The 228,132-nt window shown below is 69.5% G+C and carries 214 protein-coding genes, 4 tRNA genes, 1 other RNA gene, 3 pseudogenes and 1 riboswitch (2 of these 223 cut by a window edge); of the genes and pseudogenes, 129 read left to right on the top strand and 93 right to left on the bottom strand.

Features of this window, described 5'->3' with window-relative positions:
• The 3 genes in view from DYE07_RS09805 to DYE07_RS09815 are tightly spaced (at most 42 nt apart) and all read left to right on the top strand, a layout consistent with a single transcriptional unit that may run on beyond the window.
• Positions 1–367, top strand: the 3' portion of a protein-coding gene (locus tag DYE07_RS09805; protein WP_231729517.1) for an ArsR/SmtB family transcription factor. Its footprint begins 38 nt before the window's first position; only the last 367 of its 405 coding nucleotides appear in the window; its start codon lies off the left edge, out of view; its stop codon occupies positions 365–367.
• Between the two features lie 3 nt (positions 368–370).
• Positions 371–1,279, top strand: coding sequence for a cation diffusion facilitator family transporter (locus DYE07_RS09810; RefSeq protein ID WP_006945553.1), 909 nt, complete (start codon positions 371–373; stop codon positions 1,277–1,279).
• Between the two features lie 42 nt (positions 1,280–1,321).
• Positions 1,322–2,077 carry a ZIP family metal transporter gene (locus tag DYE07_RS09815; protein WP_006945510.1) on the top strand — a complete coding sequence of 252 codons (756 nt, stop codon included), beginning with the start codon at positions 1,322–1,324 and terminating at the stop codon, positions 2,075–2,077.
• Positions 2,078–2,199: 122 nt separating this feature from the next.
• Here the strand turns inward: DYE07_RS09815 and DYE07_RS09820 are convergent, their stop codons facing one another.
• The 3 genes from DYE07_RS09820 to DYE07_RS09830 all read right to left on the bottom strand — a co-directional run bounded on the left by DYE07_RS09820 (position 2,200) and on the right by DYE07_RS09830 (position 3,944).
• Entirely contained in the window at positions 2,200–2,832 is a 633-nt protein-coding gene (locus tag DYE07_RS09820) for a cation diffusion facilitator family transporter (protein ID WP_370447735.1), read from the bottom strand.
• Positions 2,762–3,250, bottom strand: a complete 489-nt coding sequence (locus DYE07_RS15405; RefSeq protein WP_370447736.1) for a cation efflux transmembrane domain-containing protein — start codon at positions 3,248–3,250, stop codon at positions 2,762–2,764. Before DYE07_RS15405 ends, DYE07_RS09820 begins: the two co-directional genes overlap by 71 nt.
• Positions 3,251–3,668: 418 nt before the next feature.
• Complete coding sequence (locus DYE07_RS09830; protein WP_136788869.1) at positions 3,669–3,944, bottom strand: hypothetical protein; 276 nt, start codon at positions 3,942–3,944, stop codon at positions 3,669–3,671.
• Between the two features lie 178 nt (positions 3,945–4,122).
• On the opposite strand from DYE07_RS09830, the gene istA reads away from it, so the two are divergent.
• Both istA and istB read left to right on the top strand, forming a co-directional pair.
• Positions 4,123–5,793, top strand: coding sequence for an IS21 family transposase (gene istA / locus DYE07_RS09835; RefSeq protein WP_115296882.1), 1,671 nt, complete (start codon positions 4,123–4,125; stop codon positions 5,791–5,793).
• Positions 5,790–6,596 carry an IS21-like element helper ATPase IstB gene (gene istB / locus DYE07_RS09840; protein ID WP_115296883.1) on the top strand — a complete coding sequence of 269 codons (807 nt, stop codon included), beginning with the start codon at positions 5,790–5,792 and terminating at the stop codon, positions 6,594–6,596. The genes istA and istB overlap by 4 nt, the downstream gene beginning before the upstream one ends.
• A gap of 33 nt (positions 6,597–6,629) precedes the next feature.
• On the opposite strand, the gene DYE07_RS09845 is transcribed toward istB, so the two are convergent.
• The 8 genes from DYE07_RS09845 to DYE07_RS09880 form a co-directional block, all read right to left on the bottom strand.
• Positions 6,630–8,954: a copper-transporting P-type ATPase gene (locus tag DYE07_RS09845; RefSeq protein ID WP_115296884.1), complete on the bottom strand. Its 2,325-nt coding sequence runs from the start codon at positions 8,952–8,954 to the stop codon at positions 6,630–6,632.
• Between the two features lie 46 nt (positions 8,955–9,000).
• Positions 9,001–9,315, bottom strand: a complete 315-nt coding sequence (locus DYE07_RS09850) for a hypothetical protein (RefSeq protein ID WP_115296885.1) — start codon at positions 9,313–9,315, stop codon at positions 9,001–9,003.
• 186 nt (positions 9,316–9,501) lie between these two features.
• Complete coding sequence (locus DYE07_RS09855; protein WP_074046244.1) at positions 9,502–10,986, bottom strand: multicopper oxidase family protein; 1,485 nt, start codon at positions 10,984–10,986, stop codon at positions 9,502–9,504.
• Positions 10,987–11,043: 57 nt separating this feature from the next.
• Positions 11,044–12,081 carry a sensor histidine kinase gene (locus tag DYE07_RS09860; RefSeq protein ID WP_237723807.1) on the bottom strand — a complete coding sequence of 346 codons (1,038 nt, stop codon included), beginning with the start codon at positions 12,079–12,081 and terminating at the stop codon, positions 11,044–11,046.
• A gap of 68 nt (positions 12,082–12,149) precedes the next feature.
• The gene (locus tag DYE07_RS09865) at positions 12,150–12,863 is read right to left on the bottom strand and encodes a winged helix-turn-helix domain-containing protein (RefSeq protein WP_006945505.1); all 714 of its coding nucleotides are present in this window, start codon (positions 12,861–12,863) and stop codon (positions 12,150–12,152) included.
• Positions 12,864–12,894: 31 nt separating this feature from the next.
• On the bottom strand, positions 12,895–13,539 hold the full coding sequence (locus tag DYE07_RS09870; RefSeq protein WP_202775028.1) for a DUF6803 family protein: 645 nt from the start codon (positions 13,537–13,539) through the stop codon (positions 12,895–12,897).
• Positions 13,540–13,801: 262 nt separating this feature from the next.
• Positions 13,802–14,308 (bottom strand): acyl-CoA thioesterase, encoded by a 507-nt coding sequence (locus DYE07_RS09875; protein WP_006945484.1) that lies wholly within the window; start codon positions 14,306–14,308, stop codon positions 13,802–13,804.
• Positions 14,309–14,331: 23 nt separating this feature from the next.
• Positions 14,332–15,276, bottom strand: coding sequence for a histidine phosphatase family protein (locus DYE07_RS09880; RefSeq protein WP_115296887.1), 945 nt, complete (start codon positions 15,274–15,276; stop codon positions 14,332–14,334).
• 47 nt (positions 15,277–15,323) lie between these two features.
• Here DYE07_RS09880 and DYE07_RS09885 point away from each other — a divergent pair, with 47 nt between their 5' ends.
• Positions 15,324–16,184, top strand: coding sequence for an alpha/beta hydrolase family protein (locus tag DYE07_RS09885; RefSeq protein WP_115296888.1), 861 nt, complete (start codon positions 15,324–15,326; stop codon positions 16,182–16,184).
• Positions 16,185–16,298: 114 nt separating this feature from the next.
• Here the strand turns inward: DYE07_RS09885 and DYE07_RS09890 are convergent, their stop codons facing one another.
• Both DYE07_RS09890 and DYE07_RS09895 read right to left on the bottom strand, forming a co-directional pair.
• The gene (locus tag DYE07_RS09890; RefSeq protein WP_082740505.1) at positions 16,299–17,336 is read right to left on the bottom strand and encodes a Type 1 glutamine amidotransferase-like domain-containing protein; all 1,038 of its coding nucleotides are present in this window, start codon (positions 17,334–17,336) and stop codon (positions 16,299–16,301) included.
• 364 nt (positions 17,337–17,700) lie between these two features.
• Positions 17,701–18,609: a transglycosylase family protein gene (locus DYE07_RS09895; protein ID WP_237723806.1), complete on the bottom strand. Its 909-nt coding sequence runs from the start codon at positions 18,607–18,609 to the stop codon at positions 17,701–17,703.
• Between the two features lie 289 nt (positions 18,610–18,898).
• Between DYE07_RS09895 and DYE07_RS09900 the strand changes: the two genes are divergently transcribed.
• Entirely contained in the window at positions 18,899–19,720 is an 822-nt protein-coding gene (locus DYE07_RS09900; RefSeq protein ID WP_115296889.1) for a response regulator transcription factor, read from the top strand.
• A gap of 96 nt (positions 19,721–19,816) precedes the next feature.
• Here DYE07_RS09900 and DYE07_RS09905 read toward each other — a convergent pair whose 3' ends face one another.
• From DYE07_RS09905 to DYE07_RS09940, 8 genes are all read right to left on the bottom strand, one after another.
• Positions 19,817–20,185 (bottom strand): transglycosylase family protein, encoded by a 369-nt coding sequence (locus DYE07_RS09905; RefSeq protein WP_115296890.1) that lies wholly within the window; start codon positions 20,183–20,185, stop codon positions 19,817–19,819.
• Positions 20,186–20,337: 152 nt separating this feature from the next.
• Entirely contained in the window at positions 20,338–20,976 is a 639-nt protein-coding gene (locus DYE07_RS09910; protein ID WP_115296891.1) for a hypothetical protein, read from the bottom strand.
• Positions 20,977–21,235: 259 nt separating this feature from the next.
• The gene (locus DYE07_RS09915) at positions 21,236–22,492 is read right to left on the bottom strand and encodes a fatty acid desaturase family protein (protein WP_115296892.1); all 1,257 of its coding nucleotides are present in this window, start codon (positions 22,490–22,492) and stop codon (positions 21,236–21,238) included.
• A gap of 187 nt (positions 22,493–22,679) precedes the next feature.
• Positions 22,680–23,792: a ferredoxin reductase gene (locus DYE07_RS09920; RefSeq protein WP_115296893.1), complete on the bottom strand. Its 1,113-nt coding sequence runs from the start codon at positions 23,790–23,792 to the stop codon at positions 22,680–22,682.
• A 344-nt stretch (positions 23,793–24,136) separates the two neighbouring features.
• Positions 24,137–24,574 (bottom strand): AraC family transcriptional regulator, encoded by a 438-nt coding sequence (locus DYE07_RS09925; RefSeq protein ID WP_115296894.1) that lies wholly within the window; start codon positions 24,572–24,574, stop codon positions 24,137–24,139.
• A gap of 159 nt (positions 24,575–24,733) precedes the next feature.
• Complete coding sequence (locus DYE07_RS09930; protein WP_115296895.1) at positions 24,734–26,083, bottom strand: hypothetical protein; 1,350 nt, start codon at positions 26,081–26,083, stop codon at positions 24,734–24,736.
• 215 nt (positions 26,084–26,298) lie between these two features.
• Positions 26,299–26,796, bottom strand: a complete 498-nt coding sequence (rraA, locus tag DYE07_RS09935) for a ribonuclease E activity regulator RraA (protein WP_074041128.1) — start codon at positions 26,794–26,796, stop codon at positions 26,299–26,301.
• A 238-nt stretch (positions 26,797–27,034) separates the two neighbouring features.
• On the bottom strand, positions 27,035–27,778 hold the full coding sequence (locus DYE07_RS09940; RefSeq protein WP_115296896.1) for an AraC family transcriptional regulator: 744 nt from the start codon (positions 27,776–27,778) through the stop codon (positions 27,035–27,037).
• A gap of 186 nt (positions 27,779–27,964) precedes the next feature.
• On the opposite strand from DYE07_RS09940, the gene DYE07_RS09945 reads away from it, so the two are divergent.
• From DYE07_RS09945 to DYE07_RS09955, 3 genes are all read left to right on the top strand, one after another.
• Positions 27,965–31,699: a proline dehydrogenase family protein gene (locus DYE07_RS09945; protein ID WP_115296897.1), complete on the top strand. Its 3,735-nt coding sequence runs from the start codon at positions 27,965–27,967 to the stop codon at positions 31,697–31,699.
• A gap of 162 nt (positions 31,700–31,861) precedes the next feature.
• Positions 31,862–32,284, top strand: coding sequence for a hypothetical protein (locus DYE07_RS09950; protein ID WP_074041356.1), 423 nt, complete (start codon positions 31,862–31,864; stop codon positions 32,282–32,284).
• Between the two features lie 146 nt (positions 32,285–32,430).
• Positions 32,431–33,300 carry a DDE-type integrase/transposase/recombinase gene (locus DYE07_RS09955; RefSeq protein WP_131941356.1) on the top strand — a complete coding sequence of 290 codons (870 nt, stop codon included), beginning with the start codon at positions 32,431–32,433 and terminating at the stop codon, positions 33,298–33,300.
• A gap of 100 nt (positions 33,301–33,400) precedes the next feature.
• Here the strand turns inward: DYE07_RS09955 and DYE07_RS09960 are convergent, their stop codons facing one another.
• Complete coding sequence (locus DYE07_RS09960; RefSeq protein ID WP_115296898.1) at positions 33,401–35,134, bottom strand: serine/threonine-protein kinase; 1,734 nt, start codon at positions 35,132–35,134, stop codon at positions 33,401–33,403.
• A 118-nt stretch (positions 35,135–35,252) separates the two neighbouring features.
• Between DYE07_RS09960 and DYE07_RS09965 the strand changes: the two genes are divergently transcribed.
• The 3 genes from DYE07_RS09965 (at position 35,253) to DYE07_RS09975 (ending at position 37,472) form a co-directional block, all read left to right on the top strand.
• The gene (locus tag DYE07_RS09965; protein WP_038569695.1) at positions 35,253–35,549 is read left to right on the top strand and encodes a YciI family protein; all 297 of its coding nucleotides are present in this window, start codon (positions 35,253–35,255) and stop codon (positions 35,547–35,549) included.
• On the top strand, positions 35,546–36,748 hold the full coding sequence (locus DYE07_RS09970; RefSeq protein WP_115296899.1) for an alpha/beta fold hydrolase: 1,203 nt from the start codon (positions 35,546–35,548) through the stop codon (positions 36,746–36,748). The genes DYE07_RS09965 and DYE07_RS09970 overlap by 4 nt, the downstream gene beginning before the upstream one ends.
• A gap of 238 nt (positions 36,749–36,986) precedes the next feature.
• Entirely contained in the window at positions 36,987–37,472 is a 486-nt protein-coding gene (locus DYE07_RS09975; protein WP_006943448.1) for a hypothetical protein, read from the top strand.
• Here the strand turns inward: DYE07_RS09975 and DYE07_RS09980 are convergent.
• On the bottom strand, positions 37,423–38,328 hold the full coding sequence (locus DYE07_RS09980) for a coiled-coil domain-containing protein (RefSeq protein WP_115296900.1): 906 nt from the start codon (positions 38,326–38,328) through the stop codon (positions 37,423–37,425). The two genes, DYE07_RS09975 and DYE07_RS09980, sit on opposite strands and share 50 nt — an antisense overlap.
• Positions 38,329–38,476: 148 nt before the next feature.
• On the opposite strand from DYE07_RS09980, the gene DYE07_RS09985 reads away from it, so the two are divergent.
• On the top strand, positions 38,477–39,256 hold the full coding sequence (locus DYE07_RS09985) for a polyprenol monophosphomannose synthase (protein WP_038569692.1): 780 nt from the start codon (positions 38,477–38,479) through the stop codon (positions 39,254–39,256).
• Positions 39,257–39,336: 80 nt separating this feature from the next.
• On the opposite strand, the gene DYE07_RS09990 is transcribed toward DYE07_RS09985, so the two are convergent.
• Positions 39,337–39,867, bottom strand: coding sequence for a GtrA family protein (locus DYE07_RS09990; RefSeq protein WP_006943451.1), 531 nt, complete (start codon positions 39,865–39,867; stop codon positions 39,337–39,339).
• Between the two features lie 209 nt (positions 39,868–40,076).
• Here DYE07_RS09990 and DYE07_RS09995 point away from each other — a divergent pair, with 209 nt between their 5' ends.
• The 4 genes from DYE07_RS09995 to DYE07_RS10010 all read left to right on the top strand — a co-directional run bounded on the left by DYE07_RS09995 (position 40,077) and on the right by DYE07_RS10010 (position 44,163).
• Positions 40,077–41,801 carry an FAD-binding dehydrogenase gene (locus tag DYE07_RS09995; RefSeq protein ID WP_115296901.1) on the top strand — a complete coding sequence of 575 codons (1,725 nt, stop codon included), beginning with the start codon at positions 40,077–40,079 and terminating at the stop codon, positions 41,799–41,801.
• A gap of 68 nt (positions 41,802–41,869) precedes the next feature.
• A complete protein-coding gene (locus tag DYE07_RS10000) occupies positions 41,870–42,505 on the top strand; it encodes a ScbR family autoregulator-binding transcription factor (RefSeq protein ID WP_006943449.1) in 636 nt (211 codons plus the stop codon).
• Between the two features lie 12 nt (positions 42,506–42,517).
• Positions 42,518–43,657 (top strand): AI-2E family transporter, encoded by a 1,140-nt coding sequence (locus DYE07_RS10005; RefSeq protein ID WP_006943454.1) that lies wholly within the window; start codon positions 42,518–42,520, stop codon positions 43,655–43,657.
• Positions 43,654–44,163: an NUDIX domain-containing protein gene (locus DYE07_RS10010; protein ID WP_006943456.1), complete on the top strand. Its 510-nt coding sequence runs from the start codon at positions 43,654–43,656 to the stop codon at positions 44,161–44,163. The genes DYE07_RS10005 and DYE07_RS10010 overlap by 4 nt, the downstream gene beginning before the upstream one ends.
• Before the next feature lie 21 nt (positions 44,164–44,184).
• Here the strand turns inward: DYE07_RS10010 and DYE07_RS10015 are convergent, their stop codons facing one another.
• Positions 44,185–44,817 (bottom strand): response regulator, encoded by a 633-nt coding sequence (locus DYE07_RS10015; RefSeq protein WP_115296902.1) that lies wholly within the window; start codon positions 44,815–44,817, stop codon positions 44,185–44,187.
• Entirely contained in the window at positions 44,814–46,193 is a 1,380-nt protein-coding gene (locus DYE07_RS10020; RefSeq protein WP_115296903.1) for a sensor histidine kinase, read from the bottom strand. Before DYE07_RS10020 ends, DYE07_RS10015 begins: the two co-directional genes overlap by 4 nt.
• Positions 46,194–46,345: 152 nt before the next feature.
• Here DYE07_RS10020 and DYE07_RS10025 point away from each other — a divergent pair, with 152 nt between their 5' ends.
• Together DYE07_RS10025 and DYE07_RS10030 are read left to right on the top strand one after the other, a co-directional pair.
• On the top strand, positions 46,346–47,422 hold the full coding sequence (locus DYE07_RS10025; RefSeq protein WP_172462984.1) for an FtsX-like permease family protein: 1,077 nt from the start codon (positions 46,346–46,348) through the stop codon (positions 47,420–47,422).
• 94 nt (positions 47,423–47,516) lie between these two features.
• Positions 47,517–48,212: an ABC transporter ATP-binding protein gene (locus DYE07_RS10030; protein WP_038569683.1), complete on the top strand. Its 696-nt coding sequence runs from the start codon at positions 47,517–47,519 to the stop codon at positions 48,210–48,212.
• A gap of 289 nt (positions 48,213–48,501) precedes the next feature.
• On the opposite strand, the gene DYE07_RS10035 is transcribed toward DYE07_RS10030, so the two are convergent.
• Entirely contained in the window at positions 48,502–48,963 is a 462-nt protein-coding gene (locus tag DYE07_RS10035) for a hypothetical protein (RefSeq protein WP_006947571.1), read from the bottom strand.
• 214 nt (positions 48,964–49,177) lie between these two features.
• Positions 49,178–49,274: riboswitch (cobalamin riboswitch) on the top strand.
• 46 nt (positions 49,275–49,320) lie between these two features.
• Here DYE07_RS10035 and DYE07_RS10040 point away from each other — a divergent pair.
• The 4 genes from DYE07_RS10040 (at position 49,321) to DYE07_RS10055 (ending at position 52,259) form a co-directional block, all read left to right on the top strand.
• Positions 49,321–50,040: an energy-coupling factor ABC transporter permease gene (locus DYE07_RS10040; protein ID WP_006947566.1), complete on the top strand. Its 720-nt coding sequence runs from the start codon at positions 49,321–49,323 to the stop codon at positions 50,038–50,040.
• On the top strand, positions 50,033–50,437 hold the full coding sequence (locus DYE07_RS10045; protein ID WP_006947575.1) for an energy-coupling factor ABC transporter substrate-binding protein: 405 nt from the start codon (positions 50,033–50,035) through the stop codon (positions 50,435–50,437). Before DYE07_RS10040 ends, DYE07_RS10045 begins: the two co-directional genes overlap by 8 nt.
• Positions 50,438–50,439: 2 nt before the next feature.
• Complete coding sequence (gene cbiQ, locus DYE07_RS10050) at positions 50,440–51,204, top strand: cobalt ECF transporter T component CbiQ (RefSeq protein WP_170957293.1); 765 nt, start codon at positions 50,440–50,442, stop codon at positions 51,202–51,204.
• Positions 51,205–51,329: 125 nt separating this feature from the next.
• Positions 51,330–52,259: an energy-coupling factor ABC transporter ATP-binding protein gene (locus DYE07_RS10055; protein WP_237723805.1), complete on the top strand. Its 930-nt coding sequence runs from the start codon at positions 51,330–51,332 to the stop codon at positions 52,257–52,259.
• Positions 52,260–52,407: 148 nt separating this feature from the next.
• On the opposite strand, the gene DYE07_RS10060 is transcribed toward DYE07_RS10055, so the two are convergent.
• From DYE07_RS10060 to DYE07_RS15415, 3 genes are all read right to left on the bottom strand, one after another.
• Positions 52,408–54,237, bottom strand: a complete 1,830-nt coding sequence (locus DYE07_RS10060; RefSeq protein ID WP_115296907.1) for an HNH endonuclease signature motif containing protein — start codon at positions 54,235–54,237, stop codon at positions 52,408–52,410.
• Positions 54,238–54,437: 200 nt separating this feature from the next.
• On the bottom strand, positions 54,438–54,701 hold the full coding sequence (locus tag DYE07_RS15410) for a VOC family protein (RefSeq protein WP_006947573.1): 264 nt from the start codon (positions 54,699–54,701) through the stop codon (positions 54,438–54,440).
• Positions 54,695–54,847 (bottom strand): VOC family protein, encoded by a 153-nt coding sequence (locus DYE07_RS15415; protein ID WP_311200859.1) that lies wholly within the window; start codon positions 54,845–54,847, stop codon positions 54,695–54,697. The genes DYE07_RS15410 and DYE07_RS15415 overlap by 7 nt, the downstream gene beginning before the upstream one ends.
• A gap of 86 nt (positions 54,848–54,933) precedes the next feature.
• Between DYE07_RS15415 and DYE07_RS10070 the strand changes: the two genes are divergently transcribed.
• Positions 54,934–55,413 carry a mycothiol transferase gene (locus DYE07_RS10070; protein WP_006947583.1) on the top strand — a complete coding sequence of 160 codons (480 nt, stop codon included), beginning with the start codon at positions 54,934–54,936 and terminating at the stop codon, positions 55,411–55,413.
• 151 nt (positions 55,414–55,564) lie between these two features.
• On the opposite strand, the gene DYE07_RS10075 is transcribed toward DYE07_RS10070, so the two are convergent.
• The 6 genes from DYE07_RS10075 to DYE07_RS15190 all read right to left on the bottom strand — a co-directional run bounded on the left by DYE07_RS10075 (position 55,565) and on the right by DYE07_RS15190 (position 59,820).
• Complete coding sequence (locus DYE07_RS10075) at positions 55,565–56,200, bottom strand: alpha/beta fold hydrolase (protein WP_160126253.1); 636 nt, start codon at positions 56,198–56,200, stop codon at positions 55,565–55,567.
• A 262-nt stretch (positions 56,201–56,462) separates the two neighbouring features.
• Positions 56,463–57,158, bottom strand: a complete 696-nt coding sequence (locus DYE07_RS10080; RefSeq protein ID WP_312294783.1) for a class I SAM-dependent methyltransferase — start codon at positions 57,156–57,158, stop codon at positions 56,463–56,465.
• Positions 57,155–57,811, bottom strand: coding sequence for a winged helix-turn-helix domain-containing protein (locus DYE07_RS10085; protein WP_115296908.1), 657 nt, complete (start codon positions 57,809–57,811; stop codon positions 57,155–57,157). The genes DYE07_RS10080 and DYE07_RS10085 overlap by 4 nt, the downstream gene beginning before the upstream one ends.
• A 257-nt stretch (positions 57,812–58,068) precedes the next feature.
• Positions 58,069–58,548, bottom strand: a complete 480-nt coding sequence (locus DYE07_RS15180; RefSeq protein WP_231729367.1) for a thiamine pyrophosphate-dependent enzyme — start codon at positions 58,546–58,548, stop codon at positions 58,069–58,071.
• On the bottom strand, positions 58,472–59,524 hold the full coding sequence (locus tag DYE07_RS15185) for a thiamine pyrophosphate-binding protein (RefSeq protein WP_256594818.1): 1,053 nt from the start codon (positions 59,522–59,524) through the stop codon (positions 58,472–58,474). The genes DYE07_RS15180 and DYE07_RS15185 overlap by 77 nt, the downstream gene beginning before the upstream one ends.
• Positions 59,413–59,820, bottom strand: a complete 408-nt coding sequence (locus DYE07_RS15190) for a thiamine pyrophosphate-binding protein (RefSeq protein WP_240742565.1) — start codon at positions 59,818–59,820, stop codon at positions 59,413–59,415. The genes DYE07_RS15185 and DYE07_RS15190 overlap by 112 nt, the downstream gene beginning before the upstream one ends.
• 41 nt (positions 59,821–59,861) lie before the next feature.
• Here DYE07_RS15190 and DYE07_RS14785 point away from each other — a divergent pair, with 41 nt between their 5' ends.
• The gene (locus DYE07_RS14785; protein ID WP_172462985.1) at positions 59,862–60,026 is read left to right on the top strand and encodes a hypothetical protein; all 165 of its coding nucleotides are present in this window, start codon (positions 59,862–59,864) and stop codon (positions 60,024–60,026) included.
• Positions 60,027–60,289: 263 nt separating this feature from the next.
• Entirely contained in the window at positions 60,290–61,387 is a 1,098-nt protein-coding gene (locus DYE07_RS10095) for a Fic family protein (protein ID WP_062256193.1), read from the top strand.
• A 168-nt stretch (positions 61,388–61,555) separates the two neighbouring features.
• Here the strand turns inward: DYE07_RS10095 and DYE07_RS10100 are convergent, their stop codons facing one another.
• Positions 61,556–63,352, bottom strand: coding sequence for an FUSC family protein (locus DYE07_RS10100; RefSeq protein ID WP_062256191.1), 1,797 nt, complete (start codon positions 63,350–63,352; stop codon positions 61,556–61,558).
• A 124-nt stretch (positions 63,353–63,476) separates the two neighbouring features.
• On the opposite strand from DYE07_RS10100, the gene DYE07_RS14520 reads away from it, so the two are divergent.
• Positions 63,477–63,887: a hypothetical protein gene (locus DYE07_RS14520; protein WP_139023508.1), complete on the top strand. Its 411-nt coding sequence runs from the start codon at positions 63,477–63,479 to the stop codon at positions 63,885–63,887.
• Positions 63,888–63,967: 80 nt separating this feature from the next.
• On the opposite strand, the gene DYE07_RS10110 is transcribed toward DYE07_RS14520, so the two are convergent.
• From DYE07_RS10110 to DYE07_RS10125, 4 genes are all read right to left on the bottom strand, one after another.
• A complete protein-coding gene (locus DYE07_RS10110; RefSeq protein WP_115296910.1) occupies positions 63,968–64,492 on the bottom strand; it encodes a PadR family transcriptional regulator in 525 nt (174 codons plus the stop codon).
• A 115-nt stretch (positions 64,493–64,607) separates the two neighbouring features.
• Positions 64,608–67,307: an FtsX-like permease family protein gene (locus DYE07_RS10115; RefSeq protein ID WP_115296911.1), complete on the bottom strand. Its 2,700-nt coding sequence runs from the start codon at positions 67,305–67,307 to the stop codon at positions 64,608–64,610.
• A 1-nt stretch (position 67,308) separates the two neighbouring features.
• Positions 67,309–67,647 (bottom strand): hypothetical protein, encoded by a 339-nt coding sequence (locus tag DYE07_RS10120; RefSeq protein ID WP_006943491.1) that lies wholly within the window; start codon positions 67,645–67,647, stop codon positions 67,309–67,311.
• A complete protein-coding gene (locus tag DYE07_RS10125) occupies positions 67,644–68,414 on the bottom strand; it encodes an ABC transporter ATP-binding protein (RefSeq protein ID WP_006943493.1) in 771 nt (256 codons plus the stop codon). The genes DYE07_RS10120 and DYE07_RS10125 overlap by 4 nt, the downstream gene beginning before the upstream one ends.
• Positions 68,415–68,675: 261 nt before the next feature.
• Between DYE07_RS10125 and DYE07_RS10130 the strand changes: the two genes are divergently transcribed.
• Together DYE07_RS10130 and DYE07_RS10135 are read left to right on the top strand one after the other, a co-directional pair.
• Positions 68,676–68,879: a hypothetical protein gene (locus DYE07_RS10130; RefSeq protein WP_006943496.1), complete on the top strand. Its 204-nt coding sequence runs from the start codon at positions 68,676–68,678 to the stop codon at positions 68,877–68,879.
• Positions 68,872–69,294, top strand: coding sequence for a hypothetical protein (locus tag DYE07_RS10135; RefSeq protein WP_147286922.1), 423 nt, complete (start codon positions 68,872–68,874; stop codon positions 69,292–69,294). Before DYE07_RS10130 ends, DYE07_RS10135 begins: the two co-directional genes overlap by 8 nt.
• Positions 69,295–69,347: 53 nt before the next feature.
• Here the strand turns inward: DYE07_RS10135 and DYE07_RS14525 are convergent, their stop codons facing one another.
• The 7 genes from DYE07_RS14525 to DYE07_RS10165 form a co-directional block, all read right to left on the bottom strand.
• The gene (locus DYE07_RS14525) at positions 69,348–69,677 is read right to left on the bottom strand and encodes a hypothetical protein (RefSeq protein ID WP_147286923.1); all 330 of its coding nucleotides are present in this window, start codon (positions 69,675–69,677) and stop codon (positions 69,348–69,350) included.
• 934 nt (positions 69,678–70,611) lie between these two features.
• Entirely contained in the window at positions 70,612–71,583 is a 972-nt protein-coding gene (locus DYE07_RS10140; protein ID WP_006945316.1) for an NAD(P)H-quinone oxidoreductase, read from the bottom strand.
• Between the two features lie 9 nt (positions 71,584–71,592).
• A complete protein-coding gene (mobA, locus tag DYE07_RS10145; protein WP_006945317.1) occupies positions 71,593–72,321 on the bottom strand; it encodes a molybdenum cofactor guanylyltransferase in 729 nt (242 codons plus the stop codon).
• Between the two features lie 93 nt (positions 72,322–72,414).
• On the bottom strand, positions 72,415–72,978 hold the full coding sequence (locus tag DYE07_RS10150) for a TetR/AcrR family transcriptional regulator (protein ID WP_006945318.1): 564 nt from the start codon (positions 72,976–72,978) through the stop codon (positions 72,415–72,417).
• A gap of 609 nt (positions 72,979–73,587) precedes the next feature.
• A tRNA-Ser gene (locus tag DYE07_RS10155) sits at positions 73,588–73,677 on the bottom strand.
• A gap of 54 nt (positions 73,678–73,731) precedes the next feature.
• A complete protein-coding gene (locus tag DYE07_RS10160) occupies positions 73,732–74,247 on the bottom strand; it encodes a LytR C-terminal domain-containing protein (RefSeq protein WP_006945310.1) in 516 nt (171 codons plus the stop codon).
• Positions 74,244–74,537 (bottom strand): hypothetical protein, encoded by a 294-nt coding sequence (locus DYE07_RS10165; RefSeq protein WP_006945312.1) that lies wholly within the window; start codon positions 74,535–74,537, stop codon positions 74,244–74,246. The genes DYE07_RS10160 and DYE07_RS10165 overlap by 4 nt, the downstream gene beginning before the upstream one ends.
• Before the next feature lie 61 nt (positions 74,538–74,598).
• Here DYE07_RS10165 and DYE07_RS10170 point away from each other — a divergent pair, with 61 nt between their 5' ends.
• The gene (locus tag DYE07_RS10170; RefSeq protein ID WP_040014646.1) at positions 74,599–76,161 is read left to right on the top strand and encodes a helicase HerA-like domain-containing protein; all 1,563 of its coding nucleotides are present in this window, start codon (positions 74,599–74,601) and stop codon (positions 76,159–76,161) included.
• A 97-nt stretch (positions 76,162–76,258) separates the two neighbouring features.
• Here the strand turns inward: DYE07_RS10170 and DYE07_RS10175 are convergent, their stop codons facing one another.
• Both DYE07_RS10175 and DYE07_RS10180 read right to left on the bottom strand, forming a co-directional pair.
• Positions 76,259–77,068, bottom strand: a complete 810-nt coding sequence (locus DYE07_RS10175) for a LytR C-terminal domain-containing protein (protein WP_172462986.1) — start codon at positions 77,066–77,068, stop codon at positions 76,259–76,261.
• A 155-nt stretch (positions 77,069–77,223) separates the two neighbouring features.
• Positions 77,224–77,313, bottom strand: a tRNA-Ser gene (locus DYE07_RS10180).
• A 125-nt stretch (positions 77,314–77,438) separates the two neighbouring features.
• On the opposite strand from DYE07_RS10180, the gene DYE07_RS10185 reads away from it, so the two are divergent.
• Positions 77,439–78,794, top strand: a complete 1,356-nt coding sequence (locus DYE07_RS10185) for an MFS transporter (RefSeq protein WP_083607409.1) — start codon at positions 77,439–77,441, stop codon at positions 78,792–78,794.
• A gap of 49 nt (positions 78,795–78,843) precedes the next feature.
• The gene (locus DYE07_RS10190) at positions 78,844–79,467 is read left to right on the top strand and encodes a DUF5005 domain-containing protein (protein ID WP_038569645.1); all 624 of its coding nucleotides are present in this window, start codon (positions 78,844–78,846) and stop codon (positions 79,465–79,467) included.
• Here the strand turns inward: DYE07_RS10190 and ffs are convergent.
• An RNA gene (gene ffs / locus DYE07_RS10195) (signal recognition particle sRNA small type) lies at positions 79,464–79,558 on the bottom strand. The two genes, DYE07_RS10190 and ffs, sit on opposite strands and share 4 nt — an antisense overlap.
• Before the next feature lie 160 nt (positions 79,559–79,718).
• Between ffs and DYE07_RS15195 the strand changes: the two genes are divergently transcribed.
• The 6 genes from DYE07_RS15195 to DYE07_RS10225 all read left to right on the top strand — a co-directional run bounded on the left by DYE07_RS15195 (position 79,719) and on the right by DYE07_RS10225 (position 88,645).
• Positions 79,719–83,174: a DNA polymerase III subunit gamma and tau gene (locus DYE07_RS15195; protein ID WP_237723803.1), complete on the top strand. Its 3,456-nt coding sequence runs from the start codon at positions 79,719–79,721 to the stop codon at positions 83,172–83,174.
• Between the two features lie 291 nt (positions 83,175–83,465).
• Entirely contained in the window at positions 83,466–83,954 is a 489-nt protein-coding gene (locus DYE07_RS10205) for an SRPBCC family protein (RefSeq protein ID WP_115296914.1), read from the top strand.
• A 57-nt stretch (positions 83,955–84,011) separates the two neighbouring features.
• Complete coding sequence (gene recR / locus DYE07_RS10210) at positions 84,012–84,611, top strand: recombination mediator RecR (RefSeq protein WP_038571803.1); 600 nt, start codon at positions 84,012–84,014, stop codon at positions 84,609–84,611.
• Positions 84,612–84,869: 258 nt separating this feature from the next.
• Complete coding sequence (locus DYE07_RS10215; RefSeq protein WP_006947193.1) at positions 84,870–86,135, top strand: aspartate kinase; 1,266 nt, start codon at positions 84,870–84,872, stop codon at positions 86,133–86,135.
• 104 nt (positions 86,136–86,239) lie between these two features.
• Complete coding sequence (locus tag DYE07_RS10220; RefSeq protein WP_006947191.1) at positions 86,240–87,283, top strand: aspartate-semialdehyde dehydrogenase; 1,044 nt, start codon at positions 86,240–86,242, stop codon at positions 87,281–87,283.
• A 273-nt stretch (positions 87,284–87,556) separates the two neighbouring features.
• The gene (locus DYE07_RS10225) at positions 87,557–88,645 is read left to right on the top strand and encodes an aspartate-semialdehyde dehydrogenase (protein WP_006947187.1); all 1,089 of its coding nucleotides are present in this window, start codon (positions 87,557–87,559) and stop codon (positions 88,643–88,645) included.
• Here the strand turns inward: DYE07_RS10225 and DYE07_RS10230 are convergent.
• Positions 88,587–89,009 (bottom strand): hypothetical protein, encoded by a 423-nt coding sequence (locus tag DYE07_RS10230; RefSeq protein ID WP_040015101.1) that lies wholly within the window; start codon positions 89,007–89,009, stop codon positions 88,587–88,589. The genes DYE07_RS10225 and DYE07_RS10230 overlap by 59 nt on opposite strands.
• Before the next feature lie 281 nt (positions 89,010–89,290).
• Between DYE07_RS10230 and DYE07_RS15200 the strand changes: the two are divergent.
• The 4 genes and pseudogenes from DYE07_RS15200 to DYE07_RS10245 all read left to right on the top strand — a co-directional run.
• Positions 89,291–89,986, top strand: a pseudogene (locus tag DYE07_RS15200) (transporter substrate-binding domain-containing protein); the annotation flags it as partial.
• 66 nt (positions 89,987–90,052) lie between these two features.
• Positions 90,053–90,676 (top strand): amino acid ABC transporter permease, encoded by a 624-nt coding sequence (locus tag DYE07_RS15205; RefSeq protein WP_050786614.1) that lies wholly within the window; start codon positions 90,053–90,055, stop codon positions 90,674–90,676.
• Positions 90,673–91,530 carry an amino acid ABC transporter ATP-binding protein gene (locus tag DYE07_RS10240; RefSeq protein ID WP_237723787.1) on the top strand — a complete coding sequence of 286 codons (858 nt, stop codon included), beginning with the start codon at positions 90,673–90,675 and terminating at the stop codon, positions 91,528–91,530. Before DYE07_RS15205 ends, DYE07_RS10240 begins: the two co-directional genes overlap by 4 nt.
• Before the next feature lie 31 nt (positions 91,531–91,561).
• On the top strand, positions 91,562–92,191 hold the full coding sequence (locus DYE07_RS10245) for a GPP34 family phosphoprotein (RefSeq protein ID WP_115296917.1): 630 nt from the start codon (positions 91,562–91,564) through the stop codon (positions 92,189–92,191).
• A gap of 101 nt (positions 92,192–92,292) precedes the next feature.
• Here the strand turns inward: DYE07_RS10245 and DYE07_RS10250 are convergent, their stop codons facing one another.
• The 3 genes from DYE07_RS10250 to DYE07_RS10260 all read right to left on the bottom strand — a co-directional run bounded on the left by DYE07_RS10250 (position 92,293) and on the right by DYE07_RS10260 (position 95,182).
• Positions 92,293–92,511 (bottom strand): hypothetical protein, encoded by a 219-nt coding sequence (locus tag DYE07_RS10250; RefSeq protein ID WP_115296918.1) that lies wholly within the window; start codon positions 92,509–92,511, stop codon positions 92,293–92,295.
• 217 nt (positions 92,512–92,728) lie between these two features.
• The gene (locus tag DYE07_RS10255; protein ID WP_062256982.1) at positions 92,729–93,910 is read right to left on the bottom strand and encodes an acyl-CoA dehydrogenase family protein; all 1,182 of its coding nucleotides are present in this window, start codon (positions 93,908–93,910) and stop codon (positions 92,729–92,731) included.
• A 105-nt stretch (positions 93,911–94,015) separates the two neighbouring features.
• On the bottom strand, positions 94,016–95,182 hold the full coding sequence (locus DYE07_RS10260) for a cysteine desulfurase family protein (RefSeq protein WP_062256980.1): 1,167 nt from the start codon (positions 95,180–95,182) through the stop codon (positions 94,016–94,018).
• A 155-nt stretch (positions 95,183–95,337) separates the two neighbouring features.
• On the opposite strand from DYE07_RS10260, the gene DYE07_RS10265 reads away from it, so the two are divergent.
• From DYE07_RS10265 to DYE07_RS10290, 6 genes are all read left to right on the top strand, one after another.
• Entirely contained in the window at positions 95,338–95,760 is a 423-nt protein-coding gene (locus DYE07_RS10265) for a hypothetical protein (RefSeq protein WP_074041356.1), read from the top strand.
• A 146-nt stretch (positions 95,761–95,906) separates the two neighbouring features.
• The gene (locus DYE07_RS10270; RefSeq protein ID WP_131941356.1) at positions 95,907–96,776 is read left to right on the top strand and encodes a DDE-type integrase/transposase/recombinase; all 870 of its coding nucleotides are present in this window, start codon (positions 95,907–95,909) and stop codon (positions 96,774–96,776) included.
• Positions 96,777–96,937: 161 nt separating this feature from the next.
• On the top strand, positions 96,938–97,765 hold the full coding sequence (locus DYE07_RS10275; RefSeq protein ID WP_115296919.1) for a nitrilase-related carbon-nitrogen hydrolase: 828 nt from the start codon (positions 96,938–96,940) through the stop codon (positions 97,763–97,765).
• A 205-nt stretch (positions 97,766–97,970) separates the two neighbouring features.
• Positions 97,971–99,491 (top strand): APC family permease, encoded by a 1,521-nt coding sequence (locus DYE07_RS10280; protein ID WP_115296920.1) that lies wholly within the window; start codon positions 97,971–97,973, stop codon positions 99,489–99,491.
• Positions 99,488–101,182: a flavin monoamine oxidase family protein gene (locus DYE07_RS10285; protein ID WP_115296921.1), complete on the top strand. Its 1,695-nt coding sequence runs from the start codon at positions 99,488–99,490 to the stop codon at positions 101,180–101,182. Before DYE07_RS10280 ends, DYE07_RS10285 begins: the two co-directional genes overlap by 4 nt.
• A gap of 88 nt (positions 101,183–101,270) precedes the next feature.
• Positions 101,271–101,843, top strand: coding sequence for a helix-turn-helix domain-containing protein (locus DYE07_RS10290; protein WP_115296922.1), 573 nt, complete (start codon positions 101,271–101,273; stop codon positions 101,841–101,843).
• A 104-nt stretch (positions 101,844–101,947) separates the two neighbouring features.
• Here the strand turns inward: DYE07_RS10290 and DYE07_RS10295 are convergent, their stop codons facing one another.
• Together DYE07_RS10295 and DYE07_RS10300 are read right to left on the bottom strand one after the other, a co-directional pair.
• Positions 101,948–103,408: an FAD-binding oxidoreductase gene (locus tag DYE07_RS10295; protein ID WP_115296923.1), complete on the bottom strand. Its 1,461-nt coding sequence runs from the start codon at positions 103,406–103,408 to the stop codon at positions 101,948–101,950.
• Positions 103,409–103,542: 134 nt separating this feature from the next.
• Positions 103,543–105,114 carry a sodium:solute symporter family transporter gene (locus tag DYE07_RS10300; protein ID WP_370447741.1) on the bottom strand — a complete coding sequence of 524 codons (1,572 nt, stop codon included), beginning with the start codon at positions 105,112–105,114 and terminating at the stop codon, positions 103,543–103,545.
• 253 nt (positions 105,115–105,367) lie between these two features.
• Between DYE07_RS10300 and speB the strand changes: the two genes are divergently transcribed.
• A complete protein-coding gene (speB, locus tag DYE07_RS10305; RefSeq protein ID WP_115296925.1) occupies positions 105,368–106,390 on the top strand; it encodes an agmatinase in 1,023 nt (340 codons plus the stop codon).
• Entirely contained in the window at positions 106,387–108,138 is a 1,752-nt protein-coding gene (locus DYE07_RS10310; RefSeq protein WP_370447737.1) for a thiamine pyrophosphate-binding protein, read from the top strand. The genes speB and DYE07_RS10310 overlap by 4 nt, the downstream gene beginning before the upstream one ends.
• A gap of 146 nt (positions 108,139–108,284) precedes the next feature.
• On the opposite strand, the gene DYE07_RS14790 is transcribed toward DYE07_RS10310, so the two are convergent.
• Complete coding sequence (locus DYE07_RS14790) at positions 108,285–108,791, bottom strand: MarR family winged helix-turn-helix transcriptional regulator (protein WP_172462987.1); 507 nt, start codon at positions 108,789–108,791, stop codon at positions 108,285–108,287.
• Positions 108,792–108,874: 83 nt separating this feature from the next.
• On the opposite strand from DYE07_RS14790, the gene DYE07_RS10320 reads away from it, so the two are divergent.
• The gene (locus tag DYE07_RS10320; RefSeq protein ID WP_231729417.1) at positions 108,875–110,359 is read left to right on the top strand and encodes an MFS transporter; all 1,485 of its coding nucleotides are present in this window, start codon (positions 108,875–108,877) and stop codon (positions 110,357–110,359) included.
• Positions 110,360–110,675: 316 nt separating this feature from the next.
• Here the strand turns inward: DYE07_RS10320 and DYE07_RS10325 are convergent, their stop codons facing one another.
• From DYE07_RS10325 to gabT, 3 genes are all read right to left on the bottom strand, one after another.
• Positions 110,676–112,061, bottom strand: a complete 1,386-nt coding sequence (locus DYE07_RS10325; protein ID WP_115296926.1) for an NAD-dependent succinate-semialdehyde dehydrogenase — start codon at positions 112,059–112,061, stop codon at positions 110,676–110,678.
• A gap of 24 nt (positions 112,062–112,085) precedes the next feature.
• Positions 112,086–113,540: an NAD-dependent succinate-semialdehyde dehydrogenase gene (locus tag DYE07_RS10330; protein ID WP_115296927.1), complete on the bottom strand. Its 1,455-nt coding sequence runs from the start codon at positions 113,538–113,540 to the stop codon at positions 112,086–112,088.
• Positions 113,541–113,671: 131 nt separating this feature from the next.
• Positions 113,672–115,009: a 4-aminobutyrate--2-oxoglutarate transaminase gene (gene gabT / locus DYE07_RS10335; protein ID WP_006943994.1), complete on the bottom strand. Its 1,338-nt coding sequence runs from the start codon at positions 115,007–115,009 to the stop codon at positions 113,672–113,674.
• A gap of 225 nt (positions 115,010–115,234) precedes the next feature.
• Here gabT and DYE07_RS10340 point away from each other — a divergent pair, with 225 nt between their 5' ends.
• Positions 115,235–116,110, top strand: a complete 876-nt coding sequence (locus DYE07_RS10340) for a LysR family transcriptional regulator (protein ID WP_062256092.1) — start codon at positions 115,235–115,237, stop codon at positions 116,108–116,110.
• A 15-nt stretch (positions 116,111–116,125) separates the two neighbouring features.
• Here DYE07_RS10340 and DYE07_RS10345 read toward each other — a convergent pair whose 3' ends face one another.
• Complete coding sequence (locus DYE07_RS10345) at positions 116,126–118,207, bottom strand: acyltransferase family protein (protein ID WP_172462988.1); 2,082 nt, start codon at positions 118,205–118,207, stop codon at positions 116,126–116,128.
• A 668-nt stretch (positions 118,208–118,875) separates the two neighbouring features.
• Here DYE07_RS10345 and DYE07_RS10350 point away from each other — a divergent pair.
• The 10 genes from DYE07_RS10350 to DYE07_RS10395 all read left to right on the top strand — a co-directional run bounded on the left by DYE07_RS10350 (position 118,876) and on the right by DYE07_RS10395 (position 129,127).
• Positions 118,876–118,952, top strand: a tRNA-Pro gene (locus DYE07_RS10350).
• 187 nt (positions 118,953–119,139) lie between these two features.
• Positions 119,140–120,129 (top strand): cytochrome c oxidase assembly protein, encoded by a 990-nt coding sequence (locus DYE07_RS10355; RefSeq protein WP_172462989.1) that lies wholly within the window; start codon positions 119,140–119,142, stop codon positions 120,127–120,129.
• A 669-nt stretch (positions 120,130–120,798) separates the two neighbouring features.
• Positions 120,799–121,176 (top strand): alpha/beta hydrolase-fold protein, encoded by a 378-nt coding sequence (locus DYE07_RS15420; RefSeq protein ID WP_006943979.1) that lies wholly within the window; start codon positions 120,799–120,801, stop codon positions 121,174–121,176.
• A complete protein-coding gene (locus DYE07_RS15425; protein ID WP_062256086.1) occupies positions 121,137–121,343 on the top strand; it encodes a hypothetical protein in 207 nt (68 codons plus the stop codon). Before DYE07_RS15420 ends, DYE07_RS15425 begins: the two co-directional genes overlap by 40 nt.
• Positions 121,344–121,439: 96 nt before the next feature.
• Entirely contained in the window at positions 121,440–121,541 is a 102-nt protein-coding gene (gene kdpF / locus DYE07_RS10370) for a K(+)-transporting ATPase subunit F (protein ID WP_197079011.1), read from the top strand.
• An 11-nt stretch (positions 121,542–121,552) separates the two neighbouring features.
• Positions 121,553–123,190, top strand: coding sequence for a potassium-transporting ATPase subunit KdpA (gene kdpA / locus DYE07_RS10375; RefSeq protein ID WP_006943959.1), 1,638 nt, complete (start codon positions 121,553–121,555; stop codon positions 123,188–123,190).
• On the top strand, positions 123,187–125,202 hold the full coding sequence (gene kdpB, locus DYE07_RS10380; RefSeq protein ID WP_115296931.1) for a potassium-transporting ATPase subunit KdpB: 2,016 nt from the start codon (positions 123,187–123,189) through the stop codon (positions 125,200–125,202). The genes kdpA and kdpB overlap by 4 nt, the downstream gene beginning before the upstream one ends.
• A 1-nt stretch (position 125,203) precedes the next feature.
• Positions 125,204–125,776, top strand: a complete 573-nt coding sequence (gene kdpC / locus DYE07_RS10385) for a potassium-transporting ATPase subunit KdpC (protein WP_006944032.1) — start codon at positions 125,204–125,206, stop codon at positions 125,774–125,776.
• 37 nt (positions 125,777–125,813) lie between these two features.
• Positions 125,814–128,453 (top strand): ATP-binding protein, encoded by a 2,640-nt coding sequence (locus tag DYE07_RS10390; RefSeq protein WP_062256084.1) that lies wholly within the window; start codon positions 125,814–125,816, stop codon positions 128,451–128,453.
• Positions 128,450–129,127, top strand: coding sequence for a response regulator (locus tag DYE07_RS10395; protein WP_006943998.1), 678 nt, complete (start codon positions 128,450–128,452; stop codon positions 129,125–129,127). Before DYE07_RS10390 ends, DYE07_RS10395 begins: the two co-directional genes overlap by 4 nt.
• Positions 129,128–129,145: 18 nt before the next feature.
• Here the strand turns inward: DYE07_RS10395 and DYE07_RS10400 are convergent, their stop codons facing one another.
• Positions 129,146–130,297 (bottom strand): metallophosphoesterase, encoded by a 1,152-nt coding sequence (locus DYE07_RS10400; RefSeq protein ID WP_115296932.1) that lies wholly within the window; start codon positions 130,295–130,297, stop codon positions 129,146–129,148.
• Between the two features lie 36 nt (positions 130,298–130,333).
• On the opposite strand from DYE07_RS10400, the gene DYE07_RS10405 reads away from it, so the two are divergent.
• Complete coding sequence (locus DYE07_RS10405) at positions 130,334–130,804, top strand: GatB/YqeY domain-containing protein (protein WP_006943945.1); 471 nt, start codon at positions 130,334–130,336, stop codon at positions 130,802–130,804.
• Between the two features lie 88 nt (positions 130,805–130,892).
• On the opposite strand, the gene DYE07_RS10410 is transcribed toward DYE07_RS10405, so the two are convergent.
• On the bottom strand, positions 130,893–131,225 hold the full coding sequence (locus DYE07_RS10410) for a WhiB family transcriptional regulator (protein WP_083604053.1): 333 nt from the start codon (positions 131,223–131,225) through the stop codon (positions 130,893–130,895).
• A gap of 198 nt (positions 131,226–131,423) precedes the next feature.
• Here DYE07_RS10410 and DYE07_RS10415 point away from each other — a divergent pair, with 198 nt between their 5' ends.
• The 5 genes from DYE07_RS10415 to DYE07_RS10435 all read left to right on the top strand — a co-directional run bounded on the left by DYE07_RS10415 (position 131,424) and on the right by DYE07_RS10435 (position 136,313).
• A complete protein-coding gene (locus tag DYE07_RS10415) occupies positions 131,424–133,811 on the top strand; it encodes a transglycosylase domain-containing protein (RefSeq protein WP_115296933.1) in 2,388 nt (795 codons plus the stop codon).
• A gap of 138 nt (positions 133,812–133,949) precedes the next feature.
• On the top strand, positions 133,950–134,105 hold the full coding sequence (gene sp36, locus DYE07_RS10420) for a Sp36 family protein (protein ID WP_006943980.1): 156 nt from the start codon (positions 133,950–133,952) through the stop codon (positions 134,103–134,105).
• Positions 134,106–134,108: 3 nt separating this feature from the next.
• Positions 134,109–134,573 (top strand): RidA family protein, encoded by a 465-nt coding sequence (locus tag DYE07_RS10425; protein WP_062256208.1) that lies wholly within the window; start codon positions 134,109–134,111, stop codon positions 134,571–134,573.
• Positions 134,574–134,581: 8 nt separating this feature from the next.
• Positions 134,582–135,478, top strand: a complete 897-nt coding sequence (locus tag DYE07_RS10430) for an NUDIX hydrolase (RefSeq protein WP_115296934.1) — start codon at positions 134,582–134,584, stop codon at positions 135,476–135,478.
• A 13-nt stretch (positions 135,479–135,491) separates the two neighbouring features.
• Complete coding sequence (locus DYE07_RS10435) at positions 135,492–136,313, top strand: MBL fold metallo-hydrolase (RefSeq protein WP_147286925.1); 822 nt, start codon at positions 135,492–135,494, stop codon at positions 136,311–136,313.
• A gap of 72 nt (positions 136,314–136,385) precedes the next feature.
• On the opposite strand, the gene DYE07_RS10440 is transcribed toward DYE07_RS10435, so the two are convergent.
• The gene (locus tag DYE07_RS10440; RefSeq protein ID WP_006943962.1) at positions 136,386–137,063 is read right to left on the bottom strand and encodes a Crp/Fnr family transcriptional regulator; all 678 of its coding nucleotides are present in this window, start codon (positions 137,061–137,063) and stop codon (positions 136,386–136,388) included.
• A 215-nt stretch (positions 137,064–137,278) separates the two neighbouring features.
• Here DYE07_RS10440 and nth point away from each other — a divergent pair, with 215 nt between their 5' ends.
• Both nth and DYE07_RS10450 read left to right on the top strand, forming a co-directional pair.
• Positions 137,279–138,112, top strand: coding sequence for an endonuclease III (nth, locus tag DYE07_RS10445; RefSeq protein ID WP_006943929.1), 834 nt, complete (start codon positions 137,279–137,281; stop codon positions 138,110–138,112).
• Positions 138,112–138,792, top strand: a complete 681-nt coding sequence (locus DYE07_RS10450; protein ID WP_074041255.1) for an NUDIX hydrolase — start codon at positions 138,112–138,114, stop codon at positions 138,790–138,792. The genes nth and DYE07_RS10450 overlap by 1 nt, the downstream gene beginning before the upstream one ends.
• 127 nt (positions 138,793–138,919) lie before the next feature.
• Here the strand turns inward: DYE07_RS10450 and DYE07_RS10455 are convergent, their stop codons facing one another.
• Positions 138,920–139,324, bottom strand: a complete 405-nt coding sequence (locus DYE07_RS10455; RefSeq protein ID WP_006943992.1) for a phage holin family protein — start codon at positions 139,322–139,324, stop codon at positions 138,920–138,922.
• A gap of 152 nt (positions 139,325–139,476) precedes the next feature.
• The gene (gene nhaA / locus DYE07_RS10460) at positions 139,477–140,844 is read right to left on the bottom strand and encodes a Na+/H+ antiporter NhaA (RefSeq protein ID WP_115296936.1); all 1,368 of its coding nucleotides are present in this window, start codon (positions 140,842–140,844) and stop codon (positions 139,477–139,479) included.
• 237 nt (positions 140,845–141,081) lie between these two features.
• Here nhaA and DYE07_RS10465 point away from each other — a divergent pair, with 237 nt between their 5' ends.
• Entirely contained in the window at positions 141,082–141,603 is a 522-nt protein-coding gene (locus DYE07_RS10465) for an AAA family ATPase (RefSeq protein WP_115296937.1), read from the top strand.
• 492 nt (positions 141,604–142,095) lie between these two features.
• Here the strand turns inward: DYE07_RS10465 and acs are convergent, their stop codons facing one another.
• Positions 142,096–144,045 (bottom strand): acetate--CoA ligase, encoded by a 1,950-nt coding sequence (gene acs / locus DYE07_RS10470; protein WP_172462990.1) that lies wholly within the window; start codon positions 144,043–144,045, stop codon positions 142,096–142,098.
• Between the two features lie 223 nt (positions 144,046–144,268).
• On the opposite strand from acs, the gene DYE07_RS10475 reads away from it, so the two are divergent.
• The 8 genes and pseudogenes from DYE07_RS10475 to DYE07_RS15430 all read left to right on the top strand — a co-directional run.
• On the top strand, positions 144,269–145,129 hold the full coding sequence (locus tag DYE07_RS10475) for a Fic family protein (protein WP_006944034.1): 861 nt from the start codon (positions 144,269–144,271) through the stop codon (positions 145,127–145,129).
• 402 nt (positions 145,130–145,531) lie between these two features.
• Positions 145,532–146,506 carry a CpaE-like family protein gene (locus DYE07_RS10480; protein WP_115296939.1) on the top strand — a complete coding sequence of 325 codons (975 nt, stop codon included), beginning with the start codon at positions 145,532–145,534 and terminating at the stop codon, positions 146,504–146,506.
• Positions 146,497–147,615 carry a TadA family conjugal transfer-associated ATPase gene (locus DYE07_RS10485; RefSeq protein WP_231729428.1) on the top strand — a complete coding sequence of 373 codons (1,119 nt, stop codon included), beginning with the start codon at positions 146,497–146,499 and terminating at the stop codon, positions 147,613–147,615. Before DYE07_RS10480 ends, DYE07_RS10485 begins: the two co-directional genes overlap by 10 nt.
• The gene (locus tag DYE07_RS14795) at positions 147,612–148,310 is read left to right on the top strand and encodes a type II secretion system F family protein (RefSeq protein WP_172462991.1); all 699 of its coding nucleotides are present in this window, start codon (positions 147,612–147,614) and stop codon (positions 148,308–148,310) included. The genes DYE07_RS10485 and DYE07_RS14795 overlap by 4 nt, the downstream gene beginning before the upstream one ends.
• Positions 148,307–148,927, top strand: coding sequence for a type II secretion system F family protein (locus DYE07_RS10490; protein WP_006943927.1), 621 nt, complete (start codon positions 148,307–148,309; stop codon positions 148,925–148,927). Before DYE07_RS14795 ends, DYE07_RS10490 begins: the two co-directional genes overlap by 4 nt.
• Positions 148,928–149,005: 78 nt before the next feature.
• Positions 149,006–149,218 (top strand): DUF4244 domain-containing protein, encoded by a 213-nt coding sequence (locus DYE07_RS10495; protein ID WP_006943941.1) that lies wholly within the window; start codon positions 149,006–149,008, stop codon positions 149,216–149,218.
• A gap of 209 nt (positions 149,219–149,427) precedes the next feature.
• Entirely contained in the window at positions 149,428–149,748 is a 321-nt protein-coding gene (locus DYE07_RS14800; RefSeq protein ID WP_038569562.1) for a TadE family type IV pilus minor pilin, read from the top strand.
• Positions 149,745–150,248: pseudogene (locus DYE07_RS15430) on the top strand (Rv3654c family TadE-like protein); the annotation flags it as partial. The gene DYE07_RS14800 and the pseudogene DYE07_RS15430, both read left to right, overlap by 4 nt.
• Before the next feature lie 93 nt (positions 150,249–150,341).
• Here DYE07_RS15430 and DYE07_RS10510 read toward each other — a convergent pair.
• On the bottom strand, positions 150,342–152,882 hold the full coding sequence (locus DYE07_RS10510; protein WP_115296941.1) for a DEAD/DEAH box helicase: 2,541 nt from the start codon (positions 152,880–152,882) through the stop codon (positions 150,342–150,344).
• A 152-nt stretch (positions 152,883–153,034) separates the two neighbouring features.
• On the opposite strand from DYE07_RS10510, the gene DYE07_RS10515 reads away from it, so the two are divergent.
• Together DYE07_RS10515 and DYE07_RS10520 are read left to right on the top strand one after the other, a co-directional pair.
• Positions 153,035–153,385 carry an STAS domain-containing protein gene (locus DYE07_RS10515; protein ID WP_038569554.1) on the top strand — a complete coding sequence of 117 codons (351 nt, stop codon included), beginning with the start codon at positions 153,035–153,037 and terminating at the stop codon, positions 153,383–153,385.
• A 69-nt stretch (positions 153,386–153,454) separates the two neighbouring features.
• Complete coding sequence (locus DYE07_RS10520; protein WP_006943956.1) at positions 153,455–155,008, top strand: DUF7059 domain-containing protein; 1,554 nt, start codon at positions 153,455–153,457, stop codon at positions 155,006–155,008.
• 104 nt (positions 155,009–155,112) lie between these two features.
• Here DYE07_RS10520 and DYE07_RS10525 read toward each other — a convergent pair whose 3' ends face one another.
• The gene (locus DYE07_RS10525; protein ID WP_115296942.1) at positions 155,113–155,925 is read right to left on the bottom strand and encodes a dioxygenase family protein; all 813 of its coding nucleotides are present in this window, start codon (positions 155,923–155,925) and stop codon (positions 155,113–155,115) included.
• 314 nt (positions 155,926–156,239) lie between these two features.
• On the opposite strand from DYE07_RS10525, the gene topA reads away from it, so the two are divergent.
• Positions 156,240–159,062 carry a type I DNA topoisomerase gene (topA, locus tag DYE07_RS10530; RefSeq protein ID WP_115296943.1) on the top strand — a complete coding sequence of 941 codons (2,823 nt, stop codon included), beginning with the start codon at positions 156,240–156,242 and terminating at the stop codon, positions 159,060–159,062.
• Positions 159,063–159,123: 61 nt separating this feature from the next.
• Here the strand turns inward: topA and DYE07_RS10535 are convergent, their stop codons facing one another.
• Entirely contained in the window at positions 159,124–159,687 is a 564-nt protein-coding gene (locus DYE07_RS10535; RefSeq protein WP_115296944.1) for a dienelactone hydrolase family protein, read from the bottom strand.
• Between the two features lie 95 nt (positions 159,688–159,782).
• Between DYE07_RS10535 and DYE07_RS10540 the strand changes: the two genes are divergently transcribed.
• The 6 genes from DYE07_RS10540 to DYE07_RS10565 all read left to right on the top strand — a co-directional run bounded on the left by DYE07_RS10540 (position 159,783) and on the right by DYE07_RS10565 (position 165,295).
• Positions 159,783–160,430 carry a hypothetical protein gene (locus DYE07_RS10540; RefSeq protein WP_115296945.1) on the top strand — a complete coding sequence of 216 codons (648 nt, stop codon included), beginning with the start codon at positions 159,783–159,785 and terminating at the stop codon, positions 160,428–160,430.
• Positions 160,431–160,463: 33 nt separating this feature from the next.
• Positions 160,464–161,231, top strand: coding sequence for a MerR family transcriptional regulator (locus DYE07_RS10545; protein WP_074040166.1), 768 nt, complete (start codon positions 160,464–160,466; stop codon positions 161,229–161,231).
• A 236-nt stretch (positions 161,232–161,467) separates the two neighbouring features.
• Positions 161,468–162,274 carry a dTMP kinase gene (tmk, locus tag DYE07_RS10550; RefSeq protein WP_082740423.1) on the top strand — a complete coding sequence of 269 codons (807 nt, stop codon included), beginning with the start codon at positions 161,468–161,470 and terminating at the stop codon, positions 162,272–162,274.
• Positions 162,271–163,452 carry a DNA polymerase III subunit delta' gene (locus DYE07_RS10555; protein WP_062256042.1) on the top strand — a complete coding sequence of 394 codons (1,182 nt, stop codon included), beginning with the start codon at positions 162,271–162,273 and terminating at the stop codon, positions 163,450–163,452. Before tmk ends, DYE07_RS10555 begins: the two co-directional genes overlap by 4 nt.
• Positions 163,453–163,475: 23 nt before the next feature.
• Positions 163,476–165,041, top strand: a complete 1,566-nt coding sequence (locus DYE07_RS10560; RefSeq protein ID WP_115296946.1) for an alpha/beta hydrolase — start codon at positions 163,476–163,478, stop codon at positions 165,039–165,041.
• Between the two features lie 180 nt (positions 165,042–165,221).
• Positions 165,222–165,295, top strand: a tRNA-Thr gene (locus tag DYE07_RS10565).
• 116 nt (positions 165,296–165,411) lie between these two features.
• On the opposite strand, the gene DYE07_RS10570 is transcribed toward DYE07_RS10565, so the two are convergent.
• The 5 genes from DYE07_RS10570 to DYE07_RS10590 all read right to left on the bottom strand — a co-directional run bounded on the left by DYE07_RS10570 (position 165,412) and on the right by DYE07_RS10590 (position 171,108).
• The gene (locus tag DYE07_RS10570) at positions 165,412–167,133 is read right to left on the bottom strand and encodes an AMP-binding protein (RefSeq protein WP_115296947.1); all 1,722 of its coding nucleotides are present in this window, start codon (positions 167,131–167,133) and stop codon (positions 165,412–165,414) included.
• A gap of 60 nt (positions 167,134–167,193) precedes the next feature.
• Entirely contained in the window at positions 167,194–167,802 is a 609-nt protein-coding gene (locus tag DYE07_RS10575; RefSeq protein ID WP_062256035.1) for a response regulator transcription factor, read from the bottom strand.
• A gap of 55 nt (positions 167,803–167,857) precedes the next feature.
• Positions 167,858–169,066 carry a sensor histidine kinase gene (locus DYE07_RS10580; RefSeq protein ID WP_202775011.1) on the bottom strand — a complete coding sequence of 403 codons (1,209 nt, stop codon included), beginning with the start codon at positions 169,064–169,066 and terminating at the stop codon, positions 167,858–167,860.
• A 106-nt stretch (positions 169,067–169,172) separates the two neighbouring features.
• A complete protein-coding gene (locus DYE07_RS10585) occupies positions 169,173–170,021 on the bottom strand; it encodes an ABC transporter permease (protein WP_074040176.1) in 849 nt (282 codons plus the stop codon).
• A 166-nt stretch (positions 170,022–170,187) separates the two neighbouring features.
• Positions 170,188–171,108, bottom strand: a complete 921-nt coding sequence (locus DYE07_RS10590) for an ABC transporter ATP-binding protein (RefSeq protein ID WP_062256031.1) — start codon at positions 171,106–171,108, stop codon at positions 170,188–170,190.
• Between the two features lie 161 nt (positions 171,109–171,269).
• Between DYE07_RS10590 and DYE07_RS10595 the strand changes: the two genes are divergently transcribed.
• A complete protein-coding gene (locus tag DYE07_RS10595; protein WP_131941703.1) occupies positions 171,270–172,397 on the top strand; it encodes a hypothetical protein in 1,128 nt (375 codons plus the stop codon).
• An 88-nt stretch (positions 172,398–172,485) separates the two neighbouring features.
• On the opposite strand, the gene DYE07_RS10600 is transcribed toward DYE07_RS10595, so the two are convergent.
• The gene (locus DYE07_RS10600; protein WP_237723990.1) at positions 172,486–173,415 is read right to left on the bottom strand and encodes a bile acid:sodium symporter family protein; all 930 of its coding nucleotides are present in this window, start codon (positions 173,413–173,415) and stop codon (positions 172,486–172,488) included.
• Positions 173,416–173,736: 321 nt separating this feature from the next.
• Here DYE07_RS10600 and DYE07_RS10605 point away from each other — a divergent pair, with 321 nt between their 5' ends.
• Positions 173,737–175,125, top strand: a complete 1,389-nt coding sequence (locus DYE07_RS10605; protein WP_115296950.1) for an MFS transporter — start codon at positions 173,737–173,739, stop codon at positions 175,123–175,125.
• A gap of 38 nt (positions 175,126–175,163) precedes the next feature.
• On the top strand, positions 175,164–176,432 hold the full coding sequence (locus DYE07_RS10610) for a TerD family protein (protein WP_115296951.1): 1,269 nt from the start codon (positions 175,164–175,166) through the stop codon (positions 176,430–176,432).
• 36 nt (positions 176,433–176,468) lie between these two features.
• On the opposite strand, the gene DYE07_RS10615 is transcribed toward DYE07_RS10610, so the two are convergent.
• Together DYE07_RS10615 and DYE07_RS10620 are read right to left on the bottom strand one after the other, a co-directional pair.
• Positions 176,469–177,668: a CapA family protein gene (locus tag DYE07_RS10615; RefSeq protein ID WP_237723988.1), complete on the bottom strand. Its 1,200-nt coding sequence runs from the start codon at positions 177,666–177,668 to the stop codon at positions 176,469–176,471.
• Between the two features lie 348 nt (positions 177,669–178,016).
• The gene (locus tag DYE07_RS10620; RefSeq protein WP_006943947.1) at positions 178,017–178,607 is read right to left on the bottom strand and encodes an inorganic diphosphatase; all 591 of its coding nucleotides are present in this window, start codon (positions 178,605–178,607) and stop codon (positions 178,017–178,019) included.
• Positions 178,608–178,731: 124 nt separating this feature from the next.
• Here DYE07_RS10620 and dacB point away from each other — a divergent pair, with 124 nt between their 5' ends.
• The 11 genes and pseudogenes from dacB (at position 178,732) to DYE07_RS10675 (ending at position 189,277) form a co-directional block, all read left to right on the top strand.
• On the top strand, positions 178,732–180,129 hold the full coding sequence (gene dacB / locus DYE07_RS10625; RefSeq protein ID WP_171969843.1) for a D-alanyl-D-alanine carboxypeptidase/D-alanyl-D-alanine endopeptidase: 1,398 nt from the start codon (positions 178,732–178,734) through the stop codon (positions 180,127–180,129).
• Between the two features lie 588 nt (positions 180,130–180,717).
• A complete protein-coding gene (locus tag DYE07_RS15215) occupies positions 180,718–180,846 on the top strand; it encodes a hypothetical protein (RefSeq protein WP_256594822.1) in 129 nt (42 codons plus the stop codon).
• Between the two features lie 64 nt (positions 180,847–180,910).
• Positions 180,911–181,084, top strand: a pseudogene (locus tag DYE07_RS10635) (ferritin); the annotation flags it as partial.
• A gap of 91 nt (positions 181,085–181,175) precedes the next feature.
• Entirely contained in the window at positions 181,176–182,231 is a 1,056-nt protein-coding gene (locus tag DYE07_RS10640) for a zinc-dependent metalloprotease (protein WP_062256020.1), read from the top strand.
• Complete coding sequence (tilS, locus tag DYE07_RS10645) at positions 182,228–183,289, top strand: tRNA lysidine(34) synthetase TilS (RefSeq protein WP_062256018.1); 1,062 nt, start codon at positions 182,228–182,230, stop codon at positions 183,287–183,289. Before DYE07_RS10640 ends, tilS begins: the two co-directional genes overlap by 4 nt.
• A 73-nt stretch (positions 183,290–183,362) precedes the next feature.
• Positions 183,363–183,914 (top strand): hypoxanthine phosphoribosyltransferase, encoded by a 552-nt coding sequence (gene hpt, locus DYE07_RS10650; RefSeq protein ID WP_038571717.1) that lies wholly within the window; start codon positions 183,363–183,365, stop codon positions 183,912–183,914.
• A gap of 237 nt (positions 183,915–184,151) precedes the next feature.
• On the top strand, positions 184,152–186,200 hold the full coding sequence (gene ftsH / locus DYE07_RS10655; protein ID WP_074040178.1) for an ATP-dependent zinc metalloprotease FtsH: 2,049 nt from the start codon (positions 184,152–184,154) through the stop codon (positions 186,198–186,200).
• Positions 186,201–186,205: 5 nt separating this feature from the next.
• Positions 186,206–186,799 carry a GTP cyclohydrolase I FolE gene (gene folE / locus DYE07_RS10660; RefSeq protein WP_006944026.1) on the top strand — a complete coding sequence of 198 codons (594 nt, stop codon included), beginning with the start codon at positions 186,206–186,208 and terminating at the stop codon, positions 186,797–186,799.
• Between the two features lie 29 nt (positions 186,800–186,828).
• Entirely contained in the window at positions 186,829–187,779 is a 951-nt protein-coding gene (gene folP, locus DYE07_RS10665) for a dihydropteroate synthase (protein WP_370447742.1), read from the top strand.
• Complete coding sequence (folK, locus tag DYE07_RS10670; protein WP_115296955.1) at positions 187,776–188,747, top strand: 2-amino-4-hydroxy-6-hydroxymethyldihydropteridine diphosphokinase; 972 nt, start codon at positions 187,776–187,778, stop codon at positions 188,745–188,747. The genes folP and folK overlap by 4 nt, the downstream gene beginning before the upstream one ends.
• Positions 188,744–189,277: a DUF3180 domain-containing protein gene (locus tag DYE07_RS10675; RefSeq protein WP_115296956.1), complete on the top strand. Its 534-nt coding sequence runs from the start codon at positions 188,744–188,746 to the stop codon at positions 189,275–189,277. The genes folK and DYE07_RS10675 overlap by 4 nt, the downstream gene beginning before the upstream one ends.
• A 182-nt stretch (positions 189,278–189,459) precedes the next feature.
• Here DYE07_RS10675 and DYE07_RS14805 read toward each other — a convergent pair whose 3' ends face one another.
• From DYE07_RS14805 to DYE07_RS10690, 3 genes are all read right to left on the bottom strand, one after another.
• Positions 189,460–190,368 (bottom strand): DUF6801 domain-containing protein, encoded by a 909-nt coding sequence (locus DYE07_RS14805; protein WP_156444878.1) that lies wholly within the window; start codon positions 190,366–190,368, stop codon positions 189,460–189,462.
• 334 nt (positions 190,369–190,702) lie between these two features.
• Positions 190,703–191,878, bottom strand: a complete 1,176-nt coding sequence (locus tag DYE07_RS10685; protein ID WP_062256011.1) for an NADH-quinone oxidoreductase subunit D — start codon at positions 191,876–191,878, stop codon at positions 190,703–190,705.
• Positions 191,879–192,314: 436 nt separating this feature from the next.
• The gene (locus DYE07_RS10690) at positions 192,315–193,400 is read right to left on the bottom strand and encodes an EamA family transporter (protein WP_074045722.1); all 1,086 of its coding nucleotides are present in this window, start codon (positions 193,398–193,400) and stop codon (positions 192,315–192,317) included.
• A gap of 83 nt (positions 193,401–193,483) precedes the next feature.
• Between DYE07_RS10690 and DYE07_RS10695 the strand changes: the two genes are divergently transcribed.
• On the top strand, positions 193,484–194,026 hold the full coding sequence (locus DYE07_RS10695; protein WP_006943974.1) for a CGNR zinc finger domain-containing protein: 543 nt from the start codon (positions 193,484–193,486) through the stop codon (positions 194,024–194,026).
• A 131-nt stretch (positions 194,027–194,157) separates the two neighbouring features.
• On the opposite strand, the gene DYE07_RS10700 is transcribed toward DYE07_RS10695, so the two are convergent.
• Entirely contained in the window at positions 194,158–195,306 is a 1,149-nt protein-coding gene (locus tag DYE07_RS10700; protein ID WP_074045721.1) for an SAM-dependent methyltransferase, read from the bottom strand.
• Between the two features lie 70 nt (positions 195,307–195,376).
• Between DYE07_RS10700 and DYE07_RS10705 the strand changes: the two genes are divergently transcribed.
• From DYE07_RS10705 to DYE07_RS10725, 5 genes are all read left to right on the top strand, one after another.
• Positions 195,377–195,934, top strand: coding sequence for a P-loop NTPase family protein (locus tag DYE07_RS10705; protein ID WP_006943968.1), 558 nt, complete (start codon positions 195,377–195,379; stop codon positions 195,932–195,934).
• Between the two features lie 191 nt (positions 195,935–196,125).
• Complete coding sequence (locus tag DYE07_RS10710; RefSeq protein ID WP_115296957.1) at positions 196,126–197,085, top strand: Rossmann-like and DUF2520 domain-containing protein; 960 nt, start codon at positions 196,126–196,128, stop codon at positions 197,083–197,085.
• 90 nt (positions 197,086–197,175) lie between these two features.
• On the top strand, positions 197,176–198,033 hold the full coding sequence (gene panC, locus DYE07_RS10715; RefSeq protein ID WP_115296958.1) for a pantoate--beta-alanine ligase: 858 nt from the start codon (positions 197,176–197,178) through the stop codon (positions 198,031–198,033).
• 71 nt (positions 198,034–198,104) lie between these two features.
• Positions 198,105–198,359, top strand: a complete 255-nt coding sequence (locus DYE07_RS10720) for a hypothetical protein (RefSeq protein ID WP_038569485.1) — start codon at positions 198,105–198,107, stop codon at positions 198,357–198,359.
• A 161-nt stretch (positions 198,360–198,520) separates the two neighbouring features.
• A complete protein-coding gene (locus tag DYE07_RS10725) occupies positions 198,521–198,856 on the top strand; it encodes a histone-like nucleoid-structuring protein Lsr2 (RefSeq protein ID WP_006943971.1) in 336 nt (111 codons plus the stop codon).
• 121 nt (positions 198,857–198,977) lie between these two features.
• On the opposite strand, the gene ligD (DYE07_RS10730) is transcribed toward DYE07_RS10725, so the two are convergent.
• Together ligD (DYE07_RS10730) and ligD (DYE07_RS10735) are read right to left on the bottom strand one after the other, a co-directional pair.
• Positions 198,978–199,856, bottom strand: a complete 879-nt coding sequence (gene ligD / locus DYE07_RS10730; RefSeq protein WP_115296959.1) for a non-homologous end-joining DNA ligase — start codon at positions 199,854–199,856, stop codon at positions 198,978–198,980.
• Positions 199,853–200,833 (bottom strand): non-homologous end-joining DNA ligase, encoded by a 981-nt coding sequence (gene ligD, locus DYE07_RS10735; protein WP_115296960.1) that lies wholly within the window; start codon positions 200,831–200,833, stop codon positions 199,853–199,855. The genes ligD (DYE07_RS10730) and ligD (DYE07_RS10735) overlap by 4 nt, the downstream gene beginning before the upstream one ends.
• A 49-nt stretch (positions 200,834–200,882) precedes the next feature.
• Between ligD (DYE07_RS10735) and ku the strand changes: the two genes are divergently transcribed.
• Complete coding sequence (ku, locus tag DYE07_RS10740; protein WP_115296961.1) at positions 200,883–201,677, top strand: non-homologous end joining protein Ku; 795 nt, start codon at positions 200,883–200,885, stop codon at positions 201,675–201,677.
• Positions 201,678–201,716: 39 nt separating this feature from the next.
• Positions 201,717–202,223 (top strand): DinB family protein, encoded by a 507-nt coding sequence (locus tag DYE07_RS10745; protein ID WP_083607210.1) that lies wholly within the window; start codon positions 201,717–201,719, stop codon positions 202,221–202,223.
• 72 nt (positions 202,224–202,295) lie between these two features.
• On the opposite strand, the gene DYE07_RS10750 is transcribed toward DYE07_RS10745, so the two are convergent.
• Entirely contained in the window at positions 202,296–203,750 is a 1,455-nt protein-coding gene (locus tag DYE07_RS10750) for a hypothetical protein (protein ID WP_115296962.1), read from the bottom strand.
• Positions 203,751–203,999: 249 nt separating this feature from the next.
• Between DYE07_RS10750 and DYE07_RS10755 the strand changes: the two genes are divergently transcribed.
• From DYE07_RS10755 to DYE07_RS10770, 4 genes are all read left to right on the top strand, one after another.
• Entirely contained in the window at positions 204,000–206,624 is a 2,625-nt protein-coding gene (locus tag DYE07_RS10755; protein WP_038569468.1) for an ATP-dependent Clp protease ATP-binding subunit, read from the top strand.
• Positions 206,625–206,788: 164 nt separating this feature from the next.
• Positions 206,789–207,289 (top strand): amino-acid N-acetyltransferase, encoded by a 501-nt coding sequence (locus DYE07_RS10760; protein ID WP_038569464.1) that lies wholly within the window; start codon positions 206,789–206,791, stop codon positions 207,287–207,289.
• 157 nt (positions 207,290–207,446) lie between these two features.
• Entirely contained in the window at positions 207,447–208,901 is a 1,455-nt protein-coding gene (locus tag DYE07_RS10765; protein WP_115296963.1) for a GntP family permease, read from the top strand.
• Between the two features lie 160 nt (positions 208,902–209,061).
• Positions 209,062–209,649: a gluconokinase gene (locus DYE07_RS10770; protein WP_074040199.1), complete on the top strand. Its 588-nt coding sequence runs from the start codon at positions 209,062–209,064 to the stop codon at positions 209,647–209,649.
• An 88-nt stretch (positions 209,650–209,737) separates the two neighbouring features.
• Here the strand turns inward: DYE07_RS10770 and DYE07_RS10775 are convergent, their stop codons facing one another.
• The 7 genes from DYE07_RS10775 to DYE07_RS10800 all read right to left on the bottom strand — a co-directional run bounded on the left by DYE07_RS10775 (position 209,738) and on the right by DYE07_RS10800 (position 215,977).
• Entirely contained in the window at positions 209,738–210,634 is an 897-nt protein-coding gene (locus tag DYE07_RS10775; RefSeq protein WP_115296964.1) for an HhH-GPD family protein, read from the bottom strand.
• Positions 210,631–211,728: a DNA integrity scanning diadenylate cyclase DisA gene (disA, locus tag DYE07_RS10780; RefSeq protein WP_115296965.1), complete on the bottom strand. Its 1,098-nt coding sequence runs from the start codon at positions 211,726–211,728 to the stop codon at positions 210,631–210,633. The genes DYE07_RS10775 and disA overlap by 4 nt, the downstream gene beginning before the upstream one ends.
• Before the next feature lie 132 nt (positions 211,729–211,860).
• A complete protein-coding gene (locus tag DYE07_RS10785) occupies positions 211,861–212,706 on the bottom strand; it encodes an HpcH/HpaI aldolase/citrate lyase family protein (protein WP_006943934.1) in 846 nt (281 codons plus the stop codon).
• 358 nt (positions 212,707–213,064) lie between these two features.
• Positions 213,065–214,444, bottom strand: coding sequence for a DNA repair protein RadA (gene radA, locus DYE07_RS10790; RefSeq protein WP_115296966.1), 1,380 nt, complete (start codon positions 214,442–214,444; stop codon positions 213,065–213,067).
• A gap of 186 nt (positions 214,445–214,630) precedes the next feature.
• Entirely contained in the window at positions 214,631–214,792 is a 162-nt protein-coding gene (locus DYE07_RS15220) for a type II toxin-antitoxin system HicB family antitoxin (RefSeq protein WP_237723987.1), read from the bottom strand.
• Between the two features lie 10 nt (positions 214,793–214,802).
• Positions 214,803–214,967, bottom strand: coding sequence for a hypothetical protein (locus DYE07_RS15225; RefSeq protein WP_237723776.1), 165 nt, complete (start codon positions 214,965–214,967; stop codon positions 214,803–214,805).
• Positions 214,968–215,125: 158 nt separating this feature from the next.
• Positions 215,126–215,977, bottom strand: a complete 852-nt coding sequence (locus DYE07_RS10800) for a DUF3109 family protein (RefSeq protein ID WP_038569458.1) — start codon at positions 215,975–215,977, stop codon at positions 215,126–215,128.
• An 88-nt stretch (positions 215,978–216,065) separates the two neighbouring features.
• On the opposite strand from DYE07_RS10800, the gene DYE07_RS10805 reads away from it, so the two are divergent.
• The 14 genes from DYE07_RS10805 to hemB form a co-directional block, all read left to right on the top strand.
• Positions 216,066–216,917 (top strand): hypothetical protein, encoded by an 852-nt coding sequence (locus DYE07_RS10805; RefSeq protein WP_115296967.1) that lies wholly within the window; start codon positions 216,066–216,068, stop codon positions 216,915–216,917.
• Between the two features lie 18 nt (positions 216,918–216,935).
• Positions 216,936–217,859: a Ppx/GppA family phosphatase gene (locus tag DYE07_RS10810; RefSeq protein WP_115296968.1), complete on the top strand. Its 924-nt coding sequence runs from the start codon at positions 216,936–216,938 to the stop codon at positions 217,857–217,859.
• Complete coding sequence (locus tag DYE07_RS10815) at positions 217,856–218,662, top strand: sugar phosphate isomerase/epimerase family protein (RefSeq protein WP_006944003.1); 807 nt, start codon at positions 217,856–217,858, stop codon at positions 218,660–218,662. The genes DYE07_RS10810 and DYE07_RS10815 overlap by 4 nt, the downstream gene beginning before the upstream one ends.
• A 92-nt stretch (positions 218,663–218,754) precedes the next feature.
• Positions 218,755–219,699 carry a hypothetical protein gene (locus DYE07_RS10820; RefSeq protein WP_147286926.1) on the top strand — a complete coding sequence of 315 codons (945 nt, stop codon included), beginning with the start codon at positions 218,755–218,757 and terminating at the stop codon, positions 219,697–219,699.
• Between the two features lies 1 nt (position 219,700).
• Positions 219,701–220,510: a pyrroline-5-carboxylate reductase gene (gene proC, locus DYE07_RS10825; protein ID WP_006943993.1), complete on the top strand. Its 810-nt coding sequence runs from the start codon at positions 219,701–219,703 to the stop codon at positions 220,508–220,510.
• A gap of 265 nt (positions 220,511–220,775) precedes the next feature.
• Positions 220,776–221,333 carry a GNAT family N-acetyltransferase gene (locus tag DYE07_RS10830; RefSeq protein WP_062255984.1) on the top strand — a complete coding sequence of 186 codons (558 nt, stop codon included), beginning with the start codon at positions 220,776–220,778 and terminating at the stop codon, positions 221,331–221,333.
• A 4-nt stretch (positions 221,334–221,337) separates the two neighbouring features.
• Positions 221,338–222,534 (top strand): acetoin utilization protein AcuC, encoded by a 1,197-nt coding sequence (locus tag DYE07_RS10835; protein WP_115296970.1) that lies wholly within the window; start codon positions 221,338–221,340, stop codon positions 222,532–222,534.
• 236 nt (positions 222,535–222,770) lie between these two features.
• Positions 222,771–222,869 (top strand): 30S ribosomal protein bS22, encoded by a 99-nt coding sequence (locus tag DYE07_RS10840; protein ID WP_003792170.1) that lies wholly within the window; start codon positions 222,771–222,773, stop codon positions 222,867–222,869.
• 85 nt (positions 222,870–222,954) lie between these two features.
• Positions 222,955–223,257: a glutaredoxin family protein gene (locus DYE07_RS10845; protein WP_006944000.1), complete on the top strand. Its 303-nt coding sequence runs from the start codon at positions 222,955–222,957 to the stop codon at positions 223,255–223,257.
• 196 nt (positions 223,258–223,453) lie between these two features.
• A complete protein-coding gene (locus tag DYE07_RS10850; protein ID WP_115296971.1) occupies positions 223,454–224,128 on the top strand; it encodes a redox-sensing transcriptional repressor Rex in 675 nt (224 codons plus the stop codon).
• On the top strand, positions 224,125–225,426 hold the full coding sequence (locus tag DYE07_RS10855; protein ID WP_115296972.1) for a glutamyl-tRNA reductase: 1,302 nt from the start codon (positions 224,125–224,127) through the stop codon (positions 225,424–225,426). The genes DYE07_RS10850 and DYE07_RS10855 overlap by 4 nt, the downstream gene beginning before the upstream one ends.
• Positions 225,423–226,406, top strand: coding sequence for a hydroxymethylbilane synthase (gene hemC, locus DYE07_RS10860; protein ID WP_062255978.1), 984 nt, complete (start codon positions 225,423–225,425; stop codon positions 226,404–226,406). Before DYE07_RS10855 ends, hemC begins: the two co-directional genes overlap by 4 nt.
• Positions 226,403–228,052, top strand: coding sequence for a bifunctional uroporphyrinogen-III C-methyltransferase/uroporphyrinogen-III synthase (locus DYE07_RS10865; protein ID WP_062255976.1), 1,650 nt, complete (start codon positions 226,403–226,405; stop codon positions 228,050–228,052). Before hemC ends, DYE07_RS10865 begins: the two co-directional genes overlap by 4 nt.
• Positions 228,052–228,132, top strand: the 5' end (the start) of a protein-coding gene (gene hemB / locus DYE07_RS10870) for a porphobilinogen synthase (RefSeq protein WP_006943473.1). The gene runs 885 nt beyond the window's last position; the window shows 81 of its 966 coding nt (coding positions 1–81); its start codon is at positions 228,052–228,054; its stop codon lies off the right edge, out of view. The genes DYE07_RS10865 and hemB overlap by 1 nt, the downstream gene beginning before the upstream one ends.

The raw sequence follows: 228,132 nt of genomic DNA on the forward strand, positions 1-228,132 counted from the left end.
TGCCTGCACCTCGACCCAAGTCGACGAAGGCCGAGTGGAGGCCACGAGGCCTCTTCTGGTCACCCCAGCGGAGTCGAGCCGGATCGCGGACGCGTTCGCGCTGCTATCCGATCCAGGCAGGGTGCGGGTGCTGTTCGCGTTGCTGGAGGCAGGCGAGACCTGCGTGTGCGACCTGGCAGAGATGGTCGACATGTCCCCCTCCGCGCTGTCCCACGGACTGCGACTGCTCCGCACTGCAGGCGTCGTCACCAATCGCCGCGACGGCCGGATGGTCCGCTACCGCCTCGCGGATAGTCACGTACGCCTTCTCCTCGACGTCACGCGTGAGCACCTCGACCACGCCGTCCACGGCACCCCGGGGGTCTGAGGGATGGGACACGACCACGGCCACAGCCACGCCAGCGCAGCCACCGCCGGGGCCCGACACCGCACACCCCTACTGATCGCCTTCGGCCTGACCGCGGCCTACATGCTCGTCGAACTCACCGTGGGCTTGACCACCGGCTCCCTGGCTCTGCTGTCGGATGCCGCACACATGGGCACCGACGTCCTCGGCCTGGGGATGGCGTTGGCCGCGATCACCCTGGCCCAAGCCTCCGGGAACCCGCAGCGCACCTTCGGCACCTACCGACTCGAGGTCCTCGCTGCCCTGACCAACGGGGTGCTGCTGTTCGGAGTGGCCGGGTACGTGCTGTACGAAGCCTGGCAAAGATTCTCCTCCCCACCCGACGTCCCAGGGCTGCCGATGCTGGCCGTGGCAGTGGTGGGTCTGATCGTCAACCTGATCAGCTTTCGGCTGTTGATGGCCGGGGCTAAGGAATCCCTCAACGTCAAGGGCGCCTACCTCGAGGTGTTCTCCGACATGCTCGGCTCGGTGGGTGTCATCGTCGCCGCCATCATCATCTTCACCACCGGCTGGCGCTACGCGGACCCCCTGATCGGGGCCGCGATCGGCTTGTTCATCCTCCCCCGGACATGGAAACTCATCGCGCAAGCCTTGAGAATCTTGATGGAGGTCGCCCCGCCCGGACTCGACGTGGGCGAGGTCGAGGCCCGGATCAGGGCGCTGCCGGGCGTCGCGGACGTGCACGACTTGCACATCTGGACCGTCACCTCCGGACTGGACACCGCCACCGGGCACGTGGTGCTGGCCGACGACGCCGAGCTACACGCCGTCCTCGACCGGGTCACCGCGTTGCTCGCCGAGGAGTACCACGTCACCCATGCCACCATCCAGTGCGAACCAGCCAGCCACGAAGAACATGTCAACCCCATCTGACCTCCATAGCTGCCGAGAACGCAGAACCCGGAAAGGTCCTCGATGAACGCCGTCGGACAGGCAGCGCTCCTGGTCAGCTTTCCCGTCGCCGCGGGAGCCATCGGCTCCACCGTCGCCGCGGTACGACGCCCGGGCTCCCGGCTGGTCAGCGGCATTCAGCACTTCGCCGCCGGCGTTGTCATCGCCGCACTGGCCGGGGAGCTGCTGCCCGACCTACGACACGAGGGCAATCTGGGCTGGGTCGCCGCCGGCTTCACCGCCGGCGTCGTACTCGTACTCTCCCTCGCCGCCTACGGACGTCGCCTCGACGGCAAGCAGGAATCCACACCCAGAACCTCCACAGGCGATCGCGTCGCAGCCACCGTCCCAATAGGGCTCCTGGTGACAGCGGCGATCGACCTGCTCGTCGATGGCGTGCTTGTCGGTCTCGGCGCGCAGCTCGGATCCACCCAAGCACTCATCTTGACCATCGCACTCACCCTCGAGATCCTCTTCCTGTCCCTCTCGCTGGCCGCCGAACTGAACGACCGGGGCCTCTCCGCTCGCCGAGCCGCACTTATTTGCACCGCCCTCGGTATGAGCACCGCGGTCGGCGCCATCGCCGCCGCCGCAATCCTGAGCGGCGTCGGACCCGCCGTCCTGGCCTTCGTGTTGGCGTTCGGAGCGGCAGCGTTGTTGTACCTGGCCGTGGAGGAACTCCTGGTCGAGGCGCACGAAGAGGCCGAGACCGCACTTCTCGGCGCCATGTTCTTCGCTGGCTTCCTTGCTATCTACGTTCTGGCTGAACTCGGAGGCTGACCGACCCGAGGGTTCGTTCGCGCAACGGCTGCCAGTGCCACCGGCGTGGAGGCATCAACCGCCGTTGAGACCTCGCTGAATGACAGGAGGCTCGACTGCCTCGGTCTGTGAGGATGGCGACGTTATCGGAGATGACCGGCACCGGATTCATAGTGTCCTGTCGGGTACGCCTGGACGACGGCGCTGGCGAGCTTCGGCACGGCGTCGGTCAATGCGTGCTCGGCGGAGTGGGCGAGTTGGTGGGCTTCAGCGGGTGAGGTGTTGCTTTCGATGTCGAGGTCGGCGTCGGCGTGGATCTCGTGGCCGATCCAGCGCATTCTGACCCGTCGCACGGCAACAACGCCTGGGATCGCCTTCAAGCTGTCCTCGGCGGCGTCAACCATGGCGGGGTCGCCGGCGTCCATAAGGCGGCGGAAGATGACCCGCGTCGCGGTCCGCAGGACGGCCAGGATGGCCAGGGTGATGAGAAGGCCGACGATGGGGTCGGCGGCTTCCCAACCCGCGTCGACGCCCGCGGCGCCGATCACGACCGCGAGTGAGGTGAAGCCGTCGGTGCGTGCGTGCAGGCCATCGGCGACCAGGGCTGCCGATCCGATCTGCCGACCGACACGGATCCGGACGATCGCAACCGCCTCGTTGCCGAAGAAGCCGACCAGCCCGGCGAGAGCGACCCAGCCGAGATGGTCAACGGGTCTCGGATTGATCAGCCGCCCGATCGATTCGTAGCCGGCCACCACGGCGGACAGAGCGATCATGGCCACGACGCAGAGTCCCGCCCCAGGTCCTCGGCTCGGCCGTAGCCGTAGGTGTAGCGGCGGGTGTCGGTGCGCGACGGCCGATGGCGAAGGCCAGCCAGAGCGGCAGCGCGGTCAGATCGTCGGAGAAGTTGTGGGTGGTATCCGCCAGCAGTGCCACCGGGCCCGAGATCACCACCACCGCAAGCTGCGCCAGCGAGGTCAGGCCGAGCGAGACCAGACTGATCTTGACCGCACGGTTGCCCTGCGAACTGGACTCCAACGCGGCATCAAGGGAGTCTGCGGCGTCGTGAGAGTGCGGGCGCGGCACGTGGGGCAAACGGTCTCGCAAAGTAGGTCGGCCGTCTCGGCCGAAATCGTGTTCGTGCTGGTGAACGTCGTCGCGCCCCTGCCCGTGGCCGGGATCCTGGAGGCTCACTGCTCGCCTCGTCGAGACGGCGGCAGTGGCGTCACCTCGTCTTGGTGATGCCGCGGCAAGTCAGGCCGGCATGCTCAGCGTTGAAGACCGCGTCTCTGACCAGCCGCGCGACGTGGTCGTTCTCGACTCGGTAGAAGACATGCGTCCCGTCGCGCCGAGTTCGCACCAGTCGGGCCATCTGTAGCTTGGCGAGGTGCTGCGATAGAAGGGGCGGGCGTTGCCACGGAGCTCCCCAGATCGTTGACGGCCAACTCGTCATCGAGGATCGCCCACAACAGGCGCACACGAGTTGCGTCCGCGAGCATCCGGAACACTTCGGCAGCCAGTTCCGCCTGCTCAACGGGGAGTTCGGATGATGGGTGATTATCTGCATTCATACGCAGGTAGTAGCTGTGTGCCGCCAGCGTTGCGAGCACGCCTACTTCGTCGCGCTCGGCGTTTGGCCGCCGATGACAAACCCCGCAAGGACGAGCACACCGCCCAGGGGCCAGCCTGCGAAAAGGTCCTGTCGGCCCTGCGACATCGGCATCCAGTCCAACCCCATATGCATGAGTGTGTGGTTGATAACGATGAGCGCGCCAACGATCACCAGTGCGTAGGCGACGACTTTCCGCCAGGTCCAGCCGCGAAGCTGGCGGGCGATCTCGCGCTGCATCTGCGCGCGCTCCCGGGCGGCTGCTTCGGCAGCACTCAAGACCTCTTGGCGTCGGCGGGTCCGCCTGAGTGGTTGTGACAGCTTGGTTTGGCCCCGTTGTGACGGCCTGATCTGGCCCCGAGTGCGACTTGCCGGGGTGTTGACGGTCTGAACTGGCCCCACCCCTTCACGCTGGTCCCCATCACTGGGAACCAGTCGCGAGGGCAAGGGAGCCAAGATGGGGTCACGAGTGCAGCTGTACGCCGACATCCGCTACGACGCGCGAGTCGATGGCCTGTCCATCCGCGAGCTCGCCCGCAAGCACGGAGTCCACCGCCGCACCGTCCGCCAGGCCCTCGCCGCTGCCGAACCCCCACCCCGCAAGAAACCGGTCCGCACGGCACCGCGCCTGGATCCGTACAAGCCGGCGATCGACGAGATGCTCACCTATGACCTGACCGCGCCGCGCAAGCAGCGCCATACCGCGACCAGGATCCTGGCCCGGCTGCGCGACGAGCACGGCGCCACCGACCTGTCCTACTCCACGGTGCGGGACTACGTGCGGGTCAGGCGCGCGCAGATCGATCTGGAGGCCGGGCGCCGGGTGGAGGCGATGGTGCCGCAGGACCATGCCCCCGGCGCGGAGGCCGAGGTCGACTTCGGCGAGGTCTACGTCATCCTCGACGGCGTCAAGACCAAGTGCCACATGTTCGTCTACCGCCTGTCCCACTCCGGCAAGGCCATCCACCGCGTCTACCCGACCGGCGGGCAGGAAGCCTTCCTCGAGGGACACATCGAGGCCTTCCACGCCCTGAGCGGCATCCCCACCCGACACATCCGCTACGACAACCTCACCTCCGCCGTCGTGCAGGTCATCCACGGCGGCGACCGGCTACGCGACGAGAACGAACGCTGGGTGCTGTTCCGCTCCCACTACGGCTTCGACGCGTTCTACTGCCAGCCAGGCATCGACGGCGCCCACGAGAAAGGTGGCGTCGAGGGCGAGGTCGGCTGGTTCCGCCGCAACCACCTCACCCCCATGCCCGAGGTCCCCAGCCTGGACGAACTCAACGACAAGATCCGTGCCTGGGAACACGATGACAACACCCGCCGCATCACCGGCCATGCGAACACGATCGGGCAGGACTACCACGCCGAACTCGACCACCTGGCGCCGTTGCCGGCCGAGGACTTTGACCCTGGCCTGATCCTCCACCCGCGCGTCGATCGCTCCGCCCTGATCACCGTCCGCATGGTCAAGTACTCCGTCCCCGCACACCTGATCGGGCAACGCGTCCGCGTCAGCCTGCGGGCCTCGTGCGTGGTCGTCTTCGAAGGCCGCACCATAGTGGCCACCCACCGACGCCTCGGCACCCGTGGGGTGACCCGGGTCGAGCTGGACCACTACCTCGAAGTCCTACGCCACAAGCCCGGCGCGTTCCCCGGCTCCACCGCCCTCGCGCAGGCCCGCGCCGCCGGAGCATTCACCGCAGCCCACGACGCGTTCTGGGCCGCGGCCCGCAAGACCAGCGGCGACGTCGCCGGGACCCAAGCGTTGATCGACGTGCTCCTGCTCCACCGATCCCTCCCGTCCGAGGCGGTGATCGCCGGCATCACCTCGGCCCTGTCGGTGGGCGCGATCAGCCCCGACGTCGTCGCCGTCGAAGCCCGCCGCCACGCCACCACCCACACACCCGCAACTCCGGCCGCCCCGGCCAGGGGTGGGACGGTCGTGAACCTGCCACCCCGACGCCCCACCAACCCGCACCAGGTCATCGCGCACCTGCCCGAAGACACCCGGCCCCTACCCACCGTCACCGCCTACGACGAACTCCTGCGCCGACGCCAACCCAACCCCACCCCGGCCCCCGCCGAGGTCCACCATCACACCCAGACAGGAACCCCATGACCACCACCAGCACCAGCCGCCCCGCGAGCCTTCGCCGGCGTCAGGGCCTGACCGAACAAGCCGCGCAGGCCGCGATCGACCAGGCCTGCCGCCGGCTTCGGCTGCCCACCATCCGCGCCGTCGTCGACGACGCCGTGACGGCCGCCACAAAGGAACAACTCACCTACCAAGGCTTCCTCGCCGAACTCCTCCTGGCCGAGGTCGACGACCGCGACCGCCGCTCCACCCTCCGTCGCATCAAGAGCGCCGGCTTCCCCCGCGAGAAATGGCTCGCCGACTTCGACTTCACCGCGAACCCCAACATCAACCCCGCCACCATCAACGAGCTCGCCACCGGCGACTGGATCCGGCGTGGTGACCCCCTGTGCCTGATCGGGGACTCCGGCACCGGCAAATCCCACCTGCTCATCGCGCTCGGCACCGCCGCCGCCGAACAGGGCTACCGCGTCCGCTACACCCTCGCCACCCGGCTCGTGAACGAGCTCGTCGAAGCCGCCGACGAGAAACAACTCACCAAGACCATCAACCGCTACGGCCGCGTCGACCTCCTCGTGATTGATGAGCTCGGCTACATGGAACTCGACCGGCGAGGGGCGGAGCTGTTGTTCCAGGTCCTCACCGAGCGGGAGGAGAAGAACGCCATCGCGATCGCGTCCAACCAGTCCTTCTCCGCCTGGACCGACACCTTCACCGACCCCCGCCTGTGCGCAGCGATCGTCGACCGTCTCACCTACAACGCCACCATCATCGAAACCGGCACCAACTCCTACCGCCTCGCCCACACCCACGCACGGCATCTGTGATGGGGTGAACAACGACCGGCTGGGCTCTTGGGGTCAACGGCGGCGACGAAGCCGCAAGGAATTGGTGATCACGCTGACCGAGCTGAGGGCCATGGCGGCTGCCGCGATGACGGGCGACAGGAGCCAGCCGAAGGCCGGGTAGAGGGCGCCAGCGGCCAGCGGGATGCCGACGACGTTGTACACGAACGCGAAGACCAGGTTCTGGCGGATGTTGCGCATCGTGTCGACCGACAGGTCGCGGGCCTTGACCAGGGCAGCGAGGTCGCCGCCGAGCAGGGTCACGTCGGCGCTCTCGATGGCCACGTCGGTGCCGGTGCCCATGGCCACACCCACATCGGCCGCGGCAAGGGCGGGGGCATCGTTGACGCCGTCGCCGGCCATGGCGACGGCGTGGCCCTGGGCCTGCAGTGCCTGCACGTGGCCGTGCTTCTGGTCGGGCAGGACGTCGGCGACGACCTGGTCGATGTGCAGCTCGTCGGCGATGGCCCGGGCAGTCGTGGCATTGTCGCCGGTGAGCATGACGACCTTCATCCGGCGCCGACGCAGGTCCTCGATCGCCCGCGCGGTGGTCGCCTTGAGCGGGTCAGCGATGGCCATCACACTGGCCGGCCGGCCGTCGACGGCCACGACGATCGCGGTCGCACCACGACGACGGTAGGCCTCCACCACGGCGTCCAGGCCATGGGTGTCGACCTGCTGGCTGCCCAGGAAGGCGGGGCTGCCGACGAGCACGCGCTGGCCGTCGACGGTGGCGCTGACACCGCCACCCGGGTGGGCGGCGAAGGCGCTGGCTGCCGGCACCGTGCGTCCCGTCTGGCGGGCAGCATCGACCACGGCCCTGGCGAGCGGGTGTTCGGAGCCGGCCTCCACAGCCGCGGCGAGCAGCAGTGCCTGCGCGTCGTCACGTCCGTCGACGCCCTGCTGGTCGACCAGGCTGGGGCGGCCCTGGGTGAGGGTGCCGGTCTTGTCGACGACGAGGGTGTCGACCTTCTGCAGTCGTTCGAGGGCCTCGGCGTTCTTGACCAGCACGCCCTCGCTGGCGCCGCGCCCCACCCCGACCATGATCGACATTGGCGTGGCCAGGCCCAGCGCGCACGGGCAGGCGATGATCAGCACGCTGACGGCGGCCACGATCGCGAACGGAAGCCGCGGCTGCGGGCCCATGGCCAGCCACAACCCGAAGGTGGCCAGGGCGACGGCGATCACGACCGGCACGAACACCGCCGAGATCTTGTCGACCAGTCCCTGGATCGGGGCGCGGGACCGCTGCGCCTGGGAGACCAGGTCGACGATCCGGGCCAGGGTCGAGTCAGCGCCCAGACCAGTGGCCTCCACCACCAGGCTGCCGCCCTGGGTGATCGTGCCGCCGATGACCCGGTCACCGGGGCTCTTGTCGACCGGTACCGGCTCGCCGGTGATCATCGACTCGTCCACATACGCGTGACCATCGACCACGGTGCCGTCGGCCGGCACCTTCTCGCCCGGCCGCACCCGGCACCGATCGCCCAGCTGCAGCTCGGCGGCCGGCACGTCGGTCTCGGTGCCGTCGGCCCCGATGCGGTGCGCGGTGGCCGGTGACAGGTCGAGTAGGGCGCGGATCGCGCCGGAGGTCTGGTCGCGGGCCCGCAGCTCGAGGACCTGGCCGAGCAGCACCAGGGTGATGATGACTGCCGCGGCCTCGAAGTAGGTGCCGACCCGGCCGTCCATCACCCGCATCCCGGATGGGAACAGCCCCGGCGCCAGCACCGCGACCACGCTGTACAGCCACGCGGCACCGACACCCAACGACACCAGGGTGAACATGTTCAGGTGACGGCTGACCACCGACTTCGCGCCGCGCACGAAGAACGGCCACCCAGCCCACCACACCACTGGCGTCGACAGGGCGAGCTCGAGCCACGGCGCGACGCTGCCGGGCAGCGCACGACCCAGCACCATGGGCACCATCACCATCGCCACCAGCGGCACGCTCAGCACCGCCGCCACCCGGAACCGGCGACGCATGTCGACGAGCTCCTGGTTCGGGCCTTCGTCGAGCCCGGCCAAGACCCGCTCCAGCGCCATGCCACAGATCGGGCAGTCACCGGGGCCATCGCTGCGGACCTCGGGGTGCATCGGGCAGGTCCAGTCCCCTGCAGCGACCGCACCGGCCACCACCGCCGGCTCGCCCATGGGGTGCTGGTGATCGGTCGGGTGGTCGTGGTGCTGGGCGGCCGGCGCGTCCCCGCCGCCGGCGGGTTGCAGGAACATCCCGCACTTGGGGCAGCGTCCCGGGTGGTCGCTGGTCACCTCGGGGTGCATGGAGCACGTGTAGTGGGTGGTGTGGTCGTGGGTGGCGGTGGCGGTCGGGTGGTTCATGGGGTGCTCCTCGAGACGGTACTGCCGGTGGATGGCGGGGCGGTGGTCAGTGCTGGGAGCCGTGATCCATCATGCGCATCATCAGCCACATCATGAGCATGCAGCCGATGGCGGGCACGAGGGCGGCCACGACACCGCCGGCGGCGAGGCTGGCACGTCCGGCCCACAGGTAGCCGACGACCACGAGCAGCATCGGGGCGCACATCAGCAGGTGCATCCAGTGGTGGGACTTGCCGTGCTGGTGGGCCGCGCCGTGCTGGTGGGTGGTGCTGCTGGGGTCCTCGTCGGTCATGGGGCCGGTCAGGGGCTGGCGGGGGTCCTCGCCGAAGGAGCGGGGGGTCTGGTCGGGGCTGGTGTACATGGCGTGTCCCTGTCTGCTCGGGGAAGGGGTTTTCCTTCCACTTCCACGGTGACGGGGCGAGGTCAATGCGCCCCCGAGCTTTGGTGAAAGTCTGGTCAAGACCTGCAGACGGTGATGGTGCGGTTGCCGCAGGGGGCAGCCGCACCATCAGTGCAGGCTTGAGTGGCCGGCATCGGCCGGGGCATGTCAGTAGCGCAGGGTCGTCATCATGCCGAGTTCTGCGTGGTAGATGTTGTGGCAGTGCAGCATCCAGGTGCCGGGGTTGTCGGCCTGCAGGTCGGCCTCGACGGTCTCCATCGGGCGAATCAGGACGGTGTCCTTGCGCAGCCCGGCGCTGCCGGGCAGGGCCCAGGTGTGGCCGTGGATGTGCATGGGGTGGGCCATCATCGTCATGTTCGTCATCCGCAGCCGCACGCGTTGGCCGCGGCTCACGGCAAGTGGGGTGTCCTCGCCGAAGCGTTTGCCGTTGAGGCCCCACGCGTAGGGCTTCATCTGGCCGTTGAGTGCCACATCGAGGGTGATGTCGGGCTTGCGGTCGCGCAGTCGTGCGCTGTCGGCGGGCTTGAGCTGAGTGGTCAGCAGGGCCTTGCCGTCGAGTTCTGCGACGCGGGTGTCCGGGGTCGGTACGCTGCCGGAGCCGGTGCGCACGATGGCCCGGGCCGGGGTGCCCTTCTTGCCCTCGGGCGCGGCCTGCAGCACGAACACGCCGTCGCCCAGCGTGATGGTCGCATCCAGTCGTTCTCCCATCGCGAGGTAGACGGCGCTGGCCTCGGTGGCGGTCACGGGGAAACCGTCGGTGTGGGTGACGGTGAGTCGATGGCCCTGCAGGGCGAGCTTGAAGATGGTGTCGGAGGAGGCGTTGATGACGCGCAGTCGCACCTTCTGCCCGGGCTTGGCGGTCAGGGTTCGGGGTGCGGCGGGGACGCGGCCGTTGACGAGGTAATGGGGGTATGTAACGTCGCCGGCGTCGCCCAGGGGGGACATGCCGTGGTCCATGCCGCCCATGTCGTGGTTCATGCCGCTGGACACGGTGCCGTTCTGGGCCTTGAACGCGGCGAGGATATCGTCGGGAGAGGTGCCGACACCGTCGGTCCAGTCGTCGAGGGTGACGACCCATTCGTGGTCGTAGCGGCCGGGTTCGGCGGGGTCGTCGATGACCAGCGGCTCGTACAGGCCGCGGTCGATCTGCACCCCGGTGTGGGGGTGGAAGAAGTAGGTTCCCGGGTCGGGGGCGACGAACTGGTAGGTGAAGCTGCTGCCGGCCTCGATGGGTTGCTGGGTGACGCCGGGCACACCGTCGCTGGCATTGCGCAGGGCGATGCCGTGCCAGTGGACGGAGGTGCTGGTGGGCAGCTTGTTGTCGACGCGCACCTGCAGCAGGTCACCGGCGCGGGTCCGCAGGACGGGGGCGTCGAGGGTCTCGTCGTAGGCCCAGGTCCTGGCCGTGACGCCGCCCAGGTCGAGGGTGACCGGCCGGGGCGTGAGGACGTGGTTGACGGTCTTTGTGCCGGGGGCGGCGACCAGCGGGGTCTGGCTTGGGATCGTCAGCGGGGAGTTCGGCGCGGCGGGTGCTGCGGCCGGGGTGTTCTTGGCGTCGCAGGCGCTCAAGGCCCCTGCCGCGGCCAGACCGAGACCGGTGAACAGGACGTGGCGGCGGGAAAGTGTGTTCATGTCCTCGAGCCTGTCGGGCGCGGATAAAGCCCCCGGCAAGGGTTGGTCAAGATCTGGTCAAGAAGTCACGGTGGGCAGTGCCAGCGCGAAGGTCGCGCCGTGGCCGGGGCCGTCGCTGTGGCCGGTCAGGTCGCCGCCGTGGGCGCGGGCGATGGCGCGGGAGATCGCCAGGCCGACACCGGTGCCGCCGTCGACATCGCGGGTGCGGGTGTCCTGGACACGGTAGAAGCGTTCGAAGACGTGGGTGAGGGCCTCGGTGGGGATGCCGACGCCGTTGTCGATGACGCGGACCACGGCCCGGTCGTGCTCGTGTCCCATCGTGACCTCGACCCGGTTGCCGGCCACCGTGTGTTGCAGGGCGTTGCGCAGCAGGTTGTCCAAGACCTGCCCGATGCGGGCGGCGTCCACGTCGACGCGCAGGCCGAGGACGCTCTGGGCGTGCAGCGTCACCCCGGCGGCGTCGTAGGCGTGGCGGGCTGCGGCGACGCTGGCCGTCACGACCTGCGCGAGGTCCTGGTGGCTCAGGGACAGCGGGATGCGGCCTTCCTCGGCACGCGACACCTCGGAGATGTCGGCGGCCAGGGCGGCAAGCCGCTGGTTCTGCCGCAGCAGGATCTCGACGGTTGCGGGGGTGAAGTCGACCACACCGTCCTGCAGTCCTTCGAGGGTGACCTGGGTGGCGGCCAGCGGGGTGCGCAGCTCATGGCCCAGGTCGGTGAGCATGCGTCGTCGGGTCTGCTCGGTGGAGGCGATCTGGCTGGCCATGTGGTTGAAGGCGTTGGCGACCTGGGCCAGCTCGGGGCTGGCCGAGGTCATCGTGACGGGTTGGTCGTAGTGTCTGGCGGCGACCTGTTGGGCGCCGTCCACGAGGGCTTCGACCCCCCGCGACAGGTTCCGGTTGAGGACGGTGGCGACCCCGAGGGCGGCGAGCATCGCGGTGCCCAGACCCACGGCCAGTGACACCAGGCCGGCGTCGTGGAAGGCCTGCTGCGCGTGCTCGACGACGTCGGGCTGGGCGTGGCCGGCTTCGTGCATGTGCATTCGGAACCATGCCGGGCCGACCAGCAGGGCCGTCAGCACCATGGTGGCGGCCATCGCCGCCACCACGGCCATCTGGGTCCACAGCAGTCGGCGTCCCCAATTGCCGCGCGGGTTGGGCGGCATCACTGCCCTCGGCCCATCCGGTAGCCGACGCCGCGCACCGTCTGCACGAACCGAGGCTGGGAGGGGTCGTCACCGAGCTTCTTGCGCAAGTGCGCGATGTGCACGTCGACCAAGTGGTCGTCGCCGACCCAGTCCTCGCCCCACACGGCGTCGGTGAGCTGGCGGCGGTTCAGCACCCGGCCGGGGTGTTCGGCCAAGGCCTGCAGCAGGTCGAACTCGGTACGGGTCAGCTCCACCGGTGAGGCGTCGAGCTCCACCCGACGAGACGACTGGTCCACGGTGAGGGCGCCGATGCGCAGGACCGAGGCCGTGGTGCCCGCACCGCCGGCGCGGGGGCGCCGCAACAGTACTTGGATGCGGGCCACCAGCTCGCGCGGGCTGAACGGTTTGGTCATGTAGTCGTCCGCGCCGACCGACAGCCCGATCAGCTTGTCGACCTCGTCGGCGCGGGCCGTGAGCATCAACACGTAGCAGTCGCTAAAGGTGCGCAGTTGGCGGCACACCTCCACCCCGTCCATGCCCGGCAGGCCCAGGTCCAGCACCACCACGTCGGGGGCCGTGGCCCGGACAAGGTCAAGCGCGACCAGCCCGTCGCCGCAGGTCTGGGCCGACATGCCGGCCCGCTCGAGGTAGTTCTTCACCGTGCCCGACAGAACCGGCTCGTCGTCGACGACCAGGACACTCGGCGCAACCGCAGCAGACGCGCTATTCATGACACCACCTCACCACGAACCCGGCCGGGGATCACTTCGACGGTGCGGCACTGGGCATCATCGTCGAGTGGTCCATGCCCGTCATGCCACCCATGTCGTGGTTCATGCCCGGCATGCTGACCATGTCGTGCTGCGTTGAGGCGGGTGCCGTCGGCGTGTAGCCCATGACGGCAGGGTCGAGCATGCCGAAGATCATCGCGACGTGGGCCACCACCAGGAACACGGCCACCATCGCCACGTGCAGGCGACGGCGCCCGGCCTCGCTGCGACCCAAGAGTCCGGCCTCCAGCAGGCTGATCACCAGTAGCGGCAGGCCACCGGCCAGGTAGGAAAGGACAGCGATCACGTCCGCGGGGCCACGCCAGCCGCCGTGGACCGTCAGCGGAACCACGGCAGTGATGAGCAGGTGCTGGCCGATGAACACCCACACCGGACCCGCCAGCAGCCCGGCCCAGTGACTCACCTTCGTCACCCATCCCGGCGCCGGCCGATCACCGCGACGAGCCAGCAGCATCACCAGCTCGGTGATCGCAAGGGTTTCGGCCAGCACCACCGGAAGTGCCATGAACAACAGGAGGTTCCACGGCTGCCGTACGGCCAGCAGTCCCATGTAATGGGTCATCGGCATCCCCTCCATGCCCGACCCCGAGGTCAAGTCAGGGGCGATCAGGGCCAAGGCGGCAGCTGCGAGAGTGCCGACACCCAGGGCAAACAGCGGCACTGTACGGGAGGAGTTCTCGTTCGAGGTCGTGGCCACAAGCCTCGAAGCCCCACATCGAGGCCCGGGCAAGGGAATGTGAAGATTCGGTCAAGCCGGTCTCCGGGTAGACATGGGGCCAGAACAGACCGTCACCATGGGGCCAATCGAAGTTGACAGAGCCACAGGATGATGAGCACCGCGCCGAGGGAGAACTGCGCGAGCTGGGCGAACGTCAGCGTCATGCGCGCTCGACGGACGCCTCACCCGCGCCGAGATCGCGGATGGCGGCGCGCTGCGCGAGGCGGTGCTCGCGACGGATCTGCGCGGCGCGGAAGCGGCGCTTCTCCTCCTCCGTCACCGGTTCGAGTGTCGGCACCTGACGCGGCCTGCCCGACTCGTCGACGCCGACCATGACGAGGAACGCCGTCGCGACGTGGACCGGGGGCGTGCGATCGTCCCACCGTGTCGTCTCGACGCGCGCGCCGACCTCCATCGACGAACGACCCGCCCAGTTGACCTGCGTCTTCACCGTCAGCACGTCACCGACGCGCACCGGGGCCAGGAACAGCATCTCGTCCATCGCGGCCGTGACGGCGGGGCCCTGCGCGAAGCGCGCCGAGACGGCGCCCGCGGCGTCGTCGACGAACTTCATGATGTTGCCACCATGGACGGTGCCGAGCAGGTTCGTGTGCTGGTTGCCCATGATCTGGCTGAGGACGAGTTGTGTGTCGGAGGGAGCGGTCATGACCGCCATTGTCTCGCAGGATCTCAGCGGTTCGTGACGAGCCCGGCGCCCTCGAGGTGGGTGAACTCGTTGAACGTCAGCAACCGAGGGCCGTGACGATCGATCGTGATGCGCGTGACGCCCGTGTTGACCGCCGCGAGGGTGAAGTGCTTCCACGCGTCGAGGCTGCCGCCGGCGGTGAGGTGAGCCGCCGTCCAGCACACCGGGCCGGCCGACGTCACGACGACGACGTGCTCGTGCGCGGCGTCGACGAGATCGTCGAGCGCCTCGTTCGTGCGCGAGGTGAACTGCTCGAAGCTCTCCGGGTACTCGTGGTCGTACTGGCCGCCACTCCAGCGATCGACGGCCTTCTCGAACGTCTCCTCGAACGCGATGCGCGGACGCAACGTACGCACCATGTCGGCCTTCAACACGAGCATGTTCTTGTACGCCGGTTTGTACGCCGTCAGGAGCGCGCGATGATCGAGCTCGTTCCAGCGCTCGTCGAGACCACGCGCCACGACGCGCGGGGCATGCGCGGCGATGATGGCGTCATCAGGCTGTTCATCGGGTTTCGGGTGAGGGGGCTTGCCTCTGGAGGGTTTTCTCGGCGCGTGTGTGGCGGCGTCCTGGGTGCCCTCCAGGTGTTGCGCTCGGTCTGTTTCTCGGTCGCTCGACGCCGGGGCGGGCGGCGTGGCCGGCGCCTCCGATTCGTCCGCGCGGGGGTGAGCGGGCGTCGTCACGTGTGTGAGTTCGGTGGCGGGGACGTCGTCGAGATGCCAGCCGGCACCCGCGGCGATCTCGGCGAGAGTCTGACGGTGGCGCTTCATCGAACCACTGACGATGAGGCTCGGTGCGACGCCGTGCGCGGCGAAGTGCTTGCCGAGCAGATACGCCTGCTCGTGGCCCGTCTCGGAGAGGTTGTCGTAGTCGGACTTGCCGAAGGACGCCTGCCCGTGGCGCACGAGCCAGACCGAACGCGTTTCCATGGACCAATCTTGCCGCACCACGTGCTACCCGCGGGTAGCCTTTCGTCGTGCATTCCACGACCGCCCTCGAGGCCACCGTCACGACCACGAGCGGGCTCACGAGCCACGTCACCTTCATTCCCGTCGACGACCCGGCGGCGCCCGTCCTCGTCATCCGACCGGCGTTCGGGGCGCCCGCGTCGTACTACCGGCACCTGACGCCGGCGCTCGCCGAGGCGGGGCTCGCGAGCCTCGTCGTCGAGTACCCGGGGCGGGAGACGCGCGACGGAATCGGGCGCGAGACGACGTACGGCTACGACGCGCTCGCGACCGGGGTGCACGAGAGCGTCGTGACGCACGTGCGCGAGCTTCGGCCCGACGCCCCGGTCGTGCTGCTCGGGCACAGCCTCGGCGGGCACGTGTCGATCTTCGCGGCGGCGCTGCACCCGGATGGGCCGGCCGCGGTCGACGGCGTGATCCTCGCGGCGTCGGCAAGTCCCTACTGGCGGGGGTACGGGGCGCCCGGCAGGGTGCGCTCCTTCGCGGGGACAGCGCTGATGGCGACCGTCGCGCGCGCCGTCGGGTACTGGCCGGGCGACCGGCTGAAGTTCTGGGGGCGCCAATCGCGGGTGCTCGTGCAGGACTGGTCGCGGATGGCGCGTACCGGGCGCGTGCGTCCGTCGGGGGCTCAGATCGACTACGAGGCGGCGTTGGGGGCCTATGGCGGGCAGGTGCTCGCGATCTCACTGCCGAACGACTCGTTCGCACCCGTCGGCGGGCTCGAGCAGATGCTGCGCTGGGTGCCTAAGGCGCGCGTGACGCGCTGGCACTCGCCGGACGATCTCGGGCACATCCAGTGGGTGCGCCGCAACGCCGACGTCGTGCCCGTCATCGCTGCGTGGGTCGAAGAAAATATCGCGGCTCGGTGACGGGGTGCGTGATGGGTGTTGACGCCTGGCGGCGGGGGTAGTTGCACGAGTCATGTGCATCTGCACGTGGAATGTGCGGCACATTCCTCGTGCAGATGCGCAGAAGTCGTGCAGCTAAAAACTGCGATTGCGTCCGGTCGATGACGAAGCGTGCAGGTTCCAGATCCGACGAGCGACGTCGACGTACTGCTCGCGTGGGCCTGCGGTGGAGGGTGTCTCTGGTTCGGCGGCGCTCTCGCCATCGCTGTCGAAGCAGTGGACGAACGTCGCGTGGACGAGGGTGAGGACGTCGTCCGGGCTCGTGCACGCAGGCAGTCCCGAGGCGATGTACTCGGCCTCGGCGTTGAACTCGTCCGACGGCGCGCCGATCTCGGCGAGCCCGAGGAGGTTTGCGGCGTCGAGGATCTCGCTGATGCGGGGTGCCACCGTCGAGCCCAGCAGGCGCGCCGGGATGACGTGTGGCTCGCCCTGTTCGCGCGTGACGCGCCAGGCCACGCCACCGGGTTTCTCGGTGACGGCGTAGGTGGAGGTGCCGTACTCGGTGTCGCGGTGCCAGACGAGCGCAACGCCGTCATCGGCGGCATGGCCGTCGGGCAGGGCGCCGTCAGCGACCCACCGCCGGTACTTCTCGGCGCGGCCCAGTTCACCGAACAGGTGGGGGCACGCGCTGCCGGGGAGAAAGCCGAGGCCGTCATCGAGGGGTGCGAGTGGGCCGAACGAGTCGGTCGACGACGCCTCGAACCAGCAGTTCATGCCGGCGCTGATACCGGCCAGGACGGTGCCGTTCGCCGCGGCTTCGCGCAGGAGGTCGGGCAGGCCGTGCGTGCGCCAGATCGCGAGCAGGTTGGCCGTCGACCCACCGCCGACGTAGACGACGTCCTGGGTGAGGACGTGGCGGGGGTCGCAGGTCCAGTTGGCGTTCGCGGACTTGGTGAACAGCGACAGGACGCTCGTCTCGGTGCGCCCGGCGAAGGCTTGCTCGAACTTCGCGGCGTAGCCGAGGTCGTCGCCGCTGGCCGTGGGGACGAAGCAGACGCAGGGACGCTCGGCGCGCGTCAGCTCGAGGATGTGCTCGTCGATCGGCGTGACGGCGCCCTCCTGAGAGAAACCCCCGCCGCCGAGGGTGACGATCGTGCCGGTGAAGTTCGTCATCCCTCGATTGTCGCCGAGGCGATGCGTGGTGGCGACAGACTTTCAGTCGGTGGGGTTTGGTCTGCCGTCGGGTGTGGGTGTGGGTGCGGGGCGCCGGTCCGTCGTCGTGACTCGCCGTCATGGGTCGTGGAGCTCGTCGCTCTGGGCCCAGCTTCCGGCGTGGTTGAGGACGACGGTGAATGTGGACGAAAATCGCCGATGGGTACGAGAATCGCAGGTGAGCACACGCGTCGCCGGCGTGGATCGTGAGATGCCGGGGTGAATGCGACGGCTCGCACTCACCCCGGCATCTCACGCCCGGGCCCGACCGGCGTTCACGCGACGGGTAGGGCGCTCCCGTCATGAACGGAAAGCGCGGCGCGGCTCAGGCCGCAGCCTTCGCCGGAGCGTGCGAACCGTGCGGCGCCAGCGAGTTGGCCGGCTTCGTCAGGGGCTTCGGGGCCACCTTCGCGTGGTGCTTGCCGACCGGCTTGGCCTTCGGCAGCGCCTTGTTCGCGTCCTTGCCATGCGGCTTGGGTGCGGCCTTCGCGTGAGCAGGCTTGGGTGCAGTCTTGCCATGCTTCACCGTCGCCGGCTTGGGCTGCGGCTTGGCCTTCTCACCCGGCTTGCCGTGCTGCGCCGGGGCGGGCTTGCCGTGCGCCTTCGTCTTGCCCGGGTGCGCCGCCTTCGTGCTCGCGGTGCTGCTCTTCGAGTTGGACACGCTCGTCGTCGTGCTCGAGCTGTTGCCCGTCGAGCTGGACGCGCTCGACGCCTTCGTGCTCGTGGACGTCGTCGTGCCCGATGTGGCGCTCGTGCTCGGCGAGGCGCTCGTCGACGAGCTGGAGGTGCTCGTCGTGGGCGCGCTCGTCATGCTCGACCAGCAGCTGCTCGAGGCGGCCCAGGGCGACGTCCCGGCCTGGTTGTAGAGCTCGAGGGCGGCGGCGTCCTGCACCGACGCGGGCGCCGAGGCGGCCGTCGTGTAGCCGGCGGAGGCCGACAGGCCCTTCCACGTCGAGTTCAAGAACTGGTAGGCGCCCGAGGCGCCACTCGAGGCGTTGACGGCCTGGTAGTTGCCGCCGCTCTCACAGGACTTGATCTTGGCGAGCACCGATGACGCGGACGACGAGGACGTCGACGTCGCGGCGCTCGCGGTGGAGGCCAGGCCCGCACCGGCGACGCCGACGAGCGCGATTCCGCTCGCGAGCGTCATGGCGCGTTTGCGCTTCTGCTTGGGTGCGGCGTCCGTGGTGTCGTGCGAACGGATCGGGTCGGTGGTGGTGTCGAAGTGGGTCATGACTGTTCCTCTCGTCGGTCTGTTGACGTCATCCACCGTGCCGACGCTTCGTTGCGGGCGGCTGACGCGACTCTGACGGCGACGAAACGTTGTGAGCCTGCTGTGAGGCGTGCCGTCATCGCATCCTGTCGACGGCGGGCGGCTCTGATCGCTTGTGGGGCAACAGTTTTCGACAGAAGCACCGCGTCGCGGCGAGCCGCCGGGCGAGGGTCCGTCGGTGCCTCAGAGAGGGCGCGTGACGGCCGGCGTTCTTATCGAAATCAAAGGCGAGGTTCTTAGCGTCGCCGTCATGAAGGCACTCATCGTCGACGAATCCGGCCGCACGTCGGCACGTCTGCAGCCGGCGCTCGCGCAGGAGGGGTACGTCGTGCAGGCGGCCTTTCAGCGCGGCGAAGCGCTGTGGTTGGCGAGCGAGGCGGAACCCGACGTCATCGTCATCTGCAGCGCCCGACCCGGCACGCACGACGTCCCCGTCGTCACCGCCCTGCGCGGCGACGGCGAGCGCGCGCCGATCCTCGTCATGGCTCGCCGCGGCGAATCGGCCGACCTCGTCGACGTGCTCGACGCGGGCGCCGACGACGTCGTCACCTCACCCGTGCCGTTCGCCGAGGTCGCCGCACGCCTGCGAGCCCTGACGCGTAGGGCCCCGCACCTCGTCGAGGACGAACTGCGCGTCGGGACCCTCCGTCTGGATCGCGCGGCGCGCGTCGCCGTCAGAACGCTCGACGACGCCGCCACCGGTGACGCCGGCATCGATCACGCCAGCATCGGTGACGCCCTTGCCGAGCCGGGCGGGGCCACCACCCGCGACGTGGTGAGCGGCGCGCAAGGGGGTGAGGTGGCGATCGACCTCACCGCCCGTGAGTACGCCGTCCTCGAACTGCTCATGCGCAACGCGGGGCACGTGGTGTCACGCGCGCGCATCGTCGACGACGTCTGGGGCGGGCTCGATGCGGCGACGTCGAACCTCGTCGACCAGGTCGTCAGCCATCTGCGGCGCAAGCTCGACCGCCCGTTCGGTCGCCACGACATCACGACGGTGCGTGGCGTCGGCTACCGCATCGTCGACTCAGCCGCTCAGCTCGACGGCGTCGTGCGACGCGCGTCCTGACGGGCCCCAACCCCGGCCTGCCCGGGCAGCACGACGCCCCGTCAGGACAAATCCTGACGGGGGCGTCACCGGCACGACACATCGTGCCGAGAGGTCTTACGTGGCCCAGCAGCTGGAGCTGGCGGCCCAGGAGGAGGTGCCGGCCTGGTTGTACAACTCGAGGGCCGCGGCGTCCTGCACCGACGCGGGCGCGTACTTGGCCTTCGAGTAGCCCTTGGCGGCGGAGAGGCCCTGCCACGTCGTGTCGAGGAACTGGTAGGCGCCCGAGGCGGTCGACGACGGGTTCTGCGCCTGGTAGTTGTTCGAGCTCTCGCAGAACTTGATGGCGGCGAGCGTGCTCTGCGCGCCCGAGCCGGTCGCTGCGGAAGCGGTGCTCGCGAGGCCGGCGCCTGCGGTGCCGACGATGGCGACTGCGCCGGCCAGGGCGGCGGCGCGGTGACGGATGTTCATGGTCGAGTGCGACATGTGGCGTCGCCTCGGAAAGTGTGAGCGGGCACGAAGTGGTGTTGCTCCGTGCGGGTTCTCCACATGTCTAATGACCGAGCCCCGGCCCGCCGCAAACGCGCGACGCCCGCCGAGCCGTGGCTCGACGGGCGTCACCCGGGAAAAGCGTTACGTCAGCGCGATGCTCGGCGACGCATGACGAGCGTCACACCCGCCGCGGCGAACGCGAGCGCGGCAGCGCCCGTCAGCGCGCCGGTGTTCGACGACGGCGCGACGCGGTCGGTCTGGACGACGGGGCCGGCCGGCTTCGACGAGGCGTGGGACGTGCCCGGCTTGTGCGGCATGCCACCCGGCACCTGCGGCATGCCGGACATGCTCATGAGCTCGGTGAACCAGGCGTCCCACTGTGCTTCGGACGCGTTGGCCGACGGCGGCTTCGGCAGGCCGAACATCGTGGCGACCTTGCCGGCCCACGCGTCGTACTCGGCGTCGGAGGCGTCCATCGCGGGCAGCGCCGGCAGGCCGAGCAGCTTCACGACGGCCTTGACGTACGTGTACGCCTGCTCGTCCGTGGCGTTCTCACCCGGGAAGGGCGGCAGGCCGAGCGCCTTCGACGCCTGCTGGAACCACGCCTCGATCTGCGCGTCCGTGGCGTTCTCGCCGGGGAACGGCGGCAGCTTGGCAGCCAGCTGCTCGATGGTGGCGGGCATCGTCGGCTTCGGGGCTGGCTGCTCGGCGAGGGCCGGAGCGGCGAACGAGACAGCGACGAGCGCGGTGCCGAAACCGGCGGCGACGCGGGAGGTGAGTGACACGTGAGTCACCTTTCGATGAAGGCCCGCGAGGCTCGGTCTCGAGCAGATCGGGCATGCACAGCCCATTATGAGCTACTTCACAGGGTGGCGGCGACTCGGCTAGCTGTGCGCTCAGCGGATACGCGAACTATCGCGCCCAGTCGCGACGGCAACGTGCGGGTTGGGTGCTACTGCGCGCTCTCACGCCCGTCCGACGTAGCGTGCGAACCCGCACTCCCGTCGAGACAGGACGTGCGGGTTCGTCGAGGGACAGAGGCGATCAACCGGCGCGGTAGGCGGCCCATTCGTCACGTGTCGGGACTGCGAGGACGCAGATGTTCTTCCACGTCGAGCCGAGCTGACGCCCGAATCGTCCCGTGTTGTACGGCAGGCCATAGCGTTCGGAGATCTCGCGCACCTTGGGGGCGACCTCGATGTAGCGGTTGCTCGGCAGGTCGGGGAAGAGGTGGTGCTCGATCTGGTGGCTGAGGTTGCCCGTCAGCGTGTGAAACGTGCGGGTGCCGGAGATGTTCGCCGAGCCGAGCATCTGCCGGATGTACCAGTCGCCGCGCGTCTCGCCGTCGATCATGCGTTCGTCGAAGGTGTCGACGCCGTCGGGGAAGTGACCGCAGAAGATGACGGCGTGCGCCCAGACGTTGCGCAGCGCGTTCGCCGCGACGGTGCCGCCGAGCGCGCGCAGCGCCGTCGAACGGAAGTTCGTCGGTCGTCCGAGGGCCTTGCCGACGAGCGCGCCGACGGTGGCCGCAGCGAGCGGCGTCGCGACGTAGTCCTTGGCGACCATCGCGATGGCCTTGTCGCGCAGCGCCGCGATGTCGGCCATGACGGCCTCTCGCGACTTGTACCCGGCCTTGTACTGATCCCACTCGATGTCGTAGCTCGCGATGCCCCATTCGAACATCGGCGCGAGCACGAGGTTGACGAGCGGGTTCGCGAGGTCGCGCGGCTTCCACGGCTGGTCGTCGCTGACGCGCAAGATGTTGTAGCCCACGTCGCGGTCCTTGCCGATGACGTTCGTCCACGTGTGGTGCAGGTCGTTGTGCGTGTGCTGCCAGCCGCGGGCGGGCGCGACGAAATCCCACTCCCACGTCGTCGAGTGGATGTCGGGGTCGCGCATCCAATCCCACTGCCCGTGCAGGACGTTGTGGCCGAGCTCCATGTTGTCGAGCACCTTGCCGAGCGCGATGAGGCCGACGCCGGCGCTCCACACGATCTTCGAGCGGCTGCCGATCATGCAGACGCGGCCCGCGAGTTCCGTCGCACGCTGGATCTTCACCATGCGCTTGACGTACGCCGCGTCCTTCGCGCCGCGCTCGGCGAGCACCTCGTCACGGATCGCGTCGAGTTCGGCGCCGAGGCGTTCGACGTCGTCGTCACTGAGGTGCGCGGCCGTCGGCGGGCGCACGGCGAGGTGGCCGTGCGTCGGCAGGACGCCGGTGCGTTTGTCGGGCTTCGCGGCCGCGCGGGCCGTCTTCGAATCGGCGGCGCCGGGCTTGAGGGCGTTGAGGACGGATGTCATGAGCTGAACTCCTGGTCGGGTTCGTTCTCGCCGGATGGGGAAAGAGGACGTGAGGTGGCCGCGCGTCCGGTCAGCGCGGAGTGACGGGGCGTCGAGGGGCTGACGCCGCAGCGGGATCGTGCGCTCAGGGCGGGCGCGTCGGGTCGGCGGAATGCGCCGTGGGTGGTCATGGTGACGTCATCACTACTCACGCGTCGAGGTGGACCGGGCCCACGGCGGCGCTGATGCAGGTCTGGATGAGTTCGCCCTCGTCGGAGCACAGTTCGCCCGATGACAGATTGCGCACGGTCCCGCTGACGAGCGGCGTCAGACAGGTGCGGCAGATGCCCATGCGGCACCCGGACGGAAGCAGGACGCCCGCGTCCTCGCCGACCTCGAGCAGCGTTGTGTTGCCCTCGGCGCGGGCCTCCTTGTCGGCCTTTTCAAACGTGACGACGCCGCCGCGCGCGTCAGGGTCGGCGAACAAGGTCGGGGCGAAACGTTCGACGCTGAGCTCGTGCGGCAGATCCTCGCTGTGCCAGAGGCGTTCGGCGTCGTCGAGCATCTCCTGCGGCCCGCAGACGTACGTCTTGCGGCTGCGCCAGTCGGGGCAGAGCGTGTCGAGGTCATGCGTCGTCGCGAGATCGAGACGGCCTTCGTGCCCGGTGAAGCGGTGCACGAGCGTCAGGCTGTGGTGTGCGTCGTTCATCTGCGTGAGTTCGTCGAGGAACAGCGTCTCGTCGGAGTTGCGCGAGGAGTGGATGACGACGACGTCCGCGTCGCGCCGCTGCGGCAGCAGGGTGCGCAGCATCGACATGACGGGCGTGAGGCCGCTGCCCGCCGTCAGCATGAGCAGGGGGCGCGGGCCGGTGGGCAGGAGGAAGTCGCCCTGCGGCGGAGCGAGGAACAGCACGTCGCCGGGCTCGGTGTGGTGCACGAGGTGGCTCGAGACGCGCCCGACAGCGGTGACGGTGATCGCCGGGTCGTGGCCCTCGGCGGTGACGAGGGAGTACGAGCGCCAGTTGCGCACCCCGTCGATCTCGACGCCGATGCGCGCGTACTGGCCGGCCTTGTGCGCGTCCCACGTGCCACCGGGCGTGAACTCGATCGTCGCCGAGTTCGCCGTCTCATGGCGCACGGCGGTGACGACGCCGCGCAGCTGACGGCTCGAGACGAGCGGGTTGAACAGGCGCGCGAACTCCTGCGGCGGCGCCGGCGTCGTGAACACCTCGGCAGCGCGCCACGCGGCGCGCTTGAGCAGCGAGCCGCGGCGCGGGGTGCCTGACGAGCGGGCAGGGCGCGGTGGCAGAGCGGAGTTCACTCAGACATTGTGCCTCTCACAACTGACAAAAGCTTCCGCCGCCGGGGTGAGCAGCTCTGGGACCTTCGTCTCTGCGGACGAACTGGCGGGTTCGGTGGGGCAGCGGCGAGGGCGTGGCTGACGGGGTGCTCGGCGCTCGCCGACCCCGGCGCGATCTTGTGTCATCAACGCGTGAAATGGCGCGCGTTCATGACACAACATCCAGGAGGCTTGACGAGATGACGAACGTTCACCCTCGCAGATCGCAAAGTCATCCCCTCAGGGCGCCATGCCACCGTCCTCGGTGATGGGATCGCCATCAGCGACATGACGTAAAGCGGTCTGTGGTGGGGGACCCTCGTCAACTACGCCAGGATCGGGAGGAGGCAGTCGACCTCGCCTTCACGTCGATAACTCTCGATCTGCGGACGGGACGAGTCGTGATCTGCCGAGCCGAAGAGGACGTCGAACGCCTCGCCGATGTGCCCGTAGACCTCCGGCGCTTCACCTCGTAGGCGCAGCCGAAGGTAGGCGCCACCCGGGATCGTCGTCTCGTCCAGACCCAGCGAATTTGCGGCGTCGCGATCCAACCGAATCAAGCACATGCGGTAGATGTGCGATCCGCCGTAGACGAGGCCCATCATGCGTCGCCCCTTCAGGGAGTCGAAGGCGTGCTCGAAGTCGGGCCACCCGGCTTGGATGCTCGGCAGGTCGAGGGGAACATCGCGGCTGAGCGCGGGAAGATCCTCGAGGTCGATGACATCGATCCTGCCCAAGGCGTGGCGTTCTGGGTAGTCGCTCATGCGCCAGGTCTAGCCAAGAATTTGGAAGGTTTTCAAGTGTTCGGAGCAGACAGGCGACGCCGGCCCGCAGGGATGGGCCGGCGAGCTCGACGTGCTGGAGCCCAACCGCGACGGCACCCGTACGGTGGGTGACCGCCCCGCCGGCTGACCTGCGCGCCGTCAGCGACCGGTGCGAGCCCGCCACTCACGACGCGTCTCGCCCGGGCGCGGGGCGCTGTCGTCGTCGGAGGCGCTGGCGGCGGTTGCTTCGGGCGTCTGGGGGGTCGCCGCACCGGAGGCCGGCGGTTGGTTCGGCGTCTCGGTCGACGCGCCAGGGACGTCGGTGCGTGCGGCACCGGAGGTGGGCGCTTGGTTCGCCGCACGTGACGGCGCACCGGGCGTATCAGTCGCGTCGGGGGTGTCAGTGGTGTCAGCGCTCGCGGCATCAGCGTTCTGGGGGCGTCCGCTCTGAGAAACACCCATCGACTCGCCCGCTTCGTCGGCGCCGGGCTCGACCACGTCAGGCTCGGCGGGCAGTTCGCGTCGGGCGTCGAGGGCGTCCTCGGTGGAGGTTTCTTCGCGCGTGGAGGGCGTGGGGACCGGCTTCGGGCGCAACCCGGCCTCGGGGTCACCGCCCTTCCACGCTGCGTGCTCCTCGGTGGTGCGCACGACGCCGTCCTCGCCGAGGACGAGGCCGTCGGGCAGATCGGGGGCATCCATCGGCATGACGTCGTCGGGGGAGTGCGGGTCGCCGTCACGGAACGTCGGGCCGACGCGTTCGGCGGGGGAGTCGTACGCGGCCGACGGGTCGTCGAGACCGTGCGCCGGGAAACCGGCGAGCAGCTCGACCTGACCGACCGTCACCGACCCCGGTGCCGGCACGCCGTCGAGGGGGACGGGCGTGCACAGGTCGATCTCGCCGCACACCGTCGCGATGCGGGAGACGAGGAACTCGTGGCCCGTGACGGAGTTCGTGCGGATCTCGGCGAACTGGACGGTGCCGCTCAACGTCGCTAGAGGCGAATCGCTCGACGTGGCGGGCAGGAACGTCTCGATCTCCATCGGCGGCGGCCACGGCAGACCGAACTGCTTGACCTCGGCCGGCGGCTCACCTTCGACGCCGGGCATCGCACTGCGGGGCGAGTCGAAGAAATCCTCGACCGTCGCGAAGAACTCGGTGTCGACACCCATCGCGACGAGCGCGACGCGCCCCACCGCGGCCCAACCGACCGTGTACCGGTTGTTCGGTACGACCGTGAACGGGTCGAGCTCGAAACCCGAGACGTCCGTCAGCGTCACCTGCGCCAGACCGTTCTCGAGCGGCGTGATGCCGCGGTACGGAGTGCGCACCGGCGTGTCGAAACCAGGGCGCGCGTACTGCGCCGTGCGGTCGAGCAACAGCATCGCGCCACTCGAGTCGACCCAACGCGTCGTGCTCGACAACTCGTGCGCCGGCGCACCCTTGTCGCGCGCCAGGGCGGCCAGGGCAGCGGGGTCGGTAAAACCGATGCACGCGACAGTTGAACTCATGGGCGTAACGGTAGGCGAGCAGGTGGCCCCTCGCCACTCTCGCGGGGCGTTCGATCGCGTCGCGGCATGTGGTGGCACGGTGCGGCCCGGCCCGGCTCGGCGCGGCACGCGGACAACGCGGTGCGCGGGTGGCATCGACGTCGGCCGGACCTGCGAGGCAGACCTGCCAGGCGGGCTGCGTCGAGAGCGGCATCAGGTCGGGCTTGTCGGGCCCGTCAGGACAGGAAGGTGGAGGCGTGTTCCGCGGACGTGACGACGATGCCGTCCTCGTCGCTCCACAGATGGTCGCCGGGCGTGAACGTGGCGCCCCCGAACGTCACCGGAACGTCCTTCTCGCCCTTGCCGTCCTTCGCCGACTTGCGCGGGTTCGTGCCGAGAGCCTTGGTGCCGAGGTCGAGTTTCGCGACGGCGGCGCTGTCACGGATGGCGCCGTTGATGATGACGCCCTCCCACCCGTTCGCGACGGCGGCCTCGGCGATCATGTCGCCCATCAGGGCGCTCTCGACGTTGCCGTCGCCGTCGACGACGAGCACCTTGCCCGCGCCCGGCGAGTTGAGTGTCTCCTTGACGATCTGGTTGTCGCGGAAGCACTTGATCGTCACGATCGTGCCGTTGAACCGCGCGCGTCCGCCGTACTGAGTGAACTGGGTGGAGCACGAGTCGAGCGCGTCGCCGAGCTCGTCATAGAGGTCGGCGGTGGCGATGTCGGCCATGAGAGGCGTCCTTTCGTCGGGTTCGAGGGGCGTGCAGGTCCACGCTATTTCGCGAGGACGCCCCATGGGGCGTCGCGGGCCGCGGATCAAGATGAGTCGCGGCGGTGACGGCCGGGTCGGAGCGATGAACGGTGAAGGTGGACGAAGATCGCAGAATCGGGATGCTGTCGGCGCGCGGGCGGTGCCGGCCGTTGGCTGGGGTGGGGCTCGGGATCAGGTCGGATCGGGTCGGGTCACGTCAGCCCTGGGTGCTGCGCTCGCGGCGATAACGTCCCGGGGGCATGCCGACGAGGCGCGTGAACGTGCGGTTGAACGCGGCCTGGTCGGAGTAGCCGCAGCGGTCGGCGATCTGCGCCAGCGTCAGCTCTTTGGCGGTGAGCATCTCGCGCGCGGCGTCGATGCGTGACGACAGGACGAGTTGGCGCGGCGACCGTCCGAACACGCGGCGCGAACGTCGCTCCAGCGTGTCGACCGAGCATCCCGCGACGCGGGCGAGAGCCTGCGACGTCACCGGCTGGTCGAGGTGCGCGTCGATGTAGGCGCGCACGGCGCCGAGCGACGTCATCGCCGGGTCGTCCTCGGCGGCCTCGCCGACGTCCTGCGACATGCTGGCGATGCCGACGACACGCCCCGCCTCGTCGCGCAGCGGCACCTTCGCCGTGATGTGCCAACGAAACGGCCCGCCCGAGGCGCGGATCAGCTCGAGCTCGTTGAACAGCGGCTTGCCGGACGACAGGACGCGCGCGTCCTGCTCCTCGTAGCGCTCGGCGAGCTCCGGCACGAACAGTTCGGCCGCGCGACGCCCGACGACGTCACCGCGCGAGCGCTTGTTCGTGCGCTCGACGAACGTCGGGTTGACGGCGAGGTAGCGACCGTCCGCACCCTTGACGCAGAACATCGTGCCCGGCAGGTGATCGACCATTTCGAGGACGGCGGGTCCGAGCGCGCCACGTAGGGCGTCGAGCGTCGGTGCCGTCGTCATGAGGGAAGGGTAGCGGGCGCGTCGGCACCGCCAGGCCCACAGACCTCGCCAGCCCCACAGGTCCCCGGGTCTTCCCGTCCCGCCGGCGACACGAACCGTCACGACGAGCCGTTCTGGCCGATACCCGCGGCGAGGCTGCGGCAGGCGGGCAAGACTTTAGCGGTCAGGAGGGGTTTGACTGGTGGTATGAGCCAGATCACTGACGCACCCCGCACCCCGGGCGCCACCACCGTCGACACCACCCCGTCCGACGACGCTGCGACGTTCGCCGAACTGCACGACCTCGTCGAAGACGCCGTCGCCCTCGCGAACCGTTGGAGCGACGCGACCGAGGCCGGCCAGACGAAGGCCGAGAAGCGCACGAGCGACCAGCTCGGCGCGCTGCTGCGTGACGAGAAGGGCCTCGACCTCGCGGTGAAGTTCGTCGACCGCGTCGCGCGCCCCGAGGACAACACGGCCGCTGCGCGCGAGCTCGCGCGCCTGTCGTCGAACGAGGCGACCGGGTTCATGGGCAAGCTCGACGCGAAGCTGCTCGGCCTCGGTTCCCGCCTCGCGACGACGATGCCGCCCGTCGTCGTGCCCGCGGCGCGCACGCGTCTGCGTCAGCTCGTCGGCCACCTCGTCGTCGACGCGAGCGACCCGACGCTCGCGAAGCACCTCGCCAAGGCGCACGCCGACGGCTTCCGCCTCAACATCAATTTGCTCGGGGAGGCCGTCCTCGGTGAGGCCGAGGCCGCGCGTCGCACCGAGGAGACGCGCAAACTGCTCGCGCGCGACGACGTCGACTACGTCTCGATCAAGGTCAGCTGCCTCGTCTCGCAGATCTCGACGTGGGACGCCGAGGGCACCGTCGAGCGCGCCCTCGAGCGGCTGCGTCCGATCTACCGCGTCGCGAACGGCACGGTGAGCGACGCGTCGTCGCCATCGGCGAACACCGATGACGCCAACGCCGACGCAGGCCAGCCGGGTGGGGGCGCCGCGAACGTCAACCGCGGCGACATCAAGAAGAAGTTCGTCAACGTCGACATGGAGGAGTACCGCGACCTCGACCTGACGATCGAGCTGTTCACGCGCCTGCTGTCGGAGCCGGAATTCCACGACCTCGAGGCGGGTATCGTCCTGCAGGCCTACCTGCCGGACGCGGTGCCGGCGCTCGAGCGTCTCATCGCGTTCGCGAAGGAGCGCAAGGCCAACGGTGGCGCGGGCATCAAGGTGCGTCTCGTCAAGGGCGCGAACCTCGCGATGGAGCGCGTCGAGGCCGAACTGCACGACTGGAAGCAGGCGCCGTACACGTCGAAGGAGGACGTCGACGCGAACTACCTGCGCTTCATCGAGCGCGCGACGCGCGCCGACGCGATGGAGGTGTGCCGCCTCGGTGTCGCCTCGCACAACCTGTACGACGTCGCGATGGCGCACCTGCTCGCCGAGAAGCGTGGTGTGAGCGAGCACCTCGACGTCGAGATGCTGCAGGGCATGGCGCCGTCGCAGGCGCGCGCCGTGAAGGCCGACGTCGGCACCGTCCTGCTCTACACGCCCGTCGTGAAGCGCGAGGACTTCGACGTCGCCGTCTCCTACCTCATCCGTCGCCTCGAGGAGAACGCGGCGGAGCAGAACTTCCTGCACGCCATGTTCAGCCACGACGAGGGTGCGGCCGAGCGTCACAAGTACGTGCGTGACGGCCTCGTCGGCACCGGTGCGCTGTCGGCGATGCAGGACCAGGAGCGACGTTTCCGTGAGTCGATCGACGCGATCGCCTCGACGCCCGTCGGCCCGCGACGCTCGCCCGAGCGCGCGCCGATCGGAGACTTCTTCGAGAACACGGCCGACTCCGACCCGGCGCTGCCCGCGGTGCGCGAGTGGGCGCGTGAGGCCGTCACGCGTCAGCCGGCGCCGCTGACGTCGCCGCAGCTCACGTCGCGCGAGATGGTCGACGACGTCGTCGCGCGCGGCGTCGCGGCGCAGGCCGGGTGGGCCGGGCGTTCCAACGCCGAGCGTGCCGCGCTGCTGCGTGAGGCGGCGCGGGAGATCGAGAAGCGTCGCGGTGATCTCGTCACCGTCGCGGCCGCCGAGGGGGGCAAGACGATCGACCAGGTCGACCCGGAGATCTCCGAGGCGATCGACTTCGCGCGCTACTACGCCGACCGCTGCGAAGAGTTGGTCACCGGAATGGCTTCTGACGGAGCACGATTCGAGCCTCACCGCCTCACGCTCGTCACTCCGCCGTGGAACTTCCCCGTCGCCATCCCGATCGGTTCGGTGCTCGCGGCGCTCGCGAGCGGATCGGCCGTCGTCATCAAGCCGGCACCGCAGACGGTCGGCTGCGTCGAGGTCGCGATGGAGGCCCTGTGGGCTGCGGGCATCCCGCGCGACGCCGCGCAGGTCGTCCGCGTCGAGGAGGACGACAACGGCCGCGCGCTCGTCGCGCACGACGACGTCGACACCGTCATCCTCACCGGCTCGATCGAGACGGGTCGCCTGTTCGCCGGGTGGCGCGCGCGTCACGCCGGTGGGGCGCGCGTGTTCGGTGAGACGAGCGGCAAGAACGCACTCGTCGTCACGCCCGCCGCCGACCTCGACCTCGCCGCCGCCGACCTCATGAAGTCGGCGTTCGGGCACGCCGGGCAGAAGTGCTCGGCTGCCTCGCTCGGCATCCTCGTCGGCTCGGTCGCGACGTCGAAGCGGTTCCGTGAGCAGCTCGTCGACGCCGTGAAGTCGCTGCGCGTCGGCTGGCCGAGCGACCTCGGCACGACGATGGGCCCCGTCATCGAGCCGCCGTCGGGCAAGCTGCTCAAGGCGCTGACGACGCTCGAACCGGGTGAGACGTGGCTCGTCGAGCCGAAGCAGCTCGACGACACCGGCCGCCTGTGGAGCCCCGGCCTCAAGGACGGCGTGAAGCCCGGCTCGTTCTTCCACATGACCGAGGTCTTCGGCCCCGTGCTCGGCCTCATGCACGCCGACACGCTCGAGGAGGCGCTCGAACTGCAGAACGCGACGCAGTTCGGCCTCACCGCTGGCATCCACAGCCTCGACGAGGACGAGGTCACGTACTGGCAGGAGCACGTCGAAGCGGGCAACTGTTACGTCAACCGTCACATCACGGGCGCGATCGTGCAGCGTCAGAGCTTCGGCGGGTGGAAGGAATCCGTCATTGGCCCCGGCGCGAAGGCGGGCGGGCCGAACTACGTCGCGCAGTTCGGCACGTGGGTGCCTGACGGCGTCGCGCGTCAGGGCGCGCCGATCATGCCGCGGGTGCGCGACCTGCTCGAGATCCTGTCGCCGCTGGCGCGAAACGAAGCCGACCGCGAGTGGCTGCATGCGTCGCTGCGTTCCGACGCGTTCGCGTGGCGCGAGGAGCTCGGCATCGAGGCCGACCCGTCGTCGCTGCGCGCCGAGTCGAACGTCTTCCGTTACCGCCCGCAGCCGCAGGTCGTCGTGCGCGCCGAGCTCGGCGAGACTTCGGCGGACGGCGACGTCGACGCCGTCGCGGACCGCACGCTCGCCGAGGTGGCGCGACTCGTACTCGGAGCGCACCTCGTCGGTTCGAGCGTGTACCTGTCGTGGGATGTCGCGCTGCAGCCGGCGCTGACGCGCCTGGCGGCGACGGGCGAGGGACGTCAGGCACTCGTCTGGCTGAACCGCATGGGGTCGGTCGAGAGCTCGGCGCAGTTCGTCACGTGGTGCCGTGAGGGCACGCGCGACGGCGAGCCGCTGCGCATCCGCATGGTCGGCGCGGACGCCGACGGCGAGACGGCCGCCGCGCTCGCCTCAGCTCCCGGCGAGGACCAGGGCGCGAGCATCACGCCGCTGTTCGGCGAGGTGCTGTCGACGGGACGCCGGGAACTGCTGACGTTCCTGCGCGAGCAGGCCATCTCGCGGACACTGCACCGCTTCGGCCACGTCGCGCCGGAGCTGATGCGCTGACCGGTTGACGCCGAATCGGTGACCCACCGAGGTCTACTGCGTGACGAGCCGTCAGGGGCGGCTCGTCACGCAGTTGGTTCGAGTTGAATGTGGACGAGATTCGCGAGTGTGGGCCAGACCCTAAGTGCCAGCCTGGTCGTGAGTCACTTGTGTTGAGGAGGCGTGGTGTTCACGGTCGAGGAAAAGCGGGATGCGGTAGTGACGTATCTGGGGTTGGCGTTCGGGCAGAAAACGGCGTGGTTGGCGCAGCAGCCGTTCACGGCGAGTCAGTTACGTCGCTGGCGTAGTGAGTATGTCCGTGGTGATCTTGACCGTGGCCTCACGCCGCGTCAGGGTGGCTCGATGGACCATATTCGCTCTGATCAGATGCGCCGGCTGGAAGAACAACTCGCCGCGCAAGAACGCCGCCACGCCACGGAAGTCGCGCGGCTACGGACCGAGGCTGACGGGCTACGTCAGGCGAACGAGTCGCTGGGAAAAGCTATCGGGCTCTTGCAACACTGGCACGCGCACGAGCCCGATACGCCCCCGACGACGCCACCCGAGCGTTCATCGCAGCCGAGAACGACCTCATCCGAGACCTGAGCGCGCTGGCGGGGTTCAGTCAGCGCCGTGCGCTGCAGGTCGCTGGTGTCTCGCGTGGCACGTGGCACGCCCGCCACCACCATGGCCGTGACGTTGCTGCGGCGGTATCGCCTGTGCCGCAGCGTGAGCGGGAGCAGCCAGCGAGGTTGAGCGCGTCGGTGTGCGCGCGGGTCGCGGGTTTCATCAGTGCGGGGCGCACGGGCGGTTTGGGTGTCGCGGGCGCGTTCGCGAAGGCGTGGGACGAGGGCTTCATGGAAGCGAGTCTGCGTTCGTGGTGGCGTATCGCCGCGCGCGTGCGCCGCGAGCAGGCCACAGTCGAGCAGGCCACAGTCGAGCAGTCGGGCGCGGCGGGTGAGCGGGCGGTGGCGCGGGTGAAACCGCAGGTGTTGGCGACTGGCGCGAACCAGGTGTGGGCGTGGGACATCACCGACCTGCCCACCGCGTTTCGGGGTGTGGCGTTCAAGGCGTACGCGATCATCGACATCTTCAGCCGCAAGGTGATCGTCGCGAGTGTGCACCAGCGTGAGAGCACTGCTGATGCGATGGCGTTGTTCATGGCCGCGATCGCGGCGGAGGGTGGGTGCGTGCCGCAGGTCGTGCACGCCGACAACGGCGCGGTGATGCGTTCGAACCTGCTGAACGAGTTCCTCACGGCACATGGCATCGAGGTGTCGCACTCGCGTCCGCGGGTGTCGAACGACAACCCGTACATCGAGTCCGAGTTCCGCACCCTGAAGAATCGGGCGTCGTATCCGGGCGTGTTCGCGTCGCTGGTGGAGGCGAGCACGTACGTCGCGCAGCACGTGCACTGGTACAACCATGCCCACCACCACAGTGGGATCGCGCTGTACACGCCCGCGCAGGTGCACGACGGGTCGTGGAAGATGCTGCACGCTCGCCGCCAAGTCAGCCTCGCCTACTACCAGGCGCGTCACCCCGAACGTTTCCGCGGCCACCGCGCGCCAGTGCCCGCCCCGAAAGCGTGGGCCGGAATCAACCATCCCGGCCCTGAGTGACTCACCACAGGTTGACATCCACCGAGATTCGCGAATGTGGACGAAAATCGCAGGTGGGCGGGGCCTGAGTGAGTGGGTGGCGCCGGGGGTATCCAGAGCGTCAGGATGTGCGCAGGGTGCCGGCGACGAGGGCGACCGGGGCGGTGTCGAGCGCGGGCGAGCAGCCGATCGAGTCGGTGTCGACGCTCAACGTCCGGGCACCGCTGACGGGCACGCGGAGTGTCTTGGCCTGCTTGCCGCCGAGGGTGACGGTCTGCTTGGCGCTGCCGTCGACGCGGACGGTCACGGTCGTCGTACCTTCGGGCTGCATGTTCGTCCCCCCGGGCTGGGCGTCGGTGGCGCCGACGGTGAACGCCACCTCGTCGTAGCGACGATCGAGGGCGAACTGTGCCGCGGCGGTGCACGCCTGACGGTCGGTGAGCAACGGCACGACGGCGTCGTCGTACGAAGATCCGCCGACGCGCACGCTCGCCGTGCGCGCCCCGCCCGACAGCGCGCCCGACAGGGGGACGTCTCGTGGCTGCGCCGAACGACTCGACGTGGACGATGACGGCGCCGGAGCTGCGCCATGCGACGAGGAGGAGTCGCGCAGCAGCAGCCACGCGACGAGCGCGATGAGAGCGAGACCGGCGACGAGCGTCACCGCCAGCCAGACGCTGCGCCGGTGCTGCCCCCCGCTCGAAGTGTCGCTCGTCGCCGACGCTGTGCCCAGGTGATCGGCGGGATTCGCCCCACCCGGGCCGGCCACGCCACCCACGCCGCCCGCGCCGACCGCCCCACCTGCGCCCGCAGGCAGCGCCGCCGCCGCGGCGGCGCCTGACATGGGCACGGGCGATCCGATGGGCGCGGGACTTTCCGACGCCCCTGCGGCGACGATCCGTGACGTCCGCGGCGGTGCGCTGAGCACGGGCGCGGCGGGGGCGCCGGCGAACTGCGGCGTCATGGCCCACAGTCGCTGTGCCACGGCTGCGGCATCGTCGGGGCGTTCGTGCGGGTTCTTCGCGAGCAGCTCGGCGATGAGCACCCACAGGGCATCGGGGATGTCGTCGGGGCGCGTCGGCGCGTGATCGGCGTGCAGGCGCAGCAACGCGACGGGCGAGTCCGCGTGGAACGGCACCGCGCCGCACGCCATCTCGTACAGCGTGACGCCGAGCGCGTAGAGGTCGCCCGCACGTCCGCTCGGTTGCCCGTCGCCGAGTTCGGGCGCGAGGTACTGCGGCGTGCCGATGACGTTCGCCGTCGCAACCTGCCCCGTCTGCGTGACGAGGGAGGCCACCCCGAAGTCGGCGAGCCTCGGCACGAGAGTGCCCAGCGCGTCGGTGGACGTCCGCGTCGATGCGGCGGCGGGCAAGGCGGTCTCGGTCGTAGCCCTCGACATCGCAGCCCTCGACATCGCGTCAGGGCCTTCGGCGAGCAGGACGTTCTCGGGCTTGAGGTCGCGGTGCAGCACACCCGCGCCGTGGACGGCGGCGAGGCCCTGTGCGATCTGGGCGCCGAGCGTCGCGACATCGTGCGGGGGCAGGTTGCCGCGCCGTTGCAGGAGGGCGCGCAGGGAGTCGCCGGCGACGTAGTCCATGACGATCGCGAGGCGCGGGCCCTCGACGACGAGGTCGTGCACGCGGATGACGTACGGGCTGCGCAGGCCGACGAGGAGGTTGCGTTCCTGCAGGAAGCGCGCGACGACGCCGGGGTCGTCGGCGAGTTCGGGGCGCAGCAGTTTGAAGGCCAGGGTGTGGCCGTCGACGTCATGCCCGACCCACACCTGCCCCATCGCGCCCGAGCCGATCTGCCGCTCGAGCGTGTAGCGGCTTCCCAGCTGCCAACCCTCGCTCACGCCGAGTTCCCTCCCTGCCTCGTTGGGACGATCCTATGGGCGCGCCGCCGCGTCTGGGGCTACTCTCGGGCACCAACCCCGACTTGCCCGCCGACCGGCGCGTGGCGTAGGAGAGATCATGGCCATCTTCGCTGTCACCTACACGTATTCCGACGACGTCGCCGCCCGCGACGCCCACCGCCCCGAGCACCGCACCTACCTCTCGCAGGTCGAGGGCATGCTGCTGTCCGGACCCCTCGCCGAGCCCGACGGTGCGCTGCTCGTCATCGCCGCGCCGACGCGTGAGGATGTCGCCGAGCGCCTCGACCGCGACCCGTTCTTGCTCGAGGGCATCGTCGTCGAACGCACGATCCGCCCCTACACGCCCGTCCTCGGCTCGCAGGCGCCGACGTTCGCCGAACACCTCGAACGATGACGGAGACGCCACGCGAGCCCGCACCTGACGGCACGTCCGGTACCTCGTTCGTCGACACCTCGGGCCTCGCCGAGAGGGCAGACATTGACGAAACACCGGCGTCTGAGGGCGCATCGTCGAGCCACAAGAATATGTCGCTGTCGAACGCAGATCTGCCGGAGCCGAACCTGCCACCGATCACGAGCGTCGTCATCGACATCGGGGACGATCGCGTCGAGGTCTTCCACCGAGACAGCGGGCCTGATGATCAGCCCGACAACGCCTCGAGTGACGGGGGTGTCGACGTCCCGGGCGTGAACGCGTCGCTCGCCGTTGAGCAGCGGGAGCACTCCGCGGCTGACGCTGCGGCCGACCCTGGTGCCGCCGACACTGAGCCCCACCCCGAAGCCGCGCCGACTGGTCGCCCGACGTATGTGCTCGTTCATGGTCTCGGCGGCAGCCTCGCCAACTGGGAGCCGTTGTGGCCGTTCCTCACCGAGCACGGTCGCGTGCTGGCGCTCGACCTCGCAGGGTTCGGCCGCACGAGTGGGTCAAACCGCTCAGCCGTCTCCGACAACGTCGATCTGCTCGCGGCGTACCTGCGTCAACTCGGTCTGAGCGACGTCGTCCTCGTCGGCAACTCGATGGGCGGGATGATCGTCGCGATGACGGCCGCGAAGCACCCTGAGCTCGTGTCGCGTCTCGTGCTCGTCGACCCCGTGCTGCCGCTGCACCCGCAGGATCGGCCGCACTGGTCCGTGCTCGTCACCTTCTCCCTCTACATGTGTCCACCCGCGGCGCGACGCGTCATCCCGCGTTACGCCGCGCGCCGCGGCATCGACCGCATGGGCGTCGAGGGCGTCCTGACGGTCGTCGCCGACCCGCATCGCGTGCCGAAGTGGGTGATGCGACGCTCCGTCGAGGAGGTCCGTGCTCTGGCCGAGAACCAGGACGCCGTGCCCGGGCTCGTGCGGGCCGCCAACTCGCTCGTCGTGGCTGCTGGAAGCCCGCGCTACCGTCGCGTGCTGAGCGAGTTGCGGGTGCCCGTCACGCTCGTGCACGGCGAGTGCGATCGCCTCGTGCCCGTCTCCGCGGCGCGTCGCATCGCCGCTCGTCACCCGGCCTGGACGTTCCTCGAAGGCCCCGGCCTCGGCCACGTGCCGATCTACGAGGCCGCGGGGTGGGTCGCACGCTGCATCGTGGGGGCGGCAGCGTCCTGACGAGCAAGACGGCCCGAGCCCGACGCCCGGCTCGGGCCGCCGATTGCCGGCGCCGTGCATGGTGTTTACCACCGCTCGCTCAGGATCGCCTCGCGCGCGCTGGTTCTGGTCGCTGGTGGATGGCACTGTGCGTGGCGGGTGTCACCGCGTGCTGACTGGCCGCCAAGGTCACGAATGTGTCACGGTGGAGTCGATCGTCCGTCATCGTGACCCACCCCGACCTTCCTGAGAGGACCCAGTGACCTTCACTCTTCGACCCGCCCGCACGCTGTCGGTGCTCGGTGCCTGCGCCGGTCTGACGCTCACGCTCGGTGCCTGCGGCAACAGCGGCGACGACCCGAGCGTGCAGGTCAGCCAGTCGAGTTCGGCCTCCGGCAAGCCCGGCGCGACACTTGCGCTGCGCAAGGCCTGCATCTCGTCGAACAGCCAGGTCGTCTCGGCGAACGCGGCGTGGAACGACGCCGTCGACTCTCATAAGGACGCCGACCTGCAGAAGGCGACGAAGACGATGGGTTCGCTCGCGGATTCGCTGCGCTCGGACGGGAAGCAGTCCGGTGATTCGTCGTTCAAGAAGAAGGCCGACGCAGCTGCGGCTCAGGTCGATGCGTTGAAGAAGGCGGAGAAGCCGGCGAAGACGGTCGACACGACGTCGTACAACAGCGCCGTCGAGGACCTCACGAGCTACTGCTCGACGATGTTCCCCCAGGCATCGAAGAGCGCCTGAGCAACGCCTCTTCGAGAGCGGCCCGCGCCGAGTCGCGGGCCGCTCTCGCTGCGTCGTAGGCCTTCTGCGCCGCCTCGACGCGGACTCGCAACCGCGCGATGCGGGCATCCATCTCGGCCAGCGCTGCCTTCTCGCGCTGCTCCTGCTCGGCCCGCCGCCTCTGGGCGCTCTCGCGCTCGGCGGCCCCACGTTCGGCTTTCTCCTGCTCGTCCTCATCCCGCCGGCTCTGGGTGTCGGCGACCTGCGGGGAGGCTCCATCCGCGGAGGAGGAAGCGGATGGGGCTGATGTCGCGGCCGCAGCACCGCGGATTCGGTCTTGGGCAGGCGTACCGCCGGCGACGAGTCGCAGCGCGGGGCGCGCAGGCGCGTCGCGGTGCGCGACGGCGTCGGTGAGGTCGACGTCGCCCCACCCGCTGTAGCTCAGTGGCCGCACGAGTGCGCGGGTCGCCACGGCGTCGGCTGCCTGCCGGTCCGCGATCGCCGCAAGCAGCGTGGCGTGCACGGCCTCGGCGAGCGAGCCGTTCAGGTCGTGCCGCGTGACGATCTGCTGCAGCAGTTCCTGCCGTCGGGCCGACAACTCCTTGAGCGTGGCCGCGTCGAGCGAGGTCTGCGCGGCACGCATCTGTTCGCCGAGGGCGAGGACGTCGCTGATGGCGCCGTCGTCGAGGTGGTTGACGGCCGCGGCCGCGGCGGTGGGCTTGCGGAGCGCGGCGATCTCGCGGGCAGCATCGCGCTCACCGGCGGTACGTGCGGCTGCGGCGAGTTCCTTGCGCACCGCGACGAAGTCGGCCGGGTCGCCGCCGTAGAGCGTCGTGACGGCCTCGGCGACGGTGCCCACGTTCATGTCGGCGCTCATGCGGCCCGGCCGGGGGGTGTGCGTCGCACGAGGGCCTGCGGGTGCCCGGCGACGGCGATTCGTGCTGGGTTCATTGCTCCATTGTCCGTCGCCACCGATAGGGTATGCACAGCCTGGCGCCCGCCTGGCGCTCGTGGGGAGGTCTTTGGTGGTCGACGCAGCGGATCGCGCACCGATCGAGCGAGTGCTCGTTCTCGTGCCGACGTACGACGAGCGGGAGAACCTGCCGGTCATCGTCGAGCGCATCCGGAGTGCCGTCCCCGACGCCGACATCCTCGTCCTCGACGACAACTCGCCCGACGGGACAGGGCAGCTCGCCGATGAGATGGCGGCGGCCGACGCCCACGTGCACGTCATGCACCGTCGCGGCAAGGAGGGCCTCGGCAAGGCCTACCTCGCCGGTTTCGCGTGGGGTCTGGAGCGCGGCTACGACGCGCTCGTCGAGATCGACGCGGACGGTTCGCACCCGGCCGAGGAACTGCCTGCGATGCTCGCGCTCGCGGCCGGCGCCGACCTCGTCATCGGCTCCCGCTGGATCAAGGGCGGCTCCGTCGTCAACTGGCCGAAGAACCGCGAGATCCTCAGCCGCGGCGCCAACGTCTACGTCCAGGCGATGCTCGGCACCCGAGTCCATGACGCGACGGCCGGGTTCCGCGTCTACCGCGCGACGCTGCTGCGCCAGATCGACCTCGCGAGCGTGACGTCAGCCGGTTACGGCTTCCAGATCGACCTGACGTGGCGCTCGATCCGGGCCGGGGCGCGCATCGTCGAGCACCCGATCCGATTCAGCGAGCGCGAACTCGGCACGTCGAAGATGTCGGGCAACATCATCAGCGAGGCGCTGCTCGCCGTCGCCGGCTGGGGTCTCGAACTGCGGCGCGAACAGGCCGGGCACCTCCTGTCGCGGGTGCGGGCGCGACGGTCCTAGCGTTCGAGGGTGATGTGGTCGGGCACCTCGTGTCCCGGGTGGGCGCACGGCGCTCAGCCCCCTGATCCCGCTCCTGCGCGTCAGGCTTTCGGATCCTCTGCGGCGGCGCCGAACACGATCGTCCGGTAGGCGACGAAGCGCAGGATGGTGCCGATTCCGATGCCGATGAGGGCGTGCACGTTCTCCCACAACGCGCCGCGGGCCCCCAGCACGTAGTGCGCGAACGCGACCCAGGCCGAGGTGGCGGCGAGTGCGACACCGTTGACGGCGAAGAACAACACGACCTCGTGGTGCAGCGGACGGTTCTCGCGGTGACGGAACGTCCAGTACCGGTTGCCGACCCATGCGAACACGGTGGCCACGGCGCCCGAGATGATCTTCGCGGTCGTCACCTTGCCGTCGAGCGGGCCGGCGCGCAGCCAGTTGTACAGGCCCATGTCGATGAAGATGTTGAGCACGCCGATGATGCCGAACGTGCTGAGCTCGCGCCAGAACGCGGCGAGCGGGGACGACGCCGTAGTCGCCTGGTGCCCGGACGAGTCGGCCCCGAGCGATGACGCTCCGGCCGCGGGCGTCTCGTCGGGGCGCGCCGCTGCGGTCCGTGAGGTCATAACGTCCGATGCTACCCATTGCGCCTTCTGACGGGCTGAGAACGTCAGCACATCGGACGGCCGCGCAGCGCCTTTTCGTCGTTCGTCGATGCGCCCGAAAACCCGTGAGTACAGTGATCGGCATCACATCGAACCCTGGCGTTCGATACAGGCCGCGACGTGACGCGTCGTCCCGAGACAGTGCGTGCGACGAGACTTTGGAGGTGGGCATGGACGGGAAGAGTTTCGACGCGATCGTCGTGGGCGCGGGGCTGGCAGGTCTCGTGGCGGCGGCCGAACTGACGTCGCGGGGGCGCCGCGTCGTCGTCGTCGAGCAGGAGAATCGCGCCAATCTGGGCGCTCAGGCGCACTGGTCGTTCGGTGGGTTGTTCCTCGTCGACTCGCCCGAGCAGCGCCGCCTGCGGGTGCGCGACAGCCTCGAGCTCGCGTGGCAGGACTGGTGCGGCAGCGCCCAGTGGGACCGCCTCGAGGGTGAGGCGAACGCGTCCGGTGAGCCCCTCGGTGAGGACGTCTGGGGAAAGCGCTGGGCGCGCGCCTACGTCGAGTGGGCGGCCGGCGGCAAGCGGGAGTGGTTGCGCGAGAACGGAATCGAGCTCACGCCAATGGTCGGGTGGGCCGAGCGAGGCGACGGTCGCGCCGGGGGTCACGGCAACTCGGTGCCCCGCTTCCACATCGCGTGGGGCACCGGCACGGGCGTGAGCGGCCCCTTCGTCGAGAAGGCGCTCGATGCCGAGGCCCGGGGCCTGCTGACGTTCGCGCACCGTCATCGCGTCGACGAACTCATCGTCGAGACCCCTGCCGACGGTGGTGCTCGCGCCGTCACCGGCGTGCGCGGGAGCGTCCTCGCTCCCGACGACGCGGAGCGCGGTGTCGCCTCGAACCGCGACGTCGTCGGCGGGTTCGAGTTCACGGCGCCGTCGGTCATCGTCGCGAGCGGCGGCATCGGTGGCAACCACGACCTCGTGCGGCGCTGGTGGCCGGCGGATCTCGGCGAGGCGCCGCGTTCGATGCTGACGGGGGTGCCCGCCTACGTCGACGGGCGCATGCTCGAGATCGCCGCGGACGCGGGCGCGCGCCTCGTCAACCGTGATCGGATGTGGCACTACACCGAAGGCATCCGAAACTGGAACCCGGTGTGGCCGCAGCACGCCATCCGCATCCTGCCCGGCCCGTCGCCGCTGTGGTTCGACGCGATCGGACGTCGCATGCCGATGCGGTGCCTGCCCGGTTTCGACACGCGCGGCACGCTGCGTCACCTGCGCAGCGACCCGGCGATCCGCGCGTACGACCACTCGTGGTTCATCGTCACCCAACCGATGCTGGAGAAGGAGTTCGCCCTCTCCGGCTCGGAGCAGAACCTCGACCTGACGTCCGGGAGCCGCCGCGAGGTCGTGCGGGCGCGTCTGGCGAAGGGTGCGCCGCGAGCGGTCGCCGACTTCGTCGAGCACGGCGAGGACTTCGTCGTCGCCGAGACGCTCGAAGAGCTCGTCGCGAAGATGAACGAGTTGACGGACGAGCCGCTGCTCGATGCGGCACACGTGCGTCGGCAGATCGAGGAGCGTGACGCGCAGGTCGACAACGCCTACGGCAAGGACGTGCAGGTCATGGCGATCCACAACGCGCGCCGCTACCTCGGCGACCGGCTGGCGCGCGTGTCGGCGCCGCACCGCGTGCTCGACGAGAGGCAGGGCCCGCTCGTCGGCATCAAGCTGCACGTGCTGACGCGCAAGAGTCTCGGCGGCATCCAGACCGACCTCGACTCGCGCGTGCTCGACGCTCGTGGCCGCGTCGTGCCGGGGCTGTTCGCCGCCGGTGAGGCCGCCGGCTTCGGCGGGGGAGGCGTCCACGGCTTCAACGCGCTCGAGGGCACGTTCCTCGGAGGATGCCTGTTCTCCGGGCGAGCGGCCGGGGTGGCCGCCTCCCGAGTGGCATGACGACGACATAGCAATTCGTGATTGAATCCGCAGGCCGAAATACGAGACGAACATGAGGGGGTGGCTCGGTGGCGCAGCGGAAAATCACCCAGGCGCGTGCGCACGAGACGCGCGCTCGCATCCTGACGGGCGCCGCCGAGGCATTCGCCGAGCACGGTTTCGCCGGCGCGACCATCGCCGACATCGTGACGCGCTCGGGCGTGACGAAGCGCGCGCTGTACTTCCACTTCGACACGAAGGAAGAGGTCGCCGACGCCGTCCTCGCCGCGCACACGACGTGGCTGCGCGACGCCGTCGCCGCCCTGGCGGGCTCGCCGGTGCAACGCCTCGTCGACTACGGCTACCTCACCTGTGACGGGCTCGCCGACGACCCGATCTTCCAGGCGACGGCTCGGCTCGCGATCGAGCGCGAGACCTACGGCGCGGGGCGTCCGGCGTCGTTCGGGGTGTGGCAGGAGACGACCCGCGACATGCTCGACGAGGTTGCCGCTGCGGGGTGCCTCAATGCCGGGGTCGACACGGGCGTCGTGGCGCGCATGCTCAGTGCGACCGTCCTCGGGCTGCACCTGTCAGCACGCGCGAGCGATCCGTCGTCGCGCCTGCACGCCGAGATCGAACAGTGCTGGACGCACGCCGGGGCGACCCTCGTGAGGCCCGAAGCGCTCACCGGTGTGACGCTGCGTCGCGCCCGCCCCACCGCGTGACACTCTTGGGCCATGGAACAGCAGAAGGTGGTGTCGGCGCGTGAGGCCGTGCCGTACGGCGTGCGGGTGGCCGCGTGGTGGTCGGTGTGCCTGCTCGCCATCGCCGTCGGGGTGCTCGCGTTCTTCTGGGGCGTCACGCGTCTCGGCGTCGTCACCGTCTCCTTCGTCACCGGGGTGATGTTCGCGGCGCTCCTCGCTCCGATCGTGTCGTGGCTGGTGCGGCGCGGCGTGGGGCGCACGACATCCGCGGTCATCGCGTTCTTCGTCGGTGTCGGTTCGGCTGCGGGGCTGATCGCGTTCGTCGTGGCGCAGATCGACGACTCCAGCGGCGAGTTCGCCCGACAGCTGACGCTGGCCGAGCAGGGCGCGCGGCACTGGCTCGTCGACGGGCCGCTGAAGATCGACGAAACCTCCGCGAGCCGCTACACGACCGACCTCGGAACGACGCTGAGCAACCACACGGCCGACATCGTCGGCTGGGCGGCGGCGCACGTCGGCATCGTCACGGGCGGGCTGTCGGCGCTGCTGCTCACGCTGTTCTGCGCGTTGTTCCTGCTCGCCGACGACGGCTCCATCTGGCGTTGGATCGTGCGGCTGCTGCCGCGTGGCGCGCACAACCACGTCGACCTCGCGGGCGCGGCGGCGTGGCGCACCCTCGTCGTCTACATGCGCTCGCTCGTGCTGCTCGCCCTGCTCAACGCGGCGGCGATGCTGCCCGTGCTCTGGTTCGCGGACGTGCCCCTCGCCGTCCCGCTGACCGTCGTCATCTTCCTCGGCTCGCTCATCCCGCTCGTCGGGGTGCTGCTCGCCGCGGCGCTCATGTTCGCCATCGCGTTCGTCGGCAACGGGCTCGTCACCGCGCTCGTGCTCGTCGCGATCCTCACGGTGCTCGTGCAGCTGCTCGGCAACCTCGTCAACCCCCTCATCCTCGGACGGTTCGTCGACCTGCACCCCGTCGTCATCCTGATCGGCGTGAGCGCCGGCACGCTGCTCGGCGGGGCGTTCGGCGCGTTCACGGCCGTGCCGCTCATCGCCGTCGTCAACAACATGGTCAAGGTGATGCGCAGCTACCATCTCGAGGAACACGGCGACGAGGATCTCGACGCCGTCGACGAACGTCAGCTCGAACGCCGCGCCAAGGAGGCCATGTGAACGCCGAGCGTCCCGGAGCGCTGCGGATGGCCGCGCTGCGCGTCTACCGGATGCTGCCCGCCGGGCTCAGCCACCGCATCGTGCACGCCATGCAGCCGACGTTCAGCGCCGGCGCCGTCGCCATCATCGAGCACGACGGGCGCGTGCTCGCGCTGCGTCAGGCGCACCGCAGCGGATGGTCGCTGCCTGGCGGCCTCATCGACGCCGGCGAGCAACCGCAGGACGCCGTCGTGCGTGAGGTGCGTGAGGAGACGGGCCTCGACATCGAGCCGGGCAGCGTCATGGCCACTGATTTCGACCCGGAGATCCGGCACGTCGACGTCATCTTCCGCGTCGTGTGCGACGAGCGACCCGAGGTCGAGGTGGCGAGCGAAGCCCTCGAATCCGGATGGTTCGCGCTCGACGAACTACCGCACCCCGACAAGTCGACGCGCCGCATCCAGCGCGCCGTGCGCCTCGCGCGGCAGCCATCGAGCGTGGGGCGTGTCGTCGGGCGCGGCGACTGAGGGTTCAGCCCTGCGCGCTTCTCAGCGCAGCAGCCCGGCGCGTCGTGCGAGTGCCACCGCTTCGGTGCGCGAGGTTGCGCCCAGTTTTTCGTTGATATGCACGAGGTGCGTCTTGACGGTCGCCTCGGAGACGAAGAGGTGCTTCGCGATCTCCTTGTTCGTCGCGCCGCCGGCGACGGCGTCGAGCACGTCGAGTTCGCGGGCCGTCAGTGTCGGTGCGGGCGAGGACAACCGGTTGACGAGGCGCGCCGCGACGGCGGGCGCGAGCACCGTCTCGCCGCGTGAGGCGCGGTGCACGGCCTCGACGAGGTCGGCGGGCGGTGCGTCCTTGAGCAGGTAGCCGGACGCGCCGGCCTCGACGCCGCGCACGATGTCGGCGTCCGTGTCGTAGGTCGTGAGGATGAGGACGCGGGGCGCGTCGTCGCGGGCGCGGATGGCGCGCGTCGCCGCGACGCCGTCGAGGCCGGGCCCCATCTGCAGATCCATGAGGACCACGTCGGGGCGCACCCCCTGCTCGGCGAGGCGGTCGAGCACGCGCAGGGCCTCCTCGCCGCCGCCGGCCTCGTCGAGGACGTCGATGCCCGACGCGTCGAGCAGCGCTCGTAGGCCCGCGCGCACGACGGGATGGTCGTCGGTGAGGATGACGCTCGTCATCGGAGGTTGCTTTCCGTCGAGGGTGTCACGTGCGGTTCGACTCCGGCCGTCAGGGCAGGGGCGGGCTGGGTGTTCTCCTGCCTCACCGCCTTGTAGGGGCCGCTGGTGGGGATGGTCGCGATGAGGGCGGCGCCCTCGCCGGGCTGGGATTCGATCTCGAGGTGGCCGCCGAGTGCATCGAGGCGTTCACGCATGGCGCGCAGGCCGAATCCGCTGCCGCCCAGGGGTGCGCGTTCGACGTCGGCGTCGGTGAAACCCACGCCGTCGTCGATGACTTCGAGGCCGACCTCGTCGGGTCGGTAGCTGAGCGTCACGCCGACGCGCTGCGCTTTGCTGTGGGTGCGCACGTTGGCGAGGGCGCTCTGCGCGATGCGCAGCAGAGCGACATCGACTGGGGCCGGCAGTGGGCGCGGTTCGCCGTCGCAGGTCGTGTCGGCGCGGATACCGGTGTGCTCCGTCAGGCGCGCGGTGAGGCGCTCGAGAGCGCCGGACAACGGCGCGTCGACGAGGTTGCTCGGCGTCAGGGCATGGACGACCTCGCGCGAGTCGGCGAGGCCCTGCGCGGCCGTCGACTCGATCTGCTCGAGCAGGCGCGCCATCTCGTCGCCGGCATGCGCGGCGCTGTCGTGGGTGGCCTGGGCGCTCGCGTGCTGGGTGCGGGCGTGCTGGTTACGGGCGAGGCCCGCGCGCGACAGCAGCACGATGCTGGAGAAGCCCTGCGCGAGGGTGTCGTGGATGTCGTGCGCGAGGCGCTCGCGCTCGGCGAGGACGCCGGCGCGGTGCTGGGCGAGGGCGAGCGTCTCCTGCGTCGCGAGCACGTCGTCCTGCGCGGCGACGAGCTGGGTGACGAGTTCGCGGCGGCGCGTGTTCTCCGCGCGCAGCTGGGCGTACACCCACGAGATGCCGAGCGCGACGATCATCCCCATGATCGGGCCGATGACGGTGCCGACGTTGCGTCCGTCGGGGCGCGAGACGAGGGCGGCGGCGCTCGCGACGAGGACGAGGGGCACGAGGGCGGCAGCGATGGGCCGGATCGCGACGTGCAGGACGAGGAAGTACAGCGCGAACGCCACCCACGCGAAGTCAGGCGCGATGGCGAGCGTCAGGCACCACGCGAGCGTCAGCGCGATGATCCACACCTGGCCGGTGTGCGAATCCTGGGCGGCGCGCAGCGACTGGGCGCGGCGCGCGCGGCGTTCGACGACGAGGCCGCTCAGGTAGACGCCGGTGAACACGACCGTCGCGGCGATGACGGCGAACGGCGAGGCGTCTCCGGCGAGCGCCCGGATCACCCCGACGACGAGCAGCACGACGAACAGGACGTGCATCGCGGCCTGCATGGTGCGGATGGTGCGTTCGGAGTCGGTGGTACTCATCACCGCCCATTTTGCCGCGTGGGTGCGTCGAACGCGCACGGACGTCAACCGAACGGTTGATGCGTTCTCCCACTGCCTGGGTGATGCGCGCAGGGGATGAATCGCGCTGGAATGGAGAAAACCTGGAGAACCTGTGCCGAAAGAAGAGGTTGATGTTCCTCGCAACTCGAGACCTTGCGTACGCCAAGGGGCGTTTCGCCCTCATCGGCGGCGTCATCGCCCTGATCACGCTGCTCGTCGTCATGCTGACCGGCCTCGCGGCCGGCCTCGCGAAGGAGAGCGTGTCGGCCATCGACACGTTGCCCTCGCACGGTGTCGACCAGATCGGCTTCTCGGCCCCCGCGAAGGGGCAGAAGGTCGGGTATGACAGCTCCCACGTCGAGGCGAAGGACATCGACAAGATCAAGTCGGTCAAGGGCGTCACCGACGCCTCGCCGCTGACGATCACGCAGGGCCGCGCGAGTGTCTCCGGTGTGCCGTCGGCGGTCGCCATCTTCGCCGTCCCGGACGGTTCGTTCGCCGCGCCGAAGGGGGTGAAGAACGGCTCCGTCGTCGTCGGCAAGACGATCACGAAGGACGCCGCGCTCAAGGAGGGCGAGTCGATCTCGTTCAACAACAAGAGCGTTCGCGTCGCGAAGCTGAGCGACGACGCGTCGTACCAGCACCAGCCCGTCGTGTGGATGACGGAGAACGACGCGAAGGCCGCCGGCCTGCTCGGCCAGGGCTCGGGCACCGTCGCGCTCGTCAAGACGGGCAGCGGGTTCTCGAAGGACGCGCTCACCTCGGCGACCGGCCTCGACGTGCAGGACCCGAAGACGTCGCTCAGCACGATCAGCGCCTACCAGGCCGAGAACGGCTCGCTGACGCTCATGCGCGTCATGCTCATGCTCGTCTCCGCCCTCGTCGTCGGCGCGTTCTTCACCGTCTGGACGATCCAGCGCACGCCCGACCTCGCCGTCCTCAAGGCGATGGGCGCGCACACCGGCTACCTCGTGCGTGACGCCATGGGTCAGGCCGCCATCCTGCTGCTCATCGGTGGCGGCCTCGGCACGATCGGCGCGACCGTCCTCGGCTACTTCGCGCAGGGCACGGTGCCGTTCGTCCTCAGCCTCACCACCACGCTCGTCCCGCTGGCGCTGCTGTTCGTTCTCGGTCTGCTCGGCGCGCTCGTCAGCGTGCGCCGCATCGTGACCGTCGACCCCAACACCGCACTGGGGGCCGCGCGATGAGCCTTCGTCGTCATGCACCCGTACCTCGTGTCGAAGGCCGCGCGATGAGCCTCGACGCCACCCTCGTCCCCACCACCGCGCCAGGAGCAGCCCGATGAGCCTCGACGTCAAGAACGCGACGCTGACCTTCCCCGACGGCGCCTCGGGGCGCATCACGGCCGTCAACGACGTGTCGTTGCACGTCGCCGCGGGCGAGTTCGCCGCGGTGACGGGCCCGTCGGGTTCCGGCAAGTCGTCGCTGCTCGCCGTCGCCGGCCTGCTGCAGACGCCCGACTCCGGCATCGTGACGATCGACGGCAAGGTCGTCTCGGGGCTCTCGCACAAGGACGCCGCAGCGGTGCGCCTGTCGTCGATCGGGTTCGTCTTCCAGCAGAGCAATCTCATCGCGTCGCTGACGTCCGTGGAGCAGCTCGAGATCGTTGCGCGCATCGCCGGGCGTCACGGCAAGGACACCGCATCGCGGGCCGAGGAACTGCTCGCCGCCGTCGGGTTGGAGAAGGTCTTCGACCGCCGCCCCGCAGCGCTCTCCGGCGGTCAGCGTCAGCGTGTCGGCATCGCCCGCGCGCTGATGAACGAGCCGAAGCTGCTGCTCGTCGACGAACCGACCGCGTCGCTCGACACCGAGCGCGGCACCGCCGTCGTCGAACTGCTCGGCAAGGTGACGCACGAACACCAGGCCGCGACCATCATGGTGACGCACGACCTGCACACCCTCGACGCCGTCGACTCGCTGCACGAGATGGTCGACGGTCGCCTGCGCACGCTCGAGGCGACCCCGACGCAAGGTTGATGTCGGCGCCTCGTCGTAGTGCTGGCCTCGGCGCCTGATCGTCTCGACGGAGACGACGCGAGGAATCGGGTGTAGGCGAACATGACGCCGGCCGGATGCGACAAGCATCCGGCCGGCGTTCGTCGTCTCGTGGTTGCGGCGTCTCACGGTGACGTCGCCTCGTGGTCTCGGCGTCTCGACGGTAGGTGTGAGGTCGGCGAGTCGTTGGGGACGGGATTCGCAGATGGGGACGCGAATCGCGGTTTGGGACGGGAGTTCGAGCTGGCGCCTGTTCTCGCGCCGGCGTTGGTCAGGAGCTGACGTGAGCCAGCTGCGTCGTCGTGGCCGGCGCGTCATGCATCAGGGCGAGGCGTAGGCATCCGAGAGCGACGGGGATCTCGGCGGCGAGCGCCATGGCGACGGCGGTGGCGAGCGAACTTGTCGTGGTCGCGCTCGCGATGTCCGTGACGGCGTCGAGGACGAACAGCGTCGCGGCGACGAGCCCGATGAGCCGGGTGGCCGCGGCGCGTCGACTGGTGGCCAGAACGAGTGCGGTGAGGGCGAGGAGTTCGCTCACGTCGAGCCCCAACCACGCCGCGATGCTCGCAGGGTCGACGCGCTGCGCGTCCAGGCGCAGGTAGAGCACCGGGATCCAGGCTGCGAGGACGCCGCCTGCCACCGTCAGGACTCGTGTCACCGTCGTGTTCTCCACGTCCCCCACGTTCGCGCTCGCGTGTGGGTGGGTGATGTCGAGATCCTGTGCGTCGGCCATGAGCGCTCGCGGGCGATCTGGCGTGGTGTTGACGTCGCAATGTCGACGTGGTGCGGTGCCGCAGCGCGGGCGTGGGGGAGCACCGGGGTGAAGCCTGGCCGTGGGGCGGTGGCGCGAGGGGCCGTCAGAGGTGGCGGGCCGGACACGACGAAGGTGTGATCACCGTTGCGGGAGCTACTGCGTCCCGGGCGCCCACGGCGGGCGGGCGGTTCGCTAGGGTGGGCAGCGCGCGTCACCCAGGACGAGGAAGCCGGTGAGAATCCGGCACGGTCGCGCCACTGTGAACGGGATTTCCGTGAGTCAGGAACTCGGGGTGACGCCATCGAGCGGGACGCGTCATCCCGGGAAGGTGCACTCATGCATATCGCTGAGGGGTTCTTGCCCCCTGTTCACGCTGCCGCCTGGAGTGCGGTAGCGGCACCCTTCGTCATCCACGGAGCGCGCGAGATCAAGCGCACGATCGAGAAGCATCCGGAGTCGAAGCTGCTGCTCGGCGGAGTCGGGGCGTATTCGTTCGTGCTGTCGGCCATCAAGTTGCCGTCCGTCACCGGGAGTTCGTCGCATCCGACGGGCACCGGCGAGGGCGCCATCATCTTCCGCCCGCCCGTCATGGCGGCGCTGGGCACGATCGTGCTGCTGTTCCAGGCGCTGTTGCTCGCGCACGGCGGGCTGACGACGCTCGGCGCGAACGTCATGTCGATGGCAGTCGTCGGGCCGTGGGCCGGGTACGGCGTCTATCGGCTGATGCGTCGCGCGCCGCTGTCGATCGCCGTGTTCTGCGCCGTCGCCGTCTCCGACCTCATGACGTACGTGACGACGGCGACGCAGCTCGCCCTCGCCTTCCCCGACCGCGCGACGGGTTTCGTCGGCGCATGGTCGCGGTTTCTCGGGCTGTTCGCGGTGACGCAGATTCCGCTCGCCATCGTCGAGGGCCTCGTCGGTGTGCTGCTCATGAACGCGCTGCGCTCCTGGGCCGGCCCGGAGCTCGCCGGTCTGGGATTCGGACGCGATCGTGGGTTCGATGCGGGTGTCGCGGTCTCGGCCGACGTCGAGGCGAAGGAGGCGAGCCGTGCGTGACCGTCGACTGACGAACGTCCTCCTCGTCGTGCTCGCGGCGGCGATCTTCGTCCTGGCGCTCGTCATGGGCACGCGCAGTGGCGACTTCGGTGGCACGGACGCTGCGGCCACCGAGACCATCGAGAAGTCCGACCCCGACTACAAGCCGTGGTTCGAGCCGTTCTGGACGCAGCCCGGTGGCGAGGTCGAATCGGGGCTGTTCGCGATGCAGGCCGCGCTCGGTGCGGGCTTCCTCGGCTTCGTCCTCGGCACGTTCCGCGAGCGTCGCAAGAACCGCGACGCGGCGTCGGGTGTCGCGAGTGCGGGTAGCGGTGTTGCGTCACGTCGTGCTGCCCCAGGTGATGACGCTGCGACGGGTGTCGTCACGAACGCGTCCGACGGTTCGCGGATCGCCTGAGCGTGGCTCATCTCGCGATCGACGAGGCGGCGTGGAGCAGCGCGTGGCGCTCGCATGCCGTCAGCGAGAAGGCTGCGCTGGCGCTCGGTCTTCTCGCCGTGGCGATGGTGGCGCGGGACGTGCGCGTCGACCTGGCCGTCGTCGTCGTCGCGTTCGTCGCCGTCACGGTGGGTGCGCGCGTCGCGCCCGGGCTCGTGCTGCGTGTGTGGGCGCTGCCGGCGGTGTTCGTCGTCATCGGCCTCGTGGGCGTGCTCGTGTCGATCGGCCCCGCGCCCGATGACGCGCTGTGGCAGGCGGGGCCGTTCTCGATCGGGCGATCGTCGCTCGATCGAGCCGTTCTGACGGGGTCGCGTGCAGCGGCGGGGGCGGCTGCCGTCCTCGTGCTCGCGCTGACGACGCCGATGACGGACGTCCTCGGCGGGCTGCGGCGCGTCGGGGTGCCGGCGTTTCTCGTCGAGATCGCGGGCGTCGTGTATCGGATGATCTTCACGCTGCTCGACTCGGTCGGCACGATCCGGGAGAGTCAGACGGCGCGCCTCGGATACGCGACGCGCCGCGCGGCGCTCGCGAGCACTGGGACGCTGCTCGCGGGGGTGCTCGTCCGGGCCTGGACGCGCGCCCAGCGCCTCGAAGCGGGGCTCGCCGGACGTGGATACACGGGCGACCTCATCGTCACGACGCCCGCGCGGCAGGCGTCGTGGCGGTCGCTGTGTGGTGTCGTGCTCGTCGTCAGCGCCCTCATGACGTGGGCGGTGATGTCGCGATGAACAGGTGGCTGCAGAACAGGCAAGCTGGGCCGAACGGCGTCGCTCGAGATAGTGAGTCACGTGTGGCTGAGCCCGGCGGCCGGGAGGCAACTGGTACCCGTGGGTTGAGTGTCAGGGATCTGCGCGTGGGGTATCGCGGTCGGGACGCCGTACTCGACGGCGTCGACCTCAACGTGCAGCCGGGGCGGCGGCTCGCGTTCGTCGGCGCGAACGGCGCAGGCAAGACGACGCTGTTGCGCGCCGTGGCCGGGTCGGTTGCGGCGACGTCAGGGGACGTCGTCGTCGACGGGGTGGCGTTGCAGCGTTCGCGGCGCGGGCTGGAGCGTCATCGACAACTCGTGCAGCTCGTGCTTCAGGATCCGGCGGATCAGTTGTTCTCGGCGGACGTCTTCGCGGACGTCTCGTTCGGCCCGACCAACCTCGGGCTGCCGCCCGACGAGGTGCGGCGACGCGTCGAGGAGACGCTCGACGTCCTCGGGATCAGCGACCTCGCGGATCGGCCGGTTCATCAACTGTCGTTCGGGCAGCAGAAACGCGTGGCCATCGCGGGTGCCGTCGCGATGCGCCCCGCGTACTTGCTGCTCGACGAGCCGACGGCCGGTCTCGACCCGGCCGGCGTCGAGGCGCTGCTCGCGAGCCTCACGTCGCTCGAGGAACGCGGTACGACGATCGCCCTGTCGACGCATGACCTCGCGTTCGCGTGGGAGTGGGCCGACGACCTCGCGCTGCTGCACGACGGGCACCTGCGTCAGGACGCCGCGCATCGTGTGCTCAGCGACGAGCCCGCCCTGCATGCCGCGGCGCTGCGCGCTCCCTGGCAGGCGCAGATGTTGGCGCGCGCAGGCGTGAAGTGTGCCGGAGCGCAGACGTCGCGCGACGGGGGCGTCAACGAGGTCGTCGGCGGCGACGCGGGGCCCGGCGACGCCGGCGGCGAAGGTAATGGCGCTGGCCGACGTCCCGTTGGAGGTGGGATACCGCGTGCGGTCGACGAGGTCTACGACGCTGTGATCAGCGGCGGCTCTCAGTCGCCCAAGCGACCCACGCGGATGGAGTGACAGCCCAGAGGTACAGCGTTCGAGCCAGGGTGGCTGGGTGACGCACGGCTGGGCCCGCGGCCACGACGACCGTCGTCATCTCGGGTAGGGACACGCACCGGCCGGGCTAGCGGCGTGGGGCGATGCTCGCGGTGCGCCCGGGCTGAAACTAGCCGGCCGGCGCGCTCTCGGCTGGACGCGTGGCTTCGAGAGCCGCAGGTCCCGCAGCGAGTGGCCAAGCCGCGCGGTCGAGATCGACGGTGAAGCTCTGGTCGTCAGGATCGCGGGGGACGGCATCGTTCGGGTGGGTCAGCATCATCGGCCCCGAAGGCGATTGCCAGGTGCACACCCCGTCAGCGTTCATCTGCACGGCCCAACCACCGAACGTCTTCGCCCGGTGATGATGACGACACAACATCTGCAGATTCGCGGCACTCGTCTCCCCGCCGTCGGCGAAGGGGACGACGTGGTCGGCATCGCACCCCTCCCCGCGGCGCGAACACCAGGGGAACCGGCAGTGCACATCGCGACGCTCCACGAACGTGCGGATTGCCGTCGACAGACGATACTTCTGCGTGCTCGTGGCGATCGTCGTCCAGCGCTCGGCGTCCATGAGCTCCGTCGTGAACACCGCGCCCACCACGCGGGCCAGCTCCTCGACGACAGCGGCCACGATCGTCCCGACGCCCGGCACGCGGGCATCACCGAAGCCGTTCGTCGAGCTGTGTTCGCCCACCCCGCGTCGCAGGGGGACGCCATCGGCACCGCTGGGCGGCCCCACGCCACCGAAACCCTCCGATAAGCGAGCGGCATTCGGGCCGCCTGAGCCCGGACGGCGGGTCCACACGCCGCTCGCTTCGCGAGTGGAGTCGGGGCCACCTGAGCCGGAATGGCGGTTCCACACTCGCTCCGATGCGCGTGCGGCATCCGGCCACCCAGGCCCGGAACGGCCGCTCCAGACGCCATCCGCGTCGAGGACGCTGACGCGGCTCGCGCTCCCGTCGAGCGTTGGCCCGGAGGTGTGAGTAACCCGCTCCACCGCCTCCGCGCCACCGGCCACCGAGGGACGAGAGCGCACAACAGGCACCTGGAGGTGCAGAACCGGTGTGACGTGCACGTTGGCCAGCGCCAGCAGGACGAGAGCGTCCGCGCGCAGCGCATTGATCGGTTCGCGCAGCGCGACGTCGAGTACGTGCGGGGCCGAGTCGCGAAGCTCCTGTGCGTGGGAGTGGATGGCGGCCTTGAGATCCGCCGCGTCGCGCGCGGGCAGGACCGCGCGCAGCTCCGTCAGGGTCGGGTGCTCGGGGTGTGGCGCGAACCAGACACCGAGCTGTGCCCTTATGTCGATCTCGTCCTCGTCTTCGGTCAACCCCAGGGCGTCGAGGACTCGCGTCGTGCGGTTGCTCGCCGCCGTGGAGCCCGCGGTGGCAGCCTTCGCGTGGATCAGGTGCGGCAACGCCACCGCGATCTGCGCGTCGTCGAGATGCGCCAGCACATCACTGATCTTGACCACCGAACTCATGCGCGCACGCCCGGCGCCGGCCTGCTCGAAGAGGGGACGCAGGCAGTGGCGGATGCGCTCGGCATCAGCGGCCATCGCTTCGGCGTGAGAACTGGACACGCCCAGGGCAGGGCCGAGCGCTGCCGCGGCGAACTCGCCGGGCGTCAGGGGGTAGTCGCGATCGTCCATCGACTCCCACTCGATGTCGTCACGCTCGCGATGGACGGTGTGGTGGCGTGCGGCGAGAGCGTGCATCGTCGCGTCCGCGGAGCGTGACACCCGCGACGCGGTGGCAGCAGCGCGCTCGAGCGAGACAGCGGCCTCCTCGAGCGCTGCGGCCCGCTCGTCGAGCGTCATGACGGGACGTTCGACGAAGGCGCCCTCGGCGTTGAGTGCCTCGTCGAAGAGGGCGTGACTCAGCGCCTCCCAGAGCTCGAACCGATCGAGAACCGGGAGGTTGCGTGCCTGCCGAAGCAGGGTGCGCGCGACCTCGTCCATGACTCCAGTTTAGTACATATGTTCGAACATGGCGAGTTGCGAGGCGAAGAGACGCCGTCATGGCGCGAGGCCTCGGGATCCGCACGTCCGGCCCGGCTCGTGCTACTTCACGGGGCTACGCCGCGCCTACTTCCCCCGCCAGCACGCGCCGAGCAGGACCACGTGGTACTTGAGGTGCGCAGCCTCGGTTGAGCCAACCGTCACGCCACGAACACGCAGAACGGATGCCCGGCGGGTTCGGTGAAGACGTAGAGGGCTTCATCGTCGTCATCGGAGCGGTCGAGCACCTGCGTCGCGCCGAGCGACACGGCGCGCTCCCGCTGCCGTTCGAGCGAGGCCACGGCCGGCACCGTCAGGTCGAGGTGCATCTGCATCGGCACGCGCCCCTCGGGCCACGTCGTGGGTTCGAGGTCCTCGTCGCGTTGAAACGCGAGCGCTCGGCGGCCGCCCGCGTGCGTCAGCACGAGCCAGTCGGCATCATCCGGGCCGTCACTCGGTAGCTCGTCCCGGCGCGATACGTCAGCCCGAGGAACTGCCGATAGAACTCCGCGAGGCGCCGCGGATCACGCGCGTCGAGGACGGTCTGCATCAGCTGGGGGGCATCGCTCATGCGGCCACGGTAGACGGCGTCTCCCTCGCCGTCAGGGGCGAATCGCCGGCACGAACTGCAGGCCCACGGGCCGTCATACTGGCGGCATGACGCAGATTTCGGAGAAGGACGTCATCCTCGCCTACGTGCTGGCGAAGTTCGACGCGATCGTCACCATCGTGCGCGACATGGATGACGCGACGGCCAACGCGACGCTGCCCGTCGCCGGCTCGAACAGCCCCTACGCGCTGCTGACGCACTGCCTCGGGGCGATGCGTCGGTGGTCGAGCACCGTCAACCTGGGGGGCACCGTTCCGCGCGACCGCGACGCTGAGTTCACCGCCACCGGCCCCGTCTCGACGCTCGTCGAACGCGCCGCACGCGAACGTCAGGCCTTCATAGACGACGTCGCCGCCACCGACCTCGACGCGCTCCCGGTGGCCCCGCCGGCCGACCGAGTCGACGCCCCGGCGCGCTCGTATCAGGTCACCGACTGCCGCGCCGTGCTCCTGCACGTCGTCGAGGAGCTCGCGCAGCACCTTGGCCACCTCGAGATCACCCGCGACGTCCTGCTCGCGCGCGGCTGAGGCGCGGATCGAGACGCTGCGTGCCCATGAAGTCGGATTGACGGATCCATGTGCCACACAGCCCGGCAGACCGGCGGACTCACCCGACCGTGACCGGGTGCGCGCCGATATGGGACGTCAGCCCGGTTCGGCCGCCCCGGGGATCATCCCGTCATGCGGCGATGGCTTCGCGCAGGAAGTCGATGACGATCCGCGCCAAGGGCTCGGGCCTAGCGAGGTGGATGTCGTGTCCGCTCTCGGCGACGAGCGCGACCCGCGTTCCTGGCCGGCCAGCCATGCGTTCGTGCTCTTCGTTTGCGATGAAACTGTGCTGTGCGCGCACGATGAGCGTCGGACACGAAACCTGCTCCCAGTCCTCCCAGAACTGCTGCGCGTGGACTGCTTGGATGGCGCGCGCCAGGGCCACCGCATCGAAACGAGGTTCTCCCTGGTCGTCGACGAGCGTGCGAACCCATGCGATGACATCTGTCGTCGCTTCGGGTCCCTCACCCCCGACGCCGCCCTCGATGAGAACGAGTGCGGACACGAGCTGAGGGTGATGCGCCGCGACGAGCATGGCCGTGTGGGCGCCCATCGACTGACCGACGAGCACGCAGGGGGTGGCCGCGTGACGACGGATCTGCGACACGACATGCGCGACGTGTGCCTCGCGCGACAGATCCCCGGTCATTTCCGCAGCGGATCCGTGAGCCAGCTGATCAAAGGCGATGAATTCCCAGGCAGGCGGGAGCGACCGCGCGAATTCATCCCACTCGTCTGAGGTGCTGGCAAGGCCGTGGAGAGCCACGAGGGGAAGCATTCCTGCAGGCTATCTGCCCTGCGGGGGGTCATCAGCGCCACCTTCACGCCGTCGGGTCCTCAGAGCCGAGCCACGGTGATGTTCACGACGACGGCCGGACGAGGCACAATGCTCGTCCGGCCGTCGGTTTCGTCCGTGCTGTGGCGATGTGGGTCGCGCGTGGTCGAAGAATTCTCTAGGCGGTTTCGCCTCCGCGGTGACGTCGTGATGAGGGTGTTCAAAGCTGGTTAGTTGCTGGCGCGCGGGGTTCTCAGGGTAGGGCGAGCGTGAGGAAGAGGAAGCTGAGGAATTGCCGTTTGTCGCCTGGGGGCAGCAGTTCGCTGGGGGTGTCGGGGTGCACCTTGGGTTCAGTCAGGCTGATAAAGGTGAAGCCCGCGTCGATGAACGCATTGAGGACATCCTGCAAGGGCCGGTGCCAGTAGGTCAGCACGGTAGTGGTCTGGCCGAACGCATAGTCCTCGGAGTACTGGGTGAGTGCGAAGTAGTCCTGGTCTCGGTGCAGGGCGGCAAAGAGGAAGGGGTGAAGCAGGCTGACGATCAGCCGCCCGCCCGGGCGTAGAACGCGACGCAGTTCGCCGAGCGTGGGTCTCCAGTTTTCGACGTAGTGCAGCGCAAGAGAACACGTGATCAGGTCGAACTCGTTGTCCCCATAGGGCAGCGGGGCAGCGAGATCGGCCACCCGTATGTCGGCGCATTCACCCAGCCTGTCGCGGGCGATGGCGATCATCGCGGGGCTGACATCGAAGCCACTTACGGTTGCGCCACGATCGCGCAGCTCTTTCGTCAAGGGTCCGTGGCCGCAGCCGGCGTCCAGCACTCGAAGCCCCTCAACATCACCGGCCAGGCGTAGCACCTCGGGGCGTTCGTACCACTTGTTGAACAGGCCATTCTCGTTCTCCTCGACATAAGCGGGGGCGAACGCGTCGTAGTCGGCGGTATCCATCATCGATTTTCCTCCTGGCGGGCGTACACGCGGAACATTTCGTCCTCGGGAGCGGCCAAGAGCATGCCGTAGTAGCCGCGCCGGTTGGGATGTGCCACTGCCTGGTTGCGACGGTCCCGGGATCGCTCGCTCCACTTGTCCAGAACGGCGCTGAGCTCGGCGCGCATCTCGACCAACTCCTGATCATCAAGCCAAACTGCGAAGTCTTGGCTGATTGAGCAGGGCGATGAGCTACCGGAGGGATCGAGCTCGGCGCCGTCGCCAACCTGAGCCTGGATTGCCCGATGCAGGGCGACCACGTGCCCCTCCGCGACCCGTCGAAGCGTGTCCACCGCCGCTTCACCCCCGGTCTGCGCCCGCAGCGCCGCCAGGTCGATATGAAACCCGCGCTCGGAGGTCGGCCGCCACCACCGCTCGCGACGGTCGCCCGTGTGGTCCGGGTCGGGCTCGATCAACTCATATCGGGCCAGCTGGCGCAGGTGGAAACTGACGGAGTTGGCTGGCTCGTCGAGCAAGTCCGCAAGATCCTTCACCCGACCTGTGCCACGGCGCGCCAACTCGCCGAGCAGCCTCATTCGAAGTGGGTGCGTGATAGCCGCGACGGCTTTGGGATCCGTGATGTGTGTAGCCTCATCGCGCCCTGGCGTGGCGTTCATAGCCGCAAGCCTGCCACCGACCGGCTAGAAGCGCAAGAATTATTGCGCGATGTTTGTCGTCTATTTGGTGAGCCGCCAGACACCAGGGCCAAGCCGTATTCGCGCGCCAATCCGAGGGGTGCATCTCCAACGAAGGTTCTAGCCATAGCCGGAGGAGGCTGGCCGATCCGTGCCGAGCCGCGGTGATGTTCACGACGACGGCCGGGCGAGCAACAATGCTCGTCCGGCCGTCGGCTCAGCGCAGAATCAGTGCACGCTCAGTGCTCCCCGCCACCCGTCGGGCCGCGGTCGGTGAAGAACTCCGTCACCTTGGCCTTGGCGAAACCGAACGCGTGGGCGGGCTTCACCTTGCCGGGCACCGACACCTCGTCGGGGTTCGTCACGACTTCGACGAGCCACGGCTCCGGTGACGAAACGGCCTCGCGCAGAACCGATTTCAACTCGGCCGGGTCCTCGACGCGCCGCGAGCGCAAACCCATCGCGGCGGCGACGTCGGCGAAGTTCGGGTTGTCGAGCGCCGTGCCGTACTCGGGCAGCCCGACCTGTTCCTGCTCGAGCTTCACCATCCCGAGCTTGCTGTTGTTGAACACGACGAACGTCGCCGGCAGGCCGTACGTGACGGCGGTGCGCAGGTCGCCGACGAGCATCATGAGGCCGCCGTCACCGCACAGTGCGACGACGGGGCGACGACGATCGAGCGCCTGCGCGCCGAGCGCCATCGGCATGGCGTTCGCCATCGAGCCCAGGGTTGTACGAGCCGATGAGACGGCGCTCTCCGCGCATCGGCAGCAGCCGCGACAGCCACACCGTCGACATGCCCGTGTCGGAGGTGAAGATCGTGTTCGTCGGGCACACCTCGTCGAGCGCGAGCGCGACGGCCTCCGGACGCACCTTCTCTTCCGGGTTGTCGCCGAGCGAGCGCACCTTGCCGAGCAGCGACTCGTCGAACGAGGGGTCGGCGAGCTTGCGCTGATCGTCCATCCACTCCGCGTACTTCGACTGCGCCTTCTCGAGGTGCTCGCGCCCTGACGCCGGCTCGAGCATCGGCAGCAGCGCCCGCAGACCCTCGCGCGCACCACCGACGAGCGCGATGTCGACGGGCGTGCGGCGTCCGATGTGCTGCGTGCGCGTGTCGAGCTGGATGACCTTCTTGCCCTCCGGATACCACTCGCGGTACGGAAAGTCGGTGCCGATCATGAACAGCACGTCGCACTCGTCCATCGCCCCGACGGCCGCCGGGTTGCCGATGAGCCCGCTCTGGCCGACCTCGTACGGGTTCTCGTGCTCGAGCCCCTCCTTCGCCTTGAGGGTCAGCACCGTCGGCGCGGCGAGCTTCTCGGCGAGCGCGAGCACCTCCTCTCGCGCCTCACGCGCACCGCGACCGACGAGCAGCGTCACCTTCTCGGCATCCCGCAGCGCGGCGGCGGCCCCGTCGAGCGAATCCGCAGCCGGTGACGACGGCAGCGGCGGCGGCGCGAACCGCGGCGTCCGCGTGCCGTGCGGCAGCTTCAACCCGCTGATGTCGCCCGGCAGGTTGAGCACCGCGACGCCCTGGTGTGCGACGGCGGCTTCCAGCAGCTGAGGCATCTGGTTGGCGCTCGTCACCGTCGCGGTGAAGACGGCGACGTCACTGAACAACGCGTCGTTGTCGACCTCCTGGAAGAAACTCGTGCCGATCTCCTCCGTCGGCACCTGCCCACAGATCGCGAGCACCGGCGCGCGTGCGACTTCTTCGCGTCGTACAGGCCGTTGAGCAGGTGGATCGCGCCGGGCCCGACGGTGCCCATGCACACCGCGAGACGCCCCGTCAGCTGCGCCTGCGCGGATGCGGCGAACGCGCCCGCCTCCTCGTGGCGCACACCGACCCACTCGATGCGGTCCTCACGCCGGATGGCGTCGACCACGGGGTTGAGCGCGTCACCGACCACACCCCAGAACTCGCTGACGCCGTACTCGGCGAGCGCTTCGACGATCATCTCGGCGATCGTCATCTCGGATCCGATGTTCATGCTTCTCCTCGCTCGGCGGGCGTGATCACTTCTGGACGGGCGTGGGGAACGAATGCGGGTCGGCCTCGGCCCACGCGCGCGCCCTCGACGTCATCATCGTCGTCGCCTCCTCGACGTCATCATCGTCGTCGCCTCCTCGACGTCATCATCGTCGTCGCCTCCTCGACGTCATCATCGTCGTCGCCTCCTCGACGGTGGCCTCCTGATGCTCGCCATGATCGATCCTTCGAGAGGCAATGACGTTTCGTCGTCATCCTGGCAGGTCAGGTCCAGCAGCACCATGCCCCTCAGCACATTCACGGCCGACTCGGGCGGCGCGTCAGCGGCTCCCGCGAGGACGTCGACAGGGTGACGACAGGGCGCCGTCATGGTGACGACATGGTGACGCCATCGACACGTTCGGGCGATATGTACGAGAAATCGCAAAACGTGTACATGTCAGGGTGCTCAGGCGCGTACGCTCGTCCTCATGTGGACCGGCCCCGACGTTCCGTACCAGGATCTGCCGCCTCTTCCTCCCTCGACGCAGGTCGAGACGCCGGCGGTGCTCAAGGAGGTCATCGCCGCCAGTCGAGCCCTCGCCGCCCTGGATCAAGCGGTCCGGCGCCTGCCGGACCCGACGATGCTCGTTCACCTGCTCCCGGTTCTCGAGGCGCAGGCCTCGAGCGAGATCGAGAACGTCGTGACCACGAACGACGAGCTGTTCCGCGCTGCCGCGGACATGCCGGACACCAGGACGTCCCCGGCGGTCAAGGAGGCCCTGCGCTACCGCCGTGCCCTGTGGGTCGGGTTCGACTCGCTGCAGACGCGCCCCCTGACGTCAGGAACAGCACTCGAGATCTGCAGCGAGCTGCAGGGCCGAACCGCCACTCTGCGCAATCAACCGGGGACCTATATCGGCAACCCCGTCAACCGTGAACGCATCTACACGCCGCCCGAGGGTGCAGACGTCATCGCCGAGCATCTGTCCGGGTGGGAACGCTTCCTGCACGCCGACTCGGGGTTCGACCCGCTCGTCGTGATGGCGATGCAGCACTACCAGTTCGAGGCGATCCACCCGTTCTTCGACGGCAACGGACGCACCGGTCGCGTGATCAACCTCCTGCTCCTCGTCGAGAAGGGGCTGCTCGAGCAGCCGGTGCTGTACCTGTCGGGCCACATCGTTCGTACGAAGGACGAGTACTACTCCCGCCTCCGCGCCGTCACCGCCCAGGATGACTGGCAGGGCTGGATCCTCTACATGGTGGGTGCGGTCGGCGCCACCGCTCGATGGACGCTCTCGCTCGTCGAGGTCATCGAAGGGCTGCGCCGGGAAGCGGAGGACGCGATCCGCCGGCATCTCCCGGCGCAGGCACCCGCGTCAGACCTCGCGCGGGTGCTGTTCGCGCAGCCGTACGTCCGCATCGAGGCGATCGTCGACGCAGGCTTGGCCAAGCGTCAAACCGCTTCGAAGTGGCTCTCCGTCCTGGCGCAGCACGATGTTCTCGAGCGCCAGCAACTCGGACGCAGCGTCGTCTACCTCAATCGCGCGCTCCTCGACACGCTGGCCGAGGCAACCGATCGCTGATCCGCCGACGTCGGAGCCTTCGCGGTGACGACATGGTGATGCCATCGACACGTTCGGGCGATGTGTACGAGAAGCCGCAAAACGTGTACATGTCCGGCTCATCGCACTCACCGCGTGGGGTGGGTGCGGGACGTGGGGAGCACCGCGTCGGCTGTCGCGACGACACCGCTACGGGCGCGGCGCGGTGCCGTGCCCCCCGACGTCGAGTAGGTCGTCGACGCTCGCGGCGATGGTCGTCGCGTCGACGAGCTGCGTCGAGACGGGCGGCAGGTCGTGGATGAGGCGCGCGAGGCGTGACGCCATCGCGTTGGCGTCGAGGTGAGCGAGCGGATCGTGCGTCCAGCACGCCGCGAGGGTCACGTACGTGGCCGAACCGAGGCTCGCCTCGAGCTCGCTCCACGACCCGAGCACGCGCGGCAGGTCGCGCTGTGCGATCTGCAGGACGTGCGCGGCCTCGAGCTGCTCGAAGACGAGGTCGCGCCGCGCGCTGACGCCCCGCTCGGAGTTGTGCTCACCGTCGGCCAGGAGCAGCAGCACCCGCTCGAGGGCGCGCAGGGCGCGACGGAACTGACGACGCACGAGCAGCACGGGCAGACGACGCCCGAACGCCCACAGCACGAACAGGCAGATGACGCACGACAGGGCCGTCTCGAAGATGCGATCGAGCATCAACTCACCGATCGGCTTGTGCGCCGTGCCCGCCGACGCCACGAGCAGCGCCATCGGCGTGATGAACATCGAGCCCAGCGCATAGTTGCGCACGACCGTCCACTGCAGCAGGTACACGCACATCAGCGCGACGACGATGACCCACCAGCCGCTCGGATGCGTGAGGCTGACGAGGAAGAACAACCCCACCCCGACGACCGTGCCGACGAAGCGGTGCGCGGCGCGATGCGTCAGTGTCAACCGGTCGCCGCCGAGGGAGATGAGCAGCGCCGTCGTCATGACCGCCCAGTACGGATGCGTGACGCCGAGTGCGTATGCGAGCACGCACGTGAGCAGCACCGCGAGCGCTGCGCGCCGCGCGATCAGCGCAGGCAAGGACGAGCGCGACAACCCCCAGCGCAGCAGGTAGCGCCGCGGTGGGCGTCCGAGGTAGCGCGCCTGCGCCATGACGGGGACGGCGATCACGGCCCCGGGCAGTCGCGTCGCGGCGGTGCGCTGGACGACTTCGATGTGCAACCGGCGCAGGCGCTTCGTCAGCTCGCGCCAGTGCGGGTCGGGGTGACGGCGGCCCGTCGCCGCGCTCAACGCCCACGCCGCGGAGAAGATCGACGCGTACGCCGTGTCCCGCAGGCGGCCCGTCTCGACGAAATCGCCGTCCGGGTCTGACTCGAAGTACGCGTCACACGCCTCCTGCGCCTCGTCGACGGCTTGATCCTCCGGTTCGTGACGCTGCGGGTACTGCAGCGCGAGGCTCAGCACGCTCGACATCACGGCGCCACAGCCTGCTGCCAGCAGGAACCGGCTGCCGGGCACGCCGACCGTAGGCAGATACGTGCCGATGGCCGGGCCGATCGTCAGAAAGACAGGGCCAGGCGGGTCGCCGACGAGCGCGTGGTACAGAAGCACACTGACGCCGGCGATCGCCGTCAGCGCGACCGTCGTGAGCACCGCATGTCCTGCGACGCTCACCCCGATCGTCAACGCCGCGACGTACGCGAGCGTCATGCACGCGAGGATGGTGACGCGGTGACGCCACGTCCGCTTGACGCTGACGGTGCACAAGAACGTGCCCGTCAACCCGAGCAGACCGAGCTGTGGGCCGAGGACGAACGACAACGCCAGCACCGTCAGCGTCACGCACGTCGTGATGTGTGCCGCCGTCTTCCAGCGCCCCGGCGCGGGCTTGACCTCGACGAACGTCTGCAGCTCGTCCGCGAGGCGCGCCTTCGTCACCCCGCGACGACGGGCAGCGCGACGCACCTGCGGCGGCGCGAGCATCATCGTGAGGCGGGGCATGCCTCTATTGTGAACCTGGCCACCGGCAACCCCGGAAACCTGGGCCTTTCGCCTCCACATGCACACGGGTGCTCGTCGCCGCGGCAGTGGCATGGCGTCGTGTTCATGAATTCAGGGACAGAACATGAGAGTCAAGGAACCCGCGGCAGCGGGCACGAAACCGCGCGCCTATGCGGTGCGTTGCCGGTGGCTGCCGTGGAGCCCCCGGGCTCACCGGTGGGCCGGGCAGCTCCTCAGTGCATCCCCCGGCGGTGATGACCTGATCTCGGCGGTGATCTTCGCCATCGTGCTCGTCCCGCTCATCGTCGTCCTGGTCTACCTCATCGGCGAGCTGGCTCTGCTGTTGCTCCTGGTTCCGCTGCTGGCATTGACCCGTTTCGTGTTTCGTCGCCCCTGGGCCGTCTGTGTGAGTCGACGTGGCCGGGTGCTTCACGAGGAGCGGTGCCCCACGTTCAGCGCCGCCCGAACGCGTCGGGGCGACCTCGCACAGGCGGTGGGAACCGGCACCTGGCGCGAGCTACCGCGTCAGCACTGAGGCGCGCGCGACGAAGCACCTCGACGTCAACCCCGCGCCAGGCGCTCCCACCTCGCGATCCATGTGGACCGCGCACGACGTCAGCCGCGAGCCAGCCGCTCCTCGACGTAGTCGAGCCAGCGCAGCTCGGCCTCGTCGGCGAAGATGAGCGATTCGAGGACGAGCTCGTCAGGCGTCGGAGCGCTCGGCGCGCCCGGTGTGCGGCGCGGTTTCGACCGGTTGAGCTCGCGCAGGTGCCGCATCGTCGCGGTGCGTTGCGTCGAGACGAGCGCACGCACGTCGACGCCCGGCATCGTGACGGCGAGCGCCAACTTGATGGCGAGTTCGTTGCGCGGCGTCACGTCGCGCGGGACGGCCTGGGCCCACCACGAATCCACTTCACCGCGCCCCGCCTCGGTGAGGCGATACGGAATGCGGCCCTCGTTGTCGGCCGCGCCCGCGCCCTCGACGAGGCCGTCGCGCTCGAGGCGCCCGAGCGTCGTGTAGACCTGGCCGATGTTGAGGGGCCACTGCCCACCCGTGCGTGCCTCGAACTCGGAGCGCAGCTGCGCGCCGTACATCTCCTGCGACGCGAGCAGCGCGAGCAGGCCGTTACGAACGCTCACGTCAGCCCCCTTCGCGACGTCGCGGTGAACGATGAACGTTCAACGGTACGACGCGGCGCGCCCACCCACCGAACCCACCGAACCCGCCGAACCCGGCGCGAGTCGCGCATGACGCTCACCGCTCGCGCCTCGTCAGCACCGGCTTGCGGCGTGCGAACAGCATCGACACGAGCGCTGCGACGAGTGGCACCGCGATGAGCATGATCGCGAGCGACCACCATGGGATCGCGTACGTGCCGCCGCTGAGCTGGTGCGTCCGCTCGTCCATCATGTGGTTCGTCGAGGCCCGCGCCAGGATGAGCCCCGGCGCGATGCCGACGGCGATGCCGATGAGCGCACCGATGACGCCGATCGCCGCCGCGTGCGCGCCGACGATGCGCCGCCGCATCCCCGTGGGCGCCCCGACGGTCGCGAGCGTCGCGGCATCGGCCTGCGATTCGGCGTCGTTGAGCAGCGTCGACACGATCGTCGTGAGCAGGACGACGAACGCGAGCGCCGCCGTCATGACGCCGAGGATGACGAGGATCGGGCTCGAATAGCCCCGCTCCACCATCAACGACATGTCGATCGGGGAGGTGGCCTTGAGCTGACCTTCGAGCTTCTTGCTCACCCCACCCTCGGGTGCGACGGTGATCGCCGCGAGATGGGCCGTCATGTGATGCTTCGCGAGCGTTTCGCGCGTCGCGATGAGCGAGTTCGGCGTCGAACCAGCGAGCTTGAACGCGGCGTCGAACGACACGGGGCGTGCCGGCACCGTCAGGGGCGAGCAGGATGCGACGGTCGCCTCCGGCAGTTCGGCGTTCTTCCACTGCACCGCGGCCAGCGTGACCTTGCCGTCGTTGATCGTCGTGGCGCTCGACTGGGGGCCCCATCCCGCCACGCCCAGGCTGTCGTTCGTCGATGGCCCGACGTGGAGGAACTCACCTCGCTTCAGAGCATCTCGCGTCGCGGCATCGAGGCCCATGAGCTTCATGCCGGCCTCGTCGACGCCGAGCATGCTGACGGCCGCGGCGGCGGCGTCCTGACCGGAGCCCTTCGCCGGGCACTTCCCTGCGAGATAGCGGGGCATGAAGTCTCCGGCGCCCACTGTCCACGCACCCGCGGCGCCGGGGACGATCTTGCGGATCGCCGCGATGGCTATGTTGTCGTCCGCCTCACTGGTCCGCGAGCCGGGAGAGCTCGAGACGAACGCCGCCTCACCCATCGGCATCGACGGGGTGTACGTCTTGGCGAGGTACGCGTCCTCGCTCGCGCCGTAGACGCTGACGCCCGTGCACACGGCGACGGTGGCGAGCACCGCGCCGATCGACGCCGTCGCCCGCGTGCGCTGACGGCTGACCTCACGCACCGCGATGCGCGGCGTCAGGGGCAGGTGACCGGCGAGCTTGCCGGTCACCATGAGCACGTACGGCACCGCGAGCACCGCGCCGCCGAAGAACAGCGGCACGCCGATGTACGCAAGGGCGGTCTGCCCCTCCTCACTCATCGACGACCCGTCGCCCCCTCGCTGCGTCGCGAAGAACAGGCACAGCGTGCCGGCCGCGACGGCGATGACGCCGATCGTCGGCAGTCGACGCTTGACGACACGCGCCGACACCTGCCCGCGCAGGGCCTGCAGAAGGTTGGTACGACCCGCAGCCCGCGCGGGCACCCACGCGGCGATGAGCGCGGCGAGCGTCGAGACGACGACGAGGCCGACGATCCAGCTGAATCGGATGTCGGTGGGCGCATCGAGGGTCGTCACCTGCCGGCAGGCGATCTTCGCGGCCACGACACCGAGCGCGGTGCCGAGGACGGCACTGACGAGCGCGGTCAGCGCACCGAGGATCATCGCGTTGGCCAGGACGATGCGGCGCAGGACGGCGCGGGTGCCGCCGTTCGCCGCGACGAGCCCGAGGCTGCGACGCTGACGCGTCGCGCCGGCCGCGAACGCCGGGCCGGCGAGCAGTGCCGTCACGGCGACGAAGGCCATCGTCGCGACGGCGATGGCGAAGGCCATGCTCGAATCGCCCGTCGTATTCACGTCATAGGCGCTCGCCTGCGCGGACACGTTGTCGCGGGTCGTCAGGTCGAGGCCGAATCGGTGCCACTGCTCGACGTCATCGGCCGAGAACGTGCGCGTGTCGTCGAGGAGGAACCCCGGTGACGAGCTCGGCTTGTACCCCGTCGGCACCGGCCCGACGGCGGCGACATCCGCGAACGGCGTCGTCACGGTGCCGACGATGGTGACGTGCACCGTCTTGCTGTCGGACGGGTTTCCGGAGTCAGAGCGCGCCTGCATCGGCCCCTCGGTCGGCAACCCCATGTTCTTGCCGTACTCGGTGACGGCGACCTCACCCGGCTTCGACGGCAGGCGCCCCGAGACGAGAGTGGCCTTGCGTGCGAGCAGGGGCGAGGTGGCGTCGGTCAGCATGACGGTGCCCCACGTCGACGTGAACCCACCCGACGTCGTCTCCTGCGTGGCGGCGAACACGAAACCTTCCTGGTGGGCCTCGAGCGCGGCAACGCCCGCCTGATCGCTCACCTCAGCAGCCGTCGGAGGCTTCGATGTCGTGACGGCGCGTCCGGCTGCCGGCATCGGTACGCCCGGTTTCTCGGCGGACACCGTGACGAGGCCACCGAGCCCTTCCACGGCGCGGGCGCGTTCTTCGTCAGGGCTGATCTCGAACGTCGAGATGAAGGCGAGCATCGTCGCCAGGGCCATGACGGGCAGCAGGATGAGCAGCGCAGCGAGCGCCGAGCGGCCCTTGTAACGCATGATGTCGCGCCACGCGAGGCGCAGCGGCAGCCGCCATCCGGCGAGGGGGGAGGCCATCTCAACGACCCTCTGCGCGCGAGGCGTCCGACGCCGATGAGTTGCGCGACCCACGACTGGCAGGTGCGGCCAGGTGCGAGATCGCCGGACGCGACGCGCGCGTCGCGCCGGCCGTCCGCACCGCCATGACGAGCGCAACGGCGATGATGCCGACGAGCAGGACGACGAGCGCCGGCGTCGACAGGAACACGCCCTCGAGCGCCGGCCCGTGCGTCGCATCGAGCCACGATTCGGCCGGTTTCGTCGTCACGTGCGACGGGGGCGAGCCCTGCACCCACGTGTGCACGCTGACGACGGCGAGCTCCTGCACCCGGGACAGGTGGTCGGACGCGGTGATCATGCCCGGCCCTCCGTCGTTGCTGATGTCACACTCGTCGCACCGTGCGAGCGGGTGACGGCGCTCGCCCCGAACGGCTCGGGTTCGTCGCCGACGATGCCGACGACGGCGCCGTCACGCAGGTTGACGATGCGGTCGGCCCACGACGCGTGCCGCGAGTCGTGCGTGACGAGCAGGACGGCGGCGCCCGCGTCGCAGCGCTGACGCAGCACCATGAGCACCTCCTCACCCGTGACTGAGTCGAGCGCGCCCGTCGGTTCGTCGGCGAGCACGACGCGGCGCTCGCCGACGAGGGAGCGCGCGATCGCGACGCGCTGCTGCTGGCCGCCCGACATCTCCTCGGGGTAGCGGTCGGCGAGGTCGGCCAGGCCGACGGCGTCGAGCGCCTCGAAGCCGGCCGCGCGGGCGGCGCGCAGGCCCATGCCGTCGAGTTCGAGGGGGAGCGAGGCGTTCTCGACCGCCGTCAGCGCCGGGACGAGGTTGAGGTCCTGGAAGACGAACCCGACGCTGCGTCGGCGCAGACTCGCCATCTCCTTCTGGCCGACGCCGACGATGCTCGCACCGCCGATGCGCACATCGCCGCTCGTCGGCGCGTCGAGGCCCCCGGCCATGTTGAGCAACGTCGACTTGCCCGAACCGCTCGGGCCCATCACGGCCACGAGTTCGCCCGGGTACAGCGCGAGGCTGATGTCCTTCAACGCGTGCACGTCACCCGCGGGTGAGGGGTGCACCTTGCTCACGCCGTCGAGCTCGAGGGCTGGTTGCGTCATCGTTCATTTCCCTTCGTGAGGCCTGACGTGCGCCGCCGACGATGTGTCGACGGCGCACGTCACGCTCCCGTTCCCTTACCGCATACGCAGTATGCATACCCGGTATTCACATGTATACCGGGTATGTGGGTGCTGTGGGGGAATGACGCGCCGGTGGGTGTGTCGGGCGTGTCGGGTGAGGCGCGCCGCGCGGCATGTGCCGGGGGTGTCGTAGCACGTCGAGGCTTGGGGCCGGCGGGCGACGGGGCGTCGGGGTGCGCCATGACCGTGCCGCAGATGGTGCGAAACCACGCGCAGCGCGCCGAACGTCGCGCGCGTTTCGAGGCGGAAGCCCAGCTCGCTGAGCGTCTGAGCAAGGCCCGTACACCCCGCCAGAAGCGACGCGAGCTCGCCCGCGTGAATGGCGAGGCGAAGCGCGCACGCAGCGGCGATCAAGAAGGCGGCACAGTGGGCCGGCGTGAGTGATCGTCAGGCGCAGCGATGGGCCAAGACTGCCGATCGCGACGGCAACCCTATGCCGCTCGCGAAAGCCTCACCGGTCGTAGAGAAGCGCCGCACCGCCGTGCAGCGTGGCATGGGAGGTGCGCGGAAAGTCCAGGCGGACCGCATGGCAGCGATGCGCCATTTCACCATCCCAGGCACGGTGAAGGTCGAGATCGACACGGGCGGTAAAGCATCGTCGATCGAAGACCGTACGCACATCACGACGACCGTCCCTCTCGACGCGTCTGAGATGGAGACCGTGGCCGCGTGCATCGAAGCGCAGGAGTACGAGGAAGCCGCAGCGACCTTCAACGCCGCGCTGATCGATGCGTGGATGGGCGGCACGAGACCGGTGAACATGAAGATCTTGCACTGGACCCCGGTTGAGCCGGAGTGAGAAAACAGTGGAGGGGTAAGGCAGAAAACCTGCCTTACCCCTCCACTGTTACGTCAGACCTCTAATTGGGTGAGATCATCGATCGGCAGGCGAATGAGGCTCAGAACTTCGGCTGAATACCCAGATTGTTTCATCGGGTCATCTTCAATCCAGGCGGTCGCTTCTTCTGATGTTGCATGGGCTGAAGCAATCGCTGGCGATTCGTTCAGGTCTCCAGCAGCCCAAATGTACAGATTATTCTCAATCCGAGCTGCACCGGCTAGGTCCAAGTCTTCCCATGAGACTCTTGTCCTAAGATTTTTGTTGCTATCAAGGATCTTCAGAAGCTCGTCTTCCGACGTGAGTGCGACCTTGGCTAAGCCGTCTACGAAGACTGCGATCATGCCTACATCGTGCGCTTCAGTTGAGCAACCTTCGTGTAGGACCGCGCGTAGTAGGTCTTGTTTTTCCAAACGATCGTACCGAGCGTGGAACCAATAAACGTGGTGTTCGTGGTTCCCTTGCAGGTCTTCACCACGTTCTTCTGCTCGAGCTTTGCGATATTGCGACCACCTGACATCGTTGTGCCGCCGGGCTTCTTCCGCCACGCATACCACTTGTAGTGAATCTCTTCAGCGTGAGTGATAGATGTTACGGGCGTGGTGCATGTCGTGATAGGCTTATTACCGCAGCCTTTTAGTCATATTCCTTCCGCAGGTAAACTGCACCGGGGTTTAGCGTGCAAGGCCCATAGTTGGGTGTTGTAAAACGTACCGATGCGCCCTTTCCACATTGGTAGTCATTGAGCTTTTTGATTGCTTCTTCCTGACTGCTCGCCTGGATGAAGGGCGTTGCCTTCGCCTCGCCACCCTTGAGGAACTGGTCAAGGCACTCTGCGTCGCTAGAGCGGTCGGTTGAGCTCTGAGCTGCGGGCACGGGCTTCTCAGCCGCCAGGGCTGTCGGCGTCACAAGAGACACGCCGAAGACGAGGGCAGGCTTGTTGCTGCGATGCGCATACGTGTTGACATGACAACCGCTCTCACTAGGTCAATTCTTCGGGCTTTCGCAGCATACCTAGGTCAGGGGCTGGGGAAGGGGGAAACGCGGCGGGGAGATTTGAAGGGGGGCCTTGAATCGACGGGTGACGGGGCGTCGGGTGTGGAGGTCAGCGAGGGGAGGAGGAAGGCGTCGACGCATGCCCCACGGGGTTCCGCATGCTCAGGTCAGGGCTGAAACCCTGTCATGCGGGATCGCAGCTCCCAGAGGTGCGCCGGGCCGGCGCACCCCGCACCCGGCCGCCCAGTCACTCCGCTTACCCCGTTGCAGAGCGTGCCGCGCTCAGAGCGTGAGCAGCACCTTGCCGATGTGCCCCGACGCGGCGAGTTCGCGGTGCGCGTCCGCTGCCTGCGCGAGCGGGTAGGTGGCGTGGACGATAGGCCGCACGGCGCCCGATTCGACGAGCGGCCACACCGTGTCGCGCACCTCGCGCACGATCGCGGCCTTCTCCGCGAGCGGACGCGAACGCAGCGACGTCGCCGTCACCTGGGCGCGCTTGGCGAGCAGTTTCGCGAGGTCGAGCTCGGCCTTGGCCCCGCCCTGCATGCCGATGATGACGAGCCGGCCGTTGGGCGCGAGAGCGTCGATGTTGCGGCTCAGGTACTTGGCGCCCACGACATCGAGGATGACGTTGGCGCCACCCTCTGCCGCGACGGCGTCGACGAAGTCCTCCTCGCGGTAGTTGATGAGGATCTGTGCGCCGAGCGCCTTGCATGCGGCGAGCTTTTCGGCCGAACCGGCGGTGACGGCGACGCGCGCGCCGAGCGCCGTCGCCAACTGGATCGCCATCGTGCCGATGCCGCTGCTGCCGCCGTGCACGAGCAGCAGTTCACCGGGCTGCAGGTCAGCGGTGAAGACGACGTTCGACCACACCGTCGCGGCCACCTCCGGCAACGCGGCGGCCGTCATGAGATCGACGCCGCGCGGCACGGGCAGCACCTGGCCGACGCGGACGTTGACGTACTCGGCGTAGCCGCCGCCCGCAAGCAGCGCGCACACCTCGTCACCGACGCGCCAGCCGACGACGTCGGGCCCGAGCGCGTCGATCGTGCCGGAGACTTCGAGGCCGAGGACGTCGGATTCTCCGGCAGGCGGCGGATAGTGCCCCTGACGCTGCAGCAGGTCCGCCCGATTGACACCCGCAGCGGCGACCTTGATGCGTATCGAGTCGCCCTCGGGCGCGGGCAGATCGGGCACCTCGGCAAGGGTCATGACGTTCTCGTCACCGAATTCGGACAGCATGATCGCCTTCATTCCTCGACCCTACGACGCGCCCCGCGCACGATGAAACGCCAGATCGTCGACGGTGTCGACGTCGCGGGCGTCGCCCGGGTCGACGGGGGTCTCAGCGAGAGCGAGGGATGCAAGCAACGCACGCATCGACGCGCTGGCAGGGTTCCCGATCGCCTCGCAGGCCGCGGCCAGGGCATCGGCGCGATACACCGCGAGAAGCGGCTGACGACGGCCATCGACGACGGCGACCGCTCCGTCGAGGCAGGACGTGCTGGTCGCCCGCATCGTCAACGCCGCGTCGAGGAGGCCGGGGAGGGCATGGCCGCCCCGGGGCGTGTCGCCGGCGACGAGGGCTATCCACTCGCCGGTGCTGACGTCGAGCGCCCGCGCCAGGGCAGCGACCGGGCCGCCCAGGGGCGGATCCTCCTGCACCCAGGTGACCTGCTCGCGACGGATCGCGCGCGGCGGACCGACGACGATGACGGGCCATGATGTCGGGAGCGAGGCCAGCGTCGAATCGAGCACGCTGCGGGCGCCGAGCGATACGTCCAGCTTGTCGTCCTGAGCGCCGCCGAAGCGCCGCGACGTGCCGCCGGCGAGCACGACGGCCGTGACGGACAGGTTCAGATCGGGCCGTTCGTCGCCTGCGCTGCCCCTGCCCGCCCGCCGGCCTGCCGGTTCTGCGGCGGCGCCACTCAGCCACGAATCGGTGCCGTTGGGTCGGGAGGCGTGCTCGTCGAAAGGCTCGTGCGAGGTCATGGGTCCATCGTCGTGGACGCGAGCGGGCGGTGGGTGCGACACGACGTCATCGCGCCGTCGCAGGTGGGTGATCCCGGCGAGGTGGCGTTCAGGTCAGCTGCGCGGCAGGCGACGCGCGCTGTCGACGAGCTGGCGGGCGCTCGCGTCGAAACCGTCGTAACTGCGAGCTGAGCGGGCCGTCATCGTCATGCCGATCATCGAGCTCGTGAGCAGGCTCGCGTACTCGCGCGCTGCGGCAGTGGTGACGCTGCAGTCGGTCAGGGCCTTCGCGAGGCCACCCTTGAACGCGTCGAACGCTGCACGGCAGTGTTCGAGCTGCGTCGGGTTCTCGGCAGCTACGGTGACCGCGCCGACGGCCGAGCCGGCCTCGAACTTCGTCTCGTCGAGGTAGGTCCGCAGGCGGCCGAGCAGTTCGCTGACGACTTGTTCAGGCGAACGACGTTCGACCGACGCCACGACGTCGAGCCACTGCTGGGCGTTGAGGTCGATGGCGGCGAGAACGAGTTCCTGCTTGCCGCCGGGGAAGTGGTGATAGATCGAGCCGCGCGGTGTCTGCGTCGCCTGCGTCACCTCTGCGAACGAGGTGGCCTGCAGGCCACGGCGGGCGAGCAGGTCGAGGGCACCGGAGATCATACGATCTCTGACGGGCGACGGCATCGGAGCTCCTTCAGGCAGGTTCAGGGTTTGCAGAAAACCCATGTTGCACAGGAGGGAACCCACGTTCGCTCCTTGAACACTTTATACACCGTCTGTGCTCTTTTTGTTCTGCGGGGGTGCTTCGCCTGGGGCCGACGGTCGATAACTAGGACGATGCACGCGGGCGAGGGTGAAGAGCCCACGCGTTCGTGTAAAGAACTGTGCCCGTTCGGTGGGAGTTTGTGCTCCCCCACAGGGGTGGGTTGCGTGCTGCCTGGTTGTTCAGCGCTGCCATCGTAGCTGGACACGTGACCAAGTGTGGTGGAGTTGCTACAGCCGCGAGAATATTGCGTCACAACTCCGGTCGATGACGCTGGCGGTGCGTCGTCTTGAGTACGGCAGGTGGTGGGTCGCAGGTGCGGCCGGTGTGGCGTCAGCGACGCGTCGAGGGTGGGTCAAGTGCGTGTCACGTGTGCGTCATGTGGCGGTGGGACTCCGTCGGCGGGGCGGGAGCTCGCTTCGCTCGCTGCCGCCTGCCTCCTCCCAAATCCCCCGTGCTCATTCAGAGATGCGGAAGACCCCCTCCGGGGCGACTTCGTCGCTGATCCCGGAGGGGGTCTTCCGCATCTCTGGCGGTGGCGGTGGGATTTGAACCCACGGTGGAGTTACCCCCACACACGCTTTCGAGGCGTGCTCCTTAGGCCGCTCGGACACGCCACCGGTAAGAACATTACAACAGCGATGCGTCGGAGCAAAAACGAGATGAACGAACCGTCACTTGCACACCGGCGACGGCGACGGCGACGCAGGCGCCGCAGCGATCGTCGGGAACGACGAACCGACGACGACATCCACACTGTTGCCGTCACGCCCGTCCTGCACGAGCTTCGCGCCCGGCACCAACGTCGCGACATACCGCTTCGCCAGCGCCGCGCCGTCAGGGCCGAAACGCACCTCGCCGACACCGTCCTCGCTGTGCTGATACGGGTCGTTGCCGACGACACCCATCCTGAACCCGTGCGTGCGCAACGCCTCCGCAGCCGTTCCGGCCGCACCCTTCGATCCGCTGGCGTTGTAGACGTTGAGCGTGAAAGACGCGATCTCCGGCGGCGCCGAACTCACCGTCCCGTTCGGGCACGGGCCGTTCTGCTTGCTCGGCGACGAGATGAACGTCGCCGCGAACACGATCGCGCCGAGCACGAGCAGCGCGCAGAAGACGAGGATGGCGATGGAACGGCGCTCGCGACGCTTGCGCGCCCGAGCGAGACCGTTGTCGCGGACATAACTCATAGGGACAAGACCCTTGCGTGGAAGGTGGCGCGCGACTGCAAGGCGGCCCGCAAGGCGCGATGCAGACCGTCCTCCAAGTACAACTCGTTCTCGTACGCGACGACATGCGCGAAGATGTCGCCGTAGAACGTCGAATCCTCCGACAATAGCGCCGACAGATCGAGCGTCGTACGAGTCGTCGTCAGATCCGCCAGACGCACCACCCGAGGCGTCACCGGCGACCAGTCCTTGGGCGTGACGAGGCCATGGTCGGGGTAGGGGCGCGAATCGCCCACGGCCTTGAAGATCACGGCCCTATTTTATGTGCCGACAGTGCTGGGCGCGCACGCGCCGGGCGGATACGCTCACGACGTGACCGAAAAGAATCAGCTCGAAGCCATCCGCAGCGGATACGCCTTCGACGGCGCCTCCCTCGAGCTCGGCGCAGCCGTCGAGGACAACACCGCCAAGCCCGACGTGCAGGTGCGCCTGCCGCTGTCGATGATGAACCGCCACGGCCTCATCGCCGGCGCCACCGGAACGGGCAAGACCAAGACGCTGCAGCTCATGGCCGAGCAGCTCGCCACCAACGGCGTGCCCGTCTTCATGGCCGACATCAAGGGCGACCTGTCCGGTCTCGCCGAACCGGGTGAGTCGAACGACAAGGTCGCCGCCCGCGCGAAGGACGTCGGGCAGGCGTGGGAGGGCAAGGGCTTCGACGTCGAATACCTCAGCCTCGGCGGCGAGGGCAAGGGTGTGCCTGTGCGTGCCACCGTCACCTCGTTCGGCCCGACGCTGCTGTCGAAGGTGCTGGGGCTCAACGCAACCCAGGAATCCAGCCTCGGCCTCATCTTCCACTACGCCGACGCCAACGGGCTCGCCCTGCTCGACCTCAAGGACCTGCGCGCCGTCATCACGCACCTGACGTCCGACGAGGGCAAGGCCGACCTCAAGAACCTCGGCGGGCTCAGCTCCGCGACGGCCGGCGTCATCCTGCGCAACCTCATCGCGTTCGCCGATGGCGGCGCCGAGGTGTTCTTCGGCGAACCCGAGTTCGCCACGTCCGACCTCATGCGCACCGGCGCCGACGGGCGCGGCATCATCACCTGCCTCGAACTGCCGAGCGTGGCCGAGAAGCCCGCACTGTTCTCGACGTTCCTCATGTGGATGCTCGCCGACCTCTTCCAGGAACTGCCCGAAGCGGGCGACCTCGACAAGCCGAAGCTCGTGTTCTTCTTCGACGAGGCGCATCTGCTGTTCGACGAGTCGAGCAAGGCGTTCGTCGACCAGATCGAGCAGACCGTCCGCCTCATCCGCTCCAAGGGCGTCGGCGTCTTCTTCGTCACCCAGACGCCCAAGGACGTGCCGTCCGGCGTCCTCGGCCAGCTCGGCAACCGCGTCCAGCACGCGCTGCGCGCCTTCACGCCCGACGACCAGAAGGCGCTCACCGCGACCGTGCGCACCTTCCCCAAGAGCGGCTACGACCTCGAAGAGCTGCTGACGACGCTCGGCACCGGCGAAGCGATCGTCACCGTGCTGTCGGAGACCGGCGCCCCGACGCCCGTCGCCTGGACGCGCATGCTCGCACCGACGTCGAAGATGGGCCCGGCCTCACCCGAGACGATGGACCGCATCGTGTCGTCGTCGCCGCTCGCACCCAAGTACTCCGAAGCGATCGACCGCGAATCGGCCTACGAGAAACTGCAGGGACGCCTGACGCCCGACACAGCGGGTGCGGGGAACGACGCGGACGCGACGCAGAACCCACCCGCTCCCGAAGCGCCCCACGCGCCCGCCAAGAAGGAGAAGGAAGAACCCGGCATGGTCAGCCAGGTCGTCCACTCCTCCGCCTTCAAGTCGTTCATGCGCTCCGCCGGCACCCAGATCGGCCGCGAGATCACCCGCAGCCTCTTCGGCACCGCCCGCCGACGCTGACGATCGGCGCACCAGGGACGCGCGCACCCACGGCACACGAGGGACGCCCGACCAGGGCGTCCCTCGTGTGACTTCCACCTGCCGGAGCTTGTTTCCCTCAGCAGCCGCCCGACGCTGACGGTGACGGACTCGGCGACGCCGTCGCCTGCGACAACGGCACGACCTTGCCGTTCGTCGGCCACTTCGAACCCAGATACAGGCGCACGGCCGAACCCTTGATGTCGACAGCGCCCTTCGTCTGCGTGTCCTGCAGCAACCGCGAACCGGGGATACTCATCTGCAGGCGCTGCGCGTCGGGCAGGCCCTCCTCGTCGTACACGATGACGGCCGAGTCGTCCGGGTAGTACGCCTTGTCGTTCGCCTCGGCATCCGCGTGGAAACCCTGCTTGCCGAGCTGACCGGCGACGTCCGCCGCGAGGCCCGGCATGAACGTCGTGTTGAGGACGGTGACGGAGACGTTCTTCACCGCGCGCGGCGGGCGCGGCGTCAGCGAGAACTTGTTGCCGATGACGATGTCGATCGTCGGATCCGTGCGCTCGTCCTGATACAGGTTTGCGTGGGGGATCTGCTTGGCGACGTTGAGCGCGATCGTGCGGCCGTTCTTGCCGTACCGGATCTCGGCGAACTTGGGGGTCGGACGATCGTCGCTCAACGGGTCGTTCTTGACGTCCAGCGTGTGCATGCCGCGCCAGCCGAGCTGCTTCGCGACGGTGGCACCCTCACCGCTGCGGTCGCTCGCGTTGTAGACGTTGGCGTAGATGCTCGACCACGCGACCGTGCGTGACGGCGACGGGTTGCCGGGTGGGCACGTCGGCGCAGCCTGCTTCGGCTTGTCGCTCGAGCACCCCGTCAACGCACCTGCGGCAACGACGAAAACCGCTGCAGTGCTGGCGGTTCGGCGCATCATCACGATCCTTTCGACCCGGCTCGCACGACGACGAACCACCCCCGGAAGTGCCCAGTGTACGGCGGGCCGCGCACCCACGCCGACGGCGACCGTCCCTCGGCGCGCAGACACGACGATGCCCCGCCGGGCGAACCGGGCGGGGCATCGATCACGTGTGGCGGAGGATATGGGATTTGAACCCATGAGGGGTTTCATCCCCAACACGATTTCCAATCGTGCGCACTAGGCCACTATGCGAATCCTCCGCCGAGAACTGTACTGCACCGCGGCGCATGCGCCCAAGTCGGGCGGTGCAAGCAGCGTCGAGGGAACAGCCGGGGAACGACGGGTGCGCAGGGGCTCGTCGGTGCGGGCTGTCACCATGGGGGGCGTGACGCACGACAACACGAGCCCCGACGACACCCGCGCAGCCCGTGTGCGCTGGAGCGACCTGCCGCTCGCGGCCAAGCTCATGCTCGTCAGCATCGTGTTCGACTTCGTCGGCACCGGCCTCATCATGCCGTTCGGCGTCACCTACCTGCACGAGGTGCGCCACCTCAGCCTGCAGGTGACGGGCATCCTGCTGGCCCTGCCCGCGATCGTCGGGTTGCTCGCCGTCGGCCCCGGCGGTGTCGTCATCGATCGTGTCGGTGCGCGTCGCGTCGTCATCACGGCCGTCGGGCTCGAGATCACCGGGCAACTGCTCATGGCCGGGGCGCACGACGTCGGGCGGGCCGCACTGGCATTGACGCTCTCCGGAATCGCGACGGGGGTGATCTTCCCGGCCGTGCAGGCGATGGTCGCAAGCGTCATGCCGTCGGACCAACGGCAGTTCTTCTTCGGTCTCAACTTCACGCTGCTCAACCTGGGCATGGGCATCGGCGGGGTGCTCGGCGGGGCCATCGTCGACGTGACGCGGCCGTCGACGTTCGAGCTCGTGTACGTCATCGACGCCGCGACGTTCCTCGTCCCACTCGCGCTGTACCTGGGTCCGCTGCGACACCACGGCGGACGCGTCGAGCACCCCTCGAGCCCTGACGGCGACGCGCCGCGCGGCGGTTACGCGCAGGTGCTGCGCGAGCCGACCATGCGGCTGCTCGTGCTGCTCGGATTCATCACGGCCTTCATCGGCTACGCGCAGTTCGGAGTCGGATTCCAGGCCTTCGCCCGCAGCGTGGCGCACGTCTCGACGCAGGTGCTCGGCTGGGCGTACGCGGCGAACACGGCCGTCATCGTCGTCGTGCAGATCCTCGTGCTGCGGCTCGTCTCCGGCAGGCGGCGCACGCGCGCGCTGCTGCTCATGTGCGGCCTGTGGTCGCTGTCGTGGACCGTGCTCGGCCTCGCGGGCTGGTCGGGGGAGCGCTCCGCGACGATGGCCGGCGTCCTCGTCTGCGCGTCGGCGGCGATCTTCGGCGTCGGCGAGACGTTCCTGCAGCCGACGCTGCCCGCCATGGTCAACGACCTCGCCCCGGACGCCCTGCGCGGGCGCTACAACTCGGCCTCCGCGGGAGCCTTCCACCTGGCCGAGATCGTCGGCCCGCCGTTCGCGGGCCTGCTCATCGGGCACGCCCTGGCCGGCTGGTACACGCTCGCGCTCGTCCTCGGATGCGTGGGCGCGGCCGCCGTCACCCTCGCCGTCGAACGGCGCCTGAGCCCCGCCGTCAACGGGCTCGGCGCGCCGCGCGAACCCGACGTCGCGGGCGAGCTGGCCCTCGAGGTGCAGCGCGCCAAGCTGAGCGGTGAGTAGGTGCGTGAAAACCCCTTCGGTGATGAGCGGCGGCTCGTAGCCTGACGCCATGCCCCGACGCGTCGCCCGTCACGCCGCGCCGCTCGGCGACGGACGCGTCGTATGGCTGTTCGGCGACACGCGTCGCGCGCCCAGCCACGGGGCGACCATGGTGTTGAACTCGATGCTCATCAGCACGCGGGGGTGCTTCGCGCAGGTGCTGACGGGCGGCGCCGTCATCCCCGATCCCGGTGTTGCGGGCGAGCGGTTGGCGGCGTGGCCGACCTGCGTCATCAGCCTTGATCGCGGTCGATGGAGCGAGCTTTTCGTCTGCACCAACACGATCAGGCGGCACGGCGGGTTCTGGGGGTTCACGCTGCTCGGCACGTCGGTGACGCGCTTCGTCGTGCCGGACGGCGGGGCGGCGCGCCGCCTCGAGACCGTCGCGCTGAGCGCAGACGACGACGCGCTCGACCACGTGACGTGGGGGACGGCGAGCGTCGCCGATGACGGGTGGATCGTCGTGTACGGCACCCGTGCGCCGACGGGCGGCTTCGGGCGCGAGGTGTACGTCGCGCGCACGCGTCCGGAGGACATTGAGAACATGGCGCGGCGGCAGTACCGCGGCGCGACGGGCTGGGGAACCCGACGTCAGATGACGCCCGGGACGCGGCTGGGGCCCTGTGAGACGTGAGCGCCCCCCGCGTACCTGGAAGAGCTCTCCTACCCTTGCTGCATTCCTGCCCTGGGGGAGTTCGGAGAGGTACCACCACGCGGGGGGCTTGGCATGAGTCTACCGGGGACGCTGCGAGGGCGGTAATCGTGGGGTGGTCTGCGCTCCGGGCGGCGCTGGACGGGTGGTCGGACGAGGCGTGATTGGCCTGCTCGTAGGGCGTTCTCCGCGGAATCTCGGGGTTGTCGGCGCGCGCCACTAGTGTTGCTGGCATGACAACGGCCCTGTACCGCCGCTACCGCCCCGAGACGTTCGCCGACGTCATCGGCCAAGAGCACGTCACCGAACCCCTCATGCAGGCGCTGCGGACGGGGCGCGTCAATCACGCGTACCTGTTCAGTGGTCCGCGCGGGTGTGGCAAGACGACGTCGGCGCGCATCCTCGCGCGTTGCCTCAACTGCGTGCAGGGCCCGACGCCGAGGCCGTGCGGGGTGTGCGACTCGTGCGTGGCGCTCGCTCGTGGCGGTGCCGGCAGCGTCGACGTCATCGAGATCGACGCGGCCTCGCACGGTGGTGTCGACGACGCGCGTGACCTGCGTGAGCGCGCGTCGTTCGGCCCGGCGAGCAGCCGCTACAAGATCTACATCATCGACGAGGCGCACATGGTGACGCCGCAAGGCTTCAACGCGCTGCTCAAGATCGTCGAGGAGCCGCCGGAGCACGTGAAGTTCGTGTTCGCGACGACCGAGCCGGAGAAGGTCATCGGCACGATCCGCTCGCGCACGCACCACTACCCGTTCCGCCTCGTGCCGCCGAAGAAGCTGAGCGACTACATGGAGACGCTGCTCGACGCCGAGGGCGTCGCGTACGAGCCGGGCGTGCTGTCGTTCGTCACGCGCGCGGGTGGGGGTTCGGTGCGTGACTCGCTGTCGGTGCTCGACCAGCTCATCGCCGGGTCGGGGCCCGAGGGGCTGACGTACGCCGGCGCCGCGAGCCTGCTCGGCTTCACCGATGACGAACTGCTCGACGGCATCATCGAGGCGTTCGCGGCCGGTGACTCGGCGGCGGTCTTCCGGCAGATCGACCGCGTCGTCGAATCGGGCGCCGACCCGCGACGGTTCGTCGAGGATCTGCTCGAGCGTCTACGCGACCTCATCGTCGTCGCGGCCGTGGCCGAGGGTGCGGGCGCCGTGCTGCGCTCGGTGCCGGAGGACCAGCTGGAGCGCATGCGCTCGCAGGCGGCCTCGTTCGGTGCTGGGGCGCTGTCGCGCGCGGCGGACGTCATCAATGCCGGCCTGACGGAGATGACGGGCGCGACGTCGCCGCGCCTGCAGCTCGAACTCATGTGCGCGCGCGTGCTGCTGCCCGGCATCGCGGGTCTCGACGGGTATGCGGCGCGACTCGACCGGATGGAACGTCGCCTCGACATGGGCGAACTGCCGCCTCGTGCTGCCGCGGGGCCGGTGCCACATGCGCCGGCGATGCCTCCCGCCGGTGCATCGGCGCCGACGCAGGGCGGGGTCGGCGCGAGCGCCGGCGCGGCCTCTGGGGTGGGTGCGAGTGCTGACAGGGCAGGACGCTCGGGCGGTTCCGCCGAGGACGCCGCATCGGCGACGGCGGGTGTGACAGGGGCGGCGGGCGCTCCTCAGCCGGCAACGACACCGAGATGGCAGAGCCCGAGTGCCGGTGCAGCGCAGGAGAACTCGTCGACCGGTGACGATCTGTCTCGCGCGCCGGGTGCCGGGGTGGGGGGTGGTCGTGCTGACACCGCCGGCGTTGAGGGCGGGGATGGTCGCGCGGGTCAGTCGGGTGCCTCTCGCCCGGCAGGTCACGGCGAGGCCGCACCCGAGCAGGGTCAGCGGGCCGCTGCGGCCGCGCGCGACGACGCGCGGGTCGAGCAGCCGCAGAGCGTCACGGGAGGCGTGAGCGAGGCCGAGCGAGAGCGCGCGCAGCGTGATTTCGATGCGACGCAGCAGTCCGGCGGCGCGTCGTCGCCGCAGCAGGGTTCCGGCGAGCGCGAGAGCGGTCAGCCGGCGCGCGGAGGCATGAGCACAGACGACATCCGTCGGGCGTGGCCCGATGTGCTCGACCGCATCTTCCGCATCAAGCGCGTCACGTGGACGCTGCTCAGTCAGAACGCTCAGGTGGCCGAGTTCGACGGGCGCCGGTTGATCCTGGGCGCGACGAGCGAGGGCCTCGCCGGCACGATGAGTCGCGGGCAGCACATGGAGGTCGTGCGTCAGGCGCTCATCGAGGCGATCGGCGTCGACGTCGCCGTCGAAGCCCGCGCCATGACGGCCGGTGCCGCGGCGCCGTCGGGTCAGGGCGGGGGTCATCAGGGGGCGGCCAACGCTGCGCAGGCGCGCCAGACGTGGTCGTCGCCGAACGCGTCGCCCGCGGGTGAGGTGCCGAACGCGCAGCAGTCTGCGCGGGGATGGTCGTCGCCGAACGCTGCCCCCTCGGGGGCGCAGGGTTCGTCCCGACCCCCGGGGGGTGGCGGGCAGTCTGGCTCATCGGTTGGCGGGTCGTGGGGTGACGAGCCCGCGCCGCATGACGCGCCGCCCGACGACAGGTCGCAGTTCGACGAGATGGCGCAGTTCAGCGCGTCGATCGATCCTTCGTCGTCCGCCGGTGGGGCGGCTGACGGGCGTGTGAACGTGCCAGCAGGCTCTCACCGTGGCGAGGGTGTTGACGCTCGCCGCCAGGGCAGCCCGGGCCATGATGGTGGTTCGCGTGGTGCGACGCAGGATGCGTCCGGCCAGAACGCGTGGGGCGATCCCGCCTCGGGAGGAGCGCGCTCCGCTGCGCCGCAGCAGGGTCGTCAGGGCCAGGGACGCCCCGGTGGGTGGCGCGATCGCACCGGTTGGAACGGGGCGCAGGGCGGCCATGCCCGCGTCGATCCGGCGCGGGCCGGCGACCCCGCCGAGGGCGTCGCGCCGCGTGAGGCTGATTCGCCGCGCCAGGACGCAGGCCTCGCGGCTGCCGCCGCGCAGAGCAGCGCGTGGGGTTCGGATTCGCGCGGCGACTGGGGCGCGCAGGCCGGCCCGGCGCCGTCATGGGCGAACGACGACGCGTCTCCCAGCATGCGCGGAGCCGGCCACGGTTCTGCGGACGAATCCTCGCGGAACCAGGGATCGGCCAACGGCGCCTCGAACAGGGGCGACGCGTCCGGTGGCGTCGCGAGGGTGGGCGCGAATCCTTCGGGGCGCTCGGCCGAGGCGTCGCCGGCTGACAACGGCGGCCCGAGCAGCGGCGTCGGTGCCAGTGGTGTCGACGACAGTGCGGGTGCGCCCTCGAGCGCGGGGGAGCCCATTCCTGACTGGATGGAGGACGAGCCCGAGACCGACGTCGAGGCCGTCTACGATCCGCTGCCGCCTCGTTCGGGCGAGAGCGATCGAGCCGGTGCTCGCGAGCGCGCCGGCGATGGGCAGGCCGAGGCGGCCCACGACTCGGCGGCGGCGGGCAGCGTTGCGCCTGCGCCGCAGCCGACGCAGGGCGCCGTCGACGACGGGCGCGCGCTGACGCCGCGTCAGCGCGCCGAGAAGGCGGCGCGGGAGGCCGCGCAGCGTCAGGAGGATGCCGAGCGGGGCGGGCGCGGCCGCTTCGATGATGCGTCGGCGAGCGTCGACGACGAGGACATCGAGAACTCCGACGCCGTCGGGCTGCCGATCATCAAGTCGGTACTGGGCGGCACGGTCATCAAGGAAGAAGGCCCTGACGCGAACTGACCTGACGCGGGCTGACGAAAGTCGTGGCAGCGCTGCGTGGCGCGACCGTCACGGATGCCAGGCCTTGGCCCGGGTTCTACCGGGCCGTAGGGCACGGGCCGGCTCGCGGGGCGCGTCAGCACAAGCGGGATGCGACGGCGACATGCCAGCAAGAGCAGGACGCGACAAAGACGCGGCAGTGAGAGCGGGCCGCCGCACGGGAGACGCGTCAGCAAGAACCAGTCACGCGGGAGACGTCAGCAAGAGCGGGGCGCGATGGAGAGTGGGCGAGTGAGAAGAATGATGGGACGCATGGGACGAGCAGGGTTCGCCTTCAGGATCGACACGGCGTTGGCGCCGCATGAGGCATGGCGGCGCGTCGTCGACGTGTCGGCGCACGGCGAGGTCGTGCCGTTCACCACGGGTCACGGGCCGGCGCCCGAGGACGCAGTCGTCGGGTCGCGCTACGTCGCGCGGACACGGCTCGGGCCGCTTGGCTTCGACGACGTCATGGTCGTCCGGGAGATAGAAGCCGGGCGGCGCGTCGTGTTCGAGAAGGTCGGTCGCCTCCTCGGCGGTGTCGTGACGGTCGAGATCACCCCGGTGCGCCGGGCCGCCGGGCCCGACGGCGAGCGGGGCCTCGACGGCGGTGCGCAGGTCGTCTGGGCACAGAGCATCACCCTGCCGTGGGTGCCGGTCCGGCTGCGTCCCGTCGCCGCTGTCGTCACTTGCGCGGCCGCGCCCGCCATCGGCGCGGGCTATCGCCGGGTGGTGACGAAGCTGCTCGATCCGCACCGCTGACCTACGCCCCGCGCGCTCGATTGGGGTTGTCACCGGTGACGCGTAGGCTTGCCGATCGTGTATGAAGGCGTGGTTCAAGACCTCATCGACGAGCTCGGTCGGCTGCCCGGTGTCGGGCCGAAGTCGGCGCAGCGCATCGCGTTCCACCTGCTCGAGGCGGATGCCGATGACGTTCAGCGTCTCGCGGAGGTGCTGCTCAAGGTCAAGGAGACAGTGCACTTCTGCGAGGTGTGCTTCAACGTCGCCGAGACGAACCTGTGTCGTGTGTGCGCCGACCCGCAGCGCAACCCGGCGCTCATCTGCATCGTCGAGGAGAGCAAGGACGTCGTCGCGATCGAACGCACCCGCGAGTTCCGCGGGCGCTACCACGTGCTCGGCGGTGCGTTGAACCCGATCGAGGGCGTCGGCCCGGGCGACCTGCACATCACCGAGCTCATGGCGCGCCTCAGCGACACGTCGCTCGAGGAGATCATCATCGCGACCAACCCGAACCACACGGGTGAGGCGACGGCGAGCTACCTCGCGCGCCTCATCGGACCGATGGGCGTGACGGTGAGCCGCCTCGCATCCGGCCTGCCTGTCGGCGGCGATCTCGAATACGCCGACGAGGTGACGCTCGGCCGTGCCTTCGAGGGCCGCCGCGTCCTCGTGTTCTGACGCCCCGTGATGTGACGCATCCTTCGTCGCGGGCGTGCCGCCTCGACGAACATGAGTTCGGCCCGACGAATACGAGCGAAATGGTCGAACACGAGCGGCAGATCGCTCAGGTTCGACCATTCCGCTCGTACGGGCCGACAGCTGGTCATATGGCGCCCGTCGCGGCCGCAGAACCAGTATCTGAGCGCTCAGCGAGCCTGCAGGGCGCAGTGCCTAGACTCGCCGTGACCGACCGAAGTCGACCCCCGGAGCAACACCGTGAGCCTGATCGTCCAGAAGTACGGCGGTTCGTCCCTCGCCGACGCCGACAGCATCAAGCGTGTCGCGCGACGCATCGTCGACACGAAGAAGGCGGGCAACAGCGTCGTCGTTGTGGTCTCCGCGATGGGCGACACGACGGACGAGCTGCTCGACCTCGCCGCGCAGGTCAGCCCCGCGCCGCAGGCGCGCGAGATGGACATGCTGCTGACGGCGGGGGAGCGCATGTCGATGGCGCTCGTCTCCATGGCCATCGCGAACCTCGGCCATTCGGCGCGCAGCTACACCGGCAGCCAGGCGGGCGTCATCACCGACGAGGTGCACGGCAGGGCGAAGATCATCGACGTGACGCCCGGCCGCATCCAGCGGGCCGTCGACGAGGGGCACATCGTCATCGTCGCCGGGTTCCAGGGCGTCAGCCAGAGCACGAACGAGATCACGACGCTCGGACGCGGCGGTTCGGACACGACGGCCGTCGCGCTCGCCGCCGCCATCAAGGCCGACGTGTGCGAGATCTACACCGACGTCGACGGCATCTTCACCGCCGACCCGCGCATCGTGCCGAAGGCCCACAAGATCGACCGAATCACCAACGAGGAGATGCAGGAGATGGCGGCACAGGGCGCGAAGGTGCTCATGCTGCGCTGCGTCGAGTACGCCCGCCGATTCGACCTCCCCATCCACGTGCGTAGCTCCTTCAGCCACCACGAGGGCACCTGGGTCGTCAACGACAAAGAAGGAGACACCGTGGAAGACCCGATCATCGCCGGCGTCGCGCACGACCGCAGCGAAGGAAAGATCACGATCGTCGGCATCCCCGACTCACCCGGGCGCGCAGCCGCCGTCTTCCGCGCCGTCGCGGGCGCGGGCCTCAACGTCGACATGATCGTCCAGAACGTCTCCGCCGGCGAGGACAAGCGCACCGACATCTCCTTCACCGTGCCGAAGGACGAAGCGCCCAAGGGTGTCGCCGTCCTCAACGCGATGAAGGACGAACTCGGCTTCGACCGACTCCACTACGACGACACGATCGGCAAGCTGTCGCTCGTCGGCTCCGGCATGCGCTCCAACCCGGGCATCTCGGCGACGCTGTTCCAGGCGCTAGCCGACGCCGGCATCAACATCGAGATGATCTCGACGTCCGAGATCCGCGTCTCGGTCGTGACGAGCAGCGACGAACTCGACGAAGCCGTCCGCCTCGTCCACACCGCATTCGGGCTCGACGCCGACGGCGAGGCCGTCGTCTACGCCGGCACCGGCCGCTGACGGGCAACGTCTGCAATCGCGGAACGGCACCCGGTGCTGACGACGCGACGCCATCATCACAGCGGGGACGCTCGACGTCTGGCCGCGCGAAAGGAACGTCACCCATGAACAAGGAACTGAATCTCGGCGTCGTCGGCGCGACAGGCCAGGTCGGCCGCGTCGTCCTGCAACTGCTCGAGGAGCGGAACTTCCCGATCAAGAGCTTGCGGCTGTTCGCGTCGGCGCGCAGTGCGGGCAAGACGCTGACGTTCAAGGGCGTCGACTACACCCTCGAGGACGCGGCGACCGCTGACCCGAGCGGCCTCGACGTCGCGATCTTCTCCGCGGGCGGCGACACGTCGAAGGCGCTCGCACCGAAGTTCGCGGCGGCGGGCGTCACCGTCATAGACAACTCCTCGGCGTGGCGACGCGACCCCGAGGTGCCGCTCATTGTCAGTGAGGTCAACGGCGAGCAGATCGCGAACACGCCCAAGGGCATCATCGCCAACCCGAACTGCACGACGATGGCCGCGATGCCGGTGCTCAAGCCGCTGCACGACGCCGCGGGGCTGATGCGTCTCGTCGTCTCGACGTACCAGGCCGTCTCCGGATCGGGCGTCGCCGGGGTGGCCGAACTCGCCGGGCAGATCCGCAAGGCCGCCGAGGCCGACATGGAGAAGATGGCGCTCGACGGCGAGGCCGTCGACCTCGGCGCGCCGAACAAGTACGTCGCGCCGATCGCGTTCAACGTGCTCGCCATGGCCGGTTCGATCGTCGACGACGGCACGAACGAGACGGACGAGGAGCAGAAGCTGCGCAACGAATCGCGCAAGATCCTCGACCTGCCCGAGCTCGCCGTGTCCGGCACGTGCGTGCGCGTGCCGGTGTTCAGCGGTCACTCGCTCAGCGTCAACGCAGAGTTCGAGCGCGCCATCACGCCCGAGGAAGCTCGTGACCTGCTCGCCGACGCCCCCGGCGTCGAACTCGCCGACGTGCCGATGCCGCGCGTCGCCGCAGGCAAGGACCCGAGCTACGTCGGACGCATCCGCCAGGACGCCTCCGTCGCCGACGGCAAGGGTCTCGCGCTGTTCATCAGCAACGACAACCTGCGCAAGGGCGCGGCGCTCAACACGGTGCAGATCGCCGAACTCATCGCTGCCGCGGGCTGACCCCCGCCCCAACGGCGATTCCTGTCCCCATCGGCGAATCTCGTCCCCATCTGCGATTTTCGGTCACATTCAATGTGGGTTGGGTGGGGCGGTCAGGTGGGACGTAAAGCCACAGGTGATGGGGCGAGAAGTGCGCCAGGCGTTGGGCCCACGGGATCGAACGGTGCAGACGGCGGGTGCGATCTCGCCCAATCATGTGAGTTTCCAATCGATCTGGCGTCAACCGGGCAGGCGGACGGGTTCGTCGTCAGTGACGGCGCCTATGCTCGGAACGTGACTGCGAACCAGCCCGAACGGCCCGTCCTCGCCGTCGTCGGCCCCACGGGGCTCGTCGGCCAGGCGGTGATCGACGTCCTCGCGACGCGCGCGGACGCGTGGGACGACGTGCGTCTCTTCGGCTCCGACCGATCTGTCGGACGCAGGATGCTGTTCGGCGTCGACGAAATCGAGGTCGAACCCCTCGACAGTGAGAGCTTCGCCGGCGTCGACGTCGCCATCTTCGCGACGCCCGCAGACGTGTCGGCGAAGTGGGCGCCGTTCGCGACGGCGTCCGACTGCCTCGTCGTCGACACCTCCGCCGCGTTCCGTGATGACGACGACGTCCCACTCGTCGTGCCCGAGGTCAACGCGGCTGCGGCGTTCGAGCACCCCCGCGGCATCGTCGCGATGCCGTCGGGCCCCGCGATCGTCATGCTTCCCGTCCTCGCGACGCTGCACGAGCACTGGAGCCTCACGCACGTGACGGCGACGTCGATGCAGGCCGTCACCGGCGCGGGCAAGCGGGGCGCGGAGCGTCTCTATGAAGAGGTATCGGCGCTCACCGGCCACCCGCGCATCGGCCAGATGCCCGGTGACGTCCGCCGCTACGTCGCCGATCTGCCCGACGACTCACCGTTTCCGGCCCCGATCGTCAGCAACGTCGTGCCCTGGGTGGGTGAGCACGTCGGCGGCGGCTGGTCGAGCGAGGAGAACGACATCGCGCACGAACTGCGTGACGTGCTCGCGCTGCCGCAGCTGCGCGTCGCCGTCACGTGCGTGCAGGTGCCGATCGTCACGACGCACATGTCGACGCTGCACGTGAGCTTCGACAAGAAGGTCAAGCCCGACGACGCGCGCCGCGCCATCGTCGAGGGCGCGAACGGCGCGATCGTCATGCCCGACGAAAACGGCACCGACTGGCCGACGCCCGCCGACGCCGTTGGCACCGACCCCGTGTGGGTCGGGCGCGTGCGTCAGGTCGAGAGCAACCCGCACACGCTCGACTTCATCGTGTGCGGCGACAACATCCGCAAGGGCGCCGCGCTCAACGCCCTGCAGATCGCCGAGATGCTCGTCGGGGTCGGGCGCTACGCGCAAGCGTGAGGCCGGTCGCGTCGACGGCGTCGAGTTGCCGACCGAGCCGACGCATGAGCCACCAGCGCCGAATCCAGAAGACGGCATTGACGGTGAAGAAGGCGGCCGCGAGCCAGTCCCACCACGAACGACGGCCATCGACGACGTCCAAGCAGCGCATCAGGGCAAGGCCGGTGAAGGCCAACGCACCCATCGCTCGCGCCCAGGGCAACTGCGCGACGCGGGCGCGTTGGATGTCGCGGTCGTGCGGGTCGTCGAGCATACGGCCGGCGCCGGTGGCGGCGTCGATGCGGCGCTTCTCGGGCGCAGGCATCAGCTCCAGTTCGTTGAGGAGCTTCGATCTCTCCAGCTCGCCCAGCACGCGTCGCGTCATGCCGCGATTCTTGCAGTTCTTCGACGGCGCCGGTGGCCGCGTGAGGGGCGCCGCGCGAGGCCGGCTGGAAGTGGGGCGCCGATAGGCCCCCCGCGGGCGGTCTGCACCATCGATGCATAACGGTGAGTTAGGCGCCATAAAATAGGAGATTGTTGAATGGGGGCGTAATCTCGACTCTCGTGAAGACGCCCAACCGTGACCGTTTCGGGGTGCTGCGAGCCCGAAGCGTCCTCGTCGCGATCCTCAGCTTCGTCGCAGCCCTTCTCCTGGGTGGCCTGACGATGACCACCGCCGCCGCGCAGCAGGCCCCTGCCGTCACGAAGGCCGACGACAAGCTGCCGGACACGATCAAGGTCGGCACCGAGGGCGTCTACGCTCCGTTCTCGTTCCACCAGGGGGGCAAGCTCACTGGCTACGACGTCGACTACTTCCGCGAGGTCGGCAAGCGGCTGGGGGTCAAGGTCGAGTTCGTCGAGACGCAGTGGGATTCGATGTTCGCCGCCCTCGACTCGGGCCGTATCGACGTCATCGCCAACCAGGTCGGCGCCAACGCTGAGCGTCGCGCCAAGTACGACCTGACAAAGCCGTACGTCGAGAGCCACGGCGTCGTCGTCGTCAGGGATGGCTCGTCGATCAAGAACCTCGCCGACATCAAGGGCAAGAAGTCGGCGCAGAACATCACGTCCGACTGGGCAGGCGTCGCGAAGAAGGCGGGGGCGAACGTCGTCTCCGTCGACGGCATGGACAAAGCTGTCGAACTGCTCTCACAGGGGCGCGTCGACACCTTCGTCAACGATGAACTCGCCGTCAAGTACTACCTCGCGACGCACGAGAACTCAGGGCTCAAGATCGCGAGCCGCACGAGCGACACCAGCCAAGAGGTCTTCCCGACGAAGAAGGGAAGCAAGCTCGCGCCCGCGATCAACACCGCCATCGATGAGATGAACGCCGACGGCACGAGCAAGAAGCTCTACGCCCAGTACTTCGAGACGGAGGCAAAGGGCACGAGCGTCACCGACACGATCAAGAACAACATCGGCCCGATGCTCGTGGCGACGCTCAAGGGCACGATTCCGCTGACGGCGGCGTCGTTCGCCATCGGCCTCGTCCTCGCCCTGGGCGTCGCGCTGGCACGCATGAGCGCCAACGCGGCCCTGTCCTGGCCGGCGCGCATCTTCATCTCGATCTTCCGAGGCACACCGCTGCTCGTGCAGCTCGCCATCATCTTCTTCGGCATGCCGCAGCTCGGGATCAAACTCAGCCCATGGCCGTCGGCCATCATCGCGTTCTCACTCAACGTCGCGGCGTACTCCGCGGAGATCATCCGCGCCGCCATCCTGTCCGTGCCGAAGGGGCAGTGGGAGGCCGCGGAGACGATCGGCATGAACCGGGCGACGGCGCTACGGCGCATCATCCTGCCGCAGGCGTTGCGTGTCGCCGTCCCGCCCCTGTCGAACACGCTCATCTCCCTCGTCAAGGACACGTCGCTCGCCTCGACCATCCTCGTCACCGAGATGTTCCGCCAGGCCCAGATCGCCGCCGCACCCTCGGGTGACTTCCTCGAGCTGTACGGTGTCGCCGCCGCGATCTATTGGGCTCTGTGCTTCATCCTCTCCCTCGTCCAGGGCAGGCTCGAAAACCGACTCGGAAGGCACGTCGCACGATGACTCCTCACGGTTCCACACCCGCCCGCCCCAGGGACGCTCGTTCCGCGGACGCCGCGTCGACCTCGACCACGGACGCCCTCGTCGACGTCCGTGGTCTGACGAAGTCGTTCGGCTCGCTCGAGGTGCTTCGAGGCATCGACTTCACCGTCCCGTCGGGGTCGGTGACGGTGTTGCTCGGCCCGTCGGGTTCGGGCAAGACGACGGTGCTGCGTTCGCTCAATGCGCTCGACCTGCCTGAGGCGGGCGTCGTCCGCATCGGGGACGCCGAGGTCGACTACGTCGACGTCCCGCGCGGGCGTGACGGTCGAGCCAAGGGTGACGCTGCCAAACGTGTCGGTGCGCTGCGGTCGAAGACGGGCATGGTGTTCCAGCAGCACAACCTGTTTCCGCACAAGAGCGTGCTCGAGAATGTCACCGAGGGTCCGATCGTCGTGCAGGGCGTCGCGAAGGCTGACGCCGACGCGCGCGGGCATGAGCTTCTCGCGAAGGTGGGTCTCGACGACCAGGCCGACAAGTACCCCTACCAACTCTCGGGTGGGCAGCAGCAGCGCGTCGGCATCGCGCGCGCCCTGGCCCTCGCACCCGAGCTGCTGCTCTTCGATGAGCCGACGTCGGCGCTCGACCCCGAACTCGTCGGGGGAGTGCTGAGCGTCATGCGCGAACTCGCCGACGAGGGTCGCACGATGATCGTCGTCACCCACGAGATCGCGTTTGCGCGCGATGTCGCTGATCAGGTGCTGTTCATGGACGGCGGCGTCATCGTCGAACGCGGCGCGCCGTCACAGGTCATCGACCACCCGCGCGAGGCCCGCACCCAGGCGTTCTTGAAGCGCATCCTCGACCCGCTGAGCTGAGTCGTGATCGCGGACGCGCGATACTGATCAGGTGCTGATCAGCGAACGTCTGTGGATCATGAGCTTGGACGATCGAGGACTGCCCAGGGTCACCGGGGCACAGGTGTGCGTCACGGCTGGGTTGATGCTCGATCTGCGGTCCGCGGGCCTGATCGAGTGGACGGGCGACCGGATCCGCCGAACCGCCGAGGTTGCGCCCGAGGGCCTGCTGGGATGGGCGGCGAACCGTCTGGACGAGGTGCGCGGGCCGACACTGGCGCGCTTCGTCATCGACGCGCTCTACCCGGGTGCGTGGGAACACGTCGGTATGAGCCTCGTGGACCAGGGGATGGCGAGGATGACGCGGCACGGGCTCCGCCGCAAGTCGCGATTCTCGTTCACGACGACGCCTCTACGGCGTGAGATTGTCGATGCGTCACGCGCGTTGCTCTTCGACGACGCCGCCACGCACGATGACGACGCCGTCCTCGCGGTGCTGGGCGCGGCAGGAATCGGGGACGAGCTGCTGTCCCGGTCGCCGTTCACGGACGAATCCGTGGCTGTCGCTTTCGCCGACCGCGAGCCCGGATCACTGCAACGGCAGGTCGACGAGGCGATCTCCTTCGCCCTCGTGCCCTTCTACGCGAACGGCTATTACTCGACCGGTGCCAACCCGGGGTGACGTGCGAGCGGACTTCCCGCTCGCCGGTCCGACGAGCTACGGCTGATTCGGCTGGTGGAGCCTGGGCCGTGAGCCCGCGACGTACCTTGCACGTGAGTGGCTCACGTGCGGTCCTGGAGGCGCAGAGCGCGCACGGCCTCCTCACCTCGGACGACGTCCCCGTGAGGGTAGGCATCATCGCCTTCAGTGATGTCGCGCTTCGCGTCCTCGTCGGTGAGCGTTGCCAGGGTCTCGGCTTGGTCGACGTGCTCTGAGTGGTCGAGACGCGGCGGCCCGTCATCAGGCGGCGGCTGATGTGCGACGAGAGTCAGGCATGCCACGAGGTAGTCATTCAGACTGGCATGCCACGAGGTAGTCATTCAGACTGACCCCCGCGGCGTCGGCCTGATGTTCCAATGACCGCAACACGTCATCCGAGATGCCGTCGATCGTCAGGGTCACCATGCCGCCAGGCTAGCAAGGCGCAGGTTTCGTAGGACGCTCCCCGCCGTGGTCGCGAAGGAAGCCGCCGTCGTCTCGGAGGCTCCGAGGATCGACTCAGCGGAACGCCGACTGACCCGTCAGGGCATTGCCGAGGACGAGTTGGTGCACCTCGCTCGTGCCCTCGTAGGTCATGACCGACTCGAGGTTTCCGGCGTGACGGATGGGGGAGTACTCCGTCGAGATGCCGTTGGCGCCGAGGATCGTGCGGCACTCGCGCGCGATGGCGATGGCCTCGCGGCAGTTGTTGAGCTTGCCGAGGCTGATCTGCTCGGGGCTCACGCCCGCGCCGTCCTTGAGGCGCCCCAGGTGCAGCGCGAGGAGCATGCCCTTGGAGACCTCGAGCGTCATGTCGGCGAGCTTGCCCTGCGTCAGCTGGTAGCCGCTGAGCGGTTTGCCGAACACCTGGCGGGTCGCGGCGTAGTCGAGCGCTGTCTCGAGCGAATCGCGGGCGGCGCCCATCGCGCCGAAGACGATGCCGAAGCGCGCCTCCGACAGGCACGACAATGGCCCCTTGAGCCCGCGCACCTCGGGGAAGACGGCATCAGCGGGCAGACGGACGTCGGTCAGCGACAGCTCCGCCGTCACCGACGCACGCAGCGACATCTTCTTCGTGATCTCGCGCGCCTCGAAACCGGCGGTGTCCGTCGGCACGACGAAGCCGCGGATCTTGTCGTCGGTCTGCGCCCAGACGACGGCGACGTCGGCGATCGTGCCGTTCGTGATCCACATCTTCGTGCCGTTGAGCACCCAGTCGTCGCCGTCGCGCTTGGCGTGGGTGCGCATGCCGGCCGGGTCGGAACCGAAGTCGGGCTCGGTCAGGCCGAAGCATCCGACGGCGTCTCCCGCCGCCATCCGCGGCAGCCACTCGGTCTTCTGCTCCTCGCTGCCCCAACGCCAGATCGCGAACATCGCGAGGCTTCCCTGCACGCTGACGAGCGAACGAATACCCGAATCGGCAGCTTCGAGCTCGTGACACGCCATGCCGTACGCGGTCGCCGACGAACCGGCGCACCCGTAGCCGTCGAGGTGCATGCCGAGCAGCCCGAGCTCGCCGAGCCCCTTCGCGAGCTCACGCGCCGGGACGCTCGCCTCGTCATACCAGGTCGGCAGATTCGGACGCACGTGGTCGTCGCAGAAGCGTCGGACGAGGGCCTGGACGTCGCGCTCGTCGTCGCTCAGGAGCCCGTCGATCGCGACCAGACGGTTGAGTTCAGGGTTGCGGGAGAAATCACTCACGCCACCATCGTGCCTCACGCGGTGAGCGCCGGCCCCGTGTGCACCTGTGCGATCTGCGTCCCCATCCGCGATTCTTGGTCAGATTCGTCGGCGGCCCGGCGCTCGTCAGGCGACGTGGCGAAACGCCGCGACGAGGCTCGTCGCGGCGCGGTCGATGTCGGCGGATGTCGTGGCGCGCCCGAGCGTCAGGCGAATCGCGCCGAGCGAGACGCCGTCGTCACACCCCATGGCGACGAGTGTCGTTGCGGGGGAGTCGATTCCGGCGTGACACGCGCTGCCGGTGGACGCTTCGACGTCAGGCGCTGCCTCCAGCACCTCGCGCCCGAGGCGCCCCGGCAGGGAGATCATCAGCGTGTTCGGCAGACAGTTCTGCGCGGGGCTGAGGCGAACGAGGCCGGGCACGGCCGTCGAGAGGCGGAGCCACAGCTCGTCACGCAGGCTCATCATGCGCAAGGCATCGTCGGCGAGGCGCGAGAGTGCGAGCTGCGCGGCCCGCCCGAGGCCGACGATGCCGGCGACGTTCTCCGTCCCCGGACGCAGCCCGCGCTCCTGGCCCGCGCCGACGACGAGGGGCTCGATCGGTGTGCCACGCCTGACGTACAGCGCGCCGACGGCCTTGGGGGCGTACAGCTTGTGGCCGGCGAGGCTGAGCAGATCGACGCCGAGGTCGTCGACGTCGACGCCGATCTTCCCGACGGCCTGCGCCGCGTCGGTGTGGACGAGACCGCCCGCCGCGTGCACGCTCGCGGCGAACTCACGGACGGGTTGAATCGCCCCGGTCTCGTTCTGCGCGAGGATGATCGAGCCAAAGGCCACATGGTCGCGCGGCATGGGTGCGAGGTCGACGTGGCCGGCTCGCGTCACCGGCAGCGTCACGACGTCCCAGCCGTCGCGCGCGAGAAGCGCCATGGGCGCCGACGTCGCCGGGTGCTCCACGGCCGACGTCACGACGGTCGAACTCACGTCGGCCGCGGGCGACGCGCCAGCGCGGCGAAGCGCCGCCGTCACGCCGCGGATGGCGAGGTTGTTCGCCTCCGTGCCGCCGGAGGTGAACGTCACCTCGTCCGCCGACGCACCGATGAGCGCAGCGACGTGCTCGCGCGCATCGTCGACGGCACGGCGGGCCAGGCGCCCGGCCGGGGTCGCGCTCGACGGGTTGCCGCAGTGCTCGGTGAGATACGGCCACATCGCCCCGGCGACCTCCGGCGCGACGGGCGTCGTGCCGTTGTGATCGAGGTAGACGGGGCGGGCGTCGTCAGGCCGAGAACTCATGCTGACGATCCTGCCGCGACGCAGGGGCGCATCCAACTCGCGGTGCTGGTGCGGCCGTCAGGGGGCCTCACACGAGCCGAAAGTGGACGGAAATCGCGGATGTGACGGAGACCCTAAGTGCCAGCCTGGTCGTGAGTCACTTGTGTTGAGGAGGCGTGGTGTTCACGGTCGAGGAAAAGCGGGATGCGGTAGTGACGTATCTGGGGTTGGCGTTCGGGCAGAAAACGGCGTGGTTGGCGCAGCAGCCGTTCACGGCGAGTCAGTTACGTCGCTGGCGTAGTGAGTATGTCCGTGGTGATCTTGACCGTGGCCTCACGCCGCGTCAGGGTGGCTCGATGGACCATATTCGCTCTGATCAGATGCGCCGGCTGGAAGAACAACTCGCCGCGCAAGAACGCCGCCACGCCACGGAAGTCGCGCGGCTACGGACCGAGGCTGACGGGCTACGTCAGGCGAACGAGTCGCTGGGAAAAGCTATCGGGCTCTTGCAACACTGGCACGCGCACGAGCCCGATACGCCCCCGACGACGCCACCCGAGCGTTCATCGCAGCCGAGAACGACCTCATCCGAGACCTGAGCGCGCTGGCGGGGTTCAGTCAGCGCCGTGCGCTGCAGGTCGCTGGTGTCTCGCGTGGCACGTGGCACGCCCGCCACCACCATGGCCGTGACGTTGCTGCGGCGGTATCGCCTGTGCCGCAGCGTGAGCGGGAGCAGCCAGCGAGGTTGAGCGCGTCGGTGTGCGCGCGGGTCGCGGGTTTCATCAGTGCGGGGCGCACGGGCGGTTTGGGTGTCGCGGGCGCGTTCGCGAAGGCGTGGGACGAGGGCTTCATGGAAGCGAGTCTGCGTTCGTGGTGGCGTATCGCCGCGCGCGTGCGCCGCGAGCAGGCCACAGTCGAGCAGGCCACAGTCGAGCAGTCGGGCGCGGCGGGTGAGCGGGCGGTGGCGCGGGTGAAACCGCAGGTGTTGGCGACTGGCGCGAACCAGGTGTGGGCGTGGGACATCACCGACCTGCCCACCGCGTTTCGGGGTGTGGCGTTCAAGGCGTACGCGATCATCGACATCTTCAGCCGCAAGGTGATCGTCGCGAGTGTGCACCAGCGTGAGAGCACTGCTGATGCGATGGCGTTGTTCATGGCCGCGATCGCGGCGGAGGGTGGGTGCGTGCCGCAGGTCGTGCACGCCGACAACGGCGCGGTGATGCGTTCGAACCTGCTGAACGAGTTCCTCACGGCACATGGCATCGAGGTGTCGCACTCGCGTCCGCGGGTGTCGAACGACAACCCGTACATCGAGTCCGAGTTCCGCACCCTGAAGAATCGGGCGTCGTATCCGGGCGTGTTCGCGTCGCTGGTGGAGGCGAGCACGTACGTCGCGCAGCACGTGCACTGGTACAACCATGCCCACCACCACAGTGGGATCGCGCTGTACACGCCCGCGCAGGTGCACGACGGGTCGTGGAAGATGCTGCACGCTCGCCGCCAAGTCAGCCTCGCCTACTACCAGGCGCGTCACCCCGAACGTTTCCGCGGCCACCGCGCGCCAGTGCCCGCCCCGAAAGCGTGGGCCGGAATCAACCATCCCGGCCCTGAGTGACTCACCACAGGTTGACATCCACCGAGATTCGCAGATGGGGACGAGAATCGCCAATGTGGACGGAAAGCGCAGAGGGGGCAGGCGGGTCGGACGGTCGCCGCACGGGGGCATGGTGGTCGGATCGGGCCTCGAGTGCCGTCGCATCTGCCATCCTCGACGTCATGCGCATCGCCGTCATGCAGGACAAGGCCGTCGTCGGTGACGTCGACGCCAACCTCGCCATCATCGACCGTCGCGCTGGTGAAGCTGCCGCGCGCCGTGCTGACGTCCTCGTCACCCCCGAACTCTTCGTCACCGGCTACGCCCCGAAGCGGTTGCACGCCGGCGACCCCACCCAGCAGACCGACATCGCGGGCGCCCTCGCCGCCACCGCGGCGCGTCACGGCATCGCCGTCCTCGCGAGCTATCCCGAGGTCGCGACGGCCGACACTCCCGCCGCCCGCGGTGGCGGCGCGCCCGGTGAGACTGCTCGACACATCGCCGCCACGCTGTTCGACACCGACGGCCGCCCGATCCTGCATTACCGCAAGGTCAATCTGTTCGACGACGACGAAGCCGCCGCCTTCAGCTCCGGAACAGACGCCCCCACCACCGTCGAACTCGCCGGGATGCGGGTGAGCGTCATCATCTGCTTCGACGTCGAATACCCCGAGATGACGCGCGCCGCGGCGCTCGCGGGCGCCGACGTCATCCTCGCCCCGACCGCGCTCACCGCCGGGTTCGACGACGTCCCCCAGGTGCTCGTGCGGGCTCGTGCCCTCGAGAACGGCGTCGGCCTCGCCTATGCGAACCACGTCGGCGTCGAGGACGGGCTCACGTTCGGCGGCGGCAGCGTCATCGTCGGGCCTGACGGCGGCCTCCTCGCCCAGGGCGGCGACGGCGCCGAACTCCTCGTCGCCGACATCACCCGCGACGATGTCGCCGCAGCCCGTGACGCCGTCCCCTACCTGGCCAAGCTGCGCCGCGACACCTACGCGTCCTGGCGCTGACGTCAGCCACAGCCCCTCGGCGTGCCCGCGCCGGCGAGCAAGAACGAGCGGCATGACTGACCACGAGCGGCAGACCACTCGCATCCAGCCAGAACGCTCGTCTTCACCTCTCGCCACGTCGAAGCACATGCGTTTCCCAACACGAAACAACTCGGCGATGTGTGACATCGTGGTCTGGCCCACAGACCCCTTCGAGAGGTGCCCCGTGTCCTCATCGCTCGACGAGCAGGCGCGTTCGAGACTCCCGTTCGGCGCCCAGCTCCTGCGGCGCAAGCCGATCGGGCTGACGCTCGCGCAGGCCGAGGCGACCTCCGCCGGGCGCAGCCTGCACCGCAGTTTCGGTGTCCTGCAGCTGACGATGATCTCGGTCGGGGCGACGCTCGGCACCGGCATCCTCGTCGTCCTCGGTGAGACGGTGCCCGAGGCTGGCCCGGCGATCTGGATCTCGTTCATCATCGCCGGCGTCGCCGCGCTGCTGTCGGCGTTCTCCTACGCCGAGATGGCGGGCCTCGTGCCCGTCGCCGGGTCGAGCTACAGCTACACCTACGCGACGATGGGTGAGGGCCTCGCGTGGGTGTGCGGGTGGTGTCTCGTCCTCGAGTACGCGGTGAGCGTCGCGGCCGTCGCCGTCGGGGCGGGGCAGTACGTCAACGAGACACTCGACTCGTTCGGCCTGGGCCTGCCCGAGGCCATCGCGAACCCACCCGGGGCGGGCGGCGTCGTCAACGTCCCCGCAGCCCTCGTCGTCCTGCTCGCGACGGCCCTGCTCGCACGCGGCGCGCGGGAGAGTGCGCGCGTCAACACGATCATCGTCGTGCTGAAGATCGCCATCCTCGTCTTCTTCTGCGCGGTCGCGTTCACCGCGTTCAAGGCGGGCAACTTCGCACCGCTGGCCCCGATGGGTGCCGCGGGCGTCTCCGCCGCCGCGAGCACCGTGTTCTTCTCGTACATCGGTTTCGACGCCGCATCCACGGCCGGTGAGGAGGCGCGCGATCCGAAGCGGGATCTGCCGCGCTCGATCCTGCTGTCCATGATCATCGTGACGGTGCTGTACGTCGCGGTCGCCGTCGCCGCCATCGGAGCCCGCGAGTGGCACTGGTTCGACGGGCGCGAGGCGCCGCTCGTGCAGATCATGCGTGAGATCACGGGTGCCTCGTGGGTCGCGTTCATCTTCGCGGTGACGTCGGTGCTCGCCATCTTCAGCGTCGTGCTGACGGTGCTGTTCGGTCAGATCCGCATCCTGTTGTCGATGTCGCGCGACGGCCTCGTGCCGCGCGTCTTCGGCGTCATCTCCCCGCAGACGGCCACGCCGGTGCGCAGCACCGTGATCGTCGGCGGCGTCGTCGCGGTGACGGCGGGCCTCATCCCGCTCGGTGAGTTGGCCGACGCGACGAGCATCGGCACGCTGTTCGCGTTCGCCCTCGTCAACGTCGCCGTCATCTATCTGCGCGTGCGCAAACCGAAGCTGCCGCGCGCATTCACGGTGCCGCTGTACCCGCTGCTGCCGGCCGCCGGCGCGCTCATCTGTCTCTACCTCATGGCCAATCTCAGTTCCTCGACGTGGGTCGTGTTCGGCGTGTGGATGGCCGTCGGCATTGCCGTCTACCTCGGCTACGGCCGCCGTCACTCCCGCCTCGCCACGCTCGACCAGGCGACCTATGAGCGTCACCTCGAGGACGACCTCGACCCCGACCATCCACTCCGAGAAGGAGACACCCCGCGATGACCGCTGTCACCGAGTTCCCGCACGATCGCGACGAGCACGCGGGCGATGCGCCCGTCACGATGCTCAACCCCGACTTCCCGTTCAGCTACGACGAATACCTCGCCCACCCCACGGGCCTCGGCAGCGTGCCGGAGGAGATGTACGGCACCGAGGTCGCCGTCGTCGGCGCCGGCCTGTCAGGCCTCATCACCGCGTACGAGCTGATGAAGCTGGGCCTCAAGCCCGTCGTCCACGAGGCCGACCGCATCGGTGGCCGGTTGCGCACCGACAGTTTCAGCGCCGCCCCGGACGTCGTCGCCGACCTCGGTGGCATGCGTTTTCCCGTCTCCGGCCGCGCGCTCTACCACTACATCGACGCGATGGGCCTCGAGACGGAGGCGTTCCCGAACCCGCTGTCGGATGTCACGCCGAGCACCGTCATCGAGCTCGGCGGCGAGGCGCACTACGCGCGCACACCCGACGAACTGCCGCAGTTCTTCCGCGACGTCGCGGACGCGTGGAAGGCCGCCGTCGACGACGGCGCGCGCTTCACCGAGATGCAGGACGCCATCCGCGCTCGTGACACGAAGCGCATCAAGCAGATCTGGAACGAGCTCGTGCCGACGATGGACGAGCAGACGTTCTACGGCTTCATCGCCGCCTCCGAATCGTTCAAGGAGGCCGGTTTCGCGGCGCGTGAGGCGTTCGGTCAGGTCGGTTTCGGCACGGGCGGCTGGGACACGGACTTCCCGAACTCCATCCTCGAGATCCTGCGCGTCGTCTACACCGACGCCGACGATCAGCACCGACGCATCCTCGGCGGAGCGCAGAAGTTGCCCGAGGCGTTGTGGTCGCACGCGCCCGAGAAGCTCGCCCATTGGCCGGCCGGCACCACCCTGGCGAGCCTGCACGACGGGGCGCCGCGCGGCGCCGTCGCCGCCATCCGGCGTCATGAGAGCGGCGACCTCGAGGTCACCGAGCGATGGGGGCGCAAGGCGACGTACCCGGCGCTCGTCACGACGTGCCAGTCGTGGTTGCTGTCGACGCGCATCACGACCGAGGAGGCGCTGTTCAGCCCGCAGATGTGGATGGCGATCGAGCGCAGCCACTACATGAGCAGTTCGAAGACGTTCGTCATGGTCGATCGCCCGTTCTGGAAGGACATCGACCCCGCCACGGGCCGTGACGTCATGTCGATGACCCTCACCGACCGCCTCAACCGCGCCACCTACCTGCTCGACGACGGCCCGGACCGGCCCGCCGTCATCCTGCTGTCGTACACGTGGAACGACGACGCGCTCAAGTGGCTCGCGCTCGATGCCGACGAGCGCGTCGAGCTCATGCTGCACTCGCTCGCCCAGATCTACCCGGACGTCGACATCGCGAGCCACATCATCGGTCAGCCGATCACCGTCTCGTGGGAATCCGACCCCAACTTCATGGGCGCGTTCAAGGCCAACCTGCCGGGGCACTACCGGTATCAGCAGCGGCTGTTCACCCACTTCGCCCAGGACGAGCTGCCGGAGCACCAGCGCGGTATCTTCCTCGCCGGCGACGACATCTCGTGGACGGCCGGTTGGGCCGAGGGCGCCGTCCAGACCGGCCTCAACGCGGTGTGGGGTGTGGTCCGTCACCTCGGCGGAAGTTCGTCTCCGGAAAACCCCGGGCCAGGGGAGCTGCTCGACGAGTACGGCCCCATCGCCCTGGACTGACGGCGAAAATGGACTCTGACGGCTTTTCTGGGGAGAGCGGTGAGATCCGGCGTAGGGTTTACCGCAATACAACCAAGAGGGAGCCGGCGTGAAGTCACTACCAGTGCAAGGGGTGCGTGAGAACGTCGCCATCGGCGCCCGGTTGCGCAACGCCCGGCTGGCGCGCCGCTACACCCTCGAGCAGGCCGCGCAGCTCGCCGGCATGACGAAGGGGTTTCTCAGCCGCGTCGAACGCGACCTCACGTCGCCGTCCGTCGCCTCTCTCGTGACGCTGTGCCAGGTGCTGCAGATCGAGGTCGGCTCGCTCTTCGAGGCACCCCGCACGTCGCTCATCAAGCTTGCCGACGCGCCGGTCGTCGACATGGGCGGCACGGGCATCGACGAGCGCCTCGTCACGGGTCGTCAGGAACGTTCCGTGCAGATGCTGCGCGCCGTCATCCAACCCGGCGGGGACGGTGAGGCCGAACCGTACGCCATCGACTGCGAGCTCGAGATCTGGCACGTCGTCTCCGGCGCGCTCGACGTGACGCTGCACGACGCCACGCACCGACTCGAGGCCGGCGACACCCTCACCTTCCCCGGCCGCGAACCACACACCTGGCGCAACGCCGCCGACGGCGAGAGCGTCGTCATCTTCACCCTCATCCCCGTCGCGCGTTGACGGGGCTCAGGGCACCTGCACGTGGTTGTCACCCTCGACGCACTCGATGATGAGGGTGCCACCGACGGCTTCGAGGTAGCTGCGGATGCTGCGCGCGCTCGATATCAAGAGTGATCGCTCGCAAGGTTCACACCCGGGTTGAGGGTCCCATTCGGGTCGAAGACGCGCCGCAGTTCGCGCTGGATGCGCGTGTTCGTCTCGCCGAGCTCGACGGGCAGCATGCTCGCCTTGAGGCGCCCGATGCCGTGCTCACCGGTGATGGTGCCGCCGAGATCGAGGCCGAGCTGCATGATCTCCTCGAACGCGGCGTAAGCGCGACGCTTCTCGTCCACGGCCTCGGGAGTGTCGCCGGGGGAGTAGAGCACGGCGGGGTGCATGTTGCCGTCGCCGAGGTGGCCGGCCGTCGCGACGCGTACGCGGTGCTTCTTGCCGAGCGCCCGCACGCCGTCGACGAGTTCGCCGGTGCGTCGCAGAGGCACGCAGACGTCGTCGACGAGGTCGCGGCCCATCGCCTCGAACGCGTTGCCGACGAGGCGCCGCGCAGCGGTGAACTGCAGTGACTCCGCGACGGATTCGGCGACGAACACCTCCGCGCCGGCCTCCTCGGCGAGGCGCGAGAACGCCGCGAACTCGACGTCCTGACGTGTGGCGTCGTCACACCCGACGATGAGCATGCCGTCGACGGACTCGTCGAAGCCGAGATCGGCCATGCGCTGCACCGCGGCGAGCGTCGGGCCGTCCATGAACTCCAGCATCGACGGGCGCCCGCCGGCCTCGAGGTAGGTTGCCGCCACCTCGCACGCACGCGACGCCGAGTCGAACAGTGCGACGGCGACCAGTTCGTCGTCAGGCGCCGGGACGAGAGCGAGCGTCACCTCCGTGACGACACCGAGCGTGCCCTCCGACCCGACGATGAGGCCCGTGAGGTCGTACCCCGCGACGCCCTTCGCCGTCGGAGTGCCGGTGCGCATGACGCTGCCGTCGGCGAGCACGACCTCGAGCGCACGCACGAACTTCTTCGTCACCCCGTACTTGACGCAGCACAGGCCCCCGGCGTTCGTCGCGACGTTGCCGCCGATCGAGGAGATGCGCCACGAGCCCGGGTCCGGGGGATAGAACAGGCCCTGCTCACGCACAGCGTCCGACAGATCGCCGTTCAGCACACCCGGTTCGACGACGGCGATGCGCTCGGCAGGGTTGATGGTCTTGATCGCGTTCATACGGGAGACATCGAGCACGACGCACCCGTCGATCGCGTTCGCGCCACCCGACAGCCCGGTGCCCGCACCCCGCGTGATGACGGGCACGCCACGCTCGTTCGCCCACCGCAGCGTCGCGACGACGTCGTCACGGCACGTCGCGCGCACGAGCGCGATCGCCGCACCCACCTCTTCGACGGGGGATCGGTCACGGCTCGCGGCGTCGACGACGTCGGGGTCGGTGACGAGCCTGCCGCTCAGCTGCGCGGCGAGGACGTCGAGGTCGTCCGCGTTCGGGACGGCTGGTGCCGTGGCCGCGGAAGCCTCGTCGGGGGTGGGCTGCTCGCGCTGATCGGGGGTGCTCATGCGGTCTCCTCGTGAGGTGGGCGGTCTTCGGGGCGCGATGGGGCGCGTCGTGACTCAGCAGGGACGCCGATGCCGCCGTCCGCTCCAGCGTGCGAGCGGACGGCGGCATCGTCAAGCCGAGGCGGGCAGGTGCCTCAGCGTGCGGTCGGCGTGGCGTCGAGTTCGACGTCGGCGGGGCGGTGGACGCGGGCGTCCCACTCGGCGCGCACCGCGTCGTCCGTCTTCGGCGTCGCGAGGGAAGCGACGACGAACGTGACGAGCGAGGCGATGAGGCCGTAGTAGATCGGCTCATTGGCGAGGATGCCATTCAGGGTGTCGCCGAGCTTGTTCGCCTGGTAGACCATCCCGGCCACGGTGACGAGCGTGCCGACGAGCATCGAGATCGCGGCGCCCGTGCCGTTGGCGCGCTTCCACACGAAACCGCCGAGGATGGCGACGAGCAGGCCGCCGACGAGGATGTCGTACGCCACCGTCAGCGACGCGACGACGAGGTCGCCGCCGTTGTCGAGGCGCGCCATGAGGATCGAGATGAGCACCGTCAGCACGCCGAGCCCGAGGACGAACGCGCGGTTCTCGCGGATGTTCTTCTCACTGTGCGGGTCGGACGCGTCGTGGTTCGCGGCGTGTGAACCCGTGCTTTTCAGGGCGCGGGCGTCGTGGTCGCTGTAGGCGTCGACGGCGACGTCGTCGACCGCGCGGGCACGGCCCGTCAGGAACGGGACGACGTCGTTGCGGGCCACCGTCGCGCACGCGATGAGCGCGCCGGACGCCGTCGACATCATCGCCGCGACGGCGGCGGCGAGCACGAGACCGCCGATGCCGACGGGCAGGATCTTGTCGGCGACCTCGGCGTAGACGTCGTTCTTCGCCTTGATGCCGTCGCCGAGGACGGCGTGCGCGCCCATGCCGATGATCGCGCCGGCCGCGCCGTAGAGGATGCAGTAGACACCGGCCATGGTGCCGCCGAGACGCGCTACCTTCGGGGTGCGCGCGGTGAAGACGCGCTGCCAGATGTCCTGGCCGATGAGCATGCCGAACATGTAGACGACGAACCACGTGATGATCGTCTGCGTGTCGGCGCCGACCTTGCCGCCGGCGATGGCGAAGTAGTCGTCGCCCAGGCGCTCGCGGATGCCGGAGAAGCCGTCGGCCTTGACGAGCACGAACGGCAGCATGAGCGCAAAGACGCCGATCGTCTTGATGATGAACTGCACCTGGTCGGCCAGGGTGATCGACCACATGCCGCCGATGACGGAGTACACGAGCACGACGGCGCCGCCGATGGCGATGCAGATCCAGCTGTCGAGGCCCGTCAGCACGTGCAGGACGGTGGCGTACGCGCCGGTCGAGGTGACGACGAGGAACATCGTGTAGAGCATCATGACGATGCTGGACGCGCCCGCGGCGCTCTTGCTGCCGTAGCGCAGTTTCAGCATGTCGCTGACGGTGTAGACGCGCAGCTTCGAGATGGTGCCGGCGAACAGCAGCGACAGCAGGAGCACGCCGACGCCGATGGCGACGACGAGCCACATGCCCGACAACCCCATCTTGTAGCCGAGGCCGACCCCGCCGACCGTGGAGGCGCCACCGAGGACGACGGCCGCCATCGTGCCGGTGTAGAGGAAGGTGCCGAGGCGGCGGCCGGCGACGAGGTAGTCGCTGGAGTTCTGGGTGCGCGAGCGGCCCCAGAACCCGAAGCCGAGCATGGCGACGAGGTAGAGGACGACGATCACGAGGTTGAGGTCCACGAGGGCCTCCTTGGATCCGGGTGGCATGGCTCTGGCATGAGTCCACGGTGAACCGTATGAATATACGAGATCGACTCGTGACAAACGAGAGATTCGCATTGGTAAACACGTCCGTTAATCTGATCGTGACCTGATGAGTGGCCGTTCGACGGCTCGACGGGGTGCTCGCACCGGGCGTGCGCACGCCTCGTCGGAAGAGGAAGAGGACGAGATGGATCACCCCCGCATCGAGGCCGGCGGCAACGTCGGGCCCGTCAATGCCGCCCTCACGCCGCGGTACGCCGGCCTCGGCACGTTCGCGCGCCTGCCGCGCATCGAGGACGTCTCGAAGGCCGACGTCGCCGTCGTCGGCATGCCGTTCGACACCGGCGTCTCCTACCGCCCCGGTGCGCGTTTCGGCGCGACGCACGTGCGCGAGAGCTCGCGTCTGCTGCGCCCGTTCAACCCGGCGCAGTCCGTGTCGCCGTTCGCGCAGATGCAGATTGCCGATGCCGGTGACATCGCGCTCAACCCGTTCGACATCGAGTCGGCGCTGAAGGAAGCGGAGGAGGGTGCACGTCAGTTCGTCGACGAGGGCACCTCGCTCATCACGATCGGCGGCGACCACACCCTCGCCCTGCCGCTGCTGCGCGCGCACGCGAAGAAGCACGGCCCCGTCGCGCTGCTGCACTTCGACGCGCACCTCGACACGTGGGACACCTACTTCGGCGCCGAGTACACGCACGGGACGCCGTTCCGCCGGGCGTTCGAGGAGGGCCTCATCGACTCCTCCGGCGTCTGCCACGTCGGCACGCGCGGCCCGCTGTACGGCACGCAGGACCTCGAGGACGACGCGCGCTTCGGCTTCGGTGTCGTGACGAGCAACGACGTCATGCGCATGGGCGTCGACGAGGTCGTCGGGTTCCTGCGCGAGCGCGTCGGCGACCGTCCGCTGTACGTCTCGCTCGACATCGACGTGCTCGACCCCGCGCACGCGCCGGGCACCGGCACCCCCGAGCCGGGCGGTCTGGCGTCGCGTGAGCTGCTCGAGATCCTGCGCGGTCTGCGCGGCACGAACCTCATCGGCGCCGACGTCGTCGAGGTCGCACCGCCCTACGACCACGCCGAACTGACGGGCCTGGCCGCCGCCAACGTCGTCTACGAGTACATGTCGCTGCTCGCGCTCGGTGCGGACGCCGCGCCCGGCGGGCCCGCGTACGGCGAGTCCGGCACGGTGTACGGGGCCCAGCGTTGAGCGAGCAGATCCGTCACCCCGAGCCCGAAGCCGTCGCGCCGGCGGGCGAGGGCGAGAAGATCCGCAACGGTGGCGACCTCGTCGTCGAGACGCTCGAAGCGCTCGGCACGACGACGGTGTTCGGCATTCCCGGTCAGCACGCGCTGGGCCTGTTCGACGCGCTGCGCCGCTCGGGGCTGCACTTCATGAGCTCGCGCGTCGAGAACAACGCAGCCTTCGCGGCCGACGGCTACTCGCGCGTCTCAGGCAAGCCGGCCGCGCTGTTCCTGTCGACCGGGCCGGGTGCCCTGACGGCGCTGCCCGGGCTGCAGGAGGCGTACGCGACGAGCGTGCCGATGGTCGTCGTCGCCTCGCAGGTGCCCGTCTCGGGCCTCGGCGGCGCGCGTCGCGGCATGCTGCACCAGCTCGACGAGCAGCGCCGCGCCGCCATCGACGTGACGAAGTCGCAGCGCACGGTGACGCACCACGCCGCCATCCCGACGGCCATCGAGTCGGCGTGGGTCGAGGCGATGACGTATCCGCGCGGGCCCGTGTGGGTCGAGGTGCCGCAGGACGTGCTGCTCGCGAAGACGGAGATCCCGCCGATCCGCACGGCCGTCTCGGCGCCGACGCCGGAGGGGCCGCGCCCCGAACTCGTCTGGGCTGCGGTGAAGTTGCTCGCGGGCGCGAAGCGCCCTGCCATCGTCGCTGGTGGCGGCGTGCGCCGCGCCGGCGCCGAGAGGGCGCTGCTCGCCCTGGCGGAGAAGCTCGACGCACCCGTCGTCTGCTCGCCGGGTGGCAACTCGGGTTTTCCGGTCGATCACCCGTTGTCGATGGGGTCGTGGGTCGAGGACCGCGCCGTCACCGACCTCCTCGCGGACGCCGATGTCCTGCTCGCGGTCGGCACCTCGCTCGGTGAGGTGACGTCGAACTACTTCACGCTGAAGCCCGCCGGCAAGCTCATCCACGTCGACGCCGAGCCGCGCGTTCTCGAGTCGAACCACCCCGCGCTCGGCATCGCGTGCGACGCGAAGGCGGCGCTCGATGCGTTCGTCGCGGCGTTCCCGGCAGAGGCGCCCGCGGGGCGCGCGCCGGGAGCCGAGCGTGCTGCCGAAGTGCGCAAGGCGATCGTCGCCCGGCTCGACGGTCAGGATCTCGCCCACGAGCGCGCGTTCATGGACGCCATCCGCGCCGGCATCCCCGACGAGGTGCCGACGTTCTGGGACATGACGATCGCCGCCTACTGGGCCTGGAACTGCTGGGACGGCCGCTCCGGCGGCTTCCACTCGGGTCAGGGCGCCGGCGGGCTCGGGTTCGCGTTCCCGGCCGCACTCGGCGGCGCCGTCGCGCTCGCGGAGAAGCGCGGCGCAAAGCTGACGGACGTCGACGCGGCGTTCTCCGTCGGCGGGCACGAGCGCGTCGTCGCCGTCGCTGGTGACGGCTCGTCGATGTACTCGATCGCCGAACTCGCGACGGCCGTGCAACACGGCATCCCCGTCACGTGGCTCATCGTCGACGACGGCGGCTACGGCATCCTGCGCGAGTACATGGAGGCGACGTTTGGCCAGGCGACGCACACCGAACTCGCGCGCCCGGACTTCGTCGCCTTGGCGGAGTCGTTCGGTGTCGAGGCTCAAGAGGTGGCTGTGGGTGACGAGGTCGGCTACGACGAGTTGACCGACGCCCTGCGCGCGACGTTCGCCGCCGACGTCAACGGCCCGCGCGTCATCGTCGTCAAGACCCACCTCGAGATGTTCGCGATGAGCTGACCCCTCTGCGATTCCCGTTCACATCTGCGATTTTCGTTCACCTTCACGAAGGTGAACGAAAATCGCCGATGTGGACGTAGATCGCCGTTGGGTACGGGATGGCGAGGGTGACGGTCACGGCGGCTTCGCGGTGTGGCCGGGGACTCTCAGGACGTGTCGTCGCGCGGTGAGCCGTGGGGTGAGGTCGCCGACGGTTCCTTGTAGGCGTCGATGAACGTCGCGAACGAGCTGACGAGACGTTCGCGTTCGCCGGCGGGCAGAGCGGCGAGGGCGTCGTCGACGCGGTCGAGGTGACGTCCGACGCTGCGCTCGTAGAGCGCCGCGCCGTCGTCGCTCGCCTCGAAGAGCCAGGCGTGAGACCCGGATTCGCGGAATCGCCGGACGACGCCGGCCCGCACCGCAGCGTTGACCTGACGGTTCGCCGTTGACTGCTCGAGCTCAAGTTCGCACGCGATCTGCTTGAGCGTGCGCGGCGGGCCGTCGCCCGTCAGCAGCCACAGCAGGCGGCCCTCGGCGATGCGCAACTCGCTCGCCTGCTCCTCGGCGCGGCGCATGATGTCGAAGTGAGAGAGCAGGCGCGCCATGGTGCGGGCACGGTCGCCGTTGCCGTCGTCGGCGGCGGTGTCGATGTCGCTCGCCACGTCTGCCGCCATCCCGTCCCCCCCGCTTGTTGCTTCGTACAACTAAATGTAATCTCATCGGGTAGGTATGTAATTTACACAAACGGAGTGGTCACTTGTCCTCACCCACCGCGCCGACCGGGGCCGCCCCCGCGATGCGCTTCTCCCCGATGACGGTCGTCGCCGTCCTCTGCATCGGCAGCCTCAGCGGCGCGCTCATGCAGTCCCTCGTCATCCCGATCCAGCGCGAACTGCCGGAGCTGCTGCACACGTCCGCGAGCAACGCCTCCTGGGCGGTGACGGCGACGCTGCTCGCCGGCGCCGTGACGATGCCCGTCACCGGCCGCCTCGCCGACATGTACGGCAAGAAGCGAGTCCTGCTCGTATCGGCGACGCTGCTCGTCCTCGGTTCGGTCGTCGCGGCGCTGTCGAGCACCCTCGCGCCGTTCCTCGTCGGCCGCGCGCTGCAGGGCATGGCGATGGGCTACATCCCGGTCGCCATCAGTCTCGTGCGCGAGGTCGCTCCGCCCGCGCGTGCGACGGGCGCCGTCGCCGCCGTCAGCGCGACGCTCGGTGTCGGTGGTGCGCTTGGTCTGCCGCTCGCAGCGTGGATCGCGCAGGACTACTCGTGGCACGACCTGTTCTGGCTGTCCGCGGTGCTCGCCGCCGTCGTCGTCGTGCTGACGGCGTTCGTCGTGCCGCACATCCACGACGAGCACCCGGCGCACATCGACCCTGTCGGCATCATCGGTCTCGCCGTGGGTCTGGTCTCGGCGCTCGTCGGTGTCTCGAAGGGCTCCGAATGGGGGTGGGGCAGTGGGCGCACGATCGGCAGCATCGTCGCCGGTGTCATCGTGCTGCTCGTCTGGGGCGCGTACGAGCTGCGTCACCACGATCCGCTCGTCGACCTGCGCACCATGGCGCGCCGCCCGGTGTTGTTCACGAACCTCGCGGCCGTGCTCGTCGGATTCGGCATGATGGCGCAGTCCATCATCGTGCCGCAGCTGCTCGAGATGCCCGAGGCCACCGGGTACGGTCTCGGCCAGTCGATCCTGCACGCCGGGCTGTGGATGGCTCCCGCGGGCCTCATGATGATGGCGTTCGCGCCCGTCTCGAGCGCGCTCATCACGCACCGCGGTGCGCGGGTGACGCTCGCCACCGGTGCGCTCGTCATCAGCATCGGCTACGTCATCGCGCTGTTCCTCATGAACGCGCCGTGGCAGCTCATGGTCGCCTCGTGCGTCGCGTCGGCGGGTGTCGGCATCGGTTACGCCGCGATGCCGACGCTCATCCTCGACAACGTGCCGATGCACGAGGCCGGCGCCAGCGTCGGCGTCAACGGCCTGATGCGTTCGGTCGGCACGACCGTCGCCGGCGCCGTCATGGCCGCCGTGCTGACGAGCCGCACGACCGTCCTCGCGCCGGGGACGCCCGCCATCCCGACGGAGGGCGCGTTCAAGGTGTGCTTCATCATCGGGGCCTGCGCCGCCGTCGCGGGCGCCGCCATCGCGATGCTCGTCCCGCGACGTGTGCGCCCCGACGCCGAGGCCCAGCCGGCCGGCGTCGACCTCGCACCGGAGGGCGCCGTCGTCGCGGGCTGAACCCGTCGCTCACGGTGAGCTCGAACGTCGCCCGCGAAGGTGTCAGATCTGACGCGTTCGCGGGCGACGTTCGTCATGAATGGCTGACGTCGGATGCAGTACCCCGATGGCGCGACATGTCGCGTAAGTCGGGATGCTGTGACGCAAGAACGCCCCACTCGTGCGACGTGACGCACGAGTGGGGCGTTCTCAGGCCCCGAGGGTCAGTTGGGCGTACTTCGTCAGCCCGCGATCACTTCGGCGGTCCGACGCGCGCCCGAAGGGGCCGGGGCACATCCTCGCTTCGCTGCGGTGCACCCCGCCCCTTCGAGCTTCGTCAGCCCGCGATGCGGATCATCCGCTTGTTGCAGAACTCGTCGAACCCGTACGTGCCGAGCTCGCGCCCGAAACCGGAACGCTTGACGCCACCGAACGGCAGCTCCGACGAAGAACCGGGGGCCTCGTTGATCGACACCATGCCCGACTCGAGCCGATCGGCCACGCGCAGCGCGGCGTCGACGTCAGCCGAGTGCACCGACGCGCCGAGACCGAACAGCGTGTCGTTCGCGATGCGCACGGCCTCGTCCTCGTCGGCCGCCTTGTACATGACGGCGACGGGGCCGAAGATCTCCTCGCTCCACGCGCGCATCTGCGGCGTGACGCCGGCGAGCACCGTCGGCGTGACGTACGCGCCCGGACCGTCAGGACGCTTGCCACCGACGACCACCTCGGCGCCCGCGTCGACGGCGTCGTCGATCTGCGCCTGAATACCCTTCGCGGCGGCCTCCGTGACGAGCGGGCCGATGTTCGTCGACTCGTCGTGCGGGTCGCCCATCTTCAACCCGGCGACGGCCTCGGCGAACTTCGGCACGAACTTGTCGTACGTCTCGTCGCCGATGAGGATGAACCGCTTCGCCGCGTTGCACGCCTGGCCCGAGTTCTCGAAGCGGCCGAGGATGCCGTCCTCGACGGCCTTGTCGATGTCGGCGTCCGGCAGCACGATGAACGGGTCACTGCCGCCGAGCTCGAGCACGGCCTTCTTCAGGTTGCGCCCCGCATGCTCACCGACGGCCGAACCGGCACGCTCCGAACCCGTCAACGACACGCCCTGCACGCGCGGGTCGTCGATGAGCATCGCGATCTGCTCGTTCGTCGCGTAGAGGTTCTGATAGACATCCTTCGGCACCCCGGCGGCGTGATAGATCTCCTCGATCACCTTCGCCGAACGCGGGCACTGCGGCGCGTGCTTGAGCAGGATGACGTTGCCGAGCAGCAGGTTCGGCGCCGCGAAACGCGCGACCTGGTAGTAGGGGTAGTTCCACGGCATGACGCCGACGATGACGCCGACGGGCTCCTTGCGCATGTACGCGCGCCCGTCACGCTCGCCCAGGTCGAGCTCCTCGTCGGCAAGCACCTCCGGCGCGTGCTTCGCGTTGTACGCGTGGATGTCGCCCGAGAGCCACACCTCACCCGTCGCGTCGCCGTAAGGCTTGCCCATCTCGTCACCGATGATGCGCGCCAGTTCCTCCTGACGCGAGTCGTACTCGGCCGCGACGCGCTCGATGATCGCGATCTTCTCCTCGAGCGGCACCTTGCGCCAGCGCTCGCGGGCGGCGTAGGCGCGCTCGAGGGCGGCCATCACCTCATCGTCGGTCGCGGTGGGGAAGGTCTCCTCGACCTCACCCGTCGCCGGGTTCGTCACCGTGTAGATGGCTTCACTCATCACATGCCCCTTCGTCGCAGGCGCTCAGAGCGCCATGCCCACGTACTTGGTCTCGAGGTACTCGTCGATGCCCTGGAAGCCGCCCTCGCGGCCGAATCCGGAGGCCTTGACCCCGCCGAACGGCGCGGCCGGGTTCGAGATGACGCCGACGTTGACGCCGACCATGCCGTACTCGAGCTTCTCGGCGACCCGCAGCGCCCGCGAGTAGTCCTTCGAGAAGAAGTACGCGGCGAGGCCGTACTCCGTCGAGTTCGCGCGGGCGATGACGTCGTCCTCGTCGGTGAACGTCTGGATCGCGGCGACCGGGCCGAAGATCTCCTCGCGCACGATGTCGTCGTCACCGGGCACGTTCGTCAGGACGGTGGGGGCGACGAAGTTGCCCTCGCTCGGCACCTGCTCGTCGCCGCACACCTTCGTGGCGCCCGCGGCGACGGCACCGTCGATGAGTCGCTGGACGTTCTTCACGGCCTTGCCGGTGATGAGCGGGCCGACGGTGACGCCCTCGTCCATGCCGTTGCCGACCGTCATCGCCTTCATCTTCGCGGCAAACTTCTCGCCGAACTCCGCGGCGACCGACTCGTGCACATACAGACGGTTCGCGGCCGTGCAGGCCTCACCGATGTTGCGCATCTTCGCCGCCATCGCGCCCTCGACGGCCGCGTCGACGTCAGCGTCCTCGAAGACCATGAAGGGCGCGTTGCCACCGAGCTCCATCGACACGCGCAGCAACTGCTCGGCCGACTGCTCGACGAGCTTGCGGCCGACAGCCGTCGAGCCGGTGAACGTCAGCTTGCGAGCTCGCGGGTCGCGAATGAGCGGCTCCATGACGCCGCCCGAATCGCTCGTCGTGACGACGTTGACGACACCCTTCGGGACGCCGACCTCCTCGAGGAGCGCGACGAGGGCGAGCATCGTCAGCGGCGTCTCGGCGGCGGGCTTGATGACCATCGTGCAACCGGCCGCGAGCGCCGGACCGATCTTGCGCGTGCCCATGGCGAGCGGGAAGTTCCACGGCGTGATCATGAGGCACGGGCCGACGGGCTGCTTCATCGACAGCAGTCGCGATCCGCCCGCGGGGGCGGGCAGGTACGTGCCGTTGATGCGCACGGCCTCCTCCGCGAACCAGCGGAAGTACTCGGCGCCATAGGCGACCTCTCCCTTGGCCTCGGCGAAGGGCTTGCCCATCTCGAGGGTCATGAGCGCCGCGAAGTCGTCGGTGCGCTCGATGAGCAGCTCGAACGCCTTGCGCAGCAGTTCGGAACGCTCACGCGGTGTGGTGGCCGCCCAGCTCGCCTGCGCGGCGTGCGCGGCGGCGAGGGCTGCGTCGCCGTCAGCGGGGGAGGCGTCGGCGACGCGCGCGAGGACCTCGCCGGTCGCGGGGTTCGTCACCTCGAGCGTCTTGCCGCCCTCCGCGTCGCGCCATGCGCCGTCGACGAACAGCTGCTTCGGCACGTCGTTGATCAGAGCCTTCGTGTCCATGTGTCTTTCCTATCCCAGATTCGTGGTGTACCGGCGAGTACGGCGGGTGCAGCTGTGGAAGCGGCTGTGCCGGATCGCCCGGGGCGGGGCGATCCGACACAGCCTGTGGATGGTCGTGCTCGCTCAGGCGCTCAGGCAGTCGCGGAGTCGAACGCTTCGGCGATGATGTCGAGGCCTTCGCGCAGCAGGCCGTCACCGATGACGAGCGGCGGCAGGAAGCGCAGGACGTTGCCGTACGTGCCGGCCGTCAGCGTGACGACGCCCTGAGCGTTCGCGGCGGCCGCGATCTTCTTCGTCAGGTCGGCGTCGGGCTCCTTCGTGCCGGCCTTGACGATCTCGACGGCCATCATGCCGCCGCGTCCGCGGATGTCGCCGACGACGTCGTGCGTGTCGGCGATCTGGCCGAGGCGCTCGCGGAAGATCGCCTCGATCTCCTTGGCGCGCGCGGGCAGGTTCTCCGACTCCATCGTCTCGATGGCGCCGAGGGCGCCCGCGCAGGCGACGGGGTTGCCGCCGTAGGTGCCGCCGAGGCCGCCTGCGTGGACGGCGTCCATGATCTCGGCGCGGCCCGTCACGGCCGCGAGCGGCAGGCCGCCCGCGATGCCCTTGGCGGTCGTGATGAGGTCGGGCACAACGCCTTCGGCGTCGCACGCGAACCAGTCGCCGGTGCGGCAGAAACCGCTCTGCACCTCGTCGGCGATGAAGACGATGCCGTTCTCGCGGCACCAGTCGGCGACCTTCTTCAACCAGCCGGCGGGCGGCACGATGAACCCGCCCTCACCCTGGATGGGCTCGATGATGACGGCCGCGACGTTCTGCTCGCCGATCTGCGCGTGCACAGCGCTCGTGAACGCCTCGAAGGCGTCGTCAGTGATCGTGTCGGCGTTGCCGACCCAGCGGTACGGGTACGCCATCGGCATGCGGTAGACGTCGCCCGCGAACGGCCCGAAGCCCTGCTTGTACGGCATGTTCTTCGCCGTGAGCGCCATCGTCAGGTTCGTGCGGCCGTGGTAGGCGTGGTCGAACGCGACGACGGCCTGACGGCCCGTGTGGACGCGCGCGATCTTGACGGCGTTCTCGACGGCCTCGGCGCCCGAGTTGAACAGCGCCGAACGCTTCTCGTGGTCACCGGGCGTCAGCTCGTTGAGCTTCTCGCAGACGGCCGTGTACTCCTCGTACGGCGTCACCATGAAGCAGGTGTGCGTGAAGTCGTCGAGCTGGTTCTTGGCCTTCTCGACGACCTTCGGCGCCGAGTTGCCGACGCTCGTCACGGCGATGCCGGAGCCGAAGTCGATGAGCTGGTTGCCGTCGACGTCGACGAGGATGCCGCCGCCCGCACGCTCGACGTAGACAGGCAGGCCGATGCCGACGCCCGCGGAGACCGCGCCCTTCGTCCGCTGGTGCAGTTCCTGGCTCTTCGGGCCGGGGATGGCGGTGACGAGCTTGCGCTCCTGAGGGACGGACGTCATGGCCGTGTCCTTTCGTCGTACGGGATCGAACCGAGGTGCGAGTGACCAGGGTCGATCAGTGTTCTCCCTCACTCTGAGGCTTGGCGCCTATGCTGTCCAATATCAATTTTCGATGATTGGTATGCATGTTGGGAATAGGCCGCTGATGGGCTCTGGCCAGCCGCCGAGGGCGGTGAAAGTGACCGTAGATCGCCGATGTGGACGTAGATCGCAGAAGGGGACGGTATGGAGTTGAGGGCGGTCGAGTGCTTCGTCGCCGTTGCCGACGCCGGGACGGTGACGGCCGGCGCGGCGCGACTCGGCGTGGGGCAACCCGCCGTCACGCGTCAGATCCAGCAGTTGGAGCGGCAGCTGCGCATCCGCCTGTTCGATCGTGAGGACGGGCGGCTGCGCCTCACCTCCGCCGGCATCGACGTGCTGCCCGTCGCGCGTCGACTGCTGCGCCAGGCCGACGCCGTGAGTGACGCGGCCCGCGGCGTCGCAGCCGGCCGTCTGCAGCGGGTTCGTCTCGTCAGCCCCGGCACGACCCGCGACGACGTCCTCGCCCCCTGGCTCGCGACGTGGTCCGCCGACGCGCCGCTGCCGAGCATCGCCGAAGCGTCCGTCGACGACGTCTACGACACGTTGCGTCGCGGAGCCGACCTCGCCGTGGCGCCGCTCGCACCACCCCCGGCGTTGGGCAGCCGCGTCGTCGCGCGCCTGCCGCTGTGGGCGTGCGTCGCGCCGACCCATCCGTGGGCGCAGCGCGATGCCGTCGACCTCGACGAGCTCGCGGGTGCTGACCTGCTTCTGCTCGAACGCAGCCTCTCGGCGCGCCGCGTGCTCGACGCAGCCCTCGACGCAGAGCAGCTCGGCGTCGAACCCCGCGCGGAGTTCGCCTCACCCGTCGTCGCCCAGGCCGTCGCGGCCAGCGGGCGCGGCGTCTGCGTCCTCACCGACGACCCCCGCTTCGGCCTCGTGCCCCTCACGATCCGCGACGCTGACGGCGACGCTCTCGGCATCCGCCTCCACGCCGCGTGGGATCGTCGCCATCACGCCGCTGACGCGCTCGAACGGCTCGCGCAGGATCTGTCGCGGTTCACGCGACGGAGGTATGCCTGACGAGTCGTGTCGTGGTCAGGCCTTCGAGGCCTTCTGCACGAGGCTGATGTAGACGGGCATCGCTGCGAGGGTGGGGTGGACGCCGTCGATGAAGTACTCGGGGTGGTCCTTGGAGGCGCCGTACCAGTCGACGAGGTGCACCCACGGCCGGCCCTTCGCCGCCTCGCGGATCGCATGCAGCGCCTGCTTCTGGGTGCCCAGCGTGGTCTTCGGCAGCACGAGCACGACGCGTTCGTCCTTCAACGCGTCGAGGGTCTTGGCGAGCATCTCCTGCGGTACGACACCGTTGTCGCCGGTGTGGATCAGGACGACGTCGCTCCTGATCGTCCCCGCCTTCGCAGCCGCCATGACCTGCTCGAGCACCGCGTTCGCCTGCTGGCTCTTCGCGGCGTGGTTGTCGACCGTGCGGTAGGCGTGCGGGAGCTGGTTGAGCGCGACGGACGCGGGGACGGAGTCGCCCCAGACGCTGATGCTCATCTGCTTCGTGGCGCGGGTGTCGAGCCCGGCCACGGGGGTGTTGCTCGACGACGACGGGCTCGCCGAGGTCGACGGCGCCCCGGGGTGCCCCGGCGTCGGCGGGGCGGACGGCGCCGGGGTGGGCGTGGCGTCGATCCCGGGCGCGGGTGCCGTCGTCTCGGTCGACCCCTGACGGTGCGCGACGATCTGTGTCGCCGTGACGATGAGCGCTGCCGCGAGTGCGAGACTCGCGACCATGGCGCCGACATGGCGGTCGACGACAGCGCCCCGCGCGCGACGCAGGCAGGCGCGCACCCCGGCGCGGCGCACGGGCATCTCGACGTAGCGGTAGCTCAGTTCGGCGAGCACGAACGTCGCGATGCTCAACCCGATCGCGGGCAGCAGCCACGACGACTCCATCGCGTCGGTGACGAACGGCAGCGTCACGAGCGGCCAGTGCCACAGGTACAGCCCGTACGAGCGGTCGCCGACGTAGCGCAGCGGGCGCCACGACAACGCGCGGGTGAGCGGGCCGTCATGGACGACGACCCACACGAGCGCCGCCACGACGAGTGAGAAGGCGAGGAAACCGCCCCAGCGGTAGAAACCCATCGAGAGGAAGTCGAGCTGCGTCATCACGACGATGACGGCGACGAGCGCGGCGACGCCGGCGGCCGTCATGCGGGTCGTCGCCGGGGCGAATGTGAGGCGCGAGCGGAACCCCCGCCCGTCGAGCAGCAGTGCGAGGGCGGCGCCGACGAGCAGGCCCATGACGTGTGTGTCCGTGCCGAAGTAGACGCGCGTGGGGTCGTCGGCCCAGCGGCCGCTCGAGGCGAAGGCGCCGACACTCATCGCGATGCTCGAGGTGAGCGCCCCGCCGATGGTCACGGCGAGCAGGACGTGACGCCGCGTTCGTGTGGCGCGAACGGCGAGGAGCACCCCCGCCACCACGAGCGGCCACAGCAGGTAGAACTGCTCCTCGATCGCGAGCGACCACAGGTGTTCGAGGAACCACCACGAACCGAAGTCGCCGTACTGCCGCCCGCCGTACACGTACCACCAGTTCGACGTGTACGTCAGCGCCGCCGCCGCATCGCGCAGTTGCTGCGCGAGGCCGGACGGATGGAAACACGCCGTGACGAGCGTCGTCACGGCGAGCAGGAGCAGTGCGGCGGGCGCGAGGCGTCGCACGCGAGCGGCCCAGAACGCCTTCAGATCGATGCTGCGCAGCGGCCAGCGCGACCACAACTGGCTCGTGATGAGGTAGCCCGACAGCACGAAGAAGATGTCGACGCCCAGGAAACCGCCGCTGAACCCGGGCACCCGGAAATGGAACGCCATGACGGCCAGCACCGCCAGTGCGCGCACGCCGTCGAGGGCAGGCAGCCGGCCGCGCCGCGGAGTCGCGACGGTCGCTCGCGCGGCGTCGGAGGCTGGTTGCACGGCGTCGGAGGACGACGGGGCGCTCGTGTCGGCCGGCGTGGTGGGGCCTGTCGTGGCGTCAGTGCGAGCGGCGTCCGAGGACGGGGCGCTCGTGTCGGTCGACGTGGTGGGGTCTGCCGTGGCGTCCATCGCGTCGGCGTCCACTGACGTCGCGTTGCTCGCCGCGGATTCGCGAGCAGGCGGGGCCGGCCGTTCCACGTGGTGAGGTGCCTGACGCGGGGGTGGCGCGAGCATGTCCGTGGGGCGTCTCCGAGGCCGAGAGCTCGCCTCGCGGGCCGCTCGGTTCGTGCGGTCGACCGACTGCCCGACGGTCGTGCGGGAGGCCGCCGCTGTCGCCGGCGTCTCGACGACGTCCCTCGATGGCTCGACGCGCAACGTGTCCGCGTCGTTCTTGACGCGCGCGCTCGGGGACGCTTCCCGAGATGCGGGAGAGGACGTTGCGGGAGCGTTCGCTGATCGCGGCGGGGACGTCAGCGGGTCGGCGCTGAACAGCCAGCCGGGCAGGTCATCGCTCGATGAGGGCACGCCGCCACGACCTGCGTTCCGGTCGCGACTGCCTGCCGCGCTCCCGCTCCGGCCTGCAGTCTCGGCGCCGTCGCGACGAGCCGTGCCGCGACCGCGAGGCGTGCGTGGCCCGTCGTGGTCCGTGCCCACGATTGTTCCCCCTGGCGTTCGTTCCTCCCTGACCCTTGATGGTATCACCTGGCCACCCTGATGGACGTGGCGACGCGGCCACGATGACGTAGCTCACGAACGGGCCGCTCGGGCGTCGGTGACGACGGTGCGCGACGATTAGCGCCGACGCGCCGCGGCATGTAAGGTTTGTTGTCGCTGCCGATCGCATCGGTGGCGCATGACGAGAGTCGCGGGGTGTGGCGCAGCTTGGTAGCGCGCGTCGTTCGGGACGACGAGGTCGCAGGTTCAAATCCTGTCACCCCGACCAGCGTCAGCAAGGCCCTCATCGGTTCGCCGATGGGGGCCTTCGCCGTACCCGTCCGAATGCGGGCCCAGCCGTGTGCGTCGTGGCCGCAGTGCGCAGTTGCCCGATCCCGAGGAGACGCGAGCGCGTTCGAAACCGCCGCCAAGGCGAGTTCACCGCCCTCCCAGCCGACGCGCGCACAATGCCCGCTGTGAACGAACTTCATGCCTCGTCATGGCTGACCGACTGGCGACCGGGCTCATGGGGCACCCTCTTCGTCGCAGTCGTGGCGATCGGCTACGGCGCCGCCTGGATCCGCGCACGCCGTCGCGGACGAGCTGACGTCTCGTGGCTCGCGTGGTTCTTGACGTTCGGAGCCGGCGCCCTCGCCTACACGCTGTGCGGGCCTGTCGAGGTGTGGTCGACGCGCCTCATGTGGGTGTTCGCGCTGCAGGTCGCGCTGCTCGTCGCCGTCATCCCGACCGGCTTCGCGCTCGCGCGCCCCGTCGACGTCATCGAGGGCGCGACGGGGTCGACGGCGCTGCGCCGAGTGCTCGGCGGGCGCCTCGGACGGGCGCTCATGTACCCGTTCGTCAGCTCGATCCTCGCGATGGTGAGCGTCATCGTCGTCTTCTTCACGCCCTACGGGCAGGCCGCGCTCGACTCCACGCCGATGCGCATCGTGCTCACCGTGCACCTTTTCGTCGTCGGCGTCATCGTCGTGCTGCCCCTGCTCGCCGGCGATCTGCTGCCCGCGTGGGCCGGGCCCGGCGTGCGCGTCCTGCTCGCCTGCGTCGACGGCCTGTTCGACGCGATCCCCGGCATCCTCGTCATGACGCACCACGATCTGCTCATGCCGCACTTCCCCGGCTTCGCGGCGTCCGCCGCCACCTACAGGGGCGACATGTCCACCTCGCTCGATCAGAAGTTCGCCGGGGGAGCGCTGCTCGCCGTCGCCGAGAGTGTCGGGCTGCCCCTGCTCGCAGCCGTCTTCATCGAATGGATGCGGGCCGATCGCGCGAGCGCCCTCCGCGCCGACGCCGAACTCGACGCCCAGTACGGCGACGGCCCCGGCAGGACGACGCCGTGGTGGATCACCGCGGCACCCACCACGTCCGAGGGCAGCGCCGACGCGACCCTCACCGCCTCCGAGGGCGACGCCGACGCCGCGTCCGATCGGACGTCGACGCCCTCCACGTGACGCACACCACGATTCGGAGCGTTCTCCCAGCGGGGCTCACGGGCAATTCCCCAGATGAGTCCTCACCCTTCCTCCATGGGGTTGAACGGGACGTGGCTGCCGATCGTGCTCGGCTGCGCCGCGGCACTCGTTCTCGTCGTCATCGTCCGGGGAGGCTCGTGGGGGGCGCAAGCCGTGGATGCAGGCGCTGTCGCGCCTCGGCCTGACGGCACTGTTCACCACGCTCGCGCTCATCGGTGCCCTGTCAACAACGAGTAGGCGTTCTACACGAGTTGGGGTGACCTGCTCGGCGACTCGCCTGCGGACACGCCGCGTCACTACGGCGCGCCCACGCCGGCGCCCGCCCTGGATCAGCAGGCCCCTCCGCGAGCGCCACCCCGACGGCGCCGACGACGCCGCACGCCCTGCCCGCGCTGCCGCAGCCGGGTCAGCGCCTGCAGAAGTGCGAGATCCCGGGCCCGAAGAACGCCGACGGGCGCCCCACCGCGTCGCGCAAGGTGTACGTCCAGCTGCCGGTGGGGTACGACCAACACTCCGCGACGCGTCACCCCGTCATCGTCGCGATGCACGGATTGCCGGGAAGCCCAGAGACGTACAGCAAGCTCGACCACCTCTACACGCGTCGACAGGGCTGTCAGCGACCGCCGCATCGCCGCGCCCATCGTCGTCGTGCCGCAACTCAACCGCACCCTCGACGACGACACGGAGTGCATCGACGACCCGCACGGCCTGCAGACCGAGACGTGGCTCGCCTCCACGCTGCCGACGTGGGTGAAACACACCTTCGCCGTCGCGCCCGGGCGCGGGTCGTGGGCGACGTGGGGGTACTCCCTCGGCGGATGGTGCGCCTCGATGCTGACGATGAAGCACCCCGCGACGTTCGGCGCCGCCGTCGCCTACCAGGGCTACTTCCGTCCGCAGTTCGACGGCCACCCGCCGTTTCCCCCAACTCGCCGCAGGCGCGCAGCTACGACCTCATCGCCCTGGAGAAAGCCAACCCGGTGCCCGTGTCGCTGTGGCTGTTCGCCTCCGACGCCGACAAGGTGAGCTACCCCTCCGTCAAGGAGTTCCTCACCGTGGTGAAGCGGCCCACCGACGTCACGGCGCGCATCGCGCAGGGCGGCGGCCACCGCCTGTCGGTGTGGACGCGCAAGATCCCGCGCTCGTTCGACTGGCTCGTCGAGGTGCAGCCCGGTTTCGCACCGCGTCCCTGAACGCCGGGGCAGCGACGCAGGGGAAGAGCCTGACGTAAAGAACGCGTCAAGACGCGACAAGGCGACCTCAAGACGAGCGGTGCGCCGCCGGGGCGGTTGCACGCTCGATCCATGATCGAAATCGTCATCGCGGGCATCATCGCCCTCGCACTGCTGGGGTACCTGCTGTACGCCCTCATCCGGCCCGAGAAGTTCTGAGGGCCGCGCACATGAACGTCACTCTTCAGGCGATCTGCATGATCGCCACCATCGCGCTGCTGCTGGCGTTCGTCCACGTGCCGCTCGGCACCTGGATGTACCGCTGCTTCACGGATGAGAATGACTGGGCGCCGGAGCGCCTCATCTACCGGGCCGTCGGCGTCGACCCGCGCGTCGAGCAGGGCTGGCGCACGTACGCCGTCGCCAGCGTCATGTTCGGCGTCGCGTCCGTCGTGCTGCTGTTCGCGCTCATCATGGCGCAGGGCGTCCTGCCCTGGGGCCTGGGGCGCAGCCAGGACTGGCACACGGCCTTCAACACGGCCGTGTCGTTCACGACGAACACGAACTGGCAGAGCTACGGCGGTGAGTCGGGCGCCGGGTACACCGTCCAGATGGCCGGCCTGAACGTGCAGAACTTCGTCTCCGCCGCGACGGGCATGGCCGTCGCCGTCGCCCTGTGCCGCGCGATCGCGCGCAGCAACGCCGCGACGATCGGCAACTTCTGGGTCGACCTCGTGCGCAGCTGCACCCGCATCCTGCTGCCCATCGCGTTCGTCGGCGCGCTCGTGCTCGTCGCGGGCGGCGTCATCCAGAACCTCAGCAGCCCGCACGACGTGACGACGCTCGTCGGCGGCAGCCAGACGATCCAGGGCGGCCCCGTCGCCTCCCAGGAGGTCATCAAGCTGCTCGGCACGAACGGTGGCGGTTTCTTCAACGCGAACTCGGCGCACCCGTTCGAGAACCCGAACGCGTGGACGAACCTGTTCGAGATCCTCCTCGTGCTCGCGATCCCCTTCTCGTTGCCGTGGATGTACGGCCTCATGGTCGGCGACCGCCGTCAGGGCGCGGTGTTCACGACGGCCATGGGCGCCCTGTTCACCCTGAGCGCCGGCCTCGGCATCTGGGCCGAGTCCAGCGGTGCGCTCGGCTCGATGGAAGGCAAGGAGCAACGCTTCGGCATCGTCGGATCGGTGCTGTTCGGCACCGCGACGACGGGCACCTCGACCGGTGGCGTCAACATGATGCACGACTCGATGAGCCCCCTCGGCGGCGGCCTCATGATGCTCAACATGATGCTCGGTGAGGTCTCGCCCGGCGGCGTCGGCACCGGCCTGTACAACATCATCATCTTCGCGCTGCTCACCGTCTTCATCGCCGGCCTCATGGTCGGACGCACGCCCGAACTGCTCGGCAAGGCCATCGGCCGACGCGAGATCACGTACTCGGCGCTCGCCGTCGTCGTCATGCCCGCGCTCGTGCTGATGTTCACCGCCGCCGGTGTCGTGCTGCCGGTCGCGAAGGACGCCCTGCTCAACCACGGCCCGCACGGCCTGAGCGAGATGATGTACGCCTACACGTCGGCGTCGAACAACAACGGTTCCGCCTTCGCGGGCCTGGCGGCCGACCAGCCGTACCTCAACCTCACGCTCGCGGCGTGCATGTTCCTCGGACGCTTCCTGCCCATCGTGCTCGTGCTCGCCGTCGCCGGCGCGCTCGTCTCGCAGCAGCGGCGCCCCGCCACGGCCGGCACGATGCCGACCCGCGGGCCCGTCTTCACCAGTCTGCTCGTCGGCATCATCGTCATCGTCGCCGGGCTGACCTTCTTCCCCTCACTCGCTCTCGGCCCGATCGCGGAGGCCCTCTCGTGAACGCATCACTCGCCCTTACGGCCCTCGAATCGGCGCCGGACGCCCTGCGCAAGCTCGACCCGCGCCACCTCGTGCGCACCCCCGTCATCTTCGTCGTCTGGGTGGGCTCGGTGCTCACGACGGTGCTGTCGATCATCCACCCGTCGGTGTTCTCGATCTCCGTCACGATCTGGTTGTGGCTGACGATCCTGTTCGCCAACCTCGCCGAGGCCATCGCTGAAGGGCGCGGCAAGGCGCAGGCCGACACCCTGCGTCAGACCCGCGTCGACTCCATCGCCCGCCGCCTCATGCCGCACGGCGGCGAGGAGCGCGTGCCCGGCACCGAACTGCGCGTCGGCGACCGCGTCGTCGTCGAGGCCGGCGAGGTCATCCCCGGTGACGGCGACGTCGTCGACGGTGTCGCGACGGTCGACGAGTCGGCCATCACCGGTGAGTCGGCGCCCGTCATCCGCGAATCGGGTGGCGATCGCTGCGCCGTCACCGGCGGTACGACGGTGCTGTCGGACCGCATCGTCGTCGAGATCACGAGCAAGCCCGGTGAGACGTTCATCGACCGCATGATCGCGCTCGTCGAGGGCGCCGAACGGCAGAAGACGCCGAACGAGATCGCCCTCGGCATCCTGCTGACGACGCTGACAATCATCTTCGTCCTCGCCGTCATGGCGATCTGGCCGATGGCGAGCTACTCGGGCCACGACATGTCGCTCGTCGTCCTCGTCGCGCTGCTCGTCTGCCTCATCCCGACGACGATCGGTGCGCTGCTGTCCGCCATCGGCATCGCCGGCATGGATCGCCTCGTGCAGCACAACGTGCTCGCGATGTCGGGGCGCGCCGTCGAGGCCGCAGGTGACGTCTCGACGCTGCTGCTCGACAAGACCGGCACGATCACCTACGGCAACCGCCGCGCCGGTGACGTCGTCCCCGTCGAGGGTGTCTCGCGCGCGGATCTCGTCCGCGCCGCTTGCCTGTCGTCGCTCGCCGACGAGACGCCCGAAGGCCGGTCGATCGTCGAATACGCTGCGGCAGAAGGGTTCACGGCGACCGAGATCGCGGACGTCGTCACCGTTCCGTTCACCGCGCAGACCCGCATGTCCGGTATCGACCTGCCCGACGGCAGCGCCATCCGCAAGGGCGCCGGCTCGGCCGTCGCCGCGTGGGTGCACGAGCTGGGCGGCCACATGGCGCACGACATCGACGCTCGTGTCGAGGCGATCAGCCAGGCCGGCGGCACGCCACTCGTCGTCGCCGAGCGTGACGCCGACGGCACCGCCCGGATGCTCGGCGTCATCCACCTCAAGGACGTCGTCAAGCCCGGCATGGCCGAGCGTTTCGCGCAGATGCGCGAGATGGGCATCCGCACCGTCATGATCACGGGCGACAACCCGCTGACGGCCGCCGCGATCGCGAAGGAGGCGGGGGTCGACGACTTCCTCGCCGAGGCGACGCCCGAGGACAAGATGCGCCTCATCAAGGCCGAGCAGGAAGGCGGACGTCTCGTCGCGATGACCGGTGACGGCACGAACGACGCGCCCGCCCTCGCGCAGGCCGACGTCGGCGTGGCGATGAACACAGGCACGTCGGCGGCGAAGGAGGCCGGCAACATGGTCGACCTCGACTCCAACCCGACGAAGCTCATCGACGTCGTCGCCATCGGCAAGCAGCTGCTCATCACCCGCGGAGCGCTGACGACGTTCTCGATCGCCAACGACGTCGCGAAGTACTTCGCGATCATCCCCGCGATGTTCGTCGTCATCTTCCCGGGCCTGAGCAAGCTCAACATGATGCATCTGCACAGCCCCGAGTCGGCGATGCTGTCGTCGGTCATCTTCAACGCCCTCGTCATCGTCGCGCTCATCCCGCTCTCGCTCAAGGGCGTGGCGTACCGCTCGCTCGGTGCCGCCGCGATGCTGCGCCGCAACCTGCTCGTCTACGGCGTCGGCGGCGTCATCGCGCCCTTCGTGGGCATCAAGCTCATCGACCTCGTCCTGTCCGTCATCCCGGGAGTGAAGTGACATGTTCGTTCTTCGTCAGGGTTGGGCCGCGCTTCGTGCGCTCCTCGTCCTCACCGTCGTCCTCGGCATCGCCTACCCGTTGCTCGTCACGGGCGTGGCGCGGGCGATGCCGGCCCGGGCGGACGGCTCGATCGTCCGCGCCGAGGGTCGCGAGGTGGGTTCCAGTCTCATCGGCCAACCCACGAGCGACGCGAAGTGGTTCGCGGCGCGCCCGTCCGCCGTCGACGCCCCCGGCGCCGAGAGCGGCGGCTCGAACCTCGGCCAGAACGCCGACGAGCAGAAGAAGGCGATCACCGAGCGTCGTGCGGCGCTGACGAAGGCCAACCCGAACGCGACGGGCCCGATCCCGGACGACGCCCTCACCGCGAGCGGCAGCGGCGTCGACCCGGACATCAGCGTCGCCTATGCCCGCTGGCAGGCACCGCGGATCGCCGCGGCCCGCGGGATGAGCGTCGCCGACGTCGAGAAGGTCATCGACGCCCACATCGAGAAGCCGGCCCTGGGCTACCTCGGCGCCGAACGGGTCAACGTGCTCGACCTCAACATCGCACTCGCGCAACGCGCTGCTCGCTGAGCGGGCGGAAACCGCGACGGCAGAAGAAGATGGACGCATGACACGAGGCACGTTGCGCATCTACCTCGGTGCGGCCCCCGGCGTCGGCAAGACCATGGCGATGCTCGCCGAGGGCCGACGCCGGGCCGGGCGGGGAACGGACGTCGTCGTCGGTTTCTGCGAGACCCACGGGCGCACGGCGACGGCCGTCGCGCTCGAGGGCCTCGAGGTCATGCCGCGACTGCGGCGCGAGTACCGGGGCGCGACGCTCGAGGAGATGGACCTCGACGCCGTGCTCCGGCGCGCGCCGCAGGTCGCGCTCGTCGACGAACTCGCGCACACCAACGTGCCGGGCGGCCGCCACGAGAAGCGGTGGCAGGACGTCGAGGACCTGCTCGCGGCGGGCATCGACGTCGTCTCCACCGTCAACATCCAGCACCTCGAATCGCTCAACGACGCGGCGTTCGCCATCACCGGCGTGCTGCAGCGCGAGACGGTGCCGGATGTCGTCGTCCGGCGCGCCGAGCAGGTCGAACTCATCGACATGGCGCCCGAGGCACTGCGTCGGCGGATGGCGCACGGCAACGTCTACAAGCCGGAGAAGGTCGACGCGGCGCTCGCCAACTACTTCCGCCAGGGCAACCTGACGGCCCTGCGCGAGCTCGCGCTGCTGTGGCTCGCCGACCGCGTCGAGGAGAGCCTGACGGCCTACCGCAGCGACCATGACATCGTCGGTACGTGGCCGACACGTCACCGTGTCGTCGTCGCCCTCTCCGGTGGGCGCGAGGGCGCGACGCTGCTGCGCCGCGCCGCCCGCATTGCCGCGCGCGGCAGCGGCGGCGAGATGCACGCCGTCTTCGTCGTGCGCGACGACGGCCTGCGCACCGCCGAGGCCGACGTCGTCAGCGGCCTGCGACGCCTCACCGAAGAGCTCGGCGGGACGTTCCACACCGTCAGCGGGCCCGACGCGGCCGAGGCCGTCCTGCACTACGCGCGCGGCGTCAACGCCGACCAGATCGTCGTCGGCCTCAGCCGGCGCTCGCGGGCCCAGGCGATGCTGCGTCCCGGCACGGGCGAGCGCATCATCGCGGGTTCGGGCGAGGACATCGACGTCCACGTCGTCACCCACGAGCTCGCGCACGTGGGCTCGTCACCGACCGAACGCGAGGGGTTGTCGACGCGCCGGGTGCGGCTCGGCTTCCTCACCTCGGTGACCGCCCCGGCGCTGCTGAGCGCCCTGCTCGTGCCGCTGCGCTCCGGTGTCGGGCTGCCGCTCATCGTGCAGCTGTACCTGCTGCTCACCGTGGTCGTCGCGCTCATCGGCGGGATGGCGCCCGCGATCACGGCCGGTGTGCTGTCGTCCCTGCTCATCAACTGGTTCTTCACCCCGCCCATCGGCACGCTGACGATCTCCGACCCACAGAACGTCGTCGCGCTCGTGCTCTTCGTCGTCATCGGCGCCGCCGTCTCGCTCGTCGTCCACGCGAGCGCCCGCCGGGCCGCCGACGTCAGCGCCTCGCACCAGGAGGCGACGGCGCTCGCCGAACTCAGCCACACGATGCTGTCCTCCGCCGACCAGCTCGCGCTGCTGCTCACGCGCTCGCTCGAGATGTTCGACCAGGACGCGGCGGCCGTCGTGCGCACCCGCGGGCCGGGTCGCAGCGTCATCGCCTCGACGGACGGCTACAGCGACGTCGCCGCGCAGGCGCTGCCGCGCGAGAAGACGACGGTCGAGCGCATCGACGACGAGCACGACCTCGTCCTCGTGGGGCGCCCCGTCCCCGCCGAGCGGCAGCGGCTGCTGGGGGCGTACGCGATGCACGCGGCGGCCGTGCTGCACCGTCGAGCGCTGCTCGACCTCGCCGAGTCGGCCGACACCCTCGTGCGCGACAACAAGGCGCGCACCGCGCTGCTGTCCGCCGTCTCCCACGATTTGCGCACGCCCCTGGCCGGCATCAAGGCCGCCGTCGGCAGCCTGCGCAGCGACGAGGTGACGTTCTCGCCGGAGGACCAGGCGGAACTGCTCGAAGCCGTCGAGACGTCGGCCGATCGGCTCGATGCGCTCATCGGCAACCTGCTCGACGCCTCACGGCTGCAGACCGGCGCGCTCGTCGCGAACCCGCGCGAGATCGACCTCGCCGAGGTCGTCACACCCGCGGTGCGCGCCCTCGAGACACCCGATCGCGTCACCTGGCACCTCGACGACGCCGCGCGCCACGTCGTCGCCGACCCCGGCCTGCTCGACCGCGTCCTCGCGAACGTCCTCGAGAACGCCCTGCGTCACGGCGGCAGCGACGGCGTTGTCGTGACGACGAGTGCGCTCGGCCCGCGCGTCGAACTACGCGTCGCCGACCACGGCCCCGGCATCCCCGACGAGGCGCGCGAAGAGATATTCCGGCCCTTCCAGCGCTACGGCGACGCACCCGCGGGTGACGGCATCGGGCTCGGTCTCGCCGTCGCGCGCGGCCTGACGGAGGCGATGGGCGGCATGCTGGAGGCGGAGACCACTCCCGGTGGAGGTGTCACGATGGTCATCGTCCTGCCGGCCGTGGCGAACGCAGCGGGTGCGACGAGCGAGGCCGAGCCCGGCGCTGAATCGGAACCCGAGTCGGCGCCCGAGGCCCGGCCCCAGGACGCTGAGGCCGACCAGCCGGTCGATACCCGGTTCGCAGACGCAACCACGCGCGGTGAGTCATGAGTGAACGAGTGCTCGTCGTCGACGACGACCCGACGATCGCGCGGACGCTGCGCATCAACCTCAAGGCGCGCGGCTTGGACGTCGAGACCGTCGGGTGCGGCCTCGATGCCCTCAGCACGTGCGCAGACGCGATGCCCGACCTCGTCGTCCTCGACCTCGGCCTGCCCGACCTCGACGGCGTCGACGTGCTGCGCCAACTGCGTCAGAGCTCGAGCGTGCCTGTCATCGTGCTGTCGGCTCGTCAGGAAGCCGATGACAAGGTCGAGGCGCTCGACGAGGGTGCCGACGACTACGTGACGAAACCGTTCGGCATCGAGGAGCTCATGGCGCGCGTGCGGGCCGCGCTGCGGCGAGGCGGCGCCGAACCGTCCGGCCCGGCGCCCGTCGTCACCGCGGACTTCTCGCTCGACTTCACGACGTACGAGGCGAGCGGGCCGACGGGGGCCGTCCACCTCACGCCGACGGAGTGGCGCCTGCTCGCCGAACTCGCGCGCCACCGCGGGCGCGTCGTGCCGCACGAGCAACTGCTGCGCGCCGTGTGGGGGCCGCAGTACGGGCGCGAGTCGAACTACCTGCGCGTCTACTGCGGGCAGCTGCGTCGCAAGCTCGAACCCGAACCGTCCCTCCCGCGCTGGATCGTCACCGAACCCGGCATCGGCTACGTGCTGCGCTGACGCGCCGCGCAGGGCTCGTCAGTGCGCCTTCGCCGTCAGCGTGATGAGTGTCGCCTCGGGACGGCAGGCGAAGCGCACGGGCGTGTACTTGTTGTGTCCGAGCCCGGCGGAGACGTGCAGCCACGCCGCGTCGTCGGGCGCGGCGGACGACGGCAGCGCGGTGCGGCGCCGTTCGCGCGCCGTAGCCTCCGCGCGCGAGACCGAGTCGTTGTGCACGCGGTGGGCGTCGAGGACGTCGAAGCGCTCGCCGATCTCGGCGGCGGAGTCGAGGGGCGAGCCATCCGGTGCGAGCGCACCCGGCCCGATCGGCACGGCCCGCGTCGAGTCGTCGCCGGACGCGCCGGGCCACCAGCGCGAGACGCCCTTGACGCGCGAGGTGTCGAGGTCGCAGTTCGTCACGAGCGCGCCGTGGAATGGCACGCACAGCTGCCCGCCGTGCGTGTGACCGGCGATGACGGCGTCCGCGCCGTCGGCCGTCATCGCGTCGAGCACGCGCGTGTACGGCGCGTGGACGACGCCGATCGTCGCGGCCACCTCACCTCGGCGCGACGCGGCCTCGTCGGCGACCTGCGCGTAGTCGTCGTACTCGAGGTGCGGGTCGTCGACGCCAAGAAGCTCCAGCGCGACGCCGTCAGCACCCACCCGCACCCGCTCGCGTCGATGGGTGAGGTCGAGCCAGCCGCCCGCGGTGAAACCGTCACGCAACTGGGCGATGTCGAACTCACCCGTCTGCATCGCCGCGCCCTTGGCATGCGAGTCGTCGAAGTAGCGCAGGGGGTTCTTGAGCTTGGGGTAGAAGTAGTCGTTCGAACCGAAGACGAACGCGCCGGGAAGCTCCATGAGCGGCCCCATCGCGCGCAGCGCAGCGGGGATGGCGTGCTCGTCGCTGAGGTTGTCGCCGGTGTTGATGACGAAGTCGGGTTCGAGCCGCGCGAGCTGACGCACCCACTGGATGCGTCGTTCCTGACGCGGCACGATGTGCAGGTCGCTGACGTGCAGCACCCGCAGCGGCGCCGTCCCGGGGGCGAGCACCGGCATCTCGACGCGGCGCAGCGCGTACCAGTTGCGCTCGATGAGCGAGGCCCAGGCCAGCGCCGCCGTACCGCCGGCGGCCGTGCCTGCAGCGGCCAGCGACAGCGCGCGGGGGAGGGGGCGGGCGGGGAAACTCATGCGGGGATTCTCGCACCGGGGTGGAAGAATGACCGCATGAACGCAACCGGTGCCACCACCTTGAAGGCCACTCTCCACACCGACCTGACCGACGCGATCCGCGAGCGCGATCAGGTGCGTAGCGCGACGTTGCGCATGGTCCTGACGGCCGTGTCGAACGCCGAGGTCGCAGGCAAGGAGCACCGTGAGCTGAGCGATGACGAGGTGCTCGCCGTCATCGTCAAGGAGGCGAAGAAGCGCCGCGAGGCGGCTGACGCCTACGTCGGCGCCGGGCGCACCGAGCTCGCCGAGAAGGAGAACGCGGAACTCGCCTGCCTCGAGGGGTACCTGCCGAAGCAGCTGAGCGACGACGAGATCGACGCGATCGTCGCCGAGGCCGTCAGCGCCACGGGCGCATCCGGCATGAAAGACATGGGCAAGGTGATGGGCGTCGTCAAGCCCAAGATCGGCGAGCAGGCAGAGGGTGGGCGCGTCGCGGCGGCCGTCAAGAAGGCGCTCGCGGGCTGATCACTTGCTGCGGGCTCAGGTGCCCGAATGGCGGTGAGGGCCGTGCCGACCCCAGCGGTCGGCACGGCCCTCAGCGTTCGTGCACGTCTCAGCTCTCGCGGCGGATGCCTGCGGCGGCCTCGTCGGCGCGCGCCATCTTGAACAGGGTCGCCCACGACTTGACGTCCGGACGGCGACGCAGCAGCGCGCGGCGCTCACGCTCCGTCATGCCGCCCCAGACGCCGTACTCGGTGCGGTTGTCGAGCGCGTCGGCGAGGCATTCGGCGACGACGGGGCAGCGCTGACAGATCGTCTTCGCCGACTGCTGAGCAGCCCCCTTGGCGAACAGGTCGTCAGGTGCCGCCGCGGCGCACTGGGCGCGGGCGGCCCAGTTGTCGTCCCAGACGGGCGTCTGCGTCTCTTCTTCGGCCATGATCGTCATCGGTGCCCTCCCCTTGTTGGTGCGGATGACGGTGTGGCGTGCGCCACGTGCAAAAGTTGCTATACGCACAGTAGGCGTGGTTACTGGTGAGTTTCCATGGGGATTGAGTACCAAAAACGTTAGTACACGCGGTCGGCGCGGGGCGCGCCGAACCGCGCCTCGAAGGCTTTGACAGGCTGCTCCGATACGCTGAGCGGCATGCGTGGAAAGTCTCCTGGCGCCGATGCGTCGGCCAAGAAGCAAGCCCGGAAGAAATCTGACGGTGGCCGTCAGCGTTCTGCGATGGGCTCGGTTCTCAGCCTCCTCGGCGCGTTCGTCGCCACCTCGATGGCGCTGGGCCTGCTCTTCGCGGGCCTGCTCATCCCCGCCACGGGCCTCGCGGGCGCGAGCGTCAAGGGTGGCGTCAAGGAGTTCGACGACATGTCGGGCACGCTCACCGAAAACGCGTTGAGCCAGCAGTCGAAGCTCCTGGCGAAGGACGGCTCCGTCATCGCCACCCCGTATGACGAGAACCGCATCGTGGTGCCGTCGTCGGCCATCCCGAAGGTGATGAAGGACGCGCAGGTCGCCATCGAGGACGAGCGCTTCTACGACCACGGCGCGCTCGACCAGCGCGGCATCCTGCGCGCTGTCGCCGCGAACCTCGTCTCCTCGAGCACGCAGGGCGCCTCGACGCTGACGCAGCAGTACGTCAAGGTCGCCGCGCAGCGCGCCGCGATCGAGAGCGGCGACAAGGAGGAGGCGAAGAAGGCCGTCGCGCAGCACGGCACCGACGCCTATGTCCGCAAGATCAAGCAGCTCAAGATGGCGGTCGAGCTGGAGAAGACGCACACGAAGGATCAGATCCTCACGAGCTACCTCAACCTCGTCTTCTTCGGTGACGGCACGTACGGCATCGAGGCCGCTTCCCAGCACTACTTCGGCCATCCGGCGAAGGATCTGACGCTGCCCGAGGCCGCCACGCTCGCGGGCGTCGTCAACCTGCCTGGTTCGACCGACCCGGTGCACAACCCCAAGGCTGCGGTGAAGCGCCGCAACATCGTGCTCGAGAAGATGATCAAGCAGGGGCGCGTGAGCAAGGCCGACGGTGAGAAGGCCATCGCCAGCCCGCTGCAGACTCACGTGACGAACATCGCCGGTGGCGGTGGCGGTGGCTGCCAGGGCAGCAAGTACCCGTACTTCTGCGACTATGTCACCGACTGGGTCGCCGACCAGCCCGCGCTCGGCGCGAACCGCAAGGAGCGCCTCGCCAAGCTGAAGACCGGCGGCCTGACGATCCAGACCTCGCTCGACCCGAAGAAGATGTCGGCCCTCGACTCGAACCTCAAGAAGCGCGTTCCCGTCGGCAACGGCGCGGACGTGCAGGCAGCGGGCGTCATCATCGAACCCGGCACGGGTCTCGTCCAGGCCATGTCGCAGAACGCCAAGTACGACGTCGCCGGATCGAACCACTTCTCGACGTCCGTCGACTGGGTCCGCTCGGGCTTCCCCATCGGTTCGACGGCGAAGATCTTCGCCATCGTCGAGGCGATGCGTCAGGGCCGCGCCGTCGACTCGACGGTGAACGTTCCCGCCATGAACGGCACGAAGGACGGGCGCCCGGTCTACAACTTCACGTCGAAGACGTTCCCCGGCCAGTGCGGTCAGGGTGCCGGCAACTGGTCCGTCGGAAACGACCACCCGGTGCCGTCCGGCCCGATGAGCCTGAGCAAGGCCACCGCCGAATCGGTCAACACCGCCTTCGGAGCCCTCGTGGCGTCGCTGGGGCCGTGCAAGGTGCGGGACACCTTCAAACTCATGGGTGTTCAGGCCCGTGACCTCAAGACGGGCGGGTGGCGCGACATCCGGCGCGACCCCTCGTCGATCGTGCTCGGCTCCGACTCGTCCTCGCCGATGATGATGGCCAACGCGTTCGCCACCGTCGCGGCGGACGGCAAGTACTGCGCACCCCGCCCCGTCGTCTCGATCAAGCAGGCGAACGGCAAGCCGGTGGCGCTCAAGGTCGAGCCGTGCAAGCAGGTCATCAGCCAGCAGGAGGCTCGCGGAACGGCGGAGATCTTCACCCACGTATTCGACAGCGACGGCACCGCCTCCGATGCCAAGCTGGCCGACGGGCGGGAAGCTTTCGGCAAGACCGGTACGGTCGACGGATCCCTGCACACGTGGTTCGTCGGCTCGACGAAGCAGCTCTCCACGGCCGTCTGGGTGGGTCGCGGTTTCGACAACAAGAACCCGATCAAGAACGTCTCCATCGGGGGCAAGCACATCGGCACCTTTTTGTACGGCGGCGACATCGCGGCGCCGGTGTGGAAGGCGACGATGGACACGATCTCGAAGGGCATGCCCAAGGCGAAGCTCGCCGAACCCGACAAGGCGACCAAGCAGGGCGACGAGGTGAGTGTCCCCGACGTCAAGGGCAAGAGCGAGGCGGACGCGAAGTCGACACTCGAGAAGGCCGGTTTCCTCGTCACCGTGTCGAAGCAGAACTCCGGTGACGTCTCCGGCGGCCAGGCGTTCAAGACCGACCCTGCGGCCGGCCAGAAGCTCGGCAAGGGCAAGAAGATCACGCTGTACGTCAAGCCCTGATCGTCAGGTGCTGGGCGCCGACTGACGCAGGCTCGCGAGGCCCACCCCGTCCTGGGGTGGGCCTCGCGCCGTCATGGGGTGGGGTCTGCCTCGGGCCGCTTCGACCGTGATGGCGGTGGGTGGCTCTAGGGTGGAGGCATGCAGAAATGGGAATACTTCACCGCGCCGATCATGGTCCACGCCACGCAGCAGATCCTCAACAACTTCGGTGAGGACGGCTGGGAGCTCGTGCAGATCGTGCCCGGCCCCGACGGCAACGGTCTCGTCGGCTACTTCAAGCGCCCCAAGGCCTGAGCGATGAGCGCGATCGAGGAGCGTCTCGCAGAGCTCGGGTTCGAACTGCCCGAGGTCGCAGCGCCCGTCGCCGCGTACGTCCCGGCGGTTCGTGACGGCGACCACGTCCACACCTCCGGCCAGTTGCCCATGGTCGCCGGCAAGCTGCCGCTGACGGGCAAGGTCGGTGCCGAGGTCAGCGCCGAGCAGGCCAGCGAGCTCGCTCGCACGTGTGCGCTCAACGCGCTCGCGGCGATCAAGAGCGTCATCGACGACCTCGATCGCGTGACGCGCGTCGTCAAGGTCGTCGGGTTCGTCGCCAGCGACCCGTCGTTCACGGCCCAGCCGGGCGTCGTCAACGGCGCCTCGCACCTGCTCGGCGATGTCTTCGGCGACGCCGGCGTGCACGCGCGCTCGGCCGTCGGCGTGGCCGTCCTGCCCCTCGACGCACCGGTCGAGGTCGAGATCACCGTCGCCGTTCGCGACTGAGGGGCCCCGTGACCACGTCGTCGCAGGTGCGCGAGTTCCCGATCGGGCCGTTCCGCGAGTCGGCCATGCGCTGGCTCGACGCCGTCGGCCGGGGCGAGCAGGGCGACGAGGTGACGCCCTCGCAGGCGGCCACCGTCATGCTGGTGCGCGGTGAACCGCTTGAGGTCTTCATGATCGAGCGCGCCTCGACGATGGACTTCGCGCCGTCGACGTGGGTGTTTCCCGGTGGGCGGGTCGACGCAGCCGATGAGGACGTCGTGAAGGCCGGGTTGCTCGACGGTTTCGACGCCGAGGACGCGGGGCGCGACCTCGGGATCGACGCCGACGCGGCAGGCGCCGTCGTCGTGTGCGCCCTGCGGGAGTTGTTCGAGGAGGCGGGCGTGCTGCTCGTCGACACGAACGTACGCGGGAACGCAGTCGGCGACGGAGCCGACGCTGGGCTCGCAGCTGAGACAGATGGCCCAGCCGAGGCTGCGGGGCCTGACGTCGAGCTACGCACGCGCCTCGAGGCGCACGAGGTGACGTTCGTCGACGTGCTCGCCGGGCGGCGACTGCGCGCCGACCTCGTCGCGGCCGTCGACCGCTGGATCACCCCGCCGTTCGAGAAGCGACGCTTCGACACGTGGTTCTTCACGGCGTTGCTGCCGGAGGGCGCCGTCGCCGATGCCGTCTCGCGTGAGTCGCAGCGTGGCCGCTGGGTGCGCCCGCGGGAGATGCTCGACGAGATGGCGGCCGGTCACGTCCGGCTCCTGCCGCCGACCCGCACCGGTCTGGAGCGGCTGACGCGCGCCGCGAGCGCGTCCGAGGCCCTGACGCAGGCGCGTGCTGCAACGTTCGAACCGACCCGTCCCGAACCGCTCATGGGCCCCGACGGCCCGTACCTGCGAGCCCGCATCAACCTCTGAGGGAGCACCTTCCGTGACCGACCAGGCGACCACGCATCCACTGCCCCCTGGCGTGCTTCACGTGCGCTGCGACAACCCGAGCGCCATGACGCTGAGTGGCACGAACAGCTATGTCATCACGCGAGCTGACGGCGTTGCCGACGGCGGCGAGCGCGCGCTCGTCATCGACCCGGGGCCGGACGAGCACGGGCACGTCGGTGCACTCGTCGACGCGGTGCGCGGCGTGAGTAACGTCGACGTCCTGCTCACGCATCATCACGACGATCACGAAGGCGGCGCGGCGAGGCTCGCCGAGCTGCTGTCCGAGGCAGGCGTCCGCGCGCGCGTCTGGGGCGGCGCACAGGGTATTACGCTCGTCGACGGGCGGATCTTCGACAACGTCCAGGTCGTCCTCGCGCCCGGTCATACTGCGGATTCGGTCGCGTATGTGTTCGAACGCGACGGCGATGTCGTGCTGTTCAGCGGCGACACGCTGCTCGGCGGCAGCAGTTCGTTCATCGCCCACCCCGACGGCGACCTCACCGACTACCTCGTGACGCTCGACGTGCTCGAAGCGGCCCTCGAGGCAACCCCCGGCGCCGTGCTGGCACCCGGGCACGGCGACGTCGGCGGCGACGCCCTCGCCGTCATCGACGCATACCGGCATCACCGCAACGAGCGGCTCGACGAGGTGCGGGCCGCGCTCGCCCAGGCACCGTCCGACGCTGATGACGCCGCGCGCGTCGACGCCGTCATCGACGGTGTGTACGGCGGCGTCGACGCGGCCCTGCGCCCCGCCGTCGAAGCCGTCGTCGCGGCGCAGTTGGCGCATCTGACGCGTATTGGCGAAGTCTGAATCAAGCGCTGACGGACGTCGAAGGCCGCCCCACCGATTCGGTGGGGCGGCCTTCGCCGCGTGGGGGAAGCCTCAGCGAGCGCGACGCTGCAGACGCTCGACGTCGAGCAGCGTGACGGCGCGTGCCTCGAGCTTGAGCCAGCCGCGTCCGGCGAAGTCGGCGAGGGCCTTGTTGACCGTCTCGCGCGAGGCACCGACGAGCTGCGCCAGCTCCTCCTGCGTCAGGTCGTGTGCGACGAGGACGCCACCGTCGACCTGACGGCCGAAGCGGCTCGCCAGGTCGAGCAGCGCCTTGGCGACGCGGCCGGGAACGTCGGTGAAGACGAGGTCGCCGAGCGCCTCGTTGGTGCGGCGCAGGCGGCGCGCGATCGAACCGAGCAGCTTGACGGCGACCTCGGGGCGCGTCGACACGAACTCGGTGAGCTCGGCGTGCCCGAGCCCGACGAGGTCGGTGCCGGCGACGGCGGTCGCCGTCGTCGTGCGGGCGCCCGGGTCGAAGAGGCTGAGCTCACCGAACATCTCGCCGGGGCCGAGTACGGCGAGCAGGTTCTCGCGGCCGTCGGGGGAGCGGCGGCCGAGCTTCACCTTGCCGGAGGTGATGACGTAGAGCCGATCGCCGGGCTCGCCCTCCTCGAACAGCACGTCACCACGTTCGATGCGCGCACGCGACATGCGCTGAAGAAGAGCCTGCGCATCCTCGTCGCTCAGCGCAGCGAAGAGGGGGGCCTGACGCACAACATCGATGTCCACCTCTCCATCCTGCCACGTTTCGCGTGACGGGCCGCACAGCACAGCTGTTTACTGCTGGGCGACGTGATGTGACGGCCCCCACCCACGGGCCGTCGGAGGGGGTTGTCAGCGCTGCGTTCTAGGGTGTGAGCATGAGTTCTTCCCCGTCCGTTCCGGCCGGCGACGCCGGCCCGGCGGCCTCCTCGTCAGGGCCCTCGACGTCGCCCGCGCGCAGGATGCCGCGTCGTGCTGCCGCGCGCCCCGAGACGCACACGGCGCTCGTGCGACAGGCGCGTCGCATCTACCGCACGCTCATCGCCCAGTACCCGTACGCGCGAGCCGAACTCGACTTCGAGTCGCCGCTCGAACTGCTCGTCGCCACCGTCATCTCGGCGCAGACCACCGACGTCGGCGTCAACAAGGTGACGCCGGTGCTGTTCGCGCGCTACCCCGACGCCGCGGCGCTCGCGGGCGCCGATCCGGCCGAGATGGAGGAGATCCTGCGTCCGACGGGGTTCTACCGGGCCAAGACGCGCGCCGTCATCAAGCTGAGCCAGGACATCGTCGAGCGCTTCGACGGTGAGGTGCCCGGCCGGCTCGACGACCTCGTGACCCTGCCCGGCGTCGGCCGCAAGACGGCGAACGTCGTGCTCGGCAACGCGTTCGGCGTGCCCGGCATCACCGTCGACACGCACTTCGGGCGGCTCGCGCGCCGGTTCGGGTGGACGACGTCCGAAGACCCCGTCAAGGTCGAGGCCGAGGTAGGTGCGCTGTTCCCGAAGAAGGACTGGACGATGCTCAGCCACGTCGTCATCTTCCACGGCCGGCGCATCTGCCACGCCCGCCGCCCGGCTTGTGGGGTCTGCCCGGTGGCGCAGTGGTGCCCGTCGTTCGGCGAGGGGGAGATCGACGCCGATGCAGCCCGCAAGCTGCTCAAGTACGAACTGGCCGTGCCGAAGGGCGGTGAGGCCCTCGTCGGCCTCCTCGTCGACGGCGCCGAACCCGACGCCTCGTTCTCGACCGGGCATCGGGGCACTCCGACCGTCCCGCGGCACTCGGGGCTCGCGTGATGACGGACGCGCCCGAGGCGCCGGCTTGGTTGCATCGCGTCCACGAGCTCGGCTCGTCGGACCGGCTGCGCGGTGCCTGGCCGTCGCCGGGGCCCGGGGCCCGTGAGTCGGCCGTCCTCATCCTCTTCGGGCCGACGGACGGCGCGATGGCGGGGCTCGAGTCGCTCGACGAGCAGGGCGGGGGCGTCGATGTCGTCCTCACCCAGCGCGCGGATGCGATGCGCACGCATGCGGGGCAGGTCTCGTTTCCCGGCGGGGGAGTCGAGCACGACGACGCGGACGCCGTCGCCACGGCGCTGCGTGAGGCGCACGAGGAGATCGGTCTGTCGCCGGCGGGCGTCGAGGTGCTCGGAGCGCTGGCACCCGTCGCGCTGACGGTGACGAACTTCGCCGTCACGCCGGTGCTGGCGTGGTGGCAGCAGCCGTCGCCGGTCGCCGCGCTCGACCCGATCGAGGTGGCACACGTCGCGCGGGTGCGCGTCAGCGACCTCGTCGATCCGGCCAATCGCCACACCGCGACGCATCCGCGCGGTTTCGCCGGGCCGGCGTTCACCGTCGACGGGCTGTACGTGTGGGGTTTCACAGCGTTCCTGCTCGACGCCGTGCTCACCGCTGCGGGGCTCACCCGCGCCTGGAACACCGGCGACCGCCGTCAGGTGCCGCAGCGGTTCCTGCGCTGACGTCGGCTGTCGCCTGGAGCGGTGGCGTTCCTGGGGGCGTCCAGATCGTGCGGGTATGACGAAGGCGGCCCCCCGCATGGGGAGCCGCCTTCGTCGAGCGTCCGACGCGAGCGTCAGACGTGGTGGATCACTTGGCGGGCTTGATGGCCGCGACCGTCGCCTGCGCGTTCTCGATCGTCTTCTCGGGCTTGCCCTTGATCTTCTTGAGGGCCTTGATGCCGATGAGCGCGAGCACCGCGGCGACGACGGCGAGGATGCCGGCGACGATGAGGAATCCGGCCCACGGGTTCCAGCCGAAGATGTTCGACAGGCCGTAGGCGAGGGACGTCAGCAGGAAGCCGAGCATGAAGAGTGCAAGGACGCCCGCCGCAGCGAGCATCCCGCCGCCCTTGCCGGCCTTCTGCGCATCCGCCTTGATCTCGACCTTCGCGAGGTCGATCTCACCCTTGACGATGTTCTGCAGGTCGGTGGTGGCGTCCGAGACGAGCTGACCCAGCGTGCGCTCGGTGCCTCGCGTGGTGTTGAGAGCCATGGGGTTTTCTCCTGTCAGCAGGCACTCGCTCGAGCTCGAGTGAGGTGGCCTGGCGCGTCAGACAATTCGTACTTGCCCCACAGACTACCGATTCGTGGGGTTTCGCGCCCACCGGGCCACAGGATGAGGCGTGTCGGTGGGCTGCGGGCGGGTCAGGCCGTGCTGGGGCGCTGGTAGACGTCGGGGATGCCGTCGTGGTTGTCGTCCCGCTCTTCCTCCTCGGCGAGCTGGGCGTAGACGCGGTTGCGTCGTGCCAGCACGATGCTGGCGAGCGCAGCCGACAGCAGGCTGCCGAGCAGGACGCCGATCTTGACGTGGTCGTCGGCGGAACTGCCTGATCCGAACGCGAGTTCACCGATGAGCAGGCTGACGGTGAAGCCGATGCCGCCGAGCAGGCTGAGGCCGAAGACGTCGCTCCACGTGAGGTTGTCGTCGAGTTCGGCGCGTGTGAACTTGCTGACGAGGAACGTGCTGCCGAAGATGCCGACCGCCTTGCCGAGCACGAGCCCGGCGATGACGCCGATCGTCACGGCGTCCGTCAGCGTGTCGGTGATGCTCGTGCCGACGACGGTGACGCCCGTCGAGAAGAACGCGAAGACGGGCACCGCGAAACCGGCGGAGTAGGGGTGCAGGCGCTGCTCCATGCGGTCGGCGATCGCGTGCTTGCCCTTGACCGGCACGAGCAGGCCGAGGACGACACCGGCGATCGTCGCGTGGATGCCCGAGTTGAGCACGCACACCCACGCGGCGATGGCCAGCACTCCGAGGACGACGGGGTTCTTGAGGCCCCGCTGAACGGCGACGCTGAAGAGCGCGATCGGCACGATGGCCGCGACGAGCCACGTCAGCGAGAAGCCGTGGCTGTAGAAGATCGCGATGATCGTGATGGCGATGAGGTCGTCGACGACCGCGAGGGTGAGCAGGAACGAACGCAACGCCGTCGGCAGGTGCGAGCCGATGACGGCGAGCACCGCCAGCGCGAACGCGATGTCGGTGGCCGTCGGGATCGCCCACCCCTGCGCGCCGTCGCCACCGGCATTGATGGCGGCGTAGATGAGAGCGGGGACGGCGACGCCGCACACGGCCGCGATGACGGGAACCGCCGCAGCCGAGGGGTTCTTGAGATCGCCGACGACGAACTCGTGCTTGAGCTCGAGGCCGACGACGAAGAAGAACAGTGCGAGCAGACCGTCGGCCGCCCAGTGCGCGACGGACATGTTGAGCCCGAGGAAGTGCGGGCCGATGTGCGCGTCGCGCAGCACCTCATAGCTGTGGCTCCACGGCGAGTTCGCCCACGTCAGCGCAGCCACGGCAGCCATGAGCAGCAGGACGCCACCGATGGTCTCCGTCTGGAGCAGTTCCTTGACGCGCCTCGCCTCGGGCCACGTGCCGCGGGTGAACATTCGCTTGGCCATGCGACCTGCCGTCGCGACGGGGGCTTGGTGCGCGTAGGTCTTGAAGTCCTCGAACTCCGGTGGCTCGTCACTCATCGGAGGGAGGGGGTTCTTGTTGCCGGGCATGGGCGGCTCCTCAGGGGTAGCGCTGAGCAGGGGCACCCGGTGGCTCGTGAGCACTTCTCGGGCGGCCGACCAGACTTCCCGGCACACCAATTGCTGAGAATTCTACGGGAGTTCGCCCCACGTCCGATCCGACGTCCGGTGCGCGGGACGCCCCTGCCCCCGCCAAGCAGCCCCGTCCAACTGGCCCCGCCATCGTGGGTGCGGGTGCGCGGTCGACGTGCACGCTAGGTTGGAGTCGTGTCGGCGCTCATCGTCATCCGAGGCAACAGTCGGGCAGGCAAGAGCACCTTGGCCACGTGCCTCGCAGAGCGCATCGGGCGCGAGCGGACGATGGTGGTCGGGCAAGACGTCGTGCGTCGAATCATCCTCACCCCCCATGGCACGGTAGACGTTCACGCTCGCGCAGTTCTGCGCGCCCTGGTGACGGCTGGCTTGGGCGAAGGGCTCGACGTGATCGCGGAGGGGATCTGGTTCAGCGGACACTACGGCCCGGTTCTTCGTGAGCTGGCTGCTCAGCATGCAGGGCCGAGCCTGTTCGTGAGGCTCGAGGTCCCCTTCGACGAGTCCGTGCGGCGTCTCGCCGAGTCGCCGGAGGCCGGTGAGTTCACCGCAGACGACATGCGTGCCTGGTGGCGAGACCGGGACCCCATTGCAGGTGTCCACGAGTACGTCCTCTCAGCTACCGAGCCTCCGAGGGAACTGGCGCGCTTCATTCTGCAGACCCTGTACGCGCCGGCCCCACCGCGCGATGGCGGGTAACTCACAGGTAGGCAGACAACTACCCGCCTACCCGTGAGTTACCCGCCATCGTGGGTGCGGGGGCATCGGCTGCGAGCGTGACGGGGCTGGACGGCCGTTCGTCTCCACAGACGTGACGGCCGGGCACCCTGATCCACATGGTGCGGCGCCAGCGCTGTGCAGACGGCGGACGCGTCGCGCACGGTGGTGGCATGACAGATCTTCCTCACAAGGTGCTCGGGCGGGTCACCTCGGCGTCCAACGCGCGAGCCTCGTCGGTCTCGGTGTGTCCGACACCCAGATCCGAGCGTGTCAGGTACGTCGTCGTCCGCCTCGTGCACGGGGATCTGGCGAACCCGGCACACGTCGTCCGGCTCGTGCGCGAAGGCACCGAACGCTCGAGGGCGAGGGCAGCCTGACTACACGATGGCGGGTAACTCACACGCCGGCAGGCAAGTGCCCGCCTACCTGTGAGTTACCGTCATCGTGAGCCGGTGAGCCGGAGGCGAAGAGCTACTTCTTCAACCCCGCCTGGATCTGAGCCATGACGCTCGGGTCGGCCAACGTCGTGGCGTCACCGGCTTCACGGCCCTCGGCGACATCCTTGAGCAGGCGTCGCATGATCTTGCCCGAACGGGTCTTCGGCAATTCGTCGACGACGAGCACCTGTCGCGGCTTCGCGATCGGCCCGATCTGATGACCGACGTGCGTGCGCAGCTCCTGGACGAGCTCGTCGCGGGCTGTGTCTACGGCGTAGTTCTCACGCGATTCTTCGCGCAGGATGACGAACGCGCAGACGGCCTGGCCGGTCGTCTCGTCCGCGGCGCCGACGACGGCGGCCTCCGCGACCGTGTCGTGGCTGACGAGCGCCGACTCGATCTCGGAGGTCGACAGGCGGTGACCGGATACGTTCATGACGTCGTCGACGCGGCCGAGCACCCAGATGTTGCCGTCCTCGTCGCGCTTCGCGCCGTCACCGGCGAAGTACATGTCGGGGAAGCGCGACCAGTACGTGTCCTCGTAGCGCTGACGGTCGCCCCAGATGCCGCGCAGCATCGACGGCCACGGGTCGCGGATGACGAGGTAGCCGCTCTCGCCGTTCGGCACGCTCTTGCCCTCTTCGTCGACGACGTCGGCGGTGATGCCGGGCACGGGTGCCTGCGCCGAACCGGGCACGAGCGCCGTGACGCCGGGCAGCGGCGACATCATGATCGCGCCAGTCTCCGTCTGCCACCACGTGTCGACGATCGGGGCCTCACCCGCGCCGATGACGTCACGGAACCACATCCACGCCTCAGGGTTGATCGGCTCGCCGACCGAGCCGAGCACCCGGATGCTCGACAGGTCGTACTCCTGCGGGATCTCCTCGCCCCACTTCATGCAGGTGCGGATCGCCGTCGGCGCCGTGTAGAAGATCGACACCTTCTTGTCGGCGATGATCTCCCACCAGCGACCCTGATGCGGGGTGTCGGGCGTGCCCTCGTACATGACCTGCGTCGCGCCGTTCGCGAGCGGGCCGTATGTGATGTAGCTGTGGCCGGTGATCCAGCCGACGTCGGCGGTGCACCAGTAGACGTCCGTGTCGGGGTGGACGTCGTGGACGACGGCGTTCGTGTACGCCGCCTGCGTCAGGTAGCCGCCCGAGGTGTGGAAGATGCCCTTCGGCTTCCCCGTCGTGCCCGAGGTGTAGAGGATGAACAGCGGGTGCTCCGCATCGAAGTTCTCGACCTCGACGACGGGTTCGGCGGCCTCGAGCGCCTCGTCCCACCACATGTCCTTGTCACCCATCGTGACGTCCTCGACGGTGCGCTTGACGACGAGTACGCGCTGCACGCTCGTCTCCCCGCTGACGGCCTCGTCGACGGCCGGCTTGAGCGCGCTCGGCTTGCCGCGGCGATAGCCGCCGTCAGCGGTGATGACGACCTTCGCCTCACCGTCGGCGATGCGGGTGCGCAGCGCGTCCGCCGAGAAGCCGCCGAAGACGACGGAGTGGACGGCGCCGATGCGCGCGCACGCGAGCATCGAGATGACGGCCTCGGGGATCATCGGCAGGTAGATCGCGACGCGGTCACCCGCTTCGACGCCGGCGGCGCGCAGAGCTCCGGCGGCGCGCTGCACGCGCTCGGTGAGGTCGGCGTACGTGATGGCCTGCTCGTCGCCCGGCTCGCCGACGAAGTGGATGGCAACGCGCTCGCCGTTGCCCGCCTCGACATGGCGGTCGGCGCAGTTGTAGGCGACGTTGAGCTCACCGCCGACGAACCACTTCGCGACGGGCGCGTCGGACCAGTCGAGGACCTCGTCGAAGTCCTTGCTCCAGGTGAGGCGCTCGCGGGCCTGCTTCGCCCAGAACGCGAGGCGGTCGGCGCCGGCCTCTTCGTACAGCGACGCCTGGCCCACGGCCTGGGCCGTGAAGGCCTCGCTCGGGTGGAAGGGGCCGGGCGTGGGGTCGGGGGTTTCGCTCATGGCGGGCGCTCCTTGCTTCGTCTCGGACACTCCGGCGTCGGCCGCCGAGCGGGCGGGCGCCGGGCCTGCTCGCGCTCGGATCGGGGGAGGCCCCGGATCGTCGGCGCGATGAGGTGTGGATCACAGGCGTCAACCCTTTTCTATCGCATCGCCCGGGTGGCGCGTCGAGGGCGGTTCGCATACTGACGGGTAGCAAACGTGGGGCGCTGAGTACGCTTGCGCCATGACTGCGACCGTCGACGCCGTGCGTGCCCTTGCCGACCTGCCCGAGGTGGGCGAGAGTGTCGATCGTGCCCGTGAAGCCTGCACCGAACTGCGCTGGCACAACGCGTTGCGACGGCGCATCCCGCAGGCCGCCGCCGAGTCGCGTGTGCGCGGGGCGCGGGCCAGCGCCGCGCTGGACGGCGCCGAGGTCTCCGTCGACGTCGTGCGTGAGTTGGTCGTCGGGCTGACGTCGTGGCCCGAGGAGCCCGACCCGCTCGAGCGGGCGCTGCGCGGCGCGGTGCAAGCCACCGCCGAGACGGAGCATGCCCGAGACCTCGTGCTGACGTCCCCCGCTCAGGCCCTCGCACGCCTCCACGTCGCCGTAGCGGGGTCTTCGGCGGGTGTCGATCTGCCGCCCGACGCCGTAGGACGCCCCCGTCGCGATGACGAGGTGTGCGCCGAACTCGTCGAGGTCGGAGCGCCCGTGCCGGCACTGGAACTTCCCGCGCGGCTCGGAGGGCTCTACGAACTCGTCGCGTGCCATGACAAGGCACCGGTGGCGGTGGTCGCCGCCCTCGCTCATGCCGAGATCGCGACGATGCGCCCCTTCGTGCGCGGGAACGCGATCGTGGCGCGAGGTTTCGAGCGGGCCCTCGTGCAGGCCGCCGGGCTCGACCCGACGGGAGTCTGCGTGCCCGAGGTCGGCCACCTGCGCGAGGCGAGCGCGGGATACGTCGGGGCGCTCGCGGCGTATGCGACCGGCTCCGCGGACGGGGTTCGCCTGTGGCTGACGTTCTGCGTCGGCTCGTACGAGCGGGGCGCGCGTGAAGGCATGCGCATCGCGGACGCGGTCCTCGCCGGGCGGCTCGGCGGATTGTAAGCAATTGCCACCCACTTCAGGGTGGAGTCTTGGCGTGATGTGGGTGAAGTCTCAGTAAATCAACAGGTTCCGGCTTGGATTAGCGTGCCCACCGTGACATATTGAAGCAGTGCGCTCCCCTCGGGTCGAGCGCTGGCGTGCATGCCGCACCCCCAAGGGTATGCACGCATAGACAGCCCCCGTCGTCCCCCCGACGGGGGCTGTCGCTGTTCCTGGCCGGTGGGTGCGGCGGGGGCTGGAATTCGGCGGGCCCCGACGGAGGCGCTGAGGCCGCGACGGGCGGGTGCGTCATCCACAGGGTGTGACGGCTACGGCCGGTTTTTGCCCTCGCCTGCAGGCTGATCCACAGGTTCGGCTCTCGCGACCTTGGCCCGGGCTGGTGCCGGCCGTGACGGTGGAGCCATGAACGCATGGGACGACGCGGGGGCGAGATTCGAACTCCCCGGGCGGCATCGAAGCCGCAGTGAAGAGCAGTCCGCCGAGTCGGCGCGAGGCGACGGAGCGCGTGATGCCTGGCCGGATGGCGAGGTGTTCGCCGACGACGTCGATGATCTGGCCGGTTCGGGCGGTGGCATCGTCGGCGTCGGGGATGGGGCCCTCGAGGCCCCGCTCGTGCGTGGACGTCGCATCGCGGTGATGTGCCCCGATTCGAGCATCGACGGTGCGTGCTTCGGGGCTGCGCTCGCGGGGTATCTGGCGAAGGTCGCGGCGGCCAGCGGCTCGTCGAGACCGCCGGTGGCCCTCGTCGACGGTCAACCCGGAACGGGTGGGCTCGACGTGCTGCTCGACCTCGAGACGACGCCCGGTGCGCGCTGGCCGGCCCTGCGTGGCGCGGGATCCCACATCGACCGTGAGCGGCTGCTCGCCGCCCTGCCGCAGCGCGACGGGGTGGCGGTGCTCAGCCACACCGCCTCTCCCGCCGTCGTCGACGAGGAGTCGAGGCGCGCGACGCACGAGGCGCTCGCCCACGTCGCGGGGGACGTCGTGCACTGCCTGGCCGCGCATCCGCTGCCACGCCCGGGGGAATTCGACGTCATCGTGCTGCTCGTGCGCGGCACGCTCGCGTCGACGGCTGCAGCGCAGCACACGGTGCGAGCGCTCACGGAGCTCGCGCTGGACGAGCCGGGCGGCTCGGGCATCGCGCCGGTCGCGCTCGTCGCGCTCGAGACGCCGGTGCGTACGCGCTCCGTGCTCGCCGAATCGCTCGGTGCCCCGCTTGTCGCGGCCGGCCCGACGCGGTGGCGCATGAGCGCCCACTGCCCGGCCGACCTGCTCGCGGGCCGATGGCCGGGGCAGCGTGAGACGACGATGACCCGCCTCGTGCGCGACGTGTCGATGTTCGTCGCGCGCCTCGAACGGGAGCCGTCATGGGCGTAGCCGAAGGCATGTGGAAGGAGATCCACGCCGGGCGTGCACCGAGCGCGCGCTCGCTCGAATCGCTCGTGAAGCTCGACGCGCCGGTGTTCGGGCAGGAGCAGCGCGTCGCACTCGAGGCGCGCCTCGACGCCGATGTCCTCGGCGCCGGGCCGCTGCGTGAAGCGCTCGAACTCCCCGGGGTGAGCGACGTGCTCGTCAACGGCACCCGGGGTGTCTGGGTCGATCGCGGATGCGGCGTCGAACGGATCGCGCTCGACCTGGGCGGCGAGGAAGACGTGCGGCGACTCGCCGTGCGCCTCGCTGCCGCAGCGGGCCGGCGCCTCGACGACGCGAGCCCCTACGTCGACGCCGTCCTGCCCGGCGGGGTGCGACTGCATGCGGTGCTGCCGCCGCTCGTCGACCACGGCGCACACCTGAGCCTGCGTGTGCCGGGCGGCTTGCGAATCGGTCTCGGCGACCTCGTCGCCCGCGGCGCGATGGACGACGAGGTGGCCGCGCTGCTGCTCGCCCTCGTGCGGGCCAAGGTGTCCTTCGTCATCAGCGGTGGCACCGGAACGGGCAAGACCACGCTGCTCGCGGCGCTGCTGCGTCACGTGCCCCACGACGAACGCCTTCTCGTCGTCGAGGACGTACGGGAGCTCGCCGTCGAACACCCGCACGTGGTGCGACTCGAGGCGCGCTCCCCGAACGTCGAGGGGGTCGGCGAAGTGCCGCTGGCCGCGCTCGTGCGGCAATCCCTGCGCATGCGGCCCGATCGGATCGTCGTCGGTGAGGTGCGTGGCGCCGAGGTGCGTGAGCTCATGACGGCGCTCAACACGGGCCACGAGGGTGGGTGCGGCACCGTTCATGCCAACGCGGCGGCCGACGTGCCCGCGCGTTTCGAAGCGCTCGGCGCGCTGGCCGGCATGAGCCCCGAAGCAGTGCGCACACAGCTGCGGCCGGCGATCAGCGTCGTCATCCACGTCGAACGCGTCGACGGGATGCGCCGCGTCGCGAGCGTCGGGGTGATGGGGGGCGACCATCACGGCTTGCGGGTCGAGGCAGCCTGGCAGCGCGGTGTGCGCGCGGGTGCCTGGCCCGCTCTGTGCGACCTGGCAGGTGTGCGATGAACGTCATGACCTTGGCGCTCGCGACCGCCGTCGCCGTCATCGCTTGGCCGGCTCGGGTGCAGGCTCTTCCGCGGGAGGATCGGCGGCCGGTGCGAGGGGTGCGGCGCCTGAGCAGCAGCGATCCCGAGGCCGAATGCCTGCAGCTCGTGGACGCTCTCGTCACGGTGCTGCGCGCCGGGTCGGCCGTCACGCCGGCCCTCATCATGGCGCTCGATGGTGTGGGGGCCACCTCGGCGGGTGGGAGCGCGACGAGTGCCGGGTGGCAGCGGCTGCGCCTCGAAGCGGTGCGCGACGGTGATGTCGTGCAGGTCTGGCGCGACCTCGGACGCTTGTGGCGCAGCGCCGCGTTCGAGGAGGTCGCCGCGGCCTGGCAGCTGTCGGCGCGGCACGGATGCCCACTCGCCGACGCGATGGAGGGTGCCGCCCGCAGTGTGCGAGCACGGCGCTCGCATCGTGCGTGCGTGGACGGTGCGACGGCGGGTGCGAAGGCGAGCACGTCGGTGCTGCTGGGCCTGCCGGTGCTCGGGGTGGGCCTCGGGATGCTGCTGGGCGTCGACATGCTCGGTTGCTACAGCGGCTTCTCCGGGCTGGTGACGCTGTGGCCCGGGATTGCGCTCATGTTCGTCGGGGCGCGGTGGTCGCGTCGCATGACGGCGTCCGCGCTCAAGGCACCGACCGAGGCGGCGACGTCATGACGGTGTGGGTGCTGGTGGCGGCGAGCGCCGCTGCGATGGCGTTGTGGCCGAGTTCGACGCGGGCCGAGCGGCCCGTCCTCGTCACGAGCGACGAGAGCGACACGGCGGATCATCCGTTGGCGGTCGCCTCCTCCATCGATCTGCTCGCCCTCGCACTGGAAGGCGGGGCGCCCGCCGTCGTCGCGCTCGAGGCCGTGGGAGCGGCGCAGCGGGGAGGGCCGTCGACGGAGACGGCGTTTCGGGATGCCGGCGGGCTCGAGCTGCCGAACAGCGCAGGCTCGCCGGGGAACGCGGCCGGTGGCGTCAGTACGGTCAGCCGCGTCGCGGCGGCGCTGCGCTGGGGCGTGGACGAACGTAGCGCTTGGGCGCTCGCGCCGCCCGTCTGGCGTCCCGTCGCGACAGCCTTCGAACTGGCCGGACGTTGCGGCGCGGCGCCGAGCTCGCTGCTGCGGCAGGCGGCCGACGACCTGCGTCGCTCCGAGGCCGAACGTGTCACGCAAGCGGGCGCGAAGGCCGGCGTGCGCATCGTCCTGCCGCTCGGCTTGTGTTTTCTGCCCGCCTTCATCCTCATCGCCATCGTTCCGCTCGTGCTCGGGCTCGTGAAACTGCCCGCCTGAGCGCCCACACACTCCGTCGCCGCCGGCGCCGGGACGTCCACTCCGGACGACAACCGCACCACCTTCAAGGAGACAACCATGATCGCCACCACCCGCCGTACCCGTGACGAGCTGCTGCGCCGCTGGCGCGCCGCGAGCGAAGCCGCCGAGCACGGCATGTCGACCGCCGAGTACGCCGTCGGCACCATCGCCGCCGTCGCGTTCGCCGCTGTGCTCATCGCCATCGTCAAGTCCGACACCGTCCGATCCGCGCTCGAGGGCATCTTCTCCTCGGCACTGTCGACGCGCTGACGGCGAGGGCGACGATGACCACGCGGGCGACGGCGCTGGGGGTGGCGAGGGCGACCTCGTCGCGGGCGACGCTCACGGCGACGAGTGCTCCATCGACTCGAACGGCTCGGCCTGCGGCCGGTCGGGCGTCGACGAAGCCTGCGTCCGCGACCATGGGATGCAATCTGCCCACATGGTTGCGCCGTCGTTGGTTGGTCGACGAATCAGGCATGGCTACAGCGGAATTCGCCGTTGCGCTGCCCGCCGTTGTTGTCGTCGTCTCGCTCGTCGTCGCCCTCACGCAGTTGTTGTTGACCCATCATCGGACGTGGAACGCCGCCTCCGTCGCCGCCCGTTCGGCCGCCAGGGGTGACGGCGACGACGCCGTACGTCGCGCCGTCGCCGCGACGGGCGTGCCGGCGACGTTGAGCGTCGCTCGCGACGGCGGGTGGGTGACGGTCTCGCTCGTCGCCCGCCCGCCGTCGCCCCTCGGCTGGGTGCTGCCCGATGTCACGGCCCGTGCGGTGGCCGCTCAGGAAGAGGGCCCATGATCTGGCGATCCCGACAGCCGCGTCTACCCCAGCACGGGTCGACGCGTTCGTCGCAGCCGTCCCATCTGTGGCGCCGGCTGCCGCGCGCGTGTCCACGGACGTGGTCGCGGTCGTCCGCGCAAACACAAACACCGACACCGGCAAGGTCACGGACACCTGATCCGCGCGCACCTCGGACTCCGAGCGAGCGTGGTGGTGCGAGCGTCGTCATGGTGGGCGTCGTCGGGATGCTCGTCGCGCTGTTCGCGGGTGTCGCGACGTATGCGCGCATCGCCGTCGACGCCGAGCGCGTGAGGCTCGCGGCGGATCACGCGGCGCTGGCGGGTGCGTCCGTCGTGCTCGGCGCAGCGCGCCTGCCGGCAGGGGACGCCTGCGCGGCCGCCGGGCACAGTGCTCGCCTCAACGATGCGACGCTCACGACCTGCACCGAGTTGTCGACGGGGGTGCAGGTGACGGCACGTCGGGCCTCGGCCCTCGGGCACGAGGTGACAGCGACCGCCCGCGCCGGCGCGCCCGAAGACCACTCGGCCAGACAGACGTCAGCACCCCCGTCGCCGGTGTCAGGGCCGCACTCGACGGGTCGACAACCGGCCTCAGCCGCCCTCGAGGCGACGCGAGTCGTCGTCAGGCGCGTCGGCGAGGACGCACTCGAGCAGTGTGAGGGCGCCGGCCTTGTCGAGCGGGGAGTTGCCGTTGCCGCACTTGGGCGACTGGATGCAGGCCGGACAGCCGTGTTCGCAGCCACAGGAGACGATGGCGTCCTGCGTGGCGCGCAGCCACGTCGCCGCCCGTTCGTAGGCGCGCTCGGCAAAACCCGAGCCGCCGGGCAGGGCGTCGTAGACGACGACGGTGGGCATGTCCGTGTCGGGGTGCAGCGCGGTCGAGACGCCACCGACGTCCCACCGGTCACCCTGCGCGACGAGCGAGATCAGCCCGATCGAGCAGTGCTCGGCCGCGTGCAGAGCCCCGGGCGCGCTCTCTGGTGTCACGCCGGCGTCGAGCAGGTGCTCCTCGGGAACCGTCCACCACACACCCTTCGTCATGAGAGTGCGCTCGGGCAGATCGAGCGGGTGCTCACCGATGACCTCGCCCGAGGGCAGCCGTCGCAGAAAGCTCGTCACCTGCGTGCGCACCCGAATGGTGCCGTAGTGGACGCCGACGGCACCCCATGTCTGCGACCGATCCTCCTCGAGGATGTCGAACGAGCTGACGGAGCGAGCCGCCGTCGACCACCCCGGGTTGCCGCGCACGACGTGCGCACTGCCGTCGTCGAGGTCGAGGGACGTCACGACGAACGTGCGCCCTTGATGGACGTACACCGCGCCCGGGAAGACGCTCGAGTGGGCGCGCTCCCCGTCGACCGTGCCGAGCACGGCCCCGGTGCGCGACTCGACGATGCGCACGTCACTGCCGCCGTCGCCCCGCAACGAGACGTGGTCGCCGGGCCGGTCGTCGCGCGCCCAGTACCAGCCGCTCGGACGCCGACGCAGGACGCGCTGGGCGACGAGCGCCTCGACGAGCGGCCACATGTCCGCGCCGAAGAGAGCCTCGTCGGCGGCCGTCAGGGGCAGTTCGGCAGCGGCGCTCGCGAGCTGCGGCCCGAGCACGTACGGGTTGCTCGGATCGACGACGGTCGCCTCGACCGGGCGGTCGAAGAACACATCGGGATGATGGACGAGATAGGTGTCGAGCGGATCGTCGGCGGCGACGAAGACGGCGAGCGCGTCACGCCCCGAGCGCCCCGCCCGCCCGCTCTGCTGATGCAGCGACGCGACCGTCCCCGGCCACCCGGCGAGCAGGACGGCGTCGAGGCCGCTGACGTCGATGCCGAGCTCGAGCGCGCTCGTGGCGGCCACCCCGGCGAGGGTGCCGTCGCGCAGCCCGCATTCGACGGTGCGGCGTTCCTCGGGCAGGTAACCCCCGCGATAGGCAGCGACGAGGTCGGGGTCGAACCCGTGGTTCCACAGGCGGTTTCGCGCCATGTCGGCCATCACCTCGACACCCACACGCGAGCGCGCGAACGCGAGCGTCTGCACGCCGCGCCCGACCAGTTCGCCGAACAAGTCGGCCGTTTCGGCGACGGCACTACGACGCCCGAGGTCTTCGACTGTGAGGCCATCGTCCGCGCCGCCTTCCTGGGCGGCGCCACGATCCTGGGCAGAGCCAGGAGCAGCCTGGGCCGCGTCGCCATCCCGCGCGGCGTCGCCATCCTCGTCGCTCATCGCATCTGTGGCTGCCGCCACGGCCTCACCCATGGCCTCTGCCGCGCCCGGGGGCGGGCCGGGCTCCCACAGCGCGAACGTCAGGGCTGGGCTCGGCGAGCCGTCGTCGGTGACGGCGTCGACGTCGAGGCCTGTCAGAGCGCGGGCGTGTGCGGCGGGTTCACCGGAGGTCGCGGAGGCGAGCACGAACGTCGGGTGACTGCCGTAGCGCGCGGCGACACGGCGCAGACGTCGGATGACGCCGGCCGTGTGGGCGCCGAACACGCCGCGATAGACATGGCACTCGTCGATGACGACGAGGCGCAGCGAGCGCCAGAAGATCGACCAGCGTTCGTGAGCGGGCAGCATCGAGTGGTGGAGCAGATCCGGGTTGGTCAGGATGATGCCGGCGTGGTCGCGGATCCAGCGTCGCTCGTCCGGGGGAGTGTCACCGTCGAGCGTCGCGATGCGTGCGCCCGGGATGGCGAGAGCGTCGAGGCGCGCGCGTTGGTCGGCGGCGAGCGCCTTCGTGGGCGAGAGGTAGAGCGTCGTGGCTCCGCGGATCGCCGCGAGCGCGCTGACGGGCGGGTCGCCGGGGCGGCGCGCGAAGTCGGCGCCGTCGACGGCAGCCGTCAGCATCGGCACCTGGTAGGCGAGCGACTTGCCCGAGGCGGTTCCGGTCGCGACGACGACGTGGCGGCGCTCGAACACAGCGTCGAGTGCGGTTCGTTGATGCGACCACAGATGGTGGATTCCCTTGCCCTCGAACGCAGCTCGAACCGCAGGCGCCACCGCGTCGGGCCACTCGGCGAGCGAGGCCTCACGGGCGGGGCGCGTGCGCACGTGGGTGACACCACCGGTGCCGGCGTCACGCAGCGCGTCGAGCCATTGCTCGGGGCCCGCACCGTCAGTGCGCGTGACCGCAGAACTCATGCGCACCCTCCACCCTGGATCTCACCTCGAAGGAGATGAATGTGAAATCAACTTGCATTGACTTTTCGGCTTCCTGTGACAAAACTGAATTCCCAGAGAGCAGGCCTCGCCTGCGCCAGGATGAACCGTCGAGCAGCAGGAGCCCGGGCCGCGTGGAACTCAGAGTGAACCTTCGCCGGGACGACGGCATAGCCGTCATCGCCTTCGCCGGGGAGGTGGATGTGTACACCGCCCCCGTTCTGCGGGACGCCATCTCGAAGGTACTCGCCGCCGGTGACAAGGCGATGGTCGTCGACATGAGCGAGGTCAGCTTCCTCGACTCGACCGGCCTCGGTGTGCTCGTGGGGCGCCTCAAGGCCGTGCGGATGCTCGAGGGGGTCATGCGGGTCGTCATCACCAATCCCCGGGTGCTCCGCAACTTCCAGATCACCGGCCTCGAGAAGATCTTCACCATCGATTCCACCGCCGCTGACGCCGTCGCGGCGGTCAAGGCGGGCGCCTGACGCTCCGCCGGCGCGCGCCGGTCCTCATGGGGTCGGCGGCGTGCACCAGGTCAACGTCATACTGGGGTCATGTCTTCCCCGGCCCCTCACGTCGACGATTCCACGCGCGATCAGCTCGTCGCTCTGCGCGCTGACCTCGCTGCGGCGCCCTACACCGTCGAGGCGGTCGCCGACGTCCTCGGCCCGAGTGCGTCGGCCGCGCTGCACCGCGAACAGCCGACGGCTGCTCGCCGCATCCTGGCCGACGACGACAGTCCTGTCGCGACGATGGTGGCACTGTTCACGCTCGGTGGGCGTATGAGTCCGGCGCGGATCGAGGCGGCCTTCCCCGCCGCGGGGGTCGACGGTCTCACGGCGCTCGGGCTGCTCGCCGACGACGACACCCTCGAGCAGATGCGCGGAGACGGGGACGACCGCATTCTCGTCGCTACATGCGACCTGCGCCCGTACGGCGACGAGACGTCGTCATGGTGGCTGGCATCGGATCTCTCGGAGATCGCGACGGGCCAGGTGCTCGAACCCGATCATGTGCTCGGCATCGGTGGCGCGTCGACGACCCTCGCAAGATGGACCCCGCGACGCACCGTCCGCACCGCCCTCGACCTCGGCACCGGCTGCGGTGTTCAGGCCGCGCACCTCGCGGGCCACGTCGAGCACATCGTCGCCTCGGACCTCGCGACACGCGCGCTCGCCTTCGTCTGCTTCAACGCCGCTCTCAACGATCTCGACGTCGAGGTGCTCGCCGGTTCGATGCTCGAACCGGTCGCCGGCCGCCGATTCGACCTCATCGTGAGCAACCCGCCGTTCGTCATCACGCCGCGTCGCCCCGGCATGCCCGAGTACGAGTACCGCGACGGCGGTGCGGTGGGTGACGCCGTCGTGCGCAACCTGGTTCGCGACGTCGGCGCCCACCTCGAACCCGGTGGTGTCGCACAGTTCCTCGGCAACTGGGAGATGCGCGACGGCGAGACGTTCGAAGACGTCTGGGAGCGATGGCTCGACGGCGTCGACCTCGATGCGCTCGTGGTGCAGCGCGAGGTGCAGGATCCGTGTGAATACGCCGAACTGTGGGCGCGTGACGGTGGCGCGCCCGTCGGGTCGCCCGAGTACGACGCCATGTACTCGGCCTGGCTCGACGACTTCGCGGCGCGCGGCGTCGAGCGCATCGGCTTCGGCATCATCACGCTCCAGAGGCCGGCCGAACCCCGTCCCCGGTTCACCGATCTGCTCGACGAGCGCGGCTCTGTCGCCGCCGCCATGGGCCCGACGATCGACGCAGGTCTCGCCGCGCGGGCGTGGATGGCGCGTGTCGGAGACGACGCGGTGCTCGACTCGTTCTGGCAGGCCGCGCCGGACGTCACGGAGGAGCGTCACACGAAGCCCGGAGCGAGCGACCCGAGCGTCATCATGATCCGTCAGGGCGGCGGGTTCGGCATGTCGATCCAGGCCGACACCGTGCTCGCCGCGTTCCTGTCGGTCTGCGACGGATCGATGACGGCGCGCACGGCGCTGGAGGCCATCGCAACGCTCGTCGACGTGCCCGCTGACGACGCCGTCCGCGGCACGCTGCCGCTGCTGAAGCGCCTCGTCGCCAACGGTTTCCTCACCCGCGTCGAACGCTGAGCACTTCTGTGATCCCTGTCCCCTTCTGCGCTTTTCGTCCACATTCGAATGTAGACGAAAAGCGCAGAAGGGGAGGTAGATCGCAGTTGGGTACGGCCGGGGCGTCAGGCCAGCTGCCAGCTGCGCTTGCTCAGGCCGTACCAGAAGCCGTCGACGGTGGTCTGCGCTGACGCCGACGCCGCTCCGTCCGGGTTGGCGGCGCCGAGCGCGACGTAGAGCGGTGCCCAGTGCTCGGTGCGCGGGTGCGCCTCATGGGCGGCGGGGGCCTTCGTCATGAAGTCGAACAGCGCGTCGAGGTCGCCGCTCGCCATCGTCTCGGCGGCCCAGTGGTCGAACTCCGACGACGGCGCTGGCGGGGCGCCGTCAGCGTCACCACTCGGACGGAACCACCGCAGGTTGTGGGTCGTGAACCCGGAACCGATGATGAGCGTCCCCTCGTCGCGCAGCGGCGCGAGCTTGCGGCCCAGCTCGAACAGCTCGACGGGGTCGAGCGTTCGCATCGACATCTGCAGGACGGGCACGTCGGCGTCGGGGAACATCTCGACGAGGGGGACGTACGCGCCGTGGTCGAGACCGCGTGATGGGTCCTGGTGCACGGGCCGCTCGGGTGTGCCGACGAGGCGGGCCACCGATTCGGCGAGTTCGGGCGCGGCGGGCGCATCGTACGTCACCTCGTAGTACTTCTGCGGGAATCCCCAGAAGTCGTAGGTGAGCCCGGCGCCGCTCGTCGACGACACAGTGACGGGCGCATTCTCCCAGTGCGCCGAGACCATGAGGATCTGCTTCGGCTTGGGCAGTTCCTTGCCCCAGGCGGCCAGTTCGGCGGTCCAGGTCGCATCGTCCGCGAGGGGCGGCGCGCCGTGGCTGAGATAGGCGACGGGGAGTCGGTCGTCGGTGGCCTGTGTCGAGGTGCTCATACTGACGAAACTAGTTGACGTATCAACTTTATTCCAGTGGGTCCTCGAGTAGCCGAAACACCGCTCTCGGCCGTCCTCGACATTCCGCTCCGCCCTCGGGCGTCGGTGCAGGGCAGCGCTGTGGGTGCGGGGCCGGGGCGGCGTCACGCGGCCGGACCCGTCACGTCTGGGTCGCGGTGCCCCTCCCGCGTCGCGACGGAGGTGCTCCCGCTGCCCCACGACCGGCTGTCGGTCCCGTCGGGTACGGTCTAGACGACCGCACGCGAAGGCGACGACGAATCCGTGGCCCGTGCGCGAACCGAAGGAGCACCCCAGTGGCGTCAGGCAAGAAACTCGTCATCGTCGAATCGCCCTCGAAGGGCAACAAGATCGCGTCTTATCTGGGCAGCGACTACGTCGTCGATGCCAGCGTCGGGCACATCCGTGACCTGCCGACGCCGAGCGAGATGCCGGCCGACATGAAGAAGGGCCCGTACGGCAAGTTCGCCGTCGACGTCGACAACGGTTTCGCGCCGTACTACGTCGTCGACGCGAACAAGAAGAAGAAGGTCGCCGAGCTCAAGCGCGCTCTGAAGGACGCCGACGAGCTCTACCTCGCCACCGATGAGGACCGCGAGGGCGAGGCCATCGCGTGGCACCTGCTCGAGACGCTGAAGCCGAAGGTGCCGGTCAAGCGCATGGTCTTCCACGAGGTGACGAAGGAAGCCATCCAGCGCGCCGTCAACGACACGCGCGAGCTCGACATGCAGATGGTCAACGCGCAGGAGACGCGCCGCATCCTCGACCGTCTCTACGGCTACGAGGTGTCGCCGGTGCTGTGGCGCAAGGTGCGTGCGGGCCTGTCGGCAGGGCGTGTGCAGTCGGTCGCGACGCGCATGGTCGTCGAGCGTGAGCGGGAGCGCATGGCGTTCCGCGCCGCGTCATACTGGGACGTCGAGGGCGAGTTCGAGGCGAAGTCGAGCCAGGCCTTCACCGCCAAGCTGACGGGCGTCGACGGCGAGCGGGTCGCCTCCGGCCGCGACTTCGGCGACGACGGGCGCCTCAAGAGCTCGGGCGTGCGCCACCTCGACGGTGCGGCGGCCGAGAAGATCGCTGAGGCGACGCGAGCCGGCCACGCCGAGGTCAGTGCCGTCAGCGAGAAGCCGTACTCGCGCAAGCCGAGCGCGCCGTTCATCACCTCGACGCTGCAGCAGGAGGCCAGCCGCAAGCTGCGTCTGGGCTCGAAGGACACGATGCGCGTCGCGCAGCGCCTGTACGAGAACGGCTACATCACGTACATGCGTACCGACTCGGTCGCCCTGTCCGAGCAGGCCATCAGCGCCGCGCGTCAGCAGGCGCGCGACCTGTACGGCGCCGAATACGTGCCGGACGCTCCCCGCCGATACGCGGGCAAGTCGAAGAACGCGCAGGAGGCGCACGAGGCGATCCGCCCGGCCGGTGATCGCTTCCGCACGCCCGCCCAGGTCGCCGGTGAGCTGCGCGGCACCGAGTTCGCGCTGTACGAGCTGATCTGGAAGCGCACCGTCGCCTCGCAGATGGCGGACGCGAAAGGTTCGACGGCGTCGGTGAAGGTCGCCGTCGGGGTCGAGAGTTCGGGTATCGCCAAGCGCGCCGAGTACTCGGCGAGCGGCACCGTCATCACGTTCCGGGGCTTTCTCGCCGCCTACGAGGAGGGCCGCGACGCCGATCGTTACTCGAACGATGACGGCGAGCGTCGCCTGCCCAAGCTGTCCGAGGGTGTCGGCCTCGACGTGCTGCGCGCCGAGGCGTTGGGGCACGAGACGTCGCCGCCCGCGCGTTACACCGAGGCGACGCTGACGAAGGCACTCGAGGAGCGCGGCATCGGCCGCCCGTCGACGTACGCCGCGACGGTCGGCACGATCCAGGATCGCGGGTACGTGCGAACGCGCGGCAGCGCGCTCATCCCGACATGGCTCGCGTTCGCGGTGACGAACCTGCTCGAGACGCACTTCCCCAGCCTCGTCGACTACGACTTCACCGCCTCGATGGAGGAGGGGCTCGACCGCATCGCCGCCGGTGACGAGGAGCGCGCGGCCTGGCTCACGCGCTTCTACTTCGGCGACGAGGGTGAGTCGGCCGAGGGCCTCAAGCAACTCGTCGACGACCTCGGCGAGATCGACGCACGCGGAATCTCCACCATTCCGATCGGCGAGGGTCTCGTCGTGCGCGTCGGGCGGTACGGGCCGTACGTCGAGGAGGAGGTGCCGAACGGCATCGATCCGGCGACGGGTGAGGTCAAGGAGGGCTTCGACCCCGAGAAGGTCGGCGAGAAGCCGCGGCGCGCGTCGATCACGGACGACATCGCGCCCGACGAGATGACGCCTGCGAAGATCCGCGAGCTGCTCGACGCCTCCGACGACGACGGCCGCGTCCTCGGCACCGACCCCGAGTCGGGCCACGAGATCGTCGCCAAGTCGGGACGCTACGGCCCGTACGTCACCGAGGTGCTGCCGGAGGTGACGCCTGCCGACGGTGAGAAGCCGAAGAAGAAGGCGGCGAAGCCGAAGCCGCGCACGGCGTCGCTGTTCAAGGACATGGATCTCGCGACGATCGAGCTCGACACCGCCCTCAAGCTGCTATCGCTGCCGCGCGTCGTCGGCGTCGTCGAAGAGAAGGCGACGGCCGAAGACGGCACGGAGACGACGAAGCAGATCGAGATCACCGCGCAGAACGGGCGCTACGGGCCGTACCTCAAGAAGGGCACCGACTCGCGCTCGCTCGAGAACGAGGCGCAGCTGTTCACGATCACGCTCGAGGAGGCCGAGGCGATCTACGCCCAGCCGAAGCAACGTGGCCGCGCCGCCGCGAAGCCGCCGCTCAAGGAGTTCGGCGCCGACCCGACGTCCGGCAAGCCCGTCGTCGTCAAGGACGGCCGCTTCGGCGAGTACGTCACCGACGGCGAGACCAACGCGACGCTGCGCAAGGACGACGACGTCGAGACACTGACGGCCGAGCGGGCCTACGAGCTGCTCGCCGAGAAGCGCGCCAAGGGCCCCTCGACGCGCAAGAAGGCCGCCAAGAAGTCGACGAAGAAGGCTGCGACGAAGAAGACCGCCGCCAAGAAGACGACGACGAAGAAGACCGCTGCGAAGAAGACGACGGCCAAGAAGGCCTGACGACTCGCAGCAGCGTCATGACGCCCCGGTTCGAGCGTTGCTCGAGCTGGGGCATCGTCTGTCAGCGGATGAACGCGTCGAACGCGGCGATGCTCGCGTCGCATGCGGCGGCGTCCCCGTCAGGGGTGGCGAGGTCGGTGAAGAGGTGGCCTTCGCCGGGCACGACGACGACGTCGTCGAACGGCGCGCCCGAGGCGGTGACGGCGTCGCGCAGCGCGGTGACGTCGGGTTCGCTGATGAACGGGTCGACAGCATGGCGATGCACCTGGACGGGGACGCCGTTCCATGTTCCGTCGCGCGGCGCCTCGACGTTGTGCAGGAGCACAGCGGCACGCGCGTCGGGCCGCTTCGCCGCGAACGCCTGAGCGAAGAACGCGCCGAGCGAGAAACCGGCGAGGACGGCGTCGGCGGGCGCGTCGTCGAGTGCCGTGCGCGCACGATCCATGAGGGCGCGAACGCCCACGGCGTCGCGGTGGGCGAGCCCGTCGTCGGTCGAGACGAACACGTGCCCGTCGTAGTAGTCGGGGGTGACGACGACGTGGCCGAGCCCGCGCAGGGCGTCAGCGAAGTCGAGGACGGCCGTGCGCAGGCCGAGCGCTGAGTGGAACAGGACGATGTGAGCCATGGTCCCAGTGTCGTTCTTGAACGTGTTCAAAACATGCGAGGATGGGTGAGAGATGCGGCGCCGATGGGCGCGGCAGGACGACCGGGAGAGACATCATGGCGAAGATGCTCGGCGCAGGAATGACGGGGGCGGGCGCGTCGAGCGCCGGCTCGCTTTCGGGGTCGCGAACGTCCGTGTGGCACACGGGCGGGCGGGCCGCCGTCATCGGTGTGGGGTCTGTGGCGGCGGGTTTCGTCGTCTCGTCGGTCGCTGTCGCCGTCGCCTGGGTCCGCGGCCCTGCCGATGCCTACTCGCCCGCGAACTGGCTGAGTGACGCCGGGCTGGCGCTGGCGCTGCCGTGCGCCGTCATTGCGTGGGGCCTCGCGGCGTGGTCGTTGCACCTGACACGGGGGCTCAACATGGGGGCGCGGCAGTTCTCGCTCGTGCTGTGGGGCGCGGCGACGCCGTGCGTCTACGGCTTTCTCGCGATGCTCTCGTTCGGTGTGTTCGGTGGCGACTGGGCCGGTGGCGGGCTCTTCTGGTCGGCGACGACCCTGATCGGCTTCTGCATCTGGTTCGTCACGTTGACGCCGATGTTCATCATGCTCATCGCACGGCCTCTGCTCTCGCGCGACCCGGCGACGGTGCCAGACTTGCCCGGGGCCGCTGCGGTGAACGGTCGCGACGAGCGCGACGAGGACATCGAAACCGGGATGATTGGCGCGCGCGCCTGCCTGCGAGAGGTCTTTCGGCGCGAACCTTGACCCTGACGTGACGTGAGGCGATGGAGTGAGGTCATGACCGACGAACTGACGGTGGGGCAGGTGGCGGCACGTTTCGGCGTCACCGTCCGCACGCTGCATCACTACGACGCGATCGGGCTCGTGCGTCCGAGCGAACGTGGCTGGAACGGATACCGGCTGTACACGCCGGCGGACGTGCAACGCCTCGCTCGGGTCGTGCTGCTACGGCGCCTCGAGATGCCGCTCGCGGACATCGCCGAGGCGCTCGACGAACCGGCCGTGCTGGCGGCACTCCTCGTCGAGCACAGGGAAGCGGTCATGGCCAGGCGCGACGAGCTCGATGCGCTGGTCGACGCGATCGACACCGCACTCACATCGGAGGCAACCATGAGCAAATATCAGATCAGCAGCGCCGAGATGAAGGAGATCTTCGGCACCGGTTACGACGAGGCGTACGACGTCGAGGCGCAACAGCGTTGGGGTGGGACGGAGGAATTCGCAGAATCCCGGCGCCGCGCCAAGAGCTACGACAAGGCGACCTGGCATCGCATCAAGGCCGAGTCGGACGAGGTGTTGGCGGCATTCGCCACGGCGATGCGTGACGGCGCGGCACCCGGCAGCGCGCAGGCCGACGCCGCAGTTCAGGCGCACCGCGACCAGATCGAACGCTGGTTCAATCCGGTGCCTCTGCCGATGCTCCGGGGGATGGGCGCCATGTACAGCACCGACCCACGCTTCGCGCAGACCTACGACGACGTCGAGCCCGGCCTTGCCGCGTACGTCACGGAGGTGGTCGCCGCCTACTGTGACAGCCGGGGCTGACGGTCGACACGCGTCCCTCTCGCCGGGGCCGTGCTGCCGGCGGGCGTGGACCGCTGCCCGACTTTTGTGCATCTGCACGAGGAATGTGCCGCATATTCCTCGTGCAGATGCGCAAAAGTCGCGCAGCTGGCAGGCGGCGCTTGTCGCGACCCCGTACGGTGGCCCAGCGACGCTCCCCAGCAGGCGATTTCTGCGAGTTTCCGGGGTTGTCGGACGCACTGGGTAGGGTGAGCGCCATGCCCGACGACCTGCGCCTCGACGTCGAAACGCTGCGCGCCTCGAGTGACGTCATCAGCGACGCCACGACCGACGCCGTCGCAGATGTCGACGCCAACACCAAGGGCGCACCAAGTGTCAGCACCGCAGCCGGCGACGAGGTCGCGGCCGACGTGGCCGCGCACGGGCTGTTCGTCACGTTCGAAGGTGGTGACGGCGCGGGCAAGACGACGCAGATCGAGCGTGCCGCTGCGTGGCTGCGTGAACTGGGCCGTGAGGTCGTCATCACGCGTGAACCGGGCGGTACCCCGCTGGGCGTGGAGATCAGGCGGCTCCTGCTCCATGGCGACGACGTCGCGTCGCGCGCCGAGGCCCTGCTCTACGCCGCCGATCGGGCGCACCACGTCGAGACGCTCGTGCGACCGGCCCTCGCGCGCGGTGCGGTAGTGCTGCAGGATCGCTACATCGACTCCTCGATCGCCTACCAGGGCGCCGGTCGTGCGCTGGCCGCCGACGACGTCGAGTCCATCTCACGCTGGGCGACGCGCGGGCTGACGCCGGACGTCACGGTGCTCATCGACGTCTCGCCCGAGGTCGCGCGCGAACGTCGCGGCGCGCGCGGTGCCGAAGACAGGCTCGAACGTGAGGCCGACGACTTCCACACCCGCGTGCGCGAGCACTTCCTCTGCCTCGCCGCGCGCGACGAGGCGCGCTACCTCGTCCTCGACGCGGGTCGCTCGCGCGACGACCTCACCGCCGCCGTCCGCACACGACTCGAACAGCTCCTCAAGAGCGGCACGACGCGCGCATCAGGCGGCCCCTCATGAGTGACGTCGCGACGACCCGCCGGGTGCCGGGCGTCGGCGAGGGCGTATGGCGTGATCTCGTCGGTCAACAGGAGGCGGTGCGCACGTTGAGCGAGGCCGTCGGCGACGCCCGTCGCATGACGCATGCGTGGCTCATCACCGGCCCGCCCGGCTCGGGCCGTTCCAACGCGGCTCGCTCGTTCGCTGCCGCGCTCGAGTGCCCGCAGGGCGGGTGCGGGGAGTGTCGCGAGTGCCGGACGACGATCGACGGCTCCCACGCCGACGTGCAGATCGTCTCGACGAGCGGCCTCACGATCCAGGTGCGCGAAGCGCGCGATCTGGCGTTGCAGGCGCAGTCGTCGCCGACGGTCGGGCGCTGGCGCGTCATCGTCATCGAGGACGCCGACCGTCTCACCGAACGCGCCGCCGACGCGCTGCTCAAGGCGCTCGAAGAACCCGTCCCGCGCACCGTGTGGCTGCTGTGCGCGCCGAGCGTCGAGGACGTCATCGTGACGATCCGCAGCCGTTCACGCCACGTCCGCCTGCGCATCCCGCCGCCCGACGACGTCGCCGAACTGCTCGTGCGCCGCGACGGCGTCGACCCCGCCATGGCGGCGTACGCGGCACGCGCGGCGCAGTCGCACATCGGCATCGCGCGGCGCCTGGCGCGTGACGAGGGGGCGCGCATCCGGCGGCGCGAGACGATCCTGCTCGCGCTGCGTATCCGCGGGCTCGGCGACGCCATGAAGGCGGCAGCTGATCTCGCCTCGATCGCCGAGGACGAGTCGGGTGCATCGTCGGGGGAGCGCAACGCCGCCGAGAAGGCCAAGCTGATGGAGCAGCTCGGCGCCGACCCGAGCGCGCGCACGCAGCCGCCCCACGTGCGCTCGGCGATCAACCAGCTCGAGAAGGAGCAGAAGACGCGGGCGACGCGTTTCGGTCGTGACGTCATCGACCGCGCCCTCGTCGATCTCGCCTCGATGTATCGCGACGCGCTCGTGGTGCGCTGGGGCGATCCGGTGCCGCTCGTGAACGCCGACATCGTCGACGACGTCGGCCGGCTCGCGCGCGCGTTCACCCCCGAAGGGCTGCTGCTCGCGCTCGACGCCATCAGCACCGCGCGTGAGCGCATCGCCGCCAACGTCCCCCCGCTGCTGGCCCTCGAAGCCATGTGCATCTCGCTCGAACTGCCCTCATGAGGCAGCCGGATAGGAGTCGCCCCGTGAAGAACATCGCGCGCTCGCGCCTGACGCAGGTGGCCGCGCTCGCGGCTGCGTCGATGCTCGCCGTCGGTGGGTGCAGCACGTCGCCTCCCACCTCGTCGGCGTCGTCGGACTCATCGGGCGGCGGCGCTGCGTCCGCCTCGTCGGCCGCGGGAACGGCCGCGACCGGTCCGCTCAGTGCGTTCTACACGCAGAAGCTCGACTGGAAGAGCTGCGACGATGGCGAGTGCGCGAAGCTGCGCGTGCCCATCGACTACGCGAAGCCCAGTGGGCCGAGCATCGAGGTCGCCGTCAACCGCATGAAGGCGACGGGGACGAAGAAAGGCTCACTCGTCGTCAACCCCGGCGGCCCCGGTGGCTCGGGCGTCGACTATGCCGCGGCGGCTGACCAGATCGTCAGCAAGTCGGTGCGCGACAGCTACGACATTGTCGGGTTCGACCCGCGCGGTGTGCAGCGTTCGGCCGCGATCACGTGCGTCGACGACGCGACGCTCGATCAGTTCATGGGTTCCGACCCCTCACCCGACGACAAGAGCGAGCAGAACGCGCTGCTGGCCGGCGACAAGAAGCTCGCCGACGCGTGCAAGAAGAACGCCGGCCCGCTGCTCGGCCACGTCAGCACCGAGGAGGTCGCGAAGGACATGGACGTCCTGCGCGCGGCTCTCGGCGAGCAGAAGTTGAACTTCCTCGGCAAGTCGTACGGCACGATGCTCGGCGCGACGTACGCCGACCTGTTCGCGAAGAACGTCGGGCGCATGGTGCTCGACGGCGTCCTGCCGCCCGATCTGACGATGCAGCAGATCAACGAGGGGCAGGCGACCGGCTTCGAGAAGGCGCTCGACGCCTACCTCGCCGATTGCGTCTCGGGCGGCAAGTGCCCGCTCGGGTCCGACGCCGCGTCCGCGAAGAAGAAGCTGCAGACCTGGCTCGCCGGCCTCGACGCCAAACCCATCAAGGCGAGCGGCGACAAGCGGCTCAGCACCCTGACGGAGGGCTGGGCGATCAACGGAATCGCCGCGTCGCTCTACGACCAGGCGAAGTGGGGTGAGCTGACGCAGGCGCTGCGCAGCGCACTCGGTGGTGACGGCACGCAGCTGCTCAACGCGGGCAAGAGCTACGCCGAGCGCAACGACGACGGCACGTACCAGAGCAACATGATGCAGGTGCTCAACGCCGTGACGTGCCTCGATCGGCCCGCGCCGACCGGCGGCGTGGCCGAGTACGAGAAGGACGCGGAGGCGTTCTCGAAGAAGGCGCCGACGTGGGGCAGGCAGATGGCGTGGGCCGGCGCGGTGTGCGCCGACTGGCCGGTCAAGACCACGGGCAGACCGCACGAGGTGAAGGCGGCCGGGTCGGCGCCGATCGTCGTCCTCGGCACGACCCGTGACCCCGCGACGCCGTACGAGTGGAGCGAACGCCTCGCCGGTGAACTGCAGAACAGCCGTTTCATCAGCTACGACGGTGACGGCCACACCGCCTACGGGCGCGGCTCCCAGTGCGTCGACAATGCCGTCGACCACTACCTCGTCGACGGCTCCGATCCTGCGAAGAAGACCACCTGCTGAATCGGGCTGACGGCGCGTCCTACGCCGGGCGCACCGAGCCGCCGTAGGCGCCCAACCATGGGGAGGCGCCGCGGCTGCTGGGGTTGGTGCCCCCTGGGGCAGCGAGCGGGCGGGATTGGCGCCCCCCGCGCCGCTCGTGTAAAGTTTTGCCTCGCTGCCGGAGATATCCGATCAGCGGTTGCCGCTTTAGCTCAGTCGGCCAGAGCGTCTCACTCGTAATGAGAAGGTCGTCGGTTCGATTCCGACAAGCGGCTCCGAAGAAAGGCCCCCGAAGATTCGGGGGCCTTTCGCGTGCCCGGGCCGGCCGGCGATCCAGCCCGCCCACGAGAAGCACCGGTACAGCGGCGAGCGCCACGTCGGCCGTCGCAGGTCAGTGCTCGAAGTCGTCGTCGCGGAACTCGCCGTCGGGGCGCACGTCGTTGCGGGCGAGGTCGTTCTCACGACCGCGGAGTTCGACGCGGCGGATCTTGCCCGAGATCGTCTTGGGCAGCTCGGCGAACTCGAGTCGGCGCACACGCTGCCAGGGCGCGAGTCGCTCGCGGGCGAAGGCGAAGATGCTCTCGGCAGTCGCCGCATCCGGCGAACTGCCTTCGACGAGAACGAGATACGCCTTCGGGACGGCGAGTCGCACGGCGTCGGGGGCGGGCACGATCGCCGCTTCGGCGACGGCAGGGTGCTCGATGAGCACCGACTCCAGCTCGAACGGGCTGATCTTGTAGTCGCTCGCCTTGAACACGTCGTCGGTGCGCCCGATGTAGCTGATGTACCCCTCGTCGTCGATCGCGGCGACGTCGCCCGTGTGGTAGAAACCGCCCGCCATCGCGTCGGTGTTGCGGGCCTCGTCGCCGAGGTAACCCGTCATGAGTGGCAGGGGGTGGGCGGCGAGGTCGAGGCAGATCTCGCCCTCACCGGCGCCGTCGAGCCGTTCGCCGCTCAGCGGATCGACGATGACGACGGGCACGCCCGGCAGCGGGCGTCCCATCGACCCGGGCTTCACCGCCGAGCCGGGCGTGTTGCCGACGGCGGCCGTCATCTCCGTCTGGCCGTAGCCGTCGCGGATCGTCAGGCCCCACGCCCGTTCGATCTGCGTGATGACCTCCGGATTGAGCGGTTCACCCGCGCCGATCAGTTCGCGCAGCGCGCCGCGCCCACCGGTCAGGTCGGCGTTGATGAGCATGCGCCACACCGTCGGCGGCGCACAGAACGTGGTCACCTCGCGGGCGCGCAGTTGCTGCAGCAGGGCGGCGGGGGAGAAGCGCGTGTAGTTGTAGACGAAGATCGTCGCCTCGGCGATCCACGGCGCGAAGAAGCACGACCATGCGTGCTTCGCCCATCCCGGGCTCGAGATGTTGAGGTGGACGTCACCGGGGCGCAGACCGAGCCAGTACATCGTCGACAGGTGACCGATCGGGTAGGAGGCCTGCGTGTGCTCGACGAGCTTGGGGCGACTCGTCGTGCCGGAGGTGAAGTAGTACAGCAGCGGATCGCCCGGCGCGGTGCCCGGGTGCTCGGTGGGCGGGACGTCGCCGACGCGGCGATACGCCCCGTGCAGGTCGGACCACCCGTCCGCCGCGCCGACGCTGAGCCGCGTGTACTCGCCCGGCACGCCCGAGAACTTGTCGACGTCGCCCGCGTTGGCGACGACGTGCCGCACCCCGCCGCGCGCGATGCGGTCGCGCAGATCGGCGGGCCCGACGGCCGTCGTCGTCGGCATGATGATCGCGCCGAGCTTCATGACGGCGAGCATGAGATCCCACAGTTCGATCTGGTTGCCGAGCATGAGGACGACAGGGTCACCGCGCCTCACGCCCTGCTCTGCGAGCCACGTGGCGACGGCGTCGGAGCGGCGCGCCATCTCGTCGTACGTCACTTCGAGCGACGAACTGTCCTCCTCGACGATGACGATGGCTGTGCGGTGGTTGCCGCGCGCGACGGTGTCGAACCAGTCGATCGCCCAGTTGAAGCGGTCGCCGACATCGGGCCACGTGAACGTCGCCACAGCGTCGTCATGGCGTCCGCGCAGCTCGAGGAGTGAGTCGCGCGCGGCGCGGTAGGCCTCGGTGGGGGAGAGGTTGGAGGCGGTGGTCGTCATGGGACGACATTGCCAAATGCGAGCCCGGTTACTGCGTGGTACGTGTGAAGTGGGTCACGTTCACAGCCACCCGTTCTCCTGCGCGATGCGCACGGCATCGGCGCGGGTGCGTCCGCTCGTCTTGCCGATGGCTGACGACAGGTGGTTGCGCACCGTGCCCTCCGACAGGAACACGGCGCGGGCGATATCGGCCACGGTGCCGCCGGCTGCGGCGGCGCGCAGGACGTCGAGTTCGCGTGCCGTCAGCGGTGATTCGCCGAACACGAGACTGTCGGCGGCGAGCTGCGGGTCGACGACACGCAGGCCCGCGTGGACGCGGCGCACGGCGTCGGCGAGTTGCGTCGCCGGGGTGTCCTTGACGACGAACCCCTGCACCCCCGCCTGCATCGCGCGCCGCAGGAAGCCGGGCCGACCGAACGTCGTGACGATGAGGATCTTCACCGCGGGCAGCGCCTGACGCAGCGCGGCGCTCGCCTCGAGGCCGTCCATGCCGGGCATCTCGACGTCCATGAGGACGACGTCCGGCGCGTGCTCGCGGCACGCGTCGAGCACCTCGTCACCCCGCCCGACCTCGGCGACGACCTCGAGGTCGCTCTCCAGATCGAGCAGTGCCGCGAGCGCGCCACGCACCATCGCCTGATCGTCAGCGATGAGAAGTCGGATCGTCATGGTCGGCCTTTCGTCGTCGTTCCCCGCAGGGCGAATCCACCTGCGTAGGCGCGCCTCACTCGACGCCCCGTCGCTCGGCAGCTGCGCCGTCGTCGGTGCCCGAGGCCGGCGCATCACGCGTCAACACGTCCAGCGTGAACCCGTCGTCGCTGCGCGTCTCGACGACGGCACCGACGGCCGCGGCGCGTTCGCGCAGACCCGTGAGCCCGTTACCGTCGCCGGCGTTCGCAGCAGCGCCACGACCGTCGTCGCGCACACTCAGACGCGTCGGGGAGAGAGCGATCGTCACGTGCGAGGCGCCCGCGTGGCGGATGACGTTCGTCGTCGCCTCGCGCACGGCCCAGGCGAACAGTTCACGCAGGTCGGGGGAGACGTCGTCGACGTGGCGGGGCAGGTCGACGGCGATACTGGCGTCGGCGAATGCCCTTCTCGCCCGGGCGAGTTCGCCCGACAGCGACATCTCGCGATACCCCGAGACGGTCGTGCGCACGTCGGCCAATGCCCCGCGCGCCAGCTGCTCGAGCTCCGCGATCTGCGTCTTCGCCTTCTCGGGATCGACGTCGACGAGCTTGCCCGCGAGCTCCGCCTTCATCGTGATGACGGTGAGCGAATGACCGAGGATGTCGTGCAGATCGCGCGCCATCCGGTTGCGCTCGTCCTGCACGCGCAGCAGCGCTGCATCCTCGCGGGCCGCTTCCGCGTCGCGTGTGCGTTCGGCCGAGAACGCGCCGAGCCCGGAGGCCAGCCCCGACGCCACGGCCGCGAACAGCAGGCCCGGCTGCAGCGACGAACCGGTGAGCGCGTGGCCGAGCGACGCCGTCGCCGTGACGACGCTGAGCGCGAGCGCCGCGCCGAGCAGCGGCGTCATCCCGAGCATGAAGATGACGAGCGAATACGGCAACAGTGCGAAGGCGTCCTGGCCGATGAGGGGCGCTGCGCTCAGCATGCAGGCGGCGACGACGAGCGCCGACGTCGCGACGACGGCCTGCGTCGAGCGGGTGCGCGGGGTGCCGCTCCAGAGCCGACGCATCGTCGCCGCGATGACGGGGACATAGACGGCCGCGCCCGCAAGCAGCAGCAGGGCGCCGGCGGTGCGGCGGCCGCCGTCGGCGATGTTCTCCGTGACGGGTTGCACGAGGAAGATCAGCCAGAACACGACCCAGAACCAGGCGAGCATGCCGCGGGTGCGCGCGCGCCGGGCGCCGACGTTGCGGGTGCGGGCCTGCTCTCGAGGCCAGGCCAGGGCGGGTCGTCGCGGGCTCACGTGGCCCAACCTATCCGGGTCGCACGGGCCTGGTGGCGGATCGTGCACGCCGCCGTGCTGGCCGGCAGAGTCTCGATCCGGCACCGGGCGTCGGGGTACGCGTTGCTCACACGCGCGCCGTGTCGCGACGGAAGCTCCAGGCGGCGCCACCGATGAACAGCAGGCCCCACGCGACGAGGTTGAGCGCCCACACGAGGTGGAAGCTGCCGTGACCGCCCGACGTCGTGAGCGACAGCGGCCACTGGGCGAGCTTGCCGATGCCGTACATCGGCGTGAACTGGGCGAAGTGATCGAACGTCGAGCCGTCCTTGATCGGGAAGAAGATGCCGCCGAGCATCGACATGATGGCCATGAGCCCACCGAGCATCTGCATGACGGAATCACTCGGCAGCAGGTATCCGAGCAGCAACCCGAGCGCCGCGAACACGAGCGAACCCGCGACGATGACGGCGCCCGCCTCGAGCCACGACAGCACGTCGGCGTGCGCCTTGCCCGAACCGAGACCGGCCGCGAACGTCACGCTGACGGCGATGAGCGCCATGACGATCGCGGCGATCATCTTTATGACGATGTACGCGACCGGTTGCAGAGGCGTCAGGCGCAACTGCCGGGACCACCCCGCCGCGCGCTCGATCGAGACGCTCGCGCCGGCGCTGGTGGCCGCCATGATCGCGCCGTACAGCGCCATGTTCACCATGAGATAAGCGTTGACGTTCGCGACCACACCGTTGCCGATCACCTGATCGCCCTCGGAGATCGAACTCGCGACGAAGAAGAACATCGCGATGGGGAAGATGAGCGTGAAGATCAAGCTGCGCCTGTTGCGCAGCACCCGCCTCAGCTCCAGGCCCATGACGCGGGCGTTGAGGCCGCTGCCTCGCGGCGCTCGACGCTCCGACGGGTCGAGGGGCGCGCCGTCGAGACGCGGGGTGAAGGTGCTCGTCGTGGTGGACATGGCAGACCTGCTTTCGAGAGGGGCGCTCGTCCTCTGCGTGCAAATGCACCCGGGTGCATCTGCACGCAGAGAACAGGGTGCCGACGTGGTCGGGATGGGGAGCGAGAGGTGAAGTGAGGAAGCGCGAGAGAGGGTGAGAACCCGAAGGGGTGAGGGGGAAAGGCCGTCAGCGGGACACGGTGGCGCGCGCTTCGGACGGCGAGGTCAGCTCGACGAAGGCGTCCTCGATGCCGCGCGAGGTGATGTCGAGGCTGTGCGCCGTTGTGCGCGTGAGGAGTTCGCGTGCGACGGCGTCGCTGTCACTCGTGTGGACGACGATCTGGTCGCCGTGGACGTCGACGCCCGAGACGCCCTCGATCGCCTCGACGAGGGCGATGTCCGCGTCGGGCCAGGTCGCGCTCACGCGTCGGCCACCGCCCGCTGCGCGGATGTCGCTGCTCGAGCCGTCGGCGACGATCTCGCCGTCCCGCATGACGACGACGCGGTCGGCCCACGCGTCGGCCTCCTCGAGGTAGTGGGTGGCGAACAGGATCGTTCGGCCGCGCGCGGCGTCGGCATGGATGGCCTCCCAGAAGGCCCGGCGGGCGTTGACGTCCATGCCTGTCGTCGGTTCGTCGAGCACGATGAGCGCGGGGTCGGGCACGAGCGCCATCGCGAACCGCACGCGCTGCTGTTCGCCCCCGGAGCACTTGCCGAGGCGCCGGTCGGCGAGGTCGGTGATGCCGGCGGTGGCGAGGACGTCGTCGACGGGCCGGGCGTCGGGGAACAAGGCGGCGACGTACTCGACGCTCTCGCGCACCGTCAGATCCTTGAGCAGTCCGCCGGTCTGCATGACGGCGGCGACGAGGCCACGCGCGACGGCCGCGTGCGGCGTCATGCCGAAGACGGTGACGTTGCCCGTCGTCGGTTCGCTCAGGCCGAGGATCATGTCGATCGTCGTCGTCTTGCCCGCGCCGTTGGGGCCGAGGAACGCGACGACCTCGCCGGGCGCGATCTCGAGGTCGACCCCACGGACGGCCTCGACGCGCCCGTGCTTGCCGGGGAAGGTCTTCGTCACGCCGGTGAGGGTGATGGCTGCGTTGTTCATGCCTCCAGCCTCGTCGCGGTGGGCGGAGCGGGCCTCGGGCGGACGTCACGACCGCGCCATGACAAGTGTCGCGAGTCGACGCTGCGGCGGCGGCCGGCCGTCAGTATCGGCGGTTCAGGGGTCACGCTTCACCGCGAGATCGCGCGTGACAGAGTGAAGGCATGCCCAGTCCGCCGACGAAACCGACGCGTAGCCCTGTGACGAAGGCGGGCGCGGGCACCGCTGTCGGCTGGATGAGTGTTGCCGCCGTCATCACGATCCTCGTGACGCGCGGCTACCTGCTCGCGACGGGTTACCCGCAGGTTGGCGGCGAGATCTTCCACATCGCACACGCCGTGTGGGGTGGGTTGCTGCTCATGATCGCGTTGACGGTCGTGCTGTCCCTGGCCAATCGGTGGGCGACGGCGTTCGCCTCGATCGCGGGTGGCATCGGCATCGGGTTGTTCGTCGACGAGATCGGCAAGTTCATCACGAAGGACAACGACTACTTCTTCCCTCTCGCCGCGCCCCTGTGCTACGCGATTCTCGCGGCGCTCGGGGTGGCCGCGATGCGGGTGGGCTCGCAACGGCCGCCCCACGCTCGCAATCACCTCTACGCCGCGCTCGAACTCATGAAACCGGCGGCTGACGGGCCGCTCACGCGCAGCCAGGTCGAGACGATCGAGGGTCACCTCGACGCCGTCAGGCGCGACGAGCCGACGGGGCAGGAGCGCGCCATCGCCGAGGGGCTGGCGCAGGCTCTCGACGTGGCGCGAAGCCAGGCCGTCCCCGATGACGAGCGTCGCGTCGGGCGGATGATGGAGCGTCTCGACGCGGTCGAGGAGCGGCTGCTGCCGCCGAGCCGTCAGCGCAAGCTGAGCCGTCTCGCGCTGGGCGTGCTCGCTGTCGTCGGTGTCTTCGCCGGTCCGGGCGTGTTCGTCTACTCGCTGTGGCAGGCCTACGGCCCGGACGCCGTCAGCGGCCACAACAGTCTCCTCGGCGACCACCCGGGCAAGGTCGCGTGGACGGCCGCGAGCGTCGCCGCGCTCATCGGCACCGTCGCCGCGTTCTTCGCCTGGCGAGCGGTGAAACGACTCGGTGACGACAGCAGCAGCCTCGCCGACGGCGCCCGCTGGGGCATCGCGGCGCTGTTGCTCATGCTCGGCGGCGTCAATCTGCTCAACGCCTACTTCAACCAGTTCCTCGTCTTCATCAATGCCTGCCTCGAGGCAGGCGTCGTCGGGCTGCTCGCCCGCGTGAAGAGCCGCGCCGACAAAGCCGCGAAGACGTTGGGGCACGACCACTCCTGACGGCGGCCGAACTCCGTGGTCGCGCGCTTGCACGCACGAACAGAGACGGTTGGACGCACTTGCCCGACACGCCCGCGGGCTGACGGTGTCAGCCCCGTGACGGCTCGCGTTCGCCGACCGGCTGGCGCGCGAACCACGCCGCGAGGATGGCGCCCGAGACGTTGTGCCACACCGAGAACACTGCCGACGGCAGCGCGGCCAGCGGCGAGAAGTGCACCTTGGCCAGCGTCGCGGCGAGGCCGGAGTTCTGCATGCCGACCTCGAACGCGAGCGCGCGGCGCGCCTTCACGTCGAGCCCGGCGAACCGGGCCGCGATGTAGCCGAGCAGCAGCCCGAAACCGTTGTGCAGCACGACGGCGAGGAAGACGATGCCGCCGACCTTCGCGAGCTTTCCGGCGCTGCCGGCCACGACGATCGCGACGATCCACGCGATGACGAACGCGCTGATCCACGGCAGCGCGGGCGCGATGGCGCGTACGCCCTTGTCACGGATGATGAGCCTGACGACGACGCCGAGCACGATCGGCACGAGCACCGTCTTGACGATGTCGACCATCATCGACCCCGCATCGACGTGCAGGTACGACCCGGCGAGGAACGCCGTCAGCAGGGGTGTGACGACGGGAGCGGCGAGCGTCGAGACCGTCGCGACGGAGACGCCGAGGGCGACGTCTCCCTTCGACAGGAACGTCATGACGTTCGACGCCGTCCCGCTCGGCGCGCAGCCGACGAGAATGAGCCCGACGGCGAGCTCGGGGGAGAGGTTGAGTGCGTGCGCGATGATCCAGCCCGCTCCCGGCATGATGACGTAGTGCGCGGCCAGCCCGATGAGCACGGCCCACGGGCGGCGCAGGACGGCGGCGAAATCGCGCGGCGTCAGCGTCAGCCCCATCGTGAACATGACGACGCCGAGCAGGTACGGCACCCACGACGCGTGTGACGTGAACGTCGACGGGCTGTTGTACCCCCACAACCCGGCGATGACGACGACGATCGGCAGCACCGTCACCGCGATCATGGCGGCGCGACGCTGCGCGGGCGTCTCGACGGCGTCGGCGCCGCTCGTCGAGTGGGTGGTCGCTGAGTCGGTGGTCACCGAGTCGGTGGTCGCGGGAGTGGGGTGCTGCTCGTTCGTCACATTCGTCAGAGTAGAGGCGGGCGCCGACAGCAGTTGGCGATGTTCACGCAGCGGGTCCAGCCGTGCCGACGGTGCGAGGTGGGGGGCGCGAAAAGCGTTGCCGCCGGGGCCCGCTCAGAGCATCGTGGCTGCGGCGGGGTCGCTCGCATGCGTAGAAGCGACGCCGGGCAACATCGAGAACCGAACTAAACTGGCGTCACCATGACGTCCCACACCGCCGCGCCCGTTGACACGCCCACCTCGAAACTTGTCGCCCCGCTCGGTGGGCGACGCGCCTGGGCGATCTGGACCGCGGCGGTGAGCGTCTACGTCCTCGCCGTGTTCCACCGCACGTCGCTCGGCGTCGCGGGCATCCTCGCGGCGCAGCGCTTCGGGATCTCGAGCGGACAACTCGCGACGTTCGCGATGGTGCAGTTGCTCGTCTACGCCGTCATGCAGGTGCCCGTCGGCGCGATGCTCGACCAGTTCGGTTCGAAGAAGCTGCTGGCCGCCGGAACGCTGACGATGACGCTCGGGCAGGCGTGGTTCGCGTTCGCGTCGACGTTCGCGCAGGGCATCGGCGCGCGCGTCCTCGTCGGCATGGGCGACGCGATGATCTTCGTGTGCGTCCTGCGCATCGCGGCGTTGTGGTTTCCGGTGCGACGCGCGCCGATGGTCACGCAGATCACCGGGTTCGCCGGCCAGCTCGGCTCACTCCTCGCGGCAGGCCCACTCGCCGTCAGCCTGCACAGCCTGGGGTGGCGCACGACGTACCTCGGCGCGGCGGCGTTCGGCGTCGTCCTCGGCGTCGTCATGTGGTTCGTCGTCATCGACTCGCCGACGCACGACGAGCGCCGCGACTCGATCCGCCTGCGCGCCGTCGGGCAGACACTCGCGCAGGTGTGGCGCGAGCCCGGCACGAAGCTCGGCCTGTGGGCGCACTTCACCGCGCAGTTCTCGATGAATGTGTTCATGCTGCTGTGGGGTTTCCCGTTCCTGACGAAGGGGCAGGGCCTGTCCGAGGGTGCCGCCAGCACGCTGCTCAGCATCATGGTCGTGACGATCATCGTCACGAGCCCACTCATGGGCACGTTCACCGCCCGCTTCCCGCACCGACGCTCCGTCGCCGTGTTCGCCGTCGTTCTCACCGTCATCACGCTGTGGACGATCGTGCTGCTGTGGCCCGGCCGTGCACCGTTGTGGTTGCTCGTGCTCCTGTGCATCGCAATGGCGTTCGGCGGACCAGGCTCGATGGTCGGCTTCGACGTCGCCCGCTCGTTCAACCCCGCCGCACGCATCGGCAGCGCCAACGGCATCGTCAACGTCGGCGGCTACGTCGCGTCCGTGACGTGCATCGTCCTCATCGGCCTCGTGCTCGACCACGTCGCCCCCGGCGGCCCGGCGACGTACGACGTCGAGGCGTTCCGCAAGGCGATGAGTGTGCAGTACCTCGTGTGGGCACTGGGCCTGGCGATGATGTGGCACTACCGCCGCCGCACCCACGACGTCGTCCTCGCCGACGACGACTACGCGCACCTGCGCGCGGGCGTCTCCCGCCGCCGCACCGAGCGCGCCGGGGCGGCCGAACACCGAGGTGCTACCCGCGCGTAAGCCCCTCCGCCGTCGCGAGCCTGTGCCAGGGTGGCGGAATGAACGAGTTGAGCAAGGGAGCCAACGCGCCCCTCGGCGGCACCGGCCTCGCCATCACGGTCGTCGGCACCCAGCCGGGCACGGTCGACCTCATGGTGCTGCAACTGACCGCAGACGGGGTCGTGCGCACCGACGACGACTTCGTCTTCTACAACCAGCCCCGCTCACCCGAGGGCGCGGTGCGTCTCGATGGTGGTGACATCACCGTCGACCTGTCCGCGCTCCCGCCGCAGATCGAACGTCTCGCCGTCGCCGTCGCGATGGATGACGCGGCGCCGGGCTCGCTCGCCTCGTCCCCGCAGCTCGCCGTCACGATCGACGCGCACGGTGAGCAGTACGCCGTCACCGCAACCGGATTCACGAGCGAACGCGCGGCGGTGCTCGTCGAGATCTACCTGCGAGGCGGCGCCTGGAAGGTGCGCAACGTCTCCGCAGGATGGGACGGCGGGCTGCCCGCGCTCCTGCGCGAGCACGGCGTGAGCGTCGAGAACGACACGCCTCAGACGCCCCTCGCGGCCGCCTCGACAGCTGGACCGCTCCCCGCCACGCCTCCTGTGGCTGCGCCTCCTGTTGCTGCGCCGCCTGCCGCTGCGCCGATGCCGTCGTCGAGCGGCCCGGTCGATCTCGGCAAACGCACGGGGGCGATCAGCCTGACGAAGGGGCAGCGTGTCTCGATCGAGAAGTCGCCCGTCATCACGGCTCGCATCGAGTGGCCGGCCGCCACCGACTACGACGTCTTCGCTCTCGTGCGCTACGCCGACGGCCACGACGAGACGGTCGCGACGTTCGGGACCAAGGAGCAGCCCCATGCCACGCAGCGCTCCTCGGACGGCGCCGTCACGCATCTCGGCGACGTCGGACGAGCACGGACGGCACGCACCGGTGGGGGACTGTTCGGGCGCAAGAAGCAGAGCCCGCCTGCGCCGATGGCGAGTGAGACGATCGAGATCCGTCTCAACCCGAAGGTCGTGGCGGTGCTGCCCGTCGTGTACTCGGCGCAATCGAACGGCACGGGGTCGTTTCGCCGCTATCAGGTGTCCATGTCGATCGACAACGGCGCCGGCACGAGTGTCCGCATCGATGCGAGCAACGCGAGCGATCACGACAACATCTACACCTGCGTTCCGGGGATCGTCGTCAACAGCCCCGACGGGGTGATCGTCGACTCGCTCGAGTTGTACTCCGCGCCGACCTCGGAACTGCGCCCCGTCCTCGACGACCACCTCACCGTGCACATGGACGCCGGGGGGCTCAACCTCTACAAGTGAGAGTGGAGCACTCGCTCAGCTGGGCGACACGTCGAGTCAGCTCGCGGGGGTGGCGTCGCACTTGCTGCCAAGCTGCGTCATCGCAGCCTTGACACGGCCGTAGGCGTCGGCGTTCTTCGTCGGCGTCGCGAGTTCGATGACGTGCCCGGCGAGGTTGACGTGCGTCGGCTGGTAGGTGAGCTGCTGCGTCACCTTGCCGTCGTCACCCTTCGTCAGCTTCACGTCGACGATCATGCCGTCCTGCGTCGACGGTTTGAGGCTCGAATTGACGCTCGGACCCTGGTTGCTCAGGAAGTTGCCCATGCCGTAGACGACGTACTTGCCGTTGATCTTCTCGCACGACTGCGGCACGTGGACATGCGTGCCGAGGATCGTGTCGACGTCGTCGCTCGCGAGCAGTTTCGCTGCGAGTTCGCGTTGCTCGGTGGAGGCCGGGATGCTGTACTCCTTGCCCCAGTGCATGCTGAGGACGACGACGTCCGCGCCCGCAGCCTTCGCCTTCTTCGCGTCGGCCAGGATGCCCTCGGCCTTGACGACGGGGAACTGCCAATACTTGAGCCAGGGCCATTCGGGCGGCACGACGGTGTTCGAGGCGTCCGCGTTTCCGGTCGTGTACGAGTACGCGAGCTGCGCGACCTTGACGCCCTTGACGTCGTACATCACGGCGCTCTGGCCGGTGCTCGGCGTCGGCGTCGGGCCCTGGTTCTTCAGACCCGCGTCGTCGAGCGATTTCTTCGTCTCGCCGACGCCCTGGATGCCGCGGTCGATGACGTGGTTGCCGACGCGGTCACAGCCGTCGAACCCGGTACGCTTCAACGATCCGGCGACCTCGTGCGGGACATTGAAGCTGAGCGTCGCGGGGATGGAAAGGTTCGTGTTCGTCGTCGACAGCGGCGTCTCCATGTGGCAGATCGCGAGATCGAGCGCACTGATCGGCTTGGTGACGTTGGCGAACATCGGGTCGAAGTCGTAGCCCTTCGCGCCCTTCGCCGCCGCATTGTGCGCGGCGTCGTCGCGCACGGGCACGTGGACGAGGATGTCGCCCGAACCACCGATGTCGATGCTCTTGCCGGCCGCGAGGCCCGGCGCGTTCGACGAGCCGGGTTGCGCCGACGACGCGCCCGAGGCGCCCTGAGAACCGCTGGCCCCTGACGCCTTGGACGACCCGGCGCCTGACGACCCGCTGCTCTTCGATCCGTCGTCGTTCGATGAGCATGCCGCCGCGCTCAACGTCATGGCCACCGCGAGCATTGTCGCGGCCTTCCGCATGCCGTGGTTCCTCGCCCCCTGGTTCATGTGCCAACGATAGACGGGGTATTGACCGCCGCAGCAGCAATTGAAGGCGTTCCGGTGACGCAGCACTCTCGTGCCCCCGCAGGTCGCGCAGACCCGCCTGCGCCCCTGCGATTCATGTCCACATCGGCGATCTACGTCCACATTCGCGCAGGTTGGTTGACGCTGCCGAAACCACGTCGGATCTCATCTCGCATCGTCAACCCTGCCCAAGAGCCAGAACACGCCGCAGCCCCCGTCCGAACTCGGACGGGGGCTGCGGCGTCGCTGAGCGTGACGCTCAGGGGTGGGTCACTTCGTCGGCTTCTCGGCCTGGGAGTCGCCGGGTGCCTTGTCGATGGAGCGCTCGGTCTCGTGGGCGTCGTGGCCCGGCATCGCCCAGCGCGCCGTCGTCATGCCCTCGGCCTTGGCGCGCTCGAGCGCTTCCTCGACGGTCTTCTGCGCGGCCGCGGCGTCGACCCAGTGCGAACCCTCTTCGACGGACTTGCCCGGCTCGAGCGCTTTGTACGTCTCGAAGAAGTGCGACATCTCCTTGAGCGTGAAGTCGGAGACGTCCTTGATGTCCGTCACGTGGTCCTGACGCGGGTCGCCCGCGGGGATGCACAGGATCTTGTCGTCGCCGCCGGCCTCGTCGACCATGCGGAAGACACCGATGGCGCGGGCGCGCACGACGCAGCCGGGGAACGTCGGCTCGTCGATGAGCAGCAGCGCGTCCAGCGGGTCGCCGTCCTCACCGAGGGTGTCCTCGATGTAGCCGTAGTCGGCCGGGTAGTGCATCGCGGTGAACAGGATGCGGTCGAGGCGGATGCGGCCCGTCTCGTGGTCGACCTCGTACTTGTTGCGTGTGCCGCGCGGGATCTCGATGGTGACGTCGAACTCCATGGTTCGTGCCCTCCGGATAGCTGGTGTAATGGTCGTTCCTTAGTGTTCCGTACCGGGGCGCGGATGAAAAACTCGTCATCGACGTGCGATGGCGCGGCAGCAGGACGATGAAGGTGGTGCCCCGATGAAGAAGCGGACGTGGGCCGTCAGCGGTGCGCTCGTGGCGGCGCTCGCGGGGTACGGCGCCCTCGATGCCTACGACGTGGTGCCGGGCGTCCTGACGCTCGCGCCGACGAACACCCCCAAGGCCGTGACGGTCGAGGGCAAGACGTATGAGCCGTTGCAGAAGGCCGCGTCGGCGCCGTTGCCGTCGGCGAGCGTCGGAGCCGCGCCGAGCGCGAACGAGGTGAAGAAGTCGGTCGAGGCGTCGCTTAAGAACCCCTGGTTCGGTTCGCCGACGGCGGTGACGGTACGCGATGCGTCGACGGGAACCGTTCTCTACGAACACGATTCGAGCAAGGCGACGACGCCGGCGTCGGTGACGAAGCTCGCGAGTGCCTTCGCGATTGCCCACAGCAAACTCGACCTCGACAAGGGGCTGACGACGCGGGCGACGCTCGAGGGCAGCACCGTCGAGCTCGTCGCCGGCGGTGACATGACCCTCGCCGAGGGGACGGGCGATGCGACGAAGGTCGCCGGTCGCGCCGGCCTCGGCGACCTCGCGGCGCAGAGCGCGGCGGCGCTGAAGAAGCAGGGCGTCACGAAGGTCACCGTCGACACGAACACCTCCTACGCGCCCGGGCCGAACAAGGCGAAGGGGTGGGAGGACGCGCTGTTCGGCTACGGTTTCACGGCGCGCATCACGACCTTGGCGCTCGCCTCCGAGCGCGCCGACAACCGCACCCCGGCCGTCGCCGACCCGACGAAGGACGCCGCGCAGGCATTCGTCAAGGAGCTCGGCAAGCGCGGTATCACGGCGACGTACGGCAAGAACGTGACGAAGCCGGCGGCGGGGCAGCAGCTCGGGTCGGTGACGTCGGCGCCGGTGCTCGACCTGCTCGGGCTCGCCTTGCAGGATTCGGACAACTCGATGGTTGAGTCCCTCGCCCGTCAGGCTGCGGCGCTCGACGGCGTGCACGGCGATTCGGCCGCGGGGGGCACGTGGGTGACGTCGGTGCTCAAGCGTGAGGGCGTCGACGTCAGCGGCGTCAAGCTCGTCGACACGAGCGGTTTGTCGTCGGGCACGACGCTGCCGGTGCGGGTGCTCGGCGACGTGCTGACGCGCGCATCGACGGGCAAGGATGCGACGTATGCGCGCGTCATCGAGCGGTTGCCGGTCTCGGCGTGGAACGGCACCCTGCACGATCGATACATGCGCGCCGAGTCGCAGGACGGCGCCGGTCTCGTGCGGGCGAAGACCGGGTCGTTGCCTGACGCGTCATCGCTGGCGGGCCTGGCGACGACGAAGAGCGGCCACCCCCTTGTGTTCGCGGTGACGACGAACGGCACGTTCTCCGACGGCGCCATCGGCGCCAAGACGGCCGTTGATCACCTCGTCACCGAGTTGACGAAGCTGCCCTGAACTCAGCACGTGTTGACGCTCGGCAGCATGCGTTGTCGAATCGCCGGCTGTCGCGTCGCCGCTCATGTTGACCGTGGATTCAGGCTGCCAGAACGGACGCACCGCTCAGGCGCTTCGGCGCAGTTCGTGCTCGACGGCTCGGCGGCTCGGCGGATTCAAGCCGAGACCGACCGATCGTCAGCTCGAGCGGCGCTCCTGACCTCTTCGAGCAGCTCGGGTGGGAAGCGGACCGGAACGGGTGTGCTCAGCCGTTCCCTTCCGCCGACGAGGCGCGCCTTGGGGCTGCTGGTTGGCTGCGTCGGCATAGAAGTCGTATTCCTGCTGCGCGCTCATGGGTTCAGACGTCATGACGGTCCTTCCGGTAGGTCGCGGCCAACGCTGACGAGGCGACGTAGCACCCGATGGGGCGGCACCTCGACGGGTCGCCCGAACGAGATGGCGCCAGCGCCACCATGGGCGCCTCTCCGGTCACCTCGGCCATCATCGGCGCCGCCCTCGGCATCGGTCGCCAAGCCGCGCAGCAGTGCTTCGCCTCATAGGCGACGACCCTGACGCTCACAGTGACTTCGGCGGGGATCGTGCTCGCCGTTGGCCGCTGTTCTTGCTGCCACGGTGCAACAGCTCTCACCGAACAACCTCGACGTAGAGGTGCTCGTGACGGCGACGGACGTCGCCTCTCTACGGGATCTCACGCCCTACCGCTGGCCCGTCGACTGACCTCGGTGCGCGAACCGTTTTGGGCGTCACGCGATGGAGTCCGTCGAGGTGGCGGGCTCACATCGGCGACCTCGACTCCCGTCCGCTGCTCAGCTGGTTCCCGTTCGAGCAGATCGAGGAAGAAGCCACCGTCTCGCAGATCGTCGGGCGTCTGAAGTTCATCGACGGCGACGGTCCCGGCCTGCTCCGTCTCGAAGCCGAACTCGGCGCCCGCCCCGTCAAGACGACGGAGGTCTGAGCGTGCCGCCCCGTCGTGGGCTCTCGGACTCGACGCCGGGCGATTCGCGACCGTCAAGGGGCTGTCAGCGCCGCGCGGTAGCGTGAGCAGCATGGGTGAACCGAGCTACATCGACTGGCGTTTCGCCGCGACGACGGGCAAGAAACTGCATCGCGGCGGCCCGCGCCTCAGTGCCGCCGAAGCGAGCGACGCCGTCGCCGAACTGCGTGACGCCGCCTGCCGCGCCCACGATCCAGTCGCGCAGACGGCGCAGCTCGTCACGCCCGACGACATCGGCGCGGTGCGCGTCGTCGACCGCAGCGCGTGGGTCGACGTCAACATCGCCTCCCTCGACGGCATGATCGCGCCCGTCGTCGACAAGATCACCGCCAAACGCGCCGCCGGGCCGGTCGCGCGCGCCATCACCGCCAAGGTGAGCGGGGGAGAGATCGGCGGGCTCATGGCGTTCATGTCGAGCAAGGTGCTCGGTCAGTACGACATCGCACCCGGCGGCACGCCGTCGCTGCTGCTCGTGGCGCCCAACATCGTCCAGGTCGAACGCGAACTCGACGTCGACCCGCACGACTTCCGCCTCTGGGTGTGCCTGCACGAAGAGGCGCACCGCGTGCAGTTCACCGCCGTGCCCTGGCTACGCGAGCACGTCGTCAGCGCCGCCCGAGACCTGCTCGTCGACATGGCGCCGACGCCCGAGGAGATGGCGACGCGCGTCGGCGAGATCGCCAAACGTGTGCCCGAGGCGTTCAAGGAGGGCTCGATGGGGCTGAGCGACATCTTCGCCACCCCCGAACAACGCACGCGCATGGCCGACCTCGCCGCCGTCATGTCCCTGCTCGAAGGCCACGCCGACGTCGTCATGGACGACGTAGGCCCGCAGATCGTGCCGAGCGTCGAGACGATCCGCGCCCGCTTCGGCGACCGCCGCGCCGGTCTCGGCAACATCGACAAGCTGCTGCGACGCCTCATGGGCCTCGAGGCCAAGATGCGCCAGTACCGTGACGGCGCAGCGTTCGTGCGCGGCGTGCAGGAAAAGGTGGGAATCGACGGTTTCAACGCCGTCTGGGCCGCCCCCGAGAACCTGCCGACGCCCGCCGAGATCCAGCGCCCTCAGCTGTGGGTCGAACGCATCCACGGGTCGCTGTTCCGATGAGTGGCCCGCACCCCAGCGTCGCTCTGACGCGCCTCGCCGTCCGCACCGCGCTGCAGCGCACGTTCTCGAGTGATGCCGCGGGTGAGCGGCGCGTCGTCGCCGGCGTCAGCGGGGGAGCCGACTCCATGGCGCTCGCCGCGGCCCTCGCGTTCGAGGCGCCGAAGCAGGGCGTCGCGGTCGACGTCGTCATCGTCGACCACGGGCTGCAGGCGGGCTCGGCGGACGTCGCCGAACGCGCGCGCCGCGCCTGCGTCGACCAGCTCGGCTTCGCGGACGACGACGTGCGCACCGTCGCCGTCATCGTCGACGCCGACGCGCCGGAAGGGCTCGAAGCGGCCGCCCGCGCGGCCCGTCGTCGAGCGCTGTTCGACGTCGCGGACGCAGTGGGCGCGGCGCGCGCCGTACTCGCGCACACGGCCGACGACCAGGCCGAACAGGTGCTGCTCGGCCTCATGCGCGGCAGCGGCACCCGAGCGCTCGCCGGCATGCGCGCCGACCGTGCGCGCCTGCTGCGACCGTTCCTGCTCGGCCCCGAGATCGTGCCAGGTGGGCCGGTGCGGCGCGTCGACACCGAGCTCGCCTGCGAAGCGCTCGGCCTCGAACCATGGCACGACCCGCACAACGACGACCCGGCCTTCAGCCGGGTGCGCGCGCGCCACACCCTCGCGGCACTCGAACGTGAACTCGCGGCACCGACACTGCGCCGCAGCCTGTTCCGCACGGCAGCGGCCGCCGGCCGCGACGCCGACCTGCTCGACCGCCTCACCGACGAGGCGCTCGCGCGCTCCGCGGGCACCGATGACTCGCGCGCCTGGCCAGCGACGTGGAGCGTCGTAGCGCTGGCCGGGCTCGACCCGGCGCTGCGCATCCGCGCGCTGCGCCGCCTCCTCGTCCTGCACGGCGCCCGCGACGCCGAACTGTCGAGCGGGCACCTGTTCGACGTCGAACGGCTGCTCGTCGCCTGGTCGGGGCAGGGGCCGATCGACGTCCCGGGTAGCGTTGAGGTTCGACGCGTCGGGGGCGAGATGACCATCAGCCCACGCCGCAAGGGAGAATGACGTGGACGGCCGCCCGCGAGCACGCGCGGTGGCGAGCGCCGGCAAGACCGGCAGAGACGACGAGGAGCCGGTGATGGACTCTTCCCAGATGGGAAACGACCTCGAGAACGTGTTGTTCACCGAGGCACAGATTCACGCGAAGCTCGAAGAGCTCGCTGCGCAGATCTGGCGTGACTACGAGGGCAAGGACGTGCTGCTCGTCGGTGTGCTCAAGGGCGCAATCCTCGTCATGGCCGACCTCATGCGAGCGCTGCCGGGCTCGGTGCCGATGGACTGGATGGCCGTCAGTTCCTACGGCTCGGGGACGAAGAGCTCCGGCGTCGTGCGCATCCTCAAGGATCTCGACGCCGACATCTCCGGCCGCCACGTCCTCATCGTCGAGGACATCATCGACTCCGGCCTGACGCTGAGCTGGATCCGCAGCAACCTCGAGTCGCGCAACCCCGCGTCGGTCGAGATCTGCACGCTGCTGCGCAAGCCGGAGGCTGCGAAGGTCGAGATCGACTGCAAGTACGTCGGATTCGACATCCCCAACTCCTTCGTCGTCGGCTACGGGCTCGACTTCGACGAGAAGTTCCGCAACCTGCGCGACATCGGCACGCTCGCGCCGCACGTGTACTCCTGATCGAGCGTCCTCGCGGCGCTGACGCCGGCGTCGCCACCGGCCGCGCCGGACGACGCACGGTTGCGCTGTGCGCGAACCCGCGGCGCAGCGGCGCGTTCAGTGGGTCACACTGTCCTATCGAGACGCATCTGCTGTCGTCGCGCGCAGGGAGCGGGAACATCGCCGCCGCGCCGCGCGTTGGCGGTTTGTTGACTGGCACTTCTTCGATGAGAGGGTCGGGGCTCGCCCCGCAAACAGATGAACGCTAAGAAAATCATGCGCACGCCGGGCCTGTACGTGGTCCTCGCGCTCGCCGTGGCGCTGCTGTTCTACATGTTCAGCAACATCGGCGGGTATTCGCGCATCGACACCTCGCAGGCCATTTCCCTCATCAACGCCGAAAAGGTCGAGAGTGCGAAGGTCACGCCCGACAGCGTCAGTCTGACGCTGAAGGACAAGCAGGACATCGGCAAGCTCAAGGACGTCAAGCGCGTCGAGGCCGACTACGTCGACGCGCGCGGCAAGCAGGTCGTCGACTCCCTGAGCGCGCACACGCCCCCGAAGGGATACACGGACGACCCGCAGCGTCAGGGCATCTTCGTCACCCTGCTGATGAACATCCTGCCGATCCTGCTGCTCGTCGGTCTGTTCTGGTTCCTCATGAGCCAGGCCCAGGGCGGCGGTTCGAAGGTCATGCAGTTCGGCAAGTCGAAGGCGAAGCTGCACAGCAAGGACATGCCGACGACGAAGTTCAGCGACGTCGCGGGCGCCGACGAGGCAGTCGAGGAACTCAAGGAGATCAAGGACTTCCTCGCCGACCCCGAGAAGTACGAGAAGATCGGCGCCAAGATCCCCAAGGGCGTGCTGCTGTACGGCCCGCCCGGCACGGGTAAGACGCTGCTCGCACGCGCCGTCGCCGGCGAGGCGAACGTGCCGTTCTACACGATCTCAGGTTCTGACTTCGTCGAGATGTTCGTCGGTGTTGGTGCGAGCCGTGTGCGTGACCTGTTCGCGCAGGCCAAGGAGAACAGCCCCGCCATCATCTTCGTCGACGAGATCGACGCCGTCGGCCGCCACCGCGGCGCCGGCCTGGGCGGAGGCCACGACGAGCGTGAGCAGACGCTCAACCAGCTCCTCGTCGAGATGGACGGCTTCGACGACCGCACGCGCGTCATCCTGATCGCGGCGACCAACCGCCCCGACATCCTCGATCCGGCACTGCTGCGTCCCGGCCGTTTCGACCGTCAGATCGCGGTGGAGGCGCCCGACATGGGCGGCCGCCACCACATCCTGCAGGTGCACGCCCAGGGCAAGCCGATGGCGAAGGACGTCGACCTCATGTCGGTCGCGCGCCGCACACCGGGCTTCTCCGGCGCCGAGCTCGAGAACGTGCTCAACGAGGCTGCGCTGCTCACCGCGCGCACCAACGGCACGATCATCACGAACGAGGCCCTCGACGAGGCGATCGACCGCGTCATGGCCGGCCCGCAGAAGAAGTCGCGCCCGATGAGCGCGAAGGAGCGCAAGGTCACCGCGTACCACGAGGGTGGCCACGCCCTCGTCGCCGCCGCGATGAACAACACCGACCCGGTCAGCAAGATCACGATCCTGCCGCGCGGGCGCGCGCTGGGCTACACGATGGTGCTGCCGACCGACGACAAGTACTCGACGACGCGCAACGAACTGCTCGACCAGCTCGCGTACGCCCTCGGCGGCCGTGTCGCCGAAGAGATGGTGTTCCACGACCCGAGCACCGGTGCGAGCAACGACATCGAGAAGGCCACCGACATCGCCCGCAAGATGGTGACGCAGTTCGGCATGAGCGAGAACGTCGGCGCCGTGCACCTCGGCAACTCCGGCGGCGAGGTCTTCCTCGGCCGCGACATGGGCGGCAACAACCGCGAGTACTCCGAGCAGGTCGCCGCGATGGTCGACATCGAGGTCCGCAAGCTCATCGAGGGCGCACACGACGAGGCCTGGCGCGCGCTCAACAACAACCGCGACATCCTCGACGCCCTCGTGCTCGAACTGCTCGAGAAGGAGACCCTCGACGCGCCGCGCCTGGCTGAGATCTTCTCCGCCGTGCGCAAGGAGCCGGTGCGTGAGGTGTGGCTCTCGAGCGAACAGCGCCACGTCAGCACGCGCGGCCCGGTCATGACGCCCGCCGAACAGCGCGCTATCGACCTCGGCAAGAACCCGCACGCCGACGAGCGTCCCGACGGCGAGATCAGCCTCTACCCGCCGCAGCCGCCGGCCGGCCCTGGCCTGCAGGGCCCCAGCGACGTCGGGCCTGGCCTGGGTGACTGAGCGCCGTGGCTGAGACGCACGACGTGGTCGGCGCCGAGGTCGACCTTGCGCGCCTCGAAGCGGCCGTCCGCGAGATCCTGCTCGCGGTCGGGGAGAACCCCGACCGCGAGGGGCTCGTCGAGACGCCCGCCCGCGTGGCACGCGCCTACGCGGAGATCTTCGCGGGCCTGCGACAGAACCCCGAGGACGTGCTCGTCAAGACGTTCGACGTCGACCACGAAGAGCTCATCCTCGTGCGCGACATCGAGGTCTACTCGACGTGTGAGCATCACCTGGTGCCGTTCCACGGCGTCGCGCACGTCGGGTACATCCCGTCCACGTCCGGCCGGGTGACGGGGCTGAGCAAGCTCGCGCGGCTCGTCGACGTGTTCGCGAAGCGCCCGCAGGTTCAGGAGCGGCTGACGACACAGATCGCCGACGCGCTCGTCGAACACCTCGACGCGCAGGGCGTCATCGTCGTCATCGAAGCCGAGCACCTGTGCATGTCGATGCGTGGCATCCGCAAGCCGGGCGCGCGCACGATCACCTCGGCCGTCCGCGGCCAACTGCGCAACCCCGCGACCCGCGCCGAGGCGATGAGCCTCGTCATGGGCAAGTGACGCACTCGTCGGAGGAACGCATGAGTGAGATGCGCACGGATCGTTCGTCTCCAGGTGATTCGAACGGCAATGCGCTCGACGGTTCGTCGCCGCGTGCGGATGGACCGGTGCGGCGTCCGCTCGTCATGGCAGTCGTCAACGTCACGCCCGACTCGTTCAGCGACGGCGGACGCTGGTTCGACGCGGCCGCCGCGGTCGAGCACGGCCTGCAGCTGGTGGCGCAGGGCGCCGACATCCTCGACGTCGGCGGCGAGTCGACCCGTCCGGGAGCCCAGCGTCCCAGCGCTGACGAGGAGGCCCGACGCGTCATCCCCGTCGTGCGTGAACTGGCCGCCGCGGGTGCGCGCGTGAGTGTCGACACGATGCGCGCGAGTGTCGCCGAGGCCGCCGTCGCTGCCGGAGCGGACATCATCAACGACGTCAGCGGCGCGCTCGCCGACCCAGCGATGCGCGACGTCGCCGCCGCGAGTGACGCGACGTTCGTCGCGATGCACTGGCGCGGGCACTCCGTCGACATGCAGCAGCACACCGCGTACGACGACATCGTCACGGATGTGTGTCGCGAGCTGGCCGAGTCCGTGGCCGCGCTGCGGGAGGCCGGCGTCCGCGACGGCAGGCTCGTCGTCGACCCCGGCTTCGGGTTCGCGAAGACGGCCGAGCAGAACTGGGAACTGCTCGCGCGCATGGGCGAGTTCGACGTCGACGGGCTGCCGGTGCTGTGGGGCACGTCGCGCAAGAGTTTTCTCGGCGTCGCAGGGCGGACGCCGCAGCTCATCGCGGACGGCGCGTCCGTCCCGCCCGCCGCGCGCGACGCCGCGACGGCGGCGACCAGCGTCCTCGCCGCACAGCACGACGCATGGGGGGTGCGCGTGCATGACGTCCCGTCGACGCTCGCAGCGCTCGACGTCGTCGCCACGGCGCGCAGGGCCGTGGCGCCTCGGTCGTCCGGGGAGCGAGTGAGCGGAGGTATGCCCCGATGAGTGACCGAATCACCCTCACCGGCCTCGCCGTGACGGCGTGCCATGGCGTGCTCGACTTCGAGAAGCGCATCCCCCAGCCGTTCGTGCTCGACATCAGCCTCGACGCCGACCTGGGCCCCGCGGGCCGCAGCGACGATCTCGAGGCGTCGCTGTCGTACGCCGACGTCGCCGCGCGCGCCGTCGAGGTGTGCTCCGGCGAGCCGGTCGATCTCATCGAGACGCTCGCCGAGCGCGTCGCCGACGCCTGCCTCGCGTGGGAGATCGTCGAGGCGGTCGACGTCACCGTCCACAAGCCGCACGCTCCCGCAGGTGTCGCGTTCACCCCGTCGACCGGGGTGTTGGCAGGCCCGTCGGTGAGCGTTCGCCGCGAGCAGCGCCGCCGCGTCGTCATCGCGATGGGCACGAACCTCGGACGGCGGGTCGCGACGTTGCGCGCGGCGCTCGACTCGCTGCGGGCGCTCGAGGGGTTCGAGGTGACCCAGGTGTCGCCCCTCGTCGAGACCGACCCCGTCGGGGGCGTCGCGCAGCCCGACTACCTCAACGCCGTCGTGGTCGGCGTCACCCGCCTCGCGCCGGGGCATCTCATCCGCGAGCTGCATCGCATCGAAGCCGATCACGGCCGCGTCCGCGGTGAGCGCTGGGGCGCGCGCACCCTCGACCTCGACGTCGTGACGCTCGGCGAGGCCGGTCGCGAGGACGAGATCGTGCTCGCCGACGAGCGCGACGGGGTGCAGGCCGGCGCGGCGGACGCGTCATGGTCGCCCCTCGCCCTGCCGCACCCGCGGGCTCATGAGCGCGCGTTCGTGCTCGTCCCGTGGGCCCAGGCGGCGCCGTGGATGGCGGTGCGCACCCCTGACGGCGTCCTGCCGCTGCTCGACGCCGTGCAGCGCGTCGATGCGTCCGGGGTGCGCCGCGGCCCGTCGTGGGACGACGACGACCACATCGACCTCGAGGAAGGCCTGACATGAAGCCCGTCCGACCGGTCACCGCCGTCGTCGCGGGGCTGCTCGTCGCGCTCATCAGCGGCGGCCTCCTGCAGCTGATGCGCAACAGTGGGCGCGCCGTGCCGCAGCACTCGTGGTGGGAGGTGCTCGTCGTCCTCGCGGCGTGCGGGCTGCTCGTCGCAGGCGGATGGCGCATCCGCGACGAGGTGCGCGCCCGCACGAAGGCGAAGAAGGAAGCGGACGCCGCGCGCCGCGCCGGGTCCGACGAGAGCGAGATCCGCGCGGCCGCCGCAGCCGTCGTCCAGGGGCGCGAGACGGTGGCGCCCGACACGGCCCGACGTATCGTCGTGCTCTCGCAGACGGCCGCCATCGGTGGCGGCATCCTCGCCGGATGGTATGCGGGGCAGGCCGTCACCCAGCTCGCGCGCCTCAGCGTGCCGTCCGTCCGTTCGGCCGTGCTGCTGCTCGGGGTGCTCGTCATCAGCTCTGTCGTGCTCAGCGTGCTGGGGTTCCTCGTGCAGCGCTGGTGCACGATTCCCGACGACGAACGCTGACGCGCAAGCCCGCTCCCTTGCAGGCTGGATCGGTGGACGGCTGCACGCGCCGACCGTGAACCGCGCAGGTGGTCAAGAGTTCGCGGCCGCTTCACAGCCGGCCGCATGACGATGGGGCCCGTTCGTGGTGAACGGGCCCCATCGTCATGCGGGGCGCGGGTGCTGAGGCCCGCCGGCTGGCGTCAGTTCTCTCGACGTCCGGCGAACGCCGCGCCACCGATGGCGACGACACCCGCCGCAGCGAGGCCGATGCCGGCGAGGTTCATCGAGTCGTGACCGACGTAGTCGGTCTCGACCTTCGGGCCCTGACCGCCGCCCGTCGTGTGCGACGGCGACGGCATCGCCGTGGAGCTGGCCGTGCTCGTGGACGGCGCCGTCGGGCTGGTGCTCGTCGTGGGGCTCGTCGACGTGGTGGTCGAGCTCGACGACGTCGGGCTGGTCGAGGTGGACGTCGACGTCGACGTGCTCGTCGACGGGGCAGCATTACCGACCTTGATCGTCGCGATCGTCGTGTTGGCGCCCGCTGCCGGTGCGCAGCTGATGTTGAGGATGAAGCCCGAATCCGTCGTCTGGTTCGAGGTGAAGCTGCCGGCCTTGACATCGACCGTGCCCGCCGCAGCCGGGGCCGTCTCTGCCTGGCCGGTGCCCTCCGCGTTCGTCACGACGCCGCCGCTCGCGGGCACCGAGACCTGGGGGATCGTCAGGTCGACAGAGCGGGCGGTGCCGCCGAACGTGTACGCCGCTGCCGCCGTACCCCTGATGGTCTTCACGCCGAGGCCACGCAGTTGGTCTGCGGCGTCCTTGCCCGTCGTCACCTTCGCCGTGATCTTCGGGGCGGGGATCGCCGCGCCCGGTGCCACATTGGTGGGCACAGCTGCGGTCATCGTCACGGTCCACGGGTCCGTGAAGGTTCGCTCGAGGCCCTGGTTCGTCAATTGGCACTTGTAGTTGATGGACGAGGTCGCAGCGGACGCAGTGCTCGCCGTGGTGGCCATGCCGATGAGGGCAGCTCCGCCGACGAGGCTGAGGGCGCCAACCGATGCAAGACCGCGGCGGGTGCGAGAGGCGGGGCGAACTGAGTGCTTGCTCATGGAAAACAACTCCTGAGGGTCGAAACAGGGGGTCGACGGGCGCAGGCCCTACCTGAGCGTAACCCCATGTGACGTGACACACATCGCTTTTGCAGCAGCCCACCTACGGAATCGTAGGTTTTCTCGGTGCGCGAGACGAGGGCCGCGCGATCCGGCGTGGCTCGGACGAACGATGGGGCGGTGTCGCTGCCTGGCGCTAAGGCCGGGCCCGTACCGTGCGCAAGGGCTGCATCTACTTGTCGATATCTGATTGATAAATGAGACCCACCTCGCTGCGCCAAGGCCGGCATGCTCCGCAAGCTCCGACGTCGGCCTCAGCTCCGCTCGGCGGGACTCATTTGTCTATGTCCCCGACCACAAAGAACATCGACCCCAGGATCGCCACCATGTCGGCCAAGAGTTGCCCCCTCATCACCTCGCCGAGGCACGCCATGTTGTTGAACGACGCCGAACGCAACTTCAACCGCCACGGCGTCTTCTCACCCCGCGACACGATGTAATACCCGTTGAAACCGAGCGGGTTCTCCGTCGCCACATACCCATCGCCCTCAGGCACCTTCAGCACCTTCGGCAACTTCACGTTCACCGGCCCCGGCGGCAAGCTCTGCAACACCTCGATGCAGGCGTCCGCGAGATCGAGCGACACATGCGTCTGATCGAGCAACACCTCGAGACGAGCCAGCGAATCACCCTCGGAGCGCGTGATGACGCGCCCCGGCCCGCCCGGAGCGAACAGCTCACCGTAGGCGAGATATGGGTCGTCGCGGCGCAGGTCGACGTCGACGCCCGACGCGCGCGCGATCGGCCCGGTGATGCCGTACTGCTCGACCATCTCGCGAGAGACGACGCCAACGCCCTTCGTCCGCGCATTCAAGATCGGATTGCCGACGATGAAGCTCTCGATCTCCGGCATGCGTGAACGCACGAGAGAAACGGCCGCCGCGGCGCGATCGAGCCACCCGGCCGGAATGTCGTCGCGCAGGCCGCCGACGCGGTTGAACATGTAATGCAGGCGGCCGCCCGCGATTTCCTCCATGACGCCCTGTAGCTCTTCGCGCTCACGGAACACGTAGAACATCGGCGTGATGGCGCCCAATTCGAGTGGATACGAACCGAGGAACATGAGGTGATTGAGCACGCGATTCAACTCGGAGAGCAGCGTCCGCGTCCACGTCGCGCGCTCAGGCACCTCCATGCCCAGCATCTTCTCGACGGCGAGGGCCACGCCGATCTCACTGCTGAACGCCGACAGCCAGTCGTGACGGTTCGCGAGCACGAGGATCTGACGGTAGTCGCGCACCTCGAACAACTTCTCGGCGCCGCGGTGCATGTACCCGACGATCGGCTCGCACTTCGTGATGCGCTCACCGTCGAGCGTGATGCGTAGGCGCAGCACGCCATGCGTCGCCGGATGCTGCGGGCCGATGTTGAGCACCATGTCCGACGTCGCGAGCCCACCCGCGCCCATGCCGACGGTGAGTTCACGCGGGGACGACGCAGGAGACGACATGCCCCCAGTTTGCCAAACGCGACGACGCCCGCCGCGGCGCCGCGCCCTGATGGAGTGGGGCACGTGGGCGGCGAGGCGTGACGACGTGGCAGACGACGACGTGGCGAGGTGACCTGGGGGCCGTGGTGGCCGAGTTGCGGCTGAGGACTGACGTTGCGAGTAGCGCCGGGGCCATCACGGCGCGGGCGTGCGCCACGCGCCGGTATATCGGGGTGGTGGGGAGCCTCGGGCGCGCGCGTGCGGTGCGGTGCGCGAACGTCGGGTGGGGGCTGAAACTCCACCATGCGGGCTTTCGGCTCTCAGCGCGGTCCTTCAGGGCTGTGATCCCGCATGGCGGCGTTTCGGCTCCGAGGTGCGCAACCCCGGTGGGTTGCGCACCTCGTGTCGATGCCGGGCCGAGGCGACAGCGTCGTGGCGGCCGTAGGCCCTCAGCGGCTCAGCGCGTGACGCACTCTTCGTCGCGCGTGGGGCGGACTTCGTCGAGCCAGCGTTCGATCTCGGCGTCGTGCTCGGCCGCGACGACGGGGCCGAAGCTCTCCGCGTGACGCGACTCGTCGAGACGCACGAGCACGACACCGCCGACGATGAACGCGCCGCCGAAGACCTGGACGAGCGTCGGAGCCTCGCCGACGAACATCCACGCGAAGGCGACGGCGAACAGCACCTCGAGCAGCGAGATGAACGACGCGACCGTCGTGCCGAGGGCGCGGGCGGCGTAGATGCCCGTCGCGTAGGCGAGGGCCGCAGCGATGAGCGCGAGGCCGAGCACCGGCACCCAGAACGGCATCTGCGAACCGGCGAACGTGACGTCGGCGGTGCTGACCGAGACCGGCTGCACGCCGAGTGCGCACATCGCGAGCAGGATGACGGCGCCGACGCTCATGCCGCCACCGGCGAGTGCGATCGGGGGCAGCTCCGACTCCTCGTCGCCCGCGATGACGAAGTACACCGTCAGGCACAGCGCGGCGCCCAGCGCCCACGCGATGCCGATGGGGTCGACGCTGAAACCGTTGAACACGTCGAGCACGAACAGCAGCCCGACGATGGCCGCAGCCGTCCCGGCGATCGTCAAGCGCCGCGGCGTGCGGCCGTAGCGCGCCCACGCCCAGCCGACGAGCAGCATCGGCGCGAGGTACTCGATGAGCAGTGCGACACCGACGCTGACGTGCGTGACGGCGTTGAAGTAGAACAGCTGGCAGCCGGCGACGCCGAAGATGCCGTAGAGCACGATCGGCTTGATGTTGTCGCGCAGCACGTGCCAGCGCCCACTCAGCGCCATCGCGGTCGGGATGGCGAGCGCGAGCGCTGCGATGCTGATGCGGGCCGCGACGGCCGTGACGGGCGTCCACCCGGAGCCGAGCAGTGCCTTCGCGAACGAACCGGACGTGCCGAACGCCGCACACGAGACAATGGCGATGATGAGGCCCATGCTCGTGTGGGACATCGCGCCGGATCGGCCCGCGCGCCTGCGGGTGGCGACGGGGATGGGCTCGATGTCGTGTGCGATCTGGCTGGGAGCCATGGGGGAACACCTCCAACTCTCGTGTAAGTGGTCAAAACCAGGAACACCGGTTACGTTAGACCTGGAAGAGGTCAGGAGTCAAAATGCCCTTTGGTCATGACACGGAGGACGGTCTGCTGTCCGTCGCCGCGCTCGTCAACACCGCCACGCCCGACGACACCCTCACCGAGATCGCCGACCTCGACGCCTTCGTCGAGTCCTGGGGGTACACCGGCACGCACGAGCGCACGCACGCCGAACTCGACGAGGTGCGCGCCCTGCGCCCCCGATTCCTCGAGGCGTGGTCACTGTCGCGCGACGAACTCGTCGCGTTCGTCAACGAGGTGATGCTGCAGTACCGTGCCCTGCCGCAACTCGTGCGTCACGACGAGTGGGATTACCACCTGCACGCGACGCCGTCCGACGCGCCACTGGCGAGCCGCATGGCGGTCGACGCCGTCATGGCGTTCGTCGACGTCATCCGCGCCGACGAACTCGACCGCCTGAAGATGTGCGCCGGTGACTGCGGGGGAGTGCTCGTCGACCTGTCGAAGAACCGCTCCCGCCGCTACTGCGATCGCGGGTGCGGAAACCGCGCCAACGTCGCCGCCTATCGCGCGCGCAAGGCGGCCGAATCGGTGTCCTGACGCTCGGCTCCGTTCGACTCCCCCTCGCCGGACGCGGCCAGGTGGCGCGTCTCGAGGCTGATCGTGCCAGGCGGGGGCGACAACCCGGCACGACGGGCGTTTGCGGGTGGTCGAGGGTGGCGGCGGCCGCGTCAGCCGATCGTGCGCGTGAACCACGCGAAGGCTCCGAGGCCACCCGGATGCGTGGCCGTCGCGAGCGCCGAGCGGGCCGCGAGGCGAGCGAGGTAGACGGGTGGGTCGCTCGAGGCGAGGGCGAGCGGAACGGGTTCCAGGGCCAGCTCGCCGAACAGTTCGAGCAGTACGTCGCGCTGGGTGCGCACGTCGTCGACATCGAGGGAATCGAGCGCGACGTGCGCCGTCACGTCGCACGAACCGTCGGGAACGGGCGCGCACTCGCTGCCGTCACGGAAGCCGGTGAGGGTGCCGAACGGCGGCCGCGTACCGCTCGTGGACGCGTAGTCGATTCCGACCACGACGCTGCCAGCCGCGGCATGACGCGTCACCTCCGCGACGAGCGCCGTCCAGGCCGCATCACGCGTCATGCCGATCTCGACGCGCTCGCCGGGTTCGCGACGGCTGGCGTTATCGCGGCCATCGGCCGGAGGTAGGGCGTCGTCAAGCACGGGGTGGGGCGGTGGATCGTCGGGGGCATCGATCGTGGGCTGGGCCGCCGACGAATGTGGACGAAGATCGCCGACGTGGACAGGCATCGCCGTTGGGGCATGACGGGCGGCCCACCGGGCGGCGTCGGGAGGGAGTGGGGCACCTAGCGTCTCGTCCCCGTCGAGCGTGACGAGTACCTCGCGCAGGACACCGTCGTCGTCAGCCTCCGCGATGTCGCACGGCACGACGTCGAGCCACTCGTGCGCGACGACGAACGCCCGACGACCTGCGATGACGTCGAGCGACGGAATCGACGCCCCTCCCGCAGAACGCACCCAGGCGATGCGGCTGCTGAGTTCGGGCGGACGCTCGACGACGTCAACGCCCACGAGGTCGACGTCATCGACGAACCGGCTGACGGTGTCGAGCAGTTCGCCACGGCCGCAGGCGAAGTCGACGACAACGTCCGCGTCGATGCGTTCGGCCATGGCGACGATCGCCTGCGCGAGCACCTCATCGACGCCGGGAATGCCCTGCGCGCTCGTCGCAAAATGGCCCCCGGGGCCCTCGTCACGTCGATAGAAACCGTCACGGCCGTAGAGCGCGGCCTGCCAGGCGTCGCGCCACGGCACCGCGTGGCTCACCGGCATGTCGGAGTTCTCGAACTGCTGCGTCACGTCGCGACTCTACGTCGCGCCCACGCGTCGACCGCCCATGTGCCGACCATGACAGCGGCAGAATGGGGCCATGCCCTTCCTCTCGCTCGACGCCGACCTGCCGCCGGCGCGACGCGTCATCATCGCGGGGCCGTCGGGCAGCGGCAAGACGACGGCGTGTGCGCTCGTCAGCGATCGGATCGGGGTGCCGCATCATGAGATAGACGCGCTGTTCCACGGCCCCGGGTGGCAACCGCGCCCGCAGTTTCATGACGACGTCGCGCGGTTCGTCGCGACCGAGGCGTGGGTCACCGAGTGGCAATACAGCGAGGTGCGTGGCCTGCTCGCCGAGCGCGCCGAACTGCTCATCTGGCTCGATCTGCCGCGCGGCACCGTGACGCGGCAGGTCGTCAGCCGGACGCTGCGGCGACGTCTGTTTCGCCAAGAACTGTGGAACGGGAACACCGAAGGCCCGCTGCGCACCTTCTTCACCGACCCCGAGCACATCGTGCGCTGGTCGTGGCAGGGCCACGCGCGCTACCGGGGGCTCATCGGCGACGTCGCAGCTCGACGACCTCAGCTGCCGATCGTCCGCGTTTGTTCGCGACGTGAGCTGACGCATCTGATCGAGCGACTGCCCCGCGCCTGAGCGCCGGCAGCGCATCGAAACGAGTCGCCCGCACTGACGGCCCGACGTGCGACGCCGCGTCCCGTCGAGCGGCCCGAAACGCACGCATCGAGCGCCGGGCGCCCCCGTCGAGTGACCAACGCGCATCCCTCACCGAGCACACGGCCCCGCAGTGATTCGAGGACCTCGCGGACGGGAGTAGCGTTGGGCGGGTGACTTTCGAGCAGCCGACCCCGCTCCCGGGTGCGCCGAGCCTGCGCGTCGGCGTCATCGGTGCGGGGCGAGTCGGTGCGGTGCTGGGGGCGGCGTTGCGCAAGGCGGGGCATGACGTCGTCGCCGTCAGCGGTGTGTCCGAGGCGAGCCGCGAGAGGGCTGAGGCGCTGCTGCCCGGAGTCTCCGTCCAGCAGCCGGCCGGCGTCGCAGCGGCCGCCGATCTCGTCCTGCTCACCGTGCCCGACGACGAACTCGCCGCTCTGGTCCACGGCCTCGACTTCCCCGGCACACTCGGCCCACGCATCGTCGTCCACACGAGCGGCGCGCAGGGCATCGGCGTGCTCGCGCCCGTCGTCGAGGCCGGCGGGGTGCCGCTCGCGATCCACCCGGCGATGACGTTCAGCGGCACCGCGGTCGACCTGACGCGCCTCGCCGGCTGCCCGTTCGCCGTCACGGCGATGCCCGACCACCGCATGGTCGCCGACGCGCTCGTGCTCGACATGGGCGGCGAGCCGTTCACCGTCGACGAGGCCGATCGCACGCAGTACCACGCGGCGCTCGCGCACGGCTCGAACCACCTCGTCACCCTCGTCGCGCAGGCCGGCGAGCTGCTGCGCCGCATCGACGTCGACGACCCGGGCCGCCTGCTGCGTCCGCTGCTCGAGGCCGCGCTCGACAACGCCCTCGAACGCGGCGACAAGGCGCTGACGGGCCCCGTCGCGCGCGGCGACGCGGGCACGTTGACGCGTCACCTCGACATGCTCGAGGCGCTCGCCCACACTGGTGTGGCACTCGACATTCCCCCGACCTACCGCGCGCTCGCGCTCGCGACCGCGCAACGCAGCTCGGCGCGCGGCGCTCTCACCCCGATGCAGATCGACGCCGTCCTCACCGCGCTCGAGGGGCGCGGCGGGCCACCAGACCAGGGCGGGGTGGGCCCCGAGCCCCCGACGCCCTGATCCGTCCGCTCCGATCGTTCCTCCACAATCTCCGACACCCACCCCGTCAGGTTCGAGCCCCGTCCCTGACCACGCCACCGGGAGCCACGCATGACCGCACCTGTCGTCACCCACGCCCGCACCGAGTTCGCCGACGCCCGCGGCCGCCTCGGCGGCAGCGTCGGCGTCGTCATGACGATGGGGGCCCTGCACGAGGGGCATGCGACGCTGATCCGTCGCGCGCGCGAGGAGAACGACGCCGTCGTCGTCACGATCTTCCTCAACCCGCTGCAGTTCGCGGCGGGGGAGGACCTGTCGCGCTACCCCCGCACGCTGCAGCGCGACCTGGAGATCTGCGAGCGCGAGGGCGCCGACCTCGTGTTTGCTCCGAGCCCTGACGTCGTCTACCCCGACGGTGAGCCGGGCGTGCGCGTCTCGGCGGGCCCGCTGGGCGGCGTCCTCGAAGGTGCGTCGCGCCCCGGCCACTTCGACGGGATGCTGACGGTCGTCAACAAGCTGCTCAACATCGTGCACCCGACGCGCGCCTACTACGGCCAGAAGGACGCGCAGCAGTTGCTGCTCATCAAGCGCATGGTGCGTGACCTCGACATGTCCGTCGAGATCGTCGGCGTACCGACCGTCCGCGAGTCCGACGGGCTCGCCCTCAGCAGCCGCAACGCCTATCTGAGCGACGCCGACCGTGAGGTCGCGCTGTGCCTGTCGAAGGCCCTCCAGGCCGGTGAGGCCGCTCGTAACTCCGGCCCTGCCGCTGTACGGCGCGCTGCGCGGGACGTCCTCGTGCGCGAACCGCTGGCCCTCGTCGACTACCTCGTGCTCGTCGACCCGGTCACGTTGGAGCAGGTGCCCGAGTACTTCCGCGGGGAGGCGCTGCTCGCCGTCGCGGCCAAGGTCGGCACGACCCGGTTGATCGACAACGTCCCCCTCGTCGTCGGCGGTCGCGAGGCCTGAACCGCGGCCTCGTAGACTGAACACCTGGAGCGGCCCGGCGACGCGGCTGCACGTGAAAGGAAGTGGAGCCCGTGGACAGCCTGTGGCCGGCCATCGAGACGCTCATTCCGTCGATCGGAATTCTCGGCCTGTTCTACCTCATCCTGCGTCACATCATGGAGGGCGACCGGCGTGAACGCGTCGCGCAGGCGCAATGGGAGCGCGAACACGACCTGACGAAGGGTGCCGTCGCGCCCGGCGAGGAGGAGGCGCGTCTGCAGAATGCGCACCTGCCGAAGGCTGCACCCGGAACGATGAGTTCTCGCGCGACGACGCCCCCGGAATGATCGCCCCCATTCCAGTCGCGTGAATTGCGTCTGAAAAAATACTCGGGGAAAGAGCGAAATCGGTTGCCGGGTTTCGCTCTTTCGCTTATCGGACGGTAATGTCGGGTTCGTCGCCTCGCCCCTGCGAGGCAGAATCATTCGCACTTCGAAAGGAGCCGATCATGGCTCAGCGCATCCATGTCACGCTGGAAGACGACATCGACGGCTCGGACGCGAGCGAGACCATCCAGTTCGCCCTCGACGGTGTGAACTACGAGATCGACCTGTCCGACGAGAACGCCGCCAAGCTGCGTGATTCTCTCGCCACCTGGGTCGGTCACGCTCGTCGGGTCGGCGGTCGTAAGCAGCAGTCGAAGGCGTCCTCCACGCGCGGCGGTGGTCGTTCCGACCTCAATGCCATTCGTGACTGGGGCCGCGCGAACGGCTGGACGGTCAGTGACCGAGGCCGCGTCTCGGCCGACCTCATGAAGGCCTACGACGCCGCCACGAAGAACTGACGTTCGCCACGGCGCGAAGAACTTCCAGAGAGGCCCTGTGCTTTCCGTGTGGAAAGTGCAGGGTCCTTCTGTCGTGTCGGCTCGACGCGCTTGCGTGCTCTTGTCTCGTTGTTTGATTCGTTCAGCGGAGCAGGGCGTCCATCGGGTCGGGCCGGTCGAGTCGTTCGTCGAGCACGTCGTGGAGGTCGAGCTGCCGCAGGGAGCCGGGCTTGGTGCGGGCCGTCTCGATCTCGTCCCACGTTCGCGGCGTGGCGACGAACGGCCGGTTGCGGCCACGCAGCGACCATGGGGTGATGGTCGTCTTGGCCGCGAGGTTCTGCGACCAGTCGATGAACACCTTGCCGGGGCGTAGTGATTTCGTCATCTTCGCGGTGATGAGTTCGGGGCGCATCTCGGTGAGCTTCTCCGCGAGGGTGCGGGCGAACTCGCGAATGTCGTCACTCGAATGGGTGCCGTCGAGGCGTGCGTAGATCTGCATTCCTTTGCTGCCCGAGGTGACAGGAACGCTGGGCCAGCCCAGAGAACCGAGCAGTTCGCGCAGCATGACGGCGACCGCGGCGCATTCGTCGAGCCCCGCGGGAGCGCCCGGGTCGAGGTCGAGAACGATGCGGTCAGGATTTTCGCGTTCGCCATCCCGCCAGCGCCACTGGGGTGTGTGGAATTCGAGGGAGGCGAGGTTCGCGAAATAGCTGAGAGCGGCGACGGAATCGACGAACGGGTAGGTGACCTTGTCGATCTCTTCGCGTTCGATCCACTGCGGTGCGCCCGATGGGGTGTTCTTCTCGAAGAACTCGAGTTTTCCGACACCATGCGGAAAACGCAGCCGGGTGACTGGCCGGTCTTTCGTCTGCGCGAGAATTCGCGGTGCCACGCTCGCGTAATAGTGCAGTACCTCACCCTTCGTCGTCTCCGTCGCGGGGTACAGGATCTTGTCGAGATTCGTCAGGCGCAGCGTCCGCCCGTCGACCTCGACGACGGTGGGGCTCACCTCGGGGCTCATGCGTCGTCCTCACGTGCGGCGATGTCGAGGCGCAGCCCGGTGTATGCGGGCTGACGCAGCCGCCCGCCGGCGCTGCGCCCCAGGTGGGTGACGTCGACGAGGATCTCGGGGCGCACCCAGTGGGTGCCGACGGCGTCCTCCGCGGCGAGAGCATCGCGCGGCACGGCCGGCTCGGGCGCCGGCGTCAGCCACTCGAGCAGCGCGCGCCCGGCCGCGGCCGAGAATCCGGTGCCGACGCGTCCGCGATAGACGAGCTCGCCGTCGGCCCATTCGCCGACGAGGATCGCGCCCAGCGCGCCGACGGTGCCGTCGACCGGTCGCCAACCGAGGACGACGAACGTCTCGCGGGTGCGGTGGACGCTCTTGAGCCAGTCCTCGCTGCGCACGCCCGGGCGATACGGTGAATCGACGCGCTTGCTGACGACGCCCTCGAGGCCCGCGTCACGGGTCGCGGCGAGCAGCGCGTCGCCGTCGTCATGCGCGGGCGACACCTGGATCGCGGAGGCCGTGGCGCTCGATCCGTCGTCGCCCGAGCCACCGATTCCGGCGCCGTCGAGCAGTTCACGACGCGCGCTCCACGGCAGGGTGATGACGTCGTGCCCGGCGGCGCGCAGCACGTCGAACGTCATGAGCTGCACAGGAGTTCGTGCGAGGGCCGCGGCTTCGTCGGGGCTGGCGGCGCGCATGCGTGAGCGTCCGCCGCCGGGGGCGAGTCGGTGCATGACGGCGCGGAAGTCGGGCCGCCCGTTCGTCAGGGCGACGAGCTCGCCGTCGAGGACGAGGTCGTCGAAGTCGCGCAGGCGTGAACCGGTGATCTCGGGGAAGCGCGCGGAGCAGTCGGCGCCGGAGCGCGTCGCGATCGTCACCTCACCGCCGCGGACGGTGACGATGGCGCGGATGCCGTCCCACTTCACCTCGTGGCGCCACGCGGGCCCGCACGGCACGTGAGGTGTCGGTGTCGCGAGCATCGGGCGCATAGGCTCACCCTAGATGTGACACCGCACGAGCGAGAAGGGCGCGAAGGGCATGCGAGCGATCTGGAAGGGTGCCGTCAGTTTCGGCCTCGTCAACGTGCCGGTACGTCTGTACTCGGCGACGGAGAACCACGACGTGCAGTTCCGTCAGGTGCACGAGAAGGACGGCGGACGCATCAAGTACCAGCGTGTCTGCTCGATCGACGGCGAGCAGGTCGCCTACAGCGACATCGCGAAGGGGTACGAGACGCCCGAGGGGCAGATGGTCGTGCTGACGGACGCCGACCTCGCCGACCTGCCGCTCGTCACGAGCAAGGAGATCGCCGTCGACCGGTTCGTGCCGGCCGAGCAGATCAGCCCGCTCGTGCTCGACAAGGTCTACTATCTCGAGCCCGACAAGGCGGCACTCAAGCCGTACGCCCTGCTGCGTAGCGCGCTCGAGGAGAGCGGGCGCGTCGCCGTCGTCACGGTGTCGTTGCGCACGCGCGTGACGGTGGCCGTCCTGCGCGTCGAGGGCAAGGCCATCGTCCTGCATACGTTGCTGTGGCCCGACGAGGTGCGCGAGCCCGACTTCGCCGTCCTCGAGGCAAAGGCGGAGGTGACGGATTCGGAGCAGGCGATGGCGGCGATGCTCGTCGAGTCGTTGTCGGGTGACTTCGACCCCGAGGCGTACGAGGACACCTACGAGCAGGCCGTGCGCGAGGTCGTCGAGGCCAAGCTCGCGGGCGGCGAGGTCAAGGAACCCGAAGACAAGCCGGAGGAGAGCGCCGAGGTCGTCGACCTGCTCGCCGCCCTGCAGGCCAGCGTCGACCGGGCCAAGAAAGCACGCGGCGAAGCAGCGAGCTGACGCGCTCAGCCGCGCTGGGCGCCGTGTGATACTCGGACGATGATGGCGAACCCCGACGCGCCCGACGTCTACGACGCTTCGTTCGAGCAGCAGATCGGGGTGTTCATCGACCAGCACCGTGCCATGATCGCTGCGTCCCTCGACGGGTTGAGCGAGGCCGAGGCCCGACGTCGGCTCGTCCCGTCGAAGACGACGCTGCTCGGCCTGGTGAAGCACGCGACGTTCGTCGAACGGGTCTGGTTCGAGGAGGCCCGTACAGGGCGCAGCCGTGCAGAACTCGGCCTGCAGCCCGGGCCCGACGAGTCGTTCGACCTGACGGACGCCGACACGTCGGCGTCCGTGCTCGACGTTTTCGCTCGCGCCTGCGAACGATCGCGACGCGCCGTGGATGGGGTGGGCGGCGACACCATCTGGTCAGGAAACCGGCGCGGCCCGTTGAGCGTTCGCTGGATCCTGCTCCACGTGCTTCGCGAGCATGCCCAGCACTGCGGGCACGCCGACATCCTGCGCGAACAGGTCCTCATGGAACGTAGCCGCTCGAGGTGATCGCCTCGGCGCCCCGGCTGTTGGCGGCGCCGGCCATGTCGATCGGCGCGGAACGCCCCAGCGGGGCAGGTGTCAGCGGATGACGCGGACGACGCGGTTCGTCAGCAGGTCGTGGGCCGCACGTCTGACGAGCGCGTTGGCATCCGGGTGCTCGCCGAGGGTTGCGGTGCAGACGTCGACGAGGTCAGCCAGCGAGCGGGGGCCGTCGAGCAGCGTCAGGTGGATGACGGCGCCGAGACCGTGCAGGTGCGCGGGCGTCGAGCCGATGAGCGTCAGCACCTCGAGCGCGTCCTCGTCGACGAGGGCGTCGACGAAGGGTGCGAGCGTCAGAACGGTGTCGTTGGTCAGGGCCTCGGCGCTGTCCGCAGGGCTCGCGACGGGATCCTCGCGCGTGGCGAAGGCGCGATCATCGTCGCCATCGCCGGCCGTGACGGCGGCATCCAGCGTCGCCGACGCGAGCGGCACGTATGGGTCGACGTCGGGCTGCTGCGTCCACCACGTGCCGGGCACGTGACGCCAGAACGGCTCCTGCGGCGCCAGCGTGAACACGTCGCGCAAGAGGGGGAGCGTGTCGGCGATCTCGCGATAACGCAGACGTTGGACGCCGCCGCCGGCGAGGGCTATCCGGGCGAGCAGGTCGAGGCAACCGTCGATCTGCGGCATCGCCGACGACTGCGGCAGGATGAGCGTCAACGCCTCGAACAGCGGCATCTCGCTCAGCTCTGCCTCGCCGGGCTCGTGAGTGCCGGCGCTGTTGTCGTCCTCGGCATCGATACGGTCGGGCGCGGTGCGCTTGGCGTCAGCTTCCGCATCGCCGCCGTTGACGCTCTCGTCAGGGCGGGCGTCGTCACGAATGCGGTCGAGCAGGACGAGCGGCCCGAGCCGCAACGCGCCCTCACGAGGCGGCGCCATGTCGAGGTCTTCGGGGCAGTGCTGCGTCTTGACGCCGGAGACACCCGGGTTGACGAGCACCGACAGCGGCTTGGGGTAGGGCATGACGTCACGGCGGTCGTTGAAGATGAGCGTCTCGTCGGTGACGTAGCCGTAGCCGTGCGTGCAGTAGTGCTGCGTCGCCGTCGTCTTGCCGGTGCCCGACGCTGCGAACAGGCCGGCAACGACGCCCGTGTCGGGGTCGCAGACTCCACCGGCGTGGAGCATGACAAACTCGCCCGCACGCGCCGAGATGGCGCGGCCGGTGAGCGTCGTCGTCAGCGTGTAGTCGCCGGTGTCGGAGCCGCTGCCGGGGGCGTCATCGATTCGATCGACGGTGATCGTCTTTGCGATGTCGACCGGCTCGACCTCAGCCGTCCCGGCTGCTCGCAAGCCTGCGGCGCTCTCGCTGCCGACCGAACTGCCACCCGGACCCACCCGATGTGGCGCGCTCGGCAAGGGCGCGATCGTGCGCTGTGACGGCGCGTCCGGGCGGCACCAGTGCCACTGACGCGCGACGGCGTCACGACGCTCGGGCTGCACGTTCACCGCGAAGTCGAGGCCGAAGACGCGAAGCTCGAGGGGGCCGTCAGTCACGTGTCCAGCCTATCCGTGACGACCGTCATGGGTGGGGCAGACCCACGAGGGCATGCGCCCCTGCCGACCGGGATCGGGGCGCGAGGTTCCGCCCTGGGCGAACGCAGCAGCCAAACGCGCCCGGAGCGGAACACGGCGGGCACACGCGGCGTTGGCACCTTCGAAGACCGGTGGTGGATGCGGCGTCACGCTGACGTCGTCACCCGCCCCGGCTAGCATCGTGTGAGATCTCGGCATCGAGGAGATGACATGTTCGAACGGTTCACCGACCGCGCCCGTCGGGTCGTGGTGCTCGCGCAAGAAGAAGCGCGCATGCTCAACCACAACTACATCGGCACGGAGCACATCCTCCTGGGCCTCATCCACGAAGGGGAGGGCGTCGCCGCGAAGGCGCTCGAATCCCTGGGTATCTCGCTGGACGCCGTCCGCGAGCAGGTTCAGGAGATCATCGGCCAGGGGCAGCAGACGCAGTCCGGCCACATTCCCTTCACGCCGCGCGCGAAGAAGGTTCTCGAGCTGTCCCTGCGCGAGGGGCTGCAGCTCGGTCACAGCTACATCGGCACCGAGCACATCCTGCTCGGCCTGATCCGCGAGGGTGAGGGCGTCGCCGCGCAGGTGCTCGTCAAGCTCGGCGCAGACCTGTCGACGGTGCGCACCACCGTCATCCAGCTTTTGTCCGGATACCAGGGCAAGGGCGAGCCGCAGGCCGCGGGCGTCGGCGCGTCGTCGTCGGGTGGCCCCGCCGAGGGCACCCCGGCCGGTTCGACGGTGCTCGACCAGTTCGGTCGCAACCTCACGCAGGCTGCCCGTGAGGGCAAGCTCGACCCGGTCATCGGGCGTGAGAAGGAGATCGAGCGCGTCATGCAGGTGCTGTCGCGCCGTACCAAGAACAACCCGGTGCTCATCGGTGAGCCCGGCGTCGGCAAGACCGCCGTCGTCGAGGGTCTTGCCGCTGACATCGTCACAGGTGACGTGCCGGAGACACTCAAGGACAAGCACCTCTACACCCTCGACCTCGGCTCGCTCGTCGCCGGTTCGCGCTACCGCGGTGACTTCGAGGAGCGCCTCAAGAAGGTGCTCAAGGAGATCCGCACGCGTGGCGACATCATCCTGTTCATCGACGAGATCCACAGCCTCGTCGGTGCCGGTGCGGCCGAGGGTGCCATCGACGCTGCCTCGATCCTGAAGCCGATGTTGGCTCGTGGCGAGCTGCAGACGATCGGTGCGACGACGCTCGATGAGTACCGCAAGCACATCGAGAAGGACGCGGCGCTCGAGCGCCGGTTCCAGCCGATCCAGGTCAACGAGCCGACGATCCCGCAGGCCATCGAGATCCTCAAGGGTCTGCGCGACCGCTATGAGGCGCACCACCGCGTCACGATCACGGACGCCGCGCTCGTCGGGGCCGTCAACATGGCCGACCGGTACATCACCGACCGCTTCCTGCCGGACAAGGCGATCGACCTCATCGATGAGGCGGGCGCGCGTCTGCGGATCCGTCGCATGACGGCTCCGCCGGAGCTGCGCGAGTTCGACGAGAAGATCGCTCACGTGCGTCGTGAGAAGGAATCGGCCATCGACAGCCAGGACTTCGAGAAGGCCGCTGCCCTGCGTGACGACGAGCGCAAGCTCGTCGAGGAGAAGGAGGCCAAGGAGAAGGAGTGGAAGGCCGGCGACGTCGATCTCGCCGCCGTCCTCGACGAGGAGCTCGTCGCAGAGGTTCTCGCCGCGTCGACCGGTATCCCCGTGTTCAAGCTGACGGAGGAGGAGTCCTCGCGTCTGCTGCGCATGGAGGACGAGCTGCACAAGCGCGTCATCGGCAACGACGACGCCATCAAGGCGCTGTCGCAGGCCATCCGACGCACGCGTGCGGGCCTCAAGGACCCGCGCCGTCCCGGTGGTTCGTTCATCTTCGCCGGCCCGACGGGTGTCGGCAAGACGGAGCTCGCCAAGTCGCTCGCCGAGTTCCTCTTCGGTGACGAGGACGCGCTCATCACGCTCGACATGTCCGAGTACGCGGAGAAGCACACCGTCTCGCGTCTGTTCGGTTCGCCCCCCGGCTACGTCGGCTACGAAGAGGGTGGCCAGCTGACGGAGAAGGTGCGTCGCAAGCCGTTCTCGGTCGTGCTGTTCGACGAGGTGGAGAAGGCTCACGCCGACATCTTCAACTCGCTGCTGCAGATCCTGGAGGACGGCCGCCTGACCGACAGCCAGGGCCGCGTCGTCGACTTCAAGAACACCGTCATCATCATGACGACGAACCTCGGCACGCGCGACATCGCGAAGGGCGTCTCCCTCGGCTTCGCCGCGGGCAACGACCAGCGCAGCAACTACGACCGGATGAAGGCGAAGGTCGGCGAGGAGCTCAAGCAGCACTTCCGTCCCGAGTTCCTCAACCGTGTCGACGACACGATCGTGTTCCCGCAGCTGTCGCAGGCCGAGATCGTCGAGATCGTCGACCTCATGGTCGCGAAGCTCGACGAGCGCCTCAAGGATCAGGACATGGCGATCGAGCTCACGCAGGGCGCGAAGGATCTGCTCGCAAAGCGCGGGTACGACCCGGCTCTCGGTGCACGTCCGCTGCGTCGCACGATCCAGCGCGAGATCGAGGACCAGCTGTCCGAGAAGATCCTCTTCGGCGAGATCTCGAAGGGCGACCTCGTGCTCGTCGACGTCGAGGGCGAAGGCAAGGAGGCGACGTTCACGTTCTCCGGCACGCCGATCTCGCTGTCGAAGCACACGCGGGCGTCTGACAAGGTCGACACCGACATGAAGGGCGCGACGCCGAGCAGTGACGACCTGTCGGGTCCGATCGACTTCGGTGGCGCCGTCGGCGGTGGTCCCGGTGGCGGCGAAGGCGCTGCCGCGGTCTGATCGACGTTCCGACCGTGTCTGATGCGCGGTGACCTGTGCGGTGCGGCCCGCCTCCCTGGGGGGAGGCGGGCCGCACCGTCGTGTTCTCGTCGGGTGGGCTTGACGGGGTTCGTCAGCTGGGACGCGCGGCTGCGGCCCCGAAGCGAGTGCCTAGGGTGGAGTGCATGAGTTCCGTCGTGCTTCGCCGTGCCCGCGCCGCCGATGTGCGAGGCATCCGACGGCTCGTGACGCCGTACGTGGAGTCGAAGGCGATCGTCGACAAACCGGCCGTCAGCTACTACGAGAACCTGAGCGAGTTCATCGTCGCCGAGCTCGACGACGACATCGTCGGATGCGGTGCGCTGCACGTCATGTGGGAGGACGTCGCGGAGGTGCGAACGCTCGCCGTGTCCGGCGACGTCCGCGGCCACGGCGTCGGAGGGCGCCTGCTCGACGCCCTCATCCACCAGGCGCGTATCATCGGCGTCGACCGCGTGTTCTGCCTGACGTTCGAGACCGCCTTCTTCGCGCGCCACGGGTTCGTCGAGATCGAAGGCATCCCGATCGAGCGAACCGTCTACGACGAACTGCTGCAGTCGTACGACGAAGGTGTCGCCGAATTCCTCGACCTCGACCGCGTCAAGCCCAACACCCTCGGCAACACGCGCATGCTGCTGACGCTCTGACGCTCGGAAGAGCGCGGTTGAGCAAAACGTTTGTTGTCCATTCGTCAGCCGATGCAGAGGTGCATGCATGGGTTCGACGACTACTGTGAGCCGGTTGGCCGTTCTTGGACGAGTGGCCGCGCCTCATTGACCACCCATCAGGGAAGGGCCATCGCACATGGTTCACCTTCTTGCAGCGGACGCGACCGGGCCGATCTCCCACGCGTCGTCCGGGCAACTCACCCTCGCGGCGCTCGCCGGCATCGCCGTCGTCGTCCTCGCGATCAGCGCGTTCAAGCTCCACCCGTTCCTCGGCCTCATCCTCGGCAGCGCGGCGCTCGCCGCCGTCGCCCAGGTGCCAGGCAAGCCCGCCGTCGACAGCTTCACGACCGGTTTCGGCAAGACCGCCGGCTCCGTCGGTCTGCTCGTCGCCCTCGGTGCGATGATCGGTCAGCTGCTCGCCGACTCCGGCGGCGGCAACGCGATCGTCGACAAGCTCGTCGGCGGCGTCAAGGCCGCCGCACTGCCGTGGATGATGGCGCTCGTCGCCGCGATCATCGGCCTGCCGATGTTCTTCGAGATCGGCGTCGTCCTGCTCATCCCGATCGTCCTGTCGGTCGCGCGCCGCACGAAGCAGCCGGTGCTGCTCATCGGCATCCCGGCCCTCGCCGGCCTGTCGGTGCTCCACGGTTTCGTGCCGCCGCACCCCGGCCCCGTCGCCGCGATCGAGGCCGTCCACGCCAACACCGGCCGCACCCTGCTGTTCGGCATCATCGCCGCCATCCCGACGCTCATCGTCGCCGGCCCGCTGCTCGGGCGCCTCGTCGCGCGTCTCGTGCCCGTCGATGCTCCTGCGGCGCTCGCTGCCGACGGCTCGGTCCGCGACGCGGGTTCGGGCGCGCATGGCGGTGGCGAGCACGACGGCGCCACCGCCGTCGACGCGAAGAACGACACGACGCCCACGCGTCGCCCGTCGTTCGGTGCAGCGATCACGTGCATCCTGCTGCCCGTCGTCCTCATGCTCATCTCGGCCATCGCCGAGATCGCCGGCATGAAGAAGGGCACGGCGCTGTCCGTCATCGAGTTCCTCGGCAACCCGCCGGTCGCGCTGTTCATCTCGACCATGGTCGCGATGATCCTGCTCGGCGAGGGCGCCGGCCTGTCGATCGCGAAGACGAACGGCATCATGAGCGCGGGCCTGCCCGCCGTCGCCGGCATCATCCTCATCGTCGCCGCCGGCGGTGGCTTCAAGACGCTCCTCGTCGACGCGGGCGTCGGCAACGTCATCAAGGACTGGGCAGACGGCAGCAACTTCTCTCCGCTGCTGCTCGCGTGGCTCGTCGCCGTCGGTATCCGTCTCACGACGGGTTCGGCGACGGTCGCGACGATCACCGCCGCCGGCATCGTCGCGCCCCTGGTCGCCCACCTCGACGCCAACCAGCTCTCCCTCGTCGTGCTCGCGATCGGCGCCGGCTCGCTGTTCTTCAGCCACGTCAACGACGCCGGGTTCTGGCTCGTCAAGGAGTACTTCGGCCTCAGCGTCGTGCAGACCCTCAAGTCGTGGTCGCTCATGGAGACGGTCATCTCCGTCGTCGGCTTCGCCTGCGTCTGGATCCTGCACCTCATCGTCTGAGACGCAGGGCGCTCGCACTCACCGAACCCCCTTGCGCGCAGATGCACCCGGGTGCATCTGCGCGCAAGGGGGTTCGGTGTCCAGGGGCACCGATGTCCGCGAACGGGCCGGTGGCCAGAGCCAGTTCTCGGGTGAAGAATCGAACGTTAGGGTGAAAGGCATGAGCACACAACCGCAGCCCCAGTTCGTCATCGTCATGGGCGTCTCGGGCTCGGGCAAGACGACCGTCGCGACGGGTCTGGCCGACGCCATGGGGTGGACGTACGTCGAGGGCGACGACCTGCACCCGCAGGCCAACGTCGAGAAGATGCGCGCCGGCATCCCGCTGACGGACGAGGACCGCTGGCCGTGGCTGACGAAGATCGGCGAGTGGATCGACGAGCACGAGAGCCTCGGCAAGAGCGCCGTCATCACATGCAGTGCGCTCAAGCGCAGCTACCGTGAGCTGCTCCGCGAGGGGCGCCCGACGGTGTCGTTCTGCCACGTCGACGTCTCGCGCGAGCAGCTCGAACAGCGTCTCGCCGAGCGCACGGGTCACTACATGCCGGCGTCCCTGCTGCAGAGCCAGCTCGACACGCTCGAGCCGCTGCAGGCTGACGAGCCGGGCACCACCGTCGAGGCGAAGGGCGGGCAGGAAGCGGTTCTCGCCGAGGTGATGGAATCGCTCCACCTCCACGCGCCGGCCAACCCCGAGGCTGCGTACGTCAAGCCGACCGACGCCGGGCCACACGCCGATCACGCGAGCTGACGCTTCACTGACCGACCGACGATGTTGCCCGGGTTCCGGGGCGCCCGCGCCCCGAAACCCGGGCAACATCGTCGTCTGAGGGGGTGGCTCAGCGGCGGCCGGGCAGCGCGAACAGCTCGTCGTCGAGGGGGTCGACGAGACCGTCCTCGATGAGCGATGAGAGGCAGCGCTCGCGCTGGGCGTCGTCGTCCCAGGCCTCGTCGAGGCGGGCGCGTTCGACGGGGCCGTGCGCCTCGCGCAGCACCGCGAGCAGCTTGCCGCGCACCATCCGATCGGTGCCGGCCCAGGCCTGCGCACGCCGGGCGGGGCCGTCGTAGACGGGCGCGCCCGCGAGCTGCCAGGCGCAGGCGTCGATGATCGGGCAGGTGCCGCAGGCGGGGGCCTTCGCGGTGCACACGACCGCTCCGAACTCCATCGACGCGGCGTTCCACAGCACGTGATCGTCCTGCGGCAGCAGCAGCGCGGCGAGTCGGCGTTCTGCGGCGCTCAGGTTGGGTCGGGGGAACTCGACGCCGGTCACCGTACGCGCCTCGACGCGTCGGATGTTCGTGTCGATGACGGTGACGCGCTCACCGAACGCGAACGACGCGACGGCCGCTGCCGTGTACTCGCCGACGCCGGGCAGCGCGAGCAGGTCGTCGTGCGTCGACGGCACCTCGCCGCCGTGCCGTTCGACCATCGTGACGGCGGCGTCGTGCAGCCGCAGGGCACGACGCGGGTAGCCGAGGCGGCCCCAGTGGCGGACGGCCTCGCCTGGCGCGGCGGCCGCCAGGTCCGACGGGGTGGGCCAGCGCTCGAGCCATTCCTGCCAGATCGGAGCCACGCGCGCGACGGGCGTCTGCTGGCTCATGACCTCGGACAGGAAGATGCCCCACGGTGTCGTGTCGGGGGAGCGCCATGGCAGCGGGCGCGCGGCATCGAGGAACCAGGCGTTGAGACGTGCGACGAGGTCGTCGCGCTGTGCCTCCGGAAGCAGCGTGCTCACACGTAGCGTTCGAGGATGCTGCTCTCGGCGAGGCGCGAGAGCCCTTCGCGCACGGCGCGGGCGCGCGATTCGCCGACGCCGTCAACGGTGAGCAGGTCGTCGAAGTCCGCGGCGAGCAGGGCCTGCAGGCTGCCGAAATGGTCGACGAGTCGGTCGATGATCGCGCCGGGCAGGCGCGGCACCTTCGACAGCAACCGGTAGCCGCGCGGAGTGACGAGGGCGTCGAGCGCGTCACCCGCGACGGCGAAGCCGACCGCGCGCGCGTTGGCGCTGATGTCGATGAGGTCGTCGCTGCTCAGCGAGGCGAGGTTCGCGTCGGCCTGTTCGAGCGTGTAGCCGTCGCGTGAGGATTCCAGGTAGTCACGGATGACAAGTTCACGGTCGTTGCCGAGGGCGCCGATGAGTTCCTGCAGCTGCAGGTCGATAAGGCGTCCGTCGGTGCCGAGTTCGACGACGTAGGAGGAGATCTCCTCGCTGATACGCCGCACCATCTCGAGGCGCTGAAGCACCTGGGCGACGTCACGCACCGTCACCAAGTCTTCGATCTCGAGAGCGGAGAGGGAGCCAGTGACCTCGTCGAGGCGCTTCTTGTAACGCTCGAGCGTCTGCAGCGCCTGCCCGGCGCGCGACAGGATCGCGGGCGAGCCCTCGAGCACGTGACGCATGCCGCCGACGTACACGGCGATGATCTGCATCGACTGGCTGACGGAGATGACGGGGAAACCGGTCTGCTTCGCGACACGTTCGGCCGTGCGGTGACGGGTGCCGGACTCGCGCGTCTCGATGCTCGAATCGGGGACGAACTGGATCGCCGCACCGATGATCTTCTCCAGGCCAGAGCTGACGACGATGCCGCCGTCCATCTTCGCGAGTTCGCGCAGGCGCGTCGCGGAGAAGTCGATGTTGATCGGGAAGCCGCCCGTCGAGATCTTGTCGACGACGTCGTCGTGCCCGACGACGATGAGCGCTCCGGTGCGCCCGCGCAGGATGCGTTCGAGAGCGTCGCGCAGTTCGGTGCCGGGAGCGATGGCGGCGAGGGTCTCCCAGAGCAGGGCCTCGTTGGATCGCTCAGTCACACTTGCCTCTTTTGCCATGACCCACCTGCTCGTCTCGTTCCTCACCCACCGTGAACTCTACTGACTGCGGGTGCGCGCGAGCACGCGCCGACATCACATCGTGACGTGGCGGCGCGCACCCACCCGCTCAGGTGTCGCGATGTCTGCTGATCAGACCGTCCAGAGCCCGTAGGACTCACCGAGATTGCGGATCTTCTGCGCTCGTGCCAGGCGCGGCGCGTAGCTGCCGTCGCGTGTACCGCCGCCGTGCTCGTGCGAGTCGAGCAGTTCGGCGGCCCACTCGATCTCAGAGTGGCTGGGGGACAGGCCACGGTTGATCGGGTCGGTCTGGTCGATGCGCAGCGTCAGCTTGCCCGTCATGCCCATGTTCTGGGTGACCTTGCACGCCTCGAGCAGCTCGTCCTCGGAGTCGGTGAGGGTCGGGCCGTCGATCGGACCGGGCAGCTGGCCGACGCGGGAGGCGACGACGAGCTTGGAGCGCGCGTACGCGAGCGCCATCGGGTCGGCGCCCGCGCCGGTGTCGCGGCGGAAGTCGCCGACACCGAACGCGAGGCGGAAGGTGCCCGGGGCGGACGCGATCGACGTTGCGTTCTCGATGCCGATGGCCGACTCGACGAGCGCGAGGACGGGGGTTCCCGGGTTGAGGCGCATCGCCGTGAGCGTGACGTGCTCGGGCTTCTCCGTCTTCGCCAGCATGACGCCGCGCAGGCCGGGGATGCCGTGGAGGGCGTTGAGGTCGTCCTCCCAGAACTCGGTGTTGATGTCGTTGATGCGCACCCAACCGGTCGCGCCGTCCTCGAGGGCCTTGACGACGTTGTCGCGCGCCGTGGACTTGTCGGCCGCAGGCGCGGCATCCTCGATGTCGAAGATGACGGAATCGGCCTCGGAGGCGAGGGCCGCGTCGAAGAGTTCGGGCTTCATGGCGCTGGCGAGCAGCCAGCTACGGGACAGCTGCGCGGGCAGAGCGGCAGCGCGGGCGTTACGTCCGGAAAACACGTCTGGTTCATCCTCAGGTCGTCGTCGTACTCGGCGCAGCCATGCGGCGCGCTCGATGCCTCTGGCACCTTAGTGCCGGGTTTGGGTTACTTCGCAGTACCGATCGCGGCCTGTGATGGTGGCCACACGTGGTGAGGGGTTGTCTTCCAGGTTAGGGAAACCGTGGCCGGGGTGGGCGGATGGATCACGTCGTGGTCGGTGGGGGTGCTGATGGTCGACTGGGATGTCTCGGGCGTGGTGGCGGGGCGGCTGCGTCACGTGGGTGAGGATGAGTCAGTCGTGACTGACTCGTCGGGACGTAAGTGACTCAACTGGCCGGTGGGAATCCGGGCCCTCGGGGCATCGCTGACCGGGCCGCTCAATCACCTGATGCCGTTCCGACGGCACGCATCGCCGAGCCGAGGTCGGCGCACTCGGCGATGCGCATGCCCGCGGGGGTCTTCTCGGTGCCGAGCGACCCGGCAGGAATGATCGCCTTGTCGAACCCGATGCGCGCCGCCTCGGCGAGACGCCGCGCCACACCGCTGACGGCGCGGATGTCTCCCGAAAGTCCCACCTCGCCGACGGCGATGAGCCCCGCCGGCAGCGGTTTCTCCTGCGCCGAACTGAGCAGGGACAACGCGACGGCGAGGTCGGACGCCGGTTCGCTCAGCTTCGCGCCCCCGACCGTCGAGACGTAGCAGTCGGCACGGCTGACAGGGGCACCCGCGCGGCGTTCGAGGACGGCGAGGATCATGGCGGTCCTCGAGGAGTCGACCCCTGACGTCGTGCGGCGCGGCGAACCACCTGCCGACGGCGCGACGAGCGCCTGTACCTCCGTCACGAGTGGTCGGCGACCCTCGAGCGTCACCGTGACGCACGTACCAGCGACGGGCTTGTCGCGCGAGGTGAGGAACAGTGAGCTCGGGTCCGACAGACCCTGGATGCCGCCGTCGGACAGGTCGAAGCAACCGACCTCGTCGGTCGGCCCGTAGCGGTTCTTGACCGCGCGCACGAGCCGCAGACGCGAGTGACGTTCGCCCTCGAAGGTGATGACGACGTCGACGAGGTGCTCCAACAGACGGGGGCCGGCGATCGAACCGTCCTTCGTCACGTGCCCGACGAGCACCGTCGAGATGTTGCGGGCTTTCGCCACCTGGATGATGGCGGCCGCGACCTCGCGCACCTGCGAGACGTTGCCGGCCGAACCGTCGACCTCGGCGCTCGCGATCGTCTGCACGGAGTCGATGACGAGGAACGTCGGTTGGACCGCATCGATGTGCGCGAGCACGGTGGCGAGGTCGGTCTCGCTCGCGAGGTAGAGCGTGTCGGCGACCGCGTCCGTGCGGTCGGCGCGCAGACGCACCTGCGCCGCGGATTCCTCGCCGCTGACGTAGAGCACCTTCGTGTCAGCGCGCGCCGCGCGCGCGGCGACGTCGAGCAGCAGCGTCGACTTGCCGATGCCCGGCTCTCCCGCGACGAGCATGACGGCGCCCGGTACGAGGCCACCACCCAGGACGCGGTCGAACTCGCCGACGCCCGTCGTCGTGACGGACGCCTTCGTCGCGTCCACGTCGCCGATCGGCTTGGCCGGGTTGGCCACCTTCGACGCGGCCTGGGTGCGAACGGCGACGGGCCCGCCGACCTCCTCGACGGTGCCCCACGCCTGACACTCACCGCATCGCCCGACCCACTTGACCGTCTGCCACCCACACTCGGTGCAGCGGTACGTCGTTCGCTTCGAAGCCTTGCTCGCCATGGTCGAAACCCTAGACGCGAGCGCCGACAACCCCGGAATGGCGGGTAATCCTGCGCTCAGCCGCCCCGGGAGCGTCCTTCGCCCCCTCAGCCACCACCGTCGCGATGTTGTGTCATCAAAGCGTGAAATGGCGCGCGTTCACGACGCAACATCCGCAGACTCGGGAGGCAGTCACGCCACAGCTCGTCACGTCGCCAGTTTGCTCACGACGTATTGGTTGAGGCTGACATTCTGTTGGGCCGACTCCCGCGCCAGTCGACGGTGAAGCTCCTGCGGCAGTCGGACGTTGAACTTTCCCGAGTACGTCCGTCGCGAAAGAGGCGGCGGTTCTTCACCCGACGTGCGCATGTCGGTCAGGTCATCGTCCACCAAGGTGGTGATGCCCGGTGAGCGCGGCCGTCTGGGAGTCGGCCAGCCATGAGAGCGAGGGGAACTCTGCGCAGGTGGCAACGAACGCGCCATCTTCCGATGACCAGAACACGCGGTAGTCGTACTCGGCGGCAGAGGGGACGGTCGCGTTCACGGCACAGTGCTCCCCTGGGGCTTGGCGGCGGCGTCGAGGGCTCGCTTCGCCCGTCGCCACATCCCAATGTTTCCACGGTCACGGTACTGAACGCCAAGGTGTGAGCCGGCCATGCCTGCCGCCCCACCGAGCACGACATCCTCATGCACGACAGCGCGTCAGCGGCCCTGCGCCTCCAGCGTCGCGGGATGCACGTACAGCGGCAGCAGGTCGCGTCCGGCAGGTGTGACGGCCAGCGCGGCAGCCGCTGCGAGGTGCGCCTCGCAGTACGTGACGAGCACGTCGTAGGCGGCCTGGCCCATGAGCTCGACCAATTCGGGTCGCTGCGAGACGTAGACCGGCTCGGCTCCCACGTGCGCCTCGGAGTTGCCCGAGCAGTACCAGTCGAGGTCGTGCCCGCCCGAACCCCATCCGCGACGGTCGTACTCGGCGATCGTCGTCTCGAGATACTCCTCACCGTCGGGCAGCGTCACGCGACGATACGAACGTCGGATCGGCAACTGCCAGCACACCTCGGGCTTGAGCGACCACGGCTCGACGCCCGTCGCCCACGCCTTCTGATGCAGCGCGCAACCCAGGCCGGGGCCGGCCGTCCTCACGTCGTCCGAACCCTCCACCGACGAGGTGACGTCACCGAATCCCGGCCGGTTCAAGAAGATGCAGGCACCCTCGACGACGCGCGTCTTGCGGTCGCCGTCCTCGTCGACCTCGACCCAGCCGTCAGCCGAGTGGCCCTCGTCGTAGAACTGCCATTCGTCGCGGGTCAACGTCTTCATGACCGACGCGGTGTGCGCCTCGTCCTCGTCGCCGGTGAAGTGCGCGCCGAGCACGCAGCATCCCAGGTCGGGCTTCGACGCATCGATGCCGCAGCATCCGTCGCCGAACGTGCACGTCCAGTTCGACGTCAACCACGTGAGGTCGCAGCGGAAGCGCTCGACGGCGTCCGCCTCGCTCGCCGGGTCGTCGAACTCGACCCAGGTGCGCGGTATCTCGAGATCGCATTCAGCCACGCCCGCGATGATAGGTGCTCGCCGCCCGGCGCGGGTATCGTCGAGGTCCCGCCGCAGACACCCGTGACGCCGACAGGGGAGGCCACGCATGACCTCGCGCACGAGCCTCGCTGCCGGCACCCTCGCACTCTCCCTGCTGACCGGGTGCAGCGCCCTCACGACGCGCAGCGCCTCGAACCCCACCTCGAGTTCGACGACGAGCCCCGCCACCACGCCCGCGGCCCGGATGGCGCAGAGCGGCATCGCCGAGAAGGTCGGGTCGCAACCGCGCACGCAGTCGAAGGGCGGCGCGATGGTCGTCGCCGTTACCAACGCCGTCATCCCCTCCGGGATCGTGACGGCGAGTGAGCGCGCCGTCTCCGCCGTGCGCGGCCTCGACCGTCACGCCTCTGCGAATCCGTTGCTCGTCGTCGTGCCGCGCGATGACGCCGACTTCAAGAAGTACACGGGCACCGAGCCGGGCAGCCAGCTCGCGAGCACGGTGACGCGCGGCGGCACGTTGCCGTTCGTCGTCGTCGCGCCGTGGACGGTGCGTCACGCGAACGACGTGACGGCCCGCGAGACACTCGCACACGAGGCGTTCCACGCCCTCACGCTCGAGAAGCTGCGCGAGACGCGGCCGCTGTGGCTGCTCGAGGGGTGGGCCGAGTACGTCGGCCAGAAGCTCGTCCCGCAGGCGCCGCACAAGCGCACCGACATCCGTCCGCATCTGCCGAGCGACGAGGAACTGCGCGGCGCGAACGCCGCCGAAGCGTACTACGTGGCGTTCACGTTCGCGCGTTTCCTGCGCGAGACGTACGGCAACGGCGCCGTCATGGCGTTCTACACCGACGCCGTCACGACGACGACCGACATCGAGACCCTCGCGCAGCGGCACTTCCACAAGGGCCTCACCCAGCTGGAGACCGACTACGACGCCTGGTACCCCACGTTCCGCTGAGCCGGATACCCTGCGACCATGCGCCTCGGAGTCATCGACGTCGGTTCCAACACCGTGCACCTGCTCGTCGTCGATGCGCACCCCGGCGCCCAGCCGTTGCCCGCGATGTCGCACAAGCGCGTGCTGCGCCTGTCCGAACACGTCACCGCCGACGGCTTCATCGACGCATCCGGTATCGCCGATCTGACGCAGTTCGTCGGCGAATGCGTGACGATCGCCGAAGACGCCGGCATCAGCGAACTCATGTCGTTCGTGACGTCCGCGGTGCGCGAGGCGCCCAACGGGCAGGCCGTCCTCGATCATGTGCGTGAGCACACCGGCCAGGAGCTGCGCGTGCTGACGGGCGAGGAGGAGGCGCGCGTGACGTTCCTCGCCGCGCGCCGCTGGTTCGGCTGGTCGAGCGGGCGCCTGTTCGGCATCGACATCGGCGGCGGCTCGCTCGAACTCGCGACGGGTATCGACGAGACGCCCGACACCGCCGTCAGTCTGCCGCTGGGGGCCGGGCGCCTCACGCGTGAGCTGGCGGGCGATCCGCCGTCCGCGGAAGATCTGCGCGCCCTGCGCACGCGCGTGCGCGCCGAGATCGCCGGCGTCGCACGGGATCTGACGCGCTGGGGCACACCTGATCGCACCGTCGGCACGAGCAAGACGATCCGTTCCCTCGCGCGCCTGACGGGGGCCGCGCCGTCGAGCGACGGCCCGTTCGCGCCGCGCTCGCTCGCCCGCGCAGGCCTCAGCGACCTCGTCCCGCGACTCGCGGCGATGACGGCGACCGAACGCGCGCAGCTGCCCGGCGTCAGCGTCGAACGCAGCGCGCAGGTGCTCGCCGGTGCCGTCGTCATCGAGGCGACGATGGATCTGTTCGACGTCGACTCCCTCGACGTGTGCCCCTGGGCGTTGCGCGAGGGGCTCATCCTGCGCCGATTGGACGCGCTGGCGTGAGCATCCGCGTCGGTCTGTCCACCGCGTCGTGCTACCCGTTGAGCACGGCGGCGGCCTTCCGCATCGCAGCCGAACTCGGCTACGACGGCGTCGAGGTCATGGTCTGGACCGAACCGGCGAGCCAGGACGCGCGGGCCCTGCGCGAGCTGTCCGAACGTCACGGCGTGCCGATCCTGTCGATCCACGCCCCGACGCTGTTGCTCACGCAACGTGTCATGGGCAACGAGCCGTGGGGCAAGATCGACCGTTCCGTCGACCTCGCGCGCGACGTGGGAGCCGGCACGGTCGTCCTGCACCCGCCGTTCCGGTGGCAGAAGGAGTACGCGACGGGGTTCGTCGACGGCGTCGCGCAACGTGAGGCCCGCCACCCGGAGATCAAGCTCGCCGTCGAGAACATGTTCCCGTGGCGCGCTCGCGGACGCGAGGTGCAGGCGTACCTGCCCCACTGGGATCTGCGGCGCAACCACTACGCGCACACGACGCTCGACCTGTCGCACACGGCGACGTCCGGCAGCGACGCCATCGCCGTTGCCGAAGAACTCGGCGACCGCCTCAGCCACATCCACCTCGCCGACGGGCTCGGCTCCTACAAGGACGAGCACCTCGTTCCGGGGCGCGGCACGCAGCCGTGCGCGCAGATGCTCGAGATGCTCGCGCGTGACGAGTTCGGCGGCGACGTCGTCGTCGAGGTCGGCACGCGACGCCTGTCCGACGAAGACCGGCTCGTCGACCTCGCCGAGGCGCTCGCGTTCGCGCGGCTGCACCTCGCGATCGGGGCCGGACGCATCAGTTCGCCGTTCTGACGAACCCGCCCCGTGCAGCCGCGAGACGGGGTGCCGACGCACGGATGGGCCACGTAGGCTGGGTCGAAACGTCGACGAAGGAGGTGGCGCCGATGCCGAAGTACTCGTTCGGTCCGCGTCTGCCCGCAGCCACGTCGAAGGTCGTCTCGGCGGCGTCGCGTGGGCCGATCGCGCGCGCCGCGGCGAAGTCGCTCGTCGCCGGTGAGGGCATCGACGACGCCATCCGCGTCACCGACGAACTCACGAGCGCAGCAGCCGGCACTACCGCTGAAAGCCCCGACGAACATCCCCGTATCTCGTGGCGCCCGCTGCTCGTGCCGCCGGCGAGCACGGACGACCTGCTCACCGTCCAGGCCGACACGATCGGCGCAGTGAGCGCGCTCGCCGCGACCGGCGCGCCGTCACCGGATCTGACGATCGACGTCGGCACGTTCGGCGTCTTCGCCGATGACGTCTCGGGCGGCGTCCTCATCAACAGTCTGCGCGAGGTCGGGCAGGCCGCGCGCAACGCGGGGGTGACGCTGACGCTCACCGTCACCGACCCCCTCTACATCCAGGCCGTCTACGTGCTCGGCGACGAACTGCGCCAGGATTTTCCGGAGACCGGCATCGTGCTGCCCACCCGCCTGCGCGGCGCGTCCGACGACCTGAGCGACCTCGCCACGAACGGGCGTCGCGTGCGTCTGACGACGGAACGCCTCGACGCCGCGCTCGGCATGACATCGGCGCGCGAGAGCGGCAACGCGTTCGTCGACATCACGAAGGCGCTGCTCGACGCGCAGGCCGTCACGGCTTTCGACACCGACGACGCGCTGCTGCTCGACATCGCCGCCTCCCTCGTGCGCCGCCATGACGCGCAGGGCGCCGAGGTCGTCACCCCGCTCGGCGTCACGGCCCCGACCCACCACGATGACGCCTTCGCGCGCCGCGTCGTCGTCCCGTACGGCCCGATGTGGTCGACATACGTCGCGAGCGCGCTCGCGGGGCGGCCGTCGTTGGCACTGACGCTGCCCAACCCCGTTCGACGCAGGAGATGACATGACGAAGTCCGCCCGCCGCATCGCGTTCATCGGCACCGGCAACATGAACGAGGCCGTCATGGCCGGCGCTCTCGCAGGCGGTTTCGACGCGGATGACGTCGTCGCCACGTCGCGTCGCGAGGAGCGTGGCGCGCAGTTGCGCGAGAAGTACGGCGTCGCGACGATGACGTCGAACCCCGACGCCGTCGCGAGCGCCGAGACGGTCGTGCTCGGCGTGAAGCCGTACCAGCTCGACGACGTGCTCGAGGAGATCGGCCCGCATCTCGCGGACGGCGCCGTCGTCGTCAGCCTCGCCGTGGGGCGATCGACCATCTCGCTCGAGGAGCACCTGCCCGACGGCGCCGCGGTCGTCCGCGTCATGCCGAACACTCCCGCGATGGTCGGGGCGGGCATGCACGCGGTGACGCCCGGCGCACACTGCGACGACGACCAACTGGCGCGCGCGAAGACGCTCCTCGCCGCGTCGGGCGACGTCATCACGGTCGCCGAGAAGGACCACGACGCCGTGACGGCGGTCTCCGGCAGCGGCCCGGCGTACCTGTTCTACCTCGCCGATGCGATGATCGAGGCGGGCGTCCTGCTCGGCCTGCAGCGCGATGTCGCGCACCGTCTCGCCGTTCAGACGATCGTCGGCGCGGGCACGATGCTCGCGGAGTCGGGGGAGTCGCCCGTCCAGCTGCGCGAGAAGGTCTCGAGCCCCGGCGGGACCACGATCACGGCGCTCGCCGAACTCGACCAGCGGGCCGTGCGCGCGGCGATGGTGGCGGCGATGAAGGCCTGCCACGACAAGTCCGCGTCGATGGGTTGAGCTCGTAGGGCTCGATCGGCGGGAAGAACCAGCAGGGAAGAATCAACACGGCTGAATCAGCGGGGCGTGTCGTTCGTGCGACGCTTCGGCGCTTCCTCGACTCGCTTCCGTCCGCCCCTCGATCGCTCGTTCACCCGATGTTCACCTATCCAAGAACGTTGACGGGCAAGCAGATTGCGCGCCTGATCGCGGCCGCTGCTCCCGGCATCCGGCGCACGGCACCCCCAGCGCCCATCGGCTCAGCCAAACGTGGTTCGATATGCGCATGACTGCGTTGACTGTACGAACCCTTGGCGAAGACGACTGGCAGATCTACCGCGACGTTCGCCTGAGCGCTCTCGAGGAGTCGCCGGAGGCCTTCGCGGCGTCGTCGTCCGCCGAGAAGCAGCTCGACGAGAGCGCGTGGCGTCGACGCATGGCGCGTGCGCGCCGCATCCTCGCGACCGACGAGAACGGCGACAAGGTCGGCGTCGTCTCGCTGCGCAGCGATGTGCGTGACGACGAGGAGTCGCCGTACGGCGAGCTGTTCGGCCTGTGGGTCACGCCCGACGCGCGTGGCACGGGCGTCGCCGTCGCGCTGCTCGAAGCTGTTCTCGAGCAGGCGCGCAAGGAGAGCCTGGGCGCCGTCATCTACTGGGTCGGCACCGACAACGCGCGTGGTGTGGCGTTCGCGTCGAGCCGCGGTTTCCTGCCGACCGAGCACCGTCGTCCGATGAACCCGAACTCGTCCGACACCGAGTCCGAGGAAGAGGCTGCGTTCGTCTACCCGGTCGGTGCCGACGAGACCTCCATCCCGAGCGACGTCCTCGACGCGCGTCACTGACGTCATGCCCCACCCGACCCTCGTCATCTGGGACGCCGCGCTGACGCGGTACGACTTCGGTGAGGGTCACCCGATGAACCCTCTGCGGCTCGCGCTGACTGCGCGCCTCGCGGAGGGTCTCGGCGTTCTGGGGCATGTCGACGTCGAGGCGCCGCGCCTGCCCGACGGAAGCGACGAGTTTCTCCTCAGCGTCCACTCGCGCGCTTACGTCGACGCTGTCGAGGCCGCATCGGCGAACCCGGCGGACGCCGATACGTCGTTCGGTCTGGGCACGGAGGACGACCCGGCGTTCGTCGGCATGCACGACGTCTCCGCGCTCATCGCGGCCGGTACGCTGCGCGCCGTCCAGGCCGTGCACACCGGTGAGTACGAGCACGCGGTCAACTTCACCGGCGGCCTGCACCACGCGATGCCCGACGCGGCGAGCGGTTTCTGCATCTACAACGACGCGGCGATCGGCATCCAGTGGTTGCTCGATCAGGGCGTCGAGCGCGTCGCGTACGTCGACATCGACGTCCACCACGGCGACGGCGTCGAGAAGACGTTCTGGAACGACCCGCGCGTGCTGACCATCTCGATCCACGAGTCGGGCACCGTGCTGTTCCCCGGCACCGGCTTCGCCCGCGACTGCGGCGGGCCCGAGGCCGAGGGCATGGCCGTCAACGTGTCGCTGCCGCCCGGCACGGGCGACGCCGAGTGGCTGCGCGCGCTGCACGCCGTCGTCCACCCTGTCGTGACGGCCTTCGCGCCGCAGGTGCTCGTCACCCAGCACGGTTGCGACTCGCACTACTCCGACCCGCTCGCGCACATGGTGCTGACGGTCGACGCGCAGAAGATGGCGCATCAGTCGCTGCACGAGCTCGCGCACGACGTGTGCGACGGGCGCTGGGTCGCGCTCGGCGGCGGCGGGTACGAGCTCGTCGACGTCGTCCCGCGCTCGTGGACGCACCTGACGGCCATCGCCGCCGATCACCCGATCCCGCTCGAGACGCCGACGCCGGACGAGTGGCGCCGCCACGTCGAGGCCATCACGGGGCGCACGGCGCCGACGAAGATGGGTGACGGTGTCGCCGAGAACGACGACGTATGGTTCCAGTCGTGGGCCTCCGGCATGCATCCCGAGTCGCAGGTCGACCAGGCCGTCATGGCGACACGTGAAGCCGTCTTCCCGCATCATGGCCTCGACGTCTGGTTCGACTGACGTCCACCTTGCCCGGCAGTGACGACCCGTGGGCGATGGGCGCGAGCGCCACGACGGGACGTCGAAGCACTCGCCGGTGAACGGCGCGTCACCCCCACGAGTCGCGCAGCAAAACAGCAGACGATAGGATGGCTCAGATATTCCCGTGGCCGACCCACCTCGCGGTGGGGCAGGAACGCACCGGCGAATGTCGGCACGGGCATCGCCAAGGACAACAGGTAAGGAACGGTTCACTCATGGGCTCCGTCATCAAGAAGCGCCGCAAGCGCATGGCCAAGAAGAAGCACCGCAAGCTGCTTCGCAAGACGCGTCACCAGCGTCGCAACAAGAAGTGACCTGATCACTCTTGACGCTCCAGGTCCCTGCCGCCCCGCGGCAGGGGCCTGTTGCATGCTCGGGGCATGCTCCTAGGCTGATGCGATGAACGTCTCCCCGCTGCGACGCGCTCTCGGGCGCACCCCCGATGATGCTGTGAGAAGAATCACCCTCATCACCAAGCCCGGCTGCCACCTGTGCGACGACGCGCGCGCCGTCGTCGAGAAGGTCGCCGCCGAGACGGGCGCCGAGGTGGAGGAGATCAACATGCTCGAGCAGCCCGATCTCGTCGCGAAGTATGCCGAGCAGATCCCCGTCACGCTGGTCGACGGCAAGCAGCACGACTACTGGCGCGTCGACGAGGATCGGCTGCGCCGCGCCGTCACGGGCGGGCGTCGGCGGAGGTAGGGACCAAGGTCCCGTCGCGTCGAAATGGCCCTCATTCCGCGTCATCACGCGGACGTGAACGACGTCACGCCACTTTGTGCCTCGGTGCACAAGGTCTAAGCTCGGGGGGTCCCGCGAACGCCTGTGCGGGCGTTTGGTATACGCGCCCCGCACCGCGAAGTGAGCGCGTGAGCCCCGAGGAAAGGCCGTAGCTGCCGTGAGCACCGAGCACGTAGAGCGCCGGGAGATTCCCGACGCCACCGTGAATCGGCTACCGGTGTATCTACGCGTGCTCAACGAGCGCGCCGCGGTGGGGCAGGAGCGAATCTCCTCCGAGGCGCTCGCCGAGCAGGCCGGGGTCTCCTCCGCCAAGCTGCGCAAGGATCTGTCGGCCCTCGGCTCGTACGGCGTGCGCGGTGTCGGCTACGACATCGTCACCCTCGCCGACCACGTCGCCGGCGCTCTTGGCCTCGAGCGCGAGTGGTCCGTCGCCATCGTCGGCATGGGCAACCTCGGGCGTGCGCTCGCGACGTACGGCGGCATCGGCGTCAAGGGCTTCGACATCAAGTGGCTCATCGACGACGACCCGCGCGTCGTCGGCACGGACGTCGGCGGCCGCGTCATCGTCCCGTTCGAGGCGCTGCGACCCGAGCCGAGGGAGGGCGTCATCGGCATCATCGCGACGCCCGCCACCGCGGCGCAGCAGGTCGCCGACCGCCTCGTCGTCGCCGGTGTGCGCAGCATCCTCAACTTCGCCCCCACCGTCCTGACCGTGCCCGCCGACGTGCAGGTGCGCGGCGTCGACATGGCGGGCGAACTCCAGATCCTCGCGTTCCGTGAGCAGCACTCACGCCTCGCCCGCTCTCGCACCACGAAGGAGCTCCTGGCATGAGCGTCATCGTCCTCGGCCTGTCCCACCGCTCGGCGCCACTCGCCGTGCTGGAGCGCGCCTCTCTCGACCCCGCAGGTCAGCAGGCGCTGCTCGAGCGGCTGCTCACGGGGGAGAACGTCGACGAGCCGATCGTGCTGTCGACGTGCAACCGCGTCGAGGTGTACGCCGATGCGACGACGTTCCACGGCGCCGTCACCGAGATCGGTGAGGCGCTCGCTGCCGCGACGGGTGTCGGCCTCGGCGAGCTGCGTGAACACCTCTATGTCCACTTCGACGAACGCGCCGTCGCGCACCTGTTCAACGTCGCCGCCGGCCTCGACTCACTCGCGGTGGGGGAGAGCCAGATCCTCGCCCAGCTGCGCGAGAGCCTGCGCGAGGGGCAGCGCTCCGGGCGCATCGGCCCCGTCATGTCGCGGCTCGTGCAGCAGGCGCTGCGCGTCGGCAAGCGCGTGCACTCCGAGACGGGCATCGACACCGTCAGCCGCTCCCTCGTCGAGCGCGCCCTCGACCTGTCGGGCAACATGCTCGGCGACCTGACGGGTGTGCGCGCCGTCGTCGTCGGGGCGGGCGCCATGAGCTCCCTCGCCACCCACACGCTCGTGCGTCACGGTCTTGGCGGGGTGACGGTCGTCAACCGCACGTTCGACGCCGCCCGCCGCCTCGCCGACGCCGCCGGCTGCGCCGCGCGCCCCATCGACGAACTGCCCGACGCCCTCGCCGCCGCCGACCTCGTCGTGTCGTGCACCGGCGCTGTCGGCCACGTCATCGACGCGACGCTCGCGGCTCGCGCGAATCCTGAAGGGCGCCCCCAGGTCTACGTCGACCTCGCGCTGCCGCGCGACGTCGCCGACGAGGTCTCCTGCGTGCGCGGCGTCGCCGTGCTCGGCCTCGGCGACCTCGGCCCGCAGGTCGAGGGCGAGCCCGGCGCGGAGGCGGAGATCAAGGCCGTCCAGGACCTCGTGACGAGCGAGGTCGCCGCCTACGTCGTCGCGCGCCGCGCCGAGCGCGTCGCCCCGACCGTCGCGGCGCTGCGCGCCAACGCCGCCGACATCGTCGCCGCCGAGTTGAGCCGCCTCGACAGCCGCGTCGACCTCGACGAGACGACTCGCGCGCAGGTGCAGCTGACGGTGCACCGCGTCGTCGAGAAACTCCTGCACACGCCCACGGTGCGGGTGAAAGAACTTGCCAGCCAGGGTGGTGCTGTCGGTGAGAGTGATTACGCCGCAGTGCTCTCCGCCCTCTTCGACCTCGACCCCGCGCAGACGCGCGTCGTCACGGTTCCCCCGGAGATGCCATGAACAGCCAAGCAGCCGACGCCGCGCCGATCCGCCTGGGCACCCGACGCAGCCACCTCGCGATGACGCAGTCGACGTGGGTGGCCGAACAGTTGCGCGCGCACGGCCACGCCGTCGAGATCGTCGAGATCACGACCGAGGGCGACGTCAACCGCGCCTCGCTGGCGCAGATGGGCGGCACGGGCGTGTTCGCCGCCGCCATCCGCCGCGCACTGCTCGAGGATGAGGTCGACATGGCCGTGCACTCGCTCAAGGACCTGCCCGTCGCGCCCGAACCGGGCCTCGTGATCGCCGGCATCCCCGTGCGCGAGGACCCGCGCGACGCCCTCGTCGCCCGTGACGGTCTGACGCTCGGCGAACTGCCCGCAGGCGCCGTCGTCGGCACTGGTTCGCCGCGACGTGCCGCGCAGCTGCAGGCGCTCGGGCTCGGCTTCGAGATCCGCGACATCCGCGGCAACATCGACACGCGCATGGGCTACGTGACGAGCGGAGAACTCGACGGCGTCATCCTGGCGCGCGCCGGGCTGACGCGTGTCGAACGCACCGGCGCCATCAGCGAGACGATCGACCCGCTGCAGATGCTGCCCGCCCCCGGCCAGGGCGCGCTCGGGCTCGAATGCCGCGAGGGTGACGCACGCGTCATCGCCGCGCTCGCGGAGCTCGACGACGCCGACACGCGCGCCGCCGTCACCGCCGAGCGCGCCGTGCTCGGCGCCCTCGAAGCCGGCTGCGCGGCACCCGTCGGCGCGCTCGCGGAGATCGTCGAAGAGCCCGACGGCTCGCTCGAGATCTCACTGCGCGCCTTCGTCGGTGCGCCCGACGGTTCGTTCGAGCTGCGCCGCAGCGACGTTGGCTCCTACGACAACCCGGCCGCCGTCGGGGAGGCGCTCGCCCGCACGCTGCTCGACGACGGCGCGGGCGCAGTGATCCCGCCGCGCGAGGCACCGAATCCCACGACGAGCACGAAGGAGGCAGGCGCATGAGCACCGACCAGCACCACGCGAGGGTGGCCTTCGTCGGCGCGGGCCCGGGCGACCCGGGCCTGTTGACGATGCGCGCCGCGCGCCTCATCGAGAACGCGGACGCGGTGATCTTCGACCAGATCTGCGGTGAGCGCTTCGTCGCGCCGTTCGTGCGCGACGAGGTCGAACTCGTCGACGCCGGCTACGGCGACGCGGGCGCGCAGCTCACCACCGCGAGCCGCGCGAAGCTCGTCGTCAAGACTGCGAAATCCGTTGCAGCGCAGCATGATGACGCCGACAGCTCGGCTCGAGGTGGCGAGCAGCCGCTCGTCGTGCGCCTCATGGACGGCGACCCGTCGACGTTCCACGGCCTCGCCGAAGAAGCGCTCGCGTGCTCCAAGGCGGGCATCGACTTCGAGATCGTCCCGGGCGTCTCGGCCGTCTCCGCGGTGCCCGCGTACGCGGGCGTGCCGCTGACGGACGCGAAGGCGCGCACCGTCCACGTCGTCACCGCAGGCGACCCGAAGATCGACTGGGCGCGTTCGATCGACGCGTGCATCACCGTCGTCGTGCTCGGCCAGGCCGACGCGCTCAAGACGTCGCTGTGCGAACTGCGTGAGGCCGGCCGACGGGGCAACACGCCCGTCGCGCTGACGGAGAACGGCACGACGATCACGCAGTCGACGGTGACGACGACGCTGGACGAGGTGCCCGCCGTGCTCAAGCGATCCTCGTTCGACGGGCCCGTCATGGCGATCGTCGGCTCGACGGTCGCGCACCGCGACCTGCTGTCGTGGTGGGAGAACAAGCCGCTGTTCGGTTGGAACGTGCTCGTACCGCGCACGAAGGAGCAGTCGGGTTCGATGATCGAGCGTCTCGCGACGCACGGCGCAACGAGCACCGTCGTGCCGACGATCAGCGTCGAACCGCCGCGCACGCCGCAGCAGATGGAGAAGGCCGTCAAGGGCCTCGTCACGGGGCGCTACGAGTGGGTCGGATTCACGTCCGTCAACGCCGTGCGCGCCGTGCGCGAGAAGTTCGCCGAGTTCGGGCTCGACGTGCGCGCGTTCGCGGGCGTCAAGATCGCGGCCGTCGGCGGGGTGACGGCGAACGCGCTGCGCGAGTGGGGCCTCGAGGCCGACCTGACGCCGTCGGGTGAGCAGTCGGCACAGGGTCTGCTCGAGGTGTGGGCCGACTACGACGAGGATCTCGACCCGATCAACCGCGTCTTCCTGCCGCGCGCCGACATCGCGACGGACACGCTCGTCGCGGGCCTCGAGGAGATGGGCTGGGAGGTCGACGACGTCACCGCGTACCGCACGGTGCGCGCGGCCCCGCCCGCGCCGGAGGTGCGTGAGGCGATCAAGTCGGGCAAGTTCGACGCCGTGTGCTTCACGTCGAGTTCGACGGTACGCAACCTCGTCGGCATCGCCGGCAAGCCGCACACGTCGACCGTCGTCGCGTGCATCGGCCCGGCGACGGCGAAGACCGCCGAGGAGCACGGGCTGCGCGTCGACGTCGTCGCGCCCGAGGCGTCGGCGGCGTCCCTCGTCGACGCTCTCGCCGGCTACGGCCGGTCGCTGGCCCACGAGGCCGCGGAGTCTGGGGAGAAGGTACGCCGCCCGAGCGATCGACGCGGGGCGGCCCGACGAAAGGTGAAGGCCTGATGGGTAGCTACGATCTGACGCACCGTCCGCGGCGGCTGCGCACGTCGCCGGTGATGCGCGACATGGTCGCCGAGACGGTC

Origin of the sequence: Dermacoccus nishinomiyaensis (assembly GCF_900447535.1) — a bacterium.
GTDB lineage: Bacteria > Actinomycetota > Actinomycetes > Actinomycetales > Dermatophilaceae > Dermacoccus > Dermacoccus nishinomiyaensis.

Coding starts and splice junctions, on each gene's coding strand:
- DYE07_RS09900 (WP_115296889.1), top strand. CDS start 18,899: ATGAAGGCACTCATCGTCGACGAATCCGGCCGCACGTCGGCACGTCTG.
- DYE07_RS10205 (WP_115296914.1), top strand. CDS start 83,466: ATGGGACGAGCAGGGTTCGCCTTCAGGATCGACACGGCGTTGGCGCCG.
- DYE07_RS15195 (WP_237723803.1), top strand. CDS start 79,719: ATGACAACGGCCCTGTACCGCCGCTACCGCCCCGAGACGTTCGCCGAC.
- DYE07_RS10295 (WP_115296923.1), bottom strand. CDS start 103,408: ATGAGCACCCCCGATCAGCGCGAGCAGCCCACCCCCGACGAGGCTTCC.
- gabT (WP_006943994.1), bottom strand. CDS start 115,009: ATGACGTCCGTCCCTCAGGAGCGCAAGCTCGTCACCGCCATCCCCGGC.
- DYE07_RS10220 (WP_006947191.1), top strand. CDS start 86,240: ATGAACAAGGAACTGAATCTCGGCGTCGTCGGCGCGACAGGCCAGGTC.
- DYE07_RS10590 (WP_062256031.1), bottom strand. CDS start 171,108: ATGAACAACGCAGCCATCACCCTCACCGGCGTGACGAAGACCTTCCCC.
- DYE07_RS14795 (WP_172462991.1), top strand. CDS start 147,612: ATGAACGTCATGACCTTGGCGCTCGCGACCGCCGTCGCCGTCATCGCT.
- DYE07_RS09845 (WP_115296884.1), bottom strand. CDS start 8,954: ATGAACCACCCGACCGCCACCGCCACCCACGACCACACCACCCACTAC.
- DYE07_RS10410 (WP_083604053.1), bottom strand. CDS start 131,225: ATGACGATCATGGCCGAAGAAGAGACGCAGACGCCCGTCTGGGACGAC.
- dacB (WP_171969843.1), top strand. CDS start 178,732: ATGAAGAAGCGGACGTGGGCCGTCAGCGGTGCGCTCGTGGCGGCGCTC.
- DYE07_RS10390 (WP_062256084.1), top strand. CDS start 125,814: ATGACACGAGGCACGTTGCGCATCTACCTCGGTGCGGCCCCCGGCGTC.
- DYE07_RS10845 (WP_006944000.1), top strand. CDS start 222,955: ATGAACGTCTCCCCGCTGCGACGCGCTCTCGGGCGCACCCCCGATGAT.
- DYE07_RS15220 (WP_237723987.1), bottom strand. CDS start 214,792: ATGCGCACGTCGGGTGAAGAACCGCCGCCTCTTTCGCGACGGACGTAC.
- DYE07_RS10830 (WP_062255984.1), top strand. CDS start 220,776: ATGACTGCGTTGACTGTACGAACCCTTGGCGAAGACGACTGGCAGATC.
- DYE07_RS10100 (WP_062256191.1), bottom strand. CDS start 63,352: ATGCCCCGCCTCACGATGATGCTCGCGCCGCCGCAGGTGCGTCGCGCT.
- DYE07_RS14805 (WP_156444878.1), bottom strand. CDS start 190,368: ATGAGCAAGCACTCAGTTCGCCCCGCCTCTCGCACCCGCCGCGGTCTT.
- DYE07_RS10685 (WP_062256011.1), bottom strand. CDS start 191,878: ATGTCGTCTCCTGCGTCGTCCCCGCGTGAACTCACCGTCGGCATGGGC.
- nth (WP_006943929.1), top strand. CDS start 137,279: ATGCCGCGTCGTGCTGCCGCGCGCCCCGAGACGCACACGGCGCTCGTG.
- DYE07_RS10450 (WP_074041255.1), top strand. CDS start 138,112: ATGACGGACGCGCCCGAGGCGCCGGCTTGGTTGCATCGCGTCCACGAG.
- DYE07_RS15205 (WP_050786614.1), top strand. CDS start 90,053: ATGCTCGTGGCGACGCTCAAGGGCACGATTCCGCTGACGGCGGCGTCG.
- DYE07_RS09815 (WP_006945510.1), top strand. CDS start 1,322: ATGAACGCCGTCGGACAGGCAGCGCTCCTGGTCAGCTTTCCCGTCGCC.
- DYE07_RS10745 (WP_083607210.1), top strand. CDS start 201,717: ATGATGGCGAACCCCGACGCGCCCGACGTCTACGACGCTTCGTTCGAG.
- DYE07_RS10070 (WP_006947583.1), top strand. CDS start 54,934: ATGACGCAGATTTCGGAGAAGGACGTCATCCTCGCCTACGTGCTGGCG.
- DYE07_RS10760 (WP_038569464.1), top strand. CDS start 206,789: ATGAGTTCCGTCGTGCTTCGCCGTGCCCGCGCCGCCGATGTGCGAGGC.
- DYE07_RS09880 (WP_115296887.1), bottom strand. CDS start 15,276: ATGGAAACGCGTTCGGTCTGGCTCGTGCGCCACGGGCAGGCGTCCTTC.
- DYE07_RS10725 (WP_006943971.1), top strand. CDS start 198,521: ATGGCTCAGCGCATCCATGTCACGCTGGAAGACGACATCGACGGCTCG.
- DYE07_RS10025 (WP_172462984.1), top strand. CDS start 46,346: ATGTTCCTCGCAACTCGAGACCTTGCGTACGCCAAGGGGCGTTTCGCC.
- DYE07_RS10705 (WP_006943968.1), top strand. CDS start 195,377: ATGCCCTTCCTCTCGCTCGACGCCGACCTGCCGCCGGCGCGACGCGTC.
- DYE07_RS09915 (WP_115296892.1), bottom strand. CDS start 22,492: ATGACATCCGTCCTCAACGCCCTCAAGCCCGGCGCCGCCGATTCGAAG.
- DYE07_RS10495 (WP_006943941.1), top strand. CDS start 149,006: ATGATCGCCACCACCCGCCGTACCCGTGACGAGCTGCTGCGCCGCTGG.
- DYE07_RS10400 (WP_115296932.1), bottom strand. CDS start 130,297: ATGAGTTTCCCCGCCCGCCCCCTCCCCCGCGCGCTGTCGCTGGCCGCT.
- DYE07_RS14525 (WP_147286923.1), bottom strand. CDS start 69,677: ATGATCGCAGTCTTCGTAGACGGCTTAGCCAAGGTCGCACTCACGTCG.
- DYE07_RS10240 (WP_237723787.1), top strand. CDS start 90,673: ATGACTCCTCACGGTTCCACACCCGCCCGCCCCAGGGACGCTCGTTCC.
- sp36 (WP_006943980.1), top strand. CDS start 133,950: ATGCAGAAATGGGAATACTTCACCGCGCCGATCATGGTCCACGCCACG.
- DYE07_RS10605 (WP_115296950.1), top strand. CDS start 173,737: ATGACGTCCCACACCGCCGCGCCCGTTGACACGCCCACCTCGAAACTT.
- hpt (WP_038571717.1), top strand. CDS start 183,363: ATGGACTCTTCCCAGATGGGAAACGACCTCGAGAACGTGTTGTTCACC.
- DYE07_RS10595 (WP_131941703.1), top strand. CDS start 171,270: ATGCCCAGTCCGCCGACGAAACCGACGCGTAGCCCTGTGACGAAGGCG.
- panC (WP_115296958.1), top strand. CDS start 197,176: ATGACCGCACCTGTCGTCACCCACGCCCGCACCGAGTTCGCCGACGCC.
- DYE07_RS09895 (WP_237723806.1), bottom strand. CDS start 18,609: ATGACCCACTTCGACACCACCACCGACCCGATCCGTTCGCACGACACC.
- DYE07_RS09820 (WP_370447735.1), bottom strand. CDS start 2,832: ATGATCGCTCTGTCCGCCGTGGTGGCCGGCTACGAATCGATCGGGCGG.
- tilS (WP_062256018.1), top strand. CDS start 182,228: ATGAGTGGCCCGCACCCCAGCGTCGCTCTGACGCGCCTCGCCGTCCGC.
- DYE07_RS10855 (WP_115296972.1), top strand. CDS start 224,125: ATGAGCGTCATCGTCCTCGGCCTGTCCCACCGCTCGGCGCCACTCGCC.
- DYE07_RS10755 (WP_038569468.1), top strand. CDS start 204,000: ATGTTCGAACGGTTCACCGACCGCGCCCGTCGGGTCGTGGTGCTCGCG.
- DYE07_RS09990 (WP_006943451.1), bottom strand. CDS start 39,867: ATGACCTCACGGACCGCAGCGGCGCGCCCCGACGAGACGCCCGCGGCC.
- rraA (WP_074041128.1), bottom strand. CDS start 26,796: ATGGCCGACATCGCCACCGCCGACCTCTATGACGAGCTCGGCGACGCG.
- DYE07_RS10805 (WP_115296967.1), top strand. CDS start 216,066: ATGACCTCGCGCACGAGCCTCGCTGCCGGCACCCTCGCACTCTCCCTG.
- tmk (WP_082740423.1), top strand. CDS start 161,468: ATGCCCGACGACCTGCGCCTCGACGTCGAAACGCTGCGCGCCTCGAGT.
- DYE07_RS10555 (WP_062256042.1), top strand. CDS start 162,271: ATGAGTGACGTCGCGACGACCCGCCGGGTGCCGGGCGTCGGCGAGGGC.
- istB (WP_115296883.1), top strand. CDS start 5,790: ATGACCACCACCAGCACCAGCCGCCCCGCGAGCCTTCGCCGGCGTCAG.
- DYE07_RS09980 (WP_115296900.1), bottom strand. CDS start 38,328: ATGAGCGCCGACATGAACGTGGGCACCGTCGCCGAGGCCGTCACGACG.
- DYE07_RS10765 (WP_115296963.1), top strand. CDS start 207,447: ATGGTTCACCTTCTTGCAGCGGACGCGACCGGGCCGATCTCCCACGCG.
- DYE07_RS10080 (WP_312294783.1), bottom strand. CDS start 57,158: ATGATGGATACCGCCGACTACGACGCGTTCGCCCCCGCTTATGTCGAG.
- DYE07_RS10865 (WP_062255976.1), top strand. CDS start 226,403: ATGAGCACCGACCAGCACCACGCGAGGGTGGCCTTCGTCGGCGCGGGC.
- DYE07_RS10120 (WP_006943491.1), bottom strand. CDS start 67,647: ATGATCACCGCGTCCGACCACCTGTCCCGGGTGCAGGAGCTCGCCGTC.
- DYE07_RS10285 (WP_115296921.1), top strand. CDS start 99,488: ATGACCGCTGTCACCGAGTTCCCGCACGATCGCGACGAGCACGCGGGC.
- DYE07_RS10475 (WP_006944034.1), top strand. CDS start 144,269: ATGACTGCGACCGTCGACGCCGTGCGTGCCCTTGCCGACCTGCCCGAG.
- DYE07_RS10415 (WP_115296933.1), top strand. CDS start 131,424: ATGCGTGGAAAGTCTCCTGGCGCCGATGCGTCGGCCAAGAAGCAAGCC.
- DYE07_RS10095 (WP_062256193.1), top strand. CDS start 60,290: ATGTGGACCGGCCCCGACGTTCCGTACCAGGATCTGCCGCCTCTTCCT.
- DYE07_RS10675 (WP_115296956.1), top strand. CDS start 188,744: ATGAAGCCCGTCCGACCGGTCACCGCCGTCGTCGCGGGGCTGCTCGTC.
- DYE07_RS10125 (WP_006943493.1), bottom strand. CDS start 68,414: ATGACGCAACCAGCCCTCGAGCTCGACGGCGTGAGCAAGGTGCACCCC.
- DYE07_RS10040 (WP_006947566.1), top strand. CDS start 49,321: ATGCATATCGCTGAGGGGTTCTTGCCCCCTGTTCACGCTGCCGCCTGG.
- DYE07_RS10150 (WP_006945318.1), bottom strand. CDS start 72,978: ATGCCGTCGCCCGTCAGAGATCGTATGATCTCCGGTGCCCTCGACCTG.
- DYE07_RS10520 (WP_006943956.1), top strand. CDS start 153,455: ATGTCTTCCCCGGCCCCTCACGTCGACGATTCCACGCGCGATCAGCTC.
- disA (WP_115296965.1), bottom strand. CDS start 211,728: ATGGCAAAAGAGGCAAGTGTGACTGAGCGATCCAACGAGGCCCTGCTC.
- DYE07_RS09810 (WP_006945553.1), top strand. CDS start 371: ATGGGACACGACCACGGCCACAGCCACGCCAGCGCAGCCACCGCCGGG.
- acs (WP_172462990.1), bottom strand. CDS start 144,045: ATGAGCGAAACCCCCGACCCCACGCCCGGCCCCTTCCACCCGAGCGAG.
- DYE07_RS10570 (WP_115296947.1), bottom strand. CDS start 167,133: ATGACGACCACCGCCTCCAACCTCTCCCCCACCGAGGCCTACCGCGCC.
- folP (WP_370447742.1), top strand. CDS start 186,829: ATGCGCACGGATCGTTCGTCTCCAGGTGATTCGAACGGCAATGCGCTC.
- DYE07_RS10525 (WP_115296942.1), bottom strand. CDS start 155,925: ATGAGCACCTCGACACAGGCCACCGACGACCGACTCCCCGTCGCCTAT.
- DYE07_RS10540 (WP_115296945.1), top strand. CDS start 159,783: ATGGCGAAGATGCTCGGCGCAGGAATGACGGGGGCGGGCGCGTCGAGC.
- kdpA (WP_006943959.1), top strand. CDS start 121,553: ATGAACGTCACTCTTCAGGCGATCTGCATGATCGCCACCATCGCGCTG.
- DYE07_RS10175 (WP_172462986.1), bottom strand. CDS start 77,068: ATGATGCGCCGAACCGCCAGCACTGCAGCGGTTTTCGTCGTTGCCGCA.
- DYE07_RS10035 (WP_006947571.1), bottom strand. CDS start 48,963: ATGGCCGACGCACAGGATCTCGACATCACCCACCCACACGCGAGCGCG.
- DYE07_RS10395 (WP_006943998.1), top strand. CDS start 128,450: ATGAGTGAACGAGTGCTCGTCGTCGACGACGACCCGACGATCGCGCGG.
- DYE07_RS10230 (WP_040015101.1), bottom strand. CDS start 89,009: ATGACGCGACGCGTGCTGGGCGAGCTGGAGAGATCGAAGCTCCTCAAC.
- DYE07_RS15180 (WP_231729367.1), bottom strand. CDS start 58,548: ATGGCGAACGCCATGCCGATGGCGCTCGGCGCGCAGGCGCTCGATCGT.
- kdpC (WP_006944032.1), top strand. CDS start 125,204: ATGTTCGTTCTTCGTCAGGGTTGGGCCGCGCTTCGTGCGCTCCTCGTC.
- DYE07_RS09875 (WP_006945484.1), bottom strand. CDS start 14,308: ATGACCGCTCCCTCCGACACACAACTCGTCCTCAGCCAGATCATGGGC.
- DYE07_RS10575 (WP_062256035.1), bottom strand. CDS start 167,802: ATGACGATCCGACTTCTCATCGCTGACGATCAGGCGATGGTGCGTGGC.
- DYE07_RS10535 (WP_115296944.1), bottom strand. CDS start 159,687: ATGGCTCACATCGTCCTGTTCCACTCAGCGCTCGGCCTGCGCACGGCC.
- ftsH (WP_074040178.1), top strand. CDS start 184,152: ATGAACGCTAAGAAAATCATGCGCACGCCGGGCCTGTACGTGGTCCTC.
- DYE07_RS10340 (WP_062256092.1), top strand. CDS start 115,235: ATGGAGTTGAGGGCGGTCGAGTGCTTCGTCGCCGTTGCCGACGCCGGG.
- DYE07_RS14800 (WP_038569562.1), top strand. CDS start 149,428: ATGGCTACAGCGGAATTCGCCGTTGCGCTGCCCGCCGTTGTTGTCGTC.
- DYE07_RS09850 (WP_115296885.1), bottom strand. CDS start 9,315: ATGTACACCAGCCCCGACCAGACCCCCCGCTCCTTCGGCGAGGACCCC.
- DYE07_RS10005 (WP_006943454.1), top strand. CDS start 42,518: ATGGAACAGCAGAAGGTGGTGTCGGCGCGTGAGGCCGTGCCGTACGGC.
- DYE07_RS10130 (WP_006943496.1), top strand. CDS start 68,676: ATGACCGTGCCGCAGATGGTGCGAAACCACGCGCAGCGCGCCGAACGT.
- DYE07_RS15190 (WP_240742565.1), bottom strand. CDS start 59,820: ATGAACATCGGATCCGAGATGACGATCGCCGAGATGATCGTCGAAGCG.
- DYE07_RS10610 (WP_115296951.1), top strand. CDS start 175,164: ATGAACGAGTTGAGCAAGGGAGCCAACGCGCCCCTCGGCGGCACCGGC.
- speB (WP_115296925.1), top strand. CDS start 105,368: ATGGATCACCCCCGCATCGAGGCCGGCGGCAACGTCGGGCCCGTCAAT.
- DYE07_RS09945 (WP_115296897.1), top strand. CDS start 27,965: ATGAGCCAGATCACTGACGCACCCCGCACCCCGGGCGCCACCACCGTC.
- DYE07_RS10020 (WP_115296903.1), bottom strand. CDS start 46,193: ATGAGTACCACCGACTCCGAACGCACCATCCGCACCATGCAGGCCGCG.
- DYE07_RS10545 (WP_074040166.1), top strand. CDS start 160,464: ATGACCGACGAACTGACGGTGGGGCAGGTGGCGGCACGTTTCGGCGTC.
- DYE07_RS10160 (WP_006945310.1), bottom strand. CDS start 74,247: ATGAGTTATGTCCGCGACAACGGTCTCGCTCGGGCGCGCAAGCGTCGC.
- DYE07_RS10405 (WP_006943945.1), top strand. CDS start 130,334: ATGAACGCAACCGGTGCCACCACCTTGAAGGCCACTCTCCACACCGAC.
- ligD (WP_115296960.1), bottom strand. CDS start 200,833: ATGCGCCCGATGCTCGCGACACCGACACCTCACGTGCCGTGCGGGCCC.
- DYE07_RS10690 (WP_074045722.1), bottom strand. CDS start 193,400: ATGGCTCCCAGCCAGATCGCACACGACATCGAGCCCATCCCCGTCGCC.
- DYE07_RS10835 (WP_115296970.1), top strand. CDS start 221,338: ATGCCCCACCCGACCCTCGTCATCTGGGACGCCGCGCTGACGCGGTAC.
- DYE07_RS09965 (WP_038569695.1), top strand. CDS start 35,253: ATGGCCATCTTCGCTGTCACCTACACGTATTCCGACGACGTCGCCGCC.
- DYE07_RS10640 (WP_062256020.1), top strand. CDS start 181,176: ATGGGTGAACCGAGCTACATCGACTGGCGTTTCGCCGCGACGACGGGC.
- DYE07_RS10060 (WP_115296907.1), bottom strand. CDS start 54,237: ATGGACGAGGTCGCGCGCACCCTGCTTCGGCAGGCACGCAACCTCCCG.
- DYE07_RS10585 (WP_074040176.1), bottom strand. CDS start 170,021: ATGTCCACCACGACGAGCACCTTCACCCCGCGTCTCGACGGCGCGCCC.
- mobA (WP_006945317.1), bottom strand. CDS start 72,321: ATGACCTCGCACGAGCCTTTCGACGAGCACGCCTCCCGACCCAACGGC.
- DYE07_RS10260 (WP_062256980.1), bottom strand. CDS start 95,182: ATGAGTTCTCGGCCTGACGACGCCCGCCCCGTCTACCTCGATCACAAC.
- DYE07_RS10490 (WP_006943927.1), top strand. CDS start 148,307: ATGACGGTGTGGGTGCTGGTGGCGGCGAGCGCCGCTGCGATGGCGTTG.
- DYE07_RS10840 (WP_003792170.1), top strand. CDS start 222,771: ATGGGCTCCGTCATCAAGAAGCGCCGCAAGCGCATGGCCAAGAAGAAG.
- DYE07_RS10275 (WP_115296919.1), top strand. CDS start 96,938: ATGCGCATCGCCGTCATGCAGGACAAGGCCGTCGTCGGTGACGTCGAC.
- DYE07_RS09905 (WP_115296890.1), bottom strand. CDS start 20,185: ATGTCGCACTCGACCATGAACATCCGTCACCGCGCCGCCGCCCTGGCC.
- DYE07_RS10695 (WP_006943974.1), top strand. CDS start 193,484: ATGCCCTTTGGTCATGACACGGAGGACGGTCTGCTGTCCGTCGCCGCG.
- proC (WP_006943993.1), top strand. CDS start 219,701: ATGACGAAGTCCGCCCGCCGCATCGCGTTCATCGGCACCGGCAACATG.
- DYE07_RS10190 (WP_038569645.1), top strand. CDS start 78,844: ATGCCCCGACGCGTCGCCCGTCACGCCGCGCCGCTCGGCGACGGACGC.
- DYE07_RS10015 (WP_115296902.1), bottom strand. CDS start 44,817: ATGACGAGCGTCATCCTCACCGACGACCATCCCGTCGTGCGCGCGGGC.
- folK (WP_115296955.1), top strand. CDS start 187,776: ATGAGTGACCGAATCACCCTCACCGGCCTCGCCGTGACGGCGTGCCAT.
- DYE07_RS10330 (WP_115296927.1), bottom strand. CDS start 113,540: ATGGACACGAAGGCTCTGATCAACGACGTGCCGAAGCAGCTGTTCGTC.
- DYE07_RS09930 (WP_115296895.1), bottom strand. CDS start 26,083: ATGAGTTCAACTGTCGCGTGCATCGGTTTTACCGACCCCGCTGCCCTG.
- DYE07_RS09995 (WP_115296901.1), top strand. CDS start 40,077: ATGGACGGGAAGAGTTTCGACGCGATCGTCGTGGGCGCGGGGCTGGCA.
- DYE07_RS10620 (WP_006943947.1), bottom strand. CDS start 178,607: ATGGAGTTCGACGTCACCATCGAGATCCCGCGCGGCACACGCAACAAG.
- DYE07_RS15415 (WP_311200859.1), bottom strand. CDS start 54,847: ATGAGCGATGCCCCCCAGCTGATGCAGACCGTCCTCGACGCGCGTGAT.
- DYE07_RS09925 (WP_115296894.1), bottom strand. CDS start 24,574: ATGAGCGACTACCCAGAACGCCACGCCTTGGGCAGGATCGATGTCATC.
- DYE07_RS09865 (WP_006945505.1), bottom strand. CDS start 12,863: ATGAATAGCGCGTCTGCTGCGGTTGCGCCGAGTGTCCTGGTCGTCGAC.
- DYE07_RS10810 (WP_115296968.1), top strand. CDS start 216,936: ATGCGCCTCGGAGTCATCGACGTCGGTTCCAACACCGTGCACCTGCTC.
- DYE07_RS09890 (WP_082740505.1), bottom strand. CDS start 17,336: ATGACGAACTTCACCGGCACGATCGTCACCCTCGGCGGCGGGGGTTTC.
- DYE07_RS10140 (WP_006945316.1), bottom strand. CDS start 71,583: ATGAAGGCGATCATGCTGTCCGAATTCGGTGACGAGAACGTCATGACC.
- DYE07_RS10300 (WP_370447741.1), bottom strand. CDS start 105,114: ATGCTCGGCTTCGGGTTCTGGGGCCGCTCGCGCACCCAGAACTCCAGC.
- DYE07_RS10600 (WP_237723990.1), bottom strand. CDS start 173,415: ATGATCGCGGTGACGGTGCTGCCGATCGTCGTCGTCATCGCCGGGTTG.
- ligD (WP_115296959.1), bottom strand. CDS start 199,856: ATGAGCCCCGAGGTGAGCCCCACCGTCGTCGAGGTCGACGGGCGGACG.
- DYE07_RS10485 (WP_231729428.1), top strand. CDS start 146,497: ATGGGCGTAGCCGAAGGCATGTGGAAGGAGATCCACGCCGGGCGTGCA.
- hemC (WP_062255978.1), top strand. CDS start 225,423: ATGAACAGCCAAGCAGCCGACGCCGCGCCGATCCGCCTGGGCACCCGA.
- radA (WP_115296966.1), bottom strand. CDS start 214,444: ATGGCGAGCAAGGCTTCGAAGCGAACGACGTACCGCTGCACCGAGTGT.
- DYE07_RS14790 (WP_172462987.1), bottom strand. CDS start 108,791: ATGGCGGCAGACGTGGCGAGCGACATCGACACCGCCGCCGACGACGGC.
- DYE07_RS10510 (WP_115296941.1), bottom strand. CDS start 152,882: ATGAGTTCTGCGGTCACGCGCACTGACGGTGCGGGCCCCGAGCAATGG.
- nhaA (WP_115296936.1), bottom strand. CDS start 140,844: ATGCCCGGCAACAAGAACCCCCTCCCTCCGATGAGTGACGAGCCACCG.
- DYE07_RS09860 (WP_237723807.1), bottom strand. CDS start 12,081: ATGGCCGCCACCATGGTGCTGACGGCCCTGCTGGTCGGCCCGGCATGG.
- ku (WP_115296961.1), top strand. CDS start 200,883: ATGCGAGCGATCTGGAAGGGTGCCGTCAGTTTCGGCCTCGTCAACGTG.
- DYE07_RS10325 (WP_115296926.1), bottom strand. CDS start 112,061: ATGAGTGAAGCCATCTACACGGTGACGAACCCGGCGACGGGTGAGGTC.
- DYE07_RS10425 (WP_062256208.1), top strand. CDS start 134,109: ATGAGCGCGATCGAGGAGCGTCTCGCAGAGCTCGGGTTCGAACTGCCC.
- DYE07_RS09970 (WP_115296899.1), top strand. CDS start 35,546: ATGACGGAGACGCCACGCGAGCCCGCACCTGACGGCACGTCCGGTACC.
- DYE07_RS14520 (WP_139023508.1), top strand. CDS start 63,477: ATGAGAGTCAAGGAACCCGCGGCAGCGGGCACGAAACCGCGCGCCTAT.
- DYE07_RS10820 (WP_147286926.1), top strand. CDS start 218,755: ATGCCGAAGTACTCGTTCGGTCCGCGTCTGCCCGCAGCCACGTCGAAG.
- DYE07_RS10615 (WP_237723988.1), bottom strand. CDS start 177,668: ATGACGTTGAGCGCGGCGGCATGCTCATCGAACGACGACGGATCGAAG.
- DYE07_RS10770 (WP_074040199.1), top strand. CDS start 209,062: ATGAGCACACAACCGCAGCCCCAGTTCGTCATCGTCATGGGCGTCTCG.
- DYE07_RS10030 (WP_038569683.1), top strand. CDS start 47,517: ATGAGCCTCGACGTCAAGAACGCGACGCTGACCTTCCCCGACGGCGCC.
- istA (WP_115296882.1), top strand. CDS start 4,123: ATGGGGTCACGAGTGCAGCTGTACGCCGACATCCGCTACGACGCGCGA.
- DYE07_RS09855 (WP_074046244.1), bottom strand. CDS start 10,986: ATGAACACACTTTCCCGCCGCCACGTCCTGTTCACCGGTCTCGGTCTG.
- DYE07_RS09940 (WP_115296896.1), bottom strand. CDS start 27,778: ATGACGACGGCACCGACGCTCGACGCCCTACGTGGCGCGCTCGGACCC.
- DYE07_RS10480 (WP_115296939.1), top strand. CDS start 145,532: ATGAACGCATGGGACGACGCGGGGGCGAGATTCGAACTCCCCGGGCGG.
- DYE07_RS10455 (WP_006943992.1), bottom strand. CDS start 139,324: ATGGCTCTCAACACCACGCGAGGCACCGAGCGCACGCTGGGTCAGCTC.
- DYE07_RS10085 (WP_115296908.1), bottom strand. CDS start 57,811: ATGAACGCCACGCCAGGGCGCGATGAGGCTACACACATCACGGATCCC.
- DYE07_RS10115 (WP_115296911.1), bottom strand. CDS start 67,307: ATGGCCTCCCCCCTCGCCGGATGGCGGCTGCCGCTGCGCCTCGCGTGG.